We start from the raw sequence: 230,686 nt of genomic DNA, 5'->3' as shown, positions 1-230,686 counted from the left end.
CGATATCAGTACCTGCTGTGAACAACGTACCGTTATATGTGATTGCTGTACCAACTTTAACAAGTAATGATTCTTCTAGAACTTGTTCATAACCATCTTTTTGGATAGTCATCGTGTACTCACCAACAGGCAATTTACGCAGTGAATAGCTACCGTCTGCACCTGTTGTAATGGTACGTGTAATACCTTTTGTCTTATGCTTCAACGTGATCGTAGCACCAGATAAAAGTTGTTGATCTTGTGTTTCTACCACCCCTTTTACTGAACCATTAAATGAATCACTTGCAAACGCAGGAGCTGTTAGCGTCATTGCTGAAGCAACAGCAAGCGCACATGCAGAGCGTTTGATTATATTTTTCTTGTTAATCATTTTGTGTTTCCTTTTTATTATTTTACATAATGTATACAATATGTACATTACGGTTACACATGGTACAGAGCATTTTTTGGACTGTAAAGATTGCATACAATATGTATTATAATATTTGTATTACATTTTATTATTTGATGTAGCCAAATCTTATAAAAAACAACACAATCGATTGAAAAAGAGTTAACAATATGTTAACTAAGTGTAAACATGCATTCTAAATGATACTAGTAAAACAGAAAGAGAGAAGCGTGAAGGAAGCTAAGTACAAAAGATTTAAGAGAATTTTATTTGCAATAGTGAATGCATCGATTAAAAAAAAACATGCATCAATAAAAATTCTATTTTTAAGGTGAGGTTAAATTTGTAACATTTTTTGTATATTACAAATTTAACCTGTTACTTATGAAAAAGTGTAATCACTCATAATAAACCTCGTTAATGTTAATAAGGTTCCTGATAAATTTTCGTCGTTTTTAACTAGACAAAGGTTAGCGAGGAGTAACTTGGTTAAAAGCCCACTTTAAACACTAATTGATAGTTTCTACCGATTTCTCCATAGCCATTTAACAGGCTATTTTGTGCAGTGTTGTTTGGGGTTATTATTTCATCATCAAAAATATTACGAGCAACTATAGAAAAAGCGTAATTATCGATTTCTAGGGTATAATTTAGGTTAACTACGGTGTAACTGTCGAGATCTCTTCTTGCACCGATATAGGACAAGTTACCCCCTATCAACTGCTTATCACTTATATTTATACTGGCCCCCACTGCCATAGTAAGTTTAGGAACACGAAAGGCGTCAGCATCGTCAAAATCTTCTTCGTGCCCCTCCCTTAGATAAGACAAATTAGCAAATAAAGTTTTATCGCCAGTCTTATGTTGCAAGTCAAATTCTGCACCGCTTCTAATAAAGTTACCTTCGTTAAAAAATGACACCGCATTATCGGGCTCACTATACCTTCTCACAATAAAACCATCGGCTTCCAAGTAATAAAGATTTGCGACAAAAAGCAGATTCTCTTTTGAGTATGAATAAGCAATATCCGATGCTTTAACAACTTCAGCAGATAAATCGCTATTTCCCATGACGTCACCGGGTAAAACAATACTTGTTTGCGTTGGGTTTGGTGAGTTAAAGCCAGTTGAGTAAAGAGCTTTAATAGATTGTCTCTCGTCTATTTTGTACACAAGACCTACTCTTGGCGTTACCTTTTGCCCATTGAGTTCATTGTCGGTAAGCCTAGCCCCTAAAACAAAACTCCAGTCTGATGCTGTATATTCAAACTGACCGTATGCAGACATTTCTCGAACAATACTTCTGTCGAACAAAGTAACAAGCGGGTTTTCTGGCGATTCTTCAGGAGCTAAACTATATGCTCCTACAGAGCGAGACTCTAGTTCTAAACCACCAACTAGGTCGAGTTGTTTGGTCATTTCTTTCGCGAAACTAGCACCAAGACGATAGCGGTAGTCTTTATCATCTTGCTTTCCTTTAGATGCCAAAGCCCCTACTTCAGGGCCAAGTGCATTGTTAATATACAGATCGAATGTATAGTGGTTATAATCCGCAAAACTGGTAACTTTCAAGTCGTCTAAAGACCAGGTATTCGCTACATGAATGAGATATCCATTACTTTCAACAATAAACGGCTGAAGTGTTTTTAAATTAGTGTAGACATCATTAACACCCACAGTATGATCAGAAAAAGTTTGAAACATTGCTGAAAAATCTTGATTTGAATATTTTGCCAGCAAGGACTTTTTCTCTAACTTACGATTAACCTCATCTTCAATAAAGATACCTTCACCAAAGTTTTGTTGATAGTTAACTACGTGACCATCCTCCTTTCGATATTCTGCAGCTAAATAAATAGAAGATTCATCAGATAAACTTTTACTCAAAAAAGTATGCCCTTCTACCAGCTGATGACTACCTAGCTTCAACGCTATCGAGTCATTATTAGTATCTTTTCTCGTGATAACATTTATTACCCCGCTCGACGCTTGTGATCCATGAAATACAGCACCCGGTCCTCGAATCACCTCTATATGAGAGATTGATTCCCAAGGTACGCCTTCCATCGGGATTAGAGAGTGAGATGGCTGGTGGTAAGGAACCCCGTCTAATAAGAACAAGACCTTTTGATTAAAAACTTCGTCAATTCCTCGAATTTGAACCGACGCCCATCCTGGCATGCTGTCTTGAACGTTAACACCAGGAACAAAGTTAAACATCTCTCTTAAGTTGGATACCCCCATGGACTCAAGATCGCTTCGAGAATATCGAGAGACAATTGCAGGAGTTTCCATCACAGACTCAGACTCTACCGAAGCGATGCTCACTTCAATATTAAGTAAATCCTTTAAAGGCAATTCAAATAAAGAATCACTAATGCTAGTTTCGTTGGCAATCGAACCAAAGCTTAGACAAGTTAAAGTCGACACCAATAATTTGCGAACCATTCAACTACCTTTTGTAACCCTAAAGCTATTAGCTCAACACCTAAACAAGGGTTACTTTTCTGATTATCCTATAAGTTTTATCGCACATTATTGTTGATAAAGCCAACAAGCTGTTGAAAATTCGCCATCACTGTTCGCTTTTTCAATAACCTAATCGCCAACCTACTACCTAATTAGTTTTCTAGAAAAATTCTACCTAAGAGTAGCTAGACAGGTATGCCACTATGGAACTTGAAATCAGGATCCGGCGTTGAAATTAATTCTGCCTCAAGTTCACCAAAAAACTCGATGCGATCACTAATATCTTTTCCCGCAATGTCTTCAGCTAATGTTAAATAATCTTGGTAATGACGAGCTTCAGAGCGAAGCAACGAAATGTAAAAGTCACCTAATCGTTTATCGACATGAGGGGCTAGCTTGGCAAATCGTTCACACGACCTTGCTTCAATATAGGCACCAATAATTAGTTTATCAATCAATGTATTAGGCTCATAAGTCGTTACATTACTTATCATACCTTTGGCGTATCGAGCAGGCGTAATACTTCGATACTCAATACCGTATTCATCCATAATTTGCAGCACTTGATAAAAGTGGTGTAACTCTTCTTTGATCAATAACACCATTTTGTCGATCAAATCTTGCCCGTAAGGAGAGTTAGATTTAGGCACTACAGACTTTGACAACTTATTCTTGTCAGCTAACTCTCGCCAGTCACCTTCTTTTTTATAAACTAGCTGCTCAAAAGGCGCCAACCAAGCTAGTAAAGCGTCGCCGCTTTCCTTATCAACAGCATATTTGCGAATTAGGTACATGGCCGATTGAGCAGCTTTGAGTTCACAAATGAGGTGATCAATTAACACCATGTCCAAGTTTTCAGGCTTTTTCGCCTCTTCAACCCACTCATCAGGTGTTTCACAACGAAGAAAAGATTTAATAGGAGATAACAATTGAGAATGCGACATTAAGTTTTTAGTTTATTGCTCAAATTAGCACACACTCTACCATAATTGAGAGCTTTACGCCTTCATTTGATAGCTAAACTGCATGATTCAAATCAAACAAAATGCCACTTCACATGTCAAAGAATCGCTATTTTATCGAGCTATGGTGTTATAAAAAAAGCCTATAATCAACAAAGGTATGAGCTTTTCTGCAGCGGTCAATTTAAGTTAGATGAAGGCTCAACATGTAAATCAAAAATTATATCTCTGACAATAACTCTTTTTTTACGAAAAGAAGTTCAGTCTCATAAGAGAGCTTTAATACGGGCATTGGCGTAATACTTCGAGTTGGGCCACAATGATCAGCTTTACACACCTGATCAATTGAAGCCTGAATGACGTCTTCATAGTTAAAGCCAGGAGATATTGAGATAATTTCAATTCCAGCATTTTCTCTATTTGAACTTTCTTTCGTCTTGCTTCTCTTTCCTGTGTATTCAAAATTTTTCAGGTGAGTGCTATATACTTCTTGAGTAGCTCTAATTGCGCCTTTTTCTACCAATTTGTAATATTGTTTGGCCTTTTTCACTCCCTTTTTCGATGCTCGCTCTAAAAGCAGTTTCGCTTTTTCTAGGTCTTGCTCTACATGTAATCCGAAAGCGTACATATATCCTAGTTGATATTGCGCAGCGATCCCTCCATTACTAGATGCCTTCTTGATCAATCTAACACCTTTTTCTACTTCTTTGTTTCCACCTTTCGCAGTGACAAGCATCAATCCATAATTTAGCATCGCTAAATTAGAACCTCTTTTGGCATACTTTTTAAACTGCTTTCTTTCATAACTGCAGTCGTTATTACAAAAATAACTGAGGTCATACTCATTGGCATTAATGCTAGAGAAAGGGACGAAAGACATTAAAATCAGAAGTTTAATTATTTTTTGCAAGGTCATATTGTATTAAATCCTTTTTGAGAAGTAGATTTAACTTTTACTACTAAACCTTTCGTAAGTAAAGTTATTTTGTATACAATACTTAGTCACCCATTTGGTTTATAATGCATGACCTCATCTCATCAATAATACTCTCTGCAGAAATGAGCCTGTCTGAACGGTACCTTGAAAGAAGATCTGTTCATCGAGAACTCTAAGAACAAATAAATACAAACTATGTGAAATAGCTCCCTTGGCATAGTTTTAATAAACTTATAGTCGCAAACATTTATCTTAATTTATTGCTAACTAACACCAATAAATATCTTTATTATGCCTTTTAGCGGTAGTAACGAGTTGCAGCAGGTTGTTTAGCTCTGGAAAGCTGTGACCGTGAAGGTTTATCATTTTAATAATAGTACGAATAAGCAATGGAAGTTGTTCAGGCTTCATCACACACTGCCTATCAAAAGATTGGTTTAACGCACTGTTAGGCCCATTTTCATTGACTATTTGGCTACTAACGAGCAATTGAACATATTCTTTGAATACTGAATTTAAAATGGCATCATCAATTGCTAACTCGATAACGTCATTTTCAGCGATAGTTTCAATGGCTTCTTTGCCAAAAAAACCATGAACAAACACATGCATGAATAAATCCTTTTGTACTACATAAAAATAGAATATCAGCAATATGAATTTGCACAATAGTTAAATCTTATAACTTTTCAGCCTTACTCCTTAGAATAACGCATTAGCGACTTTGGCTAGTATTGATAAGCCATATACTCTATAGTCATCCCACTCCAACTCACTTAACCAGCCCCTTTTATTAATGAAAAAAGTAAACAAATTACTCGAACAACATCGCCAATTAGTTCACAGTGAAAATCAAAAGGTGTTATCTCACGTGCAACGTGAGCAAGATGATTGGTTTGTTAATACGCTAATGATTGAGGGATGCGATGTTCCCTTTAAGTACAAAAGGAAAAAACTTTATAAAAACTTAAAAGGGCAAAAGGTGAATCTAACTTATTACCCTGAGTCTGAGACCGTTGCAGGCTTTGATATTGAAATTATGAAAGTAGTTAGAATCAAAGTAAGCTAGTTATGCCTCTTTACCCTCTCTTTTATAACTAAAAGCAATAAAAAATCCACCGCCTCTATTTTATTCGTCTATTTTTCAATCAACTCTTGACGAATGCTTATACATCTTTCATAAATACTATATCGACAATAAAAAAAATAAAGTTGATGTACACGCGAACAGACAACAAAAACTCATACTGATATCGCGATTAATTTGGGGAAAGAGCAAGAGGGTATAATTATGATCTTAAATCATATATGGGGGCTTTACGCTCATCCAAAAGAAGAGTGGCAAACAATTGAAAAACGCCACGAAAGCCTAATGTACAGCTTAGTACACATCCTAACGGTCGCCTTAATACCTGCCATTTGTAGCTACTTTGCTACCGCACATATAGGCTGGTCTATCGGTACAGGTAGTACTATAAAAATAGCAGAATCTAGCGCTGTGCTTATGTCTATAGCCATGTATGGCGGATTGGTAGTTGGCGTATTTGCCTTAGCTTACTTAATACAGTGGATGGCTGTAACCTTTGATTCGAAGCCAGATTTCACACAATCTTTAGAGCTAGCAGCATATACTGCTACACCTATTTTAATGGCAGGTGTCAGTGCTTTATACCCTGAACTTTGGTTTGTTACAGTGTGTGGACTTGCAGGTTTAACATATTCTGTTTACCTACTTTACTCTGGCATTCCAATTATGATGAATATTCCAGAAGAGAAAGGCTTTATTTACGCAAGCTCTGTGGTAACTTGCGGCTTAGTATTACTGGTAACTCTAATGGCAGCAAGTGCAATATTATTTGGCATGGGCTTTAGCGCAGAATATATTTCTTAAGTCATTATCTTTACTTCATTGTATATAACAAGAGGCACTTTTAAAGTGCCTCTTTCAGTTTTACACCAATATAATTTCTACACTGAACGAGATTATACCGATTATATTGAATTGGTTTTAATTACACGCCCCTCGATTTGACCAAACATTGCTAAACACATCTGGTTGAGCGCCAGTTGACCACCAAATAGCTTCATACAAACGGCCATTGAAAGATACGGTATCACCAACCGAATAAGATGTGTTTGCATTCCAAGCCGCTACTCCATTACAACCAGTCGACTGAGAAACAGAAACCGTTTTAGAAATAGTGCTTGATAACCCCTCAGCGTCGGTAACGGTTAAGCTAACGCTGTAGCTTCCTGCACTCGAATAAGTGTGTGATGGGTTCGCCGATGCAGAGCTTGCACCATCACCAAAGCTCCATGAATGACTTACCACGCCTTTATCATCTGTAGACTGATTCGAAAATGTCACAGATAAGTCAGCGCTGTTGAATGTAAAACCTGCTACAGGTGCTTCGTTTTCGTCAGGGCAGTTGTTGTTTCCACCATCAACCTCTTTCCACACATTTGTATATAGCGAAGGCGTCGCACCAACTGACCACCAAGTTGCTTCATAGCTTTTACCTTGATAACTAACTCTATCACCTATTTGATAAACTGTGCTTGAGTTCCACGCACTATAGCTATAGCCAACACTAGGACAAACGTCACCGGAGACAGTCACGCTTTGCGCAGTAGAATCTTGTTGCCCTGCCGTATCTGTTACCGTTAGCGTTACTGTATAGCTTCCAGGTTGTGCATATTGATGACTTGGAGATACAGCAGTGCTTTGATTTCCGTCACCAAAATTCCATGCATAAGATGCAATGCCGTTATCATCGGTCGAACTGTTAGTAAACGATACCGAAAGTTCGTTAACACTAGCAGTAAATCTAGCCGTTGGCTTATTATCAGTGTTTGAGTCGTCTGGCTTAACGCCCGTTTTCTGCTCAATCCAATCTAAGTAAGCAGTGGTGCGTGTAAATGCAGTTGCCCCTCGACACCCCCTTCCCCAACTTACTGTACCAATGCTATAAAATTTACCATTGTGACTTGCCGCATATGGGCCACCACTGTCACCGTTACAAGCCGAACGATTGCTTGGACCATCCCCACAAATTACGCCATTGCCAACGTTGGATCCAAGTTGACTCGAGCAACTGGAATTAGTCATCACGGGTAATCCAACCTCTCGAAGTACGTCACTACCGGAACTGCCACCTGGTACTGTTAGACCCCATCCTGATACTGTTAAATATTGCCCTACAGCAGCAATTTGGCCAGCCAAACTAGTAGACGGTAAAGAAGCCGGTTGTATAGAGCTACTTGCAGGAGAAGCTAAGCGAAGCACAGCAATATCATAGCCAGAAGTAATACTCTGAGCACCACGCCAAAATTCATGACGAATAATTTGGCTTACTGCATGTGTGGTACCATCGTTACGACTCATGCTATGCGCTCCTACTTTCACCGTTAAGTTACTTGTAGATGCGCTATCTAAACAGTGAGCCGCAGTAAGCACCCATTGTGGACTAATTAATGTTCCACCACACCCCTGCCTACCGTTCATCAATAAGGCTACCTGGTATGGGCGAGAATATGGTGTAGTTTCTGTTCCACCGACAATTTGAATACTATCTTCGGCGCCTTGTTGACCTAATGCCACCGCTGGTGACGCCATAGAAAAACTTGTCAATGCAGCTAGAGCAGACAAGCCAATGCTCTTGGGTAAAAATCTTTTGTTTGTAATCATTTTTCTCTCATTATATTTGTTATTAAATGCTTTCCGTTTTTACCGCAACGGAGTCTGATATATATCTCAGATATACAAAAACACAAAAACATTGCTCAATATTCCATCTGGTTATACCAGACGTAAAACTAATAACTAATAATGAAAAATCTAACTAAGCCAATGAAATAAAAACAAAATAAATGTAACAAAATATTTACACTAATTTAACTTTCTATTTGAATAAAAGAGCAGGCTTTCATTAATTGGTAATAAATAATTAGTAGGGAAACAGAAATCAAAAAAGCCTCTAAAGTGTTTCTTTAGAGGCTTTTTCATTTTAATTAGAATCGTTTACTGATTCAGACTAGCACGAGTAATTTTTCGATTATTCGCCGCCTTCATTGTGCATGTCAATGATTGACTCTGCGTTTTTGTCTGACTTTTCTTTTACTTCATTATTGCGAAGTGCATCTAGTTTTTCTAAATAACCTTGGTCAATATCGTTAGTTACATACTGGCCATTAAACACTGATGTTTCAAATTGCTTAATTTCAGGGTTACCTAGGCGAACCGCATCTTCTAAATCTTCAATAGACTGGAAGATTAGTTTGTCTGCACCGATAAGCTGTGCAATGTCTTCAAGCTCTCTACCGTGAGCGATCAACTCATTTGCACTAGGCATGTCGATACCATAAACGTTCGGGAATCGAATTTCTGGAGCTGCAGAAGCAAAGTATACTTTCTTAGCACCTGCTGCTCTAGCCATCTGGATAATTTGCTCTGACGTAGTACCACGAACAATAGAATCATCGACGAGTAATACATTCTTGCCTGCAAATTCTGCAGAAATAGCATTTAACTTACGACGAACTGATTTTTTACGTTGTTCTTGGCCAGGCATAATAAACGTACGGCCAATGTAACGGTTCTTAACAAACCCTTGGCGGTAAGGAATATCAAGTGTTTGTGCGATTTGCAGAGCACTGTCACACGAAGTTTCAGGAATAGGAATAACGACATCAATATCCTCGTCCGCCCATTCTTTAGCAACTTTTTCACCTAGCTTGCGGCCCATTTCAACGCGAGAGCCATACACTGAGATTTTATCTATCGTTGAATCTGGACGAGCAAAATAAACATACTCGAAGATACAAGGACAGAACGTAGGATCATCAGCACACTGCTTACTGTATAGTTGACCATCTTCGGTAAAGTAAATTGCTTCACCAGGAGCAACATCACGAACAAATTCAAACTCATTTGCATCTAATGCAACTGACTCAGAAGCTACCATGTACTCAACGCCAGCTTCAGTTTCACGCTTACCAAAAACTAAAGGACGAATACCTTGAGGATCACGGAATGCAACCATACCATGGCCAATAATCAGAGAAGTAGCTGCGTAAGCACCACGAACTCGACGATGAACATTAGCTACTGCTGTAAAAATATCATCAGTTGTAAGCTTTAAGTCACCTGACTTTTGTAACTCGTGCGCAAAAATATTTAATAGCAACTCAGAATCAGAGGTTGTATTAACATGACGACGAGCTTCTTCAAATAACCATTTTTTCAACTCGTCAGCATTAGTTAAGTTACCGTTATGAGCTAACGAAATACCGAAAGGTGAATTTGCGTAAAAAGGCTGTGCTTCTGACGAACTTGACGTACCCGCGGTAGGGTAACGAATATGCCCAATACCGATGTTACCTTGTAAACGCAACATATGACGAGTGTGAAAAACGTCTTTAACCAATCCATTCGCTTTTCTTAAACGAAAGGTATTGTCGTTAATGGTTACAATACCTGCTGCATCTTGACCACGATGCTGAAGAACCGTTAAACCATCATACAATGATTGTCCAACAGGCGTGTTACCCACTATACCAACTATGCCACACATATAGTTTTCCCCAACTAGTTAAGCTTGGTTTAAAAAACTGGATGATTGTTTGAGGTATTCAAAAAACCATTCAATTATCAATGTAAATTCTGGGATCAGTAGAGAACCTTGCCACCAATTAGCAGAAGAAGCCGGTGTAAATGCATCCATAAAGAATAATGAAGCACTAACGATTAATACACCTCGCAATGCGCCGAAAACTAAGCCAAGCGCCCTGTCAGTGCCTGACAAGCCTGTTTTATCGACTAGCTGACTAACAATATAGTTAACCATAGCACCTAGAATTAAAGTACTAATAAACAGAATGGCGATAGCTGCGCCGTTACGCAACATAGGGTCGGAGATATTGGTGAGTAAAGTAGCAAGTTTGGCATAAAAAGAGCTGGCAATAAAAAACGCACTAATCCATACAAGGAGGGAGATCGCCTCTTTGGCAAAGCCTCGTACAAGACTAATTAACGTTGATATACCAATGACAGCCACAATGGCATAGTCTATCCAAACCATAAAAAAGAGTTCTCATTGATTAGAGGCGCGCATTCTAACAGAAGCGCGGTACTTTTAGCTAATTTTTTTATTACTTTGTTGGCTGATAACGAGCAACTTTACCTTGGACCTTAGTTAACTCTTTTAAGGCTGGTATTTTTTTCTCTAAACTGGATTTATTTAATTCTGGGCCAACAAAAACTTTCGTTAGCGTACCGCTTTTCGTTTTGATTGGGTGCGTAAAAACCGTATACCCAGCTTTTCGCAATTTTTCAACGAGTTGAGCGACATTGTTTTTGTGTCTGAAACTACCTAACTGAATGACCCATGCTGTATCGGCTTTTGCTTTAGGTGGTGTAACAGGATTCACCTTAACCACTTTATCTTCTTTTATCTCTGCCGATTTATCGTCTTTAGTGGTTTTAGCCTTAGGCGGAGTTTGATTTACACCCTCTCCATTTTCGGTACTATTGGCATTGGAAACACCACCCTGTTCATCATCTAACGCAACTTCATCCACAATGCTGTCTTGTTTAAGTTCAACAAACTCTTGAGAATCGAGTTTGTTTTTATTTGCGGTAAAGTTTGTTTCAGGAGCAACAGGAATTTCTTCAAAAACTTCTTGATATCGTTCTTTTTCACCATCAAAAATATCAGGTAAAAAGATAATCGCGACTGCTGCGACAATAATGGTTCCGACTATTCGATTTTGAAACGGCGTTGACAATCTTCTTCCTACCCTAGCAATTGCTTTACTTCAGCCACTGTAAAAAATGACCCGAACACAAGAATTGTATCTTGCTGACGACTTTGAGTTGTTGCCATTTTATAAGCATCTTCGACGTTGTCAAAACAATAAATCGTGTCTTGCTCTGCGAGATATCCTGCCAAGGTTTCTGCTGTTGCCCCTCTCGGCACATTTAAATCAGCTAAATACCAGGTATCTACTACCGTCTTTAGAGGCTTTAAGGTATTTTCAATATCTTTATCTGCCAACATTCCAACGACAGCTTTAATTTTACCTTGTTGATGTTCACTAAGAATAGATGCTAAGTACCTGGCAGCTAAGGGGTTATGACCAACATCCATTAAAGTAGCAGGAACAGTATCAAGCCATTCTGTTCTACCTGGTACTTTTGTTTCTTTGATTAAAGAAATAACATCTTCTTGAGTCAAAGAAATCGATAATAAAGACAGAGCCTGTAATGCCGTTGCGATGTTGTCTTTTGGAATACTTGGCTTAGGTAGTCCATCCCACTGCTTGTTACCTGAGGTAACTGCCCAATCATTAACTGAACTCTGTATTGAAAAATCTGTATTTCGATAAACAGTATTCGCACCGATTTCATTCGCATATTCAATAACTGTAGCTGGCGGGTTAGCATCGCCAATTACCGCTATCTTGTCCTTGCGAAATATCCCTGCCTTTTCTCGACCAATAGCTTCCCGAGTGTTGCCTAAAAAGGCTTGATGATCTAAATCAACGGTAGTCAACACTGCTAAGTCAGCGTCGATAATATTGGTAGCATCAAGGCGACCGCCTAGCCCTACCTCTAAAATGATGTACTCTGGTAAGTTCGACATTAGCACGACAAACGCCGCTAACGTGGTGAACTCGTAATACGTTAAGCTGATTTCAGCTCTTGCCTTTTCTACTTGCTCAAAAGCATCGACAAAAGCTTGATCTTCAACATCACACTTATTCACTCTTAAACGCTCGTTAAAGCTGTTAATATGTGGCGAAGAATAAACAGCTACAGAATGTTTTGTTTTAAGCAAAGCATTTTCGATAAAAGCACAAGTAGTTCCTTTACCGTTGGTCCCTGCAACTGTTATTACCTGTGTATTTTTAAAATTGATATTAAGTCGAGCCGCAACTTCGCTAATACGAGCAAGGCCCATATCAATTTCGACACTATGAATAGATTCAATATAAGAAAGCCACTCTTGCATATTTCGGCGAGAGTGGCTTTGAATGTTTTCTGACATAAAAACTTAACTGGCTTTTAAATCTTGATTAGTAAACTTAGCGATAACACGCGCTAGTGTATCTTTCATTTCACGGCGATTCACAATCATGTCAATCGCACCTTTTTCTAATAAGAATTCACTGCGTTGGAAGCCTTCAGGTAATTTCTCACGTACCGTTTGCTCAATAACTCGCGGACCAGCAAAACCGATAAGTGCTTTAGGTTCAGCAACATTGATATCACCAAGCATCGCTAAACTTGCCGATACACCACCCATAGTAGGATCGGTTAATACAGAAATATAAGGTAAGCCTTTTTCACGCATTTTCGCTAAAGCAGCACTTGTTTTCGCCATTTGCATTAATGACAATAATGCTTCTTGCATGCGAGCACCACCACTTGCAGAAAAGCAAATGAAAGGTAAATCATTTTCTAAACAGTATTCAACACCTTTAACAAAGCGCGCACCAACAACTGATGCCATTGAACCACCTAAAAATGAGAATTCGAAGGCAGCTGCAACAACAGGCATGCCATGTAATTCACCTTTCATTACAACAAGCGCATCTTTCTCACCTGTTGCTTTCTGCGCTGCAGCGATACGATCTTTATATCGTTTAGAATCTTTAAACTTAAGGATATCTTGAGCTTCAAATTCTTCACCTAGCTCGACACGTTCACCTGCATCAAGGAAGTTTTCAATACGGCTGCGCGCGCTAATACGCATATGATGATCACATTTAGGACATACAGATAACAAGCGCTCGAGTTCAGCTTTATAAAGTACCGCATTACAAGATGTACATTTACTCCATACACCTTCAGGAATATTGCGTTTCTGCGAGGTTTTCGCTTTTGGGAGAATTTTTTCAATCCAGCTCATAATTTCACTTAAAAATAATTTCTCGAAATTTGTTTATTTAATATCACCTTGTTTACTTTCAGTAAAAAAGGTATTTAACCTGTAATTAGACCACAATTTACGGCCCATAGAATATAAAAAACTGGTCTGCCCTGTCTAGTTGGCGCTTTCTTTACGACCAATCTTATTTCAAATTAGTTCAATCAGTGTTCAACTAATCATTAATTATATGCTTTTAATAGCTGTCAATCTTGCCAAAACAAAGGCCCTAAAGGGCTTTGAGGCAATTGATACTGGTCAGCATATTTTACGTCAACAAAGTATAAACCATTTGCCGGTGCAGTCATGCCGGCTACGCACCTGTTTTTAGCGGCAAGCACCTCTGCTATCCACTCTACAGATTCAAGCTCTCTGCCAACTCGCATCAGACTGCCTGTAATATTGCGAATCATGTGATGTAAAAACGCATTGCCTTTTACATCAATCATAATGTAATCGCCTTGTCGGGACACATTACAGTGTTCTATTGTTCTTATCGCTGTTGGTGCCTGACAATGTACCGTTCTAAATGAGGTAAAATCATGCTCACCGACTAAACTTTGCGCCGCCTCATGCATAAGCTTTTCATCTAGAGGGTGGTGGCAAAATGTCATACCATGGCGAAAAATAGCCGGTCTAAACAAACGATTATTTATAATGTAACGATAGCGTCTTGACGTTGCGCTAAAGCGCGCATGGAAACTATCGTCAACTTCTTTTACCCAAGTAACAGCTATGTCATCAGGTAAGTTAGTATTTACACCTAAAGTCCAAGCGACATCCTTACGTGTTTTAGTAGTATCGAAATGAACAACCTGGTTAGTAGCATTTACCCCTGTGTCGGTACGCCCTGCACAAACGACTTCAATAGGCTCGTCTGCAATCTTAGTTAAGGCTTTTTCCAGTGTTTCTTGAACACTCATCACATCATTTTGACGTTGCCAGCCACAATAGCGACTACCGTCATATTCAATGCCTAACGCATACCGTTTCATTTACTCATTTACTTGCTTGGTTAAATCGCTGCGCATTATCCACTATTTCATGGATATTGGCTAATAAAAAAGCCGCTAATAGCGGCTTTCTTGATAAATAAGATAACTGAGTGTTTAACTTAATTTTTCGAGTAATTGCTGAGCTTCAAACTGTTGATCTGCATCACCAAGTTTTACAACATCTTGCAAAATAACTTCCGCATTCTCGTTATCGCCAATCTCAATATAGACCTTCGCCAAATCTAGCTTAGCAGCGACGCCATTATCGTCATCTTCATCAACGTCAACGTCGGCAAGTCCCGTGGTAAACTCAGGGAATTCGCCTAGGCCAACATCAATGTTTGTTTTTTCATAAGGCTCTTCATCGTCGTCATCAGCTAACGTTTCAGAAATCAATGAGTCAACAGAAATAAAGTCTTCTTCTTTATTTGATGTATTATCAGCCATTGAGTTTGGTGAAATAATATCATCATCTAATCCAAACAACGATGTTTCTTCGGCATCATGAGCATCGTCAACGGCTGTTGTAGATGGCTCTGAACTCGCAGACTCTTCTTCAATATTTGCTAATAATTCGTCAAAATCTAAGCTATCTAACTCTTGAATATCCTCTAGCTCTGTTGCTTCTGATTTATCTTCTTCGGACGTGTCACTGGTTGACGTTTCTCCTTCTGCTAACAAATCAGCTAGAACATTACTGTCAGTGAAGTCTGGTGAAAGCTCTACATGTTCTTCAGCTTGCTGTTCTTCATTTAACAAATCGGACAAGGTGGATTCATCAAAATCAGACTCAACAGCCGCAAGAATATTTTCATCTATGTCATCTTCAGCAACTTCAGGACTATTTTCATCGATTAAACTATCACCAATGTCAAAATCTTCTTCCGGCGCTTCTTCAACAGGGTTTTCATCTTGGTCACTAGCGCTATCTACTTCTGCGATTAATGCATCAATATCTAAATCACTAATATCATCTATTTCTTCGACAGGCGCAGATGATTCTTCTTCATCAGAAACTTCTGGTTCAGCTTGTTCACCAATACCATCAAGTAAAGCATCGATATCGTCTGGGTCAGTAAGCTCACCTGATTCGCTCGTTTGAGTATCTTCATCAAATTGAGTTTCTTGTACTTCATTCACTTGCGGCTCAGGAGATTCAGCCTCATCGTCACCGGAAACATCACTTAGATCAACAGACAAAAATGAAGACACATACTCATCGGTAAAAGAATCAATAGCTTGCGCATGCTCACTTTCATCTTCAGTTGTAGAACTGTTTTCATTTAGTTCTTGAGAGGCTTCTTGCACTTCAGCAACTTGTTCTTGTTTAGGTGTTGGCGCAGGCGCACCTGGTTTATCGCCCATACTCGCAAGCAATGCATCAATATCATCAGGATCACTAATTTCTTCTTGGCTGTTTAGCAAATCAGCTGCTGGAGTTTCTTGAGGTGTATCATCATTCATTGACGCTAATAAAGCATCAATATCGTCTGGATCAGTTAATTCAGCTTGATCATCAATATCACTCGCTATTGACTCTGACGAAGATGTTGCGTCTGAACCGATACCATCTAGCAACGCATCAATGTCATCGGGATCTGTCAGCTCTGCTTGGTCGTCGATTTCATCCGCAGCACTTTCCATAGGTGCCGATGATTCAGTTTCAATGCCATCTAACAAGGCATCAATATCATCAGGATCGGTAAGTTCCGTTTGCGCATCACTATCTGATTCTGCACCAGGAGCCGCTGGCTCAGTTTCAATGCCATCTAACAAGGCATCAATATCGTCTGGGTCTGTAAGTTCCGTTTGCGCATCACTATCTGATTCTGCAGCAGGAGCCGCTGACTCAGCGTCAATACCATCTAACAAGGCATCAATATCGTCTGGATCGGTAAGTTCCGTTTGCGCATCACTATCTGATTCTGCAGCAGGAGCCGCTGACTCAGCGTCAATACCGTCTAACAGCGCATCAATATCGTCTGGATCGGTAAGTTCCGTTTGCGCATCATTATCTGCTTCTGCAGCAGAAGCTGCAGGTTCAGCGTCAATGCCATCTAACAAGGCATCAATATCGTCTGGGTCTGTAAGTTCCGTTTGCGCATCACTATCTGCTTCTGCAGCAGGAGCCGCTGACTCAGCGTCAATGCCATCTAACAAGGCATCGATATCGTCTGGGTCTGTAAGTTCCGCTTGCGCATCACTATCTGCTTCTGCAGCAGGGGCCGCTGGTTCAGCATCAATGCCATCTAACAAAGCATCGATATCGTCTGGATCTGTTAATTCTTCTTGTGGCGTTTCTTGGCCAGATTCAGCGGCCAAACCATCCATTAACGCATCAATGTCTTCTGGATCCGTTAATTCTTCCTCAATCTCAACCAGTTCTTCTGGTTCTTCATCGTTGCTCGTTGCGTCGAGTTGAATGTCACCATCGTCAGCATCGAGTAATAAATCATCTAGTGCGCCTTGATCTAAAACACCACCTTCTAACGCTTCACCTTCGCTAAGGTCATCTTCTTCATCTAAATTTGACAATAACGAGTCTAAATCGTCTTGATCAAGTTCTCCGCCTTCTAACGCTTCTGACGTCTCTTCTTCGAGTGAGGTAACATCTTCTAATGATATTTCTTCAAGATCGTCTAAATCGTCAAGATCATCAAGATCGTTAAGCTCGTCATCTAAATCACTAATATCATCATCAAGTAAATCATTAGTTAAAGATTCTAAATCATCGCTGAACAATTCATCATCTTTACTGCCATCGCCTTCCGCTAAATCAATCGACAGTTCATCATCAAGCGATAGCTCGTCATCAAGTGATAATTCGTCATCAAGGGTAAGTTCATCATCTAACGATAATTCTTGTTTGTCTTCAGCGACTGGCGCTTGTGCTTTTTCTGCAATTGGTTCGGCTACAGCTTCTGTTGCCGCAGGCTGTGATTGATTACTCTGGTTGCGTCTTAAAAACAGTACTAAAAAGGTAATAACTAGAATCGCAGTAATCGAAGTTAACCCAGATAGAAACCAAGGATTTGACAAAATGCTTCCTTGCTCTAGCTCTCGCTGTTGCTTCTGCAGCATCAACTCCTGTTGAAAGGCATTAGAGTTTTCCAATAGCGACTGCAGCATTGCATTTGTGGTCGAGTCGTTTTCGGCTTCAGTTTCTTTTACCTGTGTCACTTCTTGGCGAATTGAATCAATTCGGTCATTAAAAGCGTCTAATCGCTCTTGTGTCGACTCGTATTGAGTTAACAGTGCTTGCAATCCTTGAATGGAGTCCGAAACATCCTGCTGTAGAGACTTCAAGCGCTCAGTTTGCGAGGCCTCATAAGTTTGCAGTTGTTCATTAATTTCCGTTTTAGCTTGCTCAAGATCTGTTTTTTTAACAACTTCAACCTTAGTTGGCGTAGCTTTTGGTGAACTAGTAACACTGGCAGCCCAAGTTGAATCATCTTGTTCTGACTTGGCTTTTGCTTGTTGAGGGTTAATTCGCGCGATTTCTTCAGGGCTGGGAATTTTTAGAAAACGCCCGTCAATCATATGGTTTAAGTTATTGTCTTTAAACGCTTGCGGATTCTTATCAAATAGCGCCTGCATCACCTGATATACAGAATATGAGGTATCAGGTCTTACTTGAAGGGCAATATTCCATAGGGTGTCTTTTGATGTAATAGGGCCATAGCGATCATAAGGAAAGGCATCAGTGCTTTTAGGGCCACGGATACGAATACCGCTTTCTTCTGCGGCAAATGAAGACACGCTGACAGTACTAACACTAATGAACACAATCTGCCAAAGGCACAAGCGTAACAATCGTTGCATTAAGATTTCCTAGCTTTTGTTATTCTCTGCCAAACATTTGGCACTTACAACTATTGAGAATTCAAAGCAAAAATTATTCCAACAATCTTATATTAGCCCTAGTTCTTTTATTTGAAAACGTTTGAATCGAAATAAAAAGTTGCCTAATTGGCGTCAAATTATCTCGCTCAACTAGGACATTAATAGCCAATATCAATTTTATTATTCTGGCTAATGGGCATTAAATAAAGATTAAATTTCTTATGTATTTATAACAAAAAAACTCGTCGTTAACTATAACGACGAGTTTTTATTTTTCTTTAGGGCGTGTTGATCTTTCAAGGCTATTTTTGCAGCAATTTATCATGTTTTTATACAAGACATGATAAATGCTGTCCTTTGGATTCGTTTAAATGCATTTTTCTCATTGTTACTTGCTCTGTGCGTAGAATAACTATGCGTATCACAAGTGCCGCGATAAAAACGCATTTAATCCGAACAAAATTTAACCCTGAAAGATCAACACGCCCTGGTAAAACAGTATTTAAGTTATTAACTTAAGTGCTCTTTAATCAATAATTCAGCAATTTGTACACTATTTGTTGCCGCGCCTTTACGAACATTATCCGCAACTACCCATAAGTTGATGCCGTTCGGATGGCTGATGTCTTCGCGAACACGACCAACGAATGTTGCGTCTACGCCACTGGCTTCGCCAATTTGTGTTGGGAAGTCTTCGTCTTTTTCGCAAAGTTCTACACCTTCAGCTGTTTTTAATAATTCTTTAACCTGCTCGGCAGATGTCTGTTCACGAGTTTCAATGTGAATAGCTTCTGCGTGACCGAAAAATACTGGTACGCGAACAGCTGTTGGGTTAACACGAATCGTGTCATCACCTAAAATTTTATTTGTTTCCCACACCATTTTCATTTCTTCTTTGGTGTAGCCGTTATCCTGAAATACATCTATTTGTGGGATCACGTTAAAGGCGATTTGACGAGAGAAATTCTTAGGCTCAATTGGCTTACCGCTAAGTAAATCAGCACATTGCTTAGCTAATTCGTCCATCGCTTCCTTACCAGCACCAGAAACTGATTGATAAGTACAGACGTTAATACGGTCAATACCTACAGCATCGTGAATAGGCTTTAACGCCACCATCATTTGAATAGTAGAACAGTTTGGGTTAGCGATAATGTTGCGGTTGCGGTAATCCGCTAATGCATCAGGATTAACTTCTGGCACAACTAGTGGAATATCTGGTTCATAGCGAAACTCAGAGGTGTTGTCGATTACGATACAGCCAGCATCACCTGCTTTAGGCGCAAATTTTGCCGATGTTGCGCCGCCAGCCGAGAAAAATCCAATTTGTGCCAAGCTAAAGTCAAAGGTATCTGCATCGATAACTTCAATACTTTCGCCGTTAAATTCAATTACTTCACCTGCTGAACGTGCACTTGCCAACGGGTAGAGTTTGTTTACAGGAAAATCTCTTTGCTCAAGAATTTCCATAATGGTTTTACCCACTAGCCCTGTTGCACCTAACACGCAAACATCATATTTCTGTGCCATTTTCTTTTTGTTCCTAAACTAGACAGTTCTTAATTAATAAATCCCAACCGATAAATCGGCGAATCAGTTGAGTCCTTATTTGTTTGTACCGATAAAGAAGAAAACTCCCTGCGAGCGGGGTAAGTTTTTCTAATATGGTCAAATCCAAATTCTTTTATTTGCTGACGAAAAATGTCATCGTCACGACGCACATCGTATACCATTTTCACCAGCTGTTTTAGTAGTTTTTCATCATACTTTCGTTGAATAACTACTTGGCTTAAATCAGCTTCAGGAAGAAAGTCGATTAACGACTTACTCGGCGTTTTCCCTAGATGATGACATAGTGCCTGATAAAGCATTTCTGTGCCACGAGCTTTTCCTTCTAAGCTATAACCAGCTATGTGTGCTGAGGCCAGATCACAATAAGGTAGCAGTGGCATCAAAATATTAGGCTCTCCCTCCCATACATCCAGCACTAGAGTTAACCCGTGGCCTGCTTTTTTCAATTCGAGCAATGCTTGGTTATCTATCACCTCACCGCGACACGCATTAATTAAAATTTGTTTTTCAGTTAATTTCGCCAATCGTTCTTGGTCGAGCAAATGGTAGGTCGCATGTTCGCCTTCCATTGTTTTTGGCACGTGTAAAGAAATGACATCACACGCGAGCACCTCTTCTAAAGAAGAGAACTCTCTAGTGTCGCCTTGCTCCGCTAGAATCGGATCACAAATTTTATACTTGATCCCACAAGCATCTAGCTTTTCACTTAATCGAGTACCAGTATTACCAGCACCAACAATGCCCACCGTTTTATCTAATAAAGAAAACTGGTATCTGTCAGATAAAACCGATAAAGCAGACATCACATACTCAGCTACAGAAACGGCATTACAACCGGGAGCAGAAGAAAAACCAATAGACTTACTTGCTAACAAAGGTTGGTCGATATGATCAACACCGATAGTGGCTGTGCCAACGAACGTTAATTTTTCAGCCTTACTGATTAAGGCGTCATTTACCTGAGTAATTGAACGCACTAATAAGACATCAGCCTCAGCTACCTGCTCTGCGGTAATTTCCCTTCCAGCAAAAGGCACAAGCTCACCGAACTCACTAAAAAATGAATCGGCATATGGCATATTTTCATCGTAAAAAATTTTCATTGGCTTCTGTATTTATTAATTTTCAACCGCTTTCTTTTATCGCCTAAATGGTACTTAATCAAGGCGTGGTTTGTTAAAGGTAGTTCGTCTACCTGTACAAACCAGCGTCAATACAATCCTCTATCAACGCTTACACAATTTTTTATCGCCTAAATGGGATTTAGTCGAGGCGTAGCTCGCGAAGTATAGTTCGCCTATACGAGCGAGTTACAACAAAGAATAAATTCCATTTAGGCATAAAAAAAGCCGTTAACTTGCGTTAACGGCTTTATACGAACCGCTAACGGATCTATTTGTATTTCTTCATCACTAAGGTCGCATTCGTGCCACCGAAACCAAAGCTGTTAGACATAGCTAAGTCTACGTTTGCTTCACGAGTTTCAGTGACGATATCTAAACCTTCAGCTTGCTCATCTTTTGTTTCAACGTTAATTGAAGGTGCAATAAAGTTATGCTCCATCATTAATAACGTATAGATAGCTTCGTGAACACCAGCAGCACCTAAAGCGTGACCTGTCATCGCCTTTGTTGCGCTGATTGCCGGAGATTCATTACCGAATAGTTCTTGAATCGCGCCTAGTTCTTTAACATCACCCACAGGAGTAGACGTACCGTGCGTGTTTAAGTAATCAACTTTACCTTCAACGCCTTGCATTGCTTGTTGCATACAACGAACAGCGCCTTCACCACTTGGAGCAACCATGTCGTAACCGTCAGAAGTCGCACCGTAACCAACGATTTCAGCGTAAATATGTGCGCCACGAGCTAAAGCGTGCTCTAACTCTTCAACAACAACCATTCCGCCGCCGCCAGAGATTACAAAACCATCACGGTCAGCATCATAAGTACGAGAAGCGCGATCTGGTGTGTCATTATACTTAGTTGATAATGCGCCCATTGCGTCAAACATCATGGCTAATGACCAATCTAATTCTTCACCACCACCAGCAAATACGATGTCTTGCTTACCTAATTGGATAAGCTCAGCTGCATTGCCGATACAATGTGCACTTGTTGCACAAGCAGAGCTAATTGAATAGTTAACACCTTTAATTTTATAAGGAGTCGCTAAACACGCTGATACTGTGCTCGACATTGTTTTAGGCACAGCGTAAGGGCCAACGCGTTTAACACCACGGCTACGAAGTGTGTCAACTGAACTGACGATATTATAAGAAGATGCACCACCAGAGCCCGCAACAATACCCGTTCTTACGTTAGATACTTGCTCTTCTGTTAATTTCGCATCTTTAATTGCTTCGTCCATGGCAACATATGCATAACCTGCAGCATCACCCATAAAGCGAAATGCTTTACGATCGATATGGTCTTTACACTCTAGGGTTGGATTACCCCAAACTTGGCTACGAAGGCCTTGCTCTTCGAAGCTATCAGATTTGGTAATACCCGAACGTCCTGCTTTTAATGACGCAAGTACTTCTTCTGCGTTATTACCAATACTTGATACAATACCTAAACCGGTGATTACAACACGTTTCATTTAATCAACTCATCGCTATTTTTTTAAAAATCGGGCGTATGATACAGACTTTTGCCCGCCTAACTGGTCTGTCCAGCGTACACTTGTACACTGATTTTTGCAAACCATGACAATGGGCACCAAGTATAGGTAAAATAAACGTCTTGTATAGCAGTATTTTAGTGATTGCACATAACGTGAGCAAAAATAGCGATATTATTTTTCAACCAGACGGTTCTCCTTACTCAAATCAGTTCGACGATATCTATTTTGATACCGAATCTGGCTGCTTGCAGAGCGAACGCGTATTTATTCAAGGTAACAAGATTGCAGAAAAACTTCTGCACTTCACAAACACTTTAGTGATTGGTGAAACAGGCTTTGGTACCGGATTAAACTTTTTACTTACCTTATCGCTATACCGTGCACTTGAAGTACAAGGTCAATCGCCTGCGCCGATTCATTTTATTAGTACCGAAAAATATCCGTTAACGAAAAAGCAGTTGCAACAATCGCTTGATTGTTTACCTCATCTCACTGAATTTTCCAATTTACTTATTAACGCTTATCCAGAAATCCTTGAGCAAACTAGTGATTTCACTTTCTTTGATAATAAAATCAAACTCACGATTCTAGTTGGCGATTCCACAGAAAGTTTTAGTCAGCTTAAGGTACCTTCAAAAGGCCCTAAACAAGGAATAGTAGACGCATGGTATTTAGATGGCTTTTCGCCTAGTAAAAATCCGGCCATGTGGCAACCAGAACTATTCGAACAACTTGGGCGATTATCAAAAGCTGAAGCGAGTGTTGCTACCTTTACAGTGGCGGGCATTGTTCGCCGAGGCCTGACTAACAATGGCTTTCGCGTACAAAGGCAAAGTTACGGCGGTAAGAAAAAAGAAATTTTAACCGGGATTTTTCAGCAAAGTGTCAAATTTGGTAAAAGCTATCAGTTACGACCTGTTGCCACTAAACCTCAACACGTCACAATAATTGGTGGTGGCATTGCCAGTGCTTGTGCTGCGTGGTCATTAGTACAAAAAGACATAAAAGTGACCTTATTGTGTAAAGATGAGGAACTTGCTCAAGGTGCTTCAAGCAATCACATTGGTGCTTTGTACCCGTTAATTCATCAAACACAAGATGATATTAGTTTGTTTTATCAACAAGCCCTTGAGCATGCCCGTAGCTTTTATCAATCATTGTTAGATACCGATCATCAATTTGCGCACCAGTGGTGCGGACTATTGGAGCTATCTTTCAACGAAAAGCTTAAAAAACGTGAACAAGGGTTAGCCGATAAAAATTTGTGGCCTGAGTCCCTAATTCGATCCGTAACAGCAGAGCAAGCCTCTCAACTGTCGGGAATTACACTGAATCACTCTGGACTATATATCGAAAAAGCTGGTTGGATAGCACCTGCCGAACTAGTAAACGCTATTTTTAACGCCGCGAAAGCTACGGGGTTATTAAAAGTAAAAACGCGCGTCTCTGTTAATACGTTGCTCCAGCTAGATGACGGTAAGTGGCAGCTTGACACTAACAAAGGGAAATTAAAAGCCAGTAATCTTGTTATTGCTTCTGGTGCAGACAAAATAGAACACAGCGAACTTAATAATCTACCAACTTACCCTGTTCGTGGACAGTTATCAGTCATGAATACCAATAAAGCAGTGTCATCATTATCGACGGTAATTTGCCACAAAGGCTATCTAACACCATCTTATCAAGACAAGCACTGTATCGGAGCAACTTTTGATAAATTAAGTACTGATACCCAAGCTAACGAACAAAGTGATCAATACAATTTAGCCATGTTAACCGAGTCAATGAACACTAATTTTGGCTGGAACAAGCTGGACATAGCAGAAAGTAAAGCAAGAGTCCGCTGCATGACACCAGATCATCTGCCTATCGTTGGACCTATGGCAAAAACAGAAGAATACCCTAAACTGTATCCACATTTAGCCAAAGATAAAAATTGGCGATATGAGCAGCAAGCTCCTTACCTAGATAACTTATACGTGTTAACAGGATTAGGCGCTAGAGGGTTGTGCTCTGCGCCACTATTGGCAGATATTCTCGTTGCTGATCTTTGCGGTACGCCTTATCCAGTGGGTAATGATATGCTCTTTAATTTATCGACAAATCGATTTGTTATCAGAGATATTATTAAGCGTAAAACCTAGCAAGAATAAACCTAACCTGACTACGTTAACTGGCGCAATGCTTTATAACGCCAGAAACTGTTTTAACTAAAGTTTGCACTCAGACCAGCCCAGTAGTTTTGTACTAAGGTTTGGTCTGCTGGGGTTAGTTCACTTTTTGACGCTAGTAGCTTCTCGGTTACTTTACCCGCCAAGGCACTTGAAAGAGGCTGGCTTTCATCACCAAATTCTGCTGCAACTAAGGCAATAAATCCCCTAATATAACTTGAGGCAAACAAATCATCAGCCGAAGCGTCTTGCTCAGCCAGTTGATCAAAATAAAGATAAAGTTCAGTCAAATTAGTAAAGTTCAAAGTCAAATTCCTACGTTGAGTATTCGTTATTCAGGGCTAGCAACAGGGTAAAGTACTTGATCGTTGTAACCGGTAATAATAGGCATATAACCTGATAGCTCTTGATCAAGCTCTGCGTCACCAGTATCGGCAATCAAAGGTCTTGCATTAAGCGCATTTAATTTGGTTTTGGTGGCAATAATATAAATATTATCTCGACCGATTTTGCGTATAACACGTGGGCTAAGTTGCTGATTGCCACGGCCAAAAATATGACCTTGCCCACCAATTAAAGTGATCACTAATTTAGTATCAGGAAATTGTTCGAGGTGCTGCCATAATTCTGGCTCAGTAACGTCGCTTGCCACTAAGTCTTGCTCATGTACTAAATCAACTCCAAGCAAGGTGTTATCTAAGCCTAACTCTTCCATCAAAAAGGCGGTAGTTGAACCTGAACCAATAACAAACAGCTCATCATCCATTTTACTAATTACGTCGGCAGCAATATCTTGCAACACCAACTCATCAGACTCTTTACCGCCTGATTTCACCGCCTGAACATACCTGAGTTCTGCAGGTACTTGCATCTCACCGTAGCGTTTTGCTTTAACAACACCTTCTCTGAATAATGACTCATCAATATCCATGACATCCGCTTCAGTTAACGTAACTAATTGGTTGGTCACCATCAGCTCAACAATACGACCAGCCGCTTTAGGTGTTATTGCATATACACCTGAATGAATTTTACAACCTGCTGGAATCCCTAATACAGGGAAGGTATCCCCTACTTTATGGCAAACATTTCTCGCCGTACCATCACCACCAGCAAATAGCAGTAGATCAACACCTTGCTCTAACAAAGCATCAACAGCACTTTCAGTGTCTTCTGGCGTGGTATTTTCACTCGTGGTTTGATAAATCTCTTCAACTTTAAAGCCTAACTCTATGGCAGCCTTTGCCCCCATATCACCACTAACGGTAAAAATGGTAATTTGTTCTTGGTATGGCAATAAAATCTCCAACGCCATTTTAGCTCTATCGTTAGACTTTGCTACAGCGCCTAATACTTTTGCTTTTTCAGCAATACCTTCACCATCGCTGCCTTTTAAAGCTACGCTGCCGCCGATACCGGCGATGGGGTTAATTATAAATCCTAACTTAAACATGGGCATACAACTCTTTGTCTAACTCAAATAACGATGCAGTCTGTGGCAATGGGCTTTGATAAAATTCAGCTAATGCTTGAATAAATTGTTGCGCTCTAACTGGAAAACCATTAGCTAAATATTCTAGTACTTGTTGGTGGACCTTCCCTCTAAAAGCAACGGTGTCTGAGCCTGCTCCATTTAGGTTATCGGCAGAGACATTAAACTTTAATCGAGCGGCAACACTAAACGCCCACTCAATAGCTTGTGGTTTAATTTCCACTTGTTCAAAATTCATTTGTTGCTCTTCGCTTCTGCCGTCAGGCAAATACCAATAACCAAAATCTTCTAGTTTTCTGCGCTCTTCACCAGCAATACACCAGTGAGCAATTTCGTGTAGAGCACTTGAAAAATAACCATGCGCAAACACTACTTGGTTAAAATCACATGCTTTACTCGCAGGAAGGTAGATAGGTTCATCATCCCCTTTTATCAACTTTGTATTAAAGTCTTTGAAAAAAGTTTGTTCGAACAAAGCAATGAGATCTTGATATTTATGCTGCATAAAGAAATAACAAGCGAAATAATGTCGGTATTTTAACGAAAAATGGCGATAGTTACATCGCCATTTTGTTAGATTTAGAAAAGTTATTGTTTGAAAAGGTGCTAATCCTTCTGCTCTGGCAGTTTTTGTACTTGATGACGAATTAATAAATACCCCATCAGACCAGAGATAATTGAACCGACAACAATGCCTAAACGATCTTGGAATATTAAGTTTTCGCCCGTCTGTTCAAACGCTAGCGAGCCAATAAATAAACTCATGGTAAAACCAACACCACAAAGCATAGCCACACCATACAACAATGGCCAATTCACGTTTTCAGGTAACTTAGCAATACCGAGTTTTATGGCTACAAAACAGAAGCCAAACACACCTAACTGTTTACCTAACAGTAAGCCGACAATAATCCCCAACGGTACTGGTGAGGTAATTTGTTCTATTCCAACACCGGCAAAGCTGATACCCGCATTGGCAAAGGCAAATATAGGCAAAATAATAAAGGCCACCATTGAGTGCAGGTTGTGCTCTAAACTTTTCAGGGGCGACGGCTCGCCCTCTTTGCCTTTCATCGGAATAAATAAGGCTAAGATAACGCCTGCTAGCGTTGCATGAACACCAGACTTTAACACCGCAACCCACAGAATAATGCCGAAGAATATATAAGGCGCTGTATCGGTAACACCTCGTCTATTAATGGTAAATACAATTGCTAGAATGACGGCGCTGACAATTAATGATGTCATTGAAAGTTGCTCTGTGTAGAACAAGGCAATAACAATTATCGCTCCTAAGTCGTCAAAAATAGCCAATGAGGTTAAAAAGACTTTAAGTTGTAATGGGACACGAGAGCCGATAATAGCCAAAATACCCAAAGCGAAAGCAATGTCAGTTGCCGTTGGTATCGCCCAGCCATTTAGCGCTTGAGGGTTATCCCAGTTAAAATAGGCGTAACAGGCGGCAGGCACTAACATACCGCCAACAGCACCAATTGCAGGTAAGGTTATTTGCCCCGGCTGAGATAAATCGCCATCTAAAAACTCTCGCTTTAGCTCAAGGCCAACTAAGAAAAAGAACAGCGCCATCAAACCGTCATTGATCCACAGTAATAAAGGCTTTGCAATTTCAAAGGTACCGACAGCGACAACTACAGGAACATCGAGAAGTAAGTCGTAATACGGAGAAAGTGGCGAGTTAGCTATTATCATGGCGAGCACAGCGGCTCCCATCAGAATTAAACCACTCGCGGCTTCTAACTTAAGGAAATCTTGAATTGATTTTATTGGCATAAATTACCTAGTCGTTGTTTTTAAATACAATGAAAAAAATAAACGTGAGACATATTATGTCAAATTATTCACTTACTCAATCTAAATCGGTCAAGCTTTACAATCATTAACACAAATCGTATGCAAAAAATTCGGAAAAAAGCCCAATTCTCGACATTAATTTCTTTGTAACTAAGAAAGTACTAGTTTTACTGACAAAAATAAGTGTAGTATGAATCTCAACAAGGGAGAAATTTTGCCAGTATGAAAAAATTAGATGATATTGATTTACGCATTCTTACTATGCTCTACAAAGATGCGGATATCACCAATAAAGAATTAGCCGGACAAATAGGTATTGCGCCTTCAACCTGTTTAGAGCGGGTAAAAAGAATGAAGAGCCACGGCATAATCAAAGGCGCATTTGTTGATATTAATTTTAAAAACATCGGCGGTAATATCGAAGCAATAGCGGCGATTCGCCTTCAACCGTATTCAGAAGAGATTGTTAATAAACTAAGGGATGATCTACTGCAACTACCTGAAATTGTCAGCCTATACCATATGGGTGGCAATTATGATTACTTTATTCACATGGCAGTAAAGGATAGTGAACATTTACGACAGTTCGTCTTTAACGCTATTACCTCACGAGACGAAGTACAAACAGTTGAAACTTCACTTATCTTCGAACATAGCAGAAGTGGCGTGCTGCCTAACTTTGTCGAAGATTAGATTATAACGAAATGAATATGATTTTAATGAAAAAGCACGGTTAATAACCGTGCTTTTCTTTATGTTCGAAATCTTGTGTTTCGTAATAGAGTGGTTTCATCGTGCCGCAATTAATAAACTTATATTGCAGCTCTTTTTCAGATGGTACAACTTTAGACGTTTTAAACTTTTGTAAACAAGCTCCTTCCAAATCAACATGCATGATGTGGTCGAAGCTTGGTGTTTCTGTGATTTTGTGAATATATAGGCGTTGCGTTCTTCCTACTTCAATCATGTCGTACTCCTGCCACTTGGAAGCCTTAGATAAATCTTTTAATTCGCGAACATAGAGTTGTTTATCAAAAACAATTTCCTTGTCTTTATAAACTAATTCACCATCTCGCTCAAAGTGACCACGGTACACATCGGCCTTAATCGTCATTTTCTCACCACGCATTAAACGTTGTAAATTAAACTCCTGAGGCTTGATAGTGACAAAGCCACCGTCTCTGATCATATTTAAGAAGTGTACTTCTTTACTTTCAATTTTATAGACAAGCTGCACATTATGAGGCTTTCTATACAATGGCAAATGAGACGCGTAAATACGCGATCCCTGTGTCATCAATACCATCCCATGAATACCAACGTACTCAGGATCTAAAGGCGGGAGCTCTTTTTTATCTTCAGCAACAGCGGTGAATGAAAGTGCGAAAATAAGGAAGGTGAATAATTTACTACGCATGATTGAAATCTATAAAGGACGGAAATGAAATTATAGTCGCCAACCGCCAAACTTGAAACATTGACGTTACAAATTTTCTACCTAAAAAAGCTTAAAACTAAAAAGGCCTGCATATGCAGGCCTAATATAAATAAAAAATGTAAGAGATATATTTTTCTAACTATTTTTACCTTTTTTCAAGGCTGAAATACGCAGCGTACAAGTGATACGTGAGTATTTCAAACGCAGAAAAAAGTGATAAATAGGACGATAAATTAGCTCTTAAGGTCGTCGAAGAACTTCTTGACACTATCAAAGAACCCTGTCTCTTTCGGGCTATGGCTCTTCGAACTATTACTCATTTTCGATTCTAACGATCGAAGCAATTCAACTTGGTCACCTGTTAAATTAACTGGCGTTTCCACTACAACTTTACACATTAAGTCACCTGTTGAGTGGCTGCGAACCGACTTAACGCCTTTGCCACGTAATCGGAACATTTTGCCCGTTTGCGTTTCTTTAGGCACTTTAAGCTTCACTTTACCTTCTAGCGTAGGTACTTCAATTTCACCACCTAAAGCCGCTGTTGCGAAGCTAATCGGCATTTCGCAGTAAAGGTTGTTTTCGTCACGGACGAAAATAGGATGATCTTTTACATGTACTTGTACATATAAGTCACCCGCTGGTGCGCCTTGTTCACCTGCTTCACCTTCGCCTGATAAGCGAATACGATCGCCAGTATCAACACCCGCTGGGATCTTAGCGTTAAGTGTCTTAGTTTTCTGAACGCGGCCTTGACCATGACATGAGTTACAAGGGTCAGAAATAACCTTACCTTTACCATTACAAGTTGGACAGGTCTGCTGTACAGCAAACATACCTTGACGCATCTGCACCTGGCCGTGACCGTGACACGTGCCACACGTTTTCGGTTGCGTACCTTTTTTCGCGCCAGAGCCATCACAAGAGTCACAGTGAACATAAGTAGGTACTTTAATTTCTACCGACTTACCTTTAACGGCTTCTTCTAATGTCATTTCTAAGTTGTAGCGTAAATCGCTACCACGGCGTGCGCGTTGACCGCCACCACCGCCACGACGACCGCCACCGAAGATATCGCCGAATACGTCACCGAAAATATCACCAAAGTCAGCGCCGCCACCGAAGCCGCCACCGCCGCCCATGCCACCTTGTTCAAAGGCTGCATGACCGTATTGGTCGTAAGCTGCACGTTTTTGATCGTCGTTAAGCACCTCATAAGCTTCTTTAATCTGCTTAAAGGTCTCTTCTTTATCTTTATCACCTTGCGTACGGTCTGGATGATACTTCATCGCAAGGCGTTTATATGCCTTCTTAATGTCACGCTCAGACGCATCTTTGGCAACGCCTAGCGTTTCATAATAATCTTTCTTTGACATAATATAATCTTTCTATTTACCGCTAATTTTCGAAAATTAATTTGTTTATCGGCTTTCAAAACCAGTAAAGAAATTACTTCTAAATCTATATCTTCTTAAAATCATAAAGCGTCGAATGACGACGCTTTATCTCATTAAACAACGATTTTTTGTTTTGATTGTTTGTTGTGATTTCGCTCTAGGTCTAGGCGAAAGCGCGCAGCATACAAATGTATGTGAGCACTTTCAACACCGACATCGAGTGAAAGCACTCAAACAATCGAACAAAATTACTTATCGTCTTTAACTTCCTCGAACTCTGCGTCAACTACGTCGTCCGCTGGTTGCGCGCCAGCATCTTGAGCTTGACCAGCATCAGCACCTGGTTGTGCACCTGCACCGCCTTGCGCTTGAGCTTTCGCTTGAGCAATTTCCATTAACTTAGCAGATGCTTCAATTAATGCTTGTTGCTTAGCATCGATAGCTTCTTTGTCGTCGCCTTTAATTGCTTCTTCTAGTTCAGCAATTGCCGCTTCGATTTTCTCTTTGTCTTCAGCTGGTAAGTCGTCACCTGCTTCAGTAATTTGAGTCTTAGTTGCGTGAATCATGCCATCAGCTTGGTTACGCGCAGTCACTAACTCTTCGAACTTAGCATCAGCATCAGCATTCGCTTCCGCGTCGCGTACCATTTGTTCTACTTCGTCATCCGATAAACCAGAAGATGCTTTGATCGTGATCTTTTGCTCTTTACCTGTGTTCTTGTCTTTAGCAGACACATGTAAGATACCGTCAGCATCAATATCGAAAGTTACTTCGATTTGAGGCATACCACGAGGAGCAGCATCAATACCTTCTAGGTTAAACTGACCAAGAGATTTGTTAGCACTTGCTTGCTTACGCTCACCTTGTAATACGTGAACAGTTACCGCAGCTTGGTTATCTTCAGCTGTTGAGAACGTTTGCGATTGCTTTGTAGGAATCGTAGTGTTCTTGTCGATAACTTTAGTCATCACACCACCCATTGTCTCAATACCTAGAGATAATGGAGTAACGTCTAGTAAAAGAACGTCTGTTACGTCACCTGCTAATACACCTGCTTGTACAGCTGCACCAGAAGCTACTGCTTCATCAGGGTTAACGTCTTTACGAGGCTCTTTGCCGAAGAAGTCAGTTACTACTTGTTGTACAAGTGGCATACGTGTTTGACCACCAACTAAAATAACGTCAGAAACGTCTGAAGTTGAAAGGTCTGCATCAGCTAGTGCAGTTTTTAACGGCTCAAGCGTCGCTTTAACCATGTCTTCAACTAATGACTCTAACTTAGCGCGAGTCACTTTGATGTTCATGTGCTTAGGACCAGTCGCGTCAGCAGTAACGTAAGGAAGGTTTACGTCAGTTTGTTGTGCTGAAGAAAGCTCACATTTTGCTTTTTCAGCAGCTTCTTTAACACGTTGCATCGCTAATGGGTCAGTTTTAAGGTCAAGACCTTGGTCTTTCTTAAACTCGTCTACTAAGTAGTTAATTAAACGGTTATCGAAATCTTCACCACCTAAGTGCGTGTCACCGTTAGTCGCAAGTACTTCAAACGTGTGCTCGCCTTCAACTTCATCAATCTCGATAATTGAGATATCGAATGTACCACCACCTAAGTCATATACAGCAACTACTTTATCGCCTTGTTGCTTGTCCATGCCGTAAGCAAGAGCAGCAGCAGTTGGCTCGTTGATAATACGCTTAACTTCTAAACCAGCGATACGACCCGCATCTTTAGTTGCTTGACGTTGTGAATCGTTAAAGTAAGCAGGAACAGTAATTACTGCTTCAGAAACTGTTTCACCTAAGAAGTCTTCTGCTGTTTTCTTCATTTTCTTCAGAACTTCAGCTGAAACTTGTGGTGGCGCCATTTTTTCGCCTTTCGCTTCAACCCATGCATCACCATTGTCTGCTTTAGCAATACCGAATGGCATGATGTCGATGTCACGCTGAACTTCTTTGTCTTCAAAGCGACGACCAATTAAACGCTTGATTGCGAATAATGTGTTTTTAGGGTTTGTTACCGCTTGACGTTTTGCAGGTTGACCAACAAGTGTCTCACCTTCGTCTGTATAAGCGATAATTGAAGGAGTAGTACGATCGCCTTCCGCGTTTTCAATAACACGTACACTTTCACCGTCTAGAACAGCTACACATGAGTTAGTTGTCCCTAGGTCAATACCGATAATTTTGCCCATCTTAAGGATCTCCGAATTCTATCAATACAATTAATTTCTTTGTTGAACCAATTAGTGGGGGCTGAAAAAACGTTTTCAACCACAAAATGTGAAAAAAACTGATTTTTGTGACAATTTTTTTGCATTTTTCCGGTCGAGACCAGAAAAGTTGCGTGCCAGAAACAAAAAAGCCAGGCATTTGCCTGACTTTTCAGATTGTTTTAAAGCGGATTAAGCTGTTAAAGCTTATGCTTGTGTATCAACACTGCTCGCTTTTGACACCATCACCATTGCAGGGCGAATTAAACGTCCATTTAACTCGTAACCTTTTTGCATCACTGCAATAACAGTATTAGGTGCTACACCTTCAACTTCTTGCATTGACATGGCTTGATGTAATTCAGGGTTGAACGGTTGGTCTTGCGGGTCTACCGCAGTAACGCCAGACTTTTCTAAAGAAGAAAGTAAGCCTTGGTACGTTAACTCAATGCCTTCAAGCATAGCTTTTTGCGCTTCATCTTCTTTATCGATGCTTTGTAAAGCACGCTCAAGGTTGTCAACGGTAGTTAGCATTTCGCCAGCGAACTTTTCTAAAGCAAACTTACGTGCTTTTTCAACATCTTGCGCACTGCGGCGACGAATGTTGTCAACTTCAGCTTTTGCGCGAATAACTGAATCTTTTTGGTCAGCAACGGTTGCTTGCGCCGCAGCTAACGCTAATTCTAATTCGTTAATTTTTTCTTGTTCTTCAGAGATAACTTCATGAGCATGGTCGTGCTGCTCTTCAACTTGCTCTTCAGCTTCTTTTATAATTTCTTCTGCTGCGATTTCTTCAGCAGTTTTATTTTCGTGTGATTCGTTAGACATGAAACAGCTCCAAAATAACTCTTTCTAACTGGATACTATAGACAATGATGCTAATTATGGGGCTAGAATTTGTCGAATCAAGCACAATTGTTCATAATTATGAAAAAGTATGCTTTACAAGCAATAAAAATGACGCGAAACTTGCGACATTCTGAACACCGAAAATAATGAAATGACTAAGCTATACAACACCATAGGCCTAATTGGTAAGCCAAAGCATGAAGGCGCCAAGGCAACTATTGAAACCCTTTATCAGTTTTTAATTGAGCAAGGCTATCGCGTATTGGTTGAAAGCTCAGTGGCATCTTCTTTATCTATAGAGCTAGAACAGTGCCACAACCTAGTAGAAATTGGTGAACTTGCTGATCTCGCCATCGTGGTTGGTGGCGACGGCTATATGCTTGGCGCAGCCCGTGTACTTTCCTGTTATAACATAGGCGTTATTGGTGTTAACCGAGGTAATTTAGGATTTCTTACTGATTTATCGCCTAACGAGTTAATAGAACCATTAGAAAAGATACTTGCTGGTGAATCTCGCTCTGAACAACGCTTTATAATCGAAGCGGAAGTATATCGTCATGGCAAATTAAAAAGCTCTAATAGTGCGGTAAACGAAGCAGTACTTCATGCCGGTAAAGTCGCGAGCATGATTGAATTTGAAGTATACATAGACGGTAGCTTCATGTTTAGCCAGCGTTCAGACGGTTTAATTGTTTCGACTCCTACAGGCTCAACCGCTTATTCTATGTCGGCAGGCGGCCCTATTTTAACGCCAAATTTGAACGCACTATCATTGGTACCAATGTTCCCTCATACACTGACTAGTCGCCCAATCGTGGTAGACGGTAACAGTGAAATTAAACTTATTCTGGCCAACGAAAACTATGAAAACCTACAAGTAAGCTGCGATGGCCATGTTATTCTCGCCGTTATGCCAGGTGATGAAGTTATCATTCGCAAAAGCGATTGCTCAATCCGACTTATTCATCCATTGGATCACGACTACTTTAATGTACTTCGTCAAAAATTAAGTTGGGGTAATAAGCTTTATTAATCAGGCATTTTCACCGTAATAAGCTTTCAATAAATTAAATTCGTTTAACTTTTCATCAAAAAAAAGTTGCACCTCTAAAAAATACTGTATAAATTATCACTATATCTTTATACAGTATTTTGAACATTATGTTAACGCAACTGACTATTCAAAACTTCGCTATTGTTAAATCGCTAGAAATTGACTGGAAAACCGGCATGACCACCATCACAGGTGAAACCGGTGCTGGTAAATCTATTGCTATAGATGCTCTTGGTTTATGTTTAGGTGACAGAGCTGGTACAAACGTAGTAAGGCCAAACTGCAATAAAGCTGAGTTAGTTGCCACCTTTGAGCTTAAAAACAACTTATCCGCCATGGCATGGTTGAATAACCAAGACTTAGAAGATGCTGACAGCTGTATTTTACGTCGGGTGATTTCAGCAGAAGGCCGTTCAAAATCTTATATAAATGGTACACCTGTTCCGTTAGCGCAACTGAAAGAACTTGGTCAATTACTGATAAATATTCATGGACAACACGATCATCAACTAATCACCAAAGCCAGCCGTCAACGTGAGATGCTCGATGAATTTGGTCGCCATGAAGACTTATTAGCTGCTGTTCGCTTTCATTTTAGCCAATGGAAAAGTTTGAAAAAGGAACGTGATCAATTGTTTGAGCAACAACAACAGCGTGAAGCTCAACAACAATTGCTCGCTTATCAGGTGAATGAACTGGATGAGTTTGCTCTCGCTGAAGGTGAATTCGAACAGCTTGAAAACGACTATAAAAAATTTAGTAATAGTCAGTTTTTACTCGATGCTGCGTTGCAAAGCACTCATCTTTTAACTGAAAACGAGCAATTTAATATTGCCGACTCATTGCGTAAAGCGCTTGAGCAAGTGGCTAGTTTAGCAGAGCTCGACCAACAATTATCGCCTCTTAACGATCAGTTAAATGAAGCTCTAGTGCATATAGAAGATGCGAGCGATGAACTAAGACTATACCAAGAGCGCTTAGAATTAGACCCGCAAAGTTTTCAATTAATAGACGATAGATACTCTAACGCTATTCAACTTGCTAAAAAGCACCAAGTAGCACCAGAAGAATTAGCGAGCTTTCATGGGAAACTGGCTCAAGAACTTAGCTTGCTAAAAACAGATGAAGACAGACTAAGTCATATAGACAGTGAAATAGATAAAACCTTTGAGCAGTATAAACTGGCTGCACATGATCTAACAAAAGCGCGCGAAACATCAGCAACAAAATTATCCAAGGAAATTACTAAAAGTCTTAAAGCCCTGAATATGGAGCATGGTCAATTTTCAATAGACGTCATTACTGACGTAGCAAAGAACGCTACAAGTGCAGGTGCTGACGACGTTCAATTTTTAGTAAGTTTAAATCCAGGACAAGTGCCAGGTCCATTAAACAAAATAGCCTCTGGCGGTGAGTTATCTCGTATAAGTTTAGCAATGCAAGTAATCCTTTCTGCAAAAGTAACTACGCCTAGTTTGATTTTCGATGAAGTCGATGTTGGTATAAGTGGCCCTACCGCAGCTATGGTAGGCACTAAACTTCAACAACTTGCCGGTAATACACAAGTTATTTGTGTGACCCACTTACCGCAAGTCGCTAGTAAAGGACATCAGCAATTATTTGTCGCCAAACTTACCGATGGCGAACATACAGAAACCACAGTAACTGAACTTAGTCAGCCAGCACGTGTCAAAGAGATCGCTAGACTGCTTGCAGGAGACACAATTACTGACTCAAGCCTAGCAAATGCCGAGGAATTACTGGCAAGCTAATTAGTTTAAAGTAGTTTGAAAGACGTGCCGAATAGTTAAACAAAAAGTTTTTTAACAAAATTTGTTTAAGATTGGACATGTTTTCAACAAACGACAAAGAAATCCTTTGTAACTGTTAGCTTGCTTAGTTATTATCCCCACTCACTTTATTTTAAGGATGACTGCTAGGTTATGTTGTTAAGAGTTTTATCGCTGGTCTTTGTATTATCGCTTACCGCTTGTTCAAGCTGGGTTTACCGTATGGATATCCCGCAAGGAAACTTTCTGGAACAAAGAGATATCGATAAGTTACAAATAGGTATGACTAAAGATCAGGTTAAATTTATTCTTGGTAACCCTGTAGTAGTAGATGCTTTTAATGATGATATCTGGCATTACCTATATAGCTTTAAATCAGGTAGAGATTCATCATTCGATAGAAATAAGAAGTTCATCATTACCTTTGAGAACGACAAGGTTGTAAAAGCTGAAGGAGACTTTGAATTGAAAGACTCTTTTTACGTACCTATGGTTAACGACTAAATTTCGTTTAGTAAATTCACGAAAAAAGCAGCTAAAGGCTGCTTTTTTTACGTCAAATTTTAGCTTCGCTATATCGAATTAAACCACCTCTGTGAAATATCTATGCTTTAGCACAAATGAGGCATTTACGAGCTTACCTAAATAGCAACAACTGTGTATGCAGTTATAAGCTAATACCTACCTTTAGCCTTGCATTACTTATTCGCACCTTGCGCTATTAGGTATTCTCTTATTTCTCTTGTTTTAGCGCTACGTAATGGACTTCGTAGCTCAGTGCCTCTTAGCGTGTTAGCTTCAACGGCGAGGTTTACATCAGCTCCCTTCTCTACCAGATATCTAACAACCTTAAAATGGCCAGAATGAGATGCGCTAATTAACGCTGTTTCGTCATGCTCGGTAATCGCATCTATGTCAGCTCCTCGTTCATAAAAGTACTCAACAAGTGCCAAATTATTAGTTAAAGCAGCAGCAATCAATGGGCTTCCATCGGTTTCGCTTTTTAGGTTTACATCGGCCCCCACGCTGATCAAATATTCTATCGCTTGCTTATTGCCATTTTGCGCAGCAATAATTAGCGGCGTACCATCGTTATTCAAATCTTGATTTACATCTAAACCTTCAGCAATGAGTTGCTTCACTTGTATCAAACTACCGTGAGCAATGATATCGACAATCTGCTCGTTTACATCTAAATCATCATAACTATTATGAGCAAGAGTTGGCTGTGATGCGATTACAAGAACGCTTGTAAATACAGCTTTAACAATTGAATTTGGTTTATGTAGTTTGACTTTTGTTAAATTAGAAAACAAAGAAAACACCATAATATTGTCCTTTTAATTTTATCAGTATTGATTCACTACTATTAATGTCGATGGAACAAGAGAAAAAGTTGTAAACTAGACTAAATAAATAACGAAACTTAGATTTTAATGAAGCACAATATTGAACAGGCACGCCTATGCACATAGAGAAAATTGATCAATACATTGCCGAAAAGCCAGCCTTTGCCCAAGACATTCTCAATAAATTGAGAAAACTTATTCATCGAGCCGATCCCAGCATTGAAGAAGCGATAAAATGGAACCAACCTTGTTTCTCCAAGCACGGTTTAGTCTGTGCAATGGCTGCTTTTAAAGCCCATGTAAACTTTTCTTTTTTTGAAGGTAAGCATATCGAAGATCTTGAAAACCTTTTTGACAAAAGCGATGGTCAAAACTTAGCTTCATTAAAACTAAAATCGGTTGACGAGTTACCGAGTGATGAAGCAGTCATATCCTTTATTCAAAGAGCAATTGCTTATAATAGCTCCACAGAAAAGCCTAAAAAGAAAGTAACCCGTAAAGATAAGTCCACGCTAGTTGTTCCCGATGACTTGGCCAAGGCGCTAGCCAAAAACCCACTGGCAAAACAGCATTTTGAAAGTTTTAGTTATACCAAACAAAAGGATTATATCGAATGGATTACATCAGCTAAACGAGAAGCGACCAGAGAAAAGCGTCTAGCGACCACGATTGAATGGGTAAGTGAAGGAAAAGGTCGAAACTGGAAATATGAAAACTGCTAAATGGTAAAAAGTAATAAAGCCCCAATAATTTGGGGCTTTATTACTTTTGGTAAACTTTAAAGCAAAACGTTTTATTGATTTTCTCTATGCGTTTTCCATATTGTTACGTGTGCAGCTTGCCAATACAAAATGGTAAAGCGCATGATAAGCGCAATTGTAAATGCGCCTATTACACCAAAGGTGAAACTTGTATCAGGGCTAATATTTGCGCTAAACATTTGCACATTTAAAAACTCGACCGCAGCAATTAACAGAGCAAATACAACGAGAGTAACGGCTACTTTACCCACATTTTTATATAGCACAACCGCACCATTTTTAAGCGACCAACGCTCTTTTTGAGTAATACCATTTAGTGATAAAAACAGCCATGAAAGCGCTACAAACCACGTAAATGCTAAAACGCTTAACTTAATTTTAGTTGACTCAACCGAGAAAACCTTCATTAAGAGTACCGCTATACCACATAAAATAAGCGGTACCACTAACCAACGAAGTAATAAACCAAGAGACCTTAAAAAATGCTCGCCCGCAAGGCTAAGCCATGAAGATATTGACCACTTATTTTCGTGCATGCTAGCCATTGTTCCTGCTGCTAGCGCCAGCTTAAATAGGAATAAGGTCGGAATTGTGACGATAAACGCTGCCATAGCATAAACAAACCCTGGGCTGGTTCTTATTGCGTCAAAAAACACCCCCATAAAGTTTGCTGAGCCAATGGGCGTAATCAATAAATTGGCCGTCACTTCCTTGTTGCCAAATCGAGACATCAAAATTAGAGCCGGTGTAAAAATAATTAACTCGATAAAGAGTGTAATAACGGCAATCCATTTGTATCGCCATAGCAGTTGTAATGTATTCATTTATATTCTCCTACAATGGCAATAAAGCGTTAACAGAACTATGCATAGTTTGCATAAGAGAAATTACCCAACGCCATGCCTGGCCTGGTTCTTCACTTTCTCGTTTGATATTGTTTGACAAATCTTTGTCTAACAACACTTTAAACTCTGGATCTATCATGACTTCAGATAATTTAGTGTCAGATTCAAAATTCCATGTTATCCAAGGCTTTCCTTGGTTTAACGACCAGGTTCTTGTTTCTTTGCTACCATCTTTATAAGTGAGTAGTACATCAACACTAGGTGGGGTTAATTGACCATGATGAGCTAAAGTTACTGTATTTTGAAATTTCTCTGATTCAGTAGGCTCTGTAAACTCCAAATCAGCAGAAGCTGATAGTGCGTAACCGCCTCCGACATCCATTTTCTCACTACGTACTCTAGAGACAGTAAAATCTACCGTTTTAGTGGTATTAATTGCCGCGTCTAAATACGCCGCCATCTCAACATCAATCGCTTGAGCTACCGCTAAGAAGTCTTCTGTTTTTGGGTGCTTAAACGCCCACTCTTTGTAATAGGCTTTAAGTAGACGGTCGACTTTATCGACACCCCAAACACGCTCAACCGTGTTTAAAATGGTTGCTGGCTTTGAATATGAATTGGTGCCGTATGCACCACTATTTATGTAACTCCAAGAATTAGTGTTGACCGGATCTAATGTTGGCTGAGATGCTGTTCTCATATGATGAGTAATCGACAAATTAACCGCAATATTGCCAAGCTGAGCAACATTTTTACGCCCTAGAGTTTCCTCCATTATGCGCCCTTCGGTATAGCTGTTAATACCTTCGTCCATCCAAGATTCTTCAAATTCGTTCGAAGCAAAAATGCCCTGCCAATAGTTATGACCAATTTCGTGGATAGTAACCAGCGCTGCGGCTTGTTGCATATCGGTATAGTCAAGATCGGTAATTGTCGTTACTAGGGTAGGATACTCCATACCGCCAGCTCCCCCAGCGTCTTCCGGAGGCTGAACTAATGTCATAGTAGAATACGGGTACATGCCCACGTGTTCTTCAAACCACTTGAAAGAAGCAACAGCTGCGTCAAATTGATTTTGAATTGATTTTTCGTCTAACGGCTCTTGATAAAGTAGACGAATATTGATGCCTTCCCAATTGTGATTTGCTTCCGCAAATTGGCTATCTGCAGTCCAAACAAAGTCGTGAACATCTTCTGCAATGTACTGATGAGATGTAAGCTCGCCATTTTCAGTTTTATTGGCTAAGTAGCCTGTCGCACCTACAACGTAATCGTTTGGTACAGTTAAGGTAACGTCATAAGTACCAAAATCAGCAAAAAACTCACTATGAGCATGATACCTGTGATTTACCCAACGGCCATCAATATATACGCCAGGCTTAGGAAACCACTGAGCAACAAAGTTGAAGGTATCGCCATTATGTCCGCTACGTGCAAAAACTTTTGGTAGCTGACTGGTAAATGACATATTGATAACCAGTTCTTCGCCCGGTGCAAGCGGCTCAGATAAGGTTAACATAGCGATACTGTTATCCATCTGCCAGTTAGACAAGATATCTTCGCCCTGAGCATTTGATAATGCAGTGACAACAACATAACCAAAGTTTTCTTTACTGCCACCTTCTCGTTCATCACTGCGTAGCTTGCCACCTTCACTTTCTACCATAAATACAGTGTCTGGCGATGAGAATGCATTGAGATATAAATGAAATGGAATTTCGGTAAGGGTTACATCTGTTGTATTTTTCCATGTGAGTTGCATGTCTGCTGTCACACGGTGAGTCTCAACATCTAGACTCGCTTTGATTTGCGTTTGATGTACACGGTCACTATGAGGCCCCTTTACCCGAAGTGCTTGTGCAGAAGCTCCAGCCATGCAAAACAGGCTAAGACAGAGCATAACGTTCTGAAATATTCTCACGATTTTTCCTTATCAATGTTATTGATTTTATTATTTCGGCTAACTCCGAACCTAACGCCAATAGAGTAAACCTATGTGTTTACTTTTTTCAACATATATAACGTATTGATATAAAAAGAATATAAATTATTAAAAGTAATAGTGATTACATGGACATCACAAGCATAGCCTGGTTACAGGTGAATTTATTTATTCTATCGATTGAAAATTTCTCGTTTGCCGATTAACAGCTAAAAACCTACTATAAATCCGTACTTGGATCTCCCCAGATTCATACTTAAGACATTGTTGATATGTTTTTCAAGGACACCTAATTGGTGTCCTTTTTTTTACCATGAACATAACGCACTTTGTAGCGTAATTAATACGGTGCATATGAACCAAAACGGTGCAGAGATATTTTTCTATAAAAACTAAACAGTTGTTTTATAAATAAAAATAAAAATCCAAACATTGGTTTAACTATTGCAACAGCTTTTGTGTCTATCGTTATTTTCTATTCATTATGTCAGTACAAACACCAATTAGAGGGCTACGCTCATTTTGTGTCGCAGCCAAATGTTTAAGTTTCAAACATGCCGCTGAACAACTTTTTCTAACCCCTTCGGCAGTCAGTCATCAAATAAAGCAATTAGAAGAACAGTTAAATATCACCCTTTTTCAACGCAGTGTCCGTTCGATAGAGTTAACCAGTGAAGGTAAGCTCTTCTTCCAATCAATTCAGCCAATTATCGAACAATTAGAATCAACCATTGATGAGTTTACCCATAGGCCGTCCAATAGCGTTATCACCATCAATTTACCGGAATTTTTTGCCAGCGAGTTATTTGTGCCTAGGTTACAAGAGTGGTCTCAGCAACATCCGACAATCAATTTGCAATTGGAAACCACAAAGCCTCCTGTCAACTTGTTATCTCAATCAAGTGACTTATCGATAGTCTTAGCCAGTACAGAACCCAAAGGAGGCTTTGTGCAAGAGCTTTTTCCAATACAGTACGTACCGGCATGTAATAAAGAGTTATTTGCTAGGCTCAAAAACCAAGGCAAACAAGCACTGCTAAAAACGCCGCTAATTTTGCATAGTTCGCGTCCTTGGTCGTGGCATCAATGGGCAGACGAACATGATGTGCAAGGCTTTGATCCTGCACAAATTATCCAATTCGATAGTATGTTCGGTGTAGCTAGAGCAGCCCAGCAAGGCATGGGCATCGCACTCGTTCCTTTGCCACTGAGTAAAGCTTGGTTTAACGACCAGCATCTAGTGAAACTGTTTGACGAAAATCTTGTAACTAAAGACAAATATTACTTAGTGCACCATGAAAATCTGACATCTCGTCCTGAGTTGTCGTTATTTACCACTTGGATTAAAGAAACCTTTACCGCTTACGCCCTTTGTTAACTCGATAGGAGAGCCAAATCTATGAATTATATAAGTGTAATAGAGCGCTATCACGAATATGAAACCGCTATCCACGAATTAATGGCTTCTATCGTGGCAGGAGTGTTTGACGCTAAGATGTTTGAAGATGAATCTAGACTCGAAAACTCAATGCGCTGGCTAAATAAGCATTACCCTTTTGTCGAGCTCGTTTTTACGTTAGATAATCAAGGCATACAATCAAGTATGGACTATGGTAGAAAAGCAGGTAAGTGTTGTATTTCTAGCACAGGTAAGGGCATAGATCGCGCTTATCGCCCTTATTTCGCCTTAGCAAAGCAAAGTAATGACATCGTTGTTACCAAGCCTTACCTTTCAAGCTCTAGTCATAACTTGTGTTTGTCATCGGCTTTACGCTATACCAACACTGACGGGCAAGAACTTGGCATATTGGTCATTGATATCAACCTTGCCCACGCAATTGAGTTTTTAATGGGCGATATTAAACGTAAAAAATTTCACCCTTTTTTTCTTGGTGTATATTCAGCCATTGTACTAGGACTATTCATTATTGTCGGCATTTTGCTGTATTCAGCTGGCAGCGAAATTGTCGATTTATTTACACTAAAAAATGCCAATGATATTCAAGTAAAACCCTTTAGCATCATCATATTTTTAACCTTAGCGCTTGCAGTATTTGATTTAGGAAAAACCACTATCGAAGAAGAAGTACTAATGCAAAAGGATATATTGCGACATAGCTCTACCCGTCGAACCATCACCCGTTTCATTGCGACAATATTAATCGCAGTATCTATCGAAGCTTTGTTGCTCATGTTTAAATCTGTTCTGGGTTCAGCTGAACACTTAGCCAGCGCCGTCGCTATGATGGCAACGTCTATCGGCTTGCTCATTGGCCTAGGCATTTATGTTTATTTAGGCGCAAAAGCAGAAAACCTATTAAAAGCACAACTTCAGCGTCAAGCTAATACCGCTCAAGCAACGATCAACACACTATAAAAACACAGCTTATATTTTGACGTTTTTTGAAACACTTTTGTTTTTAGTGAAGTTAAAGCATTGTGCTAACTTCACTAATGCTCCCCGTTCCAATAACATTTTAAAAGGAATAGAAAGTGATTCGCTTAATTTTAACTGTGGCACTGCTTTGCAGCGTACTATTTGTGCCACCAACACTCCACGCAAATGAAACCAAAAATAAACCGCTCAGCTACGGTCATGAGTATCAACTAGACTCGAAATTACTAGAACATACAATGACATTACAGGTATATCTCCCTGAAAGTTACGACACGTCAGAGAAATCGTACCCCGTTGTTTACGTATTAGATGGCCAGTGGCATTTTATTAACGCAGTTGCCTTACAAAAGTCATTAAGAGTACCTGACGCGTTACCTGAAATGATTGTCGTTGGTATTGTTTCACCAGAGCCTATTAGGCGTGAATGGTTTGGTAACAAAAGAGCCGTTTTTCAGCAATCTCTTAACGAAGAGATCTTGCCATTTATTCAGTCCAATGTCAGAGCATCGAACGACACTGTTTTATTTGGCTGGGAAATGGGCGCTTTCTTTGCCACTTATTCCCTTTTTGAGCCACAAGACTTATTTTCTGGCTTTATCGCCACCAATGGCGGTAACGCATCAAAAGAAAGTATCAGCGCTTTTAATAAACGAGAAAATCAGTCAGAAAAATACTTGTATCTGGTTAACTCTACCCGAGACATTTTTACTATTTCATACAGTGAACAGCTTAATGAAAACTTAACTGAAATCTCTTCAAAAAATTTGAATTGGCGTTATCAAACCTTTAACGAGGAAACCCATGAATCCTTGCCTTATGTTGCCATGTATGAGGGGCTCAAGTTCTATTTTCATAACTACAAAGACTTAGCATTTGCAACTATCAAGGAATACCAAGATCTTGGCGGCTTAGATTACTTAACCTCCTACTTTGCGAAGAGAGGCAAACGCTTTGGTTTTCCATTAAAAATCTCTAATTCCACTAAAAATCACTTAATTTGGCTAGCGTGGAATCGAGATGATTATAAGCACTTTCAACTATTTATGGAGGAATTTAAAGATGTTCTCGCCACAAAACGATACGACTCTGCCTATTGGCAAAACCGCTTTGGACGATTCTATTTAAAACATGGTAATACAGAGACCGCTAAGTCTTACTTTGAAAAGGCAATTGTTAAATACCCTGAGTCAGCCAAATTATATGAAGGACTAAGCCAAGTTAACCTTGCGCTTAATAGAAAAACGGAAGCTAAGAAAAACTTAGAACAAGCAATAGATATCGCTACGTCAAATTCCGCATCAGATCTTGAACAATATAAACAAAAACTAAAAGCGCTTGCTGATAACTAGCAATCATCTCTAGATAAAGTAATTCCAGATGTAACAATTAGCTGCTTTCGCAATTAATTGTTACATAAGGAAATGCAATTGTTTTCGTTTTTTTGCTTTCCTATAAGGCGAGATAATCACATTAGACGAAATGAATGAGTTACTGTAACAGCAAGTCTTTTTTAAATGAGTCGGCAGGCAAATTATTGTGGCGAAATAGCTTCCCTATGGTTGGCGCTATCCTAGCGCTGCTTGCTTATGAATTACTAGAGTCTTCTTTACTCGCCATGCAGTCAGAAAGAATACTCACTGGTTTTGGTTTTACCTTGCCCATTACCGTGGCTATGTCAGCTCTGGCCATTGCTTTTAGTGTTCAAGCCAATAACACCGTTATTAAAACCAATAGTAAAAACCAAAGCGCGTTACCTGATAAAGTGAGCTTTTTACTTTTAAGGAATAGTTTGGTGGTGCTATTCACTTCACTGGTATTTTTTACCTGCTCCAATCAACTACTTGAACTTATGGGAAATAATGCTTGGCTTTCGGGCGGTGCTACTAATCGAGAAATTCAAGACCAAAACAGTTATGTTGAATTCCGAGCCTTAGGCTGGTTATTTTTAGCACTTATTTGGCAAGCAAATGGCATGTTGCGAGCCTTGGGTTGGATGAATTTAGCCAGTGGGCTTATCCTTGCGTGGGCAAGTATCAAAGCGATATTGGCTTTATTATTGTTATTACCTGAAAGTCCTTTATATCAAGGAAATATTGCCAGTTTAGGCTTAGTACACATTACCGTTGACTTTCTAATCGCAGCTTTTTCATTACTCATTCTTTTTCTCAAAGTTCCGTACCAAACACCAAATCAGCAAAACATCGGAAAACTGTTTACAGTTCCTTCATATAAAACCTTATTACTTGTTACTCAACAGTTTATTACCCCGTTAAGCATGGCCGTGCTTACCGCTATTGCAGCCAATATAGACACCAGTTTCGTTGCCGCACTCGCCTTATTGTTTAGGCTAGAGGTGCTGTTTTTACTTTTACCTATGGTGCTAACTACATCGATGCCAGCCCTTATTGGCGTAAACCATTGGTCGGACAAAAAACAGCGTGTAAAACAGCTTTATGCTGTCGGCTTTAGTGCCATCTTGATATTTCAGGTAATAATCGCTTTATTAGCTTATACACAAGGCCATTTAATTTCAGATTTTGTCTGTCCACACGAAACGATCGCTAAACACCTAGAGTATTACTTAGCTTGGGTTCCTTGGGGTTACGCCTCTGCTGGCATGGCCATCGTATTGCAGTCTTGCTTAAACGCTAAAGATAAAACAGTAACTGCGACACTGCTTGGTTTAACCCACCGTATAGTATTGTTGCTTCCGTTAACTTTTATTGGCGCAAATTATTTCGGCGCCTACGGCTTTTACCAAGGATTGATGCTGGGTCATTTAGCAATTGGTGGCATCGTAATATTAATGCTATTAAAAATGGGTTATATCAGCGAGCCATTATACTTACGTAAAAAGATTCCTAGCTAGTCACTGCCTTAATTATCTTCGAGGGAAAGTATTGCAAACCTACATGAACACACTAGAATGTTGCTCTTCTAAAGGATAAGTAAAAAGTTAAGGCAAAGGGGCACCCTTGTTTTTCGAAGGCTCAGAGAAAAAAGCAGAAATTATCATTGATTCAAATCAGTTTTCTTTATTTGAACAATTTGACGATACTTTTTGGCAAGTATTAGTTGCCCAGTGTAATGCCCAAATATTGTCATCTATCGAAAATGAACACATTAAGGCCTATATACTCTCAGAATCGAGCTTATTTGTCTGGCGTGATAAAGTGGTTATCCTAACGTGTGGCATAACCGCGTTAGTTCACTCTGTTAAATTTTTACTAAACAACCTACCTAAAGACATTATTCAACGCGTTATATATCAAAGGAAAAATGAATATTTTGCTCATGCACAGCTAACGAGCTTTGATGAAGATTGCAAAACTCTTGCCCAAAAAATTAATGGGACGGCCTACCGCTTTGGTGAAATGGATAGCCATCACAATTATATTTTCCATTATCAAAACAATGAAATAAGCACGCCAGCGAAAGTAGAGAATAGCACTTACGAATTATTAGCATATCAAATTTCTAACGCCGCAAGTTTGGCGTTGACAGCACATAAGCTAAATAAACAAGATGTCCGTGATTTTTTCCACTTAGAGACTTTACTGCCAGGCTTTACCCTAGATGATTTTGTATTTACGCCGTACGGCTACTCTCTAAATGCGCTTAAAAATGAACAATATTTTACGATTCACGTAACTCCACAGGTCACTAGCAGTTACGTGAGTTTTCAATCGAATATTAACTTAATTGAAATGGCGCCCAAAATACTGCAAATCTTACAGCCTACATCTTTTGATCTACTCAGCTTTAATGACGAAGAATTTGATAATCAGATCAGCACACATATTTCGCAAGATTACATTCGAAAATCTTTGGTTGAAGGTAATTTACCGCCAGAAAATCCGGTATATTTCGCCACATTTATAGCGCCGCAATCACAATACTCCAGCCCAGAAAAGTTAAATATCTTTGATAATTTGCATGGTTTGTAAATATTAAAGAGAAGGTGCTGTCCGATAAGGTGTCGCATCTAAGATGCTATATTTAGACTTTAGCGCGTTAACAAACCTAGGATTGTTTTTAAGGTATTCATTCAACTCCTCTATAACGTGCTTGTGTTTTAATGTAGACAAATGGAAGCTATATGTTTCAAAAGGGATATTTTCATTAATCACCACGGCACCAGGCTTTCCTAATACTTTCAATGCATGATTAACAACATTGGGTTCTAAATTAGTTGCATCAACCGCCCCTACCAACACCTGTTTAACAATATCAACGACTGTACTAACTTCAACAACCTGGGTTTGTTTGTTTTCAAGACGATCTAACCACATTGTTGCATGAAACCCTAACAATGTACCTAATCGTTTAACTTGCTCCCTGTCCATTCCTGCATTTTTTTGAGTCGTCATTGCGCACGCGGTAAGCTCGACAACTGATTGACTATAAAAAACTCTATGCTTGATTTTTTCGCCTTTTAACCAACGGCGATTATCCGGAAATTTAAAGTCGATATCATTCTCCTGATACCAATGATTGATGCGTTTTACTGGTAGCGGCAAGTATTCAAACTGGTAGCCTTTACTTTGTGCAAATGCATCAAGTAGCTCTTTGGCAAAGCTTGGATTAGGAAAATCATATAAAGGATAATAAGAGATATCTTGAACGCCAATAACATACGTTTTTGCATGGCTAGATACAAAAACACAAAAATACAAACATAAAGCTAATGTGTACTTCATTGGCGCAACGAATCTTGTCAAATTGTTGTTATAATTATAATCCACTATTAAAAGGTATTAATCCAGATCAATTTTTTTTCTGAGAGCACAACTTTTGTGTCGATCCTATCGTGTGAACCCTTTACATTTTGTTAAAAATGAGTAAAAGTTAATTTGTTACATTAGGGTAACACTAGCTTTAATACTCTATGATAGATAAAGCTGAAAATGACAAAAAGGACCAGCCAAATAACTGTAGTTATATTTGGCCGTTGAAAGTGAGTTTAGTCTTGAAATTTCTACTTGTAGTACAGAATGAACAATATAGATTAAAAGTGTCTCGGCTATTAGCTAGAGAAAGCAATGAAATTGTTGCCGTTTCCAATAGCCAAGAAGCTATAGCACACTTAAAAAAGCACCAATTTAATTTGATCATTACTGAAGTTAATGTGGGTCAAATAGACGGCTGGCGCTTGTCTAGACTAGTTCGCACGGGCATATTAGCCTCTTCTGCTTCTCTTCCGATTATATTAATTACTGAAAATTACTGCGAGCGCATTGCCGAAAGCACTGCACGAATGTTCGACATCAACAGAGTAGTCTCTTATCAAGAAACTGACTTACTACACAACATCGCAATAGACGTGATTTCAGGACAAGATCAATTAAACGTCACGCCAAATGTCTTAGTCATTGAAGATACCGAAGATACTGCAGCATTAGTTCATCGAATGCTCAAAAATAAATATACCGTAGATCTCGCAAGTAACGGCAAAAAAGGTCTGCAGCTTTTCAGACAAAATACATACGATTTAATTCTTCTCGATATAATGATGCCGGGCATGTCTGGTGACCAAGTTTTAGAAGAGATAATTGCAATTAACCCTAATCAGGTTGTTATCGCAATGACAGCCCACGGCACCATTGATTTAGCGCAGCTAATGTTGGTGAAAGGGGCAACAGATTACATTCAAAAACCTTTTAAAGCAGATCAGCTTCGTAAAGTCTGCGATATTGCCATCAAGCGTGAAGACTTTTTAGTCGCGAATGAACAATTTAACGAGAAAGCAATTGCCTTAGCTTCAGAACAATCCAAGTATGACTCTATGTCCCGCAAGCACTATCGTGTTCTAGATAGCCTCAATAGTATTGTTATCGAATTATCTGCTTCGGGACGAATTACTTTTTTAAATAATGCCTGGTTTCAAACCACCAAGTTTACTGTTTCAGAAAGTATAGGTGTAAATTTTACTGATTATATCTACAACTCTGCCCCGCAAACGAAGCAATACATTATTGAAGCTTTTAACAATTTGCTATCAGGAAAAAGAGCCAAAGAGACGATAGAATTAAAGATAAAAACAAAACGTCATGAATTTGTTTGGTGTGAATTCAATATATCCCCTCATATTGACGAAAATAACGAGATAATCGGTTTATCAGGTACAATTGAAGACATAAATTTACGCAAAAAATCAGAACAACAGCTCAAACATATTGCGCTGCACGACAACTTAACTGGCATAAACAATCGATACTTTTTTGATTTAGAATTAAACAAACTCGCCAATGAATCTGCGCGACTAAAACATCAACACTCGCTTATTTACATAGATCTCGATCATTTTAAAATTATCAACGACTCACAAGGCCATCACCAAGGTGATTTAGTGCTAAAAGAAGTTGCTAGACTATTATCTGAGCGAACCCGCAGTAGCGACGTACTATGCCGTATAGGTGGTGATGAATTTGCCATGCTGCTGACGAATACAAAAGTAGAAGAAGCAAAGCTAGCGGCAAAAGAGTTATGCGAAGTAATCGCTGGTACCAGCTTTAGATTTGACGAACAAGTGTACAAAATTAGTTGTAGTATCGGAATTTCAGCCATAAACGGTTTAGCGACATCAAGTGAAACCTATTTACAACAAGCCGATATAGCCATGTTTGCTGCAAAAGAAAAAGGTAGAAACAGAGCACATATCTTTGAGGTTGGCGACCGAGTTACCGAAGAGCTGCAACAAAGCTTTGAATGGGTCACTAAGCTACAAAAAGCCTTAGTCGATGACGATATACTTTTAGAATTTCAACCCATTATCGATACTAAGTCTCGAGAAATTCTCTGTTACGAAGCGCTAGTAAGATTAGTTGTCGATAACAAAGTCGTTTACCCTAACGAGTTTATTCCTTCTTTAGAGAAAGCGGGAGATATGGCGCTGTTAGATAGGCACGTTATAGGCAAGGCACTAAAAACCTTAAGTGAAAGCCCTGAGCTACCTAAACTTGCGATTAACTTATCAGCCCAAGCTTTTGCCGATAGTAGCTTATATGGTTTTATTGCCAGTAAGGTTGAAAAATATCAAGTTGAGCCATCTAACGTGGTTTTCGAACTAACTGAAAGTGCAAGTTTATCCAATATTACGGGCACCCAGCGATTAGTAAACAAGCTCTCTGAACTTGGTTGTCACTTTGCTATTGACGATTTCGGTACCGGATTTAGTACATTCGCCTATTTAAAACAAATCCCCGCAGATAGCGTTAAAATCGACGGCTCTTTTGTGAAGGATATGCTGACTAATAGTATTGATGCAGCGCTAGTGAAGGCGATTAATGAAACAGCTCATGCGCTAGGTAAAACGACAGTGGCAGAATTTGTCGAAGATGAAGAAACCTTAGATAAATTAGCAGAACTTGGCGTTAACTATGCCCAGGGTTATTACATAGGTAAACCCATGAGTTTAAAAGAGATTCGACAGTGTTTAAAGGATTCTAATTCTGCGGCTTAACAACAGTCAATCGTCGAAAGGCGATTGTAGAGTCTATTTTTATTAACGAGCTTATATATAACAAATAAAACAGTGGTGGCAGTAAGAGTGCTACATATTAACAGGCTAGATTATGCAAACTGAGGTTTCAACGAATAACGAATACCAAGCTGAGATAAGCGATTATGCCGATCTTATACTAGAATACCTCCACCAACTCGGTGTTGAATATGTGTTTGGTGTACCAGGAGGAGCAATAGAGCCCCTATACAACGCGCTTGCTCGTTCAGAGAGGCGTGGTGGCATCAAAGCGGTTGTGGCTCGACATGAATGCGCAGCGGCATTCATGGCTGACGGTTATTATCGAGAAACAGGTAAGCTTGGTGTCGTCTGTTCTACTACAGGTCCAGGTGCCACTAATTTAATCACTGGAGTTGCCTCAGCGTCAGTTGACCATAGCGCAATGCTAGTCATTACCGCACAAACTGCACTACCTAAGTTTGGTAAAAGGCCCTTACAAGATTCAAGTGAAACGGCAATAGACACAGTCAGTATTTTTAGGAGCTGTACTAAGTTTAATGCCTTTGTTTCTCATCCTGAGCAGCTAGAAGGAAAATTGATCTCTGCTTTAATGGCATCATTTCAATCACCACGAGGGCCTGTGCACTTGAGTATTCCTTCTGATGTTCTCAGAGCACCTTATGGACACCCTGACCCTAATGTTCATGTTAATTATCTAATGAACACAACGACGCTAGAGGACCAACCAGCAATAGAAAAATTGCTCGAAGAGATTGTTAGCGTCGATAAAATTGTTTTCTTTTTAGGCCATGGTTGTGAACGAGCATACTCACAAATAGAAAAACTAGCTGAAGCTCTCAATGCACCTTTTGTATCAGGCCCTATGGGTAAGGCTTGGGTAAATGAACAGCATCCACTATACCGTGGTGTTTTCGGTTATGCAGGCCATGAGTCTGCATACAACCTATTTAATAACAATGATATAGAGCTCATTATAGCCATTGGCACTTCAATCACTGAAATGGGCATTGGTAGTCTCGTCGCGGAAATAAAAAATAAAAAACTGATTCATATCGACTCGTCTGTAGAGAATTTTAGTCGTTCGCCATTAGCAAAACTACACGTTTGTGGTCACCTTGACGCCATCTTAAATCGCATGATAAACCAAGTGAATTCTCATAGTTGGCGTAGAACTTGGACAGGCTTAGAATTTGAGTGTAATAAAAATGCACTTGGTGGTTTTATCGACCTCATCGATGAAGAAAAGTGCAATAGTAACGATACTCCAATTAAGCCACAGCGATTAATGTCATATTTTTCAAAAAAGCTGCCGAAAGGCAGTAGAATTTTTATTGATACGGGCAATATTTGGGCATGGGCGACCCATTATCTAACACGAGCAGAAAACCATGGTCTATATCGTGTTTCCATGGGTTTTGGTAGCATGGCATGGGCGATAGGTGCGGCAATTGGTTCAGCATTTGCTAACAAAAAAGCGCCACATATTTGTTTTGCTGGTGACGGGGCTTGGTTAATGAGCTCTCATGAGATTGGCGTTGCTGTGCAGCATCAATTACCTGTTGTATTCGTGGTTTTAAATGATTCCGCATTTGGCATGATAAAATACGGACAACAACTGAGCCAAGCGGAATCTATCGGTTGGCAACTGAATGAAGTTAATTTCGCCATGCTAGCGGAAGCGCAAGGTGCACGAGGAATTATTATTGAAAGTCCTGCACAGTTGTTAGATCTAGATTTAGCGACAATATTTAATGACAAAGTACCGACATTACTCGATGTTAGGATTGACAAAGATGAAATTCCGCCCATGATGGCTAGAGTAAAAAGTTTGAATGATGGCAAAGTTGAAGCGAAAGGCTACACTTAGACTTTACACAAAGAATAAGGATGTTTATTGCGCAAGATATAGCGCGTAGAGAAGTAAGAACAATAATAAATAAACAGGTTTAATAATGAAATTAAGAGCACTTACGCTTGCAATGCTATCCTTTGGCTTTTGTGGAACGAGTATCGCACATTCTGAATTTACTTCGCTAGAAGACGATTTTTTTGACGACTTCTATGGCAGTGAAGAAATGGTTGAAATTGCCACCGGCATTAAGACACAAATATTTAAAGCACCGGCAATAGCGACAGTAATTACCTCAGAGCAAATTCATCAAATGGGCGCTACTGATATTGATGATATTCTAGAAACAGTACCTGGCTTACATGTTTCTAGAAGTGCTAACAGCTACTTACCTTTGTATACCTTTAGAGGTGTACACAGTACTTACAATCCTCAAGTCCTAATGCTGATCAACGGAATTCCTATTACCAATAATTTTTTAGGTAACCGAAATCAAAACTGGTTAGGCATGCCTGTAGAGGCAATAGCCCGTGTTGAAGTTATTCGTGGCCCTGGCTCGGCCATTTTTGGCTCAGATGCTTTTGCTGGAGTCATTAATATTATTTCAAAATCAGCTGACGATATTAATGACAATCAATTTGCGATTCGAGCAGGCACTAATAACACGCAAGATGCTTGGGTGAACATTGCTTCAGTCACAGACTCATACAAATTTGCTTTAAATCTTGAGTATCACAAAACAGATGGTGATGACAGCATCATAGAAGCCGATGCACAAACACGTTTAGATGGAATTTTTGGTACTGACGTTTCTCATGCACCTGGTTCGGTTAGTTTAGGCGTAGAAAGTTACGACATGAGAGCGGAGCTTGAATTTGATCAATTTGTAATTCGAGCGGGTATGCAAAAGCGTACAAATGGAGGCTTAGGTGCGGGATTAGGTGAAGCATTAGATCCAAAAGCTAATAAAGCCAGTGATAGATATAATTTAGATATTAACTATCATCAACAAGTTAATCCCAACCTAAACATCGATTATCAATTGTCTTATTTTGAGACTTCTCAAGAAATTAAAAACAATTACTGGATTTACCCCGAAGGTGCTGAATTAGGTGGCACTGCTTACCCAGATGGCTTTATTGGTAATCCAGAAGTATGGGAACGACATTATCGTGCCAATGCAACCGCACAATACGACGGGTTGGAAAACCACATAGTTCGAGTTGGTGTTGGGTTTCATCGTGGTGATATGTATCAAACCAAAGAAAGTAAAAACTTTGGTTTAGGCCCTGACGGACAACCTCTACCTGAAGGTAGCCCTGTTGTCGATGTATCCGATACTCCTTATATGTTCCTCCGCGAAAATGACCGAGATAATGTCTACGCCTTTATCCAAGACGTTTGGAAAGTCGCTAACGATTGGGAAGTTACTGCTGGCGTAAGAATCGATGATTATTCTGATTTTGGCTCTACAGTAAACCCGAGACTTGCACTCGTTTGGTCTACGTCATTAAATTTATCGACAAAAATATTGTACGGTAAAGCCTTTAGAGCTCCTTCGTTTGCTGAATTAGGTAACATTAACAACCCTGTATCATTAGGAAACCCTGACCTACAACCTGAAGAAATGGAAACCGTAGAGTTAGCCTTTGACTACCACCCTAGAGATGATTTTGGCGCCATCATCAGCTTCTACCGTTACCAGTGGAGCGACATCATCCAATTCATACCTGATACAGGCAAAAGTACGAACACTGCTCAAAACTTTGGTGAACAAGTCGGGTATGGCGCAGAATTCGAGTTACAATGGCAGCTTAGCGAGAAGCTGAGACTCGCTGGTAACTACGCATACGTTTCTGCAGAAAATGAGCAAACGAAAAAAGACGTTGCTTATGTACCTAGTAATCAACTGTACTTGCAGCTCGACTGGAAAATAAATGAAGATCTTCGCTTTCATTTAAGAAACAATTGGGTCATGGGTAGAGAACGTGCCATGCTCGATTTACGAGAGAATATTGATGATTACTCAATGGCCGATGCCACGTTACGCTGGCAACCAAAAGGCTCGGATTGGCAACTATCTTTAATCGCTAAAAACTTATTCGATGTTGATGCAAGAGAGCCGTCAGCGAGCAGTGGAGAGCGAGTCAATATTCCTAACGACTTACCTTTAGCAGGCTTTTCAGCGTTAGTAGAATTTAGGTATCAATTTTAATGACCAAAGAAAAAAGAGATTTCGTCTACCAAGATAAGGCTCAAACTAGCATTGTTTTGGAAGTACCCAGTGAAGAAAACCCTTACGTGTGTGAAAAGCGCTTTCTACACGGCTATGATATCGACGCATTAGCTAACAAGCGTAGTTTCGCCGATACACTATTGTTATTGTTTACTGGTGAACTACCACAGGCAAGTCAATCGACTATTCTAAATTTTTTACAAGTTAGTCTGATCACATTAGGGCCTCGCCATCCTGCGGTAAAAGCGGCAATGGTGGCAGGTGTGAGTAAAACAAATGCTGAACACTTGCTCCCAATTGGTCTATCAGCGGGCAGCGGCGATGAAAATGGCGCTAGAGAAGTTCAAGCCAGTTATACGTTTATAATGGAAAACATTCATCAGCCCCCCAAAGAAGTCGCTGAGCAGTTATTAGCATCAAATGACTGTAATCTTGCAGGTGAGGTCCATATTGCACCCGGGTTTGGAAATCATTATGGCTCGTTAGATTTAACTAGTCAGGCGATCGCCAATAACGTAGAAAAGCTAATTGACGATGCTGACAACTATCAAGCGTTTACTTGGGCAAATCACTTAACTCAGTATTTACAAGGCAACAATTACTCTTGGTTGGTTACTGGGCTGGTTGCTGCATTAGCGATTGATTTAGGCATCAGCGCTCGTCAATCGGTAGGCCTATATCAACTGCTAATTAGTCCTGGAATTTACGCACATGGTGTAGAGCAAACTCATAAACCAATCACGGCAATTCCAATGCCAAGTGACGAGCAACACGTATACTTGGGCGAACCACTCAATCCAAACGCTAAAGAGCAATAAATCATGGTTTCAACTAAATATTGGGATGAGCGCAACAAAACTATCTATAGTAACGTTGGACACTGGCAAGCAGGTGTAGATGTTAATATCCATGGTCATTCTCTTATGAATGAACTGATGGGCAATACTTCATACATTCAGCTTTGTATTCTCAATGCCACAGGAAAACTTGTTGAACGCAAAGTGGCAGATTGGCTCGAAATCTGTTTGATGGGGCTGAGCTATCCTGACAGTAGGATCTGGTGTAACCAAATTGCAGCTTATGCCGGTGACACGAGATCGACGGTCGTTGCCGCTGCCAGTACAGCGATACTTTCTGCAGACTCAAGAGCTTATGGCGGCAGTCAAGCCCGATTTTTAAGCATGGACTTTCAGCAAAAAGCGTTTGAACGTTATCAAGCTGGCAGCTCAATGGAAGAAGTACTCTCCTTTGCACGTCAGATAAAAGGAAAGCCCATTATTACGGGTTTTGCACGACCTATTGATAAAGAAGATGAACGCTTAAAGCCTTTTGCAGAGATTCAACAGAATTTAGGAATTGAAGTAGGTCCTTACCTGCAGTTTGCAAAAACACTGAGCGACCACTTAGATACCCATTATAATTTATCTATGAACTGTGGCGGCTATGCATCTGCTTTTCTTTTAGATCAAGGGTTCACCCCAGATGAAGGATATAAAATCAATGCTTTCGCGGTTATTAGCGGCGCAATCGCTTGTTTTCGTAACCAAGAACCACAAGCACCTAATTCATTTCTACCGCTCAAATGCTCTGATATAGAGTACACAGGAAAAGCTCCTCGTTCTCTCGATTAGATATTGATTTAGACATCTTTTCTATACCGATATAGGAAGTTTGAAAGTAAAAGTAGCTCCTTCGCCTAATTTACTTTCAACTTCTATAGTTCCCGACATTAAATCAATAAAGCGCTTAGATATAGACAAACCAAGACCAGTACCACTGAATCTTCGAGCTTGTCCTGTATCTACTTGTCTAAACTCGTCAAAAATATACTCTTGTTGAGCGTCCGATAACCCAATACCTGAATCTGTTACCGTAAATACCGCGTGTTTATCGGTCGAGGTCACTGATAAATTAACGGTGCCGTTTTCAGTGAATTTACATGCGTTACTTAGCAAGTTTAGTAAGATATGTTCTAACTTTTCTTGATCTACCACTAGGGCTTGAATATTGGCATTATTTTCAAATGACCATTGATTATTATTCTTTTGTGCTAACGGTAAAATGGTATCTGAAAGCTCAGAGAGAACACTGCTTAAATTAACTTCTGCAGGGTTCAATTCCATTTTCCCTGACTCTATTTTCGCTAAATCGAGTAAATTATTGATCATTTGTAATAGTCGTTGTGAGTTACGATCTATTTTTTCCATATCACTCAATAAGTCAAAGTTACCTTCAACTTCTAACTCTTCAACCACGAGCTCTCCATAACCAATAATGGACTGAATTGGCGTTCTTAGCTCATGGCTCATGTTCGCAATAAATTCAGATTTGTGCTTACTCGCTGAGATCGCTTCATCGCGGGCTTTTATCAATTCTTGTGTTCTAACAGCAACCTCTTGCTCTAGCTTATCTCTATGTTGTTTTAGCGCAAGATCTTGCTCATCAAGTACAACCATCATGCTATTGTATGCTGTTGCCATGTACTGAATTTCCTTTGCCCCTTCGACTGATGCAAATATATGCTCACCAGTATCTTTCGATGCCTGCATAGTTTTAGCTAGCCTGTTTAACGGCTTAAATAAATAAGACAGACCAAAGTACAAAAATACACTGAGTAGTATGATCGAAATAAAGCCCACAGCTAATACTGTTTTAATGACACGTTCTTGTATTTGCTTATAATTTTGTTTGCTATACAGCAACTGAACGTGACCAATAGCTGTCGCTTCAACCTCTTCTTCAATCATTTCGAATTGCTGTTCATCAGAGTTTTCCTGTTGAGCATCTAGAATGACCGGAGCCATAAACAACCAAAAATCACTAGACTCTGAAACAAGTAAGCCTTCGTTAGGATTCGCATTTGAAATCGGTTGCTTTAAGGTTTCACGAGGAAATTCCCCTTTACTTAAAAAAACAGAATTGTCTTCAAGCAATATCCTTGCTGCCACTACAGACTGAAAACCGCTAACTTGTTTCATTGATTCTGAAGCATTTTGATCTGAGCCAGAGAGAATGGGGAATATTGACTGCTCAGATAAGCCTTGGGTGATTTGAGAAGCGTTGTTAATCATTACACTTCTCGCTTGTTGGCTAATACCTTTAATCGTCATTAAACCAAGTAGAACCACCATTAGGGTGACGCCCATCACAAGGAAAATAATGACCTGACTTTTAATACTACGTTGCTGAATGTCGTTATTATTATTTTTAAGCATTTAATTATTAATTGGGGAAAGTTAAATCAAATTCAGATTTTTTTTCCGCATCATAGGAATATCCTAAGTGAGCCGCAGTTCGTAGGTTAACCGCCAATTTTATTTTATCAAGAGGTAACACAGTAGATGGGCGTTTAGTATGATCTACCGTATTTACAAATTTACCTAACTGCTTCCCCAACATTTCGTTATCAGGTATTGCAGAAAACAACGCACCTCGTTTAGCGTGAGTTGGTTTACTCGAAAATACCACCATCTTATTCTCCCACGCCTTTTTAAGCACTTCAGGAACAATGACTTTATCATTTGCAGTCACAGGATCTAGTGGTAACCAAATAGCAGTATCACCATTGCTCTCTTCAAAAATACTGTTATATGTTTCTGCTGCACCTTTAATATCGGCAACTGAAATGCTATTTAGCGCAAGCTGATGATTTTTAGCTATTTTGCTCGCATATTCGATGATCCACTTAGATTGTTCAGTATGAACAACTAGCACTTTTTTCACCTGAGGAGCCAGTGTCTTAAGTTTAGAAAACAAGGTTTCAGGAGAAGCCATCAAACTAATACCTGAAATACCGTTTGGAGCAATTGGCAGAGCACCAACAACGACAGGTTTTTCCTGATAAAGAAGCTTAGCGACCGCTAGCCCTCTCTTACCAAGCGCAATAACTTTGTCGGTATCGATTTGCTCGGAAAATTCCTTAGGCTTGAATTTAGCGGGAAGTTTTACATGGGTTATCTTACCATCATATTCACTTGCAATGCCCTGATTGATTTTATCAAAAATAACATCATAAGGCGCTTTAACATCAGGATAAACAACCGTGAGTGAACGCGCTGAAGCGAACGAACTTAGAGCAAAGCATAAACAAATATTTACTAAGAAAATTCGAATCCAATTCACTTTTTATTCTAATCCTCAGAATACAGATAACTAACTTTTATTTTTCAGTTGAGGGGTTGCTGAGTTAGGATGAGTTCCTATAGGGGATAAATTCATCAAGCAACTTGTGCCTATTAGAACACAAATCACTTTGTTAGAACATACTTTATTCATAATTAATTCCACAAACAAATCAGGGGTATTTACTTAAAATGCCACTCTCAGCTCGCGGCGTAAGAAATAAATTATAAAATCGATATAAATTATACGATTAGCAGAAAAATCTCAGATAATCATCATGGTTTCATCAGCTAAATTTCCCGCATTTGAGGCACACTGCTGCTTAAAAATAAGGAGCATTAACCATGAAATCTTCCATTTTAATCATTTCTTTGATCTGCTTGCTACTAACACCAACAGCAAATTCAGAAGAAGCTAAAACTATTACTTTAAACTCTCACTTAACCAAGCAAAGCTATACCATAGATATAACTTTGCCGAATAGTTATGACCAAGACCCAAAAAAGCGCTACCCGGTATTCTATACCACTTCGGGAGGCAGTCGCCTAAAAGTACTAAAAGAACAAGTAAAATGGTTAAGTCATGTTGGGTTTGCCCCTATTCCTGAAGTCATTATTGTCAATTTACCTTTGATTAGTACAGATAAATATTCACAAGCATCTGGCAGCGTAGATCAGCTAACCAGCCAAGTTTACGCTCAAGAGGTTATCCCAGCTATTGATAAAAAACTAAGAACTCAGCCTTATAGAATAATTGAAGGCTTTTCCAGTAACGCCAATTTAATTTTATCGCTATTTGTAGATAAGCCATCACTGTTCAACGCCTATTTTGTTTTTAGCCCTGCGCTTGAACTTGATCAATCCAACTTAGTAAACAATTTAGCGCGATTAAAGATCAACAATAAGTATGCCCATAAAACCTTGTATTTGAGTTTAGGAAGCTTCAAGGAAAACAAGCCTCTTTATGAAAAGATTGAGAAAGGCATTAATCAGCAACGTGCTAGTTTCCCTAAAGGCTTTTCAGTTACTTTCGAAGATTTAAGTCAGCACAATTTTCTGTCAGCACCTGTAATAGGTTTGGTTCATGCAGCACAAAGTAATTTTACTGATTTACAACCGTCACCTCATCAATTCGATGAAAGTGGTATAGTTGGTGTAAAAGCCTATTATCAAACACTTAAAGAGAAATATGGCTTTAAAATGGATTATGACAACGCCATTGTAGATCTGGCATTCCACTACGGTAAAAAAGCTCAATTAGATAAAGCTGAAGAAGCCATGAATTTCGTCATTAACGGATCGCCAGACAACATCATATTACCTTTAAGATTAAGTGAGATTCAGCAAGGTGCTGGGCAAAATAACAAAGCGATTCAATCTTTAGACGTAGCATTGAAACTAGCAAAACAACAACAAAATGAGGAAGCGATTAGCTTTATTGAAAATAGGCTCACACAGTTGAAACAATAGCCAATGAGTAAAGTATTGTTAATTGTACGTGAGCTCAACTAGCTCACGTGACTGCTTATCTAACAGCTCACTCAACATTTCTACTCTCTCACCGTTAAAGTCAGTCATAAATAAAGACTTTTCATCATAATGACCTATGTACTGAACAGTATTATCATTGAATAAGTATTTTAATAGTCGTCGCTGCTTATCTTGTAAGTAAATAACATTTGTTTTTGCTATAAATCGATACTGCAATATCATTGCTTTTAGCTCTTGTGGTAGAGCATTATCGATGATGATATCGTCAGGAAGTGAATATAAACTCAATTTTCCTTTAGTGTCCGCCATTAACATACGATTACTGTCTAGATATTGTGCCCAAGAAGGCGATTTGTCGGAAAGCACTTCAACTTCGTCACTATCTAATAAATACTTAACCAACTTGTGATTATTATCGTGTTTAACTGACAGTAAAAGTTCGTTACCGAAACTTTGCATTAGAGTGTTAGGCTCGTACTGAAAGTCTAACCGTTTAGCGAAAGTTGTTTGCAAATTCGCATCGGAAGATACTTGCTGTAGCCACAACTGCTGGTTGGCAATAAAAATTAATTGGTTGCGGTTAACCCAGATATAATCTTCTATTGAGTGATCCGCTATCGTAATTTGTCGGCCATTTTCATCGGTGTCTAACCAAACTTGCATTTTTCCAGAGCGATTTGATAACACGGAAACTTGTTGTGTTTGAGGACGAAACTTAGCTAATCGCTCATGAAACTTACTCGCAAGAATCATGTCATCTTCAGTCTTATTGCCATTAATAAATCGGCGTTTAGACACTTGTTTATCCGTTTGGCTTAAAATAGCGATATATTTATTTTCATTAGGCAACACGCTAACACGAGCTAATTGATTTCGCATTGGCACGCTGAAACTTTTCATTAGTTCGTTGCCTTGATAGAAATAAATATTATTGTTTAGCACTAGCGCCAGCGTTGACGGGTTGTGCCAAAATAAGTCAGCGCTTTGAATCGATTGCAGCCCTGCACTTGTTTCGTTTAATGGTAATATCCCTATTTTCGTTAAACGACTTTGTGTTAAGTCCAAGTAACCATAGTGCACCTTACCCTCAGTCCCTAGCCAGTATAAGTGACCTGTTTTTGAAGAGAACTCAAGCGCAACAACAGTATCAGATGGTTCAAATAATATGGTCTCAGTGTCGCTTTCAAACGAATATAAAATGATTAATTGCTTGCCTTGGCTATTTTCTCCCAAGTAAATAAGTTGCTGTTCACTTGCCTTTAGCGGTTGGTAACGAAACCCTTGAACACAAGGTGTCACGTTAGTAAGTAACTTAGTTGATAACGAATATCGAGCAATTTGAATACACTTTTGGGAGTCTCCACTGGTTAATTTAGCGAAATAGATGTCGCTGTTATTGTCGGCAATCATTAACGTTGAATAAGAGCGAAAGTGGTCAAGCAATACTTGCTCGCTGGTGCTATTAGTTTCTTGATAAACTAATTGGTGATGATCATCAACTTCTCGAATAAACACGATAAACTTTCCGCTTGGAGCAGCCGCTGCCTCCAAAACATTTTGATGATCTAAAGTAATAGGCTTGATTCGATCGATAAAACTCTGTTGCTGCAGCTTTGACTGTTGCACTTCTAATGTTGATTGTAGCGTTGAATTTGACTCAGGTATTTTCATCAATATTACAACCGCAATACCGATCACTATAATTAGCAGAATACCTAGAGCTTTAAGGGGCAGATTTGTCTCAAAAGCATTACTTTGCTCACGAGGCGGAGAAAAGCTATCGTCTTGAGTAATAGCCCCCCAAGCAATGCTGTAACCTCTTTTAGGATGTGTTTTGATAGCTCGCTGCGATTTAGCGTCGTCACCAAGGAGCTTTCTTAATTGTGCAATGCATCGCTGAATAGTATTTGGAGAAACAATAACGTCTTGCCAAACAGTATCCAGTAACTGTTGTTGGCTAACTATTTCACCTTGCGCCTCATACAAGGTCGCCAACACATGAGCCACTTTAGGCTCCATCGACTGTACACTTCCTTTAAAGGTTATCTCTGCACGCGTTAGATCAACAAGATATTGATTAATAGTAAACTTTTGTGTGTCCAATAGCCGTTCCGATAAAAATATCTTGTTAACAAGAAGTGACGCTTTTTTATTATCATGCTTGCTGAAAGTTGGGGCAAGCCATTTCCCAGAAAAGTTTCGAGCGAGGCATTCACAGTTATACAATATACTCGGCTTTGTCTTGGAAAATCTCTGCTAGACTTATTATTAGCGTGGCGAAATTCAAAAGAGGTAACAGGTATTTTAGTCGTAAAAACGTCACTAGCTTTATTAGTTTTGCTACTTTCGGTTGCGTACTCTCAGGAGAATTCAACCATAGATAAACCTGTCTTTCATATTCACATGGAAAACTCGGACGATAAAAAGCGATTAGAAAACCTTTTACTTCCTGCTAATGGCATTACCGTTGCGTCAAACCGCATGTTATTTGAGAACTTGCCGTTTAAATTGCAGTTTCATTACACTACGTTTAATCGTTCAACACTGTATATGGATAAAGGTAATGATCTTTGCGTTATTGATCGTATAAAAACGAAAGAGCGCACCGCAAAATATATTTTTAGTCAACCTGTAAACCTATTTCTAAGTCGACGTTTATATCAAAACGAACAACTAGCACCGCTTAAACCAAAAGAGAATCAAGCTGTTGATTTGGTCGATTTTTTTAATAATAACCCTGAGCAATCACTGATTTTATCTAGACAAATCACCTATGGTGCAAAGTTAGACGAAATCATTAGCAAAATTCCAAATAACAACAAAATCTATAGAGATGGTGCCGCATACGACACTGGCGTTATTCATATGTTCGATCGCGGTAGAGCAAACTATGCGCTTTTTTACCCACAAATTCTCTTTGAATACGACTTAAAAATCGCAGCAAGATCTTATGAAATTGAAGGTATAGCCCCTTATGTTGTCGGCCATTTAATGTGTACTAACTCGGAAAAAATGCGAACATTTTTAAGTGAAGTAGACAAAGTATTGAATCAACTGTATTTATCAGACGAGTTAATGAACCTGCATTTACAATATTTGCAACCTGGTAGTTCGGAAATATTTAAGCCGTACTTTCGTGAAGTCACTCAACAGTCTCTCGCTCAATCTCCGTTTAGCCATAGCAAGCAAGCCATCAATTGAGTTAAATACTGTTAGTTATTCAATTTGTCACATTCAAATCACTTTAATTATTACCGACCTGTGTTTTAATGTTGCTATTAACAAACGTTAATCAATTGACACTATGGAATTTTCTGCTCGACAAACCGTTATTGTCGCGATAATCGTTTTATTTATCGGTCGCTACCTAAACAAACGATTCGCTTTTCTTCAACACTTTAATATTCCCGAACCCGTAAGCGGCGCTTTGCCTATTTCGTTAATCTTTAGCTTGATTTACGCGTTATGGGGATTTGAAGTCACTTTTTCTCTAGAACAAAGAGATGCTTTGCTCGTCGTCTTTTTTACATGCGTTGGCTTATCTTCAAAGCTATCAACACTAAAACAAGGAGGAACCGCCTTAATCACTTTATTGGTTTTAGCGGTACTTTATCTATTTCTTCAGAATCTAACCGGTGTGTTTGTCTCTTCTGCTTCAGGGCTAGAGCCATCGCTTGGTGTACTGGCAGGCTCTGTTTCACTTAGTGGGGGGCACGGAACAGCGATTGCTTGGGCGCCCATTTTTGCTCAGAATTACAATATCCCTAACGCAATGGAAATCGGCGTTGCTTGTGCCACTTTTGGATTAGTATTAGGTGGCATTATAGGTGGTCCTATCGCAAACTATTTAATTAAAAAGCACAATCTTTCTAATAACCACGACCAATCGATTAGCGTCGGTGTTCGACATGAAAACCATACCAAAATTACAGTGAACGATGTTTACAGCTTTCTGTTAGTGCTAACGGTGGCTATCGGAATCGGGCTTAATATACATGCAGTACTTATAGAGTTAGGTATTCAATTGCCTCTGTTTGTACCCTGTATTTTTGGTGGAATATTGTTAACTAATACCATTCCTCTCATCTGGAAAAACGTCGATTGGCCAACAGGTAAGCCAACGATAGCCTTAGCCTCTGATGTTAGCTTAGGACTATTTTTATCTATGTCGTTAATGAGCTTACAACTCTATACGCTAGTTGATCTTGCCCTGCCAATGCTGCTGTTATTAGTTGCACAAGTTGTTGTAGTCACTTTATTTGTCATTTTGCTTATTTTTCCTATGATGGGAAAAAACTACGACGCTGCAGTAATGTCTTCAGGGTATGCCGGCTTAGCACTTGGAGCAACACCAACGGCTATCGCTAACATGACAGCGGTAACTAAAAAATACGGTGCTTCTCCGATGGCCTTTCTAATAATCCCGTTAATTGGCGCTTTCTTTATCGATATTTCCAATGCGGTTATCATTCAACTCATGCTTGGTTGGGTAAGTTAATTACCCTTTATATTCACCTAGCTGTCATTAGCAAGTCACAATTGCATGATGAAATGAGCAGCGAAATCTCCCCAGATTTCTAACATTCTTACTTTTGTTTGAAGTATGGGCATTGGCAACAATGCCCTTTTTTAATCAATATCAAAGAGTTGCTAAGTAGGTTTTGCACCCTCTTGGCACAATGCCTGTTGTATTTTAGTGCGAACTTTCAAACTACCACTAACTTTTTAGATAGTTTTCAATCAATTAACTTATGGCTTTATCTTTGCAGTTTTATCTATGTTTTAGTGATATACAGCACGTCACTTATCTAACCAGCAAAGATAACACTCAAGGAGAGCAAGATGAAACACATACTAATTGAAAACATCAAGAACTGGCTGTTGTTTTATTATTTAGTTGGCCATTTATCTAAGAACCAATGGGATATTGAATCTTAGTCAACTCCTTATTGGTAACCGCATATAATTTAATCGTTATTCACAATCTAGCTCTAGAAAGCTCGCGTGTAGCTTGTTAGAATCAAGCCATTAATTTTTGAGACTAGATAAGAGAATGATTAATTATGGGTAGAGCGTTCCAAAACCGTAAAGAATCAATGGCTAAAACAGCCGGCCAAAAAACTAAAGTTTATTCAAAATACGGTAAAGCGATTTATGCAATCGCGAAAAGCGGTGGTGTAGATCCAGACGGTAACCTTGCTCTTCGCAGTCTAATAGATAAAGCCAAGAAAGATCAGGTCCCTACTCACGTTATCGAAAAAGCAATCGATAAAGCAAAAGGTACTGGTGGTGAAGATTATTCTGAAGCACGTTACGAAGGGTTTGGACCAGGTAACTGTATGGTGATTATCGACTGTTTGACTGATAATGGTAACCGTACAATTAAAGACGTTCGCCAATGTTTTACTAAAACTAACTCCAAGATTGGTTCAACAGGCACAGTTTCGCATATGTTTAATCATCAAGCAGTTTTTGCCTTCAAAGGCGAAGATGACGAAACAGTGTTAGAAAACTTAATGATGGAAGATATTGACGTTACCGATGTTGAGCTTGAAGATGGCATCATTACCGTTTTCGCACCTCATACGGAATTCTTCAAAATCAAAACTGCTTTTGCCGATACTATGCCTGAGTACAACTTAGAAGTAGAAGAAATTTCGTGGGTACCACAAACTTATACTGAAATTACTGCTGAAGAAGACATTGCTAACTTTGAAAAATTCTTAGCGATGCTAGAAGATTGTGAAGACGTGCAGCACGTTTACCACAACGCAGAGCTTCCAGCGAGCTAACGAGCTAACCATAGCGATAAAACAAAAGAATAAAAAAACCTCGCAGAGCGAGGTTTTTTATTTTGAGCAAATGATTAATGCTAAGTGAACTACGCGCTCATTACATTCGTTTCATTAGAGAGTTATCTATGCACTCGTATCCGGTCGAGTTAGCATATTTAACGTTAGATTTTCCACCACACTTTTCTTCGGCAACCATACTATGGTGTGCCTCGTTGTACCCTTGGGCTACTCCACCTATAAACACTAACGCGATAAGTCCAGCAATCGTACCTTGAACTTTATTCACCAATGCCTCCTTGTCTACTTCATATTTAACGTCATGTTATCGAAACGTTAATCGTTTAAACAGCTTTATTTTTCCATGACGCCGCCTCTTTTATCGCGCTTTGCAATAACGACCATTCTAATAAGCTTTGTTGGTAATCTCCTGCTTTGTCGGTAAGCGTGATGCCATATGCATTAAGCCTAAAAGCTAAAATGGCATAAAACGCATCTACCGCACCGGCAGAGCCAAACATATATGGGCACTTCGCTTGAGAGAAAATGTCTTCGACTCGTTTAATTTCTCGCTTACTTTGTTCACTTAGAACAACAGGCTGGTTAGCAGGCATTAATTGAAAAGGACATTGCGAGCGCAGGCCGATAAAGCCCGCATGCAACTCTGCGATTAAGCTTCTAGCAAGAGCGCGTTCAACGACATCTTCTGGAAATAGATTACCTTCATGCATATCGTTAAAAAACTCACTAATAGCGACCGAATCATGGATAACGTAATTACCCGCCAATAACACTGGCACTTGACCTGCAGATGAAAAAGTTAACACTTCTTCTTTGTAATGAGCTTTAGCAAGATCGATAACCTTTACATCAAATACGCTTTGACTTAATTTTGCACACATCCAGGCCCGTAACGACCAAGTTGAATCAGTACCGACTACTAAGGTGAAAGTTTTGCCAAGTGAACTGTTACTCACGATTTACGTCCTATTTAGTAAAGCTTTTTGTTGAATACTTTGCCAAGTGCCGATGGCATATAAAACACCTATTACAAAACAAATAGATGAGCTAACAATCCAAAATGTTAAGCTGTTTTCAGGGATCATCGCCATTAACCAATAAAAAGACAGTGCTCTAACAATAAAAATAGCGCTGATGATAGCTAAGGCGAGATGGAGAAGCGGCAATCGCTTAATAATATTAGCACCTGACAGACCGTACAAAGACCAAATCGTTAACACAATGGCAATCACCGAGGTTACCATTGCAGGATAACTACTACCTTGTTCAGATAACCTAGCAAGTTCTTCACCTGCGCCAAAAAAGCGATACCAATCACCACCAAAAATAATACAGCCAATATGAGCAAGGGCTGCACACGCAGTAAATATCGCCGCAAGTAATAGAGGAAAAATAGTTTTATTCATAACATCCTGTTTATCTTTACGTAATGACAATTTAGCTAGTCAATTCTAACTCGATATTATTACATTAAATACAGTAAAGAATTCGCCTGCGTAGCAGATGTATTCGACACGGCTCCCTAGAAGAAAGCTACTTTCTTTCGAGCATTGATTCATCTCAAAGTAAAATTCTTTCAAGTTTCTTTTTAACATCACACTATATTGTCGGTGTGCCGACAACACGTTAGAGGGAAAAATCGATTGTTTCCCTCTAACAACTCCCTCATCGCCCGACTCAGCGAAATCAAACAGCAAATATTTTAAACGCCATGCCTACCTGACGAATGCTCATCCAACCGCGCGTCAGTGTCAGCCATCCGTGGCTGACAGGCATGGCGTCTTAAAAAATATTTGCTGTTATCGCTTCAACGGGAACGGGTATTCATCATACCAATTGAGAAGAAAAAACTGGCTATTCCCAGAACTTTAAGGATTACTTTTGGAGTGAAGCTCTTTACGGGCATAGCCCCGACTGAACGATCACCACCTCCATAGGAGGTGGCTTAAAGCTGACAACAAAAAAGGTTTTCTTTAACGCTTATTGCTATTGATGCGCTAAGTTATCACGAACATTTTTTTGCACAGTAATAGCGCCAAATCCAGCTAATAAATAAGCCATGGCATAAAAGCCTTTTTCACTTAGTAATAACTCTGCGTTGACTAAGCCGATAGCCAACAAAGCTACTGCTGCACCTGACGCTACCCAGCACATGATGCTATAAGGTTTAGATATTTCCTGACCTTCTAATTTGTCTCTCACCGTTTTTTGTAATGAAACAAAAGAAAACAAACCAAAAATAAGAATAGCGAAATAATACCCTTTTTCGTTCAGTGCCATTTCCGCATTCAAAAGCCCGATAGAAAATGCTGTTATACCAGCAATTAGCATAGCAATAGACATCAAAGTAAAAGCTTTAGTTGGTTTCGTGTTCATGTTCATTTCTCCGTATAAATTAACTACAACCGTGTAGCGTCAACGAGAAGCAGTATTTACTCAAAGACAGAATATGTAAACATTCTCTATCGAAGACCAACTTTACTAGACCAAAAGTCTACTATTTATATACTATCATCCGTATTTTCAATAAATTTAGAAAGATGTTTAAGCATTTGTTGGTAAGCTGGATTAAAGGTTAAACGCTGTAAACTAGCATACTGAGTTAAGTTTTCTTTTGTCGTTTCGCCTAGTTTTACCTCTTTGGTGGTTTTACACGTGGCATAGTCACTTTCAGAGGAAACTGCTTCACAATTTCGGTAACTGCCATTCCAGCCATAATGAGGGTTTGTTGGCGCGTTAGTCACAGATGTATGAGCAACATTGACAATGCTTTTACAGTAGCTAGCCTCTGAACAATTTGGGTATACACGGGCAATAGCAGCAGGCAATGCTGTTAATGACTGTTCGCTGCCAAAATAAAACAAAGTGTCATGTTGTTTATCACTTTTCTTATTATGCCACTGACTTAGCAAGTCAACGGTTGCAGCGGTATCAATAGTCGAATCAAATTCCGAGGTCGCCGTAAACAAAGGAATAGTCGGCGTATTAGCTGCCTTGTCTAATCGTTTATTTAATCTTTTCATCAAGCTATGCACTTGTGCGCCAGCATTAAGCGGGAAAGATTCATATTTGGCAAAATCGATATCTGCTGCTTTACTGGCATAATCTAAAAATGGGATCCAATCAACTACTTGCGCTAGCCCAGCAGCGCTCGACTTAGCTTTACTGGCTGGTGCCCAAAGCATCACCCCCTTAATTTTATCTGTGCTTTCCTGCTGGCTAAGTAAATTATCTAAAATTAGTGCGCCACCAGTAGAGAAGCCTCCTAAATAAACTTGGTCAAAATCCTGCGTTGCTTTGTCTATGGCAAATTGAGTTGCCTGCTGCCATTCTCTATAACTAACATCGATTAACGCCTCTGCAGCTGTACCATGTCCAGGTAAAAGTAAAGTTCTAACGTTAAAACCACTCTGATGAAAAAATTCAGCTAGATCATGAAACAGATAAGGCGAATCCGTTAAACCGTGGATAAGTAAAATACCTTTTTTATTATTACCAGCGCTTAGCTCAAACGGAGCAACCACATCGGCAACAATTAAAGACTCAACAGGTTTATTCATTGCTTGTGTAACATAGTTGTCTATTGGACAGGGTAAGTTCGCTTTTGGGTTTAGCGTTTGGATGTGGCTTTTTGCAAAAGTTAAGTAATCGGCAAATGTTCGCTGATTATCGTAATCAAAGGAGGGCGCTGTCTTTGTATCTATTAATTGACGATACTCACCACTATTTTTTAACTCAGAAATTTTATCTAAATCTTGATTAATTGACTGACAATCAATACGTTGGGCAACACTGACAGTACTCATTAGGGTAAATGCTGTCGCTGCAATTACAGGTAAATAACGCATATTAATCCTTATTTTGGCGTCTAAATTGTTCAAAAAGGGATGGTTCCCACGGCCGCATCGCAAATAATACACCGATATGTTTACGTTTAGATAACGGTAAACTACTATCTTCAATATTTAACTCGGCGGCTTCCTTAGTCAGCTGATTTAGCTTTCGTTGAATTAACTCTATCGATTGCTGAGAGTAACGTCCCCTTAAATAAAATCGAAAGCTATCTTCACTATCAAACTTGCTTGCCATAAAGCGATTAAGGACCTCTTTTTCCATGAACTTTTCCAACGGACCATTTTTTATCCATCGGAAATCTTGGGCAATTAGCAGTTTATAGTTGTTATTCGGTAAAAGCTGGATCAGTTTAATCTTATCCAATTTAGCAAACAAACGAATACACTCGTGAACGTCGATTTCATAATGTTCAATAATTTCTTCGAAGCGCCAGGAGTCGCGTACACAAACTGCAGCTAACAATAGCTTGGGGTTATCAATTAACTCCTGCTCTTGCTCTAGCGTTAATTCAGTCAATTGTTGCAGTTGTTTCTCCGCCAAAACGAATAAGTCAGATAGCGTTATATTGATCAGATGACAGATCTGCTCTAATCGTTCGAGAGAAAAGCTAGATGTTGCAAAAACTCGTTTTACATTCGCCTCGCTCATATCAAGCCTTGTGGCTATATCTCGATAGGTCATTTTTTGCTGTTTTAATAACTGCTTTAAAACAGTGGTAACTTGTTTTATTTGGCTCATCCAACACTCAAAAGTATTATTTTTTTATACTTTAAGTCCTTTTATTTGCTACATCAAGCAACTTAGTTTACATGGTAAATACAAAAACCTAAGGTAATGACCGAATTAGCTGTTTAGGCACTAAGCAAATACAGCAACCAGTAAACGTTAGAATATATTAAGGAAGAACAATGAAAACATTATCATACTTAGCTTGTTTAACTCTTATCACGGCACCTTTTTTTACTTATGCAGAGCCAGCAAGCCAAGAGTTTAGTCATGCGAGTAAACATTCAGCGTTAGCAGCGTCTCATGGTGCAAATGGCAGTGCTCAAGTAGCAAGTGGTGTTATCGCTGTACCTATTGTTTTATCTGCAGGTGTTGCGATAGGAACAAGCGTAGCAAGCGCAGCAATTGAAGGAAGCGTTTCTGAGCTTGCTGATGCCAGCGTCCGCAAAGTGGTTCATTCTCATGATGTTGAGTTGGAAATCACCGAAATTACTATCACTGTAGACCAAGCGCCAAAAGACGCCATGAAGTCACAGTAGGTAAAGCATCCTCCTTTCATACTGAACTTAAGCATTTAACTAACGGATTTATCATTAAAGGAAAAGTATTATGAAAAATGTATTACTGCTTATTTGTATTTTTTTACTTTCAGCTCACGCCTTCGCGGGTAGTAACCAGACTCAGGAAATAAAGTTCACGCCAGAGGAAGTCGCCGCGTTTGCTAAAAATGTCGAAAAATATGCGGCAAAGAAAGGAGCAAGAGCCTTTATCATTGCACGAGTGGGTCAACCTAAAGATAAATTACCTAAAGGCATAGAGTTTACCCACACTGCAATTGCTGTTTATTCTGAAATTACGTTAGACAATGGCGAAAAGGCCAAAGGTTATGCAATCCATAACTTATATCAAAACGCTGATAATGCTAATCGAAGTTCTTTGGTAGTCGACTACCCTGTTGATTTCTTCTGGGGGGCTTATGAGCTAAAAGCAGGAATTATCATCCCTACGCCTGAGCTACAAAGTAAAATAATTGAAGTTATTGCCAGTGGCAAAAACAAAAAACTACATAACCCTAAATACTCGTTGATAGCTAATCCGTTTAATAATCGCTATCAAAACTGCACTGAACACACGTTAAATATTATTAATGCTGCCATTTATCAAACCACGAATTTGGCACAACTAAAAGCGAATACCAAAGCATACTTTTCGCCACAACGCGTCCATGTAAGCAAGTTTAAATTAGCTTTAGGCAACTGGTTTGCTGATGGTGTAACCACCAAAGATCATCAAGGAAAAATTTACACCACTTCTTTCAATTCGATTGGTAAGTATCTAGAGAACAATCAGTTAACAGCAGCATTTGATATTTATGGGGGCTAATAAGCCCTCTTCTTCTAACCCCTTAGCGAAGTTAAAATCTGCTCACATTCTTGTTGACCCATGTATTTTGGAACTGGGTAGTCAAAACGAGCTTCTGACACGGCTCTATTAGCAACCATCTCAATATCCTGTTTTGGAAGCGCTTCAAAGTGCTTTTCAATCGCAATGTCCGAAAGTAACTGTTTTACTTTATCGACAAACACCTGCGCGGCTTTATGTTGTTCAGTGTCACTGCTAACAAAACCTAAATGCCGAGCAATTTCAGCATATTTTACTTTTGCTTGGTCAAAAGAAAAATCAAGAATAAAAGGCAAAAGCATTGCATTAGCTTTGCCATGTGGAACGCCATATAAAGCGCCTAACTGATGTGCAATTGCATGAACATAGCCAATTGATGTACGAGTAAACGCTATACCAGCGTTAAAGCTCGCTAGTGCCATTTGCTCTCTCGCTTCAAGGTTTTTGCCGTCTTGATATGCTTTCGGTAGGTACTCAAAAATTGCTTTCATTGCGCTTAATGCGTAACCCTTAGTTTCTTCTGTACTGTGTTTTCCAATATATGACTCTAATGCATGTGTTAACGCATCTGCTCCGGTTTCTGCAGTAATATGCGGCGGTAATCCGGTCATTATCACAGGATCAAGCACGGCGATTTTAGGCACTAAGCAAGTATCAATAACAGTAAACTTCTTCTTCGCCTTTTTGTCACTAACAACAGCAACAACTGTGGTTTCTGAGCCTGTTCCTGCTGTCGTTGGTATTGCAATAAAAAAAGGTAGGCGTTTAAGCACTCTAAAAAGCCCGGAGAGTTTAGCAATTGGCTTATTCTTAACATGAGCTGCACCAATACCTTTGGCGCAATCAATCACTGAACCACCACCAAAAGCAACAATAGCATCACATTCCGTTTCTCTATATTGCTCAACACCTTCCATCACTAATGTTGAACTTGGATCAGGTGTTACCTCAGCAAAAACACTATATTGAACTTTTGCACCTGTTAATGCTTGTTTTAAAGGCTCAAGTAAACCTAAGTCCTGTAATCCTTTATCCGTTACGACAAATACTTTGTGCTTACCTTCACTTTTTAACTTGTTAGCAATAGTTAAGTGACTATTGTGACCTTGAATAACCTCTGGAATTGGAATAGGGATAAGGCGATTAACATACCCCCTGATAAAAATAACGATGTGATGTAATAATGCTAACACCCTAATCTCCCTACTGACTGTTCTCTTTGTTTTTTATGAGTGCTTTGAAAGCACTATTTTTATTGTTTTTATTTTTATAACTTTTTAAAGCTTTGTTTTAGTCGCTTTTTTAGCTTGTTGCCAAAAAGATTCTAATTCATCAATGTCGAATGCACTAAAGTCCTTCCCTGAGTCTGCTACTTGTTGCTCAACGTGATGAAATCGCTTAGTAAACTTTCTATTTGCCTCGCGTAATAGATGCTCAGGATCTTGCTTAGCATGGCGGCATAAGTTAACCACGGCAAAAAGTAAATCCCCTAATTCTTCATTTAATGCTTCTGGCGAATCATAAAGTTCAGCTTTAACTTCTTGCACCTCTTCTTCGATCTTTTCCATAACTTGTGCTTTGTTTTGCCAATCAAAACCGACATGCGCACAGCGCTTTTGAATTTTGGCGGCCTGAGAAAGTGCCGGCAAGGCATTGGGGATATCGGCAAGTATACTAATACTATCTTGCTGATTTTTTGCTTCACGCTCTTTCGCTTTTTCGTTTTCCCAATTACGTTTTATCTCTTCATCTGTCGATAAATCGGTATTGCCAAAAACATGAGGGTGACGGCGAACAAGCTTTTCACAGATTTGCGCGATCACAGAATCAAAATCAAAGCGATCTTGTTCTTTCCCCAATTGAGCATAAAAAATAACTTGAAACAACAAATCGCCAAGTTCTTTTTCCAACTCGTCAAAATCTTGTTCGGCAATAGCTTCAGCAACTTCATAAGCTTCTTCAATGGTATGTGGGACAATCGTCGAAAAATCTTGCTTAATATCCCATGGGCAACCCGTTTCAGGATCTCTAAGCTGCGCCATTATCCACTGTAACTTTTCTATCGACGCCGGAGATTCTTTATTCATTACTTTCTTTTTGCCTCAATAACATCTTCAATTTGAGAAAACTTATTCAATAAGCGCTGCAATTGTTCCTGACAGGTCAACTCTAGTTCTAACTGCACCGTTGTCGTGTGATCTTTGCGATCCGATTTACTTTCAATGCCTACAATAAGCAGTCGTTCATTTGCAACAATCGTCGTTAAGTCTCGTAATAACCCTTGTCTATCCCACGCAGAAATAGCAATTGAAACTAAGAAGTGATTATCTTGTTGTTCACCCCACTGAACTTCAACCAATCGTTCCGGCTGGGTCGACAATAAATGTTGTAGCTGCTCACAGTCTTGACGATGAATAGAAATCCCTCGACCTTGGGTAATAAAGCCCGCTATAACATCACCATGCACTGGCTGACAACATTTGGCCATATGCGTTAACAAGTTACCCACCCCAGACACTGTGATGCCGTTTTTATCAACCTGTTGCTTACCTGAGCCTTGCGGTCGAACAATAGCGTCTAAATCAACTTCATCGCTTTGCTCACGTTGTTTCACTTGCGATTGAATAGAGTTTACTACTTGCTGTAAACGCGCATTCCCAGAGCCTACTGCTGCAAACAAGTCATCTTCTGTTTGTACATTAAACCTTTTGCATACCGACGCTAAATCAATTTTACTCAGCGGCATTGGCTGGACAGCATCTTCAATCTGCTCCTTACCTAAGGCAATATGTTTATCCCTGTCTTGCAGTTTAAAGAAGTGCTGTACTTTTGCCCTAGCTCTTGGCGAATGAATATAATTAAGTGAAGGATTTAGCCAATCTCGACTCGGATTAGGGGTTTTACTGGTTAGAATTTCAACCTGATCACCAGTACTTAATTTATGAGTAAACGGTACTATACGACCAAACACTTTAGCGCCAATACAACAATGGCCTACGTTTGAATGAATATAGTAAGCAAAATCGAGCGGCGTAGACCCCATTGGTAAATCAATAACATCACCATTTGGAGTAAACACATAAATGCGATCTTCAAATACCTGACTTCTTAACTCGTCGATTAATTCACCACTTTCGCTAACGTCTTCTTGCCATTGTAATATTTTTCTTAGCCAGCTAACTTTCTCATCAAAACCAGAGGTTTTGCCTGACGCCGAGCCTTCTTTATAACGCCAGTGAGCAGCGACACCTAACTCAGCATCCTCATGCATTTGCTGCGTTCTTATTTGTACTTCTACAGATTTACCCGCAGGACCTAATACGACGGTGTGAATAGACTGATAACCATTAGGCTTTGGCGTGGCAACATAATCGTCAAACTCATTAGGTAAATGTTTCCAGTTAGTATGAACGACACCTAATGCTGTATAACAATCTTGCAGCTTCTCAGCAACGACTCTAACTGCTCGAACATCGAACAACTGTTCAAAATCGAGTGACTTTTGCTTCATTTTCTTCCAAATGCTGTAAATGTGCTTAGGCCTGCCATAAACTTCGGCATTCACACCTTGTTGATGAATCTTATTGTTGAGGTCATCAACAAAGTCCACCATATACTGTTCGCGATCTAAGCGCTTCTCATCAAGAAGTTTGGCAATTTTTTTGTAAGTTTCAGGGTGTAAATAGCGAAATGAAATATCTTCCAGTTCCCATTTAAGCTGACCTATTCCCAACCGGTTAGCTAAAGGCGCGTAAATGTTAGCGGTTTCTTTTGCGGCCAGAACACGAGTTTCTTCATCATCATTCTTTACAATTCGCAAATGAACGACACGTTCAGCGAGTTTAATCACTACCGCACGCACGTCTTCTACCATGGCTAACAACATACGGCGAATATTATCTACTTGGTTGGTAGAAACTTTATTAGTGGATTTTTGCGCTAAGGTTCGAATCGCGTCCATTTGCCCTACGCCTTTACATAGCAAATAGATAGCTTTGTTATAACTTTCTTCAACCTGTGGTAACGCCAGAAGCTCGCCTTCAACAAGGGGTATAAGGAAGGCGGCAGTTAGAGAATCTTTATCCAAATTCAATGACGCGAGGATTTCTACCATTTCAAGAGATTTGGTTAAACAAGTTTCGTCTTGTTGAGCCAGCTCTCCTTGCTGTTGCCATACTTCTACAAGTGCTTGTTTTTTATCTGCTGAAACGTCAATACTGCTTAACCAGTTATCGAAATTTGTTTGACTCATTTGATGAGATTTTCGCACCGATACCATCGAACTTCCTAATTTGTGAACCTATTTCACTCACGGCATTAAACCTATTCAACATGACATTAACAAGAATAATCATTTAGCTAATGAAATTGTTGAGTGAGTGTGCCATGATACAAAAGATTATTATCAAATTAATAGTCCTTCAGGCACTATTTTTCTTTTGCCTTTGAAGGAGAAACTTTGTAAGAGAGTATGCATAAGTTAAGCCTCAAAGATTGGGTTATTTTACTCACCATAGTACCGACAACAATTATCGGTTTTTCCATTGCTGGCTATTTTTCTTACAACCGCTACGTTGAATTAAATCAATACCTCGAAAGCAGAGCAAGAAGCATCATTGAGCCAATTGCGATTTCCAGCACAGCCAACCTAAAATCCAAAGAACGAAGTAAATTGCGAAACTTAATTGGCTTTGCTCACCGAAGCCAATCCGACATTATTAAAAGCATTACCGTTTTTACCAAAGACAACCAAGTGTTTAGCACCAGCGCTTATCATGGTGACACGGAATTGATGCGTAACGCCCAAGGTGAGCCAATCCCGGATACCACACAATTTATTCACCACGATGATTACTTAATTCTGCGAACGCCGATTATTGATGAAGCGAGCGACACGCAAGTTATTGCTAACTATAACTCTCAGCAAGTGACCTTAGGTTACGTGGCAATGCAGGTTGACAAACATAAGATAAAGCTTGAGCAGCAAAGCCAGCTGCTTATTTCCCTCGCTATAGCCTTTATTGGTTCTCTTATCAGCTGTGTGTTTTCATTACGTTTGATTAAAAACGTCACTAGGCCGGTAACCTCTATGGTTCAGGCGGTTGATAGAATTCGTGAAGGTAAATTAGATAGTCGTATTACCGGTCAACTTATCGGCGAACTCAACTTTCTTAAAAATGGTGTGAACGCCATGGCGCAATCGTTGGGCGACTACCATGACGAAATGCAGCGTAGTATTGATCAAGCGACGTTAGACCTGAGAGAAAGTCTAGAGCAATTTGAAATACAAAACGTTGAGTTAGATATAGCCAAGCGGAAAGCACAAGAAGCCAATAAGGTTAAATCTGAATTCTTGGCAAACATGAGTCACGAGCTTAGAACACCGTTAAATGGTGTAATCGGCTTTACTCGTCAGGTATTAAAAACACCACTAACAGAGACTCAGCGAGATCACTTACAAACAATTGAGCGCTCTGCTGCTAACTTATTAGCCATTATCAACGATATTTTGGACTTTTCTAAGCTCGATGCCGGTAAAATGGTTATCGAAAAAATACCGTTTTCAATGCGCGAAACCGTGGAAGAGTCTATCGTTTTGTTAGCACCAAGCGCTCACAAGAAAAATATAGAACTGTCTTTGCGCGTGTCACCTGAGCTGCCAGACTCACTGATTGGTGACGCGATGCGCGTTAAGCAAGTATTAATTAACCTAGCTAACAACGCGATTAAGTTTACCGACAAAGGTTCCGTAAATGTTGATATAGATTGTGAGCATAAAGACGAAACCCGTGCTGTGCTTAAAATTACCGTGCACGACACAGGTATTGGCATGAGTAATGAACAACAAACGTCTATATTCGAAGCCTTTGGACAAGCCGATAAAAGTATTACCCGATTGTACGGTGGTACTGGTTTGGGTCTGGTAATTTCTCAACGGCTAGTTCATGAAATGAAGGGGGAGATTGGCTTTACCAGTAATGAATCTAGTGGCTCGACTTTCTGGTTTACTTTCCAGTGTGAAGTCAACCCAATACCTGACGATGCACTACTTAATCCGCCAGCATTGAAACAAAAACGCATCTTGTATTATGAGCCACACGATCACAGTCGCGCTGCAACAACAGAGATATTAGAAAGTTGGCATATGCGGGTAACACCTGCTCACAACTTAGAAGCGTTAACCACAATTTTAGCGAAGAAAGAAAAATTTGATTTTGCGTTAGTTGGCCATGAGGTAACACCAACGGCGCTAAATGATTTAAAACAACTCGTTTCTTCACTTAAAAGTAATGTGCCTGTTATTCATTTAGCGGTAAACAGTAACTCGCCAAGCTTACAAGAAGCCTTAGTGAGTGTCGGTGCGAAAAGCTGCATGAGCAAGCCGCTAACGCCAGAAAAACTGTGTAAATCACTCATCCCTCAACACTTTGATTTTGCTAACTCGCTTACCGAAGTTTTAGAGCACAAAATCCCAATCAAGGTGTTAGCTGTTGACGACAATGACGCTAACTTAAAACTGATTACCGCTCTATTAATGGAACAGGTCAGTGAAGTACTGACCGCCACTGACGGCCAAGAAGCTTTAGATTTATGTGAGCAAGAAAAGTTTGCCTTAATCTTTATGGATATTCAAATGCCAGTTATGGATGGTATTACTGCGCTACAACATATAAAACGTCAAACGTTTAACGATGCCACGCCTATTATTGCAGTGACAGCTCACGTGCTAAGTGGTGAGAAAGATCGCTTGTTGAAAGAAGGGTTTGACTCGTACATGACCAAGCCTATAGACGAAACTATGCTCAGGCACACCATTTACGAGTACTGCGATATTGATTTGCTTGGGGCACAAGCATCAAGAGCAAAATTACTCAATGCCGATTTACCCGTAAGCACAGATCAAAGTTTAGTATTTAAACCTGAGCCTAACGAACAAGTTGAGCCTGAACCTGCAGCAGCCAAGAAGACTGACATTGAGCACTCAACTGTCATAAATTGGCCACTAGCGCTGCAAAGAGCAGGTAGAAAGCCAAGGTTAGCCAAAGATATGCTAGTGGGATTGGTAGAGAGCCTACCTGAGGTCAAGACAAGCATAAGCGAAGCGTTAACATCACAAGATGTCGAAACATTAAAAACTGTTATCCATAAGCTTAATGGCGCTTGCTGTTATTCAGGGCTGCCAGATCTTGGTAACTTGGTCCATCAAATAGAAACAGAGTTAAAGAAAGGTGCGTCCATCGACGACCTGGAGCCTGAATTTTTTGAGTTCTTTGAGCATTTGGAAAGAGTTATAGATTTCGCACCAAGTGCCATAGAAGAGATAAACGAAAAAATAGCCTCAGCCTAATGCCGCGCTAGCAAATAGCGATGTTTTAAAGATTAACGTAGCAACTACTTTATTTAATCCTCATTCTCTCAGTGTAATATTGGGAGAGGTATTAATATCGCCTTCTTCGGTCACTACCGCCAATCCACCATTACACTGCATAACCGCTAAACTATGGCCATTTTCATTGCGCACAAAAGCGAGTTCATAGCCAAATTTACCTAGACTACTTGCTGAAAATTTTTGGGCCAGTGACAGTTTATTCCACCAAACCGACTGCTCTGGAGGCTCTCGCCTTCTCTCCATGATAGGCTTTTTTACAGACTGCATTTTAGTGCTCACTTTTTAACCATACTTATAAGTATAGTTAAAAATGCAAGACATGCTGGTTAACCAGTAAATAAATTTTATTTACTGGATTATTTCTAAAAAGACAGGACTACAAAGGCCGTTGCATATTTGGCTTCATCTGACAGTGAGATATGCCAACTTTTAGCGCCTAACGCCCGAGCTTTTTCTAATGCAACACCAGATAACTGCAACTCTGGTGCACCGTGCTCTGAAGAGTGAATATACATGTGCTGAAAAGAAACACCTTGCGCAATACCTGTTGTCAACGCCTTCGCGGCCGCTTCTTTTCCGGCCCATCGTTTGGCAAGGAATGATTCTCTAAAATTATGCGCTTCGAAGCGCTCTAGCTCAGAAGGTACGAGTACCCGCTGAGCTAATTTGAATAAAGCTTTTTCTGACATGCCACGTAAACGGTCTATATCGACAATATCAGTACCTATTCCTACCACTGACATGACTAGCCTCTTCGCGCTTCTAACATCAGCTGTTTCATATCTCTTACCGCTTTGTCTAAGCCATCAATTGCAGCTCTTGCGATAATTGCATGGCCAATATTAAGCTCAATAACCTCTGGAATTGCAGCAATTGGCTTAACGTTGAAATAAGTTAAGCCGTGGCCAGCATTAACTTTTAAGCCAATATCATGTGCATACTTAATTTGTTCTTGCAGCTTTTTAAGTTCTTGCTCTTGATCAGCTTCTGTAGTCGCTTCAGCGTAATGCCCAGTGTGAATTTCTATAAATGGTGCTTTAGATGCTAATGCAGCGTCAATTTGTGCTTTATCAGCATCAATAAATAAACTTGTTTGAATACCTTCAGCAGAAAGTCGAGCGACAGCTTCTGTGATTTTATCTAACTGGCCAGCAACATCTAAACCGCCTTCAGTGGTTAACTCTTCGCGTTTCTCAGGAACTAGGCACACAAAAGCAGGCTTTACTTCACAAGCAATAGCCAACATTTCTTCAGTTACTGCCATCTCAAGATTCATTCGTGTTTGAATCGTTTGATTCATCAAATAAACGTCGCGATCAATGATGTGACGGCGGTCTTCACGCAAATGAATAGTAATCCCGTCTGCTCCAGCATGCTCAGCAACAGCAGCTGCATGAGCAGGGTCTGGGTACGTTGTCCCACGTGCCTGACGCAACGTGGCAATATGATCTACATTTACACCTAAAAATATTTCGTTCATTGTTGTTCTCTACTTGGCGAAAAACTGCCGACTGTTAAGTGGTTTTCCTGCTAACAAATGTTGAATAATTTGCCGCATCAATAATTTATAATGATAAAGCACTTCTGTGTTATCAATATGACCGTGCCAAATAGATAACAAATGCGCTACGTTAAGCACAGGTGCTTTGCTTTTAATGTTTACAGGTACAAAGCCTTGTTCAGGTATATATTGACAAATTCCTTCTTCAAAGGAAGTTAATACGGAATAGTCTATACCAAAGCCCAACTCTTCTAACAGACTATTTTCAAACCGCCTCAGAATCGGCTCAATTGTTTGCTGCTGCTCTAGTCCTTCTATCGCTTGCTTATACTGCTCAAACAAATCAGGAACAGGAATATATTCCCCTAACAGCTTTACTTGTAGCTCGTTTAAGTACATACCGCTGTATAGGTAATTGCCTGTTAATAGCCAAGACTTGCCTGCAGATTCTATTCTTGAAGCGCTCTTAAGCTGGCTCCTGCCTTTAATTGTCACCGTTATTGGTGTAAATGGCTGCAGTAAAGCGCGTTTATTTGATTTGGCAGACTTTCCCTGATAAGCAACAACAGCAACCTTACCATAGTCTTGCGTAAGCAACTCACAAATTACTTTGTCATCTTGAAATGGTCGAGAGTGAAGTAAATAAGCGAGTTGCGGAGTATCTTGCATGATTGGATCATTTAGGAAGAGTAATCGTCACCGTAGCCTAGACTTCGCAGTGCCCGCTCATCATCAGCCCAACCCGATTTAACTTTTACCCAGGTTTCAAGAAACACTTGGCGTTCAAACATTTCTTGCATATCACGGCGAGCTTCTTGACCGATGGTTTTAAGGCGCTCTCCCTTATTACCTATTACCATACGTTTTTGACTGTTTCGTTCAACTAATATCAAGGCATTAATATGTAATATACCTTTGTCATCCATTTTAAACTGTTCGATTTCTACTGTTGTCGAATAAGGTAATTCGTCACCAGTAAAGCGCATAAGCTTTTCACGGATGATTTCTGAAGCCATAAACCGACTAGAGCGATCGGTAATATAGTCTTCTGGAAACCAAAAGTCGCCTTCAGGCAACGCTTGTAAACAAAGCTCTTTGACTTTATCGACATTGTCACCTTTTGCAGCAGACACAGGAATAACTTCTTTGAAGTCGTAATCTGCCGTTATTTTTTGTAAGTGAGGTAGTAATGCTTCTTTGTCTTGGACATTATCGATTTTATTGACGACTAAAATACAAGGCGCACCGCTGTTTTTCACCTTATTAAGCACCAACTCGTCATCCGAAGTCCAATTAGTACCTTCAACCAAAAATAGAATTAACTCAACTTCCGCGATTGAACTACTAGCAGCTCGGTTCATTAAACGGTTGATAGCACGTTTTTCTTCAGCATGAAGTCCTGGGGTGTCAACTAAAACCGCTTGATGGTTATCTTCTGTCAAGATACCTAATATTCTGTGTCTTGTCGTTTGTGGCTTGCGAGACGTAATACTCACTTTTTGGCCAAGCATGGCATTTAGCAAGGTTGATTTTCCAACATTCGGGCGACCAACAATCGCTACTAAACCACAATGGTTATTATCACTCATGTTTATCCCTACTTATTTGCTAGTTTTGCTACTGATTATAGCTAACACTTTTTCAGCTGCTGCTTGCTCAGCTTTGCGACGACTGGTACCTGTTGTGATCACTTCTTGATCTATTTCGGTAGTCGTACAGCGAACAGTGAATTCTTGATTGTGAGACTGACCAGTTGTTTTGATTACTTCATACACTGGCAATGGGATTCTTCGCCCTTGCAAATACTCTTGTAAACGCGTTTTAGGGTCTTTCTGAGCAGCTCCTGGCTTAATGTCAGCAAGGCGCTTTTCAAACCAAGATAAGACAAGCGCTTTACAATTTTCCATAGAAGAATCTAAATAAACGGCACCAATAATAGCCTCTACAGCATCTTCTAAAATTGACTCTCGTCGATGGCCGCCACTTTTTAACTCGCCAGGACCTAAAATTAAATGCTCGCCTAAAGAAAAACCGCGACCAATATCAGCCAAGGTAACGCCTTTAACTAAACTTGATCGCATACGTGTTAAGTCACCCTCATTCTCTTTTGGAAAACGAGTATACAAGGATTCAGCGATTATATATCCAAGGATAGAGTCGCCAAGAAACTCTAATCGCTCATTATGAGCGCCCTTTGCACTGCGGTGCGTTAGCGCCTGTAAAAGTAACTTTTGATCGTTAAACTGGTAGCCAATCCTTTTTGCTAATCTAGCTAAATCCTGTGGAGTATTCTTTACCATTAATTAATGCTACCAAGGCGAGAGAATCGAACACCTGTAGGGATCCACGTTGGTAAAATATCTTCTGATGTTCTTTCAAAATCAAAACTCATCCAGATGAATACGGCTTTACCGACTAAGTTTTCTTCTGGCACAAAGCCCCAGAATCGACCATCTAAGCTATTATCACGATTATCACCCATAACAAAGTATTGCCCTTCTGGTACAACAAATTCATCTCTTTGGGTGCCCGACTGTTTAAAGTAATGTGCAGTACGAGGAGCAATATTATTGTTAATAAGAATATCGTGTGTCTGACCAGGAAGCTCAATGGTGAAACGACTTAACTCCATTGGCCCATCTTTGTAGTCAGTTTTATTAACAAAGTTTTGCACTACTTGCTTAAATTCTTTGCAATTTTGCGCATCATTTTCACAAGCAGGCTTAATATATAAGCTCTTATTGCGATAAATAATTCTGTCGCCTGGCAATCCAATAACACGTTTGATGTAATCGATACGCTTATCTTCAGGGTATTTAAATACTATCGCATCACCGCGCTCAGGTGCGCCTACTTCTAAAAACTTATTTCGAGCAACAGGATCTCTAAGTCCATAAGTGTATTTATTGACCAGAATAAAATCGCCATCTAACAAGGTTGGCATCATAGAGCCTGACGGGATTTGGAATGGCTCATATAAAAATGACCTAAGAATTAAAACAAACGCAATAACAGGAAAAATCTGAACCGCAGTATCTACCATATAAGACGGTTCAACGATCTTTTTCTGTGCGTCTTCACTCAATTCTTCTTTACACTGTGCTTGAGCATCTGCCAATCGAACACGGCGTTGTGGCGCTAAGTAAAATTTATCTGCTAACCAAACGACTCCAGTGACTAAAGTCAAAATCACTAAAAGTATTGAAAAATAAACTGCCATATTAGTCCTTTAGTTATCTAATTTAAGTACAGCTAAGAAGGCTTCTTGAGGTACTTCCACATTCCCCAATTGTTTCATCCTTTTCTTACCTTCTTTTTGCTTCTGAAGAAGCTTCTTCTTACGACTTACGTCACCACCGTAACATTTAGCTGTTACGTTCTTACGCAGTTGTTTAACAGTAGTACGTGCAATAATGTTATTACCTATCGCCGCTTGAATCGCAATATCAAACATTTGACGATGAATTAATTCACGCAGCTTTTCAACTAACATTCTACCGCGAGCAACAGAGTTACTGCGGTGAGTGATCATGGCAAGTGCATCAACACGATCACCATTGATCATAACATCAGCGCGTACCATGTCAGACGCTTCGAAGCGGACAAAATGATAATCTAGAGAAGCATAACCACGACTAGTAGATTTTAACTTATCAAAAAAGTCCATTACTACTTCAGCCATAGGTAATTCGTATTTCACCGCAACTTGATTACCATGGTAAACCAAGTCTTTCTGAACACCACGCTTCTCGATACATAGGGTAATAACATTACCTAAGTGCTCCTGTGGCACTAAAATATCCGCTTCAACAATCGGCTCGCGAATTTCATCAATATCATTAATTGGTGGCAGATCCGTCGGATTATCTATATGAAGAATTTCACCTTTTGTAGTAACAACTTCATAGTTTACCGTCGGTGCTGTAGTTATAAGATCTAGGTCATATTCGCGGGCTAAACGCTCTTGAATAATTTCCATGTGAAGCATGCCTAAGAAACCTACACGGAAGCCAAAACCAAGTGCTGATGAATTTTCAGGTTCGAAGAATAGTGAAGCATCATTCAAGCTTAATTTGTTTAACGCGTCTCTAAAGTTTTCATAATCATCAGAGCTAATCGGGAAGATACCTGCGTAAACCTGAGGTTGTACTTGCTTAAAGCCAGGTAGTGGCTCGGACGCTTCTTTTTTCGAAATAGTAATGGTATCGCCGACAGGCGCACCATGAATTTCTTTTATACCAGCGATAATAAAACCTACTTCACCAGTTTTTAAAATACCTGTTTCCGTTTGTTTAGGAGTGAAAATACCGACTTTATCGATAATGTGAGTTTGCCCTGTCGACATAACTACCATTTTATCGCCAGCTTTTACTTCACCATTCATCACTCGCACAAGAGAAACAACGCCCTGATAGTTATCAAACCAAGAATCGATAATTAGCGCTTGTAAATTATCATCTGGATTACCTTCAGGAGGTGGAATATTCTCCACAATCGTTTCTAACACGTCTTCGATGCCGATACCGGTTTTCGCAGAACAAGTCACCGCGCCAGTCGCATCAATTCCGATAATATCTTCAATTTCTTCACAAACACGATCAGGATCTGCTTGAGGTAAATCAATTTTGTTCAAAATTGGAATGACTTCTAGATCCATTTCGATTGCCGTATAACAGTTAGCTACCGTTTGCGCTTCTACACCTTGTCCAGCATCAACAACGAGTAATGCACCTTCACACGACGCTAACGAGCGAGAAACTTCATAAGAAAAGTCAACGTGACCTGGCGTGTCGATAAAGTTTAGCTGGTATGTTTCACCGTCTTTTGCTTTGTAGTCTAAAGTTACACTTTGCGCTTTAATGGTAATACCGCGCTCACGCTCTAAATCCATAGAGTCCAAGACTTGTGCTTCCATTTCGCGGTCAGATAAGCCACCACAATGCTGAATAAGTCGATCTGATAACGTCGACTTACCGTGGTCGATATGGGCGATAATAGAAAAATTTCGGATATGTTTCATAGAAGAATTGGTCTATACAGCAGTTTAATAATCAATAATGGCGAGATTTTATCTAATTTAGCGCGCTGGGGCTATCTTTTGTTAGCGATTAACTATCGATTTGTTGTACAGAAATGTTTCTTGGCAGCAATTTTAATAGCTGAGGACGCCAGTTTTGCTCATTGCCTTGCTGACACTGCATACGTTTAGCCAGCTTAAAACCTAGAAAACCACCGATAATACTTAAAGTTAAACCAATAAGTTCATGAAAGCCTAGTTGTTCGATAAGGACGAGCTGACCTAGTGCTCCACCTAGTATCAAGCCAAACAAAGGCAGAAGATAAACCTGCCATGCCGCAGAAAGGACGACGGACTCAGACAACCCAATTACAACCCGATCACCAAGGGTCAATGCTTTATCGGAAGCGATATGATATTGAACCTTTTTACTAGGAAAAGCCTTTGCAACCTGGCCACTGCCACAACTGGAAACTTGCTGACAACTAGAACAGGCTGATTTAATTTCAGACTCTACCGTCACTAAGTCGCCGTTTATCGCAACGACGACCGCAGTTTCTTCTATCATGGATTTGCTCTGGTGTTTGCGCCAACAGATTCAGCAATACGCTTAGCGGTTTGTACCGGAATTTTACCGACAACACTTACTTCAAAGCCTTTTGCCACTTGATTAAATGCAACGGTGGCACCGTCCATTACAAAATCTTGTGGCCTTTGCTTTTCCGCACTTTGACCAACATAAACAGAAAACTCTACTAAGCCATCACTGAATAGTTGAAATTCAACAGGTTGTTTCGTGGCAACAATACGATGACGATTAGCATTGATTTTACTAAAACCATCAGGCACCCAGTTTACTTGCCAAGAAAGTTCTTGTTGTTGATAATTTTCTGGAATGTCTAGCACTTCGGGAAGTTCGGTACTTGCCAGCTGCATGACACTATCAGACGGATTCGGTGTGATATCCAAATGAGTAAACTGCACTTGCTCTAACTGCTGCCCTTGCTTTGTAACAATAGCTAGTTTTAATAGTAAACCGCTTTGTTGATCTATCCAAAGCCAAAAAGCATATTTATCAGGCTTTTGCGGCTCGATACGTATTATTTGAGCGCCTCGTCCTAACACCCTTCCCTTACCAACCGGAACAAAGTCATAGTGTTCAGCTAAAGAAGAAATATCCCCAGCAAAAATACTTGGGATTGGGCCACGTAGAGTCGATGATGAAACCGAGTAAGGTGGTAGCTCTGGCTCAATATAAGCAACAGTAGAATCGCGACGCAAAATATCGCGCCTTGGACCATTTAACAAAGAGACAATTTCTAACTCTACGCCATCATCGTTTACGCCATGAAACCAGTGATATGGCTCAGCATGATTGTTTTTAACGACAACAAAGGAAGTACTAAAGTTGGAGGTACGAATAGAGTCGGAAAGTTGATTAAGCCAAGTGATTGCAGATTTTGCTGGCGTTGCGTGTGAAATTGACGTTGGCAACACTAAAGTCGCCAACGTTAACATTAATACGGAAAACTTCATTTAACTGGTTTTTCTACCTCAGTACGTGTCTTCGACGGGTCAACATTGCCTGTTGCAGGTGTTAAAGCCGTAAACTTCATTTGCTGTCTGTGGTCTTGAAGTAGCGCTCTAAAACGACGCTGTTGATCTTGAATAGCTTGCTGTTTGTTTTGTGAAGACTGTTGAAAATTATAACTTACAGGTTGTGCGATCCCACCAGCTGAACCACCTGTTTGAACAACTTGATAAGGGGTTGTAGACTCTGTTTCAGCAACGTTTTGTTGCACACCCAACACCATGACACCCGCTGCAGATGCGGCGATAGCCACTTGTCCAAACGGTTTCGCGAATTGCACTACTTTCGCCTTAACTTGCGAAACAACAGAAGCTTTCTTCGCCGGCGCTAATACAGTGGGTTCTTGTTCAATGGCTTCAGCGACTGCTGCAGAAATATCGAAATCACTCATCCCCTCGGGTACTTCGTCACGTATAACATCACCAATAAATTGATACTGTTGCCATGCATCCTGCATTTCTTGATCTTTGAGCATTTCATCAAAAGCAGCATCACTAGCCTTATAGTCATCAACTAAAGAGGATACTGTTTCAAATTTGTTTTCACTCATAATACACCTTAAAACCTGTAATTTAGCGCTGAAGTAGCGGACGAATCTTTTTATCAACCGCTTCGCGGGCTCTAAAAATCCTGGATCGCACAGTGCCTACTGGGCAGTCCATTATTGTCGCTATTTCTTCATAACTTAACCCTTCTAATTCACGCAAGTTAATTGCTGTGCGCAAATCGTCAGGCAGTTGTTCGATGGTATTAAATACCACCTGTTTAATTTCTTTTGTTAACAGTAATTTTTCAGGCGAAGCGTTTTCTCGTAACGCATCTCCTGAATCATAAATCTCTGCGTCTTCAATTTCAACATCGGAGCCAGGAGGTTTTCTGCCACTGGCTACCATGTGATTTTTTGCACAATTTACCGCTATACGATATAGCCAAGTGTAAAAAGCACTATCACCTCTAAAGTTAGGTAGCGCGCGATATGCTTTGATAAAGGCTTCTTGAGCAATATCTGGCACATCACTATGATTTTTCACATAACGCGAAATCAAATTAGCCACTTTACTTTGATACTTCTTTACTAGCAGGTTATAAGCACTTTTATCGCCGCGCTGCACCCGCTCAACCAAAACTTGGTCGACGTTCTGTTCGCTCATTCGAGCCAATACTCCTTCCAACGTTAATTGTTTATATACATCTGGCTCATAGCAAACGCATTCTTTAGGACTAGCGTCTGAGTAAAAAGTTCTAAAAAAATTAAAAAAAATTTAAATTTTCTCGAACTTAGTATGTTTGATGCTGTTTTTGCAGCCCAGAACACGCTAAAATTCTTGCGTTATAGAATAGCGCATTTCAAAGAATATATGAATCAACAACATAATTGTGATGTCCTAATTGTTGGCAGTGGTGCTGCAGGATTGACCTTAGCTTTACATTTAGCGAAACAGGCTGACGTTGTAATTTTAAGTAAAAGCCGCGTTAATGAAGGCTCAACTTATTATGCACAAGGTGGAATTGCCGCTGTATTCGATGAAAATGACAGTGTCGAAGCACATGTTAGCGATACCTTAGTTGCCGGCGCTGGTTTATGCGACGAGAAAGCAGTTAAATATACTGCAGAAAACGCCCGCCATTGCTTAGAGTGGCTCATTGAGCAAGGTGTTGATTTTGACCAAGAGTCAAATGAAGAAGGTGACATAAAGTACCATCTCACTCGCGAGGGTGGTCATAGCCACAGACGCATTCTGCATGCAGCAGATGCTACCGGTCAGGCAGTCCAAACCACCTTAGTTGACCGAGTATTGCAACATAACCGTATTCGTATTTTCGAACGTTATAACGCTATTGATTTAGTTAGAGACAGAAATAAAAAAGGTAAACCATGTATTGGTGCCTATGTTTGGAACCGAAATACCGAAAAAGTAGAGCGCATTTTTGCCAAAAAGACCATTCTGGCAACTGGTGGCGCATCTAAAGTTTATCAATATACCTCTAACCCTGATATCGCCAGTGGCGACGGTGTTGCTATGGCTTGGCGTGCCGGTTGCAGAGTCGCGAATATGGAATTTAATCAGTTTCATCCTACCTGTTTATTTCACCCTGACGCTAAAAACTTTCTTCTTACAGAAGCTTTAAGAGGCGAAGGCGCCATTTTAAGACGCCCTGATGGCAGCCGCTTTATGCCTAGTTTTGATAAACGGGCAGAATTGGCACCTCGTGATATCGTGGCGCGTGCTATCGATTATGAAATGAAACGACTGGGTGCAGATTGCATGTACTTAGATATTAGTCATAAATCACCAGAATTTATTAAGCAGCACTTCCCTACTATATATGAAAAAACCATGTCTTTAGGTATCGACATGACTAAACAACCTATGCCAGTAGTACCTGCAGCCCATTACACCTGTGGAGGTGTGATGATCAATGAACAGGGGCAAACCGATGTGGCTAATCTATATGCGATTGGTGAAGTCGCTTATACGGGTCTGCACGGCGCCAACCGCATGGCAAGCAACTCGCTGTTAGAATGTTTAGTGTATGCTCGTGCTGCCGCATTGGACATAGAAGCGAATTTAGACCAAAGCCAAAGTTTCCAAACTTTGCCGCCTTGGGATGAAAGTCGTGTTATCGACTCAGATGAGGAAGTTGTTATTCAGCACAACTGGCACGAGCTTCGGCTATTTATGTGGGACTATGTAGGCATTGTTAGAACGACAAAACGTCTTGAACGAGCATTACACAGAGTTGAGTTACTGCAAAAAGAGATTAACGAATATTACTCACACTTTAGAGTAAGTAATAACTTGTTAGAACTGAGAAACCTCGTGCAAGTTGCCGAGCTAATTATCCGCTGTGCGATGAAAAGAAAAGAAAGTAGGGGTCTTCATTATACCCTTGATTACCCTGACACTTTACCTGAAGCAACTGCGACTATTTTACAGCCTCAATCAAAGTACACTAGGTCCAATTAATTAAAGTGGATAAAGCTATCGACGTCGAATAATCCGAGATAGTCTAGAACAGTTTTGCGCAGATAGACTATCTCTAAAAAGAAAGAACCTTTGTAGCTGTGTTTTTTCGCCTTGCTCCATGGCAATAACCAGCCAAAAGCCAAACAAATTATCCAAGCTTCTTTCCGAAATTTTTCCTTCAATACGCTCGGAACCACTTTCACTTTCTACAATACCAACAAAGTGCCCTTCTTGGCTCAATAAAAAGCTCGAAAGATAAGGTGTTCGATAGCGAATCAGCCAATAAGTACTTCCGATACCTATTAACACCGCCACCAAAGACAGCGCGCTGTTAAGCCAAACAGCCGCAAAACAGTACATAACGGCATTAGTTAAGATGCTTGCGATTTTTACTTGTAGTGCCTGTTTCGAAGACGATACTTCTATATCAAACTTTGTTGCATTTAAGAATAAATTGCACCATGTCTCTAAGTTCGGAATCTTCACATTCCTCGTGCCCCATAAACCAAGCGAATAACTCAGGATCCTGACAAGTTAGTAATCGCTCAAAAGTCCGTTTTTTCTCTTCAGGTAAATTATCGTAAGTTTTTTCCACGAACGGCATAAAAATAACATCTAACTCTAACATGCCGCGACGACAAGCCCATTTCAATCGAGCTTTATTTACTGGTACAGACATACATTCATCTATAAAAAACTATTTGGCTTATTGTAGCAAATTCAGGTAATTGATCACTACGTATGTCAAAAATAACTCGATAACTTCCTTGTATTTTGTCTTTTCGCCCATATCTCAACACTACCTTAAACGCTAGGTTCATCGCAAAATAACCATGAATTTACTTAACGACAAGCCAACGCTCAACTCTTTACCCGAAAACTACTTAATAAACTTAGAGAACTTCTCGGCTATTAGCTTAGTTGGCGAAGAACAATCCTCTTATTTAAACGGTCAAGTAACCTGTGACGTAACCACTCTTGCACAAAATCAAATGCAATTTGGCGGTCATTGTAATGCGAAAGGCAAAGTTCATTCGATTTTTCGTTTGTTTAACCACTTAGGAAAACATCTGCTCTTTCAACCTACATCAACGCTTGCTGCCTCCTTAGCTGAATTAAGTAAATTCGGTGTTTTCGCTAAGGTAGATATTGAGCAAACTTCTGAGTTAAAGTTTACTGCAGTCGTTGGTAACCAGTGTGAGCAAGTACTTACCAATCACTTTGGGTCATTAGTATCTCACGATTCAGCCGTTATCGAAAAAGAAGGTATTTCACTGGTGTTTATCGGCGGCAGAGTAAAACGTTACTTGCTCGTAGGAAACGGTGAACGATACCAAGGTTTGTTAAATGAAATGAATGCGCCTATTTATGGTGATAGCATTTGGACCTTATTGGAAATGCACGATGGTTTTCCAATAATGCATAACACTGAGCAAGAATTTGTGCCTCAGATGCTGAACCTACAAGCCATTGATGGTATTAGCTTTACTAAAGGTTGTTACTTAGGGCAGGAAACTGTTGCTCGCATGAAGTACTTAGGTAGAAATAAAAAAGCGCTATATATTTTAACCGGTACAAGTGACAGTATTAGTTCGCTGACAGGCGTTGAAAAACAGCTCGGTGAAAACTGGCGCTCGGCAGGCGATATTATCGCCTATTACCAAGCAGATGATGGTACAATCACGATTCAAGCGGTACTTGGTAAAGACATTGGCGCAGACACGCATTTACGAGTTAAATCTCAGCCAGAAATCTCGCTGAGCATTTTACCGCTCCCCTATTCACTCGAAGAAGAGTAATTATTTACAGGATCCTTTATGAAAATCGCCCCTAACAAAGTTGTTGTATTACATTACGCAGTATCAGATACAGAAGACACTCTCATTGATAGCTCTTACGACCATCAACCACTAGCAATTATTCAAGGCACGGGTTATTTAATTCCCGGTTTAGAAGATGCGTTACTTGAAAGAGAAGCAGGAGATTCATTCTCAGTTACCGTTGAAGCAGAGCAAGCTTATGGTGAGCGCTTTGATGGCTACGTGCAAACTGTACCTAAATCTTTGTTCGAAGGTATTGATGACATCAATATCGGCACTCAACTTAGAGCAACAACAGAAGAAGGCGAACAAACCGTTATAGTTATCGACGTGCAAGAAGATGAAATTACGGTTGATGGTAATCACCCGCTAGCCGGTATCGACTTAAAGTTTGATGTTGAAATTCTAGAAGTACGTGACGCGACAGAAGAAGAACTAGCACATGGTCATGTGCACCAAGAAGCGAAATCTTGCTGTGATTCAGAACAAGACACTAATTGTTGTGACACTGAACAATCTGATGACAATGGTTGCGACACTAAGCATTAATACCAAAACAAACATTTATCGATCAAAGGCAGGTAAAATAATACCTGCCTTTTTTATTTAAGTTTGTCAGCTAAAAAAGACAAATACACCTTCAGTTTCGGTAACGCACCTTTGCGACTAGGGTAAATGGCATATATGTCTACCGACCGACCACACCACTCTGGTAATACATTAATTAACTCTCCAGTCGCTACCTCTTTGTCACACAAATAACTTGGCATAAGAGCAATGCCTTGATCAGCAACGAGCATTGACTTGATCATGTGAAAATCGTCTGCCGCGAAAACGGTTTTAATATCAATGTGTGCTTGTTCATTTTGCTTAAACAAATGCCACATCGACTTACTGTCTACTACCGACATTTGCAGGCAATCGTGCTCAGGCAGTTCAGATACTGTAGCTGGCATGCCATTAGCTTTTATATATTGCTTACTCGCAAACAGCGCAAAGTGTACCGTCATTAAACGCTTGGAAATTAAATTAGAATCTGGCGACTGTCCAACTCTAATCGCTAAATCAAAACTTTCCTCCACCATATCAACTCTTCTATTGGTTAGCGTAAAATCTAGTGTTATCTCGGGAAACCTAGCGCGAAATTCAGGTATGAGATCGCTAAGCAGTCCTTGACCTACACCGACAGAAGTACATATTTTCAAGGTGCCTTTTGCACTTTCTGATAACGACTCTATCGATGATAGCGCTGCCTGAAGCTCTTCATCAATACGCTGACAATGGGTTAGTAGTAAGACACCTATTTCAGTTAAATGCATTGACCTCGTTGAACGTTCTATCAGTCGTGTTTGCAACTGTTCTTCTAGACGCGTTAATTTGCGGCTAACATTAGATTTTGGCAAACCCAGTATATCCGCAGCTTTAGTAAAACTTTGTTGCTCTGCTATCACTTTAAAAACCAGTAAATCATTAGTATCAACACTAAACATTGCGTCCTCTTACCATTTAGTTGCTACCAGTAAAACCCACTGTTCATTAATTATGTTTAAGTGAACGATTGTTACCAAATATAGAACAGTAATTTACCAAAACGCATATTTTTCTCAATAGCAACAACAAATATACTTATCACCAAGTTAAGAAAAATTTATTTAAGGACACAAGTATGCAAGTAATCAACTATCAAGAATTACCACATGGTGGCTTCGCAGGATTAGAAGAGCGTCGCTTTGTTATGGATGAGCGTGTGTTTGGTGCGCGTAAACAACCAAGTACAGCGAATGGATTAGGTAACTTCGTTTATTTAGCAGATGCGAACTTTTTACCTCATGGTGAAACCCATATGCACCCTCACAAAGAAATTGACGTTATTTCGGTGATGGCTGACGGAAACATTCACCATCAAGGCTCTCTAGAGCATGGTGGCAATCTATCCAAAGGCGAAGCTCAAGTGCAACGTGCAGGTGGTGAGGGATTTTCTCACAATGAAATAAACCCAGATGGTTCACCAAATCAGTTAATTCAAATATGGGTGTTACCCGATGAAGCAGGTGAGCCAGCAGGTTATAAAGCCTATGCACCAAAAACTGGAGAGCTTACACATATTTACGGCGGCAACAAACAGCAAGATAAAACCATGTACAGTAAGACAAATATCTCTGTATTAAACGGTAAACCCGATCAACAAGTATCGTTTAGTGGAGAAGTAATGGCTTACATCAGCAAAGGTTCAGTTATTGCTAACGGCGTTAATATTGCACCAAGAAGTTTGGTCAGGGTAGAACAAGGGCTCGATCTTGTCGTGACTGAAGCTGACACACAAGTCATCTTTATTTACTTGTAATCGCGCTGTTAGTTGAACTATGAGTAAATTTACGAGCGTAGTGGTCACCATTCTATGGTTATACCCTTTGGTGACCTACATCCCACCTTTTATTGGTCAATACACTCAGTATGAATGGCTGGCAACCTTATTGTCACTGATGCTGATTGTGCCATTACTTTCCTATTTGTTAATGCCTTATTCAATAAAGGTTTTACGACATTTAACTTATGAAAATAAAACGGCCACTAAACCTTAAACTTTCCGAGGTTTTCGGCAAGGTCATGAGCACTTTGGTTCATGCTACTAAAGCTTTCCTCTAAGTCATTACCGCGGTTAACCGCGCTATCAGAAAGCTCATTAACTCGGTTAACAGTCTGCGCAATGTTATCTGCGACTTCTGCCTGCTGATTTACAGACGAGCTGATCTCAAATACTTGCTGTTGGATGCTTTCAACAGCTTCGCTAGCCTCACCTAACATGCCAAAGAGCTGTTCGCTGGCACTTGCATTAACTTCTACTTGTTTACAACTTGCCGTCATTGCACTTTCAGCAGCTTCCGACGAGTGTTGTAACTTTTGAATAATGTTGCTGATATTTTCAGTGGAGTCTTTAGTCTTAGACGCTAAAGTTCTTACTTCATCGGCAACTACGGCAAAGCCTCGCCCTTGTTCACCAGCTCTAGCCGCTTCAATTGCCGCATTTAATGCCAATAAATTTGTTTGATCGGCAACGGCTTGTATCACCTCTAAGACACCACTAATATCGGTAGCATTAGTTCGCAATTCTTCAACTACGTGTGTTGCGTCATTAATTTTGGCCCCTAAAGCGCCCATCGCAAGTTTGGCTTCCGATACAGCAGATTTCGCGTCATTCATCTTATCATTGGCATGTTCAGCGTCTTTAGCGACATTTTCCGCTGTACTGGCCATTTCTGCTGACGTTTGAGCCATCTCTTGTGTCGCTGTCGATGATAGCTCTACTTCAGCTTTTTGCTGATGCATAAATTCTCGTGTCGAATGCCAAGTATCAAATGCGGCATCACTCTTGTCATTTACTGAAATGGTAATATTTTTGCTCATTTTTACCAATTGATGCACTTGATCGGCAAATCGATTGAACGCATTGCCTAGCTGACCTAGCTCATCAATACGCTTAGTGTTTATTCGACGATTTAAATCACCATCTCCTGAGGCAATTTCTTCCATAGCCGACACTAATTCATTAATTTGTGTTTTCACTCGTAAGGCAAGAAATGCCACCACTAAACACACTGAAGAAATCATGATAATTGCCGCAATAACTTCACTTAATACCGCTTCGTTTACAATGTCTTGTGCCATACTGGTAGGGATCATAAATGCTAGGTACCACTGCATAGCTGGCTTATCGCTAGATATCGCCATCCATTCTACTCGGTAACTTTCACCTTTCCACTCAACTAGCTTACCGCTCTTGTTTCTTGAAGTAATGTCTCCCATTAATTCACTAAAACCATCTGCTCCAGCGATTGTTTCATCAACCTTAGTTAATTTGTCTCCAGCAGGGTTATTTGCTTTAAACTGTGGAAAGTAAACAATATTGCCATCTCCCGTAATTAAGAAAGCCTCGCCTTGCTTGCGAAACTTCACTTGAGACAGTAACTCTCGACCAATCTTATCTATGCCAATATCAACACCTGATGCACCAAGTAGCAGTCCGCCTTGGTAAATAGGCTGCATTATGGTCGCCACCATAGATTGATTTTCCATAGACAGCATAGTCGGATTGTTAACCATCAATCTATTTTCTTCACGGATCTTCTTCCACCATAAAGACTTCTCAATGGTATAACCCGTAGTATCCATACCTGTTTGATCGAAATACTCGTAAGTGGCACTTAATCCAGTAAACACACTTAAAATAGTATCGTCTGTATTTTTAATTCGTTGGTAGTATTCAATAAGAGGTTGGTAACTAGAAATAGTGGTGAAATCAGTCGCCAGATCATTACGCTCTTGCATAAACTCTTTAAAGATTGGCGCATCGACATAAGTAGTGAGAATTTTAGCTTTTGCTTCAAAAAAACTCTTAACATTGGCACTGTTTTCTACAAGAATTTGTGAAATTTCGTTGGAAACTTGTTCGGTCGCATCCTTAGTTGTGTCAACAACCCTAAAGCCAGAGACAACCAACAGCACCAAACTCAATGCACCACCAATAGACAAAATTAACTGTTTGGTAAAAGACGACTTAACCCAAGAAATTACACGACTCATAGATTGTATATATTCAAAATGTTACAACTGTTACCTTTGAATATATCGACTTTTACTGAAACAAATCAATAACAACATAGGACTATAATTGTTATTGATTTGTTTCAGTAGAAAAGTCAGGTCAATCTACTGAGTATTTTCAGCAGCAAACTTAACACGACTTTCTATTGTCGGATGAGAGCTAAAGTACTGCTCAAACACCTTGTATTCTTCACTACTAGGCGCTATTACTGTTAGCGCATCACCGAGTGCTGTTGGCGATATCCCTAACGTTTTGAGCTGTGCAACAGAGTATGCGTCCGCTTCTTGTTCAAGCGATTGAGAAAACTTATTTTGAATAATCGTTAAGAAGCTTCCTGAAAACAATTCGGCAACCCCTTCCATGTCTCCCATAACATATGTCATCAATAAACTAATCGCGATACTTTCAGCCACCATTTGTAAACCATGCTGATGTTCTATATGGCCAATCTCATGAAGAAGAACCGCTTTTATGGCATCAGGCTTTGAAGAGAGTTTTTCTATAAGGGTGTCAGTGACAACGACAGTTCCACCGGGTAGTGCGAACGCGTTAGCAACCCCCATTTTCCTATAGAATAACTGATATTTTTCTTGGTCTAACGATAAATCAGCCAGTAACTTTTGCCATTCTTGTTGCCAAAACTGTGCGGTATTTTCTTCCAGTTCAGATTCATCGACAAAGGTTTTGTCTAAATAAAGCAACACTTGCTCATCGATAGATTGCCTAACCACTTGTGGAATTAAAGGCGTAACTTGTTTAGCTCCTGCTGGTATAACACGATCGACAAGTAAATAAAGGGACAAAGGAACAAGAAATAAAGCAACTAAACATGCCAGTTTATTTCTTTCTAGCCAATCGACCAATTGATTACCATCACTAACCAATTCTTTAATTTGGTTATTTTCGGCAAGCACTATAAGACTGCCACAAGGAAGCTTCAACTCTTGTGGCAGTCCGGCCAATGGCGGCGAACTTTCTACATCATGGAGTACGATGGTTTTATCAACATTAACGCCGACTACATGTATACCATTGGACTCAACGGTGATGACCACATCCGTTGAATCACTGCTGTTAGCCTCAAAATATGTTCCTTGATACGACATTTAAGTTAACGCTACATCTACATCAAAGACATTGGCAATTTCGTCACCAATGGCACTTTGTTGCTCACCAAGGTGATCAATAACAGACTCTTTCTCTGACGAAAGCGATACTTGTGTTTTATCAACCACATAACGAGCACGTCTAATTTTCGCTAAAGGGTAAGCAAGACCAAAGGTAACGATTATTAGCAAGTAGTTACTTACCTGTACCCATGCCAAAGACATTGCAGAAAAGCTTGATTCAAAAATGGCGACGTCTTCAAGCTCGGTATTAGCAAAAATATGATTACGGATCATGGATGTATAAAAAGCAGAAACAAACACTAGTAAAAATACATAAATAAATGTCACCGCTGCGACAAAAACAAATAATGCTCCGCTATCATTTTTCAATGCTTCTCCATCAGGTAACGCTATGCCTAAAACAGCGATAACCATGCCTGCAGCAACCATAAACAAAATAGATACGCCTAGGGTTAATAAGACAGCTAAATAGTATGTACCGGTTTCTAACTCCGGCTTAAACTGTTTGTCACCATAATAGGTATTTGAAACAAGAAAGTTATCGATACGTTTAAACACCCAAGGTAAGGCTAAGTACAAAGTAAAGACACTTAAAATAGGCAACAATAAGAAATTAACAAAGGCGTCCCAATACTGTCCTTTGAAATCAAACCTTACATTGCGATAGCTTGATACACGCATGTTAAAGCGCAAGCTTGCACAAATTAAAAATGGAAACAAAATCGCCAAAGCAAGTGCCATTAATGCTCCAACCAAAGGATAAAACGATGACAACAAATAGTAGCTCCCAAACAGAAATACGGCGATAACGCGTCCTTTCAGAATTTGAAGAGGTGTAGCTAAATAGCGAAACCTGTGGCCATCTAGCTCTGTGTTGCCATAAAAATAACGCTCTGTTCTCACTTTCGCCCAGGCTGAATAAATGCCTAGTGTAATGATGGTCAAAAAGACATTTACGATCCAAATTTGCCAAAATTCGCCAGCTTTGCCATAAAAATTAAATGACGCAGGATGATATTTTTCCGCCGACTGAGGTTGCGAATTAGAGGTGCCCTGTTCCGGGACTAATTGATTACTATTCTCTTCCATTTGGGGTTCTCCTTGTTGTTCTTCCGTAAACTCTATGAGAAATAGTTAGTTAACTCAAATGTTAAAAAGGTATTTCTTATGCAATTATTACAAATTTTTAACAAGCAACTCAATACATAATGCTGAAATATTGCCGAAAGAGCCAAAGTGCTAAAAAGTAATAGTCGTCTTTAGCACTTCGTATAAAAATGACGTAAACAGAATTAAATCTCTGCGGCAATGACAGATATTTCCACCAATAACGCTTCTCGAGCCATTGCCGCTTCAACGCATGCTCTTGCCGGAGCATGGCCGTCAGGAACCCAAGCGTCCCACACAGCGTTCATTTCAGCAAAGTCTTGCATGGTCTTTAAATATATAGTTGCCGAAAGCATGTGTTCTCTAGAGCTGCCAGCTTGTGATAGTAAAGCGTCAACTTTGTCTAACATAGTTTGCGTTTGTTCTGTGATCCCTTTAGTCGCATCCGCACAGACCTGACCACATAAGTATATAGTGCCGTTATGCTTAACAATGCGGCTCATTCGTTGTTTTGTCTCTAAGCGTTCAATCATTTTTTAACCCTACTTGGTATAAATTTAGTGGCGTAATACTATTAAAAAGAACAAAGTTAAACAAACAACAAAAAACAACTACATATATAAAGATAAACTAACCAAACTAATGAGCTGCAATACTCAAAGCATCCAAAATTTACTTTAATCTACCAGTTAAGCACTTGGCGTTTATCTCGAAACGCAACTATGATTAAAAACATCAGTAACCCAATAGGCCCCAGCAGAAAAGTAAAAACAAGGCACGGACAAAGTAATTTATGACTGATTGAAAGCTCTCGTGCTTTATGTACAAGCCAAACACCAACGAAAAGATCAAACGCTAAATAGTGAATCCACCCCGTCAATAAGTGACCAAGATGACTAAATCCCGAAGCGACACCCGCCAATGAAGAAAAGTCTACGCTGGGTTCACTCCCTAAAAACGTTATAAACAGTAAGGAATAGGTAAATAACAAAGCGACGCAAATCAATTGAGTTAATCGCAATGCTTTATGGGGGAAAAATGGAAATAACAATAACGCACTCCACCCGAAAAACGCTAGTATACCCGCAACCGAGAACACAAACTCTAGATCAAACATAAGCGTCTTTTCCTATTAGCTTAAAAACCTCTAATGTGGAAGATAACTTACCTTGCGCTACTCCATCTAATAACCTTTCACTGCTTTCCCTCAAACTAATAGTCGCATCTGTTAAGATCCTTTCTCCAGCCGAGGTTAACTTAACTAAACTAATCCGCGCATCGCGTTCAGTAGCTTCTTTTGACACCAAGCCCTGTTTTTCCATCGGTATCAAGACTCTTGTAACACCCGACGCGGTTAGACTCATTGCGTTAGCTAAATCTATGCGTTTCATTTTTTTATCAAAACCCATATTTAAATGAAACAAAACTAGATACTCGGTAAAACCAATGCCGTGAACTGCTCCCAAATAGCCGTCAACTCGCTTATGCACAAGAGAGCTTACTGTCATCAGATTCAAGACAAAAGATACTTCTTTATTTATTTCACTCATTTACACCCCTATAAAAACATTCACAAATACTTGAGCTGTCAAGTATTGATCAAGCATAAACGGAAAGCAATATAGTTTAATAGAAATGTTAATTGATTTAGAAATTAAAAAGCCAAGACAGTCGCCTTGGCTTGAAAAAATGGGTTTTACAATAACTAGCTGGTACAACGATCTGCCGAAGCTGCGTAAAGAGTTGTATTTGCAGATACCCTAACCTTTACACACGTAACCGCTTGTCCGATTTCTTCTTTTTGGATCACTGTGACATCTCCGCGTTCTGGAGAATAAAGCTGATATTCGAATGCTTGGTCACTTCCCTCTGCAAGTCCAGTAAACAAGCCACCAAATAAAGCCCCAACTAATGCACCAGCAAACATATCTTCAGAATCACCATCAAGGTTATCTAAAACACCAACTCCAGCGCCGACAAGTACACCAGTGCCCACTTCAGATGAAAATTCTACAGGCGTAACTTGTTTTACTTCCGCATAAAACTCTTGAATCATTTGATTTTCGTCAGCTCTATCAACACCTGGAGTTGCACAACCAACTAACAATAAGGCAAAGCCAACTAATATAAATCTAAACATAACTATATTCCCTACGAGCAATCTTCTTTCTTGATGTAAAGAGTGTAGAAAAGTTAACGATATATTGATGTTTAAACAGTGTTTAACGTCTGTTAGATAATGTAAGAAGCGCTAAAAGTAAAAAGCCAAAGCGAATGCTTTGGCCTTTATCACAATGATTTATTTAGCGGACTCTATTCCCACTCAATTGTCGCAGGTGGCTTACCACTAATATCGTAAACAACACGCGAAATACCATCAATTTCATTAATGATACGGTTCGACACTAAACCTAAGAAGTCATATGGTAAATGTGCCCAATGAGCCGTCATAAAGTCAATCGTTTCCACAGCACGTAAGCTAACAACCCAGTCGTACTTGCGACCGTCACCCATTACGCCAACGGAACGCACAGGTAAAAACACAGTAAATGCCTGGCTAACTTTGTTGTATAAATCGTGGTTGTGAAGCTCTTCAATGAAAATAGCATCAGCACGACGTAGTAAGTCAGCATATTCTTTTTTCACTTCACCAAGAATACGAACACCTAACCCTGGACCTGGGAATGGGTGACGGTAAAGCATGTCGTATGGTAAACCTAGCTCTAAACCAATTTTGCGTACTTCATCTTTAAATAATTCACGCAGCGGCTCAACAAGGCCTAGCTCCATATCTTCAGGTAAACCACCCACATTGTGGTGTGATTTAATTACGTGTGCTTTACCCGTTTTAGACGCAGCTGATTCAATAACATCTGGGTAAATAGTCCCTTGTGCCAACCATTTAGCGTTTTGGCGCTTACCCGCTTCTTCATCAAATACTTCAACGAATACGTTGCCAATGATCTTACGCTTAGCTTCAGGATCGTTCTCACCTTCCAAGCGATCTAAGAAACGTTGCTCAGCATTAACGTGAACGATATTCAAACCAAAATGGTCGCCAAACATATCCATTACTTGCTGACCTTCGTTTAAACGTAGAAGGCCGTTGTCAACAAATACACATGTTAATTTATCACCAATAGCACGGTGTAAAAGCATAGCTACAACAGAAGAATCCACGCCACCAGAAAGACCTAAGATAACTTCATCGTCACCCACTTGTTCTTTCATTTTTGCAACAGCGTCGTCAATAATTGAACTTGGTGTCCAAAGCTTCTCACATTGACAAATGTCAACAACAAAGTGCTCAAGCATACGCATACCTTGTTTAGTATGCGTTACTTCTGGGTGGAATTGAACACCGTAGAATTTTTTCTCTTCATTTGCCATTGCAGCGTGAGCACAGCTTGGTGTTTGCGCAATCGTTGTGAAACCTTCAGGGATAGTCGCAACTTTGTCACCATGACTCATCCATACATCTAATACAGCGTTGCCATTGGCACCTACTGAATCTTCAATATTTTTAAATAGCTCTGAAGTTGCAATAACTTCAACACCAGCATAACCAAACTCTTTGTGTTCGGAACTTTCAACGCTACCACCAAGTTGTTCAGACATAGTTTGCATGCCGTAACAAACACCTAAAACTGGAACGCCAGCATTAAATACATATTCAGGTGCACGTGGCGAATCTGCTTCAGTGACTGATTCAGGGCCACCAGCCAAAATAATACCGGTTGGGTTAAACTCTTTAATTTGCTCTTCGGTTACATCCCAAGCCCAAAGCTCACAGTAAACACCAATTTCACGTACACGACGTGCAATTAATTGCGTGTATTGCGAACCGAAGTCTAGGATTAGTATACGTGAATCATGGATATCTTTACTCATTAGATATATCTCATTAGTCTGGCTCGTCATAAACAAACTTTATACGGCGTTGCTTTGGAATTCGTCGAATTCATTTACTTGAGTAAACTCATTCGCCAAATTAAAAAGCGCCTTGCCTAAAGCTCGTTTACTTAGAGCATTTCAATTCTTGTAAATAAGGCTGACGGAGACATTAGTTTCACTCAGCCCGTAAATAATCATTTAATTACAATGTAAGAATAGATAAATTCTAAACTTATCGGCATTAGAGCTAAGAAGAAGCGCGCAGCCTAGTAACCTAGGTGAGCACTTCTGATGCCGCTATCATGTCGATAAGTGACGAAGTTACTATTCGAAGTTAGCCCATTCTATAGTTAGGCGCTTCCTTGGTGATGGTTACGTCATGAACATGTGACTCACCCATTCCAGCTGCAGTAATCTTCATAAACTGTGGCTTAGTGCGCATTTCATCAATCGTTGCTGAGCCAGTTAGGCCCATAGAAGAGCGTAAACCGCCCATTTGCTGATGAATAATAGCTGCCACAGGGCCTTTATAGGCTACACGTCCTTCGATACCTTCTGGTACTAGCTTATCTGCTTCACCGTCAGTTTTCTGGAAGTAACGGTCACTTGAACCTTCTTTTTGCGCCATTGCACCTAATGAGCCCATACCACGGTAAGATTTGTAGTAACGACCTTGGTAAAGCTCAACTTCACCCGGTGATTCCTCAGTACCAGCGAACATGCTACCAACCATTACACAGTGTGCACCTGCAACTAATGCTTTAGCGATATCACCTGAAAAACGAATACCACCATCGGCAATGACAGGAATACCAGTGCCTTTTAACGCATCTACCGCATCAGAAATTGCAGTAAGTTGAGGAACACCAACACCAGTAACAATACGGGTTGTACAAATTGAACCAGGACCAATGCCCACTTTAACAGCATCAACACCTGCGTCCGCTAACGCTTTCGCCCCTGCGCCTGTTGCAACGTTACCAGCAACAATTTGTAAATCAGGGTATTTATCGCGCGTTTCTTTCACACGATCTAAAACGCCTTGAGAATGACCATGAGATGTATCGATAAGTAACACATCAACACCAGCTTCCACAAGTGCATCAATACGCTCGTCAGTACCAGCGCCAACGCCTACTGCTGCACCAACGCGTAAACGGCCTAACTCATCTTTACACGCGTTCGGCTTGCTTTCAGCTTTCTGATAATCTTTTACCGTGATAAGGCCAGTTAGTTTAAAGGCATCGTCAACCATCAAGATTTTTTCAATGCGATGCTCATGCATTAAACTTAAAATATCTTCGCGTTGTGCCCCTTCCTTAACAGTCACTAAGCGATCTTTTTCAGTCATTAATGCTGAAACAGGTTTAGTTAGCTCAGTTTCAAAGCGAAGATCACGACCAGTGACAATACCAACTAGGTTGTTTTGCGCATCAACTACAGGGAAACCAGAAAAGCCTAGTTCATCAGCTAATGCCATAACAGATTCAATTGAGGCTTCAGGGCTAACTGTTACAGGATCAGTAACAATACCACTTTCGTATTTTTTAACTTTAGACACTTCTTTTGCTTGTTCAGCAATCGTCATGTTCTTATGAATGAAACCAATGCCACCTTCTTTTGCAAGGGTAATTGCTAAACGCGCTTCAGTTACTGTGTCCATAGACGCAGAAACCATTGGCACATTCATGTCAATCTTGCGGGTTAATTTAGTTTTAAGGTCGGCAGTATGAGGCAGTACCGTAGAATGGGCAGGTACTAGTAAAACATCGTCAAAAGTTAACGCTTCTTGAGCAATTCGTAGCATCGCAACATCTCTCTAAAAAGTGTGGTTAGGGAGGAAATATTGCGGCAGCATTTTAACCGCTTTCATGATCTAGGTAAACTTAATTTTTACTATTTTGCAGAAAAATTTATAATGGTTGGCATGAAATTTTCTTAAAGCGCTCTTTCATATAAAAAATGCCTGAAAAATACATCTTAAAAGTTAGTGAACTTACTCGTAAAGTTAAGTTTATATTAGAGTCAGAATTAAACACTGTTTGGTTAACGGGTGAAATATCTAACTTTGTCGCAGCTGGTTCTGGTCACTGGTACTTAACCTTAAAAGACGATAAAGCACAAGTTAAGTGTGCGATGTTTAAAGGCAATAATGCCAGAGTAAGAATTCGCCCACAAAACGGCGCACAGGTATTAGTGCGAGCCAGAGTGTCTTTGTATGAACCACGTGGCGACTTCCAGCTTATTCTTGAGCAAATGGAAGACGCTGGCGAAGGCTTACTTCGCCAGGCATATGAGCAATTAAAAAATAAACTCTATCAACAAGGGTATTTCGAGCAACAACATAAAAAAGTCATTCCAGAGAATATTCAATCCATAGGTGTCATCACTTCCCCTACGGGCGCAGCGATAAAAGATATTTTGGCAGTTTTAAAACGACGAAGCCCAAATAGTAGAGTGATCCTATACCCCGCCTTAGTTCAAGGAGATGATGCTAAACATGACATTGCACAGGCTATTGAAGTCGCTAACCTTAGACAAGAATGTGATGTATTACTCGTTGGTCGTGGTGGTGGCTCACTAGAAGATTTATGGGCGTTCAATGAAGAAATTGTAGTGAATGCGATTTTCAATAGTCATATACCTGTCATCAGCGCTGTTGGCCACGAAATCGATACGACCTTAGCGGACTATGTGGCTGATCTACGTGCTCCTACGCCATCTGCTGCCGCAGAGCTTGTTTCTCGCGATGAACAAGAGATTAGTCAAAAGATTACTCATCTTGAACAACAGTTAGTTAGACTGTGGCGCCAAAAACAAACAACGGTAAATAAAGAGCTATCAGTTCTTCAGCATAGGCTATCACGAGTACACCCACAAGCGAACATCGAAACACAATTGCAAAAGGCAGATGATCTGCAGCTACGCCTGCAAAATGTCATGCTGCGCACTCTTAAAAACCTAAATACGAAACCACAGCAATTGTCACAACGATTATCAGCTTTTCCTTTGCTAGAAAAAGTACAGTCTTACAACAAGCAAAGACAAGATCTAACAAGCCGCTTAGTTCATCAGAACAAAATTGCACTTGAACAAAAAGGCCTAGCCTTTGGATCGTTAGTGGAGCAGCTTCATCTAGTTAGCCCTCTTGCAACAATTGCCCGAGGCTATTCTGTTATAAGAGCCGAGGACAGCATCGTAAAAAGTGTGCAGCAATTAAAACAAGGAAGCAGTATTGATATTCAGTTTAAAGACGGTTCGGCGAGTGCCACAGTGAACTCAATAACGAATACAGACTAATGAACTAGTGATACCAATTACATTAAACTGGAAGTAGATAAAGCTAACGCTTAATCTACTTCAATCGTGATAACATGATGAAGTAGTTTAACCACGCTATTTTTGCTCTCTGCATTAAATTTCACACCGATAGAGACTCCATTTAGCACGCTTTTAATGCTACAGATTTCTCCACTGACTTTTAGATTGCTGAGCTCTTGAAAATCTTCGATGGTGACTTCTATAAACTTATCGTTGTTCATATTAATAGCTTCGCCATTTTCTACAAACAACTGACACCCTGACATTGAAAGATCGGTAATATAAGTTTGCCAATATTTATTGTCGACTCGAGATTTCGCGACAATATGAGTATCTACGCGAACCGACTTACGTAGGCTTTGTATGCTAAGGGATCGAGGAAACTCTAAGACCATTATCTTAGACGGAATTTGCAAGGTTTGCTTTATGGTACTAACAAACGCAGCCACTGAGCCTTCATGCCCCTCTATTAAGCCTCTTACTGTAACACCTGAGCCTTGGGTTATAAATTGACCAAAATTGCCCAGTTTATTCGAATCTGGAAACTGAATAAGCACATAATGTTTAGGTAAATAGCCGATAAACGTTGTTCTAAACTTTCCTTTTTGGCCGGCAGGTGTAGAAATATCTATAGTAACAATAGATCCTGCTTGCATTAGACCTAAATTTCGACTCAATCGAGAAGAAGTTTCAACTTTTACGGGACCTGATGGCATGAGATTATACAGATAAAAAAATAGCTAACTTATGGAATATAAGTTAGCTAACTAATTAAGATTATGCAATCTGTTCAGTGTTTTAACGCACAATTATTGATGTGGTTAGTCTTTTTTATAACCTTGGGTCTTGCGCGCTAATTTTTTCTGCTCAGTGTAAGAAAGCTTTTTCTTACCGGCAAACGGGTTGCTGGTTTCTCTAAACTCAATTTTAATTGGCGTACCCATGATTTTTAACGACTTACGATAGTAGTTCATTAAATATCGTTTATATGAAGGCGGTAAGTGTTTCGCCTGATTGCCATGAATAACAATAATAGGCGGGTTATAGCCACCTGCATGGGCATATTTTAACTTGATGCGGCGACCGTTATGCATTGGCGGCTGATGATCAAATATCGCCATATCCAAAATTTTAGTCACCATAGAAGTAGAAATACGCTTGGTGGCAGAGTCAAACGCTTCTTCAACAGACTCGTACAAATGACCAACACCTGTGCCATGCAAAGCAGAAATAAAATGAATACGAGCAAAATCGATAAAGCCTAGTCGTCTATCTAACTCAGACTTAATACGATCTTTTACTTCTTCATCGATACCATCCCATTTATTAACGGCTAACACGAGTGAACGACCGGCTTCCAAAATAAAGCCTAATAAACTTAAGTCTTGGTCTGTGATGCCTTCTCTAGCATCAATAATTAATAGACAAACATTAGCATCTTCAATCGCTCTCAGCGTTTTAATAACTGAATATTTTTCTACAACGTCAGTGACATTTTTACGACGCCTAATACCCGCGGTATCGATAAGTACGTATTCTCGGTCATTACGTTCCATCGGTATGTAAACACTGTCACGTGTTGTACCTGGCATATCGTAAACAACAACACGTTCCTCACCTAAAATTCGATTGGTTAGGGTTGATTTTCCTACGTTCGGTTTACCAATTATCGCGAGTTTTATTTTATCATCATAAGCAGGCGAGCTGATATCAGCCTGCTCTTCTTCAGTTAATTCTTCAAACTCGTCGCTCTCACCCTTATCATCTTCAGAGCCTAAAGATTCAATATGTGGAGCAAGTGCAAGCATAAGCAATTGAGTAACGCCACGGCCATGTGCAGCTGCTATTTGGTGTACATCGCCTAATGCCAGTTGATAAAATTCACTCACCGCTGAATCAGCGTCAATACCATCTATTTTGTTAGCAACAAGAAATACTTTTTTGTTTTGCTTACGCAGGTAGCTAGCAATACCTTCATCTGCCGAAGTTAGCCCTGCTCTGGCATCAACTAGGAATAATACGGCATCCGCTTCATCAATTGCCATTAACGACTGCTCAGCCATTAACGCATCAATACCTTCTTCATCACCGTGAATACCACCAGTATCAATAACAATAAAAGGATTCTCTTCTAACTGAGCTTGGCCGTACTGTCTGTCACGAGTTAAGCCAGGGTAATCAGCAACTAGCGCATCTCGACTGCGAGTAAGTCGATTAAATAGCGTAGATTTTCCAACATTAGGGCGCCCAACGAGCGCAACGACTGGCAACATGATCACCTCAACAATTCTTCTTTTTAAAAAACAACAGCGGCTCTACCAAAAAAGTAGAGCCGCTTTAATTTTAGCAGTTTAGCAATTAACTATGGGGTTTTAATTGCTTGCAATTCGCCATCGCGAGCTTGCACATAAATAATATCGTTTAAAACAAATGGTGTTGTATAAATACCACTACTGTCTACTTCGTAACGAGCAACGAAGTTACCGTTAGATGCGTCTAACCAGTGTAAATATCCTTCGAAATCACCAACAACGATATAGTCACCTACCACAACAGGGCCTGTTACCCTTCGATTGGTTAGCGATAATTGACTCCACTGTTCAACACCATTAACACGATCGATTGCATAAACATGGCCCTTGTTATCTGTTAGATAAATGACGTTACCTTGAATAGAAATCTGGCGATATGAAGAGTACTGACGTTCCCATAAAATACGACCTGTACGCAAATCAATTGCTACAAGGTTGCCACGAGATGAAATACTATACACTTTGTCACCGTAAACGACTGGGCGAGAATCAACATCGACAACACGTTCTAATTCCGTTGAGCCAGACGTTTCACCAACATCCGCTACCCAGCCTTGGCGGCCATTTTCTAATAGATATACCGTTAGCGTCCCATCAGGAGAACCAACGAGAGCACCACCTGCGGCTATTGTAGGAGCACTTATACCACGTAAGGTTAGCGCTGGTACTTCTTGCTCTACTTTCCATATTTCGCTGCCATCAGTTAAATTAAACGCTTTGACAACACCCGAAGCAGTATTAACAACAACGGCACCGGAATCTACTGCTGGTGCAGCAATCACTTCACCCTTTACCTTACTTTGCCAAGAAAGTTGACCCGTTTCGGCGTCAAGAGCAAACACATCACCGTCTTCACTACCAATTACAACCTTATTTAAGCCAATGCTCGGACCGCCGTTCAAATTAGCGGATGGTTTACTTTCAAAAAAGCCCGTAGAGTTATCTAAGTCGCTTAAGTCGGTACTCCAGATCTCTTTACCAGTACTAGGGTCTAACGCACGAACTTCTCCATCTCGACTCGCCGTATAAAGCTTGCCATAACCGGCAATAGGCTTTAACCGAGAGAAATAACGATCTGCGCCATCGCCTATAGAAGCATCCCACAGAACTTCAGGCTCAAATTTTTCAGTAATTTCTGTTAGTTCTACAGGTTCATTAGGGTCTATTTCGTCGTCTGTTGAGCTACAGGCAGCAATACCGCTAGCGAGTACTGCGATAACTGTCGCTTTATACAATTTATTATGAATTTTCTTTAGCACCATCGACTCCTACACTGATTTCTCTGCTATAAACAACAGATTATTTACTTAATACGATGTTTTCTGCTAAATCATCTAATTTCATTTGCAGCGCCGGATTACGGCTTTCACCTAGTGAGTCAACAGCTACTTGATAAGCTGCACGAGCTTTAGCTGTCTCGCCTTGCTTCAAATAAGCATCACCTTTAGCTTCTTCGACGGCTGACTTATATGCTTCAGGCAGAGGCTTAGACAAAGTTGCAAGCGCCTTGTCCACCTGTTCAGTTTCAATTTGCACACGTGCCAAACGCAAACTTGCAATTGCACTGATACCTTTGTCTTGACTATTATCAATTGCCGCTTGAAGATATTTCTCCACTTGTGGCCAATCTTTGTGCTCTGCTGAGTCTTTAGCTAATGCTAATGCGGTTAAAGCAGCATAGCCTGCATTCTGATTATTTTTAAGGTATTCACCACCTTGAGCTTGAAATGCTTCATTATCATTTGCCGCTAGCTCAATAACAGACTGATACTCATCAGAAGCAGCAAACTCTTCCGCTGCTTTATTTTCGTTGTAATAGCCATAGCCAATAAAACCACCAAAACCTAGCACTAAACCGGTAATAATGGCATTACCATACTCTTGCCATAAGCTTTTTAACTGTTCTACTTGTTGTTCTTCTGTTTGATGAATATCCACAAACTTATCCTTTAATTAAACTTGCTAGCAACTCTGGAACTTTGTCAAAAGCTAGCGTTTGTTGATCTTGTTTATCGCGCAAGAATTTCACTGTAACCTCTTGGTTAGCCAGTTCATCTTCTCCTAAAATCAGTGCCACTTGCGCACCAGATTTATCTGCACGTTTTATCTGTTTCTTCATGTTACCACCGCCACAGTGGTTTTGAATTCTTGTGTTAGGTACCTGATCTCGCCATTGCTCTGCTAAGCCTGCAGCTTTAATGTCGATACCTTCACCTAAGCTAATTAAGTACGCATCTACTTGACCACGAATGTCATTAGCTTTTTCCAGTGAGGTTAGCATTAATACTAATCGCTCTAAACCTAATGCAAAGCCAACCGCTGGAGAACCTTTGCCACCTAACTGCTCTACTAAGCCATCGTAACGACCACCGGCACAAACAGTACCTTGTGCACCTAAGCTATCCGTTACCCATTCAAATACTGTACGATTGTAGTAATCTAAGCCACGAACTAGCTTTTCATTAATTACATACTTAATACCAGCAGCATCTAAACGCGCTTGTACTTGTGCAAAATGTTCTTTCGATTCATCTCCAAAGTATTCGCTTAATTTAGGCGCTCCTTCCAAGGCTTTTTGCACATCTGGATTTTTGCTATCTAACACACGTAAAGGGTTAGTATGCATACGGCGCTTAGAATCTTCGTCTAGTAAATCTTCCTTACTAGAAAGAAATTCTACCAATGCATCACGATAAGCAGCGCGTTCTTCAGACGAACCTAACGAATTCAACTCTAGTGTGACAAAATCTTTGATGCCAAGTTCCGTCCAAAGTCGAGCACTTAGGCTAATAATTTCAGCGTCCATATCTGGCGTAGCAATACCAAAGGCTTCTATACCAAATTGATGGAACTGGCGATAACGCCCTTTTTGCGGTCTTTCATGGCGAAACATCGGGCCCATGTACCACAACCTTTGTTCCTGATTGTAAAGTAAACCATGTTGGTTTCCAGCGCGAACACAGCTAGCAGTTCCTTCAGGACGAAGCGTTAAACTGTCGCCGTTACGATCGTCGAACGTGTACATTTCTTTTTCAACGATATCGGTTACTTCACCTATAGAGCGTTTAAAAAGCGCTGTTGACTCCACAACTGGCATACGAATTTCGGAGAAGCCATAGTTGCCAGCAACTCTACGTAGTACTGATTCAACCATTTGCCAAATATGTGTTTCAGAAGGCAAGCAATCGTTCATACCACGAATTGCTTGAATAGTTTTACTCACCGAGTGATTCTCTCTATTGCTGGAAGTTTAAAAATTGCGAGGCCGCATTATAGGCAGTTTAACTAAAAACGTAAACTAGCTCTTTGTTATTGCTTACTCTGCGTCTATTTCTTTAACGTCTATTTTATTAGCCTGATCCATAATGGCGGCTTTAGCTCGAATTCGCTGCTCTAGCTGGTTAACCAAATCAGTATTATCAAAACGCTCTTTTTGTCTTTTTCCATCAAGGTAAAAGCCACTCTTTTTGCTACTACCCGTTAAACCAAGGTCTGATACCTCTGCCTCGCCTGGCCCATTAACAATACAGCCTATGATAGAAACGTCCATCGGCGTGATAATATCTTCTACACGCTGCTCAAGTTCGTTGACTGTACCAATAACATCAAATTCTTGGCGAGAACAGCTAGGACAAGCGATAAAGTTAATGCCACGACTACGCAGTTTTAAAGATTTTAATATATCAAAGCCTACTTTAACTTCTTCTACCGGATCTGCTGCAAGAGATACGCGTAAAGTGTCACCTATACCTTCAGATAACAATAACCCTAAGCCAACTGAAGATTTAACCGAGCCAGAGCGCAACCCGCCCGCTTCGGTAATACCTAAATGAAGAGGGTTATCAATTTGTTTTGCTAACAACCGGTATGAACCTACGGCAAGAAAAACGTCAGATGCTTTAACGCTAACCTTAAAGTCGTGGAAATTTAATCTATCTAAGATATCAACATGACGCATCGCTGACTCTAACAAGGCTTCAGGTGTAGGCTCAGTATATTTTTCTTGAATATCTTTTTCTAACGAACCGCCATTAACGCCAATGCGAATCGGAATACCTTTGTCTCGTGCTGACTCTACGACGGCTCTTACTCTCTCTTCCTTGCCAATATTGCCAGGATTAATACGCAAACAATCTGCGCCATATTCAGCAACCTTTAAGGCGATGCGATAATCAAAGTGGATATCAGTCACAAGAGGTACGTTAACTTGTTTCTTAATTTCTCTAAATGCTTCAGCGGCATCCATGGTAGGAACACTTACACGCACAATATCAGCACCAACAGCTTCTAAAGACTTTATTTGTGCAACAGTTGCAGCAACATCAGTGGTTAGTGTATTTGTCATAGATTGCACCGCAATTGGTGCATCGCCACCTACTGGTACATTGCCAACCATAATTTGACGCGATTTTCGGCGAATAATTGGAGATTCTTTAAACATGATAATAGTTATTTAACTGTTGTCTTTGATTGGTAGAGTAAATTTTGCAATATTTCCGCGATTGAAACTCGACATATCAACGGCTTGTTGCTCAAATTCTATGGAAACTAATTCTGGCTTTCCTAGCGTAACAGAAAACGGGGCAACACCTTTAATGTTCATCACGTAGCCAGCTTTCTTAATCCCCCAAGCAACGCGTTCACCAGTTGCATCGTATATATTGACCCAGCAATCTCCAGAAAAGGTAAAGACTGCGGCAGAAACAACCTGAGGTACAGTTTCTTGTGCTTGCGCGGCATTTTCACTCGTAGCGATGGCTCCGTCAGCATCCGATGCTAGTTCTTGGTTACTAAGAGCATTCTCTGCTGCAGCATCTTGTTCATTGCCGCTAGCATCTGAATCTCGACGAGCAAATGTTTCGTTGTCGGTTTTGGCTTGAGTAATCAAGTTAGCCTGATTAGTAATTTCTTCAGGTGTCGCTTCTATATCTAAATCTTCACCATCGACAGGGTTAGCAAGTAATGATTCAGATAAGCTCACGGTATTGGCGTTTGCTATCGCTTCGTCACTAGCGACTTTATCCAATGGTAAACTGGTTGAAGATAATCTGTCTACAGGCTGTGCTGAGTCGGATTTACCGCCGACTCGCATTTGCGCTTGTTGGTCGTCACTACTTGATGTGGACTCCACTGGGGCTTCAGGCTCTCCTAACAAAGGAGCACTAGATTGTGTTAAACGTGCATCTTGCACCCACCAAATAACTGTAGAGCCTATAAGCACTGCTAGAATTAAATAACTAATCCACATCAAGCGATTTGTTTCAGCTTGCTTTTCGGTTTGTTTAGAAAAACTTTGTAACTCAGCACCTTGCTTTTGAGCAATATTAAGCGTTTCGTAACTGGTTAAAACATCTTCAATGGAAATGTTAACTAACTTAGCGTAATTACGAAGATATCCACGGTTAAACGTTGAAGGTAAGCTATGATCAAAATTGTCTTGCTCGATATCATCGACTAAGGTTTTTCTGAAATTAAGTTTGTCGGCTACATCTTCCGCCGACAATCCTAAGTTTTTTCGGGCTTCGGCAAGCATTTGACCTGGACCAACAACTTCCATATCTTCTGTAAGTTCTGCTACCGCTTTTTCTTCACTCATTCAATTCTACTCAGGACTTAGTTAATTTTTTTTGGGTTGGCCAAATAAATGACATCATCAATTTTTATGACGCTATTTCTCGTCAAATTGTTCCATTTTTCAATAGCACGCATTTGAATATTGTATTTTTTTGAAATAGAAAACAAGCTATCGCCTTTTTTTACGACGTGTACAGGTAAGTTCACCGTAGAGGCCTGCGTTGAATTTACTTTAGGTAACTCTACTCTTTTAGTGTCATCAGACTTATTAACTAAAGTTGTTTGCGCTACTTCAACTTTATCTTTGTTCTGTGCCGATTGTGTTTTTTTTGGCGACAATTTTACAATGCGCTTTTTCTTATTACTCTCGGGTTTAGGTTTCGTTGCTTGATAACGCTTCGCCAATTGATCAACTTCTATTTCTGCCAAGCCATTTAGTAAATATTGTTTGCCCTCATATGATGCAGGAAACATTTTAACTAACATCGCACCATAGTTACGGGCGACACTATGATTATTTTGTTGTTGATATATCTTAGTGGCTATTGCTAACGCTTCAGGCGTGAATCGACGCGTCGCTTTTTCATAACGCTTTAGGTTGAATTCTGCTTCTTTATAGTCTGCTTTTGCGTATTTAACTCTCATCATATTCATCAAAGAGCTCGCGCGAGTCGGACTGTGTTGAATTGCTTTTTCGAGATAGCGCTCGGCTTTCTCGAAATTGTCAGCTTTTAACTGGCAAAGGGCTAAATTTTCATAGCTCTGAGCAACTAATAAATAACTAGGAACGGCAATCGCTTTTAAAAACTGTTGTTCAGCTTTATCAATCTGATCATTCTTACACAAGAACACACCATAATTATTTAACGCGTCGGCATCATCAGATTTTATCGATAAGGCTTTTTCAAATGATTGCGTTGCAAGCTGCGGTTCACCAACAGTATCGTAATAATGTGCAAATGCAGTGTGGACCTGGACAAGGTTTGGAGAAAAGCGTTTAGCCTTCTCTAAATTAAGCTTAGCTTGCGTTGTATTCCCCATTTTTAAATAGCCAAGCCCTAGAGATATTCGTGTCATGGCTATTTCATTTGAGGATGACTCATTTTGCACTACTGGCGTAGAATTATCATTCTCGTAAGTTTGCGTAACACACCCAGTTAAAGAAACAAGGACAAGCAATGGAAGTGCAAAGCTTTTTTTATAAGTCATTGGTAACAAACGCACCTAGTTTTTATCGTTAGACTATTTTTACCGAAATTTGCTCAGCTTTCATCTGTTTTTTTTCTGCAATGCCTGCGGTACGTTTTGTTCTGTCTAAAACATCGCCAGCTAACTGCCCGCATGCAGCGTCTATATCATCGCCTCGCGTTCTACGAGTAATAACGGTAAAGCCATAACTTTGTAACACTTTATCAAAGCGGTCGATACGAGAATTACTTGAACGCTTATACGGAGAACCAGGATAAGGATTAAATGGAATAAGGTTTATCTTACTCGGCGTATCTTTTAACGCATGCGCTAATTCATGTGCATGATCCATAGAGTCATTGACTTCTTGAATCATTACGTACTCAACAGTCACCGCCTTTTGCGCTTTAGAGCCGTCGATATAGCGGCGAGAAGCGGCTAAGAAATCTTTTAATGGGTACTTTTTGTTAATCGGCACAAGCTCATTTCGTAACTCGTCATTTGGCGCGTGAACCGAGATTGCCAGGGCACAGTCAATTTTCTCTTTTAGCATATCTAAGGCAGGCACAACACCAGATGTACTGACCGTTACGCGTCGTTTAGATAAGCCATAACCTAGGTCATTTAGCATATTATCCAATGCAGGAATAAGGTTTTTCATATTAAGCAAAGGTTCGCCCATGCCCATCATAACGATGTTAGTAATTGGTCGCTTACCGGCAATGCGAGTAGCACCAATGTCATTAGCGACTCGCCATACCTGACCTATAATTTCTGCAACAGATAGGTTTCGGTTAAAGCCCTGTTGCGCAGTAGAACAAAAACTACACTCCAATGCACAACCAACTTGCGAAGAAACACACAGAGTGGCGCGATTATTTTCAGGGATCCAAACAGTTTCAACTTCTTGGCCACCTTCAAGTTTTAACGCGTACTTGATTGTACCGTCATTAGACACTTGCTTTTGAGAAATTTCTGGTGCCTTGATTTCACAGTTACGTGCTAGCTTTTCACGTAGCTTTTTATTCAAGTTCGTCATTTGTTCAAAATCGCTGTAGCCGAAATGATACATCCATTTCATTAATTGATCGGCGCGAAAAGGCTTCTCGCCCAACGAGGCGAAATATTCGCGTAATCCTTGATGATCAAAATTTAATAGATTTATTTTTGCTGGCGATTGTTCCGCCTGCTGTACCACTTCAGTCATAAATCAGCTTCTCTAAACAACAAAATTTCAGGGCGCAAGATTGTACACTTTTTAAGCAAAAGAGACAATTTTAATAGCAGATAATGAAAAATACTTTAACAGTAAAGTCCTTTTCATTAGCAGCTAGGAAAGCGAAAATTCACCCAACTATAATTAAAGTAAAAGGATTTTACCGAAGACGGTAAAACCCTTTTAAGATTCGTTTCTGTTTAATTTAGTTTTTAATCGAAACTATATTTGATAGTTCAAGAAGGAAGCGCGGAGCGTAGTAACCTACGTGAGCACTTCCGACAAAGAAGTATCAGATAGAGTAAAGATTAAAACGAAATTAACGAGTGCGAGGGCAAATTTCTTCGTCTGAGAAGAAGTAAGCAATTTCACGAGCTGCTGATTCTAAAGCGTCAGAACCGTGAACAGCGTTCTCATCGATAGAGTTCGCGTAGTCTGCACGTAATGTACCAGCTAATGCTTCAGCTGGGTTAGTTGCACCCATGATTTCACGGTTTTTAAGAACAGCACCTTCGCCTTCTAAAACTTGAACCATTACAGGACCAGAAGTCATGAACTCAACTAAAGCACCGAAGAAAGGACGCTCTTTGTGCTCTGCGTAGAAACCTTCAGCTTGTTCTTGTGAAAGGTGAACCATTTTTGACGCAATGATCTTAAGACCAGCAGTTTCAAAACGGTTGTAGATTTGACCAATTACGTTTTTAGCAACTGCGTCTGGTTTTACGATTGAAAAAGTACGTTCGATAGCCATCGATTAAGCCTCTTAAATTTTTATTAAATAAATTGGGTATAAATTTTGGGCGCGATTATAGACTAAAAGTAGCGAAAAGCCTACTTGTTATTAAACTCTACATGGAAACTTTATTTTACTGTCATAAAAAAGCCCTTAAAACGAAGTGAGTACGTTTAAAGGGCTTGTTATTACTTAGCTAGTCAGTTGCAAGCTAGATACTTACTCTACGATACTGACGATATTCAGGTTGCCAGAAGTTTCGTTCAATTTTAGCTTCAAGCGCGTCATCATCAATGCGCAATGCTAGCCCTTGGTCAAACGCAATTTTTGCCACGGCAAATGCAATCTTTTTACTTAAATTAGCAATTTCAGTTAATGGCGGTAATAGCTCCCCTTCACCGCTATTAGCAAGTGGCGAGGCTTGTGCTAACGTTTCGCTAGCAACCATCAACATCTCATCAGTAATTCGGTTGATATTAGCGGCAACAACGCCCAACCCTAAACCAGGGAAAATATAACTGTTGTTACATTGCGCCACAGGGAAAAGCTCACCTTTAAACTCAACAGGATCAAACGGTGACCCTGTTGCAACAATGGCATTACCTTCTGTCCAACGAATCACCTGCTCTGGTGTTGCTTCTACTTGACGAACAGGGTTGCTTAATGGAAACACAATAGGTTTGGCACAATGTGAATGCATAGCTCTTATCGCTTCTTCAGTAAACAATCCTGCGACACCAGATACACCGATGAGAATATCAGGTTGAGCATTGTTAATCACTTCAAGTAAGTTGGCGTAATCACCTGAAATTTCCCAGCTTGATAAGCTTTCAGCAGAGTGCGCAAGTTTCGCTTGGAAGTCGCGTAAATCTTGTTGTCCTTGAGTCACCAACCCTAGACGGTCGACCATGAACACTTGGCTTCTTGCTGTTGATTCTTCCGCGCCTTCGCTCACCATTTGAGAGATAATTTGTTCAGCAATACCACAACCTGCTGAGCCGGCACCAACAAAAACAACCTTTTGATCCTTCAGTTGTGCACCTTTCGTGCGACACGCCGCAAGTAGCGTTCCAACAGTGACAGACGCAGTGCCTTGAATGTCATCATTAAAGCAACAAATTTCATCTTTATAGCGATGAAGTAAAGGCATAGCATTAGGCTGAGCAAAGTCTTCAAATTGCAACATGACATGAGGCCAACGGCGCTTAACAGCCTGAATAAACATGTCGAGAAACTCATCGTACTCAGCTTGACCAATACGCTCGTGTCGACTGCCCATGTACATAGGATCGTCTAATAGTTTTTGATTATTCGTTCCCACATCCAGCATAACAGGCAAACAATACGCTGGGCTTATACCGCCACATGCGGTGTAAAGCGATAACTTACCGATGGGAATCCCCATACCACCAATACCTTGATCGCCTAAACCTAAAATGCGCTCACCATCGGTTACAACAATCACTTTCACTTTGTTTTTCGTGGCATTTCTCAAAATATCATCAAGATTGAACCTGTCTTGATAAGAAACAAACAGACCGCGATTACTGCGATAAATATCAGAAAATTGCTCACATGCGTCACCAACGGTAGGCGTATATATAATTGGCATCATTTCCGTTAAATGCTCTTGAACAAGCTTGAAAAACAAGGTCTCATTTTTATCGTGAATAGCACGTAAATATATGTGTTTGTTTAAGTTAGTTCGAAAGCTACTATATTGCATATAACAGCGCTCTACCTGCTCTTCAATCGTTTCGTAAGCAGGAGGCAATAACCCAGTTAAGTTAAACTGAAGTCTTTCTTCAGCACTAAATGCACTGCCCTTGTTTAATAAAGGTGTTTCTAATAAATTTGGACCAGCGTATGGAATATATAATGGACGTTGATTTTTTGTTGGCATAATGAGGATTTTAGTTGTTGATGAGCTGTCTTTTTGACAAGCGGTTTACCGCGTTAGTTAACGACATAGTATAAACTATCTCTGCGAAGGAGCAAAAGGCGAAATGCTTGGAATATTTGAACATTTTACCAAACGATAACAATTAGGCACTAATCAGCCTCTGCCATCCAAGCAAGTTGAATCGCTTCTAAAACTCTTTCACCGCAATGCTTGGGATCGTCATCGAAGTTTTCCAACGACAACACCCATTCTCTAAGTTCTGTAAAATGCAATTTATAGGGATCAACATCAGGGTGTCTTTCCATCAAATCTAATGCAATTTCTTGTGAGTCGATCCAACGGTATCCCATAACAATTACCTACCTAAAAATTAAATGAAACCATAATGCATCAGCGAGTAACATTAACAAAAACCAAATGACCAACAATCGAGTTTTTCGACACGTTGGGCAATCAGTTTGCCACCATTTTAGGATTTGCTTTTTCACAACAGTAATACTCACTTAGCGCTTCATTTCAGTATAGAATACTATCATGACATTTTTTGAAAACTATAAATGATATGGCTAACGTCAAATTTTCTGCCGGAGAAAAACAAGAAATCCTCGATAAATTACAAAAATACATGCTCGATGAGCTCGACGTAGAATTAGGGCAATTTGATGCAGAGTTTTTGCTTGATTTTTTTACCGATAAAGTAGGCAACTATTTTTATAATCAAGGCGTATATGACGCACAAAAGCTATTAACAGAAAAATTAGAATTAATTTCTGACGCTTTTTATGATCTAGAACAACCGGTAAATAACTAAGCCTGATACTGTCCAACTATTAAAATCGAAGGACAAAAACACATGCAAATAACTGACTTAGAGAAAGAATCTAAAATCCCTGCTATCTTACGTTTGGGTTTTCGACCATTTTTTCTATTCGGAAGCGCATTTGCCTTATTGTCAATCGCACTTTGGTTAGCTGTGCTTAGTGGTACTTTCAATTTTAGTCCTTATGGTGGAGGGTACTGGTGGCACGTACACGAAATGATTTTTGGTTTCGTGGCAGCAATTATCGTCGGCTTTTTACTCACGGCAGTACAAAACTGGACCGGACAACGAGGTTTAAGTGGTCTACCTTTGGCCATTCTAGTTTGCATATGGCTAGCAGGCCGACTGACCTTAGCACTATCACCCAACCTAGCCTCTTGGCTGTTTTTGCTCATAGATTGTAGCTTTATGTTAGTGTCAGCACTCTTTTTGGCAATCCCTATTATTAAAATAAAGCAATATCGAAACTTATTTTTTGTCCCTATGCTTTGTCTTTTTTCGCTGTTAAATGGTCAAATGCATTTTGCCTTAAACCCAGAGTATAGCTTTGATATTAAGAGCATTTTTTATGCTGCCACTACCTTGATACTGGTACTCATGTCAGTGATGATAGGCAGAGTTACCCCCATGTTTACCGCTAATGGCACCAAAACACCAAAAGTGGCCTCCATTTGGTGGTTAGAAAGAATCGCAATTGGCTCACTGTTACTGCTTTTCATCTTTTTCTTTATTGCGCCTGTCGTCACGGTTAGTCACCAAGTTATTGGGGGTATGATGGTGCTATCGGGCATTGCTCATGCTTATAGAAGCTTACGTTGGCAACCTTGGATCACGTTAAAGGTACCGCTGTTATGGTCTTTGCATGGTGCGATAACCCTGATGTGGGTTGGATTACTCTATTTAGGCTTTCACATTTATAGCCAAACCTCTTCCATTAGCCACGCTTGGCATCTAGTGACGGTAGGCGGGATTGCCGGATTGATTCTCGCCATGATAGCGCGAGTGTCATTGGGACATACTGGCAGAACACTGCAAGTGGGGATTCTAATGAAAATCGCCTTTGTCTCGATTTTCCTGTCTGCTGTGATCAGAAGTATATTGCCTTGGTATTTTCCACAGCACACTTTATTAATTTATCAATTAAGTAGCTATTTTTGGTATGCTGCTTTCATTTTATTCCTTATAGATTATACGCCTAAACTTATTTCTCCACGTATAGACGGGCGACCTGGATAACAATAATTTTATGAATACTGTATTTTTAGACTTTCAAACCTTTAGTGAACAAACCAATCTAGACGCAATTGCGCAAGAATCCAATAACTTAACGGTACATCCTTTAACGCAGCCTTCAGAAATCATTGGGCGCTGCAAAGAAGCAGATGTTATTGTCACCAACAAAGTGCAGCTGACAAAACAAGTATTAGCAGAATTACCAAAATTAAAGCTCATTTGTGTCGCTGCTACGGGCACTAATAACGTAGATATCAACGCGGCAAAAGAGCACGGCATTGCGGTAACCAATGTTAGTGGGTATTCAACACCATCGGTATCACAATATGTGTTTGCTCAATTACTGCGATTGTTTTCAAGGCCGGAGCACCATGCTACAAACGTAGAAACAGGTTTATGGCAACAAAGTCCAAGCTTTGTTTATCACGGGCAAGGAATGGAAGAATTATCAGGTAAAACCCTGACTATCGTTGGTTACGGCAACTTAGGGCAATCAGTAGCAACCATAGCACAAGCATTTGGTATGAAGGTGTTAATTGCTGAACGTCGCGATAGCCCCCAAGTAAGAGACAAACGAACGGAGTTTAAAAGTGCCCTTGCTCAAGCTGATATTGTTAGCTTTCATTGCCCATTAACGCCTGAAACTGAAGGCCTAGTAAATAAAGACACGATAGCGTTGATGAAAAATAATGCAGTACTGGTTAACACCTCTCGAGGCCCCGTAGTAAACGAAGCGGATTTAAAAGAGGCGTTAGAAAACAAGCAGCTAGGGCATGCAATTTTGGACGTGTTGGTACAAGAGCCTCCAGCACCTGACTACCCGCTACTACAAAACCCTCCTCAAAACCTTACAGTTACTGCACATATTGCTTGGGCCAGTTTCGAAGCGCAGCAACGATTAGTTAACTTGATAGGAAAAAACATTCAAGACTTTAAAGCGGACTTAACAACCAACAGAGTTGATATTTAATTCATTAAATTAGCCACTGTTTTACATGGACTTTTAGCCAATCCACTTTTATGATGAGTAACAGGATTGATAACAACAATATGCTTTTGGAAAAATCTGTTATGCGCAAGCTCTATATCGCGTTCACTTACGCCTTTCTTTTTTTGTTAGCTGCCTGTAATGGTAGTTCTGATTCAACTTCTCCAGATACAGATCCACCTGTACAAACAACTTTGTCTGTTGTTTTAACTGATCAAGAAGACAACTCAAAAACAAGCTTTACTAAGAACGAATCTATCGTAGTTTCAGCAACAGTTAGAGACCAATACGGTAAAGGCATGGCCAAAGTTAGAGTTGATTTTTCCTCTGATTTGGGCGAGTTAACACCTGACTCAAAATTAACAGACGCGAACGGTGTTGCCCTTATCGCCATTAACAACGCGGCATTAGCGATTGGCGCAGGTACATTAACCTCAACCACGTCGAGTCTTTCAGCGACAAATGACTTTGAGTATACAGAACCAGCGTTAGTTGAAACATCGCTTACCGTAGCATTTTTAGATGCAGAGAATAACGCCAAAAACTCATTCGGAAAAAATGAAGTTATCACCGTGAATGCGACACTGCATGACCAGTTTGGCGAAGGCATTGCAAACACCTCTGTTAATTTTTCTGCAGATTTAGGAACGATTTCAGCAGACTCAGTAACTACGAATGCCAACGGTGTTGCTTCAATCACTATTTCCAACGCGCAGCTGGAAACAGGTGCAGGCACACTTGCCGCATCAACCACGATGCTAAATACTTCAGGCGACTATGAATACCTTGAGATTGCGTCAGTGCAAACAACGCTTGATGTAGAGCTATTTGATGCCACTCAAGTAGAAAAAAATAGTTTCGCTAGAGATGAAGTTGTTACCGTTAAAGCAACAATTAAAGATCAATTCAATCAGGTTATGCCAAATATTCGCGTTAATTTTTCGACAGACTTAGGCCAGCTATCCCCTGATTCTAAGCTGACGGACGAAAATGGCGTAGCTGAAACAACCATTGCTAACGCTAACTTTACGATAGGCGCAGGCACGCTTGATGTCACCACTGAACAGCTTACTTCAGCTAAAGATTACGAATACACTAGCTCAGATATTGTCGAGCCGTCACCTTCATTGACTGTAGCGATGGAAGTTAACGGACAGCTAGGCAATCAATTTACCACAGCTGAAGTGGCCCTTGTTAAAGCGACATTTGTTGACGATGCTGGAGAGCCAATTAACGATGCCATTGTTCGCTTTACTGCCGACGTAGGTGAATTAAGTACGAGTTCAGCCCTCACTAAAAACGGAATTGCTAGTGTCAATATAACTAGCGACCCAGAACTAAACATAGGCGCTGGTGTTTTAATTGCGACGATAGATGGTAATAGTGAGATTTCGACACGTACCAATTACCAAATAGTTGCTGATGATAGTACGGTTTTAGACGATGTGCGTATCGGTTATATAGATGACAACGGCGAGTTTATCGAGGGTCAAATTAAGTTAACAGGTAACTCAGAACTTGTTAGCGCCGGCGGTACTTTAGGTTTACAAGTTGATTTAGTTGATCCACAAAACCAACGTATTAGCACACCGACAACAGTCTCTTTTACCTCAAACTGTGTACAAAATGAAAAAGCGACTATCGACACATCTGTTTTGAGCATTCGTGGTACAGCTACCGCTACTTTTGAAGATACGGATTGTTCCGGTGTATCAGGTACAGAAGATGTTATTTTAGCGTCTATTACCAACAATAGCGTAACCAGCAGTGCGACAGCTGAAATTGAAATTGCACCAGACACTATTGGTTCAATTGAATTTGTTTCTTCTAACCCGACATCAATCGTTATTGCTGGTACTGGTGGTACTGAAACCGCAACAGTAACCTTTTTAGTTAAAACAGCACTCGGTAATGTAGTTCCACAACAACAAGTTAACTTTTCTTTAGACACTAGTATCGGTGGTGTCAGTTTAAGTAGAGCAGAAGGGATCACCAATAGCCAAGGCTTAGTATCAACTCAAGTTATTGCAGGTACAGTTCCAACGGTTATTCGTGTTACTGCAAACGCAGAAATGGCGTCAGGTGGTGAGACCATTTCAGTGCAAACGCAATCAAGTGAATTGTCTATTAACACGGGTTTACCTGATCAAACATCGATGACTATAGCAGCTAGCGTTTTAAACCCTGAAGCCAGTACGTTAGGTAAAGAATCGACGATTACCGTATGGTTAGCCGACTACTTTAACAACCCTGTTCTTGACGGTACAGCCGTTAACTTTAGCACTGAAGGCGGCAGAATAGAGTCTAAGTGTTTTACTGAAAACGGAACATGTTCAGTGCAATGGCAAGCAACCGAACCTTTCTTGGAAGATCACAGATCAACCATTATTGCGACTACCGCAGGCCATGAGACCTTTTTTGACACCAACGGTAACTATGTATTTGAAGATGTTGATGGCGATGCTATATCTGGAACCCTAGAAGTACGTGAAGTGGAAGCGGGTTGGACAAGACACTCACCTCAAGCCTCTGGCTTTGTAGATATGGCGGAAGCCTGGCGTGATGATAACGCCGATGGCTTAAAAGATGCGAATGAAACCGTCTTTTTCGACGATAACCAAAATGGTGTACACGACAGTGGCGATGGCTTTTTCAATGGCCCACAATGTCAAGGTAGTAAGTGTGACGAAAACGCTAAAAAAATCACTATTCGTCGTTCACTTGAACTTGTTATGGCAAGTGCCGACAATCCGAAGTTTAAACTAACCAATGAAGATGGTTCAGTAACTTATATTGATAGTGAAAGTGAAGACGTTGTCGCTATTCCCGCCTTAGATGACGGCGAGATAAGAAATTTAGTGTTTATGTTAGCGGACAGCGCCGAGCAAACTATGCCTATTGGCACAACGATTTCAGTCGTATTTAATGAAGGTGAAATCGAGACCCGTGAAATAGACGACAACAATAATCGTGGATATCACGAATTACCGTTTAATATAGAAAACGAAAGTGGTGATGCGTCTGAACAAGTAGAGTTGGCTATTACTGTTGATACGCCAGATACCTTACCCGTAACCTATATAACAACGGTCGTGATACTTAATTAATGAGTTATAAACCATTTTAATCATTAATAAAAAAGGCAATGTATAAGTACATTGCCTTTTACTTTTCAATATACTGACACAGTGTTTATAAGTATTTATCCTTAAACCTTCCATATTGAAAATAGCCCCACTGCCCTACTCGCCTAAGCGGTGCTAAAGGAAACGTTTTTAATGGTGTTTGATACAATGGAATATTCGGCACACTCACGCCAGCTACTTTATCTGCCAGCCGTTTTCCTGCTTGAACAGAAAAAGAAACACCAGCGCCACAATAGCCCATACCATAAAACACTTGATTATCTTCTGACTGATATAAGTGAGGGATATCGTCTAGCGACATACATATCCATCCTGACCATGCATAAGCGATTTCTAAATTACCTAATGCAGGAAAGCTTTGCTTCAATACGGTTAGCAAACGATTAGCGTAATACGGGTCATCAGCACTTTTACCCGTTATAGCTCCTCTGCCACCAAACAAGATACGATTGTCGGGTAACTTTCTGTAGTAATATTTTAAAGCCCTTGTATCCATCACCACGTGATTACTGTGAAAATTACAGGCAGCAATTTGCTCGGCTGACATAGGCTCAGTAACAATAATTTGGGACAAAACAGGCAGTGTTTTCTTATCAACAATATCGCAAAAGTTTTTTGGTGTGTAACCGTTGGTGGCTATAACGACCTTTTCCGTTGTTACCACGCCTTTAGGGGTATTTACTTGGTAGCTACCATCTTTTTCTTTAACCACATTTTGCACAGGAGAGCCGTTGTAAATTGTGACTCCCGCTTGCAAAGCCAGTTGTTGATACCCCATGGCTAGCTTTAATGGATTAACACCAAAGCCTTGGTGATAAAGGATACCGCCATGCGCCTGCTGATCATCCATAAAGTCAGATCTGATTTGTTCTTTTGATAAGACGTCAATATCAGAGCCAAAGCGTTGTTGCTGAAGTTTAGCAAGTGATACCAATTCCTGAAGTTTACTTGGCTTGTGAGCGACTTTAAGGTAACCGCCAGCTTGAATATCACAGTCAATACCTTCTGCAATCAATCCTTTTACCCGCTCTAAGCCTTCATTCATTTCGCCATAAATTGCACGCATTGTCTCTTCACCCCAACGCTTTTGCATAGCACTAAATGACAAGCGACCAGAGCTAGGTAAGACAAAGCCTGCATTTCTACCACTGCATCCCCAAGCAGTTTGGTTAGCTTCGAGAACAACAGCTGAAATATTATGTTCTCGCGCTAAATGTAAGGCGCATGATAACCCTGTGTAACCTGCACCGATAACAACAACATCTGCTTGAATATTATCAGTTAACGCGCCAGAATTAGTGCTTGGAATATCCGTAACACTCGCCCAGTAACTATCTGGGTAGGCTTGGTCACACCCAGGTGAAGTATGGTGCAAAGGATCGTACATAATTAACTCTTTCGTTTTATTTCTTAAGTGAGCATCAATGACAGATTCATCAATTAACTTCCGTGAAATGACAGAAGAAGACTTTGACAACGTCATCTCCTTAGGAACTGAAGTCCATGGCGAAGGCTATATCGACCCTGAAAAAGCGGCCAAATGGTTTCAGTTAGGCTTAAAAGATGGCACTAATGCAAATTTTGTTGCCTATGATAACAATAAACTCGTTGGTTTTAGGCTAACTTTTGCCGCAAATAATTGGCAAACTGACGAATGGTGCTCTGTTGATATGTGGCCTTTTCTGCCAGAACATGTCTGTTATTTTAAATGTAATACGGTAGATGCAAGCTATCGTGGCTTTGGCATAGGCAGCAAACTACTAAAACTCTCTGTGGCAGCAGCCGTTAAGCAAGGGGCAAAAGCGGGCGTTTCTCATTTATGGATGCAAAGCCCCGGAAACAGTGCAGTAAAATACTTTACTAAATGCGGTGGCACATTAATAAAAGAGCACCCAGACCGCTGGAACGAACTGAGTGCATTGGGATATTTATGCCCGATATGTCATGACGATTGTCATTGTTCTGCTGCTGAAATGATGATTACGTTTTAAGCTTGAATCATCATGCCAGTGCGATGCGATTAATCCTTTAACCAAATAAACGCTGAATAATCGATGGCGATTGCCCAGCTTTAGCTTTATTGCTTAAAGTTTCTAGCGCATTAAAGTTCGCTAACGCAGGAAATTCAACCCCTTGACCTTGAAATTCAAAGTCGCCTGACGCAGGGTTAAAGCGATATTCTTTTGACCATTCTGCGATATTAGCTGTTACTTGGTTAATGGCTTCTACCACTTTAGCCACTTCTTTATTGGTCATGGTTGGGTGAAATGACGCTCTTATCCAGCCTGGCTTTTCTGCTAAATCACCTGAATTAATTTTCTCAGTGATCTTGTTAGATGTGTCGTGATCTACGTTTAGCAAGATGTGGCCGTAAGTACCTGCACATGAACAACCACCACGCGTTTGTACACCAAACTTATCGTTAAGCAAGCGAACAACCAAATTATGGTGTGCACCTTTCACGTAAAAAGAAACAATCGCTAAACGATTTCTTATGTGCTGCTCAAGCATAACAACATCATCATTCTTTTCTAACGATGACATGACAAAATCAGTGATTTCCTGCTCACGCTTTTCAATATTAGCAACCCCCATTTCATCTTTTACTTTAATCGCTAACGCAGTGCGAATACATTGTAAAAAGCCTGGCGTACCGCCATCTTCACGAAGCTCAATATCATCAAAGAAACTGTGTTCACCCCAAGGGTTAGTCCAAGTTACTGTACCGCCACCTGGATGATCTGGCACTTTGTTCTTGTATAAAGCTTTATTAAAAATAAGTACGCCTGAGCTACCTGGGCCTCCCAAAAACTTGTGAGGAGAGAAGAAAATTGCATCTAGAGCCTGCTTTGGATTCGCAGGGTGCATATCAATATCTACATAAGGAGCTGAACAGGCAAAATCGACAAAGCAAAGTCCACCATGTTCATGCATCAATTCCGCCATCTGGTAATAAGGCGTTTTAATTCCGGTAACATTTGAACAGGCAGAAAAAGATCCGATTTTAACTTTTCGGTCTTTATACTCTTCAAGAAGTTGTGATAAATGCGCTAAACACGGCAAGCCATTTTCGTCAGGATTTACTATTTCAAGCGAAACTTCACACTCATACCAAGAAGTCTGATTCGAGTGGTGCTCCATATGAGTGATGAATACCACTGGTTTATCTTCTTCTTTAATGGTTACTTGGTCTTGTACTTTTTCAGGAATACGTAAGCCTAAAATACGTTGAAACTTATTAATTACCCCTGTCATACCAGCGTCTGCCGTAATAAGAATGTCGTTGTTACAGGCATTAACGTGCTTTTTAATGACATGCTGTGCTTCGTGATAAGCATTTGTCATTGCACTGCCGGTTAGGTTTGTCTCGGTATGAGTGTTGGCGACATATGGACCAAGCGTATGGCTGATAAAGTCTTCAATTGGCTGATATAAGCGGCCACTAGCTGTCCAGTCCGCATAAATAATGTCTTTCTTTTCCCCATTAATTACATGGCTAAGATCTTGACCAATAACGTGGCGTCTAAAAGGTAAAAAGTAATTTTCTAAAGACATAATTTATAACTCTGCTTATCTAAACTCTCTTTTCATTTTAATAAACAGGCAAATTAGCGCAACTTTAAACTAATATAAATCAATATTAAGCAATAAATTTCCAACCAAGGACAGATTTAAAATATTTATAACTAACACATACTAAATTTGTCAGAAAATTGAGAAATTTATTTTATCTAGGTCGCCTGATAGAAATATTTTTCCTTTTACCATAAAAAAAGCCGATGTTTTTAATAATAAAAACATCGGCTTTTCCATTTGAAATTAATGAGCTATTTCATTAAATAGGTACGTAATTGGCTAAAGTCTGCCGCTAACTCAGATGAAAGAATAGTTTCTGTAGCACAATCCGCTAACTCTTTAGGCATACCTATTGGCTGACCTAGTGTACTTTCAACCACTTCTTTAAATTTAGCTGGATGAGCTGTACCTAAAAAGACACCAAATTCGTCATCTTGTGCATTGTATTGCAACGCTTTATATGCCACAGCAGCATGTGGCTCAGTGATATAACCTAGTTTTGATAAGGCAATCACGGTCATTTGCGTTTGCTCTTCGTCAACGCTAAACGACGACACACAATCTTTAGGAACAATACCTGAACGCAACATATGCTCTACACGTGGCCAGTTATTTGGATTACTAACATCCATCGCATTAGACATAGTGGCAACAGTGTCATTGGGGCTCCATTCACCCGTTTCTAAGTAACGAGGAACAGTGTCATTTGCATTAGTGGCGGCAATAAAGCGCTTAATAGGTAAGCCTAACGCTTTAGCAAACAAGCCAGCCGTCAAGTTACCGAAGTTACCACTAGGAACTGAAACAACTAAATTGTCTAACGCCGCCTTGCCTTTTTGACGATACAACTGAGCAGCAGCTTCAAAGTAGTAGCATATTTGCGCAAGCAAACGGCTAATATTAATAGAGTTAGCAGAGTTAAGGCCAATCGTTGTTTTCAATTCATTGTCATCAAAAGATTGCTTTACTAACGCTTGGCAATCGTCAAAGTCACCTTCAACAGCAATTGTTTCTATATTGCCGCCTAACGTAGTAAACATTTTTTCCTGCAACAAGCTAATCTTGCCTTTTGGATACAAGATAACAACACGGATATTATCAATGCCATGGAACGCATGTGCCACAGCCGCCCCCGTGTCACCTGAAGTTGCTGTTAAGATAGTTAACGGCTTATTTTTATCGCTAAAGGCTTGTAAGCAGCGAGCCATAAAGCGCGCTCCAAAATCTTTAAACGCTAACGTTGGCCCGTGAAATAATTCCAAAATAGCGCGATTCTCACTGATCGGGTGAACTTGTGCAGGGAAATTAAACGCATCTGTCACTATTTCAGACAACTGCTCTTTCGTTAAATCTTCTTGAACAAATGGGTGCAATACGCGAACGCTGCGCTCAACCATAGGTAAGGCAAGTAGCTCTTCGATATTCGATAGTTGAGGAATACTTTCAGGAAAAAATAACCCTTGTCCACGTCCAAGACCTTGTTTAACCGCACCAGAAAAACTCACTTGCTCGCTGGCGTCTTTTAAATTATAAAATTTCACAATAAATCCTATTTAACTTCTCTGTAGCTCTATGTGCTATAACGCACGAGCACCTTGTTCATCTGCGCGGCACACGTGAACAAAGCCTAAGCTTTCACCCTGTGCATCGTATTTTAAATATTCTTTTTTTAGCCAATCGGCAAATTGTTGCGCTTTTTCTGCGTCATCTGTGGCACAAAATAACGTAGGGCCAGAGCCAGAAATTCCAACCGCTAGCGCGCCTTGCTCTTGTAAATACTGCTTCGCCGCAGAAAAGCCTGGTAATAGCTGCTGACGGTATGGCTCAGCCACAAGATCTTGGACAACAGAAAATGCCGCAAGTTTTTCTTGCCTATGACAGGCATCAACAAAAGTCGCTAAGCTTTGAGATTGCTGTATTAAGTCACTACGCGAGTACTCTGTAGGTAATACTTCTCGAGCCGCTTTGGTAGACACTTCAATACCAGGGTATGCCATGACGTAATAACAGTCATCAAATGTCGGCAATGCTCGGGTGATGATCGCGTCATCTGCAACCATTAACTGCAGTCCGCCATAATAGCAAGGTGCTACGTTGTCATAGTGCAATGAACCACTGATTTGAGCTTCCATTTGCCCCATTAGCCTGAGCATTTCTTCCTTGCTAAACAGTTTCTTACCACGTGATTGATAAAAACAGTTTAGTGCTTCCAAAGCAGCTACCACAGAACAAGCACTCGAGCCTAAACCTGAACCCACAGGCATTTTCTTATCAAGCGTTAACTTAACCGGTACTGGTGACACCTGGCGCTTATCTAATTCACTATTAAATAACTCTAAGCAGTGCCAAACAATATTACTTTTAACATCTGATGGTAGCTTATTGGCAAATACACCTATCACGTGTAATTCATTTTGCTCTGCCTCTTCCACCGAAATAACGTCGCCAAGCAAGGTACCATCAACGGGAGACACGGCAAGACCAAGTACGTCAAAACCGACACTAAGGTTACCGATCGACGCCGGCGCGAATACTGAAACAGCCATTAATGTTGTTGCTCCCAAGCTAAAGTACGTAATAAATCACCAAATACACCTGCTGCGGTTACAGCAGCGCCTGCACCGTACCCTCTTAGTACAAATGGCAGCGGTTGATAATAGCGACTGTGAATAGCTAGCGCATTCTCACCGTCTTTAATTGCATATAAAGGATGGTCAGTGCCGACAGCTTCAATCGATACTTGGCATTTACCATCAATGATATTACCGATATAACGTAAAACTTTACCTGACTGTTTAGCGGAATCAATTCTATCTGCAAATACCTTATCTAAATTCGGTAAATTCGCCATAAAAGTATCAACATCACCGCTTGCGTCAAAGTCATCACCTAATACTGAATCTACTTTGATATCACTTAGCTCCAGTTGCATGCCTGCTTCACGCGCCATAATCAACAGTTTACGTGCCACATCCATACCGCTAAGGTCATCTCTAGGATCCGGCTCAGTAAAACCATTTTCTTTGGCAATCGCCGTTGCCTCAGAAAGTGTCATTCCTTCCTCTAGCTTACCGAAGATATAAGATAACGAACCAGACAATATACCTTCGAATTGTAACAATTCATCTCCCGCTTTAATTAAGCTTTGCAAGGTATCAATAACAGGTAAACCCGCTCCTACCGTTGTTTCATATAAAAAGCGACGATTTGTTTTTTGTGCCGTACTTCTTAGTGCTTGGTAGTATTCCCAACTGTCCGTATTGGCTTTTTTGTTAGGTGTTACCACATGGAAGCCTTCTGCTAAATAGTCGACATAGCTCATTGCCAGCTCTTCATTTGACGTAGAGTCAACTAGCACTGGATTAATCAAATGATTTTCTCGAACAAACGCTTTAATGTTTTCAACCGTTAGTTCAACAGTATTTTTACCTAAAAGCGCTTGCCAATTATTTAAATCAATACCGTCTTTGTTTAACACCATGCCTTTACTATTAGCAACACCATAAACTTTCAGCGCGATATTCTGCTCTTTTAATTTTGGCTGTTGGCGTGCGATTTGATCGATTAATTCGCTACCTACAACACCGCAACCAACAAGGAATACGTCAATAGTTGGTTTATGAGAGAAAAAGTTTTGATGACTCACTTTTAACGCATCTGTACATTTTCTGCTTTCAATAACAACCGAAATACTGCGCTCTGACGAGTCTTGTGCTATGGCGACAACATTGACTCGAGCCTGTGCCAAAGATGAAAAGAATTTAGCCGCAACACCTTGTTGATGGTGCATACCATCGCCTACAAGTGACACGATAGATAATTCATCTTCTAGTGCAATTGGCTCAAGTAGACTGTTCAGTAATTCCAACTCAAACTCTTGTTGCAAGCTTTCTTTAGCAAGCTCTGCATCGGCGGAGTGAATACAAAAGCTTATGCAGTACTCGCTAGAAGACTGACTGATTAATACTATGGAAATGTTTTCTCGGCTCATTGCGGCAAACACTCGGCTTGCCATTCCAACCATGCCTTTCATGCCTGGGCCCGAAACATTTACCATAGTCAAATTATCTAAATTTGAAATCGCTTTAACTTGTTTTTTCTGATCGTTTTCGTTGGCAATTAATGTGCCTGGTGCCGATGGGTTTTGCGTATTCTTAATTAAACAAGGAATATGATACTGGGCAATAGGGCCTATTGTTTTCGGGTGTAATACACTCGCACCGAAATAGGATAGCTCCATCGCCTCTTGATAAGAGAGATACTCAAGTAAACGAGCGTCTTTAATTAAGCGCGGATCGGCATTATATACACCGTCAACATCTGTCCAAATTTCACAACACTCTGCTTGCGCACATACCGCTAGCACCGCTGCAGAATAGTCAGAGCCATTGCGACCAAGCGTTGTTACCTGCCCTTTGCTATCAACACCGATAAAGCCAGGCATGATAGAGATATTAGCTAAATTGTCATATTCGTGAGAGAACTTTTCTTTACACAAAACTAAATCAGCTAAAGCATTCAAAGATACGTCATTGGTTCGTAAAAACTTTTCAGGTTCAATAACATCGGCTTGGTTACTATGTGCTGATAGAACCGACTCCAATATCGCAACACTTAATCGCTCACCGATACTGATAATTACCGCTCTAACGTGTTCAGGACAATACGTTAAGAGGTTTGCGCCCTTTAAGAAGCGATGTAACTGTTGTTCCCAGTTAGCTAGAGCTTGTTCTGCATGGTTCACTTCAAAGCCTGCAACACTTGCTTTTAAGTCATTAATAATGGTTTCAATAGCTTGGTGAAAGTGTGCTAAATCTGACTCTAGTCGCTGTTCGTCATTAATATTTTCTGCCATCGCTACTAAGTGATTGGTTACACCTTGTGGCGCTGAGACAACAATAGCAACCGGAGATGCTACTGCCTTTTCCATGATGATGTTCGCTACTTGAACAAACCTTTCGGCAGAAGCTAGTGAAGAGCCTCCAAATTTTAACACTCGCATTTTTACACCCTCTAAAAACGAAAAAAGCCCGTTACCTTTATGGTCACGGGCTTTGATAAAATACTTTCTTTTACGCGTCAGCCAATGACCACCATCCCTGTAAGGGTGGTAGTGGTAATAATGGTAATTAGGCGCGTATTCAATTTCATAGCGAGTAAAATGCCTGATTTAAATTAGAGTGTCAACACTAATTTCTGAATAAAGTAGATAAAAAGCGAATATAACTAGATGATTTGTGAATAGGTATTACGTTAACGTAAACTTTAACCAACTTGGCATGCGGCCGAAATTGCGTCGCAAACGTTGTTTCGTCCTTTTTCTTTAGCGCTATATAAAGCACAATCAGCTAAAGAGATTAAATCTTCATAGCGTTTGTTATGTTGACCAATAGTTGCGACACCGACACTCGCAGAAACCTTAATACTTTGGCCTTGATAGTCGATAACGGTTTGCTCAATTGCACTACGGATTCGTTCTGCAACATCCAAAGCACCGGTTAACTCTGTTTCTGGCAAAATAATGGCAAACTCTTCACCGCCATAACGACCAAATTGATCACACAAACGCAATAAATTTTGAATATTTTGCGCAGTTTCCATTAAAACTTTGTCGCCTGCTTGGTGCCCATATGTATCATTCAGCTGTTTAAAGTTATCTAAATCAAACATAATTAACGCTAGATCATGGCCATATCTGCGCGCACGAGAAAACTCTTTATCTAAGCACTCTTCCCAGTGCTTGCGGTTAAATACCTTAGTTAAGCCATCAATGCGATTTGCTTTCGCTAATTCTTCCAAGGCTCTATTTAACTTAGATTGAAAGTGAGCAACGTCAGTTGCATCTTCTACCAGTATGCTAACGTGGGTTACTTGTCCATCGTTTTCAATAGGTAAAAACGTGCAGTTTTGAGCCATTACAGGGCTATCAGTAGTAATTGGTCTGGTATGAGGTAATTCAAACAAGTGATGTCTTTGTTCCCAAGAACAGAAACTTGGGGATCGCAATTGCACGACGCTTGATAATTTTCTTTCGAACCACTTTTTCGGTAATTCAGGGAATACTTCGAAAATACACTGTTCAATAACGTCGCTGTGCTCTCTGTGAGAATGCACTTGCATAAACCGATTGAATTCGACAATTTTTAAATCAAGATCAACGACAACGACACCGGTGTTAAGTCGCTCAAAAATTGTTGTACAAACACTACCGTTCTGCATTAGAAAGATTCCAGAATACGATCTAATACCTGAGTAATGTCGACAAATGCCGATTCAGGAATCAAAAGTACCATATCGCAATTAAAGGAATAGTCCGTTACCTGATAAGTAATTTTAACTTTAAGCGCTAGATCCCAATTAAATGCTTGCTGCTCGATATGCTCTGACAGCGTTGACTTATTATTTGACAATAACCTAGGCGCACTATACGACATTTGATTGTCGATTTGACTTGCAAATACATTGAGAAACGTCGTGGTTAATATTGAACTTAAATCTATGATTTGTTCTTCCACCGAAAGTTCGTCAGGCTCATAACCGAGTAGGTCAGCTAACCTATCAGAATCTTGCGGTTGATAAATTAACAACGCTTCACCACGGATCCCTTCGTAACCAAAGAATCCTTGGCTTACAACTGCGGCGTTATTGTCTTCAGTGTGAAACTCTGCTGAAATCTCTTGAGAACTTACTTGTTCGATCTTAGGTACTTTAAGATAAACAAAGGTGTCTAAATAACGTGCTAACTGATCACTTGCCTGTCCCATAGCGACATTGATAAGCTCTTGTAAGCAGTCTTGTTGATCAGCGTTTAAATTTATCACAGTCATACCAAACCATATTGAGTTAAATGTTGATTCAATACTTCTTGTTGAACAGGTTTACGTAAAAATGCAGATGCGCCGAGGTCAAGTACTTTACTTTGCATTTCTGGTTGAACGTCGGCAGATATCACGAATACCATGACTTCTATACCGCGGTTTTTAATTTCGGTTAATACACCAACACCATCTAACACGGGCATGGTTAAATCTAGGAAAAGAACGTCAATTTTTTGACTAGACAATATACCAATTGCTTCTTCGCCGTTTGTCGCTAATTGAACATTGTCAGAAAGCGAAGCTGGTAGGCTTCTTAATACTTGTTTTCTAGCTAAATTTGAGTCATCGCAGATAAGGACGGAAAAACTCATTTCTGAATATTCCTTTATTGTTTTTATTTTATTGGCGTTAATTTACCCTAAAATTGACGTTCTGTTAACGTATTTAGGCAGGAAAATAAGAATTTTTTGTTTATTTATAAGCTTTTTTTGCTCAAATAAGAATCTAAATTGTATACAACCAACCACATGTTAAAATGTTGTTAACAATTTTTTAAGAAATAAGAAGGCGTAACACTCTACATACTAAGGCAGAGTGTTACTTTATTCGAAGCGGGATCTTCAAATAATTTATAAACTTATAAGGAGGTTCAAAAATACCAAAGACAGCACTGCAGAAGCACTGTATATAAAAGTCATTTTAAAACTATAACTATTAAATTTCATTCTCGACTCCATATTCCAACTTTCATCCAATTTGCCGAATGTCAGCAATTCATGCTGAAATATTAAACAAAATCTATGCCAAGCTGTTGAAAGTATTAAATTCAACGTTGAACTGTGACCATGCTATTAGAAAAGTAAAGTGAAGTCTGAAAGGGATAGTTACTGAGCTGTTTAAAAATGTAACCAAGCTATAAACCGAGATACCGGTTTATAAGAAAATTACGTTTCCGGCCATATTAGATATCGTTGGTGTTCTTTAAGCCAGTTTTTCGCATCGCGAAAGTTTGGATAATGATCGGCAACTAATTGCCAGAAATCTTGGCTATGATTTAGGTGTCGTAAATGGCACAACTCATGGACTAAGACATAGTCAATTACGTGCTTTGGTAACATCATAAGAAAATAGTTAAGCTTGATGTGAGCTTTATTATCACAACTGCCCCATCTAGCCTTGTATTTTCTGATGCTAATATTTTCAGGCATGAGCCCGATACTCTCAGCTATTTGCATAAGCCTGGAGGGCAGGATGTTTTTCGCGGTTAACGCATACCAAGCTTCAAGTTGTTTCTTCAGGTGCTTTAGTTGTTTCTCAGTAGTTTGACCGCTGTATCGTTTTGCTAAACCACAGTAGATATGATCGTTTTGAAAAGAAGTGCCAGTGCCGTCATAACCAACAACTAACGGGACACAATGACCATCAAACCAAAGTTGACCGTTTAATGATAAATCGTTTGCGAACGTCTTACTTATTTCTTGTTGATTAATTTTACTTTTTAACCAAGATTCTTTTTCAGCGATTAGGTGTGAAATATAAGATTCGGAAACATGGTTAGGCGCAGTAACAATCACCTGAGCATTTTGTACCTTAACGGCAATGTTTTTACGCCGGCTACAGCGGCGCAATTGATAATCAACCATCGCAATCCGCTACTTATGCAGCGTCATCTTCCGCTTGCTCTTCCTTGCTAGCTTTTGCTTTTGTGGTTTTGGCTGTTCTAGTTGCCTTTTTGGCCGCGGGTTTGGCTTCTTTAGCAACAGGCTTTACTTCTGCTACAGGGGCTTCTTCGACAACGGCTTCTTCTGCATGAGCAGGTTTTTTAACCACCTTAGGTTTTTTCGCTTGTAGCGCGATTAAAACATCTTCACGGTGTTTAGCTAAGAATATGCTCAGTTCTTCTTTCATTTCATCATTTAGTTCGATCGGCGCTTGCTCAAACATTTCAGTAAGATTGTCTGCCATATCCAACATTTTGTCATATTCGTCAGCGGCTTTCTTATCCATAAACGTTTCAACCTCCACACCTTGTCTAATGACAACAAATCTACTCTCAACAGCCATCAGTTTCCCTTAACTCTTAGTAATATGAAGCAGAGGCGTTTACTTCGCCACCACAAGCCTGTATATAAAAACAGTAAGATACGCCTTTTACAAAAAATTGCAACGAAAAAATATAAAAACCACGATCCGGATCAAACCAGATCGTGGTGACATTTTAATGAAATCTTAAACGTTTTTAGCGTTAAGCGATATTAGCAAACTGGTTCATAGTATTATCTTTACCAGCGGCTTTTAGTGCTGCCTCGCCAGCAAAGTATTCTTTATGATCATCGCCCATATCTGAACCAGCCATGTGCTGATGCTTAACACAGGCAATGCTTTGGCGAATTTCTTTACGTTGAACACCTAGTACATAACCAAGCATGCCTTGTTCACCGAAGTACTCTTTTGCAAGGTTATCCGTCGATAATGCAGCCGTATGGTAAGTCGGTAAAGTAATTAAATGGTGGAAAATACCTGCTTCTTTTGCAGCATCGCGTTGGAAAGTACGGATTTTTTCATCAGCAACTAATGCTAATTCACTATTGTCGTACTCTTCACTCATTAAACGCGTTCTGTCATAAGCGCTAACATCTTTTCCTTCTTCTTGCATAGCATCAAATACTTGCTGTCTAAAGTTTAGCGTCCAGTTAAATGATGGCGAATTGTTATAAACCAATTTAGCATTTGGAATAGTCTTTCTAATTTCATTTACCATGCCGCCAATTTGACCTATGTGTGGTTTTTCCGTTTCAATCCAAATCAAATCCGCACCATTTTGCAATGAAGTAATGCAGTCAAGAATACAACGTGCTTCACCTGTACCCTGCTTAAATTGGAAAAGGTTACTTGCTAAACGCTTAGGACGAACTAATTTACCGTTCTGTTTGAGTACTACATCGCCTTGCGCCAAATCTTCAGCGTTAATTTCTTCACAATCTAAGAAACTATTGTATTGGTCGCCTAAATCACCTGGCTCATTTGACACAGCGATTTGTTTAGTTAAACCAGCGCCCAATGAATCAGTACGTGCAACGATAACACCGTCATCTACACCTAACTCCATAAAGGCATAACGTACAGCGTTAATTTTTGCTAAGAAGTCAGCATGAGGCACGGTAACTTTACCATCTTGATGACCACATTGTTTTTCATCAGATACCTGGTTTTCAATTTGGATACAACAAGCGCCCGCTTCAATCATTTGTTTTGCCAATAAATACGTTGCTTCCGCATTACCAAAACCAGCATCGATATCTGCAATAATTGGCACAATATGCGTTTGATAGTTATCAATACTCGATTGAACCTCTTTCGCTTTTACTTCATCACTTTCCTCTTTAGCAGCATCTAACTCTCTAAACAACGCGCCAAGTTCACGTGCATCTGCTTGGCGCAAAAAAGTATAAAGCTCTTCAATTAAGCTAGGTACCGATGTTTTCTCGTGCATTGATTGGTCTGGTAGCGGGCCAAATTCAGAACGTAGCGCAGCGATCATCCAGCCGGAAAGATAAAGATAACGACGATCAGTACTTTGAAAATGCTTTTTAATGGCAATTAATTTTTGTTGACCAATAAAGCCATGCCAACAGCCAAGAGACTGGGTATATAAGCTAGGATCTTTATCATAAGCTTCCATGTCTTTACGCATAATGCCTGCGGTATATTTCGCTATTTCAATACCTGTTTTGAAGCGATTTTGCATACGCATTCTCGCGACAGATTCTGCATTAATAGATGCCCAATTATTTTGTTTATCAATAGTTTGTTGAGCTGAGTTAATTTCTGAATTGTAACCTGTCATCTTGTTCTCTCCCGTGGCGAAACTCATGTCATTTACTTGGATGTAACTTTGGTTGGAAGTTGTCATATCCATGTACAAAAAGGTAATCGACCTCAGAGACATTTATGAAATATATTATTGTTATCACCACCATTCACAAAAATTATAAAGGTAAATAGAAAAGCACATTTTCTAACAAAATCAGAAAATTAAGCTTTATAACACTGAAGTTAACTTACTGATTTCATCAATTATCGACCAAAGTAGCCTTGCACTTTATCGCCAACAGTGTCATATACTGCATTTATGAAAGTTATGTAGGCCATCAATACAATGAATATTTCAAAGATAGATTTAAACCTGTTGATTTACCTAGACGTCTTGCTTAGAGAAAAAAATGTTACCCGAGCTGCAAATAAGTTAAACATTACTCAACCTGCTATGAGTAATGGCCTTAAGCGACTAAGAACACTATTTAATGACCCTATACTAGTGAGAACTTCTGACGGTATGGTACCAACAGAAAGAGCGAGAGCTTTATCACCAGTACTAAGGAAGATATTGCTTGATCTAGAAGAAGCATTACAAGGTGAAGAAGAGTTTAATGAGCTTAACAGCCAACGTGTGTTTCGTTTGATGGCCAGTGATTATGCGGCGTCTACTTTACTGCCGGTACTGCTTAGAAAAGTAAACCAGATTGCACCGAATGTGACGATAGACATAATGACGCCTAGTGATGTGACCTTCCACGACGTCGAAGCGGGTAAAATTGATATGGCGATAAACCGATTTGATGAACTTCAGCAATCTTTCCATCAAAAGACAATTTGGCGAGACGGCTTTTCCTGTTTACTGAGTGCCGATAATGAAGTGGTCTCAAAATTTAACTTGAACTCTTATTTAGCTTCTAAACACGTATGGGTATCAAAAACTGGCTTTGGTGTTGGTGTTGGCATGGACCCGAAAGACGTGCAAAAGCTAGGCTGGGTTGACGAAGCACTCGCTAAACTAGGCAAGAAACGTGACATTAAGGTATTCACACGAAGTTATCATGTGGCTATGCAGCTAGCTTATGAAGACGGCCTGGTCGCAACACTGCCGACAAAAGCAGCGATGCTTCATAAAGACGATAACAACTACACCATTTTGAAGCCACCGTTTGAAATTCCTGATATTGAATTGAAAATGATCTGGAGTCCACTGCTACATCACGATGCTAGCCATGTTTGGTTTCGACAATTAGTGATAGAGGCGGCGAATGAGCACCAAGCAAAAACGCGTTAATCATTTTGTCGACCTTGTTTACAGTATCTTCGCCATCACCATTTGTTTACTAGGCGGTTACGGTATCTATCACCTAGTTGGCGGACTACCTGCGAGTCTTTACGGGATGTTGATTTTTACAACCTTACTTCAGGTTCGCCTAATCTCAGCAGAGCGTGTGACCAATAGTATTCATTGGTTTTTAAAAAACATGGCGGTATTTTTTATTCCAGCAGGGGTTGGCTTGGTACAACATCTTGCATTGATGAAGGAATTTGGACTCGAACTTATCATTTTAACTTGCGTAACAACGGCAGGTCTATTGGTATTTGTCGGCAAGCTTATGCAGCACAGAATTAATGCTAAAACAAAAGCGGAAGCGGCTGAAAGCTATGAATGATTACCTCACGTTTTTGCCGTCGCAGGCTAGCTTATTGCTTTATAGTGTACTGACTATTACTTGCTTTTATGGTTATGTAAAAGTGCAAGCTAAAACGAATTGGATATGGCTAAACCCCATGTTGTTCGCTGTATTATCATTGATGACAATACTTTATTGCTTTGACGTTGATTATCAAGACTATCAAATGGGAACAACCTGGCTAAGTAAACTATTAGAGCCTGCCGTTGTCGCACTTGGTTACCCTCTTTATCAACAGCTACCAACAATTAAGCGCCATTGGAAATCTATCGCTTTAATTCTAACCTTTGGTGCAGGCTTTGTTATTAGCCTTAGCTACTTGCTAACTTGGTTTGCGACAAACAACCACGCACTGGCTACCTCTATCGCCTTAAAGTCGGTGACAACACCTATAGGATTGGCACTTACTCACGAACTCGATGGCAACCAGGCTGTTACCGCTTTTGCCATTATCATTGCCGGCTTAGTCGGTGCGGTTAAAGGAATTGACTTACTCGAAAAAGTAGGCTGTAAAGACGCCAAAGCTCAAGGACTAGCCGTTGGTGCCGCTAGTCACGCTTTGGGCACAAGTGCAATGAGCCAACTAAGTTACGTACATACTGCATATAGTTCTTTAGCGTTAATTTTCTCTGCGACCGTTACGGCGGTTATCGCACCAATCATAGTACCAATAGTGAACACCTTAGTTAGGTAACAGCTTTCTCGGTTTGTTACCTAGTTTGCTCAAATAGATCGCCACCAGCAATATTCACAAAATTTCTATAAAACCATCTTACATTCACATTGAAAATAGTGGTTATTCAAAAAGACAATATGGGTAAAAAACCAGCCAAAAAGACAAGCCTTATCCTTATTTTTCATAAACTTAACGAGTTATACTCTCGCCATAAGTAAGTTTATTTGGACGAATACTCTTTGACACCACTTGCTCAAACCTAGGTTAATTTTTACATTGTGACTAAGTCTTAACTGAAAGTCTTATTGAAACTTTTCATTTTCCATTAGAGGTCAGCATGTCTACTTATATTTCGCAAGCCAATTTACACATAGACCAAGCATTTTATCATTTTATCGAAAAAGACGTGTTATCTCCGCTGGCGATGAATAGCGAAAATTTCTGGCATGGCGTTTCAGATCTGGTTGCAGAATTAACCCCTCGTAATTTAGCTCTGTTAGAGAAGCGAGAGCAACTCCAGCAAAAAATAGATGAATACCATCAAAATAATGGCAATTTAGACCCAGCCGACTATAAATCCTTTCTCACCAATATTGGCTACTTGGAGCCAGAAGTTAGCGACTTTTTGATTGAAACAGCAAAGGTAGACGATGAGTTAGCAACTATCGCAGCACCCCAACTTGTTGTACCAATCATGAATGCAAGGTTTGCACTCAATGCGGTGAATGCTCGCTGGGGAAGTTTATACGATGCGCTATATGGGACAGATGTTATTTCTGCTGAAAAAGGTGCTGAGAAAACGGCTGCATACAACCCTGTAAGAGGACAAAAAGTTATTGAGTACGCAAAGAGCTTTCTCGATGAAGCTTTGCCCTTAACAATAGGCTCTCACAACCAAGCTATTGATTACCAAATTGTTGAAGACGAATTAATTATTAGCTTAGCGGACGGTCAGCAAACATCGTTAAAAAGTCAAGATGTATGGCAAGGTTTTACAGGCAATAAAACAGCTCCCAATTCTTTAATGTTCAAGCATAACAACTTACACATCGAAGTTATTTTTGATAAGAGCCATCAAATCGGGCAGCGGGATTTAGCAGGTATTTGCGATATCAATATTGAATCTGCATTAACGACTATCATGGACTGCGAAGATTCTGTTGCTGCGGTTGATGCTGAAGACAAAATAACGAGTTATCAGAATTGGCTAGGCTTGATGCAAGGTACGCTACAATCCAGTTTTGTTAAAAACGGGAACACGCAAACACGCAACATGTCGTCGGATAAGCATTATACCTCCATACAAGGTGAAGAAAAAACACTGTCAGGTCGAAGTGTCATGTTTATTCGTAACGTTGGTCACTTAATGCGAAACGACGCGATTTTAGATCAGCATAAAGCTCCCATTTTCGAGGGGATTTTGGATGCCATATTTACCTCTTTAATTGCACTGTTTGATCTACGCCGTCAAAGCGCTTGTATCAATAGTTCTAAAGGATCCATCTATATTGTTAAACCTAAGATGCATGGTGCTGAAGAAGTCGCTTTTGCTAATACGCTGTTTAATCGTGTAGAAGACTTACTAGGGATAAATCGACATACAATCAAGATGGGAATAATGGATGAAGAGCGTCGCACCAGCCTTAATTTGAAAAACTGTATATATGCTGCCAAAGATCGTGTTGTCTTTATTAATACTGGTTTCTTAGATAGAACTGGAGATGAAATTCATACCTCAATGCACGCAGGAACTATGACGAGCAAGCTATTGATGAAACAAACATCATGGTTAACTAACTACGAACAAAATAACGTTGCCGTTGGTTTAAAGTGCGGTCTATCAGGAAAAGCACAAATAGGTAAAGGCATGTGGGCAGTGCCCGACAATATGGCCGACATGATGGCCCAGAAAAAGGCGCAATTATCCGCAGGAGCAACAACCGCTTGGGTTCCTTCACCTACAGCTGCGACCTTACATGCTCTGCATTATCATCAAGTAAGTCCGTTCAAGGTGCACAAGCAAACAGATACTTGCGCGAGTTACATTGACGAGATTTTAGAAATCCCGTTGCTAACAACGGAGAAACCAAGTGAAGAGCAAGTTACCCAAGAGCTAGAAAACAATATTCAAGGCATACTTGGATATGTGGTGCGCTGGATAGATCAGGGTATTGGTTGTTCCAAAGTACCGGATATTTTCAATGTAGGATTGATGGAAGATCGAGCGACATTGCGTATTTCAAGCCAACATCTAACCAATTGGCTACTAAATGGTATTTGCAGTAAAGAGCAAATTGAGGCTGGCTTTACAAAAATGGCTAAAGTAGTTGACCAACAAAACGCTCATGACCCGCTCTATCGTTCTCTATTTGTTGGCGCAGAAAACAATCTAGCGATGAAAGCAGCAAAGTCACTTGTTTTTCAAGGTTTAACACAGCCTAGTGGTTATACGGAGCCTTTACTACATGCCTACCGTTTACAAGCAAAACAACAAGTTAAGGAACAACTCAAAAGCGCTTAAATGCTTAATTGACAACTTAACAGCAAACATGGTTATACTACGAAGCTTTTATTACAATTGTAATTAGTCTCGAAAAAATGTCAGTTTATCTGATAAAACTGGCATTACATTTCAGTTACAATTAGAGTAAAATATAACCAATCATGGAAGTTTGTTAATATTTAGATGTCATTAGCGAACCAGTATCTTGGCATGGGGATAGTGAAATGAAATCATTAGCTAAGCGTTTGACAGTACTTTGCGGTACATCGCTTTTAATTGCAGCCACTTCGGTAGCGGCCGATCTCGAGCCGACTCTAGAAGAGCTTGAAGAGTTTGACCAGCAAGAGGCACAGTATGCATTTTTCCTCCCTGAATTACCTAGTGAAGGTACTGCCATTAAGTTAAATCGAGTTGAAAAAAAGCCGGTTACTTCCAACGCTTATTACAGTACGTGTAAAGCTAAAAAGCGCAATGAACTATATGAATTAACCGCTATTTTCAACGATAAGCTACAGATGTTTTTATCTTCTTTTGATGATAAGCCTCATTACCAAATGGTAGAGAAAAAAGAAGACAAAGAAGCAGTGCCGCTAGATAAAGAAGTTACTTTATAGCACTATTTCTAGTGTCAGTATTGAAAACAAAAGAGCCACTATAAAGTGGCTCTTTTGTTTTAGGCGTTTACCAGTTTTAGAACTGGTAGCCTTTACCCTTTTCCAGAAGTTTAGCGACAGAAATTTTATCTACTGCACAATCACTTATGTCTTTTTTACTGAACACATAAATTTTGTCCATATAGCGGTTTCCCTTTTTCTCTCCGCCAGACTTGATAATCAAGCTTACATTCTCGGTTCTAGGAACAGCCTTTAAACCATTACCATATAAACAAAAGGTTTCAGCCAAAGCATTTGATAGTTTCCCGTAATACTCTTTGCGCTCTTTTTCTTGATTTTGACGCTTCGCTTTTTGTTTCTTTGCGACAACTTCTGCTTTTTTCTTCAGCTCAATTTGCGCCTGCTCAATTTTTTTGCGCTCCTGAGCCAATTCTTTTTGTTTTTGAGCGATTTCAGCTTTTGCTTCTTTATCGCCTCGACGAATTCTATACTCAAGATCTTTAAGCTCACGCTCAATTTCTCGCATTTCATAGGCTAGATCACGCTGAGTATTTCTAATATCTCGATACTCTTCTCGCTCTTCATAAAGCGAATCTACTGCGCGCTCATAACTCTCTGCCGCTTTTTCCATCGATTCTGCCATACTGCGAGTAATTTCTTCTTCCATATCATCATCATCAATATCAATATGAATGTCGGCCATTGGTGCTACAGGTGGTACTGGTACATCAGGCATGACGAAATTGAAGTTGTAATTTCCCCAGTTACTATGATGCGCATTTGAGCTAATAGTAAATACGACCCCTTGGCCCTTTAAATAAACGCTATCAACGCCGTTAATTCGAGACGAGCGTCGTGACTGGCTTTCATTCATCGACGACTTAATAATTTTACTCATAATGTTAAGTTGTTTATGCATGGAAGCATATTCATCAGCTACTGCTGTGGTGCCAACAGCAGAAGCAGCAAGCGCTCCAGTAATCATAGCTTTTGCGATTAAGTTGCGAGTCTTTTTCATGGCATTATTCCTCTGTTGACCACTCTGCTGGCTGAGCCTGCAGACCTAAATTTTTAATGTTGCTATTTTGCATTCGTAATGTTTGTTGAATCTGTTTCATCTGCATATTTTGATCAAACTTATCTTCTGCGCGTTGATCATTGATGTAGTTAATAAAGTCAGTAAAATCTTCTTTCCTTTCCTGCCTAGAAGCCCCCATTATGTAGCTAGCTAGCTGCAAGTTACTGTCTTGTTGTTTTTCTCTTAAATCAGCCGTCATATTAGCTAAAATAACTTGCTGCTCATTGGCAAACTGTTGTAATCGGCTATCAATCATTTGCTCGATATCTTGCGTTTGAGCTTGTTGATGGCTGCCAGCAAAGCTAAGTAATACGCCACTATCTTGCACCACCAATTCAACTTTAAAGATAACCAAGCCAATGGCGAACAAAGAGAAAGCAAAAGACATAGCAGGTAAACCACTCCATTGCCACCATGGCTTTTTGTCCGATTCAAACGTTGCCTCTCTGTCCCAGTTAGGCACTTTTTCGTCAGGCGATACCTCTACATGATGCATTAAATGTTGGGCCATTTCTCTACGCCAGTGCCAATCACTTTCGCGCTCAGTATCTGGTGGTGTTTGTAAATCAGGCTCAGAAAGCCAGGCTTCAAATGCTTTTTCTGTGTCGGTATTATTTTTATGCGACATAATCCAACTCCAAATGATCTTTTAATTTGTCTAACGCGCTGTATAGTCTCGACTTAACTGTATTTGTCGAAATGCCCAACTGGCGCGCAATCTCTTCAAAAGTCGCATGTTGAAAAAACTTCATTTCAACCACCAACTTTTGGTTTACCGGCAATATAGCTAATGCCGCTTGTATCTCTTGTGCCCTTTGGCCTGATGTAGCGGAAAACTCAGGGCAACTTGCCTCATCTTCTTGGTCAAACTCAGGGCTATCGTCTAATGACTGCATCGGCCTTTTACGTCGATAGAATTCAATACAACGATAGTGAGCAATTTTGAACATCCAGCCTTTAAAAGGGCTTTCTCCACGAAACGAAGCTAGGTTCCTAAAGACAGATATAAAAACATCCTGCATTAGGTCTAAAGCATCCTCGCGATTACTCACCATGCGCAAGGCATAGTTATAGAGCGCCTTTTCATGGCGTTTTACTAATGTTAACCAAGCCGACTTCTTTCCTTTTAAGGCCTGTTTTACTAGTGTTTCATCGCTGCGTTCAAACACGCTTATTCCTATGTTTATTTGTTGATATTCTATGTTTAACTATTAAGTCGAGACGGCATCGAAAAAAGTTTGGAAAAAATAAAAAAAACTTTATTTTTTATTATTTTCGATTATCACTAAGAGCTACTTTATATAATTTTTGCCTTAGTTTTCATTAAAATAACCCTTACGTAAACTTTTATCACAATTTAAAAGAAAAAGTTATTTGCACGACAGGAAAATTCAAGTTAGCTTTAATATTACGGTTTTTATAAGCAATTATTCATTATGATCACAGCTTCTGCTCGACATATATTAGTAGACAGCGAAGAACAGTGCTTGATGTTAAAAGCTAAACTTAACTCCGGTGCTAAATTCGAAACAGTCGCGAAAGAGTTTTCAACCTGCCCTTCTAAAATGCAAGGAGGCGCACTAGGTTCATTTGGTAAAGGTCAAATGGTAAAAGAGTTTGATGATATCGTTTTTACCGGTGAAATAAACAAGATACTTGGGCCAGTGAAAACCCAGTTTGGTTATCACTTAGTTGAAGTTACTCGACGTACAGACAAGTAGTACTTTCCACTGTCACCTTTAGGGTTAAGTTCCCTCCCAAAAAAAAGACATAAAAAAAGCCATCGTTAACTGATGGCTTTTTTACAGGTATTAAGTGGACTTAATTCGATTAACCGAAGAATCCATTTAACATCCAGAAAATCAAGATTGATAAACCTGCACCAACGGGTAGTGTAATCACCCAAGAAACAACAATGTTTCTTACAACACTCAGGTTGATTGCTGCAATACCGCGAGCCATACCAACACCTAAAACAGCACCAACAAGTGTTTGTGTTGTTGAAATAGGTAGGCCAGCACCAGAAGCGATTACAACGGTACAAGCAGCTGCTAATTCAGCCGCAAAACCACGGCTAGGTGTTAAGTGAGTAATACCTTTACCGATAGTGGCAATTACTCGGTGACCAAATATAGCCAAACCAGCAACAATACCTAAACCACCTAGAGGTAGAATCCACCATACTAATGGAGACTTCTTAACAATTTCACCACCATTATCAACAATACTTACTACCGCAGCTAATGGACCAATTGCGTTAGCAACATCGTTTGAACCGTGGGCAAACGCCATACAACATGCTGTTACTACCATTAAAATAGCGAAAACTTTTTCAACGTTAGTAAATTGAGTTGATTTGTCAGCTGCATCGTCAAACTTCAGCTTAGCGATAAATGCTTTACCGACAAGCGCCACTATCGCAGCAACAATAATCGCTAAGTAATAACCGCCAGCACCTTTAAGATCGAATGCAACAACGCCTAAATCTACTGAGTCTAAGCCAATGTGCTTAAGACCTTTCTTGATGGTTACTAGTGATAAAACAAAGCCCGCTAAGAACATGTAAATAGGGACATAACGACGTGCATTATTTAAAGGATTATCGGTATCGAAAATCAACTTCTGTGCGCTGTTAAATATGATAAAGGCAATAACACCAGAAATAAGCGGCGTTATAATCCAGCTACCAACAATGCCAAGAACTTTACCCCATGCGACTGTGTCAGGGCTTACACCGATTGCCGCGAAACCAATAATCGCACCAACAATAGAATGTGTCGTTGAAACAGGCCAGCCTAGGATAGAAGCAATCAATAACCATGTTGCCGCAGCCAATAGCGCAGCAATCATACCGAATACTAACTGTTCTGGAATATCGACAAAGAAACTAGGGTCAATAATACCTTTACGAATTGTGGACGTTACCTCACCACCTGCTAGGTAAGCACCTGCGAATTCAAAGATCATCGCAATAATAATTGCTTGTTTTATTGTTAGCGCTTTTGAGCCAACAGAGGTACCCATTGCATTTGCAACGTCATTTGCACCAATACCCCACGCCATAAAAAAGCCAACAATGGCTGCGATCATGACAAGAGTAGCGCCATGTGTAACTAAAATATCCATGACTTTTCCTTACTTTCTTGCCAATAGAATTTCTAAACGTGCACCAACACGCTCAGCTAAGTCAGCTAAATCGCCAACCCATTCAATAATTTGATATAAGAACATTACGTCAACAGGCTTTAAGCTGTCTTCGATGTTTAATAAGTTCTTACGAATAGAAATTTGCAGTGAATCTGTATCGTCTTCAATCGCAGCCAATTGGTGGATCATTTTCTCAACGATGTTAATTTCACGACCACCAAAGCCAGTTTCTAACAAGTCATCTAACTCGTTAATCGCTTCAGCAGCTTTCTCGATTGCGTCAATGCAACGTTGAACGTAAAGGGTGAATTCTGAATGAAGTTGTTCTGGAATTTCCATCTCACGACCGATGATACGGCCAGCAATATCCTTTGCTTTATTTGCAATTTTATCTTGCTGCGTTAATAGCTCGAGTAAATCAGCACGATCTACTGGCATAAACAAGCCACCAGGAAGTTCTAAACGCAATTTACGTTTTAACGCATCAGCTTCTTTTTCCAACGTTGAAATATCATCACGAATTTTATTCGCTGTTTTCCAGTCGTTGTCGTTAACGGCAACGAAAAATGGAACAAGAAGGTTAGAACACTTAGAAACCATACGAATGTGTTTTTCTAATGGTTTCAATGGTGATTTTGCAAATACACCTAGTATTGAATTATTTGCCATAATGTTATCCAGGAGCACAATTGCTCTTTGTTGTTTTTCGGCGCGGATATTAACCTATTCGTGGCTATTTACAAGCATAAATCGCCAAGAATTTGATTTTAATACCCTCATATAAAAAACGACTATGTTAAACAATTATTTAACATAGTCGAATATTTAAAAGCTTGCGTATATCAACACAAATTTGGTTAATAAACAATCGTTTTACACGATTATCAAATTTTCTTAATATCTTCAGCAGTAGTGTGACGGACAACCTTACCTTTAACGAAATAGATAATGTACTCACAAATATTTTGACAACGATCACCAATGCGTTCTAAAGCACGAGCTGACCAAATAACCGTCATAATTTGTGGAATAGAGCGAGGCTCTTCCATCATGTACGTCATTAATTGGCGCATCAAGGCTTCGTATTCACGGTCAATTTTTGCATCACTCGCATGAGTTTTGATTGCCGTTTCAACATCCATTCGCGTGAAAGCATCAAGGGTAATTTGAAGAATTTCTAATACTTTACGACCTAGATTATCTAGGTTCATCAGCATATCTTTATGCTCGCTGCTAAGGCCTTGCAAACCTACTTCAGCAATCTTTTGTGCTTCGTCACCGATACGTTCCAAATCCGCAATCGTTTTTACAATTGCCATAATCAAGCGCAAGTCACCCGCTGCTGGTTGGCGCTTGGCTATGATACGCGTACACTCATCATCAATACTCACTTCTAAGTCATTGATCATATAGTCGCTGTTATGAACACGTTGCGCTAGCTCTTCATCGGCTTCATAAACAGATGTTAAAGCATCGCTTAGTTGTTTCTCAACTAAGCCACCCATTTGCATTACGTGATTAATTACACGCTCTAAATCTTCGTTGAACTGGCCCGAGATATGACGGCCGATATTTAAATTATCCACAGAATTCTCCTATTAGTCCCTAAATTAACCGTAACGTCCAGTAATGTAATCTTCCGTCTTTTTCTTAGCCGGAGTCGTAAACAAGGTGTTAGTATCGGTATATTCGATAAGATCACCCATGTACATAAATGCTGTTTGGTCCGATACACGTGCAGCTTGCTGCATGTTATGCGTTACGATGACAACCGTGAACTGTTTCTTAAGGTCATTGATCAGTTCTTCAATGGTTAGCGTTGAAATCGGATCAAGTGCAGACGTTGGTTCATCTAATAATAGCACTTCTGGTTCAATTGCGATGGCTCTGGCAATAACTAGACGTTGTTGCTGACCACCTGAAAGACCTAGCGCACTGTCGTGTAGGCGATCTTTCACTTCGTCCCACAATGCTGCAGAACGTAAAGATTTTTCTACTGCTTCGTCTAACACGCGGCGGTTGTTTTCGCCCGTAATACGCAAACCGTAAACAACATTTTCATAAATGCTTTTCGGGAATGGGTTTGGACGTTGGAATACCATACCAACTTTACGGCGAAGCGCGGCAACATCTACATGCTTATCGTAAATATTTTGGCCGTGAAGGTTAATTTCACCTTCGATACGACAAGAATCAACTAAGTCATTCATGCGGTTGATACAACGAAGTAATGTTGATTTACCACAACCACTTGGACCGATAAAAGCCGTCACTTGCCCCTTAGGAATTGCCATGGAGATATTTTGCAGCGCCTGCTTCTCACCATAGAACAAGTTAAGATTATTTATATCAAGCGCCTTTTGCTCTGGCGCTAAATTAGCCAAGTCGACTTTTTGCTGACTTTCTAAAACACTTTTTGGGCTAACGTTAATCATAATATTCTCTTTACTCAATAAATCTGTTGTATATGGGGGAGTATTCTCCCCCTCGTTAAAGCTGACTAAATTAGTGCTCTAACATACGGTATTTTTCACGAAGTCGATTTCGAATCGACACTGCTGTCATATTTAGGGCAATGATGATAGTCACAAGTAATAGTGCCGTTGCATATACTAATGGTCTCGCCGCTTCAACGTTCGGGCTTTGGAAGCCAACATCATAAATATGGAAGCCAAGGTGCATGAACTTACGATCTAAATGTAAGAACGGGAAGTTTCCATCTAATGGTAAGTTCGGTGCCATCTTAACAACACCAACTAGCATTAATGGAGCTACCTCACCCGCTGCACGAGCAATCGCTAGAATAATACCTGTCATAATAGCAGGGCTAGCGATTGGTAAAATAATTCGCCATAAGGTTTCAGCTTTCGTTGCACCTAGCGCTAAGCTACCGTGGCGCATTGCTGATGGGATACGCGCTAATCCTTCTTCTGTTGATACAATAACAACAGGAAGCGTTAGAATCGCTAAGGTAATCGCTGACCACATCACGCCTGGCGTACCAAATGTAGGGCTAGGTAGGGTTTCAGGGTAGAAAATTTGGTCTAACGTACCACCAACCATGTAGACAAAGAAACCTAAGCCAAATACACCATAAACGATTGAAGGAACACCTGCTAAGTTAATAACCGCAATACGAAGTAACTTAGTAAAAGCGTTCTTACCCGCATATTCATGTAAGTAAATCGCGGCAACAACACCTAATGGTGAAACGATAACTGTCATCAACAATACCATTAATACAGTACCGAAAATCGCAGGAAATACGCCACCCTCTGTATTTGCTTCACGTGGATCATCAGCAATAAACGAACCGATTTGTGAAAAGAAGGTACCTACTTTTTCAATAAAGCTTAATTGGTTGTTTGACTCAATCTTTAAGATGTACTCAAAATTAATGGTAACAACTTGGCCATCCATTGCGCGAACTTTTAAGTAATCGCGCGAGATGTTGTTACGTAATACACCTAGCTTCTGCTCAAGCACCAAATATTCATCTTTAAGGGCTTTTACTTCGTCAGCGATTTCTTTAGCACGCTCATCCGTTAACTTATCTTGTAGGCGGTACTTGCGCTCTTGCAAACGCAGGCGCTCGATTTGATAGTTAATCGCACCGATATCAACCTTTTGAAGTTCCTCAATCTCTTCTTGAAATTGCGTAACACGCTCTAAAAGCTCAGGCATTTTATCTAGTGATACTTCTTTACCGTCTAAGTGCAAGCTTTCGATAAAACCATAAAAGTTACCGTTTTTACGACGCTCAATAACCACTAAGTCTTCTGGTTGCGACTGCTTAACAACTTCTGGCATTAAGATCCAACGGAAGTCTAAGCTGACTAATTCACGGTTACCCGTTTTAATCAGTAAACGTTCAAGTTCATCTTCGCCTTTAAGATCTAAGTCTAAGTGCGCTAGCTGTGAAGCTGGGATCCACTCTCTGTCATAGATTTCACCAATAACCGTTGTTTGCTTGCCGTTTTTGTCCACCATATCAAACTGGTGCAACGTTGATGGCCAAAAATATGACAGACCATGACTCGCAATCAAATACAATAAGCCTAATACAGAAATTAAACTTAAACTTACGCCACCTGCTGATAACCAGATCCAAGGTGAGCCAGATTTAAACCATTTATTCATCTTTTTATCCTCACCTTATAACGAACTATACTTTTCACGCAGACGCTGACGTACAAACTCAGCAAGCGTGTTAAAGACGAAAGTAAAGACAAAGAGTACAAATGCCGCTAAGAATAAGATGCGGTAATGAGAACTACCGACTTCAGATTCTGGCATTTCAACGGCAATGTTTGCCGATAATGTACGCATCCCTTGGAAAATACTCCAATCAACAATAGGTGTATTACCAGTTGCCATTAATACGATCATAGTTTCACCTACTGCGCGGCCTAAGCCCATCATTACCGCAGAGAAAATACCTGGGCTAGCTGTCAATAGCACAACTTTAGTTAAAGTTTGCCATTGCGTAGCACCTAGCGCTAAAGAGCCGCTAGTTAAGTGCTTAGGTACACTGAAAATCGCATCTTCTGCCATTGAGAAAATAGTAGGAATAACCGCAAAGCCCATCGCGATGCCTACAACTAAAGCGTTACGTTGGTCGAAATCAATGCCCAAATCGTTAGTAATAAACTGACGAACGTCACCACCGAAGAAAGTTACTTCCATCCAAGGAGATAATGAGAATGACAACAAAGATGCACCGATTAACATAGGTACTAATAACAATGGTGCTAACGTTTCAGGTAAACGACCTTTAATTTGTTTAGGTAATTTGTACCAACCATATGCGGTAATAAATACGGTAATAGGTAAGAGTACAAGCAACAGTGCTATCGCAGGTAAGTTCTCTTCAATAATTGGTGCTAACCAAAGACCAGCTAAGAAGCCTAGAATTACCGTAGGTAATGCTTCCATAATTTCAATGGTTGGCTTAACTTTCTTACGAAGCGCAGGCGTCATAAAATATGCTGTATAAATCGCTGCAGCTAATGCAATTGGCACAGCAAATAACATAGCGTAAAGCGCCGCTTTCATCGTACCGAAAGAAATAGGTACTAATGAGAACTTAGCTTCAAAGTCATCAGAACCAGACGTTGATTGCCAAATATAATCTGGCTCAGGGTAACCTTCGTACCAAACTTCTTGCCATAGAGCAGACCAAGTCACTTCTGGGTGCTCGTTTTCAACAGAAAACAAAGAAAGCTTGCTGTTTTCTAAAATGAGTAAGCCATCAGCACGTGGAGAGATAACAAAAGATTCCGGCACCTTATTTACCAACTGACCACGCCATAAATCGTTGTCACTTGTTGTGTAAAAAGAGCCCATTTCACCAGATTTAGTAACCGTGTAGAAATTCTTACGGAACTGCTCAGTGTATATTTTTGCGACCGCTTCGGTATCACTCACTTTAAACGAGCGAATTTGTTTAAATTCACGACCGTTTTCTGTCGCTACTTCAAACCACTGGCTAACAACACCGTTACTGTCACCTAATAGCACTGAGCTACCACCTGACAACAGTGCCATGCTAGTAATGTGACTTGGTGTGCTTCTGTTTTGACCTAACTGAGGAATAATTGTCGCTTTTAATTCAACGCTATATTCATCCGTTAAATCAAATACAAATACTTGATCTTGGCTACGAACAAATGCCATTGCCAAATCAGGCGTCACTAATACATTATCGACACGATTAGTTGGCAATTCGATATCTTGATATTCAATTTCAAATTCAGGGTCGTAAGAAAAATCATCTTCGGCAATTAAGTTGGTTTTGATTAGACGACCGTCAGCGGTATATGCTACAAAAACGGCGCGCTCATCATTCATTGCAAAACTAATATGCTCAAATGACTCACCTTGCTCATCAACAGCAATAAACTCTTCACCTAACGGGTAAGTAATATTAGGTACAATTTGACGAGAGCCTGTTTCGTATAGCGCCTGAAACTTAGGTGCAACTAATTTCACATCACCTGAATCTGTGATCAATAATTTCTGATCACCGTCTAGATTTACAACTTTGTCTAAATTGTTATCTTGTAAGTTAAGTGAAAATACTTGTTCGCCTATCTTGCCATCTTGACTGTTTTTCAGCGCGAAATAATTAATGCTGCTGTCGTTATTAATAACGTAGGCAAGTTCTTGTAACTCATCTACGCCGGACGCAAGCACGTTTTCAGCGTTACTGATTTCAAAAGATTGAGCTTCTTCAATATGTGCCGATTCAAATACCGGCTTAATCACATAAAGAAGATATAGAAAAATAAGCACTAGGGTAAATAGAACACTGACGCCACCCAGTGTTATTAACCAGCGCGCTAACGAGTTTTTCAGGTGGCGAGTACCAGCTGATTTCAACGCAATCGTCACTAAAAATACCTTTAAATATAGTGGTGGAATTTTAACTGCGGCGATTATAAGACAGTTTTGTGACACTTTTGTGACAGACTGTCATCATTCGGAAGATAAACTAATAAACACATAAATATCACTGCGTTACGTTGTACATTTCTTTTTAAGCTATTATGGTATTACAGTAAGGAATCAACAGAATAAGAGGAAGCGCGTATGAGTATTGAGAAAATAATGTCTAAAAATATTATCACACTCAATATTGACGATAATTTAGGCGATGCTAAGCGCGCCTTTGATAAGTACCCTATTCACCACTTACTCATATTAAATAACAAAGAGCTCACTGGAGTTTTCACCGACCGTGACCTTTATAAACAGTTGAGTCCCACCATAGACACCCGTAATGAAACGCCGCGTGACGCCACGTTACTTAGAAAAAAAGTAAACATTTACATGAGTCGAGAGTTAATTACTGCAACACTGAACACCAGTTTAAACGAGGCAGTATTACTATTTTATGACAACAGGATATCGTGTTTACCTATAGTGAATGATAACTTCGAGCCCATTGGCATAATTACTTGGCGAGATATTATTCGCATCATCGCTCTCCAATACCGGCAGAAATTAAGACAAGCTTTAGATAAAGATTAAGCCAAAGTAACTGCTGAGTTATTTTGGCTATTCTGGTTTAAGAGCTACAGGACAACATCGAACAACCTGCTTTGTTTTTTGCCCAATCTGGTCGCTTTTGGTAAAGGTGTTTGTAAGTGTCTTTATATTCATAAGGAGATTTTAACGCCTCCGCTAACTCTTGAAGTAATTGATAATCACCTTGATGAGCTGCATCATTTGCTTGTTGTGTTAAGTAATTTCTCAACACGAAACAAGGGTTAACCTTGTTCATCGCCTCTTTTCTCAATTGAATATCGCTTTCTTGCCACGATACTTGTGCTGAATAATCTTTTAACCAGTCTTGCCAATGACCCCAGCTATCATCACTTACTTCTTGATAAAAACAAGAAGCAAAGTGTTCACGCCAGACATAATCCTGTTTAGGCATATCAGCCAGCAATCGATAGAAAATGGTCATATCAGCTTGGTCCACCGTCATGAGGCGCTCAAGCTGCAAAAACAATTCATGTTGCTTTTTACCGTTACCTACTATGCCACATTTGCTCGCCATCATTTGCTGCCACTTAGCTTCATACTGCACCGCAAAATCCGACAAAACCTGATTAAGTGGCTCTGCTTCTTCAATTAACGGGTAAATAGCATTCGCTAATTGAAATAAGTTCCACTGGAAAATCTCAGGTTGAGCACCAAATGCATAACGCTTTCCTTGGGCATCGGTAGTATTGGGCGTCCAGCCTAAATCAAAATTATCTATCCAACCATAAGGGCCATAATCTATGGTTTCACTTAGCATCGACATGTTGTCGGTATTTAATACACCATGAACAAAGCCAACACGCATCCAATCAATCACTAAATCGCAACTTTGATCAGCTACTTCTTTAAACCATGCTAGATAAGTATCTTTGTTTGGCTCGCCAAGATGTGAAAAGTAATTGTTAATGGCAAAGTCTAGCAATTGCTTCAACAATTCCTTATCACCTCTAGATGCAGGTAATTGAAAAGACCCAAAGCGCAAGAAAGAACGTGACGTTCTACACACAATCGCACCTGGCTCTAGCTCAGGGTTGCCATCATAAAACATATCTCGCATCACTTGATCGCCACTTAGCGATAAACTTAATGCTCGTGTGGTTTTTATACCTAAGTGATACATAGCTTCTGAACACAAATACTCTCGAACAGAGGAACGCAGCACTGCTAACCCGTCACCTTGTCGTGAATAAGGGGTTTTTCCCGCGCCTTTTAACTGCAAGGTTATCGCTGTGCCATCTTTTGCAGCTAACTCACCTAAGTTGATTGCTCTACCATCCCCCAACTGTCCAGCCCAGTTGCCAAATTGATGTCCACCATATGCCAAAGCATACGGTTTACTACCTTCAAATAACAATTGGCCAGTTAATAATTGTGTTTTTTCATGTAGGTCAAAATCCTGAATGGATAATTCTTTTGCTAAGGCTTCATTTAAAAGTAAAAGTTCAGGTGAGGAAAATGATTGTGGCTCAACAAAAGAATAACTCTGTTGAACTTGGCGACAATAGTTCTCATCAACTGGATCAGATTCAAAGTGTTCGGAAAAATTAGCAAACATCATGGTGTGGATAAAACGCACTTTTCATAAAAGGTTGAAAACATTATATCGAGTGTTACGCGGAAATACTGCTAGAAAGATCACTCTGCTTAGCGGCGATAACGTTAAAAAGAATAGGTCGATACCACCTCCTATATTGATATTTCTATAAAGATTGTCGGTTCAAACAAGAATATTGTCGATTCATCCACTTTCAACCGACAAAGGATAAATGCGCCCTTACACTCCCCTTAACATTTTGATGGACTAAAACCGAGGGCAAAACATGAAACCTTTAATTAAACTTTTAATTGCCGGTGTTGCATTTAGCGCTTTCCACAGTGACGCTACCGATCTTCGCATAGACAATATAAAGCTTTATCAAGCGGATAAGGGCAGCTTTACTGATACGCGTAGTATTTATATTGATAATGGCAAAATCGTTGCTATTACTAGCGAAAAAGATCGTAAAAAACACGCAGATAATGTTCTCAATGCACAAGGAAAGTATGCAATTTCAGGGTTGACTGACTTACATGTACATTTAGGATCTTCCGGCAGTAATTTTACTGAATTCCAATACCTGCCAGTGGAGTCACACTTCAATGCTAATTTATATTTAGGGGTAACAGGTGTAGTCGACTTGTTTTCATTCAAACAAACAATTGATGAAGCCGATGCACTAAAAAAGCAAAAGGTAACGCCAAATCTTTTTTATGCAGGCACCTTATTCACCAACCCTGGTGGTCATGGCACACAGTACGGCGGTAAAGCTTATGTCATTAATAAAGATGAAGATATTCCTACTTTATGGCAAGAGCATTTGGCAACGAAGCCCCATGTAACAAAAGCGGTAATAGAGTCTTTTGGAGGTTACAGCAATACCTTAACCGACAGCCAACTTGCAAAATTAGGCGCCCTATCGAAACAAGCTGGTTTGCCTTTTTTCGTACATGTTTCAACGCTAGATGACGGAAAACGCGCAGTAAAAGCGGGGGCAACCGCGCTAGCCCATGGCATTAACAGTGAAGCGATAGATAAAGAATTTGTCGAGTTAATGGTAAAGCATAACGTGACCTATATCCCCACTTTAGCCGTTTATCACAATCATGCATCAGAAAAAGAACATCAAACATTAAGCCAACAACAAACTCTGTTGCCTGCTTATCATGAGAAGCTTACAGGCTGTTTATTTGATAAAGTTCCCGCACCTAGTCGATGGATGCAAACAGCTTGGGACAATAGAAACCATGCCTATCAAAACTTAAGAAAACTGCACAAAGCTGGCGTTGCTATTGGCACAGGTTCGGATGCAGGTAACCCTTATACATTGCACGGCTTTGGTTTACATAACGAGATTGATGCCCTCGCCCAAGCCGGCTTGAGCAACACCACTATTATTAATGCCTCAACAATTAATGCGGCAAAATTACTTGGCATTGAGCAAAATCAGGGGCAATTAAAAGAAGGTTATATTGCTAACATTGTCATTGTTAACAATAACCCAGTTGATGATATTTCAGCGCTACACCAAGTTAGCCATGTCATTAAAGATGGAGCCTTAATAAACCGCGACGCTTTGGTAACAGCGAATCAGAACATTACGCCACAAGGACAGGCTTGTAACCAAGTTATTGTCGCTCAACACACTGAAAAGCAAATTGATGATTTTACCCATCAAGATAAATGGTCAGCTTTGTCGGATAGCATTATGGGCGGACAATCTTCTGCGCAGGTATCGTTAGAAAACAAAGCACTAATCGTAAACACTCGCTTAGGTAAACCAACAAACTTTGGCGCTTGGGCTGGCACTGAACTTAAATTTGCACAAGCGCATGATGCCTCAAAGTACCAAGGTATTGAAATTACCTACAAAGGCTCAACAGTACCGTTTAGTTTGTCGGTATATCACAGTGACGTTAAAGACTGGGACCATTTTTCGAAGGCACTACCTGCCAGTGAGCAATGGCAAACAGTAAAAATAAGCTTCAATGAGTTAAAACAGTTTGGCTTTGGTACACCCGTTACATGGTCAGCTAAGAATATTACAGGCCTTAATTTTATGTGGCGTAAAATGCCAGGCATACCAAGCGGCAATAGCGACAACCAGTTTTCCCTTAAATCTATCGCTTATTTTTAGCTTCTCATAAAGCGAAGCAAGGTGTAAGTTATTACCTTGCTTTGTTTTTATCTTTTGTTTTACCTGCATAAAAGGACTCACCTAACAAGATGTTAACCAGAAAATTTTTAGTCCAAAGCTTTCTAATCCTGTTAACCATTAACTGTAGTTACATGCTTATTTTGGTACTTGCTGGAGCGGCTAAATTTAACGTTGATAACTGGATTGCCTCCAGCTTTTGGTTTGTCACTTTCTTCTGGTTACCCGTTTGGGGAGCAGCATATTTGATTGCTCGATTAAGAAAATCAGGAATAGAAATAACCATGTTAGAGTGGTTTATTCTTGTAACTTGCATGGCGTTGGGAAATAGCATTACTGACTTGCTAAACCACCACGTTTATCAAATTCCAAGAATGGGCTTATTTGTTATCGCTAATGGTATTTGGTGGGGCTCTATTCTCTATTTTGCTACCCGCTTTTTTGAAAGCAGAAAAAAAATTGCTAAAGAGAAAGCGCATCGAAAACAAGCTCAGTTAGAATCTCTTCGATACCAATTAAACCCTCACTTTATGTTTAACAGCTTAAATACTATTTCTGCCTACATTCACACAAATCCAAACTTGGCAGATGAAGTATTACACGAGCTAGCAGACATTTTAAGGTACTCATTAGATACCGCAGCCAAACAAAGAGTTCCTCTCGAACAAGAGCTCGACATTATTAATAAATACTTAAATATCGAAAAGGCACGATTTGGTGACAACTTAACCATTAATATAGAGATTGATGAGATACTTAAAAATATTTCTGTCCCCCCACTGCTCATTCAACCAGTGATAGAAAATGCTATAAAGCACAATCAATCTCATCAACAATTAACTATTAATCTATCGATAACGTCTGATAATAACAAAATGTATATCGAGATTAGTGATAATGGCGAAGGGTTTCCCGAAGATGTTATCAAGAGAGGGTTTGGTCAAGGCATAGGGATGAAAAATTTGAAAGAACGTGTCGAACAACTCAAACAGGGAAAGATTACTTTGACTAACAAACAAGGCGCAAACGTTACTTTGGAGATGGCGCTGTGAGTCAATCAAACACTAATCAAGCCATTACGCTTTTTTACGCGGAAGATGAAAAGCCTGCGCGAGATAAATTATCACACCAATTAAGTTTACTCGACAATATAGACGTTATCGGCTTTGCCACAACAGGTAAAGAAGCCGTTTGCAGTATCAATGAATTACGCCCAGACATTATTCTGCTTGATATTCAAATGCCAGAACTAGACGGCTTAGATGTAGTTGATTTGTTGGATTACCAGCCAGTTATCATTTATACGACTGCCTACGATCAATATGCAGTATCAGCTTTTGAAAAGTCTTCACTAGACTACCTTTTAAAGCCTTACCCGTTATCTCGCTTAAAAGCCGCAATAGAAAAAGCAGTAGCTGTTGTAAAAAACCAAAGAAAACTAAACGAGCAAGGCACTACACTAGCCCCCGTGTTCACTTCTTCAACGCCAGAATTGAAAAAATTAGTGAGCAAGCAAGGCGATAGAATTTTCTTGCTGTCCCCTTCTGAAATAAAATTCATCAAATCAGAGCAGCGAAGTACACTCGCTTGGCATGAGGGAAAGTTTCTTCATTTAGGAGATACCTTAGATCAACTCGAAGTTCAGCTAGAACAGCAAAACTTTGTTCGAATACACCGCAGTTATATGATTAATTTAGATCATGTAAAAGAGATCCAACGCTACTTCAATGGCAAGCTCATGGTTATTATTAATGACGAAAATAACACTGAATTAAGTACTAGCCGAGCGGGAGCAGATAAATTAAAAGCCCTGTTAAATATTTAATTGTATTTTTTGTGCGGCAATACGTTGCCTAGCGAAGGAACAATAACCTAAAATAGAGAAAAATTTTTCCAATTAAAAGGCATTATTAATGGCTCAACCATTACCTGATAAATTTATCATGTCGATGCACCGCGTTTCTAAAGTGGTGCCACCAAAAAGAACTATCTTAAAAGACATCTCGTTATCATTTTTCCCTGGCGCAAAAATCGGTGTTTTAGGTTTAAATGGCGCGGGTAAATCTACCTTGCTTCGCATTATGGCGGGCGTTGATACTGAATTTGAAGGTGAAGCGAAAGCGTTAGCTGGCACAAACATCGGTTATTTGCCGCAAGAGCCAGAGCTTGATGAAAGCAAAACAGTACGTGAAATTGTTGAAGAAGCGGTTTCTGAAGTTAAAAATGCCATAAAACGTTTAGATGAAGTTTATGCCGCATACGCCGAGCCAGACGCTGATTTTGACGCCCTTGCTAAAGAGCAAGGCGAACTAGAAAACATCATCAATGCGCAAGACGGACACAACATAGATAACGTTTTAGAGCGCGCCGCTGATGCATTACGTCTACCAGATTGGGAACAAAGTATTTCAGTTCTTTCCGGTGGTGAGCGTCGTCGTGTCGCATTATGTCGTTTATTACTTTCTAAACCAGACATGTTGTTACTTGACGAACCAACTAACCATTTAGATGCTGAATCTGTTGCTTGGTTAGAGCGTTTCCTACACGACTACACAGGAACTGTTGTGGCAATTACTCATGACCGTTACTTCTTAGATAATGTAGCTGGCTGGATATTAGAGCTAGACCGCGGCCATGGTATCCCTTGGGAAGGAAACTACTCTTCATGGCTTGAGCAAAAAGATGCGCGTTTGGAGCAAGAAAAACGCTCTGAAAATGCACTTCAAAAAACCATTAAGCAAGAGCTTGAATGGGTTCGTTCAAACCCTAAAGGTCGCCGGGCAAAAAGCAAAGCGCGTATGGCACGTTTTGAAGAGCTTAACAATCAAGAACACCAAAAACGTAACGAAACCAATGAATTATATATTCCACCTGGTCCACGTTTAGGTGACAAAGTACTAGAAGTGAATAACTTAACCAAGAGCTTTGGCGAACGAGTACTTATCGACGATTTGAGCTTCAGTATTCCTAAAGGTGCTATCGTCGGTATTATCGGCGCAAACGGCGCAGGTAAATCAACACTATTTAAAATGTTATCCGGTGCAGAACAGCCAGACTCTGGCTCAGTTGAGCTAGGTGAAACAGTTCAGTTAGCAAGTGTTGATCAGTTCCGTGATGACATGAATGACTCAAATACTGTTTACGAAGAAATTTCTGAAGGCCATGACATTTTAACCATTGGTAACTATGAAACGCCTAGCCGCGCATATTGTAGCCGTTTCAACTTTAAAGGTAATGATCAACAAAAGCGTGTAGGTGAATTGTCTGGTGGTGAGCGCAACCGTGTTCATTTAGCTAAGCTTGTAAAAACGGGTGGTAACTTATTACTTCTGGATGAGCCAACCAATGACCTTGATGTTGAAACTTTACGTGCTTTAGAAGAAGCCTTATTAGAGTTCCCTGGTTGTGCCATGGTAATTTCCCATGACCGCTGGTTCCTAGATAGAATCGCTACTCACATTATCGATTACCGTGACGAAGGCCAAGTAAACTTTTACGAAGGTAACTACAGCGATTATGAAGAATGGCTCAAGAAAACTTATGGCAAAGAAGCCGCAGAACCACACCGCATTAAATACAAACGAATTACCAAGTAACTGGATTTGATTTAAGCTTAATTGTTATAAATTAAAGAAAAAGCACCTTATGGGGTGCTTTTTTTATATTTCACGCTATGCTAAAGGTATAGTTAGTAGCAATTTACGCATTCAATGGAAAACAGACGCCAATTTACTCGTATTCTATTTAAAATAGACGCAAATTTAGTAATAGAAAACGATACTTATCACGTGAATATTCTCGATATATCGTTAAATGGCGCGCTTGTTACTATTCCGTCATGCGGTACTAATTTAAAGAGTAAACTCGGCACCTTGGAGTTTTCTTTGGACGGCGAAGAACAACAAGTGTGTATGCACATAGCCGTTGTCCATCAAGCTGCTAGCGAAATGGGTTTACAATGTAACGCGATAGATATAGACAGCGTTACCCATTTAAGACGCTTAGTAGAATTAAATTTAGGCGACGATAGCCAATTACATAAAGAACTTTCACAACTTACCCACTCTTCTTAATACCTATTATCTCGATAAAACTAAGGAAGTCGTATGAATCATTTAGTACTAACATTTATTGGACCCGATCGCCCAGGCTTAGTCGATACCCTTTCAGATATTGTTTCTCAAGAAAAAGGCAATTGGCAAACCAGTAGCCTGCACCATCTATCAGGCTTTTTTGCTGGCGTTGTTGAAATTGCTGTCGACGATGCTCACACGAATACGTTAAAAGACAAGCTACTAAGTATCCCTGATTTAAATTGCCAACTTGAAGTAGCGACGAATCGCACGGCATCAAATGACGCCAGTTTAGTTTTGGAGCTAACGGCAAACGACAGAGCGGGCATTGTTCAAGAGATATCTTCAGTGATTCACAAACAAGGCGGTAACTTGGTCAAACTCGTGAGTGCCCATGAAGCTGCACCTCATACGGGCCAAGAAGTATTCAAAGCGAAAGCTAGCATTGAAGTTTCAGCATCCAGTGTTGACGACTTAATCACAGCATTAGAAGCCACTGCTGACGACTTAATGGTCGATATTTCAAACGATTAATCATTTATTACATCTTTTATGACAGAAATATGTCAGTTTTCTTATTTCTGTCATAAATCCCTTCTATACTTTTTATTATCTCGTCTAAAAATAAAAACTTATTAAGTAAATGACTGATAAAAAGTTACTTTTCAACAAGGAACTTAGCTGGCTTTCTTTTAACGAACGCGTTTTACAAGAAGCTGGCGACGCAAACGTTCCTCTTATTGAACGAATTCACTTTCTGGGAATTTACTCTGCGAATTTGGATGAATTTTTTCGGGTTCGAGTGGCTAATATTCGCCGTAAGTTGCTTGTTGAAAATGTAACTTCTGATGTAGAAACTGAACAGCAGCAATACTTAGAGCATGTTCTTGAACAAATAACGTTAAAAGTTAATCATTTAACGGATACTTTCAGAAGTTATGCACAAATCGCTTTTTCTGAACTTCGCGAACAAAACATTGACCTATTATTTAACGACGAAAAATCTAAGATATTTAATCGGGTATTAGGCAACGAAGAAAAAACCTTTTTGCAGCTATTTTTCGAAAATCGCGTCATTCGACACATAACACCTATCCTAATTTCGTCAAATACGCAGCTTGTTAACTGCCTTGACGATGATGGCATTTACTTTCTGGTTGCCTTAAAAAAAGCAGACTCAACGCAGTTTGCCTTGATGGAAATTCCTCGAGAAGAAGTTAATCGTTTTATTATATTTCCAAAAGAGAAAGGAAATAGTGTTCAACGCGTAGTGTTGCTCGATGACGTTGTACACTACTTTCTGCCTGAAATATTTAGAGACATCATTGAGTTTGATGAACTAGACGCATATTCCATCAAGCTAACTCGCGATGCAGACTATGACTTAAACGATGAGCTTGATCAGAGTTTATTAGACAAAATGTCTAAGGGCCTAAAGCAGCGCTTAACTGCTGAGCCTGTGCGTTTAGGTTATGACAAACGCATGCCTGATTACATGGTAAAGTACTTGAGAAAAGCGCTTAAAATCAAAGATAAAAACAACTTAGTTCCTGGCGTTAGGTATCGACATTTTAAAGACTTTATCAGCTTCCCTAATCTAGGTAGTAGCGAGTTAGAAAAAGAAGAGCTGCCAGCATTAGATTCTGCGCGTTTTACTCAGAAAAACCTTTCATTTGATGCCATCAGCGAAGGTGATGTGCTTGTTTATTACCCATATCACAAATTTAGACACTTTACTGAATTTGTCAGACAAGCATCTTACGACCCTTTAGTGACCACGATTAAAATCAATATTTATCGCGTGGCAAAAAAATCAGAGATTATTCACTCATTAATCGAAGCGGTTAAAAATGGTAAGCAAGTCACTGTAGTGGTTGAATTAAGAGCGCGCTTTGATGAAGAAGCTAATATCGAGTGGGCTCGCCGAATGAAAGATGCTGGCGTTCGCGTTGAATTTGGTATTGATACATTAAAAATTCACTCCAAGTTATGTTTGGTAACACGCTTAGAAAATGAGAAGCTTGTTCGTTATGCACACATTGGAACCGGTAACTTTCACGAGAAAAATGCTCGTATCTATACCGATTTTTCTTTGTTCACTAAACACAAAGAGATTGCCCAAGAAGTAGATAACGTATTTTCATTTATTTCTCATAGTTATAAACGCTTTAGGTTTAACCATTTAATTGTTTCACCGCTCACTTCAAGACGAAGACTGTATCAGCTAATTGATAATGAAATAGCCCATGCCGAACAAGGAAATAAAGGCAAAATAACACTTAAAGTAAACAACTTAGTAGATGTTGGCTTAATCAATAGGCTCTATGGCGCTAGCCAAGCTGGTGTTGAAATTAAACTGATTATCAGAGGCATGTGTGCACTCATTCCTGGTCAACCAGATATTAGCGAAAACATTACAGCCATTTCGATTGTCGACCAATTTTTAGAGCACCCTAGGGTGATGATATTCCACAATAATGGCGAAGATAATGTCTATATTAGTTCAGCCGATTGGATGGAAAGAAATATAGACCAGCGCGTTGAAGTGACTTGCCCTATTTATGATCCTACCCTCAAAAAACGCATCATTGATATTATCGATATTCAATTGAAAGATAATCAAAAAGCACGCGTTATTGATAGTGAACAAGTAAATGAATATGTAAAAGTTGGACGCAAAAAACCTGTACGTTCGCAAATTGCCATTTATAATTATTTGGAAGAACAGGAAAAAAATGACAAACTGCTTCTATCCAAGGAGCACTAATTTGCCGTATGACAGCACAAAATATAGATAGCCATGAACAACCCGAGTATTTAGCCGCACTTGACCTTGGTTCAAACAGCTTTCATTTTGTGCTTGCTCGTATGATTGATGATCAACTGCAAGTACTGCATTCAGAAAAGTATCGTGTTCGCTTGGCAGATGGCTTAGACGAAAACAATATGCTGTCTGATGAAGCTATTGAGCGTGGTATACACGTGCTCGATAAGCTTACAACCAGTACGCAGCACTTAGACAAAGCTTACCTGCGCGCGGTAGCAACCTTTACCCTTAGGCAGGCAAAGAATGCCTCTGCCTTTTTGAACGCTGCGGCCAAAGTATGCCCTTTTAATATCGAAATTATTTCGGGTCATGAAGAAGCACGGTTGATCTACCAAGGCGTTGCCCATAACAGACAATACAATGAACAACAGCTTATTATCGATATTGGTGGTGGTAGTACTGAGTGTATTATCGGCCAACAATACAACATTAAACGATTAGACAGTTTAAACATTGGCTGTGTGAGTTATCAAAAACGATATTTCCCTAATGGAAATATTTCTAAAGAAGCATTCGACGACGCAATTTTAAATGCCCAGCATCAGGTCGACGCTATCGCTAAACGTTTTAAGAAAACTGGCTGGAAGCAAGCTATAGGTACGTCAGGTACGATAAAAGCAATTGCTCATATCATCAACGCAGATAGCGATATTATTCATCCTGTCACCTTAAAAGACGTAAAAAATTTAAAGAAAAGATTACTACAATTTACCCACTGCAGTGATATTAGCCTACCAGGATTAAAAGAAAATCGACGCGCTGTCATATGCTCAGGTGTTTCAGTACTCATTGCTGTAATGAAATGCTTAGATATCGATACCATTGAATACTGCCAATACGCACTCAGAGAGGGTGTGCTGTTTGAGCAACTCGAAGATAGAGAACATAAAAATATTCGACAACGCACTATTGAAAGCCTGCAAACGCGTTTCAATATCGATGAACAACAAATGGACCTAGTGCAAAACCTCGCTCTTGATATTTTTAAGCAGGTGCAAGAAGAATGGAAACTTAATAACCCCATTTATCAAGAGATGTTGCTATTTGCCGTTCAATTACATGAACTTGGCGTAGACATTAATCCCTCTGGTTACCAAAAGCATGGGCAGTACATTATCGAACAGGCCGATATGGCAGGCTTTAACCAAGAACAACAGTTTGCATTAGCATGGTTAGTTGGTAATCAGCGAAAAAAAATAACACCGCTCGTAAAAGATAATTGCTACATGTTAAACGCCACAAAACTTGAACGATTGTGTGCGATATTAAGGTTGAGTGTGCTATTGAGTCAGCAAAGATATCAAATGGATGACTTTTTGAATAACGTAAAAGCTAATGGGTCGCAATTAACGCTTACTTTAGAGCCTCAGTGGCTTGAAGAAAGACCGATTATCGATACTGAGCTGTTTTATGAGAAAGAGCAACTACCTAAAGTAAACACGGCACTTAAGCTCGTATTGGCTTCCTAACACGGCTCTTTTTCTTCATTTCTTCATACAGTTAAAGATTAACTGCACAATCAGCATGGCCTTTATAGGTTAAGGTCTACCACAAATCGCCATCCATTCTGCTAACGCTCGCAGATAAGCTTGCAACTCTTCTTGATTTCGAAATTGCTGTGGCCTTTCTGGTGGTGAAGAGCAAGGATTATTTTGAATGGCACTTAGCGCATAATCGCCATTAATTAACACACTTGGCTCCATTGTTTTATTCAACACTTTGCGCACTCACAAATGCTGGAGATAAAAATGATAATAACCCAATTGTAAATTTAACTTTCATACTGGTCTCATTTTAATAAAGTTTTCAGTATAGAAGTTAGCCAATATTTTGCTCAAAAAAGACATTCCAGTTAATTTTATTCAAGCCAAAAAAAAAGCCTGCTAATCGCAGGCTTTTTCGAATTAGGTTTAGTTATATTATAGTAAACCTAACTTTTTAAATTCTTTTTGAACAACTGAAGCAGGAAGTGGAATATAGCCGTCTTTTTCAACAATCTTTTGGCCAGACTTAGACATTACCATTTTCAAGAACTCAGCTTCCATTGGTGAAAGAGGCTTGTTCGGGTGCTTGTTAACGTAAACATATAGGAAGCGAGAAAGTGGGTATTTTTTGTTTACCGCATTTTCCATTGTCGCTTCAACAAAGTTGTCGCCTTTCTTCGCTAAAGGAAGAGCACGAACACCTGATGTTTTGTAACCAATACCTGAGTAACCGATACCGTTTAATGAAGCTGATACTGACTGTACTACAGATGCAGAACCTGGTTGCTCATTTACGCTGTTTTTGAAGTCACCTTTACAAAGTGCTTTCTTTTTGAAGTAACCGTATGTACCAGATACAGAGTTACGACCGTATAGCTGAATGTCTTTACCTTGCCACTCACCATTTAGACCTAAATCACCCCAACGATCTACGTCATCGTTAGCGCCACACTTACGGTTGCTAGAGAAAATAGCGTCTACTTGGTCAATGCGTAAACCTTTGATTGGGTTATCTTTGTGAACAAATACCGCTAAAGCATCGATTGCAACACGAACTGCTGTTGGCTTGTAACCGTAACGCTTTTCAAACGCTTCAATTTCACGAGACTTCATTTTACGGCTCATTGGGCCTAAGTTTGAAGTTGCTTCTGTTAACGCCGGAGGAGCAGTAGAAGAACCAGCAGCTTGAATCTGTACATTTACATTAGGGTATGTACGCTTAAATTCTTCTGCCCAGAATGTCATCATGTTAGCTAACGTATCAGAGCCAACAGAAGAAAGGTTACCTGAAATACCGCTTACTTTTTTGTATTCTGGTAAATCTTTGTCTACAGCTAACGCTGAAAAGCTAACTAAGCTTGCTAAACCTACAACGCCTAAAGCACGTTTGAAACTCATAATAATCTCCAAATGAGTTGTTTTAATAATAAATTTGTGAACACTATATAAAGCTAATATGACAATTATATTTAAGGTATATGACACTTATATGACAACAGTAAAAAAACTGTTATTTTTTATTCATATAAGTGTCATTTATAAAACAAAGAAAAAAGAACTTTATTTTCAAGGGGTTACAAGTTTACATCAGTTAAACACTAAGCAGCATTTAACTGGCGTAGGCTATTAGGTTCGAAATAAATGATAAATTCGCTTCCTTTGCCCCATTGGCTTTCAATGGACAATTCAGCTTGATGATGATTTAGCACATGCTTGACGATCGCCAAACCTAGCCCCGAACCACCGGTATTTCTTGAACGAGATTTGTCGACTCGAAAAAAGCGCTCTGTAATACGATTAACGTGTTCTGGACGAATACCTGGCCCATCATCCTTAACAGAGAACTTTGCTTTGTTACCTTCTTTTTTCCACGCGACGTGAATGTTGCCTCCCTCTGGTGTATAGGCAATCGCATTGGAAATAAGGTTAGAACAGGCACTTTTTAATTCATTATCAACGCCTTCAATTGCCAATTCAGGGTCGATATCGTAGGTAATTGTATGTCCCTTATCTTGGTTCAGCCAATTTGCATCATCCACTAACGCTTGTATAAGCTTTGGCATGTTCACCAGTTGCTTATCTTCTTCATCAATGTTTATTTCAACGCGAGACAAAATGAGCAACTGTTCAACTAAGCGATCCATTCTAGATACTTGTGTTTCCATGGTATCAAACACTTTTAGCCAATAAGGATCAAGCGCATGCTCTGTTCCCTGAACCATTTCAACATAACCACGTACCACGGTTAATGGTGTTTTTAATTCATGTGAAACGTTCGCCACAAAATCACGACGCATTTCTTCAAGGCGATGAATCTTACTTATGTCTCGAGCTAGAAAGAGAACTTGATCGACGCCATAAGACATAAACCTCAGCTCTAGCATCATTTCGCCGTTAATAGGTGAAGGAATATGACAAGGCTGCTCAAAGTTTGCTTCGTCGATATACTTAGCAAATTCAGGAAATCGAATTAGATTATCAATTCGCTGTCCAACATCTCCCGGCCAGCGAATACCTAATATTCGTTGTGCCTTTTTATTTCCCCAAAGAATGGTTAAATCGTCAGACAGTACTAGTGCTGCGTCAGGTAAAGCTTCTGCACCATCACGAAATTGACGAATTTTGTCATTTAGCGCTTTTTGTTTGTTACGATATTGCTTCGTTTGGCGATACAAACCATCATAAATTCTACCCCAAGTTCCAGAGCCCGTTGGAGGAGAAATAGTTTTACTTCGCCAAAGCCACCTCATTAGCTTTATCAAATGATGATAATGCCACGCAATGATGACCAACGAAGAAATAGAAATAAATAGAAATGGCTGGCCAAAAATAGCTCCGGCGACACCACTTACAACTAAAACACTGATCAAGCGAACGATCAGTGCTTTGGCAGACAATCTAAAGTACATAAAACTTAATTATACGCTCACTTTTACTTTGCCAGAAAAGCGATAACCAGAGCCACGAACCGTTTGAATAAAATCTTCATGTCCATCGCCAGCAATTGCTTTACGCAATCGACGAATGTGCACATCGACTGTTCTGTCTTCAACGTAGACGTTAGTACCCCATACGTTGTCCAGCAGCTGCTCACGGCTATACACTCGCTCGGTGTGTGTCATAAAGAAGTGTAACAAGCGAAACTCTGTAGGCCCTAAATCAACATTACGATCATTAATTGATACGCGATGTGCAACAGGATCTAATTTCATTCCATGAAACTCAATTGCTTCTTCTAAGGCAGTCGGAGAAACGCGACGAATTACCGCTTTAATACGAGCGATTAGCTCTTTTGGAGAAAACGGCTTAGTTACGTAATCATCAACGCCAACGTCAAACCCTTTCACTTTGTCATCTTCATCAGCTCTTGCTGTTAACATAATGATAGGAATTGAGCGAGTATACTCATTTTGCTTTAACGACTTTGCTAGCTTAACGCCTGTGCCACCCGGTAACATCCAATCCAAAAGAATAAGATCTGGGTAAGGTTCAACAATCTTTGCTTTTGCCTGATCAAAGTCCTCGGCTTCAATAGTATTGAAACCGTTTTGTTCTAAAACGAAGGATATCATTTCCCTGATTGGCGCTTCATCTTCCACGACCAAAATTTGTCTGTTCATGTAAAAAACTTCCCAATAGTCATTCGACAATTTCTAATGAACATTGTGATAAATTTTTGTGACATTTATATGACACACAGATATATTTTAGCTTAAATTTATCTAGGGTAAATCAAAAGATAGAAAAAAAGCGGCCTTTGGCCGCTTTTTAAATAAAATTTTGCAGATTATAGCTTAGAATTTATATTCTAAGCCAACCGCTAAGTAGTCTTCATCTGCGTCAGTATCCATATCGTAAGTTGAGTAGAAACCAACAAACTTCAAGTTTTTCGCGTACTTGTAATCAGCACCAACTGATAAGCCTGATTTATCATCACCACCGTCGTGATTAGCTACTTGATATTGCGCTTTTAGGTCCCACTTCTCTAGGCCATATTTAACAGACGCTAAATAACCGTCCATTTCTGCGCCAGATGATAGCTCTTCTTGGTGGTGATAAATTGCACCTAAAGTAAACTGTCCTACTTTACCTGCGATAGACGCACGCTCAACGTCATAACCTTTTACTTCACTGTCGATTGCAATAGAAGCAAAAATCTTTGACTTTTTAAGGCCTTTATCACCGTAGCTTAAGCTAACTGACGTACCAGCTTCTGAATCAACGTCATCTTCTGCAAGGTATTCTACCGCAAGCTGAAAGCCGTTAAACTTCTTAGTGCGGTAAGTAATTGAATCGCCTAAACGATTTTCGCCAGCCCAAAGCTTTTTAATATCGGCATTGTAGTCATTGAATAAATCAATCTTACCTTGAGACAGTTTTAATGCAGTATCAATTTTACCTAAGATGATCTCACCGAAATTACCCTTAACACCAACGTATTGGTTACGTTGTTTTAGGTTATCATCAGATTTGTCACCATCGATGTCTAGTTGAAATTCAACTTTAACAAATGCTTCTAAACCTGTATCAAATTTGTGGTTAGCTTTAAATCCTAAGCGAGATGCATTTGAGCGTACTTCCGTGAAACTCCCTTCGCCTTCATCGCTAGATTGTACTGTTACATTTGCCTTACCGTAGATATCAACATCCGTAGCTAATGCTGGTGCTGAAGACGCTGCTAATAATGGCAATAATAGTGTGCGTTTGGAAACTTTCATGTGTGAACCCTTTACGTGTGTGTTCTTAAAAATCAGACTTAAATTATTTGCCGCACATTCTGCACCTGAAAGATGACAGTTTTGTGACAATATGTACTTTTTTTGACAATAAAGTGACATTTACAAGTCTTTTATATGTAGATTTTACGACATTTTTGTTACATTTAACTTCCGGTAATCATTGATAACTATAGTCTATCCCACGGAAATATAAGAATTTTCTTTGTATTTTTTCAGAGTAAAATAAGAAAATACTTTAAACGAACGAGAAAATGACTAAAATCAACTAGAGTGATGTATACGTAAGAAGCTACTTTATGAAAGTCGACAGTATTTCGAGAAAACTATTAACAAGGGTATTGTCTTTTTACTTTGTCCTTACCTTTCTTGTTACCTGCGTACAAATTGCTGCCGAATACGTTAATACTAAACAACACATCAACGACGAGCTACAAACCTTAGAAAAAACCTTTTCCAGCAGCTTAACTCGCGCCGTTTGGGAGTTAAATACCCAACAAGCAATAGATATTGCAGAAGGTCTTGTTGCCATTCCTATGATAAAAGGAATCAAAGTCAGCGATGAAAATGGTCATGTCTTAACGCAATTGGGTGCTGAAGCTAGCCTAACCAAAGCCCAACAAGCACAAGAATCTTATTTTAATATTAATACGCTTTCAGATGGCCTCTTTGGCCATAGCTTTCCGTTGATATTTGAGTTTTCAGGAAGAACGACAAAAGTAGGCTCTGTTACTCTGCTTTCAAGTAACCAGGTAATATTCGACCGAATAGAGGTGGGCCTATACTTTCTAATCGGTAATGCTATGGTGAAAACCGCAGCGCTGGTTTTACTGTTTTCTTTTGCTTTCTCCAAACTACTCACCAATCCGCTCAATTACCTTACTGAACAAATAAAACAATTTGATATGGATGACCCTGAAGCGTCTAAGATTCAGCTGGAAAACTACGATGAGAATGAATTAAGTATTCTGCAAAACTCCTATAACGACTTGTTAACTGAGCTTACGCGTTATAAAGATGAACTTGCGCAAGCACAAAGTGAAATCATTGCCTCTAACAGAAAACTTGACGAGCAGAATTTGATGTTAGAACAGGAAGTGGCTAAGAAAACATCTTCGTTAAGCAGCACCATGTTAAAAATGGAGCGACAGCAACGCGAAATGCTCACTCAACAAGAGCAATTAAAAGCAGAGAATCACCGCCGAAGTATTACGGAAAAAACACTAATAGATACCAACAAAGAGCTAAAAAACTCGATAGAAGAACTTAATAGGGCGCAAGAACGACTGCTTGAAGCTGAGAAAATGGCAGTTCTTGGTGAGCTCTCTGCCGAAGTTACTCATGAAATTAATACCCCGATCGGAGTAAGTATTACCTCTACAAGTTATTTAGCAGACTTATTAAGTCAGCTAAATAATGATATAGAAGAGCAAAAGCTAACTAAACGAGGCATGGAAGACTTTACCAATAATGCAGGACAAAGTGTCGCCTTGTTAATCAATAACCTTAATCGCGCATCTGAAATCGTTGCGAGCTATAAGCAGGTAGCTGTTGACCAAACCAGCGACAAAATTCGTCAAATTAACTTGGCGAAATATATAGACGAAATTATTCATTCTTTGCACCCAAAACTAAAGAAAACCAATCACTCTATTCACGTGGATTGCCCAGACAATTTGGAAGTTTATTGTCATGCAGGAGCTATCTCGCAAATATTTACCAACCTCATTATTAATTCTATTGTGCATGGGTTTGAAGGTATTCATCGTGGTAAAATTTCGATAACTACGCGTGTTGTGAACAATGAAATTGAAATCGTTTATCAAGATAATGGCGTTGGCGTTCCAAAAGAAAAGCTACCACAGCTATTTGACCCTTTCTATACCACTAAAGCAGGTAAAGGAGGAACAGGGTTGGGCACGCACATTATTCACAACTTGGTAACCGACACCTTAGGTGGAACCGTGACGGCTGACTCGCCAGAAGGCCAAGGACTTACCTTTACTATAACTTTTTCAGACATGAACAGCTAAATAATTCTGATAGGGCAACCTTATTCGTCAGTTATTTAGTTCTGAGAAATCTGTAACGGATAATTACCATGACTAAAGGTCGTTATTAAGCTAATATAGCCGCTTTCCTTTTCACCATCATAACAGTAACAGGTTAATTCAATGTGGTTTAAAAATCTTTACTTTTTTGCCTTCACAAAGCCTTTCAAATGGACAGAACAAGAACTAGAAGAACAACTTAAAGAGCATTTGTTTACTCCTTGTGCATCTACTGAAATGTCGCATTTTGGTTTTGTCGATGCGCTAGGTAAGCACGGAAATTCTATCGTTCACACAGTCGGTGGTAACCATCTTTTTTGTGCCAAGAAGGAAGAAAAAATTCTACCTGCGCCTGTTATCAAAGAAATGTTAGATGAAAAGTGCGCGGCATTAGAAAATGAACATGGCCGTAAAGCGACCAAAAAAGAGAAAGAGCAGTTTAAAGAGGACATCACTTTTGAGTTATTGCCTCGTGCATTTTCTCGCTATAGTGACACCCACGGGTACATTAGTGCTGAACATAACATTATCGTTATCAATACTAGTAGCCGCAGCAAAGCTGAAGACTTCCTTGCGTTGTTACGAAAAGCATTAGGTACATTGCCTGTCACCAGTATCTCACCTCATAAAGCGCCTGATGAGTTAATGACAGATTGGCTGACAGATACGGAAATGGGTGAAAACTTTCAACTTGGTACTGAAGCTGAACTGCATGCGTTAGGCGATGACGGCGCTGTTATTCGTGTTAAAAACCAAGACCTTCAAAGTGATGAGATTAAAGTACATTTAGACGCAGAGAAGTTTGTTGTTAAACTAGCCCTAGAATGGGATGACGCCCTTTCCTGCATTCTTTGTGATGATATGGCAATTAAGCGCGTTAAGTTCTTTGATGTACTGCATGAGCAAAATGACGATATTGATAAAGATGACGTACTCGCTAGATTAGATGCCGACTTTGCGCTTATGGCGGGCGAGTTAAACCGTTTTATCAACGACTTGTTATCTGAGTTCGATCTAAAAGCGAGCGATTACCTGGATAAAGAAGATTAATCTTTCTTAAATCTTTTATCTAAATATAAAAAAGGCAGCACTAAATAGCGCTGCCTTTTTTATTTTAGAAGTATAACTAACTTCCGTTAGATATTAAGAAAACATCGTTTTAACGTCTGAAGCCAACTCAACAAACTCTTCACTCTGCATAAAGTCTTGTTCAGGTAAAATCCCCTTTCCTACATAGCTTTTTAATAGCACTTCCTGAGTAGATTCATTTTTAAAGATACCGTGATAAATAGCACCTGCTCTAATAAAATCTAGATAATGAACATCTGCTGGTAGCACAGTTAAATCGCTCCAAGCTCGCACGATTTCAGTAAATTCTTCAGATAGTCCCCACGCCTTGGATATTTCAGCGCCGATTTTACTCGAAAGCTTGATTATTGCTTGCTGTAAAAACGTTGGGTTGGCAAACACATCAGGATGATTCTCAGCTTCCGTTAAAATAGGCAGCACACCGATATTGTGGATAAGAGACGCTAACGTTAAGGTGTCTAAAGTTAGGGACGTATGTTTGTTTTCTTGTAAATAGAACGTCATTAAAGCGATGGCAACTGACGCAATATCGACAGTTTTAGCCCATGACTTCTTCAAATACATTGAGACGATTTCATTTTCAGACACAAACACTTGCTCTAAAGCCATGGCTGTCGCAATACTCTTGATTTGTCTTAAACCAATGCGAGTAACGGCTTGGTTAACCGTCTCCACTTTTACACCACGTCCTAATATTGCACTGTTCGCAACTTTTAACATCCCCATAGACAGCGCTGGATCATGAGCAATAATTTCGCTCATTTGCCCTAAATTAATCTCAGGGTCGTCGGCTGCCTCTCGAACTTTTAACGCGATTTCAGGTAAAGTAGGTAAAACAAGTGATTCTTGCTTAATCTTTTCAACAAGAATGGTATATAGCGCGTTTTCAGTTCCCATAAATAAGAATCCTTAAATAATTGTTTCTTCTTTTAAAAGTAGCACAATATTTACCAAACCTAGTAAATATTGCGTTATTTTTTTCGGCCAAAAAAAATAAAATTCTTTAATTTTCAAGCCTATTGTCCCTACTATTGCACAGAACCAATAAAAATCCACAATTTATTCATGGTTTTTTGCTCTAGTTGATTGAAAAAGAAACAACTGCTCATTATAATGCACGCCGTTTTTTCACTGGATGTTGTGTAGTACCATGTTTAAGCCTGAATTACTCTCCCCTGCTGGCAGTCTAAAAAATATGCGTTATGCGTTCGCATATGGCGCAGACGCTGTCTATGCAGGTCAACCTCGATATTCTCTGCGTGTAAGAAATAATGAGTTTAATCTGCAAACGATTAAACAAGGCATTGATGAAGCTCACGAACTAGGTAAAAAATTCTATTTGGTTAACAACATTGCTCCTCACAACAGCAAGCTTGGCACCTTCTTAAAAGATATTACGCCTGTTATAGAGATGAACCCTGACGCGCTGATCATGTCAGATCCAGGCCTTATCATGATGGTAAGAGAACACTTTCCTCATATGCCAATACACTTATCTGTACAAGCAAATGCTGTAAACTGGGCAACAGTAAAGTTCTGGCATCAGCAAGGCGTTGAACGCGTTATTTTATCTCGAGAATTATCTTTAGATGAAATTGAAGAGATTCGAATGCGCGTTCCAGAAATGGAGATAGAAGTTTTTGTCCATGGCGCTCTATGTATGGCTTACTCGGGCCGTTGCTTACTGTCTGGTTATATCAATAAACGAGATCCTAACCAAGGCACATGTACTAACGCGTGTCGTTGGAAATATGATGTTCATCCAGCACAAGAGAACGAAACAGGTGACGTTATCGCAGAGCCTGTAAAAATCATCGATCCTAGCGAAAAGCCAAGCGACGACATAGTACTACTTCAAGAGCAAGGTCGCCCTGGCGAATACATGCCGGCCTTCGAGGATGAGCATGGTACTTACATTATGAACTCTAAAGATCTTCGTGCAGTCGAGCACGTCGAACGACTGGTAAAAATGGGCGTACATTCTTTAAAAATTGAAGGACGCACTAAATCTTTCTATTACTGTGCACGAACGGCGCAAATCTATAATCAAGCGATTATGGATGCGATGCAAAGCAAACCATTTAACCAATCATTAAATAAAGAACTAGAACACCTAGCTCATCGTGGTTACACGGCAGGCTTCTTACAAAGGCACCGCCACGGAGACACGCAAAACTACGATTATGGCTACTCAAAAAGTGACACTCAGCAGTTTGTAGGCGAAGTCATAGGAAGAAACCCTTTTACCAATCTGGTGGAAATAGAAGTTAAAAACAAATTCTTGGTCGGTGATCAGCTTGAATTAATGACCCCTAAAGGCAACGTCAGTTTCACATTAACTAAAATGGAAAACACCAAAGGTGAGACCATTATTGATGCCAAAGGCTCAGGCCATAAAGTTGCGATAGAACTTGAAAGCGATTTGGATCTATCTTTTGGTATTATCATGCGTTATTTAGATGAAGACGGCACTACACGCCAGCCTTTTAACCAAACGTCTACTAAAGCTCAGGCAGTGTAATGGCTTTAATTATCGAAGCGTCTTGCATCAACTGCGATATGTGTGATCCTGAATGTCCAAATCAGGCCATCACTTTAGGCGAAGAGATTTACGAAATTGACCCGAAAAAATGCACCGAATGTATTGGCCATTACGACAAGCCAACATGCATATCGGTGTGCCCTATCGATTGCATTAAAAAAGATCCAAGCAACGTAGAAACTGAAGAACAACTCTACGATAAGTTTCTACAAATGCATGGGTAATAAACCACGTTCAACAAAAAAAGGGGCCAAGGCCCCTTTTTTAATAACTTTTATACCAACCTAATGGAATCGGTATTAAATTCGTTTACACCGAAAACGGGTACGCTATCGCTTCATGGCTTTGGTAACCAGACACGGTAAAATCATCAGTTGTCACCCAAGTCTCAATATCTTCAAGCGACTTAATATCTGGATTAATTTCAAGTGTAGGCGATGGAAACGGCTCTCGCTTAAGCTGCACGTTTTGCAATAAGTCCAACTGATCTTCGTAAATATGCGCATTCACGATTTTATGGTACGCCTTACCCGCTTTATGCCCGGTTATTTGGGCGACTAACGCCAATAATGTAAATACCTGTACTTGGTTAAAGTTTAATCCTAGAGGCACATCGCAAGAGCGTTGGTAAGAGGTTAAATATAGGGTATCGCCTAGTAATGAGAAGGTATGCGTGTGCATACAAGGTCTTAAACAGCCCAACTCAAATTCACCTGGATTATAAAAAGTAAGGATCTCACCACGATCATCGATGCCCTCAGATAAGTTTTTGATTATTTTGGCAAGTTGATCTAATGGCGTACCATCTGGCTTTTGCCAGCGTCTACCCTGTACGCCATAGACGCGCCCCATGTCGTCTTCGCCTTTACGGGCAGGGTTATCTAGCCAAGCTTGATTGTCATTAGCGTTAGCATTCCACGTATTACAACCAATAGCTCTAAACTGAGCTGCGTTGTCATATCCTCGTAAATAGCCAATTAACTCAGCAATAGCCGCCTTATAGTAACTTTTACGAGTCGTAATTAAAGGAAACGCGTTATTAGCAACATCATATTCTAAGTCTGCGTTGATTAAGGTTAAACAACGCTTTTGAGTACGTTTATTCTCTACCCAATGGCCTTGGTCGATTATGCGCTGGCACAAATCTAAATACTGCTTCATGACGATCTCGTTAGTTAATTAATTAGCGATGATTGTACGCGATTGTGGCTTATTGAAACAAGATTTTAACGGCGATCATCATTAAAAAACCAGCGAACATTCTTTGCAGATATCTAACAGGTAAACGCTGTGCGATTTTAATACCAAAACGAGCAAAAAGTGACGATGTAAGCACTAAACCTAAAAGTGCAGGTAAATGAACAAACCCTAAACTCCAACTAGGCAAGTTACCTTGCTCTAATCCAGTAATAATAAAACTCACTGAGCCAAAACTCGCGACAACCAAACCACATATTGTCGCGGTGCCTATAGCGAGCCGAATCGACATTGAATAGTAGGTCAACACTGGGATCAATATAGCGCCGCCAGAAATTCCCATCAAACTTGAAATACAGCCACTAACAAAACCTATAACACAGATAGTTTTCTTTTCAGGCAAAGGTCTGGTTTTTTGTACCTTAATGGAGAACAGCATATAGGCAGCTAATAAACTAATCGCGACAACAAATATAAACTTCATCACTTCTTGTGGTAAATAACTCGCAAGAAAAGCACCTAATACGGCGCCTGGTGCAATAGTAATGACAAGAGGTTTCGCTATTTTCCATGGAATATTATGGTTCCCATGATGTGACATAGCGGCAGAAGCAGAAGTAAAAACAATGGAGGCAAGTGAAGTAGCTACTGCCATAGGCAGCACTTGGTCAGGAGGAAATCCAAACAGAGGAAATAAGTAAACAAGTGCGGGTACAATAACTAAACCACCGCCTATGCCTAATAAGCCGGCGAGAAAGCCCGTTAAACAGCCAACGAGAGCGCATGTTAAAAATACCGTTAATACCATGAATTAATAGACATCTCCCAAATGTAATGTCTAGAAAATAGAGCAATTACATACCAGCGCGTATAAATCCGCCTAAATCAAGTTTTTCTAATTGTTCGTTGAGATAATCGAGTACTTGTCTCGAATGCGAGAAAGTCAGCACTTTACTCAGTATCGCCCTCGACTGTTTATAATCTATGTGTCTGATCACCCATTTAATTCGAGCGACATTGTGAGGGTTCATACTTATTTTATCATAGCCCATTGCGAGCAATAATAAAGCGCCAGCAGGCTCACTCGCCAATTCACCACATAAACTCAATGGCATATTAAAGCGCTGCGACTCCTGAGCAATCATGTTTAACGCTTTTAAAACTGATGGATGAAAAGCACTGTAAATAGAGGCAACACGCGCATTATTTCGATCCACAGCCAGCAAATATTGGGTTAAATCATTACTACCAACAGAGAAAAAATCGACTTTATTAGCCAACTCACCTAACTGAAAAATGACACTTGGAACCTCAATCATAATACCCACTTTAGGCTTTCTGATTGCTTGATTGTCACGAGTGGTTATTTCAGATGATAATTCATAATAAGCTTGATTAATTAGGCGCTGTGCTTCGTCAACTTCGGCGACACTCGACACCATAGGAAGCATAATGGCCAAATTTTCGTAGTCAGCATTAGCACGAATCATCGCCCTGACTTGTAAGAGGAATATCTCTGGATGATCTAAGGTGATACGAATTCCGCGCCAGCCGAGAAAAGGGTTATCTTCAACAATGGGAAAATAAGGTAATGCTTTATCGCCCCCCACGTCTAAAGTACGCATGGTGACGCTTTTTCCGTCGAATGCTGACAAAACTTCTTGATAAAGTAGGGTTTGCTCTTGCTCAGAAGGGAAATAGCTTTTATTCATAAAAGGAATTTCTGTGCGATACAAACCAATACCATCGGCACCAGATTGCCTTGAATACTCAAAACCAGATGATAAACCGGCGTTTAGCTGAATTTCTATTGAACGGCCATCCAGTGTTTCTGCTGGTAGATGCTCAACTTGTTTTACCCTTGCCGTTAACTGTGTCTCTTCTGCAATTAAGTGCTCATATTCACGGGTTAGCGTTTCATTAGGATTAATAAAAATTTCACCGCTATAGCCATCAATAATGCACATTTTTTCATTTAATTTACCTAACGGTAATTGTGTAACCCCCATCACAGCAGGTACAGCCAATGCACGCGCTAAAATTGCCGCATGAGAGTTATGAGAGCCTTGTAAAGAAATTATGCCCAACATTCCGCGGTGCTGATATTCTGCCACCATAGATGCTGTTACATCATCAGCAACTAAAATAAAAGCATCTGGGCATTGAGTTTGGTGAGACGGTAACTTACTAAAATTCATTAATAAGCGGTTGCCCAAATCTTTAATATCTGTTGCTCTCTCCCTAAAATAGGCATCTTCTAGGCGTTCAAACTGCAAGACATAACTTTCAATCACTAGCTTCAAGGCACTTTCGGCCGTCCAACCCTCGTCGATTTTTGCAAAAATTTCTTTTGCTAGTCCACTATCGTCAAGCAGCTGTTTATATACTTCAAAAATATCAACACTGGCATCAGAAACACTCAGCGAAATTTGATTAGCAAGTTGTTCAAAGTCATCCCTTGTTGCGATCAAGGTTTGCTCAAAACGTGTATTTTCGTCCGCGATATTTCGTGACTTCTCTATCGCAACACCTGAAATTTGCGCAGTTGGTTGCACCACAAAGGTTGGTGCGAGGGCTACGCCAGAAGAGCCAGCAACACCTTGAATGCCATTAGTTAGTTGTTGGCTTGACTGTTGTTTAGCCAATATCCTGCTCGCTTCGGCGCTGGCTAACGCAGTAGCAATTTGTGCAGCTAGTGTCACTAAAAAGGCTTCTTCGTTTTCATCAAAAAATCGATCTTGCTGCTGCTGAATTGAAATAACACCCAAGACCTTTCGTTGATGAATGATGGGTGTGCCCAAAAAGGCATTCAAGTCTTCTTCTTGAACTTCTGGTGCGTGTACAAAATGCGGATGTCGTTTAGCGTTGGCAATATTAAGCGGCTCTTCACGCTGGCCAACTAAACCGATAAGCCCTTCGCTAAAGCCAATTGTTGTGTGACCAAGGGATTCTTTGGCTAAACCATCAGATGCAACAAGCAGAAAGTGTTGTTTATGATGATCAGCAAGATAGATAGAACAACAGTCAGTATTCATGACTGACTTTACTCGAGAAACAATGCGAGTTAAGGCTTGATCAAGCTCACTGTCTTGACAAAATTCTAAAACAATCTGCCTTAAACTCGTTAACATGCGTCTCCCTTAATTAATATTTTGTAGATCTAGTTGATATCGACTTTTGAAAATTTTTCCATCTTGTCTAAAGAAAAATAGCTCACTAATGGCTAGTGAGCTATTTTAGAACGAACATAGCTATAATCAATTTCGTCTTCTGCGACGATTGCTGGACATAGTAGGGCTTGCAAACTCTTTCATTACCTTACGATAAACCTCGCGTTTAAAAGACACTACTTGCCTAACAGGATACCAATAACTTACCCAGCGCCAATCATCAAATTCAGGATGCTTAGTATGTGCTAAATCAACCGCAGACTCTTTTGCCGTAAGTTTAAGCAAAAACCATTTCTGTTTTTGCCCTATACACACGGGTTTACTGTCATGACGAATAAGTCGCTTGGGTAATTTGTATCTTAACCAATGTTTTGAGGTAGCAATTATTTTTACATGTTCAGGCTTTAACCCGACCTCCTCGCGTAATTCGCGATACATGGTTTGTTCAGGCGACTCCCCTTCGTCAACACCTCCTTGCGGAAACTGCCACGAATGTTGGCCTTGTCGGCGCGCCCAAAACACTTGTCCCCTGTCGTTAATTATAACTATGCCGACGTTGGCTCGATAGCCTTCGGCATCAATCACAGGACTTCCCGTAAAATTAGTTATGGAACTGATTCTTCCACAATATCTTAAGATGAGCAAATAAAAGTTTTTCATCGCTAGAGTGTGTGATTTTTCTGATTTTCCTTGCGACAGATCTCTCCCTTTAAGATAATAGCCACTTTGAATTTAAAAGAATTTCCCTAGTGACTATCGACAGCCCACAAAGTGAAGAAGTATTACTATCGAGAGCAAACGAACTCGCCGGATTAACACTGGGTGAAATCGCCAGCAAACTAAAAGTCGCTGTGCCTAAAAATTTACAAAGAGAAAAAGGCTGGCCAGGTTTGTTGCTTGAACAAGCATTAGGTGCCACCGCGGGCTCCAGACCCGAGCCAGACTTTCCCCACTTAGGAATTGAATTAAAAACCATTCCAATCGACCGGCATGCAAAACCCTTAGAAACAACGTTTGTTTGCGTAGCACCACTGACAGGTTTAGTTGGCGTTAATTGGCATAACTGCCACTTAAGGCACAAATTATCGCGAGTATTATGGGTTCCCATTATTGCAGAGCGCGATATTCCTGTGGCCGAACGAATGGTATGCACGCCTTTTTTATGGACTCCTACCGCTGAAGAAGAAAACATGCTGGCATTAGACTGGCAAGAGCTTACTGATATGATAGTTTTAGGTCGTGTGGAAGAAATTCATGGTAAACACGGTCAATATTTACAACTAAGACCTAAAGCTGCTAATAGTAAAGCGAAAACAAAAGCTTATGATAGAGACGGTAGACCGTTTATGACGCTTCCTCGGGGGTTTTACTTAAAGACAGCTTTCACCCGCTATCTTATACACCACCACCTTAGAACTTCATAAAAACTTCATAAACTATTCGCGTTCTTACTGTTATACAACTATATATTAACCTATGGTTCGTTGTTTTTTAGCAAAGGAGCTGCTGGCTGAATTTAAGTATTATATGAGTTTTATTTCCTTTCATGAAGTTAATTAGTAAATTTGATCGTTATATTACTGCTCTCTATATCTTTACGATAATTGCTGTTGTCTTTACTGCGTATTTTACCTTTAAAGAAGTCATCAATCGCTACAATCAAAATCAACATAAATCGATAATCCCGCTGTTTTCAATTATTAACTCGGAAATAGTTCGTCCTTTGAATGTTGCCTACTTCCTAGCAAATGACCCATTACTTATCGACTATGTCGAACAAGAAAAGGTAGATAAAACGGAATTGCTGAGGTTTTTAACCCGATTGGCCAATCGCTATGAATTGACCACCTTCATTGCCTTAGAAAAACACGCCTTTATGCTAGATTCAAAAGGAAAGGAACTCTCTTTAGTACATGAAAAAGCCGAATGGTATCACCGCCTTAAAAAGCTCAACAAGGAGCAGTTTGCCGATATTGGCAATGCCGACGATCCTCACCTGTATTTCGATATGATGTTAAAAAACAAACAACGAGAGTTTCTAGGCTTTGTCGGGGTCGCAATCGATTTAAATCATTTTGCTGATAAGTTCGCCGAATACCAAGAGCGATTCGGTTTTGAGTTAGTATTCGTTGATGAAAACAACCACATCACTTTATCATCAAATCATTTAATGAAGACTGACAGCCACCATAGAAGTCAAGAGTTGACTAATATTAGTGAAATAGACTGGTATCAACAATTACTCAAGAAAGGAGAAAATTATCACCTATCAAACACCGTAGTTGTTGTCGATGACGGTGAGCGAGTCATTTCGCAAATGCCTATTCAGTCTCTAAACTGGCGTATGTTTATCATTTCACCGCCAGCGGCAAGTACCGGTGAATACTGGCAGTTATTTTTAACACGCATAGGTTTGTTTTTCCTGGTTATTTTGGTTTTATTTTTCTTTTTCATTTCATTAGTCGACTATTTTAAACATCGACTCGTTGAAGATTCAGAAACTGACTTTCTCACAAGATTACCTAATCGCAGTTTTCTTAATTGGAAATACGAAGAGCTGTCTTGTAATCACTTATCCATATGTGCAGTAATCGCCGATATAGATAAGTTTAAACAGATTAACGACAAATATGGTCATATCGTCGGCGACGAAGTATTAAAAGATATTGCCGCGCAAATTAACCAAAATTTGCGCAGAGATGATGTTAGTGGTCGCTGGGGCGGAGAAGAGTTTGTCCTGTTTTTACCAGATACTTCGGAGTTGCAAGCAAAAGAAATCATCGAGCGTTTGCGAAAAAACATTGCGGAATTGGAATTTGTTGTCAGTAGTACCAATGAAACATTTCACATTACTATTAGTTTTGGAATTGCAGCTAGCTCAACAAATAGCTTAAGTATAGGTGAACACATTGATAAAGCGGATAAAGCCCTGTATCGCGCTAAATCATTAGGACGCAACCGTACTGAGATATTCCAAGATACCGAATAAATGACTCTTTATAGCGTATTAACCGTAATTTTTTGACTAAAGGTTAACTGCTGGTCAGGCAGAAGCATGCATGTTTGCGTGTTGGCGGCTTCTAAGCATACATATTCATTCTCACCACCAACATGAACATCCGCCATCTTTTCAGCGGTTTCTTTACCGGGATTCCATAGCACCCATTGCGCTGAGTGACTGCTGGTAACCTGAATTTGTCGTTGCCAGCCCGTATCATCGATAACTTGTGGTTCATTAGTATAGTAAATACGGTCAATAGGACCGACGCAATTTGGTAAGCTATCTTGCTGCTTTTGCAGGCCTGTTATTTTATCGTCAAATGTCTTGTGGTTTAGCGCTTTAATTAGAGTATTTTCTGGGTGGCTCACTGCAAAATAGCTGTGTAGCGCATGACCACACTCAAAACCTTGTTCCCCAGTATTTTTTACCTGCAAAGATTGTTCAAAGTGTTCCGAGAAAATTAATGTTTGCCTGACTTCAAAAGCATTCGACCAATTATCAAGAAAATGACTCCCTTGTAACAATAACTCTAACCGTACTTCCTTTTCAGTAATTAACGCATCAATAAGCTGCCAATGACGATTTCGCGCAAACCCGTGATTAGGTAAGCTTTCACAATTGGGTAGTTGATGAGGACCAAACCAAGGCCAGCAAATAGGAATTCCGCCACGTATCGCTTTTCCTTCACAAAAGCTTGCTGTTTCACTCAACCAAAAAACAGGTTGTTGACCTGCGGGCTGCCAAGTCAAAACATGGCCACCATACAAGCTAACACTTGCTTCGAACAATCGGTGTGAAATATCTAATACCGTTGCGTCTTCACTGACTCGTTCTGTTATTTTTCCATGTGATGATGTTTGCTTGAGTATCGACATAATAGTTCGCTTATATTTAAAGATTAGGCGTCTGGTAATGATAGAAGTAGTTAATGTTAAGCAAGAAAGTCTTTGAAGGAAAGACTAAAAGTATTCATTGATGAACACAAAATTTGCCCATAAAAAAACAGCGCATAACGCGCTGTTTTTTTAATCGAGCTAACAAACCTATTTAGTATAAGCTCTTGGCATATCGCTATCAGTAGTGTAACGATCGCGCAATGCGTCTTGACGGCTCTTAGTCGAGGTGTCTAAGCCATTGATCCACATCTGATCAACCTTTGTGCTTAATTCAAATGGGTCGCCACTCCATAACACCATATCAGCACGCTTGCCAACAGCAATTCTGCCAGCGTTTAAGTTGAATAGATCTGCAACATTTGCAGTAATTGCAGCTAAAGCATCTTGTTTGCTAACACCGTTGGCTACAGAAATACCAGCGTCATAACGCAACATATACAAGTTATGAGTATCACCATTTTCTTTGTAAGCGACCTTTACGCCCGCTTCGAACAATTTAGCTGGGTTAGTTAAATCTGCGTGCATCGCATCAAAACTAGGTAAGTTTTTAATCGCACTAATCACAACTGGAACTTTAGCTTCAGCAAGCTTATCAGCGATTAAAATAGCGTCTCCAGCACCAACGATAACTAAATTCAAGCCAAAGGCTTTCTTTAAATCAATAAGTGCAAGTAAATCTGTTGCGCGATCAGCATAGGCAATAAGTGGCTTTTCACCTGACAAAATATCATTGATAATTTTCTCACTTCGCTTAGGCTTTTTGTCAGACTTTTTCTTGTCCTTATCGTCCTTAGCGGCTTTCTTTGCTTTTGCTAACGCTTCTTGTGCATCTTCAAGCTTGTTTTTTAACTTTTGGATCTCTGCAGCGCGCGAACCTTTACTTTTCGAGCCCAAGTCAACAATAGCTGCCACACCATTGTCGATAATACTTTCATAAGAACCTGACAGGTCTACTGCAAATGCTTGGCCTTTGAACATATCGCTGCCACCATAAGGTACAACGATATTTGAGGTAATACCGCCTTTACGAGAATAAGGGATCACAGATGAATTTGGATTAAACGCCGTACTTGCATCAAAGGTAATATCAGCTTTCTTTTCACTCATATCTCGCGTACGAGAAACAGCACCTACTTCAACTAAACCTAGTTGATTCATAGAACCAATAAGCCCCGGCGTTAAGATACGCCCTTTAGCATCAACAATGCTATCAGCCTCTACAGAGTTAGGGTTAATCGCGGTAATCACACCATCATCGAAAACAACGGTAGCATTAGTCAGCGTACCTTGCTCTGTCATGGTATGAATTGTTGCGTTGGTGATTGCTACGCTATCTGCATATACCTGTGTTGCTGCAGTAAGAGCTAAAGCAACCAAAGATGATTTAAATACTTTCATGATTTACCCCTTACTGTTGGCCTAACAAAAAGTCGCTTTTCGCTTGATATTTTTCATCAAAACGATCGTAAACTTTAGCACCGTCCAAGAACACTTGTTCGGCTTGTGCGTAAATACTAAATGGACTGGTATTCCAAATAACCACATCTGCACGCTTACCAGATTCTAAAGAGCCCGTTTTGTCAGCAATACCAAGAGATTTCGCAGCGTTTGAAGTAATCCATGTAATTGCATGCTCAGGCTTAATATTGAAGCCATTATCATTTGCAGTGTACATAACTTTACCCGCTTCATGATTCAGACGTTGAATCGTTGTACCGGAATCCGAATGTACCACAGCACAAGAGTTTGGCTTACTATCGACAATGGCGACATTTTCCTGAACCATGTCATAGGCTTCCATTTTAAAGCCCCACCAATCTGGCCACATCGCTGCACAGTTGCCATTTTCCGCCAACTTATCAGCGATTTTGTATGCTTCAATACCATGATGGAAGGTACCAGCGTGGTAACCAAATTCTTTGGATAAATCGATCATCATCGCCATTTCTTCAGCTTTGTAGCAATGATTGTGAATAAGAATTTCACCCTCTAATACCCCTTTCAAGGTATCTAATTCAATATCACGAACAGGTGCTTCAGGGTTCTTACCTGCGGCGTAGTCCGCTTCATATTTGTCCCAAGCACGCTTATATTCGGTTGCTTCAGACCAAGCCATTCTATAACCTGCCATATTACCCATTCGAGTAGATGGTGAAACCTTCTTACCACCGTATACGCGTTTAGGGTTTTCACCACAGGCCATTTTTAAGCCATAAGGAGCTTCAGGAAACTTCATTCCTTGCATTGTGTGACTAGGGATATTACGTAAAGTTACGCCACGCCCACCGAATAAATTTGCTGAGCCTGGGAGAATTTGTAATGTGGTAATACCACCTTCACGAGCACGGTTAAAACCAGGGTCTTGTGGCCAAATACTATGCTCAGCCCAAACTTCAGAAGTATTTGGTTGCGTTGCTTCATTACCGTCAGAATGTGATTCAGCAGATGGACTTGGATAAACCCCAAGATGAGAATGAACATCAATAATACCAGGTGTCACCCATTTTCCAGCAGCATCTACTTCTACCGCGCCCTGTACAGATAAGCCCTGCCCAACCTGTGTGATCTTGCCATTTTCCATGACAACATCAGCTTTTTCAATGCGCTCACCAGTTCCGGTTAATACAGTTGCGTTGCGAATAATCGTGGTTTGACTTGGAAGTTCTTGATATGTGCTTGGATACGGGTTTTTATTAATAACAACTTTCGCATCTTGTTTTTCTGACTGCATGCAAGCAGTTAGAGACAGCGAAATAGCAGCCATTAATACCGACGGTATAAACTTTTGCATAAAACATGTCCTGACTTGGGGTTAGTTATTTTTAAGTTTGCTTTTTTATTATAGACCTAAGGATAAACACCTAGGCGATTTCACCACCCTATTACGATTAGCGCCATTCGACAAGTGTTATTGCCAACAGGTAAACTAGCTTGCGACAAAATGTCAAAATTAAGCGACAAACGACGTAAGCTAAATTTTTTGTCTATTAATAGATGGGCATATATGCCTTCACAAAGTTAAATAACTATAATAAATGCAGTAGTTGCTAAAATTGAGTTTTACCTTGCCTATATCTTTTTTCAAAGCAGTTAGATATACCCTATACCCTCTTGTGTTAAGCACGAGTGCAAGTACTACCGCGCAACAACCAAATACCAGCAGCTTAAACAACACGAATACAGAGCTTCACATTCGATTAGCAACAACCGAATGGTGCCCTTATGTTTGTCGAGAAAACAACCATGGCAAAGGGTTCACACTCGAATATTTAGATTACATTGCCAAAGCTAACAACTTGAAGTTTAGCTACGAATTTTATCCATGGTCTAGAGCTATACAGTCTGTCTCTAACGGTGCTGTTCATGGTTTAGCCACAGCGGTTCCTGCCGAAGCGCCAAATTTACGCTTTACCACATCGCCAACGATGAATTATAAAAGTTGCTTTTTTACTTTATCGGAAAACAAGTGGCGCTATCACTCATTTTCTTCGCTAAACAAGGTAACTATTGGCGTTATCAATGATTATAGTTATGGTGAACCTATAGACAGCTATTTACCTGAGCTACGTAAACAAGGACGTGTTATCAGCATATCTGGTGACAACGGACTTGAACGCTTATATAAAATGCTAGAAGCAAAGCGCATCGATACCTTGCTATCTGATGAAAATGTTGCGTATTGGCACATGGGACGTAAAGATATTTTTAAGCAGCCACTGATAGAAAAAGGCTGTTTATCACCTCAACCGTTTTTCATGGCATTTTCACCGCAGTTTGAGCATACAAATAAGCTTGTAGATATAATGAATGCCGCTTTTGCTGACAAAGACAACCAAGCGCACTTTTATAACAAGATATTAGTGAAATACCGCCATAAATAGTCGGTACTTCACAGAGCAGAATAGCCAAATAATAATAATTAAATAAATTGCCGCTAACCAAATGGTGCTTTTACCCAGCGAACAACTCTTTGTTTACGTAAGCTCAGTAAAATAACAATCGCTAACACGTAAATAACAGGCTCTACCCCTATAGTTTTAACTGACCAAATAAAGTGTACGCCACCTAAAGCTAAAGCCAGATAAACCCAGTTATGAATGGTCTGCCAACGAGACGCAAGGCGCCTTTTTAAGGCACTTATTGAGGTAATAGCTAGCACCATTAAGATCAAGACACTAACAAGCCCTACCGTGATAAATGGCCTTTCAACTAGCTCTGATAGAAAAAGAGTAACATCGAATTGAATTTCAAATGCCCAAAAACTCATGACGTGTAGAAAAGCATAGAAAAAGCTATAAAGGCCGATTAATCGACGAACTTGCATTAACCAGCTTACTCGCAATTTCTTTGCCACAGGAGAAACGGCACAGCTCAATATCAATAAATTCAAAGCGCCAATTCCGGTAAAATGCAGTACTTCTTCAACAGGATCAGCACCTAGTTGATCGACAATGGCCAAATAAAAAACATTAGCCACGAGGCCGAGTGATAAAGTGTGAATGAGCACTTTTAACAGCAGCGTTCGTTGCTTGATTGTCATCACTAATAATACCTAGTTAAATCCATTCCACGATATAAATCGCTTACCTGTTCTGCGTAGCCGTTAAAAGGTAAGGTCTTAATACGATTTCGCGCAAACAAGCCTCCCCCCGTTAATCGACGTTCACTTGCCTGACTCCACCTAGGATGGTCAACATCAGGATTAACGTTAGCATAAAAACCATACTCATTAGGCGCCAGAATATTCCACGTGGTCGGTGGCATTTTTTCTACTAAACGAATACTAACGATCGATTTAATACTTTTAAAGCCATACTTCCAAGGAACCACTAAACGAATTGGCGCGCCATTTTGTGGCGGTAACGTTTTTCCGTATAGACCAACCGAGAGCATAGTAAGCGGGTGCATAGCTTCGTCGATTCTTAAGCCTTCAACATATGGGTAGCTTATTCCTCCCCCAACTCTTCTACTTTTCTGCCCAGGCATTTGTTCGGGGTCAAACAAAGTTTCAAACGCCACATACTTAGCTTTTGAGGTAGGTTTAGCTTGCTTGATCAAAGAGGCAAGAGGAAAACCTAACCATGGAATTACCATAGACCAGGCTTCAACGCAGCGAAACCGATAAATGCGCTCTTCAAGGGGGTACTGAGTAAACAAAGCGTCATAGTCTAGAGTTATTGGCTTTTCACACTCTCCTGAAACCGTTAACTTCCATGGATCTACTTTAAAGCCCTGCGCATTTTCTACAGGGTCACTTTTACTTGTTCCAAATTCATAAAAATTATTATGAGAAGTAACTTTCGCTTCTGGTGTTAACGTTTCTTCAATGGCCATTGTTTGTTTGGCATCGAGCTTACGCAACGCAAAATTGTTTTTCGGCTCCCCTTTGGAAAACCAATCTACCGCATTAGCATTATGAGAAGACGCAAGCAAAGTACCTGCGCCTAAGTACCCCATCTGTTTGAGCAAGCGTCGTCTTTGATTATAAAAACTTTCTGGTGTTACATCGTTACCGGTGAGATGATGTTTTTCAGGGATTTTAATTAACACAAGCACAACCTTCTAAATATCTTGTATACGATAATAGATAGGAAAAAGTGCAATTAACTTTCGAGATTATTAATTAAGTTGAGCTAGAAGTATCAAACATTGTTACTAATGTTTAATTTTAATACAAAAAAGCCAGAATAAATTCTGGCTCTCGGATTTGTTGGCTTTAATGTAACCTAGAAGCTAACACTACCACATAAGATCATCAGGTATTTGAAACTCTGCGTATGGATCATCTTCGTCAACGTCTTGCTCAACTTTGTCATTTTGCACCAAAATAACGGTATCATTTAACGTAGCAACTTTTTCAGCTGTTTCTGCCGTCACAATATACGTTTGCGCCATCCAGCCACATAAGGCTAGGCGTCCATTAACTAACGCATTGTAGGTTTGTTCATCAAGGTATGCCGTTTTGATTTTATTCTCAAAACTATATTTATACTCTTTTTCACCTTGGCACTCTGTTAACTGGTGATGCTCCAAAATCTGCTTAATACGCAGCCCTGCTTCTTTGTCAGCGAGTGCTTGTTGGCGCTCTGCATTAAGCGCTGCATCTTTATTTAATTTTTCTTCTTGTGCCTTTTTGAGTTCCTGTTGCACTTGTTCTTGCAGGCTCTCTTCTACTTTTCGCCCACTGCGCTTTTGTTTATTCTTCTTGCGTTTATCGCTATTGGCTTGACGTGCTTTTTGTTTAGTAGTTAAGCCTGCCTTTAGTAGTTGGTCTTGTAACGACGACATTCTGAATTCCTGTATCGATATTTGGCGGTATTTTAACAAGGGATTTTGGAAAAAACACTAGGCAGAATATAACTGACGAAGTTGCGCCAGATCTTGTGGCGTATCTAGATCGATAAAGGCATTTTCCATGGCTACCGTGACAACCTGTTCTTGATGAGCATCAATAACTTTTTTAGCGCCAAATTGATCAGGAATTTGCAAAATTTTGGCGAAAAGTTCCCGAGGAAAAATAACTGGTGGTCCCTTAACTAAATTATCAGCTTGCTGAGCACAAACGATCTGTTTCGGCTCTTGCTGCCAACGCATGATCAACGTTTTTACATCAGCTTCTGACAATAGGTATTGATCAACTAATATAACAAGCACACCTTCAATCTCGGTATCCTTATAAGCCCTAGGTGTCAAAGCTATCAGAAATTCAAGGCCAGCCTTGATAGAGCTGCCCATACCTAATTGCCAACGTTGATTCACCGTAACTTTAGCTGAATAATTTGCAATCAGTTTTTCCATAGACTTTGCTTGGTAACCGAGGACACAGCAAACTTCTTGAACAAAACCTTGGCTTTGAAGGCTACTTGCAATTGCATTGATACGCTCAATAAGTGAAGTCCCCTTCATACAAACCAGCTGTTTAGGCTGTCCAAGTCGTGATGAATTACCCGCTGCGAGAATGATACAAGAAAGGGGGTTGTTCATGAGTATTAACTGTGTTTCAAACTGCCGTATCGCCACGGCTTAGTTTGACTGTTAGTGTTAGTAGTAATTTCTTGTTGTATTTGCGCACATATCGACAAAGCAATCGCTTGAGGACTTCTACCGCCTAGGTCTAAGCCAATAGGGCCAAACACTCTGCCTTTCACTTGCTCGTAATCTACGCCAATACTTTTTAATAGTTTGTCTCGTCGACCTGCTGGCCCCAAAATACCGATATAAGGCGCCGATGCTGCCAAAGCATTCGCTAGTATCTGCTCATCGAAAGCTAAATTATGGGTCATTACCACGATGGCATTAAAGCCATTGAAATCTTGCTCAGTGCAATGCTCAGGTCGTTGCTTTCTTTTGGCAAAACAATCTTGAAATACATCCGCTGACAAGTGACTTTCTCGGTGGTCTTGTATGGTAACTCGCCAACCTAATTGATGACAAAAAGCGACAACAGGTGCAACATCTGGCCCTGCTCCACACACTAAAACATGGACAATAGGGGCAACCGGGATGATGAGTTGTTCGCCGTCAATGTATGAATGAGCAATCGTCTCTACATCTTTTTCAGTGTAGATTTCAGGTAAACCTCGGGAGTCAAAAAATGCACTAAGTTGGCTGCTACCAGGTGTTGTTGGTAAACAGTAAAATCCTGACTGACCGCTAGACACGCTACCAAGCAGCAGATCAAAAGGCTGTTTTTGTTCTTTAGTCAGTAATGGATAGAGCTGAATATCAATAGCACCATCACACCCTAAACCAAGCCCCCAAAGTAAATCTGCGTCAACAGATAAGTCATACTTAATTAATTCAGATTTGCCCGAACTAAATACAGACTCAGCGTGCAGTGCAATATCCGCTTCTAAGCAACCACCACTTAACAAACCAGTACAATGCCCTTGTGCTGAAATCAACATCATAGTGCCGGCTTTCCGATAAGTAGACCCTTTTGTCGCGACAATAACCGCTAATACGAAAGGCTTTTCCTGTTCATAGCTATTCGCTATTTCAACCCAATTTTCTTGCATAGTAAGATGTTTAACTATTGATTAAAGATGCCAAGCTTTTTACTTAACGCTTTTCCTGTTGTAACGCTTGGGCTAATGTATTCCATGGGAGAACAGCGCACTGCTGTCTTACTGGAAATTGTTTAACTGCGATTAATGGCGAAAGTTTTTCCGCCATGTCTCCGACAAAACTCACTTCCTGTGAAAACATTGAGTTAACACTATGAATCAATTGAAAGCAACTATCTAAAGACTGACCAACAAGGTTAAGGTTCATTAATGAAGCAGATGCGCGGCAAATTGCACAACTGTCACCTTCAAAGCCAATATCAACGATATGCTCTCCTTGAACTTCACAATTTACCGTAATTTCATCGCCGCAAGCTGGATTTACCCCTTGCTGAGAATGCGTCGTCGCCACAGCTTTATCGAAGCCTATTGGATTTTTATGATGTTCAAGCAAAGCTTGTTGATATAACGCCTGCTTATTTTTATCGACAGGGACTGTAGACTTGTTATTTTCTGTCGGTTTTTTGAGCTGAGTCATATTAAAACGCCATTAATTGATGTGCACTTTCTAAGGCACTCACCAACCGTTCTATATCATTGTAATCATTATAAAGGCCTAAGCTTACTCTAACACTAGCTTTAACGCCTAGTTCTCTGTGTAGAGGCTGTGCACAATGATGCCCAGCCCTAACAGCGATAGATTCACCGTCTAAGATACTGGCGACATCGTGGCAATGTACTCTATCAATCTGAAAACTATTTAATGTTGGCAACTTGAACTCTTTAGGATTAGAAGTCTCACTGCTTTTAATCAAAGGTTTATAGTAATTCAACTCGCTTAAACTGGCATGTAAATATTGAGACAGGCTATCTAGGTACTTGGTAATGTCTTGCCAAGAAATATCTTCAAGATAATCAATTGCTTCAACAAGCCCAACAATAGCAGCAACATTATGTGAGCCTGGCTCTAATTTTAAAGGGCTATTGAGAAACTCACTTTGATGAAAATTAACCGTGGTGATAATACCACCACCCAATTGATACGGCCTTAATGACTCATAATTATCATGTTTAATATACAATACGCCGCAGCCAGTAGGGCCATAAAGCTTATGTCCAGAAAAAGCGTAAAAATCGCAATCCAGATCCGAAACGTCGACATCACCTTTAGTGATTGCTTGCGCGCCATCGACAATGCTGATAACGCCCTTTTTCTTCGCCAGCTGACAAATCGTTTTAACGGGGTTTACTCGTCCAATGACATTGGAACTTTGGCAAATGGCGACAGCTACAGTATTACTATCTATCAATTCATCAAGGGCAACTACGTCAATTATCCCTTCATTATTTAGGGGTGCAATACGCAACTTCGCTTGATACTTATCAATCAAGTTCTGCCAAGGCAGCAAATTAGCATGATGTTCAGCGGCGCTCACAATAATGTTAGCTTCTATACCGTCATTAGCAGCTTGCGCTAATAATAACTCAATTTTACTGTGAGCAACCATGTTGAGTGATTCAGTAGTGCCGGTTGTAAAAACGATTTGATTCGCTCGTTGCGCTCCAATAAATTGCGCCACTTTTTCTCGTGCACCTTCAACCTTATTCGTTACTTCTGCACTTAACTGGTACATTCCTTTATGGCTATTAGCGTGTGAATAGCATTGATAGTGGTACATAGCATCAGCTACGTGACGAGGTGTCAAACAAGTTGCAGCTGAATCTAAATAGACCAAATTCGGCTGTGCATTCGGTTGAAACACAGGAAAGTCATTTTTCCATGGACTCATAATTGATTTAAGCAACGCTAAGTTAGAATAGAAAAGTATCGTTCAACCTATCAATACTTATAGTCTATCGCAACTATCAAATTGTAAGATTTATTATCCAATATATTGTCTTATTTATTTACAATTTTTCCCAATTAACGTTAATGGAAAAAGACAGACTATTTTTTATTTTATAAGTAATTCATTACCTTACCAATATTTAAATTGTGAACTTTTCACTTAACGAGTTTGTGTAAAAAGTGAAGATACGTTACTCTAAAACAAAGACTCTATTCACGATCGCCTGTCATGGGTAACATAAAAAAAATATTACTACCGCTTGGCTTAACTCTGCTTTTAGTGACAGCCATGTTTATCACTTGGGTGTATAGTCGCATCGACGCATCATTACCCAAGCTTGACGGCAAACAAACTATCTATGGCTTAGAATATTCAGCAACGATTAACCGGGATATAAATGGTGTTCCTACCATTATCGCTAAAAATCGCCATGACTTAGCAGTTGCCACTGGATTTGTTCACGCACAAGAGCGCTTTTTTCAGATGGATTTATTGCGCAGGAATTCAGCGGGCGAGTTATCCAGCTTATTTGGCTCTCTAGCGATTGATTATGATAAACGTATTCGACTTCACCGATTTAGGCAACGTGCTAAAGAAATCGTTAATACTTTAGCCCCTCAAGAGTTAAAAATTCTTAGAGCCTATACACAAGGTGTTAACCAAGGTTTAAGGCGCTTGAACGCCAAACCATTCGAATACTTATTACTGCAGACACAACCAGCAGAATGGTTACCAGAAGATACTATTTTAACGGTATTTTCTATGTATTTAGATCTGCAATATGAAGATGGCGCTAGAGAAAGAACCTTAGGTTTGATGGCGAATGTTTTTAGCAAAGAAGTATTTCAGTTTTTAAATCCTAAAGGGAGCAACTGGGACGCTGCTATCGATGAAACAAGCTTTCCATCTTCGCCATTACCAACATCAGCCTGGCCTGCGGCAAGTGGCATGAGTGCAACGAATCATGTCGATAATAAGAAACAAACACCTACTCTAGCTCAGCAATCATTTAGTGGTGATCACTTACCAGGTTCAAATAACTGGGCTGTCAGTGGTAACATTTCCTCCACAGGAAGTGCTATCGTCGCCAACGATATGCATTTAGGTATTCGAGTACCCAACACCTGGTTTAGAGCCTCTCTTGTTTATAAAGAAGATAACAAAGACATTACAATTACAGGTGTCACCTTACCGGGTACTCCTTTAATCGTAGCTGGCAGTAATGGCCATATCGCCTGGGGCTTTACCAATAGTTATGGCGATTACAGCGATGTTATTGAGCTAGAGACCAATGATGATAACAGCCAATATCTAACACCCAATGGCTTTAAGCCTTTTACTCACATAAAACAAATGATTGCGGTAAATGGTGAAAGTGCTCACGAGTTAACTATTCGCGAGACTATTTGGGGGCCAGTCATAGGTAAAAACCCACAGGGTAAGTTGCAGGTTTATCGCTGGGTAGCACATGATAAAAACGCTGTTAACTTAACCGCATTAGAGCTGGAGCAAGCACAGTCAGTAAAACAGGCATTTAATATCGCCGCCCGTTCTGGAATCCCATCGCAAAATATGATGGTAGGCGATACCAAAGGAAATATTGGCTGGACCATTATGGGACCAATTCCAAAACGAACAGCTACTTTCGGTGATATACCAACAGATTGGTCTACGGGCGAACTTGCTTGGTCTGGGTACTTAGCACCACAAGATTACCCTAAAGTATATAACCCAAAAAACAATAGACTGTGGACAGGGAATTCTCGCGTTGTCGGCGGCGATATGTACGAAAAACTAGGGAACGGCGGGTATGCACTTGGCGCTCGTTCCAAGCAAATTAAACAAGGATTATTTGCTAAAGAGCAGTTTGATGAAGCGTCATTATTGGCCATTGCCCTAGATGATAAAGCGACATTTTTGTCCCCTTGGCAAACATTTTTATTAGACAACGTGTTAACCGATGAGAACATTACGGCAAATCCGTCGTGGCAGGAAGCTAAAGAGATCTTATCGCAAGAAAAAGCCTTAGCAGCTACGATAGATTCAGTGGCGTACCGCTTAGTCAGAAACTTTCGCTATCAACTTAGAGACGATGTCTTTAGTTTATTCCAAGAAAACTTAGAAAAACTTGACGATGACTTTTCTCTACACCATATCCGTCATCAACTGGAAACGCCGTTATGGCAGATGGTCAATCAACAACCAGATAACTTTCAGTGGTTACCTGAGCAGAGCTGGTCCTTAGTTTTCAAAAACGCTTTTAGTAAGACTTTGGCAGAGATGACGAAAAATCAACCGCTTTCAGAAGCGACGTGGGGTCAGCAAAACACTGCTGATATCAAGCACCCGCTAGCGAGCAGTATCCCGATTTTTGGCGACTCATTAATCATGCCTAAAGTACCTCTAGCAGGTGATAGCTATATGCCGAGGGTCCAAGGTCAGGCATTTGGCGCCTCAGAACGCATGGTTGTCTCTCCTGGTCATGAACAACAAGGATTATTTCACATGCCAACGAGTCAATCGGGACACCCGTGGAGCCCATACTTTGGTAAAGGGCATCAAGATTGGGTAGAAGGAAAAGCCTCACCGTTTTTGCCACAAGAAACGGTTTATAGTTTAACGTTATTAGGCTATTAACGACTAAAAAATAACACCATATTTAATAAACAAAAATTAAAAACAATAAGAGACAAAATACATGACCATTCTAATTTACTGCCTTCTGGTAAGCCTATTACTGCCCTTTTTATCGAAAATTCCCGTGGCCATAGCGATGAATAAACTCGGCGGCTACGACAACCAAACGCCGAGAGAACAACAAGCACAACTTCAAGGGTTAGGTGCAAGGGCACTTGCAGGTCATAAAAACGCTTTTGAAGCACTTACTATGTTCGCTCCAGCGGTGTTATTAGCGATTGCCACAAACAATATCGGTGACACAATTCAATATCTCGCCATCACCCATGTTGTCGCGCGCATAGCCTATCATGCCTGTTACTTAGCAGATTTAAGTACGCTACGCAGTATCGTCTGGGTGGTTGGTTTAGTCGCTTCGATAACCATGGTCGTCATGTGCTTACCTTAGCTGTTTTTCGTTTGAGTAAAGAGTAAAATCGCAATACCGCGCTTTTTATACCTAACTCTACCGAGTTTAAATAAAACGGCATAAATAAAGGCTTGAAAAGAACGCTTTTGCTAGATACAGTAGCTTTATGAACAAGACATCAATTAACTTTATCTTTTTTTTCTTTACGATACCCCTTTGGGAGTGTTGATGTCGTCACGTATTCGATAAAAACCTCCCTCGCGGAGGTTTTTTTGTTTTAGGGAAGCTTGATTTCTCTTATCAATTTGAAAAATAAAAGAAGGAAAAACAGTGAGCGAATCTTTAGATTTAAATGTTATTAGAGAACAAATTACCGATTTAGACTCTCAATTACTGTCTTTGTTTGCTAAGCGTCGTTCATTGACTCTTAATGTTGCAAAAAGCAAAGCACAACAAGTGAGGCCAGTTCGAGATCAGCAACGAGAGCAAGAACTGCTTATACGCTTGATCAAACAAGGCAAAGAAGTAGGCTTAGATGCTCATTATGTCACTAGCGTATTTCAAACTATCATCGAAGATTCTGTTTTAAATCAGCAAGCTTACCTGCAAACTCTTACCAACCCAGATATCGAAATGCCAACAGTAAGTGTTGCTTTCTTAGGTAACAAAGGGTCGTATAGCTATTTAGCCAGCCACCGTTATTTCTCACGCCGCGCAGAGAAAATTGTTGAATACGGATGTCCTACTTTCGCTGATATTTTACAGCAAGTTGAATCAGGCCATGTCGACTACGGTATGTTACCGATAGAAAATACCAGCTCTGGTAGTATTAACGAGGTATACGACCTACTGCAACACACTAACTTGTCTATTGTTGGTGAGATTACTCAACCAATCGAGCATTGTTTATTGACCGCAGTCAATACGACGCTTGATCAAATCACGACTATCTATGCACATGGTCAACCTTTTACGCAATGTAGTAACTTCCTTGATAAGCAAGATAAAATGCGCATCGAATACTGTGAGAGCACCGCTGATGCGATGGCAAAAGTATTTGAGCTACAAGCCCCGAATGTCGCGGTAATCGGTAGCGAAGAAGGTGGCAAACTCTATAACTTGATGGCCTTAGAAAAATCAATTGCCAACCAAGATGAAAACCACAGCCGTTTTATTTTAGTTGCCCGTAAGCCAATTGAAGTCGCCGAACAGATTCCAGCAAAAACCACCATAATTTTAGCAACAGGCCAAAACCCAGGTGCGCTTGTTGATTGCTTATTGGTATTAAAAACAAAAGGCATCAACATGTGTAAGTTGGAGTCTCGCCCTATCCAAGGAAGACCGTGGGAAGAAATGTTTTATTTAGATGTTGAAGCCAATACTAGACAGCTAAATATGCAAGAAGCCCTGCGAGAACTAACGGAGATGACTAACTTTATCAAAGTGCTTGGATGCTACCCCGTTGAACATATCAGCCCGACAAGCGTACCTAGTAGCGAACTTTAAAGTGAGATAATACCAAGTTAGCTATTTAAAAAGCGCCTTATCTAGATAAGGCGCTTTTTTAGTTTTAAACCGATACTTGAACAAGCGCCCTTTTTCTTCGACACCTCGCTACTTTTGCTACCGTTAAAAACATTGCGGGAACAACGGCAAAGGCCACAGTCGTTAACATATCTGTAGCAACTACCATAGCTAAAGCAAAAAACGTTGCGCTAGGCAATATTAACCAAAAAGGATGTTCACTCAATGCAATACCTAATCCTTTTTTCATCATCACCAACAAAACAAATGTCGTCAGCAAAGTGACTAACGCGGTAACACTTTCAATATAGTAATACTCTACGAACCAGGGATATGGATGGAAAACTTCCAAAATAGGCGCTTGCTTACTGATGTTCATCACCCATACATAGCTAGCCGTGATAATGCAGCCAAACATAAAGGACCACAATTTTTTATTTAAATTTTGATTAAAGCTTTGCATTAGATGCCTCTTTATTGTTTTTATTTTGAGCAATTTTTTAATTAGCTTAACGTTTATAACGCATGTTTATTTTTCGTTCAACCTGTATATTTAGCAACCAGAAGTAGTACAGATTGCTCTTAAATCGCGTATTTTTAGATTTAATTCGAAAAATGTCATTAATTGCCGATATACTTAAGAAATTAATAATCAACTAAAAAAAGGATTACCCAGTGAAATTCATTGCAACAGTCATAGTGATCATCTTATTAATTTGTGGTGGCGCGTTATGGTTTTTGGCAGGTGGCTCTCTAAACGAATTTGTGAAAGCCCAAATAGAGCAACAAGGAAAAACAGTCACTGAGCAGACAGTTACCGTCGCCAATGTTGACTTAAAACTCACACAAGGCGCAGGAACAATATCTGGCTTCATCTTACCTAACCCTCCAGGTTATAAAGCTGCAAACATATTTTCACTTGGCGAAATTACTTTAGATATCAATGTCGAAAGTTTAGTGTCTGAGCCAATTATTATTGACGCGATTGTTATTAAAAACCCTGAAGCTTTTGTTGAAGTGACAGAGACAGGCCAGGCAAACGTAAAAGAATTACTCGATATTATTAATAAAAATATTCCCGCTTCGACAAGCGAAGCTTCAGAGCCAGCAGAGCAGTCAACTCGCCCAGAGCCTAAAATTGCTGTTAAGAAATTAGTACTGGCAGGCACTGCTTTAACCGTTGATTTAACTGGCTTAGGTAACAAAGCACATCAAGTTACTTTACCTGACATTACTGTCGCTAACATTGGTGGAGAGCAAGGGTTACCAGCTAGCCAGCTTGGCCAAGTTATCATGAAAGAAATGTTATCAAACCTTTGGCAACATACTAAAAAAGTGCAGACAGAAAAACTAAAAGATAAAGCGAAAGACAAGCTCAAAAAAGAAGCAGAGAAGCAGTTATTAAAACTATTTAACTAAATAGCCGCATTAATAAGTTGCCGGATTAATTGGGTGAACCTGTAAATATTGGGGTTACAGATGAAATTACTAAAACAATTATTATTACCATTGCTAGTGTTGCTATCGACTAGCGTAAACGCGCAAGACAAAAACTGGGAGTTTGGTCTGTTATTTGGTCAATCTTGGTCACCAGACATTGACTCTAGTATCAACGAACAGTCGATAGAATTAGATTCTGGCACCAATATTGGTTTTTCATTTTCTTGGCAGGACTCACCCAATGGCCAAGGACAAATTCTGGTTAATACCGTTAGCTACGATTTTGCTAGTGACATTGATCAAACACAACAAAGTCTAGATGTTACTTATGCACACTTTAACGGCGTTGCTTTATTTAAACAGGAAAGCTACATAACGACTGTTTCAATAGGCATTGGTGGTGCTAATTTCGACAGTGGCTTTAATAGCGAACTATACGCTTCAGCAACGGTTTCGGTCGGCACCAAATATCAAATATCAGATAATTTATCAGTATTTACCGAGATCAGAGGTTACGCTACCTTGGTCGATGAAGAAGACAATTTATTTTGCCAAGAGGAAATCTGCCACGGACAATTTGAAGATAGTTTATGGATGGATGCGAATATTTCTATTGGTTTATCTTTTAAATTTTAACTTTTAGAAAAGGCCCTTATCGAGGTTCAATAAAGACCATCGTTCGATATTAGGCCGACTCAACAAAATTTATGTCTCATAAAAAAGGAAAAGAAATGAAGAAATTATTAACTGCCATCACCTGCTGTTTGTTGGTGTCGGCTTGTGCTCCAGAAGTAGGCTCAAAGGCTTGGTGCGAAGATATGGATGAAAAGCCAAAAGGCGACTGGACATCGAATGAAGCTGCAGATTACGCTAAGCACTGTATTTTTAGAGATGAAGAAGAGAAGTAATCAGCTCTAACTACAATTCAATACCTAAAACACCTCATTAACTGAGGTGTTTTTTTATCATTAAATCAATAGCGCCAATCATGTTAGATGCAGGCCTTTCAATAATTCGACCTACCTCAACGCCCTCAAGTTTAATAATGATAGTGGGCGTAAAACGCACTCCATTTTGTTTAGCTAAGCCTTTCGGGTCTTGTTTTTGATAATCTAACGCTACCATAGTTAACTTTTCGCTCGGGTAATAGTCCAGCAGCTTAAGTAACCTAGGTACTTCACGTTCGCTGTCATGGCACCAAGTACCAAAGTATACATCTATAGTTAGGTTTTCAGGCCAAGTATCAATAGTACGCTTTTCCTGCTCTGACAAAGAAAAGGCGTCATATGCTTGGTTAAAAATAGGAAAGGTAGTCAGCAATTCTTGCTCAGAAATATCACCAACCTTTGGTTGTTCATCACTAACCGATTTACAGCCAGCGACAGCAACACCACTTAACATCAGTAATGTTGCTAGGATACGAGATTTTCTCATGTGCCACGTTATTTTTTAAGTTCGTTAGCCTTTAATAACATGCCTTTACTTTCTTGTAAAAAGATTTCAGCATAATCACCAAACCAATCAGAGACTTGATTAAACATAGTAACAAACGCATCTTTATCTGCCAGCTCAACATCTTCAAGCAATTCTAAGAAGCGATAAGCGAAACGTTTCATCATGGCAACATTATCTCGGTTGGCAAATATGATATCGCTATAAAGCACAGGATCTTGCGCAAATAAACGACCAACCATCACGAGTTCTAGTCGATATATTGGCGAACTCATTTCCACGAGTTGTGATATATCTGAACCTTCAGTCATCAGGTGATAACCGTAAGCGATAGTAGAGAAGTGACGCATCACCTGCACCATAGACATGGCTTTATCGTGAGCATGAGCAGACACTGGGTAAATTTTTGCTCCCCATACGCCAAATTGCTCAAGTAACCATTGATATTTCTCTTGTTCTCGACCATCACAAACAATAATAGTCTGCTTGATTAAACCTGTAACATCAGGACCAAACATTGGATGTAAGCCAACAACAGGACCTTTATGTACCTTCATCATTTCAAACAAAGGCGACTCTTTTATACTGGTTATATCGGCAAGGATACAGTCTTGTGGCAAGTGTTTTAACTGCTGAATAATATTTGCTGTTAGGCGAATAGGAACGGCTACAATAACCAAACCAGCACCAGCAAGAATTTCTTCACTTCGTGGCCAATCGCTATGCTCAAGTATTTCGACTTGATAATCAGAGCGGCTAAACAAGTCTACAAATACTTGACCTAACTGCCCACCACCACCAACAATGACCACTTTTTTACACGCAGGATTAACACATCGATAGCCACTAGCGTCTTGGCTATTGTAGGAATCGCGCATTAAACGACGCAATATGTCTTCGATTAAATCACCTGATAAACCATTATCTTCTGCTTGCTGTCGACGTGCTTTAAAAAGCTGTTGCTCGCGATCGGGTGCATAAATTGGCATACCGACTTGGCTTTTAAGTTCACCAACTTTGGTGGTAATCTCGCGACGTTTAGCCAGCAAAGCAACTAGCTGGCTATCTACGTCGTCTATTTCATCTCGTAGCACCTTTAATTGTGGTTCTATGCTTTTTTTATCCATAAATAAATCTATTTCCCGACACGCTTTTCAAGCGCTTTAGCAATTTGCTGAACACCATCGTCAATAAGTGCTTCTGTCGTTAAAAAGTCGATACAGGCGTCAGTCACCGATACACCATATTTTAACTGCTCTTTGTCTAAATTAGCACTTTGATTTCCAGCGTTTAGGTGACTTTCTAACATAATACCGATAATTGACTTGTTGCCATCAATAATTTGATTAAACACATCTTGTGCAACAATCGGTTGACGGCGGTAATCTTTGTTCGAGTTCCCATGTGAACAATCAACAACAATACCTGGCTCTAGATTACTTTTTGCTAACTCTTGTTCACACTCAGCGATGCTTTGCGCATCAAAGTTAGGCTTTTTACCGCCACGTAAAATGACATGACCATCTGGGTTACCAGAGGTTTTAATTAACGATACTTGGCCTTGGCGATTAATCCCCATAAAGCGATGTGAAGACGCCGCCGATTGCATTGCATTAATTGCCACATCTAAACTGCCATTTGTACCATTTTTAAAACCAATTGGCATTGAGAGTCCACTTGCCATTTCACGATGAGTTTGCGATTCGGTAGTTCTTGCACCAATCGCCGACCAGCTAAATAGCTCTGCTAAGTATTGCGGGCTGATAGGATCTAACGCTTCAGTAGCCAATGGTAACTCTAATTCAGTTAAGTGTAATAACAACTCTCTTGCTTTACGAAGACCTTGTTCAACTTCGAAAGAACCATTCATGTGCGGGTCGTTAATTAATCCTTTCCAACCAACAGTTGTGCGTGGTTTTTCAAAGTAAACACGCATGACAATGTACATAGTGTCTTTATATTTTTCATGTAATGCTTTTAGCTGTGTCGCGTATTCTTTTGCTGCTTCAACGTCATGAATAGAGCATGGGCCACTGATCACTAACAGGCGGTGATCTTTCTTATGAATAATATTAGCGATTTCTTTGCGGGCATTAATAACAAACTCACGACCAGCTTGTGAAAGCGGCAATTCTTCACGTAATTCAGTTGGTGTAATTAATACTTCTTCAGAATTTACATGAATATCATTTAATGAGCTTTTTGGCTTACTAATAGCAGTAACATTGGCAGACATAATTTTCCCTTAAATTTTTTCCAGCGAGTATAGATTAAGAATAATACAAAGTAGCTAAGCGGTCGGCTTAGTAAAAGAATGAGGTGTAATAATAAAAGTGTGCTTTATGTGTTTTCATCATCAATCATATTAAAAATTCAAACTGTAAACTTTTGTTTACTCAATTTGTAATGAATATCTTACACTCTATACAAGACACGTCAATGACTTTTTTATGATCAATTTCATTAAATTGGTTATAAGCCTGTTCTTTAGAATTTCAGAAACAAAAAAAGCGCCCTGAGGCGCTTCTTAAATACTTTGTTTTTAGCTACTAGCCGCCGTGAATAATGCGGTTATCAATAAGGTTATCAACTACTGCTGGATCTGCGAGTGTCGAGGTGTCACCTAATGTTCCTAAATCATTCTCAGCAATCTTACGTAAGATACGACGCATAATTTTACCTGAACGTGTTTTAGGAAGGCCAGGAGCCCACTGAATGTAATCTGGTTTAGCAAAACGGCCTAACTCCTTCGCGACAAATTCTATCAACTCTTTGTTGAGTTCATCCGACTCACTAGCATTAGCCATCAAGGTAACATAGGCATATACGCCTTGCCCTTTAACTTCGTGTGGATAACCAACAACGGCAGCTTCAGCTACTGCTGGGTGTAATACCAAAGCACTTTCAATTTCAGCTGTACCTAATCGGTGACCAGATACATTTAACACGTCGTCAACACGACCGGTGATCCAATAAAAACCATCTTCGTCACGTTTAGCGCCGTCACCAGTAAAGTAATTACCAGGGTACTGGCTTAAATATGTGTCAATAAAACGTTCGTGATTACCATAAACACTGCGAAGTTGACCCGGCCAGCTACCAGTCATCACTAACAAGCCTTGGTTTTCACCTTCTAGGGTATTGCCATCTTTATCAAATAAAGCAGGTTTGACACCAAAGAAAGGCTTACCGGCTGCACCAGGTTTCATATCAACAGCACCTGGCAGAGAAGTAATTAAAATACCGCCCGTTTCTGTTTGCCACCAAGTATCTACTATCGGGCAATTTGAGCCACCGACAACTTCGTAATACCAGTGCCATGCTTCCGGATTGATTGGCTCACCTACAGTACCTAAGATACGCAAATCAGATAAGTCGTACTTAGTTACATAGTCATCGCCAACACTCATTAACGCTCTAATCGCCGTTGGCGCGGTATAAAAGACGTTAACTTTGTGCTTTTCACAAACCTGCCAAAAGCGGCCTGCGTCAGGGTAAGTAGGCACACCTTCGAATACTAAGGTAGTTGCACCGTTTGCAAGTGGTCCGTAGAAAATATAAGAATGACCAGTGATCCAACCCGCATCGGCAGTACACCAGTATATTTCTCCATCGCGGTAATCAAACACATACTTATGTGTCATGGCTGCGTAAAGCGAATAGCCACCACAGGTATGAAGTACGCCTTTTGGCGTGCCTGTTGAGCCTGACGTATAAAGAATAAATAATGGGTCTTCTGCGTCCATTACCTCTGGTTCGCAAACTGCAGGTAATTTAGCCACCGCTTCCTGGTATTTCACGTCAAGCTTGTCATTCCAATTAACGTCACCGCCAGTTCTCTCAACAACGATAACTGAATGTACATTTGGACAATCAGCAATTGCCGCATCAACATTTGCTTTAAGCGGGATCACTCTGCCGCCACGTAAACTTTCATCAGCAGTTATCACTACTTGGCAATCTGCATCATCAATACGTGCACGTATAGACTCAGTAGAAAAGCCACCGAAGACCACAGAATGAATTGCACCAATTCGAGCACACGCCAGCATTGCATAACCCACTTCAGGGATCATTGGCATATAAATACAAACGCGATCGCCCTTTTTAACACCGCGCTCTTTTAGCAAATTAGCGAAACGACAAACGTGATCATGCAGTTCTTGATACGTAACCTTTAAATCTTCTTCAGGGTTGTCGCCTTCCCAGATAATCGCAACGTCATTTGCTTTCGCAGGTAAATGACGATCAATACAGTTATAGCTTACATTGAGCTGACCGCCTTCAAACCACTTAATATGGCCCGAGGCTAAATCAACATCTGTTACCTTTTCAAACGGTTTATACCAATCTAAAAAATTATTAGCTTGCTCTGCCCAAAATACCTCTGGCTGTTCAATAGACTGCTTATACATCGCATCGTATGTTGCAGCATCGATATGTGTATGCGCCTTTGCACGCTCTAACACAGGATAACGACTTTTCAATTCTTGCATGATCTGTCCTTCAAACTTTAAACACTTGAGATTTTTATTGTGGTTGACCACTATTGTGAACTGCCACAGCTTATTGTTCTAATATTATATTGCAACATCTTATAGCAAGACTTTGCTTTCGCCTACTCAACTAAAGTCGTATAGCACGCCCTTTTTTGCCTTAATCGATTAAGCACTTAGTTGCTTTATCTTTACATTATCACTCTACACTCAAAATGACAACGCTGTCATACACTACTAAAAACCAAGGCGATAAAAATACATGTAGAAGAGGAAAGAAAAAGAAAAAGGCTTCAAGCACTGGCAACAAAGTTAACCCTGAGATCAGCCTTTTCGATGACGGTAAACTATTGAGAGATTTGCAAAGCGCATTGCATTTCGCTTTGCAAAATGCAAATTATTGCTTTCTGCCTTTTAACCCTAACAACGCAAGAATAGATAACGAGAAAAGTAACAACGCATGTGGCTCACTAACAGTAATATTTGCAGGAGGAGTTACTAACCCAGGTAATCCAGGATTTAAAAACGAGTATGTTTTTATACCAGCTAAGCCTTTGTATTTATCGCTTGAAAACGACAGTAGATAATCGTCTTGCTCAAAGCCAGTCAGTATAAAACCATCCGAATAGTTTTTTGCCCACTTCCACTCAATGTCCCAAGCGTTATCACTTGCGTCCAAATCAGTATTTTTACGTTTGATATCACCAGAATCATCTATTAATAGAAAACTTAACTTGCTGGCATCTCCCTGATTCACATGAATATTCAGCAATAAATTACCTGAAGATTTATCGTTAGCTTTGTCAATAAGGCCAAATAGAGCAACTTCTTTATTTAAGTTTTCTACAAAGAAGAGTGTCAAATAGTCGCTTACCTCAAAGCCGGTATTACTAGAGTACTTATCTGCGCCTGACTTGTCATACTTACCGCCATAATTGTAGAACTCTTCAAAGCTCTGATTAATCTGATGAGTATATTGAGCGCTTTCATCCATCACGGCGATTAATGACGCTGACACACTGGTTGAAGATATTAACAAAATCGCAACTGATATTACTTTTACTAAATGGTTCATTACTGCCTCCAAGTACTACTTATTCTTAGAAAGATAGCTAACTTCTGACGAAACCTTCGTTTAACTAGCCCTTGGCTATCAATAATGCATAGCCCGTGCCACTATTTAAAAATGCTCAACATCGCAACTAAAGATGATTAGGGAAAAGAGTCAATATTGGACAGATGTAAAAAAGGCTGCACTTACAATAAGTAGCAGCCTAATTAAACATTAAGACCCAATTCGGAGAATTGATTGAACCTTTTCCTACTAAGGGCAAGTAACAGTCAAATGTTTGTCGCTAATTTGGGTAATTCGTATGTCGCTTACTTCAATAGCATTCGACTTAACTGAAGAAAGCTTAAAAGGTGTGACAATTTTATCAAACTCTACGCCTTGCTCGACAAAACAACTTAGTGGAATAGCAATATCTTGCCAAACACCTTGCTGCAAATTGTTGAGGGTTTTATCCAAAGATATAGAGCCAGAACATGAACCTGGTGCATCTCCTATGCTTTCACAACTTATACCGACATTTAATAAATCTATATGAGCAGAGCTTTTTTTGACTGCAAAAACTAACCCTGCGCCTTGTTCTACAAATTGAGATAAATCTTCTCTAAAGCCATTAGCACTGGTGAGTGCAACACCTGCTTCAATACCTTCACTCATGGTAATTTTAAACGCATCTTCCTGTACGTTACGGTCTACAGTACGGTAAAACAAATTGTCGCTTTGCAGGGTACTTGCCATCACTGGTTGCATACCCGTTTTCGTTAAAGCCACTAATTGCCAAGGAGATAGCGCCTGCCCGTTAAACAACTGCGCCTGCTGCTGCTCTTTACCAGTATTATCAATTGTTTCTGTCAATTCATCAGATAACACGTTTTCATCTTGGTAGGACAAGCCAAAACCATATGGCAGCAATGGATCATAGTTGTCATCAAAACGGTTTACGATTTGATCAGGGTGGTTCGGCCAAGAAAAAGACAGCTTACCAGTAAAGTCATACTGAATTTCCCCTTTAGTGTCTGTAAACAGCACATCGGCAATAGCACTGCCTTCTGAGCCAGGAAGCCACGCAGCAACAAACGCATCACTGGCATTAAGCTCAGCATTGACCCACATAGGGCGGCCACTAATGAAAATAGACACAGTCGGAATACCCTGACTCTTTAGCTTTTTAAGCAAGGCAAGATCTTTCTGAGCCCCTCTTTGGTAAGCTAAATTTGCGCGATCACCATGCCCTTCAGCATAAGGCTCTTCACCAAAAACGATTATCGCTACATCAGGTTTCTTAGAGAAGTCGCCTATTTCGTTTAACTCTACGTTACCACCAGCCAGCTCTACTTGGCTTTTAATGCCATCATAGATTGAACTACCACCTGGGAAGTCAGCATTAGTATTATTTGTGCCTTGCCATGTTATTGTCCATCCGCCCGACTGTTTTCCAATGTTATTGGCGCCATCACCAGCGACCAATACTTTTTGGTTTGGTGATAACGGTAAAATGCTTGCTTTGTTTTTTAAGAGAACCAAAGACTCTCTAACCGCTTTTTTCGCCAGTGCTCTATGTGATTGAGCACCGATTAATTCAGTCTTACCCGATAGCTTACGGTTTGCAGGGCTAGCCTTATCAAATAGCCCTGCTCTGAATTTAACACGTAAAATTCGCTTAACCGCATCGTCAATTCTCGATTGAGCAATAATGCCAGATTTCACTTGCGCAATGGTGTTTTCCATTAAAGGTTTCCAAGCATCAGTGGGTACCATATACATATCTAAACCAGCATTAATTGCCTGTGGACAATCATGGTTTTCGCAGCCTTGAATTTGTCCATGGCCATTCCAATCTCCAACAACAAAGCCGTCAAACCCCATGCGTTCTTTGAGTACATCGGTAAGCAAATACTTACTTCCATGAATTTTTTTACCATGCCAACTGTTAAAGGAAGCCATCACAGATTGCGCACCAGCCGTAAGACCTCCGACATAACCTTGAGCGTGAATATCAAACAGCTCTTGTTCCGTGGCGCGGTTATCCCCTTGATCATCACCATCAACAGTACCACCATCACCAATGAAGTGCTTAACCGTACTGATAACTCTACGATCACCAAGGAAATCTTTGTCAGCATGTCCTTGCAACCCTTTTACGATTGCGTTGGCATAGGCTTTTACGATTTCAGGATCTTCTGAATAACCTTCATATGTTCTTCCCCATCTATCGTCGCGTACAGTAGCAACTGTTGGAGCAAAAACCCAATCAATCCCTGTAACCATAACTTCAGTGGCAGTAACTTGCGCTATTTGCTCGATCAATTCAGGATTGTTTGCCGCGCCCAAACCAATGTTATGTGGAAACAAAGTCGCACCAATCACATTGTTGTGCCCATGCACTGCATCAGTTCCCCACATTGTAGGAATAGCTATACCATCTAGACTAGTATCCATCGACGCTTGATACATTTTTTCCGCGAGTTCTATCCAATCCGCAGGCGTAGAGTGCTTATTATTATTTGGAAAAGCACCACCACCATTAAGATAAGAACCAAATCCATACTTCCTCATATCTTCAACGGTAATGTCGCGAATTTCTGGTTGGATCATTTGTGCAACTTTTTGTTGCAGCGTCATTTTCGATAGCAAAGCGTCAACTTTCGCTTCGATTGCGGGATCAGCTTTAACTTCAGATTTTATCTGTGGCCAGATATTTATATTATTTTCAGTCATAGTTGCCACGCTATTAGTGTTTTCTTCACTGGTTTGGCAGGCAGTTACACTCAGTAAAATGCACACGCCAATGGCAGAATTTTTTATAGGCTTCATTAAAGTAGTTTTCATTAGTCTAGTTTTCCTTTGGCGTTGCGTAAACCTTGCTATCAACTCTTGAGCCTTTTGCGCCGTAATAAGCGATAAAGACATAACAAAGAGCAGGCAAAATAAACGATATTTGTAAGCCAAAACCATCGGCTAAAAGACCTTGAATCAATGGCACTACAGCACCACCAACAATAGCTAGACAGAGGACACCCGAGCCTCTACTTGCATGTTCACCTAAGCCATTAATTGCCAAGCTGAAAATTGTAGGAAACATGATTGAATTGAATAATCCAACACCTAGAATTGACCACATTGCCAGACTACCTTGCGTGTTAATAGCAACAATAACTAACATCATGGCGACAACAGCATTAAATGCTAACACCTTGCCAGCCGAAATGTGCTGCATCACAATCGCGCCGACAAATCGACCTAACATGGCTCCGCCCCAGTAATAAGCGATATACTGAGAAGCTTCTGCTTCTTCCATGCCTGCAATAGCAGGGTCATTTAAAAAGTTTACCAAAAAGCTACCAATGGCAACTTCAGCACCTACGTATAAAAAGATTGCTACTGCACCAAGCTTTAAATGCCTGAATGCTAGAGCTGACGCATAACTAGAATCACTGTGTTCTACTTGTCCCAACTGCGGCAATTTCAATTTAGCAAACACAAGAGCTAGCACCGCTAAAGCGCCTGCTAGAATCAAATATGGGAGTTGCACAGCGCTGGCATCCCCTGCTTGACCATGCTGTCCGCCTGATGAAAAAATCAAATAAGCGCCAAAAAAAGGAGCCACGGTTGTTCCAAGCGAGTTAAATGCTTGGGTCATAGTTAACCGAGATGAAGCCGTTCTTTCTGGGCCCAGTACACTAACATAAGGATTTGCCGACACCTGCAAAATGGTTATGCCCGCAGCTAAAATAAAAAGAGCCACTAAAAATACGGCATAAATTTCTAGTATCGCAGCAGGAAAGAACATTAAACAACCAAGTGCTGCAATAGATAGCCCTGTCACTATGCCTTTTTGAAAACCGATGCGCGCAACCAAGTCGCCAGCAGGAATGGAAACAATAAAGTAGGCACCGAAAAAGCAAAATTGAATCATCATAGCTTGCGCATAACTTAATTCAAACGCAGCTTTTAGATAAGGAATAAGAATATCGTTGAGGCAAGTTATAAAGCCCCACATGAAAAATAAGGTGGTGAGCGCCCCTAAAGCAAAAGTATAACTGACATTTGCAGTGTTCACCGTAGCTTTAACGTTTGGAGTTTCACCAGAAGATACGCTAGCCATAAGACAAGCTCCTAAATTCTATCGAGATAATCAAGAAACGTATTGAATCAACTAGGTGGCAGGGAAAACTAATCTTCCCTGCCTATACGATTTACTGAAAGCTATATCGCACGCCTAGCACATACCTTGGTCCATACTGACGAGCGTATAAGAACTGCTCTTCATAACGGCCAAAGCCTTGCTCCGTTTCATCATTGATATTGATGCCTTCAAAAAATACCGTAGTATTTTCGTCGATATCATAGTTGATACTCAGATCCCACTGACCAAAGGCTTTAGCAAATTGCGGTGGATTATCAGACGAACCTTGAGATTGACCAACGCCAATGAGATATTCGTCACGCCACGCGTATGTCACCTTGATAGATAAACCATCTTTTTCATAGAAAGCTTGGAAGTTAGCTGAATCACTCAAGCCAGTTAGCGGCGTTTGTTGCTCTAAGCTATCTATGTCGAATTCAACATCGCCATCAACAAAGGTTGCATTTGCACCTAAGCCAAATCCACTTTCACCAAAAAGGTGTTGAGCAGCAATCTCAAATCCATCAACCGTTTTAGTATCAGGCGCATTAAATGGGCGTCTAATATCCCACACAATTAATGGGTCGTTCGAGGTAGGAGTTAAATAACCTTGATCATTTAAACTTGAGCCATTGGCCTGAATTTCAGCAAAAATAGCATCGTTAGTTGCTTGTTCGCCACGCGCTTCGATACTTGCAACGGCAGCATCCCAGCGAGGTCCTTGATAGATGTCATGAAACCCTTCGATGGTAGTAGAGACTATTTGACTACCGATGAAATTCTCTACATCTTTTCTAAAGTAGCCAATTGCAGCGTAGCTACCTTCTTCGTAGTAATACTCAAGGCTTAAATCAAAGTTAGTCGACTCAAATGGCTTTAAGCTAGTGTTACCTTCGCTACCATTTCTCGAACCAATTTTAGGGCTGCCTGATAAACTGCGAACACCCGCTAAGTCACCTAAAGGCGCTCGGGTAATGGTTTTACCCCAAGAAACACGCCCGACTAGATCATCAGTAATGTCTACTTTTAAATCCATCATAGGTAGGAATACGTCATAACTTCCTGTTTGGGTAAGGAAGTTAGTATCACCATCAAGGTATTGGGTATGCCACTCACTACCACCTTTCCACCAAACTGCGTATGGCACATCTTGCAGTACTTTACTGGTAACATCGGTTTCTTCATAACGAACACCAATATTTAATTCAACTGGATAGTCACCAATATCAAACTCAAAATCAGCTTGAACGTATAAGCTTAACGTTTCTTCTTGTACAGAGCCTTCAGCATATGTCCCCATATCGTGATAGGCTGTTGTTGCAAAGTAATCGTTACCACCTAAGACTTCATTGGTTAAAAACGCTTCAGAGCGCGCCACCACTTCATCAAAGTCAAAAGTGTAATAATAGTTAGGATTTAAACCACTACCACCACCTGCAAATGCATCAAGAAACCCTGAAGTATCATGGCGAATAAACATGCCGTCAGGAAAAATTTCTGGCCAAGATGGATTAAACAGGAAGCCACCAATTAAACCACTCCAGGCATTTGAACCACTCATGGTTTGATCTGTATAAGCTGCACCAAATTTTACTTGAGTCAACGGAATATCAAATACCGTGTTGTCCCAAGCAACATCTAGCTGCGCCTGATCAATTTCAGACTTCCCTGGTGAATGAATAAATTGGCTAAAGTGCGAATCCATCTCACTGGCTTGTAATTCAGTGGTACCGTTATTCCAATAAATAAGAGCATGTGGAATTTCACCGGTTCGGTAATCATAGGTTTTGGTGGTTAGTTGATCTGAACCTAGAACTAATGACCCATGAGAACCCATACCACGGTCTTTACCGTTATCTATTTCACTCGATGAACTATGAAAATCAAAACTTGCATACCAAGTATCAGATATCTGCCAGTCAGCATTAAAACCTATCGACTCTTCTTTTACTTCAGTAGTGCCTCGAGAAGCGGTAAACGAACCATCATTACCGCTGATATCGGCAAAAATCACAGTACCATTTTCATCTAATTCATAAGCATTGATGTTGCCACCGTAATCATTCCACATACCCCAACCGATCGAATTAGAACCAGTAACAGCCTCAGTTCTTACATAATCGAGGGTTAAAATAAGGTCGTCTATTGGTGCATATTGAACAACGGCGTGACCATTGGTACGTTCGCGCTCAACATTCTCGATTCCATAATTCATATCACGTGGAAAAAAGTGATTGCCGATGCGGTTGCCTTCGTCATCTATTGCTCTAGGATCAATCACTTTGTCATCATCTAAGTTGCTCGGTAGCGCGACATTGGCTTGCCAACCTTGTATATTAGCTGATTGCTTTTGAAAGTCGCGTTGATGATGCGTAAACGAAAAAGCAAAACCAAAACTATCATCCAAATATGTATTTGAATAAAGAGCAGAAAACTCAGGTGTTACATCTGATCCTTCAACATTTGACGTGTCATGAATGGCTTTACCCGAAATACTATATTTCTCACCAGGGCTCGCTAACGGCTTACGTGTAACGATGTTGACGGTAGCACCTAACCCACCACTTGGGTTTTCAGCGCGAGCGGTTTTATAAACTTCTAGTGCAGAAACACCATCTGAGGCGAGGTTTTCCAAGCTATAAGAGCGCGTGTTACCTGTACCAGGCATTTGTCTGCCATTCAACGTAATTAGGTTAAAATCAGGCCCGAAACCACGAACAGTGATTTGACTACCTTCACCATTACTACGGCTTACCGATACACCAGTAATGCGCTGCAACGATTCAGCTAAGTTGGTATCGGGGAACTTACCCATTTCTTCTGCAGAAATGGCATCAACAACACCAGACATATCTCGCTTGAGATTCATTGAACGTATCAAGCTTCCTTTAATACCTGTTACTTCAATAATTTCTGTTTCACTTTCTTTTGGTGTTAAATCGTTTGATTCTTGTGCCAACACTTGGCTTGAACTCGCAATGGCAGCCGTTAAGGCTAAAGCAACGCGCGTTTTTGAAAATTGATTATTCATCTTGTTATACCCTACTTGTTTTAATACTTGTTAAGGAGCAGCGATTTACCACCCCAGACTTTTTGGCAATCTAAGGCGTTGTTATCATTGCATTATCAATGCGATACACAGCACCATTGCCGGTTCCCCAAGCAGGGAAAACCATGACGACATCGATAGCACTTACGTCTAAGCCAGCGTCAAATAGATCAAGTAGTGAAAAAGTATAGGTTTGCCACACACCTGTTGTTGGTGCGGCCCCCTCATTGCTAGCGGTTAAGTCAAGCTCTACCGCGGAAGTTGCATCTCCGGCTTCAATTTTAAATTTCCAAACTGAGCCAGAGTCATTCGGTGGTGTTACCACTTTCATATCAAAGCGAACAACACCCTCTTGCAACATATTAGTTGCGTCAAAATAAACGCCTTCATTAGCTAAAAAGCCCATTACCGTTGGCGATTCGCCAATAACAAACTCAGCTACTGAACCATGTTCTGCGTCATCAGTTTCTTCTGTAGGCGTTGAACCAGCACAGCAATCCCAAATAGGCCACTCTGCATTTTGGCTATCTTTATAAAGTGTTAAGCCTTGAGCTTGTGGTACGCTACTAGGGTCGTAAATCATGACATTGTCTAGACGATAAACAGCACCTTCGCCGGTTCCCCAAGCAGGAAACACCATAACAACATCGATTTGGCTAATATCTAAACCCGCGTCAAAAAGGTCTTGAAGTGAATAAGTGTAGGTTTGCCATTGACCAACAACAGGCGCCATGCCTTCTTTACTTGCGGTTAAATCTAGTTCTACCGCTGATGTTGCGTCACCACCTTCAATTTTAAATTTCCATACAGCGCTTGAATCATTAGGGGCAGTAACTACTTTCATTTCAAACTGTACAACACCTGTTGTTAGTAAACTTGAAGCATCAAGGTAAACATTATCGTCAGCTAATAAGCCCATTACCGTTGGCGTTGCGCCAATAACAAATTCAGCCGTTAGACCATGGTCTGCATCGTCGTTTTCAACCGTTGGCGTTGAACCACCACAACAATCCCAAATAGTCCATTGCTCAAGTGCTTGGTCGGCAAATAAGACATGACCATTAAATCCTGAAGATGCATTTGGATCGTAGATTTTTACGTTATCAACACGATAAATCGCACCCTCTCCAGAGCCCCAGGCAGGAAAAATCATCAGTACATCAATCGCACTAACATCAAGTCCTGCATCGGCTAAATCAGATAGGTTAAAAGTATAAGTTTGCCATTGGTCTAATGTTGGTGAGATACCTTCAACGCTAGTATTTAAATCTACTTCAACAGCACTTGTGGCATTATCACTTTCAACTTTAAACTTCCAAGCAGCATCGGCGGTATTCGGTGCTGACGTCATTTTCATTTCAAATTGGATAACACCGTTGGCTAAAATTGAGGTTGCATCGAACGGTGCAGGACTAGCACCTTCGGCGGTAATAAATTCTTCACGAGAAATAAAGCCCATCACTGTAGGTGAAGCACCGATAGCAAACTCTGCTACCGCGCCATGAGCATCATCATCAGTTTCAACTGTCGGTGTAGTGCCACCACAACAATCCCACATAGGCCAACTTGGGTTTTCACCATCAGTAAAAACAGTTAACTGAGGAGATACTGAATCTGAAGATGCAATAGTAAACTCATCGATACGATATACTGCACCTTCACCTGCACCCCAAGCTGGAAATACCATAACTACATCGATGGCACTTAAATCGAGTCCAGCATCAGCCAGCATTTTTAAAGGAAAAGTATACGTTTGCCATTCACCTGCACTTGGCGCTACGCCTTCAGAACTAGCCGTTAATTCAAGCTCAACAGCAGTTGAGGCACCCTGACTTTCAATTTTAAACAACCAAGCAGCATCAGCATTATTTGGTAACGACTCAACTTTCATCATAAAGCTAACACTTCCTGAATCAACCATAGGGCTGGCATCAAAAGGTGTCGCTTTGCCTTCTGGGTCGGTAATAAACTCGTCTCGAGATATAAAACCGTTTACTGTTGGCTCTGCGCCTACCAAAAATTCATATACAGAACCTTGAGCGCTGTCTTCTACAATACTTGGCGTAGAGCCACCACAGCAATCCCACGCAGGCCAATTTGGATTTGGTGTACCATCAAAAATGGTTAAATTAGTTGGAACACCAGACGATGGTGGGCTTGGGATTGGCGCTTTGCCTTCTACCAATGCATCGTCAGTACTGTCGTAACCGCCTCTAACGGTTTCACAACCTTTACCCGTTTCTGGATTTTGTGCACATTGATAAACACGAACGTAATCAATTTCGTAATGCTGGCCATTGGCAAATGCCGCTTCATCAATGCCACCGTTGTTAACGTTTTCAGGCCAGTTACCACCTACCGCTAAGTTAAGCAATAAATGAAACTCTTGATCATATGGCGCATTATCCCAATGGGTAACTAACTCACCAGAAGCTTGATCAAAGTACTCAGCAAACCAGCCTCGATGAGAAAGGCCAACCGCTTCATCTTTGCTGTTATATCTAACTTCTGAGCGTCGCTGGGTTTGATACAAGTAACCATCGACGTACCAGCGAATTTCACCTTCTTGCCATTCAATAGCGTAAACATGGAAATCATCGGCAGGGTTTTGTCCTTCAGGTAAGGTATAATCTAATCCACTAGACTCATTGTCTGGCCAGTCACGACCGTAGTGAAGGGTGCCGTATACTTTGCTTTCACTATTACCTTCGGCATCTTGTGTTTTTAAGTTTACTGCTTCGACTATGTCGATTTCACCAGATTTCGGCCAACCACCGTAAACTTCATCTGTAGGTAACATCCAAAATGCCGGCCAGCTTCCTTGGCCACTCGGCAATTTGGCGCGCATTTCAAAACGGCCATATTTAAAGTCGCCCTTGTAACGACTGTTTAACCTTGCAGATGTATATGGTTTCTCAGCACCTTCTGCTGCGGGTAAAGCAACGATATGTAAGATACCGTCTTCAATATAAGAATTTTCACTGCTGTCGGTATAACATTGCTTTTCATTGTTACCTCCGCCTGCACAGTTAACTTCATGGGTCCATTTTGAGGAATCAACTTCGGTACCATCGAATTCATCAGCCCATACCATTTGCCAATCTTCAACAGGTACCGTTGGATCAACTTTAGTTGGGTTAGTTTTGGTTTCGGCTCCCCCTCCGCAACCGACAAGTGTGGCCGCAATAGAGAGTGCGAACACCTTAGACATAGACTTTGCTGCTTTATTCATAATTATATTCCACTTTAGTCAAAGCAGGTTCTATCAATACAGCTAGGCAACAGACTAAATCGTTGCCCTTTTGACAGAAATCTCCCCCTACCTATGCATGTTCTTTGTTTTATATTGGTGAACATGTGACTTTGCTAATGTTAGGTTTGTGATTACAAATTGAATCAGCTTAATGGTGGTATAGGTGATAAAATTCGACAACGCAAATGCGCCATCACGAATTTAAATTGCGGTATTACATGAATTTTTTGAAAAACTGCGATGAAAAGAAACAAAACTGCGGTAAAGCGATTTTCGGTTATAAGGTGCGTGAATCAATGATTGCCCTTACTGAATCTGCGTAATTTCGACTCACTTTTAGCTTGACCCCTTCACCTAAGTCTAACAGGCTTTCATTGTTCTTAAGGGCTTGGATACTTTGAACGCAATTGATGTTGACCAAAGTCGACTTGTGAATTCGCTGAAACATAGATTGATCTAATTCACTTTCTAGCTTCTTCATGGTGATTCTGACAATGAAGTTCTCTTCTTGCGTGTGAATACACATGTAATCGCCAGCTGCGTCAATCCAGCGAATACTTTTTACCGGTACAAACACTTTTTCATTGTCGCTATTTTTTATGATAAGTTCCTGCCTAAAATTAGCAGGAAGTGGTTCTTGGCTATTCTCAAGCCACTCTTCTAATTCCGAAATGGCAATACCAGAGGTTTCACCTAACGCTTTCAACAAACGAAACTTTTCCACATCTCGCTGTAGAGGAACTAATTTTTCGCGTACCCGCTCCATGGTTTTTTGTAAGCGCCCGACATTGGCAGGCTTTAAAATATAATCAATGGCATTAAGTTCAAAAGCATCTAGCGCATACTCACTGTAAGCACTAACAAAAACCACTAAGGGCATTACATCTGACTGTAATAGTTGAACAACTTCTAAGCCATTAATGCCCGGCAAGCGCAAATCTATAAATAGCACGTCTGGCTGTAACTCATGACACAAGGCAATCGCTTGCTCGCCATCAGTTGCTTCGCCAATAACGTTAATATCTTTTATTGTTTCAAGCCTTAACTTTAAGCCTTCAATAGCTAACGGCTCATCGTCAACAATAATCGCGGTAAAAGATTGGTTTGGCATAAATTTACTCTTGAATATAGGGCACTGAAATCGTTACGGTGGAGCCCGTATCTTTTTGCTCGAAGTTTAACTCAGCCTGTTCATTAAACAAGGTATTTAAACGTTCACGGGTATTATTAAGGCCAATACCAAAGCCGTGCTCGCTCTGAGAAAGGGAGCCAACGCCATTGTCTTTCACTGATACAATTAACTTAGTTTCTTGTACCAAACAATTGACATAAATTTCTGCTCGCCCTTTTTTCGACTCAACACTGTATTTGATAGCGTTCTCGATAATAGGCTGAATAAAAAGCGCAGGAACTTTGGCATCATTTGCTCGCTCATCTACGTCAACCGTCACTAGTAAGCGTTCACCAAAACGCACTTTTTCGATAGAAAGGTAAAGCGTTAAAAGTTCCATTTCCTTAGCTATCGTACTTTCCACTTCAGTGTTTTGTTCTAAAGAATAGCGAAAGAAAGCACAAAGTTTATCTAGCATCTCCCCAGCCTTTTCGTTGTCTTGCTTGTAAATCAAGGTTGAAATGGCGTTCATGGTATTAAACATAAAATGAGGGTTGAGCTGATAGCGCAGCATTTGTAGCTGTGACTCTTTCGCTGACGTTTGCGCCCTTAAAAGCATCTCATGCTCTTTTTGTAACTTGGTGTTATAGAGCATGATGAAAAATATAGCTGTCCATATAAACATGGTCGATACAGAAAAGAGAAACCAGCCACCAAACTCCAACATGTTCCATTCTTCGTACCACACTTGGTGGTAGACAACGGTTTTATAAGAGGCTAATTTTACGATATTGAAGATAAGCCCCATCAAGGCGGCATTGGCAAAGCTGATAAGTAGAGTTTTTTTAAGTGGCAAGTGTACTGTTTGCCTGATCACCCACCAGCAAACATATGAAAGAGTAAAGCCGCTTAAGACTTCTACACCTAAATTTATAATCTGACCAGATAAATTAAAGTTTTCATCGTTAAATTGCGGGCGAATAATCGCAATAAAAACAACGACAGCGTAACCAAACCAGCCACTTAACTGTAACGTCCAAAATTGGTGGCTTTGTTTAGAAAATGCGCTAGGTTCAATTTGCAGATTAGCGTCTTGAGAAACAACAACCATAACTTCACTCTTCTTGTATAACTTTTATTAGTGTGAAGTAAAAAGAGAAAAATTTGCAAGTTCTTTATTCATTTACCCCTTTTCTAGAGATATTACGGCATTAAAAAACCCGCTTGTTTTACCAAGCGGGTTTCTTTGAGCAGTTATACTGCGTAATTTTCTTGAGCAAAGAAAATTACTTTTTAGCCAACTTCTCTTTAATACGTGCTGAACGACCAGAGCGCTCACGCAAGTAGTAAAGTTTAGATTGACGAACGTCACCGCGACGCTTAACTTCGATAGAGTCGATTAACGGGCTGTGTGTCTGGAATACACGTTCAACACCTACACCGCTAGAAATTTTACGTACGGTGAAAGCTGAGTGTAAGCCGCGGTTTTTAACAGCAATAACAACACCTTCAAATGCTTGAAGACGTTCTTTATTACCTTCTTTAACTCTTACTTGAACTACTACTGTGTCTGATGGTGCAAACGCAGGTAGGTCTTTTTTCATTTGCTCTTGTTCGAGCTCTTTAAGAATATTGCTCATAATATTACCTTTTTCCTAGGATTCACGGTCTGTTGCATTTTGCTTGATTTGTTCAAGCATCTTTTGCTGTTCAGCCGTCAGAGCTAGGTCAGTTAAAAGTTCTGGTCTTCTGGTCCATGTTCTTTCTAAAGACTGATATTCTCGCCATTGTCTTATATGCTCATGATTTCCACTCAGTAACACTTTAGGAACCGACTTACCGTCTAATACCTCAGGCCTAGTGTAATGAGGGCAATCTAGCAATCCATCTGAAAAAGAATCTTGTTCAGCAGATTGATTATGTCCTAACACACCCGGCACTAACCGTGCTACGGCATCGATTACATTCATCGCGGCTAATTCGCCACCACTTAATATGTAATCACCGACAGACCATTCTTCATCGATATGCGATTCGATCAGTCTCTCGTCTATGCCTTCATATCGACCTGCTATAAATATCAGGCGATCTTGTTGTGAAAGCTCATGGGCACCACTTTGGTCGAGTTTACGTCCTTGAGGTGACAAATAAATGACCTTAGCTTTTTTACCGTCTACTTCAGCGGCTTTTTTAGCAGCTTCAATAGCGTCACGTAACGGTTGTACCATCATCAACATGCCTGGACCACCGCCGTAAGGGCGATCATCGACAGTGCGATGTTTATCATGGGTAAAATCTCTTGGGTTCCACTTATGAAACTCAATTAACCCGTTGCGTATAGCTCGGCCAGTCACCCCATACTCAGTTATTGCATCAAACATTTCGGGAAAAAGGCTAATCACCCCAATCCACAATTTGTTGTCACTCACGAGTTAAAAACCTGGGTCCCAGTCAACACAAATTTGTTTATCTTCAACGCTTACCGAATGAATCACTTGGTCTTCAATATAAGGAATTAACCTTTCTTTCTTACCAAAGCCATCATTACGATTAGCTTTAACAACAAGTACATCGTTTGAACCCGTTTCTAATAAATCAGAAACCAATCCAAAATCATAACCGGAAGTGTTGACTACTTTCATGCCGATTAAATCGCGCCAGTAGAACTCACCTTCTGGAAGCTCAGGCAATGATGCCTGATCAACAACAATTTCAGAATTCACAAATGTTTGTGCAGCATCGCGATCATCAATGTTGTTTATTTTTACCACAAGCCCTTTGTTGTGCTTGCGCCAGTCAGTTACTTCAACAGTCTGTACTTTGTTTCCTAATTTTAACGACCAAGGAAAATAGTCGAGAATTGCTTCTTGGTCTTCGGTAAAAGAGTGAATTTTCAACCAGCCTTTGACACCGTAAACTGCGCCTACTTTGCCAACAACTACTTCATTCTGCTCTTGTGCCATAACCTACAATCCGATCAATAATTAAGCTGCAGCTTGAGCGTCTTTAACAAGCTTTGCCACACGATCAGATACACCAGCACCTTGACCAACCCAGTGGTTGATGCGGTCTAGGTCTAAACGTAATTTTTCCGCTTGACCTTGTGCTGAAGGGTTGAAGAAACCTACTTTCTCGATGAAACGACCATCGCGAGAGTTACGGCTGTCTGCAACAACTACCTGATAGAATGGACGCTTCTTTGCGCCGCCACGAGCTAAACGAATGGTAACCATATCGTCCTCTATATAAATTAAATGTTAAAACGAATTTCCAGACACTTCCTGACACCGAGGTGACAGAAAAGCTCGCGTATTCTACGCTTTTTTAGCCAAAAAGCAAGCAGTATTATTGATGGTAGATAAAGATGAAAGCCCCTTTAATACGGGGCTTATCTATGAAGCTTAGTATAAATAAAGAACTTACTTAATGTAGTAAGGAATTCTTTTATTGAGATTTCGCTTTGTTAGGGATTTTGGTTGCCTGCCACGCAACCGCTTGCCAGCGCCCGTCACGCAGGGTTAATGTCCCGGTATTAAAGTAACGTTGAACTAATTCACCTTGAGCATTGTGGTTAAAAAGCTTAAAGGCAACAATCGCGATTTCACCATACAAACGTATATCCACTTCTTTTGCCGTCCACTTAGAGACATCGTCATTTTTTGCTTCAGGCTTTTCGCTGAATCCAGACATAATATTGTCTTTTCCAAAACGTGTGCCATTTGAACTAGTATAAATAAGCTCTTCGGCCCAAAAGTCATCGTGAGTTTTGCGTAATGTGTTAGTCGCTAAGAAAGTATGAAGCGTATTTTCAATCGCTTGCTTTTTGTCTTGAGCTTGAGCTTGTTGTGAAAAAGACGCAAAGCTTAGTAGCAAAATAACGGCAAAAATAAGGTTGTGCATGGTATTTCCTTGTTCTTTTTTATCATCAGATTAATCGAACTTAACTGTCGAAGTAAACGTAAATATGGAGACAACATTCGCTTTTTTGACTTCGATTCAAAGATCTTTGTTCAACGCTTCATTTCGACGTTAAATAGTAAAAAGCCGCGATAAATCGCGGCTCTTTTATAACTGTGGTGGTGAGGTTATCGACCAAAGCCGCCGAAGCCGCCTCCGCCCATGCCACCCATTCCACCTGGTGGCATCATGCCTTTCATTGAGCGCATCATTTTCTGTAATCCGCCTTTGCCAGACATTTTCTTCATCATCTTCTGCATTTGCGTAAATTGCTTAAGCAGTTTGTTTACGTCTTGAATTTGCGTACCAGAGCCGGCAGCAATACGGCGCTTACGCGAACCTTTGATAATTTCAGGACGTGCGCGTTCAGCTGGCGTCATCGAGTTAATAATGGCTTCCATACGTACCGTCATTTTGTCATCCACCTGACCTTTCATTTGGTCAGAGATATTGCCCATGCCCGGTAACTTATCCATTAAGCCCATCATGCCACCCATGCTTTTCATTTGCACAAGCTGCTCACGGAAATCCTCTAAATCAAAGCCTTTACCCGCTTTTACTTTCTTAGCAAGTTTCTCTGCTTTCTTGCGATCAACTTTTTGTTCTACTTCTTCAATTAAAGATAGAACATCACCCATGCCTAAAATGCGCGAGGCTATTCGGTCTGGATGGAAGGGCTCTAGCGCTTCAATCTTTTCACCAACACCCATAAATTTAATTGGTTTGCCAGTGATATGTCTAATTGATAACGCAGCACCACCTCGGGCGTCACCGTCGGTTTTAGTTAAAACGACACCTGTAAGTGGTAACGCATCGTTAAAGGCTTTAGCTGTATTTGCAGCATCTTGACCTGTCATAGCATCAACAGTGAATAATGTTTCCACTGGAGTAATTGCAGCATGTAAGTCTTTAATCTCGCCCATCATGTCTTCGTCAACATGCAAACGACCCGCGGTATCAACAATAAGCACGTCGAAGAAGTTTTTCTTGGCGTGATCAATCGCACTGTTGGCTATATCAATAGGCTTTTGTTTGATATCACTTGGAAAGAAATCAACACCAACGTCAGCAGCTAGCGTTTCCAACTGTTTGATAGCGGCAGGACGATAAACGTCAGCACTTACCACCAACACTTTCTTCTTTTCACGTTCTTTTAAAAACTTAGATAGTTTAGCAACAGAGGTGGTTTTACCCGCACCTTGAAGACCAGCCATTAATATAACTGCTGGTGGTGCAGTTTTTAGGTTAAGTGATTCGTTCACTTCACCCATTGCTGTTTCAAGTTCTTTTTGAACAATCTTTACGAAGACCTGACCAGGCGTTAGGCTCTTGGAAACGTCTTGCCCAACCGCACTTTCCTTAACTTTCGCAATAAATTCACGAACTACCGGTAAAGCAACGTCAGCTTCTAATAACGCCATACGCACTTCGCGCAAGGTATCTTTAATATTGTCTTCGGTTAGACGACCACGACCACTGATATTTTTCAGGGTTTTGGTTAAGCGATCAGAAAGATTCTCAAACATGTCACTCTCAAATTACAGACATAAATGGGGAAAAATAACGCTTCATTATACGCGTGCGAAAAAGAAGCGAAAGCTTTACTCTTCAAATAATAACAAAATTGCCACTTTTCAAGAAAAAACCACGAATTAAAAGTGGTTAAAATTTGTTACTTAGTCATTGGTTAAAGAGTACGCGTAGTAAAATTCATGGTAAGCTAGCTTTGATAAAAAGTTTTTGAGTACCGAGCGAATGGACATACTTTCACAACTGGCTATTAATTTTCTCGATCTAAGTATAGAAGCAGGTCCATGGCTGCTGCTAGGTTTAATCATTGCCGGTTTAATGAAAGCGTTAGTGCCAACCAAAATTCTTAGTCACCATTTAGGTAAAGGTAAGATGGCTATTGTCAAAGCGGCATTTATTGGTGCGCCTCTGCCACTGTGTTCTTGTGGAGTGATCCCTGTTGCAACTGAATTAAGGAGGAGTGGAGCTTCTGCGCCAGCAACCTCTTCATTTTTAGTCGCTACCCCTGAAACGGGTGTTGACTCTGTCTCTGTTTCTTATGCGATGTTAGGGCCAATCATGGCAATCTATCGCCCCATTACTGCCATCTTATCAGCGATAGCGACAGGTTTATTAGTGGCAACCACTAATCCTGACGCAACCAATACAAGTGAAAACTCGGTAAACTGCTGCGCTTCAAAAACAAAAGTTGAAGAAACCAAGAAAACGACTTCTTGCTGTTCCTCTAAAGTCCCCGAAAAACCAAGTATATGGAGTAACACCAAAGAAGGGTTGATGTATGCTGGTACTCGATTAATTGACGACTTAGCTGTTTGGCTATTAGTAGGTTTAATATTTGCCACTTTAATCCGCACTTTTGTCCCTGAGAGCTTTTTGTTAAGTTACGGTAGCGGCTTACCTGCCATGTTACTTATGATCGCTATTTCAATTCCTATGTATATTTGCGCGACAGCGTCTACGCCTATTGCTGCTGGCTTTATCATGGCGGGTATTTCTCCGGGAACAGCGCTAGTATTTATGATGGCAGGGCCAGCAACAAATATTTCAACCTTAGGTGTCATTAAAAAAGAAATGGGTACTAATGTGCTTATTCGTTACCTAGCAGGTATTTCAATTTGTGCAATTGGCTTCGGCTTATTACTCGATTTTGGCCTTAGCTTTTACCAAATTGATTTAGGTCATCAAATGGCCCATAGCCATGAAATTCTGCCCTATAGCATTGGCCTATCATCAGTAGTATTGTTAGCATTTTTAGCAATAAAGCCGATTAGAAAACTTATTATAGGTCGTTAGAATTGTAAAAAGGTGATTTACATCAAGCGACAAGCATAGATAATAGTAGCCTTGATGAATCATTTTGATAATATGCAGCCCTAAGTAGGTTGCTTAAAAAGGAATTAGTTCTTTGGAATTAGCCAATGTCGGCAGTATTGCTGCCAGTATATGTTTCGCTTTAGCCACTTTTGCTGTTGTTGTGCGTTTTTTTCATCCTGATGGCCCACACCTTAAAACAGTCCTTTTGTTAGGCTGTTCTGGGATCGTTTTACAAACATTAGCTACAGCGCAACTCATCTTAGCTAACTCGGGCGTTAACTTTGCTTTGCCTAATGTCATTTCTTTAGTAAGTTTAGTTATTACCTTATCGATAACAGCACTTGCATTGAAATATCGCGTCAACCTATTACTCCCAGTTACTTATGGCTTTGCCGCCATTTGGCAACTTGTTTATACCTTTATTCCTCATGACGCGCAATTACCTGTGATGGCGGAAAAACTAGCAGTTGTTAGTCACATTACCATCGCCTTAGTCGCTTACTGCATTTTAATTATTGCTACCCTTTATTGCTTCCAAGTTGCCTATATCAACATGAAGTTGAAAGATAAAAACCTAATGGCCGTGAGTCAATTACCTCCACTTATGCAAGTCGAAGGGCAATTATTTACTATCTTAGGTGTGGGCACCTTGTGCTTATTCTTAAGCCAAGTCGTGGGCTTAGCGTTTTTAGATAGCTTTATTGATAAGTCTAATGCGCATAAAACCATATTATCGTTAATCGCATTAGCAATTTATAGTGTTACTTTGTGGGGCCACTACAGACAAGGTTGGCGAGGTAAAAGAGTGCTAATATTAACGCTAATCGCGTCTAGTTTATTAACATTGGCCTATTTTGGCAGCAAATTCGTGAAAGAAGTTCTCTTATCATAAAATATGCGGTATAAATAACCTCTTGCTTTAATAAGCAATTGTGTTTGGCAATATAGGACCCCCTTTTTGGACAGCATAGCTACAAGTACCCTTTTTATAATATTGGGTGTACTTATCTTTCTATCAGCCTACTTTTCTAGTTCTGAAACGGGCTTGATGTCAATTAACCGATATAGGT

General features: G+C 40.1%; 201 protein-coding genes and 1 pseudogene (2 of these 202 cut by a window edge). 67 read left to right on the top strand and 135 right to left on the bottom strand.

The annotated features are described in order from the left end of the window. From ACOB80_RS12785 to ACOB80_RS12765, 5 genes are all read right to left on the bottom strand, one after another. Positions 1-370, bottom strand: partial view of a TonB-dependent receptor gene (locus ACOB80_RS12785; RefSeq protein WP_473166228.1) — the start only. Its footprint begins 2,606 nt before the window's first position; 370 of the gene's 2,976 nt are visible here — the first part of the coding sequence; the start codon lies at positions 368-370; its stop codon lies off the left edge, out of view. 510 nt (positions 371-880) lie between these two features. Then, positions 881-2,839 (bottom strand): TonB-dependent receptor, encoded by a 1,959-nt coding sequence (locus ACOB80_RS12780; RefSeq protein ID WP_473166227.1) that lies wholly within the window; start codon positions 2,837-2,839, stop codon positions 881-883. A 206-nt stretch (positions 2,840-3,045) separates the two neighbouring features. Further along, on the bottom strand, positions 3,046-3,804 hold the full coding sequence (gene miaE / locus ACOB80_RS12775; protein ID WP_473166226.1) for a tRNA isopentenyl-2-thiomethyl-A-37 hydroxylase MiaE: 759 nt from the start codon (positions 3,802-3,804) through the stop codon (positions 3,046-3,048). Between the two features lie 238 nt (positions 3,805-4,042). Beyond that, the gene (locus ACOB80_RS12770) at positions 4,043-4,738 is read right to left on the bottom strand and encodes a tetratricopeptide repeat protein (RefSeq protein WP_473166225.1); all 696 of its coding nucleotides are present in this window, start codon (positions 4,736-4,738) and stop codon (positions 4,043-4,045) included. Positions 4,739-5,026: 288 nt separating this feature from the next. Next, entirely contained in the window at positions 5,027-5,371 is a 345-nt protein-coding gene (locus ACOB80_RS12765; protein WP_473166224.1) for a hypothetical protein, read from the bottom strand. Between the two features lie 184 nt (positions 5,372-5,555). Here ACOB80_RS12765 and ACOB80_RS12760 point away from each other — a divergent pair, with 184 nt between their 5' ends. Then, positions 5,556-5,828, top strand: a complete 273-nt coding sequence (locus ACOB80_RS12760; protein WP_473166223.1) for a hypothetical protein — start codon at positions 5,556-5,558, stop codon at positions 5,826-5,828. A gap of 222 nt (positions 5,829-6,050) precedes the next feature. Beyond that, a complete protein-coding gene (locus ACOB80_RS12755; protein ID WP_473166222.1) occupies positions 6,051-6,650 on the top strand; it encodes a Yip1 family protein in 600 nt (199 codons plus the stop codon). 117 nt (positions 6,651-6,767) lie between these two features. On the opposite strand, the gene ACOB80_RS12750 is transcribed toward ACOB80_RS12755, so the two are convergent. From ACOB80_RS12750 to fabB, 11 genes are all read right to left on the bottom strand, one after another. Further along, entirely contained in the window at positions 6,768-8,447 is a 1,680-nt protein-coding gene (locus tag ACOB80_RS12750) for a trypsin-like serine protease (RefSeq protein ID WP_473166221.1), read from the bottom strand. 367 nt (positions 8,448-8,814) lie between these two features. Then, positions 8,815-10,332 carry an amidophosphoribosyltransferase gene (gene purF / locus ACOB80_RS12745; protein ID WP_473166220.1) on the bottom strand — a complete coding sequence of 506 codons (1,518 nt, stop codon included), beginning with the start codon at positions 10,330-10,332 and terminating at the stop codon, positions 8,815-8,817. Between the two features lie 18 nt (positions 10,333-10,350). After that, positions 10,351-10,839 carry a CvpA family protein gene (locus ACOB80_RS12740; protein ID WP_473166219.1) on the bottom strand — a complete coding sequence of 163 codons (489 nt, stop codon included), beginning with the start codon at positions 10,837-10,839 and terminating at the stop codon, positions 10,351-10,353. A 70-nt stretch (positions 10,840-10,909) separates the two neighbouring features. After that, a complete protein-coding gene (locus ACOB80_RS12735; protein ID WP_473166218.1) occupies positions 10,910-11,545 on the bottom strand; it encodes an SPOR domain-containing protein in 636 nt (211 codons plus the stop codon). An 8-nt stretch (positions 11,546-11,553) separates the two neighbouring features. Beyond that, complete coding sequence (folC, locus tag ACOB80_RS12730; protein WP_473166217.1) at positions 11,554-12,807, bottom strand: bifunctional tetrahydrofolate synthase/dihydrofolate synthase; 1,254 nt, start codon at positions 12,805-12,807, stop codon at positions 11,554-11,556. Positions 12,808-12,813: 6 nt separating this feature from the next. Then, entirely contained in the window at positions 12,814-13,671 is an 858-nt protein-coding gene (gene accD, locus ACOB80_RS12725) for an acetyl-CoA carboxylase, carboxyltransferase subunit beta (RefSeq protein WP_473166216.1), read from the bottom strand. Positions 13,672-13,895: 224 nt separating this feature from the next. Continuing rightward, complete coding sequence (gene truA, locus ACOB80_RS12720) at positions 13,896-14,684, bottom strand: tRNA pseudouridine(38-40) synthase TruA (RefSeq protein WP_473166215.1); 789 nt, start codon at positions 14,682-14,684, stop codon at positions 13,896-13,898. A 114-nt stretch (positions 14,685-14,798) separates the two neighbouring features. After that, positions 14,799-18,506, bottom strand: coding sequence for a FimV/HubP family polar landmark protein (locus ACOB80_RS12715; protein ID WP_473166214.1), 3,708 nt, complete (start codon positions 18,504-18,506; stop codon positions 14,799-14,801). Positions 18,507-19,037: 531 nt separating this feature from the next. Further along, positions 19,038-20,057 carry an aspartate-semialdehyde dehydrogenase gene (locus tag ACOB80_RS12710; protein WP_473166213.1) on the bottom strand — a complete coding sequence of 340 codons (1,020 nt, stop codon included), beginning with the start codon at positions 20,055-20,057 and terminating at the stop codon, positions 19,038-19,040. Between the two features lie 29 nt (positions 20,058-20,086). Continuing rightward, entirely contained in the window at positions 20,087-21,202 is a 1,116-nt protein-coding gene (locus ACOB80_RS12705) for a 4-phosphoerythronate dehydrogenase (protein WP_473166212.1), read from the bottom strand. 289 nt (positions 21,203-21,491) lie between these two features. Next, complete coding sequence (gene fabB / locus ACOB80_RS12700) at positions 21,492-22,703, bottom strand: beta-ketoacyl-ACP synthase I (RefSeq protein WP_473166211.1); 1,212 nt, start codon at positions 22,701-22,703, stop codon at positions 21,492-21,494. A gap of 143 nt (positions 22,704-22,846) precedes the next feature. Here fabB and mnmC point away from each other — a divergent pair, with 143 nt between their 5' ends. Beyond that, positions 22,847-24,871: a bifunctional tRNA (5-methylaminomethyl-2-thiouridine)(34)-methyltransferase MnmC2/FAD-dependent 5-carboxymethylaminomethyl-2-thiouridine(34) oxidoreductase MnmC1 gene (gene mnmC / locus ACOB80_RS12695; protein ID WP_473166210.1), complete on the top strand. Its 2,025-nt coding sequence runs from the start codon at positions 22,847-22,849 to the stop codon at positions 24,869-24,871. 62 nt (positions 24,872-24,933) lie between these two features. Here mnmC and ACOB80_RS12690 read toward each other — a convergent pair whose 3' ends face one another. The 4 genes from ACOB80_RS12690 to nhaA form a co-directional block, all read right to left on the bottom strand. Next, a complete protein-coding gene (locus ACOB80_RS12690) occupies positions 24,934-25,203 on the bottom strand; it encodes a YfcL family protein (RefSeq protein ID WP_473166209.1) in 270 nt (89 codons plus the stop codon). 26 nt (positions 25,204-25,229) lie between these two features. Next, positions 25,230-26,357: an ATP-NAD kinase family protein gene (locus tag ACOB80_RS12685; RefSeq protein WP_473166208.1), complete on the bottom strand. Its 1,128-nt coding sequence runs from the start codon at positions 26,355-26,357 to the stop codon at positions 25,230-25,232. Continuing rightward, positions 26,344-26,895: an elongation factor P hydroxylase gene (locus ACOB80_RS12680; protein ID WP_473166207.1), complete on the bottom strand. Its 552-nt coding sequence runs from the start codon at positions 26,893-26,895 to the stop codon at positions 26,344-26,346. The genes ACOB80_RS12685 and ACOB80_RS12680 overlap by 14 nt, the downstream gene beginning before the upstream one ends. Positions 26,896-26,996: 101 nt before the next feature. Further along, positions 26,997-28,181 (bottom strand): Na+/H+ antiporter NhaA, encoded by a 1,185-nt coding sequence (gene nhaA / locus ACOB80_RS12675; RefSeq protein ID WP_473166206.1) that lies wholly within the window; start codon positions 28,179-28,181, stop codon positions 26,997-26,999. Positions 28,182-28,424: 243 nt separating this feature from the next. On the opposite strand from nhaA, the gene ACOB80_RS12670 reads away from it, so the two are divergent. Beyond that, positions 28,425-28,895, top strand: coding sequence for an Lrp/AsnC family transcriptional regulator (locus ACOB80_RS12670; protein WP_473166205.1), 471 nt, complete (start codon positions 28,425-28,427; stop codon positions 28,893-28,895). Positions 28,896-28,935: 40 nt separating this feature from the next. On the opposite strand, the gene ACOB80_RS12665 is transcribed toward ACOB80_RS12670, so the two are convergent. The 4 genes from ACOB80_RS12665 to grpE form a co-directional block, all read right to left on the bottom strand. Continuing rightward, positions 28,936-29,619 (bottom strand): hypothetical protein, encoded by a 684-nt coding sequence (locus tag ACOB80_RS12665; protein WP_473166204.1) that lies wholly within the window; start codon positions 29,617-29,619, stop codon positions 28,936-28,938. Positions 29,620-29,873: 254 nt separating this feature from the next. Then, a complete protein-coding gene (gene dnaJ / locus ACOB80_RS12660) occupies positions 29,874-31,016 on the bottom strand; it encodes a molecular chaperone DnaJ (RefSeq protein WP_473166203.1) in 1,143 nt (380 codons plus the stop codon). Between the two features lie 269 nt (positions 31,017-31,285). Further along, positions 31,286-33,226, bottom strand: coding sequence for a molecular chaperone DnaK (gene dnaK / locus ACOB80_RS12655; RefSeq protein WP_473166202.1), 1,941 nt, complete (start codon positions 33,224-33,226; stop codon positions 31,286-31,288). 225 nt (positions 33,227-33,451) lie between these two features. Further along, entirely contained in the window at positions 33,452-34,072 is a 621-nt protein-coding gene (gene grpE, locus ACOB80_RS12650; protein ID WP_473166201.1) for a nucleotide exchange factor GrpE, read from the bottom strand. Between the two features lie 172 nt (positions 34,073-34,244). On the opposite strand from grpE, the gene nadK reads away from it, so the two are divergent. The 3 genes from nadK to ACOB80_RS12635 all read left to right on the top strand — a co-directional run bounded on the left by nadK (position 34,245) and on the right by ACOB80_RS12635 (position 37,441). Continuing rightward, a complete protein-coding gene (gene nadK, locus ACOB80_RS12645; protein ID WP_473166200.1) occupies positions 34,245-35,126 on the top strand; it encodes an NAD(+) kinase in 882 nt (293 codons plus the stop codon). Positions 35,127-35,254: 128 nt separating this feature from the next. After that, positions 35,255-36,919 (top strand): DNA repair protein RecN, encoded by a 1,665-nt coding sequence (gene recN, locus ACOB80_RS12640; RefSeq protein ID WP_473166199.1) that lies wholly within the window; start codon positions 35,255-35,257, stop codon positions 36,917-36,919. Positions 36,920-37,090: 171 nt separating this feature from the next. Next, a complete protein-coding gene (locus ACOB80_RS12635) occupies positions 37,091-37,441 on the top strand; it encodes an outer membrane protein assembly factor BamE (RefSeq protein ID WP_473166198.1) in 351 nt (116 codons plus the stop codon). Between the two features lie 194 nt (positions 37,442-37,635). Here ACOB80_RS12635 and ACOB80_RS12630 read toward each other — a convergent pair whose 3' ends face one another. Continuing rightward, positions 37,636-38,265, bottom strand: a complete 630-nt coding sequence (locus ACOB80_RS12630) for an ankyrin repeat domain-containing protein (protein ID WP_473166197.1) — start codon at positions 38,263-38,265, stop codon at positions 37,636-37,638. A 137-nt stretch (positions 38,266-38,402) separates the two neighbouring features. Between ACOB80_RS12630 and ACOB80_RS12625 the strand changes: the two genes are divergently transcribed. Continuing rightward, positions 38,403-39,008, top strand: coding sequence for a YdeI/OmpD-associated family protein (locus ACOB80_RS12625; protein WP_473166196.1), 606 nt, complete (start codon positions 38,403-38,405; stop codon positions 39,006-39,008). A gap of 71 nt (positions 39,009-39,079) precedes the next feature. On the opposite strand, the gene ACOB80_RS12620 is transcribed toward ACOB80_RS12625, so the two are convergent. Beyond that, entirely contained in the window at positions 39,080-39,871 is a 792-nt protein-coding gene (locus tag ACOB80_RS12620; RefSeq protein ID WP_473166195.1) for a hypothetical protein, read from the bottom strand. Between the two features lie 10 nt (positions 39,872-39,881). Next, positions 39,882-41,813, bottom strand: coding sequence for a M1 family metallopeptidase (locus tag ACOB80_RS12615; RefSeq protein WP_473166194.1), 1,932 nt, complete (start codon positions 41,811-41,813; stop codon positions 39,882-39,884). 505 nt (positions 41,814-42,318) lie between these two features. Between ACOB80_RS12615 and ACOB80_RS12610 the strand changes: the two genes are divergently transcribed. From ACOB80_RS12610 to ACOB80_RS12590, 5 genes are all read left to right on the top strand, one after another. Next, the gene (locus ACOB80_RS12610) at positions 42,319-43,212 is read left to right on the top strand and encodes a LysR substrate-binding domain-containing protein (protein WP_473166193.1); all 894 of its coding nucleotides are present in this window, start codon (positions 42,319-42,321) and stop codon (positions 43,210-43,212) included. A gap of 21 nt (positions 43,213-43,233) precedes the next feature. Continuing rightward, entirely contained in the window at positions 43,234-44,211 is a 978-nt protein-coding gene (locus tag ACOB80_RS12605) for a PDC sensor domain-containing protein (RefSeq protein WP_473166192.1), read from the top strand. Between the two features lie 116 nt (positions 44,212-44,327). After that, positions 44,328-45,581: an alpha/beta hydrolase-fold protein gene (locus ACOB80_RS12600; RefSeq protein ID WP_473166191.1), complete on the top strand. Its 1,254-nt coding sequence runs from the start codon at positions 44,328-44,330 to the stop codon at positions 45,579-45,581. A gap of 134 nt (positions 45,582-45,715) precedes the next feature. After that, the gene (locus ACOB80_RS12595; RefSeq protein ID WP_473166190.1) at positions 45,716-47,101 is read left to right on the top strand and encodes an MATE family efflux transporter; all 1,386 of its coding nucleotides are present in this window, start codon (positions 45,716-45,718) and stop codon (positions 47,099-47,101) included. Positions 47,102-47,207: 106 nt separating this feature from the next. Further along, positions 47,208-48,179 (top strand): adenosylmethionine decarboxylase, encoded by a 972-nt coding sequence (locus tag ACOB80_RS12590; protein ID WP_473166189.1) that lies wholly within the window; start codon positions 47,208-47,210, stop codon positions 48,177-48,179. A gap of 3 nt (positions 48,180-48,182) precedes the next feature. Here the strand turns inward: ACOB80_RS12590 and ACOB80_RS12585 are convergent, their stop codons facing one another. Then, positions 48,183-48,932, bottom strand: a complete 750-nt coding sequence (locus ACOB80_RS12585) for a transporter substrate-binding domain-containing protein (protein WP_473166188.1) — start codon at positions 48,930-48,932, stop codon at positions 48,183-48,185. Positions 48,933-49,201: 269 nt separating this feature from the next. On the opposite strand from ACOB80_RS12585, the gene ACOB80_RS12580 reads away from it, so the two are divergent. The 5 genes from ACOB80_RS12580 to ACOB80_RS12560 all read left to right on the top strand — a co-directional run bounded on the left by ACOB80_RS12580 (position 49,202) and on the right by ACOB80_RS12560 (position 57,431). Next, the gene (locus ACOB80_RS12580) at positions 49,202-51,694 is read left to right on the top strand and encodes an EAL domain-containing protein (protein ID WP_473166187.1); all 2,493 of its coding nucleotides are present in this window, start codon (positions 49,202-49,204) and stop codon (positions 51,692-51,694) included. Positions 51,695-51,806: 112 nt separating this feature from the next. Continuing rightward, positions 51,807-53,582, top strand: coding sequence for a thiamine pyrophosphate-binding protein (locus ACOB80_RS12575; protein WP_473166186.1), 1,776 nt, complete (start codon positions 51,807-51,809; stop codon positions 53,580-53,582). A gap of 85 nt (positions 53,583-53,667) precedes the next feature. After that, positions 53,668-55,779 carry a TonB-dependent receptor plug domain-containing protein gene (locus ACOB80_RS12570; protein ID WP_473166185.1) on the top strand — a complete coding sequence of 704 codons (2,112 nt, stop codon included), beginning with the start codon at positions 53,668-53,670 and terminating at the stop codon, positions 55,777-55,779. Next, positions 55,779-56,618 (top strand): citrate synthase family protein, encoded by an 840-nt coding sequence (locus ACOB80_RS12565; RefSeq protein ID WP_473166184.1) that lies wholly within the window; start codon positions 55,779-55,781, stop codon positions 56,616-56,618. Before ACOB80_RS12570 ends, ACOB80_RS12565 begins: the two co-directional genes overlap by 1 nt. Before the next feature lie 3 nt (positions 56,619-56,621). Beyond that, positions 56,622-57,431, top strand: coding sequence for a hypothetical protein (locus ACOB80_RS12560; RefSeq protein WP_473166183.1), 810 nt, complete (start codon positions 56,622-56,624; stop codon positions 57,429-57,431). A gap of 21 nt (positions 57,432-57,452) precedes the next feature. On the opposite strand, the gene ACOB80_RS12555 is transcribed toward ACOB80_RS12560, so the two are convergent. Together ACOB80_RS12555 and ACOB80_RS12550 are read right to left on the bottom strand one after the other, a co-directional pair. After that, on the bottom strand, positions 57,453-59,015 hold the full coding sequence (locus ACOB80_RS12555) for a sensor histidine kinase (RefSeq protein ID WP_473166182.1): 1,563 nt from the start codon (positions 59,013-59,015) through the stop codon (positions 57,453-57,455). Between the two features lie 7 nt (positions 59,016-59,022). Then, a complete protein-coding gene (locus tag ACOB80_RS12550; RefSeq protein ID WP_473166181.1) occupies positions 59,023-59,922 on the bottom strand; it encodes an ABC transporter substrate binding protein in 900 nt (299 codons plus the stop codon). 344 nt (positions 59,923-60,266) lie between these two features. Here ACOB80_RS12550 and ACOB80_RS12545 point away from each other — a divergent pair, with 344 nt between their 5' ends. Then, positions 60,267-61,391, top strand: coding sequence for an alpha/beta hydrolase-fold protein (locus tag ACOB80_RS12545; RefSeq protein ID WP_473166180.1), 1,125 nt, complete (start codon positions 60,267-60,269; stop codon positions 61,389-61,391). An 18-nt stretch (positions 61,392-61,409) separates the two neighbouring features. On the opposite strand, the gene ACOB80_RS12540 is transcribed toward ACOB80_RS12545, so the two are convergent. Next, positions 61,410-63,515, bottom strand: a complete 2,106-nt coding sequence (locus ACOB80_RS12540) for a winged helix-turn-helix domain-containing protein (RefSeq protein WP_473166179.1) — start codon at positions 63,513-63,515, stop codon at positions 61,410-61,412. A gap of 54 nt (positions 63,516-63,569) precedes the next feature. Here ACOB80_RS12540 and ACOB80_RS12535 point away from each other — a divergent pair, with 54 nt between their 5' ends. From ACOB80_RS12535 to ACOB80_RS12525, 3 genes are all read left to right on the top strand, one after another. Further along, entirely contained in the window at positions 63,570-64,613 is a 1,044-nt protein-coding gene (locus ACOB80_RS12535; RefSeq protein WP_473166178.1) for a hypothetical protein, read from the top strand. A 103-nt stretch (positions 64,614-64,716) separates the two neighbouring features. Next, on the top strand, positions 64,717-65,910 hold the full coding sequence (gene gltS, locus ACOB80_RS12530) for a sodium/glutamate symporter (protein WP_473166177.1): 1,194 nt from the start codon (positions 64,717-64,719) through the stop codon (positions 65,908-65,910). 565 nt (positions 65,911-66,475) lie between these two features. After that, a complete protein-coding gene (locus tag ACOB80_RS12525) occupies positions 66,476-67,204 on the top strand; it encodes a YebC/PmpR family DNA-binding transcriptional regulator (protein WP_473166176.1) in 729 nt (242 codons plus the stop codon). A 100-nt stretch (positions 67,205-67,304) separates the two neighbouring features. On the opposite strand, the gene ACOB80_RS12520 is transcribed toward ACOB80_RS12525, so the two are convergent. The 6 genes from ACOB80_RS12520 to ACOB80_RS12495 form a co-directional block, all read right to left on the bottom strand. Further along, positions 67,305-67,493: a hypothetical protein gene (locus tag ACOB80_RS12520; RefSeq protein ID WP_473166175.1), complete on the bottom strand. Its 189-nt coding sequence runs from the start codon at positions 67,491-67,493 to the stop codon at positions 67,305-67,307. Positions 67,494-67,548: 55 nt separating this feature from the next. Further along, a complete protein-coding gene (locus ACOB80_RS12515; RefSeq protein ID WP_473166174.1) occupies positions 67,549-68,181 on the bottom strand; it encodes a glutathione S-transferase N-terminal domain-containing protein in 633 nt (210 codons plus the stop codon). A 3-nt stretch (positions 68,182-68,184) separates the two neighbouring features. Then, complete coding sequence (locus tag ACOB80_RS12510) at positions 68,185-68,631, bottom strand: hypothetical protein (protein ID WP_473166173.1); 447 nt, start codon at positions 68,629-68,631, stop codon at positions 68,185-68,187. Between the two features lie 580 nt (positions 68,632-69,211). After that, a complete protein-coding gene (gene yiaA / locus ACOB80_RS12505) occupies positions 69,212-69,607 on the bottom strand; it encodes an inner membrane protein YiaA (protein ID WP_473166172.1) in 396 nt (131 codons plus the stop codon). 119 nt (positions 69,608-69,726) lie between these two features. After that, positions 69,727-71,073 (bottom strand): alpha/beta hydrolase, encoded by a 1,347-nt coding sequence (locus ACOB80_RS12500; protein ID WP_473166171.1) that lies wholly within the window; start codon positions 71,071-71,073, stop codon positions 69,727-69,729. A 1-nt stretch (position 71,074) separates the two neighbouring features. Then, positions 71,075-71,818: a helix-turn-helix domain-containing protein gene (locus ACOB80_RS12495; RefSeq protein WP_473166170.1), complete on the bottom strand. Its 744-nt coding sequence runs from the start codon at positions 71,816-71,818 to the stop codon at positions 71,075-71,077. A gap of 170 nt (positions 71,819-71,988) precedes the next feature. Between ACOB80_RS12495 and ACOB80_RS12490 the strand changes: the two genes are divergently transcribed. Both ACOB80_RS12490 and ACOB80_RS12485 read left to right on the top strand, forming a co-directional pair. Then, positions 71,989-72,345 (top strand): hypothetical protein, encoded by a 357-nt coding sequence (locus ACOB80_RS12490; RefSeq protein ID WP_473166169.1) that lies wholly within the window; start codon positions 71,989-71,991, stop codon positions 72,343-72,345. Between the two features lie 70 nt (positions 72,346-72,415). After that, complete coding sequence (locus tag ACOB80_RS12485) at positions 72,416-73,189, top strand: DUF2145 domain-containing protein (protein WP_473166168.1); 774 nt, start codon at positions 72,416-72,418, stop codon at positions 73,187-73,189. A gap of 14 nt (positions 73,190-73,203) precedes the next feature. Here ACOB80_RS12485 and ACOB80_RS12480 read toward each other — a convergent pair whose 3' ends face one another. The 3 genes from ACOB80_RS12480 to relA form a co-directional block, all read right to left on the bottom strand. Continuing rightward, on the bottom strand, positions 73,204-74,400 hold the full coding sequence (locus ACOB80_RS12480; protein ID WP_473166167.1) for an iron-containing alcohol dehydrogenase: 1,197 nt from the start codon (positions 74,398-74,400) through the stop codon (positions 73,204-73,206). A gap of 84 nt (positions 74,401-74,484) precedes the next feature. After that, positions 74,485-75,294, bottom strand: a complete 810-nt coding sequence (gene mazG, locus ACOB80_RS12475; RefSeq protein WP_473166166.1) for a nucleoside triphosphate pyrophosphohydrolase — start codon at positions 75,292-75,294, stop codon at positions 74,485-74,487. Next, a complete protein-coding gene (gene relA / locus ACOB80_RS12470; protein ID WP_473166165.1) occupies positions 75,294-77,486 on the bottom strand; it encodes a GTP diphosphokinase in 2,193 nt (730 codons plus the stop codon). Before relA ends, mazG begins: the two co-directional genes overlap by 1 nt. 192 nt (positions 77,487-77,678) lie before the next feature. On the opposite strand from relA, the gene barA reads away from it, so the two are divergent. Beyond that, on the top strand, positions 77,679-80,555 hold the full coding sequence (gene barA, locus ACOB80_RS12465; RefSeq protein ID WP_473166164.1) for a two-component sensor histidine kinase BarA: 2,877 nt from the start codon (positions 77,679-77,681) through the stop codon (positions 80,553-80,555). Between the two features lie 60 nt (positions 80,556-80,615). On the opposite strand, the gene ACOB80_RS12460 is transcribed toward barA, so the two are convergent. From ACOB80_RS12460 to rpoE, 12 genes are all read right to left on the bottom strand, one after another. Then, entirely contained in the window at positions 80,616-80,864 is a 249-nt protein-coding gene (locus ACOB80_RS12460) for a hypothetical protein (RefSeq protein WP_473166163.1), read from the bottom strand. A 95-nt stretch (positions 80,865-80,959) separates the two neighbouring features. After that, positions 80,960-81,340: a holo-ACP synthase gene (gene acpS, locus ACOB80_RS12455; RefSeq protein WP_473166162.1), complete on the bottom strand. Its 381-nt coding sequence runs from the start codon at positions 81,338-81,340 to the stop codon at positions 80,960-80,962. A 2-nt stretch (positions 81,341-81,342) separates the two neighbouring features. Beyond that, positions 81,343-82,077, bottom strand: a complete 735-nt coding sequence (gene pdxJ, locus ACOB80_RS12450; RefSeq protein WP_473166161.1) for a pyridoxine 5'-phosphate synthase — start codon at positions 82,075-82,077, stop codon at positions 81,343-81,345. Between the two features lie 9 nt (positions 82,078-82,086). After that, positions 82,087-82,767 (bottom strand): DNA repair protein RecO, encoded by a 681-nt coding sequence (gene recO / locus ACOB80_RS12445; protein ID WP_473166160.1) that lies wholly within the window; start codon positions 82,765-82,767, stop codon positions 82,087-82,089. 11 nt (positions 82,768-82,778) lie between these two features. Beyond that, a complete protein-coding gene (era, locus tag ACOB80_RS12440; protein WP_473166159.1) occupies positions 82,779-83,687 on the bottom strand; it encodes a GTPase Era in 909 nt (302 codons plus the stop codon). A gap of 12 nt (positions 83,688-83,699) precedes the next feature. Beyond that, positions 83,700-84,398, bottom strand: a complete 699-nt coding sequence (gene rnc, locus ACOB80_RS12435) for a ribonuclease III (protein ID WP_473166158.1) — start codon at positions 84,396-84,398, stop codon at positions 83,700-83,702. Then, entirely contained in the window at positions 84,398-85,318 is a 921-nt protein-coding gene (gene lepB / locus ACOB80_RS12430) for a signal peptidase I (protein ID WP_473166157.1), read from the bottom strand. Before lepB ends, rnc begins: the two co-directional genes overlap by 1 nt. A gap of 9 nt (positions 85,319-85,327) precedes the next feature. After that, complete coding sequence (lepA, locus tag ACOB80_RS12425; RefSeq protein ID WP_473166156.1) at positions 85,328-87,118, bottom strand: translation elongation factor 4; 1,791 nt, start codon at positions 87,116-87,118, stop codon at positions 85,328-85,330. Positions 87,119-87,206: 88 nt separating this feature from the next. Further along, positions 87,207-87,683, bottom strand: coding sequence for a SoxR reducing system RseC family protein (locus tag ACOB80_RS12420; protein WP_473166155.1), 477 nt, complete (start codon positions 87,681-87,683; stop codon positions 87,207-87,209). Next, positions 87,680-88,651 carry a MucB/RseB C-terminal domain-containing protein gene (locus ACOB80_RS12415; RefSeq protein WP_473166154.1) on the bottom strand — a complete coding sequence of 324 codons (972 nt, stop codon included), beginning with the start codon at positions 88,649-88,651 and terminating at the stop codon, positions 87,680-87,682. Before ACOB80_RS12415 ends, ACOB80_RS12420 begins: the two co-directional genes overlap by 4 nt. After that, complete coding sequence (locus ACOB80_RS12410; RefSeq protein WP_473166153.1) at positions 88,648-89,256, bottom strand: sigma-E factor negative regulatory protein; 609 nt, start codon at positions 89,254-89,256, stop codon at positions 88,648-88,650. Before ACOB80_RS12410 ends, ACOB80_RS12415 begins: the two co-directional genes overlap by 4 nt. Positions 89,257-89,278: 22 nt before the next feature. Then, positions 89,279-89,857, bottom strand: coding sequence for an RNA polymerase sigma factor RpoE (gene rpoE, locus ACOB80_RS12405; protein WP_473166152.1), 579 nt, complete (start codon positions 89,855-89,857; stop codon positions 89,279-89,281). A gap of 207 nt (positions 89,858-90,064) precedes the next feature. Here rpoE and nadB point away from each other — a divergent pair, with 207 nt between their 5' ends. Beyond that, complete coding sequence (nadB, locus tag ACOB80_RS12400) at positions 90,065-91,675, top strand: L-aspartate oxidase (protein ID WP_473166151.1); 1,611 nt, start codon at positions 90,065-90,067, stop codon at positions 91,673-91,675. Between the two features lie 15 nt (positions 91,676-91,690). Here nadB and ACOB80_RS12395 read toward each other — a convergent pair whose 3' ends face one another. Both ACOB80_RS12395 and ACOB80_RS12390 read right to left on the bottom strand, forming a co-directional pair. Continuing rightward, the gene (locus tag ACOB80_RS12395) at positions 91,691-92,161 is read right to left on the bottom strand and encodes a hypothetical protein (RefSeq protein ID WP_473166150.1); all 471 of its coding nucleotides are present in this window, start codon (positions 92,159-92,161) and stop codon (positions 91,691-91,693) included. Continuing rightward, positions 92,103-92,354, bottom strand: a complete 252-nt coding sequence (locus ACOB80_RS12390) for an FAD assembly factor SdhE (RefSeq protein ID WP_473166149.1) — start codon at positions 92,352-92,354, stop codon at positions 92,103-92,105. The genes ACOB80_RS12395 and ACOB80_RS12390 overlap by 59 nt, the downstream gene beginning before the upstream one ends. A gap of 154 nt (positions 92,355-92,508) precedes the next feature. Here ACOB80_RS12390 and ygfZ point away from each other — a divergent pair, with 154 nt between their 5' ends. After that, positions 92,509-93,474 (top strand): tRNA-modifying protein YgfZ, encoded by a 966-nt coding sequence (ygfZ, locus tag ACOB80_RS12385; RefSeq protein ID WP_473166148.1) that lies wholly within the window; start codon positions 92,509-92,511, stop codon positions 93,472-93,474. A gap of 18 nt (positions 93,475-93,492) precedes the next feature. Beyond that, positions 93,493-94,044, top strand: a complete 552-nt coding sequence (locus ACOB80_RS12380) for an FKBP-type peptidyl-prolyl cis-trans isomerase (protein WP_473166147.1) — start codon at positions 93,493-93,495, stop codon at positions 94,042-94,044. A gap of 53 nt (positions 94,045-94,097) precedes the next feature. On the opposite strand, the gene ACOB80_RS12375 is transcribed toward ACOB80_RS12380, so the two are convergent. Then, positions 94,098-94,985: a LysR family transcriptional regulator gene (locus ACOB80_RS12375; protein WP_473166146.1), complete on the bottom strand. Its 888-nt coding sequence runs from the start codon at positions 94,983-94,985 to the stop codon at positions 94,098-94,100. A gap of 176 nt (positions 94,986-95,161) precedes the next feature. On the opposite strand from ACOB80_RS12375, the gene ACOB80_RS12370 reads away from it, so the two are divergent. Both ACOB80_RS12370 and ACOB80_RS12365 read left to right on the top strand, forming a co-directional pair. Beyond that, positions 95,162-95,839, top strand: coding sequence for a pirin family protein (locus tag ACOB80_RS12370; RefSeq protein ID WP_473166145.1), 678 nt, complete (start codon positions 95,162-95,164; stop codon positions 95,837-95,839). Positions 95,840-95,858: 19 nt separating this feature from the next. Further along, positions 95,859-96,077 carry a putative antibiotic biosynthesis monooxygenase gene (locus ACOB80_RS12365; RefSeq protein ID WP_473166144.1) on the top strand — a complete coding sequence of 73 codons (219 nt, stop codon included), beginning with the start codon at positions 95,859-95,861 and terminating at the stop codon, positions 96,075-96,077. Here the strand turns inward: ACOB80_RS12365 and ACOB80_RS12360 are convergent. The 9 genes from ACOB80_RS12360 to guaB all read right to left on the bottom strand — a co-directional run bounded on the left by ACOB80_RS12360 (position 96,067) and on the right by guaB (position 106,036). Next, positions 96,067-98,076, bottom strand: a complete 2,010-nt coding sequence (locus ACOB80_RS12360; RefSeq protein ID WP_473166143.1) for a methyl-accepting chemotaxis protein — start codon at positions 98,074-98,076, stop codon at positions 96,067-96,069. The genes ACOB80_RS12365 and ACOB80_RS12360 overlap by 11 nt on opposite strands. A gap of 126 nt (positions 98,077-98,202) precedes the next feature. Then, entirely contained in the window at positions 98,203-99,204 is a 1,002-nt protein-coding gene (locus tag ACOB80_RS12355; RefSeq protein ID WP_473166142.1) for a M48 family metallopeptidase, read from the bottom strand. After that, positions 99,205-100,317, bottom strand: a complete 1,113-nt coding sequence (locus ACOB80_RS12350) for a YjgN family protein (RefSeq protein ID WP_473166141.1) — start codon at positions 100,315-100,317, stop codon at positions 99,205-99,207. Between the two features lie 203 nt (positions 100,318-100,520). Beyond that, the gene (locus ACOB80_RS12345) at positions 100,521-100,868 is read right to left on the bottom strand and encodes a RidA family protein (protein ID WP_473166140.1); all 348 of its coding nucleotides are present in this window, start codon (positions 100,866-100,868) and stop codon (positions 100,521-100,523) included. A gap of 149 nt (positions 100,869-101,017) precedes the next feature. Beyond that, complete coding sequence (locus ACOB80_RS12340) at positions 101,018-101,452, bottom strand: ABA4-like family protein (RefSeq protein WP_473166139.1); 435 nt, start codon at positions 101,450-101,452, stop codon at positions 101,018-101,020. Then, on the bottom strand, positions 101,445-101,885 hold the full coding sequence (locus ACOB80_RS12335) for a MarR family winged helix-turn-helix transcriptional regulator (protein WP_473166138.1): 441 nt from the start codon (positions 101,883-101,885) through the stop codon (positions 101,445-101,447). Before ACOB80_RS12335 ends, ACOB80_RS12340 begins: the two co-directional genes overlap by 8 nt. Before the next feature lie 155 nt (positions 101,886-102,040). Further along, positions 102,041-102,475 carry a hypothetical protein gene (locus tag ACOB80_RS12330; RefSeq protein ID WP_473166137.1) on the bottom strand — a complete coding sequence of 145 codons (435 nt, stop codon included), beginning with the start codon at positions 102,473-102,475 and terminating at the stop codon, positions 102,041-102,043. Positions 102,476-102,648: 173 nt separating this feature from the next. After that, complete coding sequence (gene guaA, locus ACOB80_RS12325; protein ID WP_473166136.1) at positions 102,649-104,226, bottom strand: glutamine-hydrolyzing GMP synthase; 1,578 nt, start codon at positions 104,224-104,226, stop codon at positions 102,649-102,651. A gap of 337 nt (positions 104,227-104,563) precedes the next feature. Then, positions 104,564-106,036, bottom strand: a complete 1,473-nt coding sequence (gene guaB / locus ACOB80_RS12320; RefSeq protein ID WP_473166135.1) for an IMP dehydrogenase — start codon at positions 106,034-106,036, stop codon at positions 104,564-104,566. A gap of 155 nt (positions 106,037-106,191) precedes the next feature. On the opposite strand from guaB, the gene xseA reads away from it, so the two are divergent. Next, positions 106,192-107,529: an exodeoxyribonuclease VII large subunit gene (gene xseA / locus ACOB80_RS12315; RefSeq protein WP_473166134.1), complete on the top strand. Its 1,338-nt coding sequence runs from the start codon at positions 106,192-106,194 to the stop codon at positions 107,527-107,529. 50 nt (positions 107,530-107,579) lie between these two features. Here the strand turns inward: xseA and ACOB80_RS12310 are convergent, their stop codons facing one another. From ACOB80_RS12310 to iscX, 12 genes are all read right to left on the bottom strand, one after another. Further along, entirely contained in the window at positions 107,580-108,266 is a 687-nt protein-coding gene (locus ACOB80_RS12310) for a PilZ domain-containing protein (protein ID WP_473166133.1), read from the bottom strand. Positions 108,267-108,371: 105 nt separating this feature from the next. After that, positions 108,372-109,823: a ribosome biogenesis GTPase Der gene (gene der, locus ACOB80_RS12305; protein ID WP_473166132.1), complete on the bottom strand. Its 1,452-nt coding sequence runs from the start codon at positions 109,821-109,823 to the stop codon at positions 108,372-108,374. Positions 109,824-109,912: 89 nt separating this feature from the next. Then, on the bottom strand, positions 109,913-111,121 hold the full coding sequence (bamB, locus tag ACOB80_RS12300) for an outer membrane protein assembly factor BamB (RefSeq protein WP_473166131.1): 1,209 nt from the start codon (positions 111,119-111,121) through the stop codon (positions 109,913-109,915). 40 nt (positions 111,122-111,161) lie between these two features. Continuing rightward, positions 111,162-111,800 carry a YfgM family protein gene (locus tag ACOB80_RS12295; RefSeq protein WP_473166130.1) on the bottom strand — a complete coding sequence of 213 codons (639 nt, stop codon included), beginning with the start codon at positions 111,798-111,800 and terminating at the stop codon, positions 111,162-111,164. A 4-nt stretch (positions 111,801-111,804) separates the two neighbouring features. After that, positions 111,805-113,085, bottom strand: coding sequence for a histidine--tRNA ligase (gene hisS, locus ACOB80_RS12290; protein WP_473166129.1), 1,281 nt, complete (start codon positions 113,083-113,085; stop codon positions 111,805-111,807). Positions 113,086-113,178: 93 nt separating this feature from the next. Next, entirely contained in the window at positions 113,179-114,303 is a 1,125-nt protein-coding gene (gene ispG, locus ACOB80_RS12285; protein WP_473166128.1) for a flavodoxin-dependent (E)-4-hydroxy-3-methylbut-2-enyl-diphosphate synthase, read from the bottom strand. Positions 114,304-114,315: 12 nt separating this feature from the next. Next, positions 114,316-115,458 (bottom strand): RodZ domain-containing protein, encoded by a 1,143-nt coding sequence (locus tag ACOB80_RS12280; RefSeq protein ID WP_473166127.1) that lies wholly within the window; start codon positions 115,456-115,458, stop codon positions 114,316-114,318. Between the two features lie 17 nt (positions 115,459-115,475). Further along, positions 115,476-116,645 carry a type IV pilus biogenesis/stability protein PilW gene (gene pilW / locus ACOB80_RS12275; protein WP_473166126.1) on the bottom strand — a complete coding sequence of 390 codons (1,170 nt, stop codon included), beginning with the start codon at positions 116,643-116,645 and terminating at the stop codon, positions 115,476-115,478. A gap of 28 nt (positions 116,646-116,673) precedes the next feature. Then, positions 116,674-117,831 (bottom strand): dual-specificity RNA methyltransferase RlmN, encoded by a 1,158-nt coding sequence (gene rlmN, locus ACOB80_RS12270; RefSeq protein ID WP_473166125.1) that lies wholly within the window; start codon positions 117,829-117,831, stop codon positions 116,674-116,676. 328 nt (positions 117,832-118,159) lie between these two features. Next, a complete protein-coding gene (gene ndk, locus ACOB80_RS12265; RefSeq protein ID WP_386030297.1) occupies positions 118,160-118,591 on the bottom strand; it encodes a nucleoside-diphosphate kinase in 432 nt (143 codons plus the stop codon). A 193-nt stretch (positions 118,592-118,784) separates the two neighbouring features. After that, complete coding sequence (locus tag ACOB80_RS12260; protein WP_473166124.1) at positions 118,785-120,476, bottom strand: NAD-dependent malic enzyme; 1,692 nt, start codon at positions 120,474-120,476, stop codon at positions 118,785-118,787. 149 nt (positions 120,477-120,625) lie between these two features. Beyond that, positions 120,626-120,826, bottom strand: a complete 201-nt coding sequence (iscX, locus tag ACOB80_RS12255; protein ID WP_473166123.1) for a Fe-S cluster assembly protein IscX — start codon at positions 120,824-120,826, stop codon at positions 120,626-120,628. A 212-nt stretch (positions 120,827-121,038) separates the two neighbouring features. Here iscX and ACOB80_RS12250 point away from each other — a divergent pair, with 212 nt between their 5' ends. From ACOB80_RS12250 to ACOB80_RS12235, 4 genes are all read left to right on the top strand, one after another. After that, positions 121,039-121,287 (top strand): DUF2164 domain-containing protein, encoded by a 249-nt coding sequence (locus ACOB80_RS12250; protein WP_473166122.1) that lies wholly within the window; start codon positions 121,039-121,041, stop codon positions 121,285-121,287. Positions 121,288-121,329: 42 nt separating this feature from the next. Then, positions 121,330-122,532, top strand: coding sequence for an NnrS family protein (locus ACOB80_RS12245; protein ID WP_473166121.1), 1,203 nt, complete (start codon positions 121,330-121,332; stop codon positions 122,530-122,532). A gap of 10 nt (positions 122,533-122,542) precedes the next feature. Further along, positions 122,543-123,499, top strand: a complete 957-nt coding sequence (locus ACOB80_RS12240) for a D-2-hydroxyacid dehydrogenase (protein WP_473166120.1) — start codon at positions 122,543-122,545, stop codon at positions 123,497-123,499. Between the two features lie 101 nt (positions 123,500-123,600). Further along, a complete protein-coding gene (locus tag ACOB80_RS12235; protein WP_473166119.1) occupies positions 123,601-126,624 on the top strand; it encodes an Ig-like domain-containing protein in 3,024 nt (1,007 codons plus the stop codon). 85 nt (positions 126,625-126,709) lie between these two features. On the opposite strand, the gene ACOB80_RS12230 is transcribed toward ACOB80_RS12235, so the two are convergent. Then, the gene (locus ACOB80_RS12230; protein WP_473166118.1) at positions 126,710-128,050 is read right to left on the bottom strand and encodes an NAD(P)/FAD-dependent oxidoreductase; all 1,341 of its coding nucleotides are present in this window, start codon (positions 128,048-128,050) and stop codon (positions 126,710-126,712) included. Positions 128,051-128,087: 37 nt separating this feature from the next. On the opposite strand from ACOB80_RS12230, the gene ACOB80_RS12225 reads away from it, so the two are divergent. Beyond that, entirely contained in the window at positions 128,088-128,654 is a 567-nt protein-coding gene (locus ACOB80_RS12225; protein ID WP_473166117.1) for a GNAT family N-acetyltransferase, read from the top strand. A 37-nt stretch (positions 128,655-128,691) separates the two neighbouring features. Here the strand turns inward: ACOB80_RS12225 and ACOB80_RS12220 are convergent, their stop codons facing one another. From ACOB80_RS12220 to ACOB80_RS12175, 10 genes are all read right to left on the bottom strand, one after another. Further along, positions 128,692-130,218, bottom strand: coding sequence for an aminotransferase class V-fold PLP-dependent enzyme (locus ACOB80_RS12220; protein WP_473166116.1), 1,527 nt, complete (start codon positions 130,216-130,218; stop codon positions 128,692-128,694). Between the two features lie 272 nt (positions 130,219-130,490). Next, a complete protein-coding gene (gene thrC / locus ACOB80_RS12215; protein WP_473166115.1) occupies positions 130,491-131,780 on the bottom strand; it encodes a threonine synthase in 1,290 nt (429 codons plus the stop codon). Positions 131,781-131,816: 36 nt separating this feature from the next. Further along, positions 131,817-132,785, bottom strand: a complete 969-nt coding sequence (thrB, locus tag ACOB80_RS12210) for a homoserine kinase (protein ID WP_473166114.1) — start codon at positions 132,783-132,785, stop codon at positions 131,817-131,819. Beyond that, positions 132,785-135,241 carry a bifunctional aspartate kinase/homoserine dehydrogenase I gene (gene thrA, locus ACOB80_RS12205; RefSeq protein WP_473166113.1) on the bottom strand — a complete coding sequence of 819 codons (2,457 nt, stop codon included), beginning with the start codon at positions 135,239-135,241 and terminating at the stop codon, positions 132,785-132,787. The genes thrB and thrA overlap by 1 nt, the downstream gene beginning before the upstream one ends. Positions 135,242-135,504: 263 nt before the next feature. Continuing rightward, complete coding sequence (locus ACOB80_RS12200; protein ID WP_473166112.1) at positions 135,505-136,458, bottom strand: GGDEF domain-containing protein; 954 nt, start codon at positions 136,456-136,458, stop codon at positions 135,505-135,507. Continuing rightward, positions 136,458-137,066, bottom strand: coding sequence for a chemotaxis protein (locus ACOB80_RS12195; protein WP_473166111.1), 609 nt, complete (start codon positions 137,064-137,066; stop codon positions 136,458-136,460). Before ACOB80_RS12195 ends, ACOB80_RS12200 begins: the two co-directional genes overlap by 1 nt. Next, positions 137,063-137,428, bottom strand: a complete 366-nt coding sequence (locus ACOB80_RS12190) for a response regulator (RefSeq protein WP_473166110.1) — start codon at positions 137,426-137,428, stop codon at positions 137,063-137,065. Before ACOB80_RS12190 ends, ACOB80_RS12195 begins: the two co-directional genes overlap by 4 nt. 573 nt (positions 137,429-138,001) lie before the next feature. After that, complete coding sequence (locus ACOB80_RS12185; RefSeq protein WP_473166109.1) at positions 138,002-138,700, bottom strand: M48 family metallopeptidase; 699 nt, start codon at positions 138,698-138,700, stop codon at positions 138,002-138,004. Positions 138,701-138,713: 13 nt separating this feature from the next. Further along, entirely contained in the window at positions 138,714-139,121 is a 408-nt protein-coding gene (locus tag ACOB80_RS12180; RefSeq protein WP_473166108.1) for a YebG family protein, read from the bottom strand. 181 nt (positions 139,122-139,302) lie between these two features. Then, entirely contained in the window at positions 139,303-140,904 is a 1,602-nt protein-coding gene (locus ACOB80_RS12175; RefSeq protein WP_473166292.1) for an isocitrate lyase, read from the bottom strand. A 312-nt stretch (positions 140,905-141,216) separates the two neighbouring features. On the opposite strand from ACOB80_RS12175, the gene ACOB80_RS12170 reads away from it, so the two are divergent. From ACOB80_RS12170 to ACOB80_RS12150, 5 genes are all read left to right on the top strand, one after another. After that, entirely contained in the window at positions 141,217-142,167 is a 951-nt protein-coding gene (locus tag ACOB80_RS12170; RefSeq protein WP_473166107.1) for a LysR family transcriptional regulator, read from the top strand. Further along, a complete protein-coding gene (locus ACOB80_RS12165; protein ID WP_473166106.1) occupies positions 142,142-142,546 on the top strand; it encodes a CidA/LrgA family protein in 405 nt (134 codons plus the stop codon). The genes ACOB80_RS12170 and ACOB80_RS12165 overlap by 26 nt, the downstream gene beginning before the upstream one ends. Beyond that, the gene (locus tag ACOB80_RS12160) at positions 142,539-143,261 is read left to right on the top strand and encodes an LrgB family protein (RefSeq protein ID WP_473166105.1); all 723 of its coding nucleotides are present in this window, start codon (positions 142,539-142,541) and stop codon (positions 143,259-143,261) included. The genes ACOB80_RS12165 and ACOB80_RS12160 overlap by 8 nt, the downstream gene beginning before the upstream one ends. A gap of 319 nt (positions 143,262-143,580) precedes the next feature. Continuing rightward, a complete protein-coding gene (locus tag ACOB80_RS12155) occupies positions 143,581-145,764 on the top strand; it encodes a malate synthase G (RefSeq protein WP_473166104.1) in 2,184 nt (727 codons plus the stop codon). 206 nt (positions 145,765-145,970) lie between these two features. Beyond that, positions 145,971-146,360: a hypothetical protein gene (locus tag ACOB80_RS12150; RefSeq protein WP_473166103.1), complete on the top strand. Its 390-nt coding sequence runs from the start codon at positions 145,971-145,973 to the stop codon at positions 146,358-146,360. Between the two features lie 76 nt (positions 146,361-146,436). Here ACOB80_RS12150 and ACOB80_RS12145 read toward each other — a convergent pair whose 3' ends face one another. Genes ACOB80_RS12145 through ACOB80_RS12135 form a run of 3 tightly spaced genes read right to left on the bottom strand, consistent with a single transcriptional unit; the run spans position 146,437 to position 148,607 of the window. Further along, on the bottom strand, positions 146,437-147,378 hold the full coding sequence (locus ACOB80_RS12145; RefSeq protein WP_473166102.1) for an AAA family ATPase: 942 nt from the start codon (positions 147,376-147,378) through the stop codon (positions 146,437-146,439). Between the two features lie 4 nt (positions 147,379-147,382). Then, positions 147,383-148,066, bottom strand: a complete 684-nt coding sequence (locus ACOB80_RS12140) for a hypothetical protein (protein ID WP_473166101.1) — start codon at positions 148,064-148,066, stop codon at positions 147,383-147,385. Beyond that, positions 148,056-148,607, bottom strand: a complete 552-nt coding sequence (locus ACOB80_RS12135) for an RNA polymerase sigma factor (RefSeq protein ID WP_473166100.1) — start codon at positions 148,605-148,607, stop codon at positions 148,056-148,058. Before ACOB80_RS12135 ends, ACOB80_RS12140 begins: the two co-directional genes overlap by 11 nt. Before the next feature lie 267 nt (positions 148,608-148,874). Here ACOB80_RS12135 and ACOB80_RS12130 point away from each other — a divergent pair, with 267 nt between their 5' ends. Next, complete coding sequence (locus tag ACOB80_RS12130; protein ID WP_473166099.1) at positions 148,875-149,159, top strand: peptidylprolyl isomerase; 285 nt, start codon at positions 148,875-148,877, stop codon at positions 149,157-149,159. A 109-nt stretch (positions 149,160-149,268) separates the two neighbouring features. Here ACOB80_RS12130 and ACOB80_RS12125 read toward each other — a convergent pair whose 3' ends face one another. The 6 genes from ACOB80_RS12125 to ACOB80_RS12100 form a co-directional block, all read right to left on the bottom strand. Further along, a complete protein-coding gene (locus ACOB80_RS12125; RefSeq protein WP_473166098.1) occupies positions 149,269-150,564 on the bottom strand; it encodes an inorganic phosphate transporter in 1,296 nt (431 codons plus the stop codon). A gap of 9 nt (positions 150,565-150,573) precedes the next feature. After that, complete coding sequence (locus ACOB80_RS12120; RefSeq protein WP_473166097.1) at positions 150,574-151,254, bottom strand: TIGR00153 family protein; 681 nt, start codon at positions 151,252-151,254, stop codon at positions 150,574-150,576. 215 nt (positions 151,255-151,469) lie between these two features. Continuing rightward, entirely contained in the window at positions 151,470-152,171 is a 702-nt protein-coding gene (gene phoU / locus ACOB80_RS12115; RefSeq protein WP_473166096.1) for a phosphate signaling complex protein PhoU, read from the bottom strand. 24 nt (positions 152,172-152,195) lie between these two features. Continuing rightward, positions 152,196-153,020 carry a phosphate ABC transporter ATP-binding protein PstB gene (gene pstB, locus ACOB80_RS12110; protein WP_473166095.1) on the bottom strand — a complete coding sequence of 275 codons (825 nt, stop codon included), beginning with the start codon at positions 153,018-153,020 and terminating at the stop codon, positions 152,196-152,198. Positions 153,021-153,090: 70 nt separating this feature from the next. After that, positions 153,091-154,725, bottom strand: a complete 1,635-nt coding sequence (pstA, locus tag ACOB80_RS12105) for a phosphate ABC transporter permease PstA (protein ID WP_473166094.1) — start codon at positions 154,723-154,725, stop codon at positions 153,091-153,093. Positions 154,726-154,740: 15 nt separating this feature from the next. Then, positions 154,741-156,978, bottom strand: a complete 2,238-nt coding sequence (locus ACOB80_RS12100; protein WP_473166093.1) for an ABC transporter permease subunit — start codon at positions 156,976-156,978, stop codon at positions 154,741-154,743. A gap of 198 nt (positions 156,979-157,176) precedes the next feature. Here ACOB80_RS12100 and ACOB80_RS12095 point away from each other — a divergent pair, with 198 nt between their 5' ends. Further along, positions 157,177-157,617 carry a CBS domain-containing protein gene (locus ACOB80_RS12095; protein WP_473166092.1) on the top strand — a complete coding sequence of 147 codons (441 nt, stop codon included), beginning with the start codon at positions 157,177-157,179 and terminating at the stop codon, positions 157,615-157,617. A 37-nt stretch (positions 157,618-157,654) separates the two neighbouring features. On the opposite strand, the gene ACOB80_RS12090 is transcribed toward ACOB80_RS12095, so the two are convergent. Next, positions 157,655-159,193, bottom strand: coding sequence for a protein adenylyltransferase SelO (locus tag ACOB80_RS12090; protein ID WP_473166091.1), 1,539 nt, complete (start codon positions 159,191-159,193; stop codon positions 157,655-157,657). A gap of 262 nt (positions 159,194-159,455) precedes the next feature. Between ACOB80_RS12090 and ACOB80_RS12085 the strand changes: the two genes are divergently transcribed. The 8 genes from ACOB80_RS12085 (at position 159,456) to ACOB80_RS12050 (ending at position 169,696) form a co-directional block, all read left to right on the top strand. Beyond that, on the top strand, positions 159,456-161,309 hold the full coding sequence (locus ACOB80_RS12085; protein ID WP_473166090.1) for a CIA30 family protein: 1,854 nt from the start codon (positions 159,456-159,458) through the stop codon (positions 161,307-161,309). A gap of 152 nt (positions 161,310-161,461) precedes the next feature. Next, entirely contained in the window at positions 161,462-162,379 is a 918-nt protein-coding gene (locus tag ACOB80_RS12080; RefSeq protein WP_473166089.1) for a sensor histidine kinase, read from the top strand. Then, positions 162,376-163,152 (top strand): LytR/AlgR family response regulator transcription factor, encoded by a 777-nt coding sequence (locus ACOB80_RS12075; protein ID WP_473166088.1) that lies wholly within the window; start codon positions 162,376-162,378, stop codon positions 163,150-163,152. The genes ACOB80_RS12080 and ACOB80_RS12075 overlap by 4 nt, the downstream gene beginning before the upstream one ends. 88 nt (positions 163,153-163,240) lie before the next feature. Next, the gene (gene ettA / locus ACOB80_RS12070) at positions 163,241-164,923 is read left to right on the top strand and encodes an energy-dependent translational throttle protein EttA (protein WP_473166087.1); all 1,683 of its coding nucleotides are present in this window, start codon (positions 163,241-163,243) and stop codon (positions 164,921-164,923) included. A 114-nt stretch (positions 164,924-165,037) separates the two neighbouring features. Next, positions 165,038-165,400: a PilZ domain-containing protein gene (locus ACOB80_RS12065; RefSeq protein ID WP_473166086.1), complete on the top strand. Its 363-nt coding sequence runs from the start codon at positions 165,038-165,040 to the stop codon at positions 165,398-165,400. A gap of 33 nt (positions 165,401-165,433) precedes the next feature. Then, positions 165,434-165,934, top strand: a complete 501-nt coding sequence (locus tag ACOB80_RS12060) for a glycine cleavage system transcriptional repressor (RefSeq protein ID WP_473166085.1) — start codon at positions 165,434-165,436, stop codon at positions 165,932-165,934. Between the two features lie 109 nt (positions 165,935-166,043). Then, positions 166,044-168,167 carry a polyphosphate kinase 1 gene (gene ppk1, locus ACOB80_RS12055; RefSeq protein WP_473166084.1) on the top strand — a complete coding sequence of 708 codons (2,124 nt, stop codon included), beginning with the start codon at positions 166,044-166,046 and terminating at the stop codon, positions 168,165-168,167. Between the two features lie 8 nt (positions 168,168-168,175). Then, positions 168,176-169,696 carry a Ppx/GppA phosphatase family protein gene (locus ACOB80_RS12050; protein ID WP_473166083.1) on the top strand — a complete coding sequence of 507 codons (1,521 nt, stop codon included), beginning with the start codon at positions 168,176-168,178 and terminating at the stop codon, positions 169,694-169,696. 69 nt (positions 169,697-169,765) lie between these two features. Here ACOB80_RS12050 and ACOB80_RS12045 read toward each other — a convergent pair whose 3' ends face one another. The 5 genes from ACOB80_RS12045 to ACOB80_RS12025 all read right to left on the bottom strand — a co-directional run bounded on the left by ACOB80_RS12045 (position 169,766) and on the right by ACOB80_RS12025 (position 174,429). Further along, positions 169,766-169,945, bottom strand: coding sequence for a hypothetical protein (locus tag ACOB80_RS12045; RefSeq protein ID WP_473166082.1), 180 nt, complete (start codon positions 169,943-169,945; stop codon positions 169,766-169,768). Positions 169,946-170,146: 201 nt separating this feature from the next. Next, the gene (locus ACOB80_RS12040; protein ID WP_473166081.1) at positions 170,147-171,109 is read right to left on the bottom strand and encodes a PstS family phosphate ABC transporter substrate-binding protein; all 963 of its coding nucleotides are present in this window, start codon (positions 171,107-171,109) and stop codon (positions 170,147-170,149) included. A gap of 200 nt (positions 171,110-171,309) precedes the next feature. Then, complete coding sequence (gene phoR / locus ACOB80_RS12035) at positions 171,310-172,620, bottom strand: phosphate regulon sensor histidine kinase PhoR (RefSeq protein ID WP_473166080.1); 1,311 nt, start codon at positions 172,618-172,620, stop codon at positions 171,310-171,312. 9 nt (positions 172,621-172,629) lie between these two features. After that, positions 172,630-173,331 (bottom strand): phosphate regulon transcriptional regulator PhoB, encoded by a 702-nt coding sequence (gene phoB, locus ACOB80_RS12030; RefSeq protein WP_473166079.1) that lies wholly within the window; start codon positions 173,329-173,331, stop codon positions 172,630-172,632. A 174-nt stretch (positions 173,332-173,505) separates the two neighbouring features. After that, positions 173,506-174,429 carry a porin gene (locus tag ACOB80_RS12025; protein ID WP_473166078.1) on the bottom strand — a complete coding sequence of 308 codons (924 nt, stop codon included), beginning with the start codon at positions 174,427-174,429 and terminating at the stop codon, positions 173,506-173,508. Between the two features lie 317 nt (positions 174,430-174,746). Between ACOB80_RS12025 and ACOB80_RS12020 the strand changes: the two genes are divergently transcribed. Together ACOB80_RS12020 and rdgC are read left to right on the top strand one after the other, a co-directional pair. Next, a complete protein-coding gene (locus ACOB80_RS12020) occupies positions 174,747-176,480 on the top strand; it encodes an ATP-binding protein (protein ID WP_473166077.1) in 1,734 nt (577 codons plus the stop codon). A gap of 141 nt (positions 176,481-176,621) precedes the next feature. Beyond that, complete coding sequence (gene rdgC / locus ACOB80_RS12015) at positions 176,622-177,548, top strand: recombination-associated protein RdgC (RefSeq protein ID WP_473166076.1); 927 nt, start codon at positions 176,622-176,624, stop codon at positions 177,546-177,548. A 93-nt stretch (positions 177,549-177,641) separates the two neighbouring features. On the opposite strand, the gene ACOB80_RS12010 is transcribed toward rdgC, so the two are convergent. Then, positions 177,642-178,484, bottom strand: coding sequence for an HDOD domain-containing protein (locus ACOB80_RS12010; RefSeq protein WP_473166075.1), 843 nt, complete (start codon positions 178,482-178,484; stop codon positions 177,642-177,644). 253 nt (positions 178,485-178,737) lie between these two features. Here ACOB80_RS12010 and trhP point away from each other — a divergent pair, with 253 nt between their 5' ends. Both trhP and ACOB80_RS12000 read left to right on the top strand, forming a co-directional pair. Continuing rightward, positions 178,738-180,108 carry a prephenate-dependent tRNA uridine(34) hydroxylase TrhP gene (gene trhP, locus ACOB80_RS12005; RefSeq protein WP_473166074.1) on the top strand — a complete coding sequence of 457 codons (1,371 nt, stop codon included), beginning with the start codon at positions 178,738-178,740 and terminating at the stop codon, positions 180,106-180,108. After that, entirely contained in the window at positions 180,108-180,353 is a 246-nt protein-coding gene (locus tag ACOB80_RS12000; RefSeq protein WP_473166073.1) for a YfhL family 4Fe-4S dicluster ferredoxin, read from the top strand. The genes trhP and ACOB80_RS12000 overlap by 1 nt, the downstream gene beginning before the upstream one ends. A gap of 85 nt (positions 180,354-180,438) precedes the next feature. Here ACOB80_RS12000 and ACOB80_RS11995 read toward each other — a convergent pair whose 3' ends face one another. The 4 genes from ACOB80_RS11995 to rppH all read right to left on the bottom strand — a co-directional run bounded on the left by ACOB80_RS11995 (position 180,439) and on the right by rppH (position 185,081). Then, positions 180,439-181,290, bottom strand: a complete 852-nt coding sequence (locus ACOB80_RS11995) for a thymidylate synthase (RefSeq protein WP_473166072.1) — start codon at positions 181,288-181,290, stop codon at positions 180,439-180,441. A 49-nt stretch (positions 181,291-181,339) separates the two neighbouring features. Beyond that, a complete protein-coding gene (locus ACOB80_RS11990; protein WP_473166071.1) occupies positions 181,340-182,134 on the bottom strand; it encodes a sulfite exporter TauE/SafE family protein in 795 nt (264 codons plus the stop codon). Positions 182,135-182,180: 46 nt separating this feature from the next. Beyond that, complete coding sequence (ptsP, locus tag ACOB80_RS11985; protein WP_473166070.1) at positions 182,181-184,457, bottom strand: phosphoenolpyruvate--protein phosphotransferase; 2,277 nt, start codon at positions 184,455-184,457, stop codon at positions 182,181-182,183. Positions 184,458-184,583: 126 nt separating this feature from the next. Continuing rightward, positions 184,584-185,081 carry an RNA pyrophosphohydrolase gene (gene rppH, locus ACOB80_RS11980; protein ID WP_473166069.1) on the bottom strand — a complete coding sequence of 166 codons (498 nt, stop codon included), beginning with the start codon at positions 185,079-185,081 and terminating at the stop codon, positions 184,584-184,586. 170 nt (positions 185,082-185,251) lie between these two features. Between rppH and mutH the strand changes: the two genes are divergently transcribed. Together mutH and ACOB80_RS11970 are read left to right on the top strand one after the other, a co-directional pair. Continuing rightward, positions 185,252-185,920 carry a DNA mismatch repair endonuclease MutH gene (gene mutH, locus ACOB80_RS11975; protein WP_473166291.1) on the top strand — a complete coding sequence of 223 codons (669 nt, stop codon included), beginning with the start codon at positions 185,252-185,254 and terminating at the stop codon, positions 185,918-185,920. A gap of 122 nt (positions 185,921-186,042) precedes the next feature. Continuing rightward, on the top strand, positions 186,043-187,485 hold the full coding sequence (locus ACOB80_RS11970) for a sensor domain-containing diguanylate cyclase (protein ID WP_473166068.1): 1,443 nt from the start codon (positions 186,043-186,045) through the stop codon (positions 187,483-187,485). An 8-nt stretch (positions 187,486-187,493) separates the two neighbouring features. Here the strand turns inward: ACOB80_RS11970 and ACOB80_RS11965 are convergent, their stop codons facing one another. The 3 genes from ACOB80_RS11965 to ACOB80_RS11955 all read right to left on the bottom strand — a co-directional run bounded on the left by ACOB80_RS11965 (position 187,494) and on the right by ACOB80_RS11955 (position 191,184). Further along, positions 187,494-188,372 (bottom strand): D-hexose-6-phosphate mutarotase, encoded by an 879-nt coding sequence (locus ACOB80_RS11965; RefSeq protein WP_473166067.1) that lies wholly within the window; start codon positions 188,370-188,372, stop codon positions 187,494-187,496. A gap of 168 nt (positions 188,373-188,540) precedes the next feature. Next, positions 188,541-189,791: an amidohydrolase family protein gene (locus tag ACOB80_RS11960; RefSeq protein WP_473166066.1), complete on the bottom strand. Its 1,251-nt coding sequence runs from the start codon at positions 189,789-189,791 to the stop codon at positions 188,541-188,543. Between the two features lie 10 nt (positions 189,792-189,801). Further along, on the bottom strand, positions 189,802-191,184 hold the full coding sequence (locus ACOB80_RS11955) for an amidohydrolase (RefSeq protein ID WP_473166065.1): 1,383 nt from the start codon (positions 191,182-191,184) through the stop codon (positions 189,802-189,804). Positions 191,185-191,458: 274 nt separating this feature from the next. On the opposite strand from ACOB80_RS11955, the gene ACOB80_RS11950 reads away from it, so the two are divergent. After that, positions 191,459-192,274 (top strand): substrate-binding periplasmic protein, encoded by an 816-nt coding sequence (locus tag ACOB80_RS11950; protein WP_473166064.1) that lies wholly within the window; start codon positions 191,459-191,461, stop codon positions 192,272-192,274. A gap of 53 nt (positions 192,275-192,327) precedes the next feature. Here the strand turns inward: ACOB80_RS11950 and msrQ are convergent, their stop codons facing one another. From msrQ to ACOB80_RS11915, 7 genes are all read right to left on the bottom strand, one after another. Further along, on the bottom strand, positions 192,328-192,933 hold the full coding sequence (msrQ, locus tag ACOB80_RS11945) for a protein-methionine-sulfoxide reductase heme-binding subunit MsrQ (protein ID WP_473166290.1): 606 nt from the start codon (positions 192,931-192,933) through the stop codon (positions 192,328-192,330). 2 nt (positions 192,934-192,935) lie between these two features. Continuing rightward, the gene (gene msrP / locus ACOB80_RS11940) at positions 192,936-193,943 is read right to left on the bottom strand and encodes a protein-methionine-sulfoxide reductase catalytic subunit MsrP (RefSeq protein ID WP_473166063.1); all 1,008 of its coding nucleotides are present in this window, start codon (positions 193,941-193,943) and stop codon (positions 192,936-192,938) included. A gap of 189 nt (positions 193,944-194,132) precedes the next feature. Then, on the bottom strand, positions 194,133-194,681 hold the full coding sequence (locus ACOB80_RS11935; RefSeq protein ID WP_473166062.1) for a DUF2058 domain-containing protein: 549 nt from the start codon (positions 194,679-194,681) through the stop codon (positions 194,133-194,135). A gap of 57 nt (positions 194,682-194,738) precedes the next feature. Beyond that, entirely contained in the window at positions 194,739-195,377 is a 639-nt protein-coding gene (locus tag ACOB80_RS11930; protein ID WP_473166061.1) for a nucleotidyltransferase family protein, read from the bottom strand. A 5-nt stretch (positions 195,378-195,382) separates the two neighbouring features. Then, on the bottom strand, positions 195,383-196,411 hold the full coding sequence (locus ACOB80_RS11925; protein ID WP_473166060.1) for an XdhC family protein: 1,029 nt from the start codon (positions 196,409-196,411) through the stop codon (positions 195,383-195,385). A gap of 43 nt (positions 196,412-196,454) precedes the next feature. Then, entirely contained in the window at positions 196,455-196,937 is a 483-nt protein-coding gene (gene sufU, locus ACOB80_RS11920) for a Fe-S cluster assembly sulfur transfer protein SufU (protein ID WP_473166059.1), read from the bottom strand. Between the two features lies 1 nt (position 196,938). After that, a complete protein-coding gene (locus ACOB80_RS11915; protein ID WP_473166058.1) occupies positions 196,939-198,189 on the bottom strand; it encodes an aminotransferase class V-fold PLP-dependent enzyme in 1,251 nt (416 codons plus the stop codon). A 288-nt stretch (positions 198,190-198,477) separates the two neighbouring features. Between ACOB80_RS11915 and ACOB80_RS11910 the strand changes: the two genes are divergently transcribed. The 3 genes from ACOB80_RS11910 to pheA all read left to right on the top strand — a co-directional run bounded on the left by ACOB80_RS11910 (position 198,478) and on the right by pheA (position 202,801). Next, complete coding sequence (locus ACOB80_RS11910) at positions 198,478-200,886, top strand: penicillin acylase family protein (protein WP_473166057.1); 2,409 nt, start codon at positions 198,478-198,480, stop codon at positions 200,884-200,886. Between the two features lie 61 nt (positions 200,887-200,947). Then, positions 200,948-201,334, top strand: a complete 387-nt coding sequence (locus ACOB80_RS11905; protein ID WP_473166056.1) for an MAPEG family protein — start codon at positions 200,948-200,950, stop codon at positions 201,332-201,334. A 291-nt stretch (positions 201,335-201,625) separates the two neighbouring features. Then, a complete protein-coding gene (gene pheA / locus ACOB80_RS11900) occupies positions 201,626-202,801 on the top strand; it encodes a prephenate dehydratase (RefSeq protein WP_473166055.1) in 1,176 nt (391 codons plus the stop codon). Positions 202,802-202,865: 64 nt separating this feature from the next. On the opposite strand, the gene ACOB80_RS11895 is transcribed toward pheA, so the two are convergent. Beyond that, entirely contained in the window at positions 202,866-203,282 is a 417-nt protein-coding gene (locus ACOB80_RS11895; protein ID WP_473166054.1) for a hypothetical protein, read from the bottom strand. A gap of 212 nt (positions 203,283-203,494) precedes the next feature. Between ACOB80_RS11895 and ACOB80_RS11890 the strand changes: the two genes are divergently transcribed. From ACOB80_RS11890 to ACOB80_RS11880, 3 genes are all read left to right on the top strand, one after another. Beyond that, on the top strand, positions 203,495-204,238 hold the full coding sequence (locus ACOB80_RS11890) for an AsmA family protein (RefSeq protein WP_473166053.1): 744 nt from the start codon (positions 203,495-203,497) through the stop codon (positions 204,236-204,238). Between the two features lie 60 nt (positions 204,239-204,298). Next, complete coding sequence (locus ACOB80_RS11885; RefSeq protein WP_473166052.1) at positions 204,299-204,895, top strand: hypothetical protein; 597 nt, start codon at positions 204,299-204,301, stop codon at positions 204,893-204,895. A gap of 95 nt (positions 204,896-204,990) precedes the next feature. Further along, positions 204,991-205,167 (top strand): DUF3012 domain-containing protein, encoded by a 177-nt coding sequence (locus ACOB80_RS11880; protein ID WP_473166051.1) that lies wholly within the window; start codon positions 204,991-204,993, stop codon positions 205,165-205,167. Between the two features lie 37 nt (positions 205,168-205,204). Here the strand turns inward: ACOB80_RS11880 and ACOB80_RS11875 are convergent, their stop codons facing one another. From ACOB80_RS11875 to ffh, 17 genes and pseudogenes are all read right to left on the bottom strand, one after another. Then, positions 205,205-205,693 (bottom strand): thioredoxin family protein, encoded by a 489-nt coding sequence (locus tag ACOB80_RS11875; RefSeq protein WP_473166050.1) that lies wholly within the window; start codon positions 205,691-205,693, stop codon positions 205,205-205,207. An 8-nt stretch (positions 205,694-205,701) separates the two neighbouring features. Then, positions 205,702-206,838, bottom strand: a complete 1,137-nt coding sequence (gene tyrA / locus ACOB80_RS11870; protein WP_473166049.1) for a bifunctional chorismate mutase/prephenate dehydrogenase — start codon at positions 206,836-206,838, stop codon at positions 205,702-205,704. 8 nt (positions 206,839-206,846) lie between these two features. Continuing rightward, complete coding sequence (locus ACOB80_RS11865; protein ID WP_473166048.1) at positions 206,847-207,947, bottom strand: 3-deoxy-7-phosphoheptulonate synthase; 1,101 nt, start codon at positions 207,945-207,947, stop codon at positions 206,847-206,849. A gap of 313 nt (positions 207,948-208,260) precedes the next feature. After that, the gene (acs, locus tag ACOB80_RS11860) at positions 208,261-210,207 is read right to left on the bottom strand and encodes an acetate--CoA ligase (protein ID WP_473166047.1); all 1,947 of its coding nucleotides are present in this window, start codon (positions 210,205-210,207) and stop codon (positions 208,261-208,263) included. Between the two features lie 397 nt (positions 210,208-210,604). Next, positions 210,605-211,282, bottom strand: coding sequence for a hypothetical protein (locus ACOB80_RS11855; RefSeq protein WP_473166046.1), 678 nt, complete (start codon positions 211,280-211,282; stop codon positions 210,605-210,607). Between the two features lie 249 nt (positions 211,283-211,531). Continuing rightward, positions 211,532-214,105, bottom strand: a complete 2,574-nt coding sequence (locus ACOB80_RS11850; RefSeq protein WP_473166045.1) for a glycoside hydrolase family 3 protein — start codon at positions 214,103-214,105, stop codon at positions 211,532-211,534. Between the two features lie 4 nt (positions 214,106-214,109). Then, complete coding sequence (locus ACOB80_RS11845) at positions 214,110-215,381, bottom strand: sugar MFS transporter (protein ID WP_473166044.1); 1,272 nt, start codon at positions 215,379-215,381, stop codon at positions 214,110-214,112. A gap of 91 nt (positions 215,382-215,472) precedes the next feature. Then, positions 215,473-218,433, bottom strand: a complete 2,961-nt coding sequence (locus tag ACOB80_RS11840) for a TonB-dependent receptor (protein ID WP_473166043.1) — start codon at positions 218,431-218,433, stop codon at positions 215,473-215,475. 595 nt (positions 218,434-219,028) lie between these two features. Then, positions 219,029-221,683 (bottom strand): annotated as a pseudogene (locus ACOB80_RS11835) (family 16 glycosylhydrolase); the annotation flags it as partial. A 298-nt stretch (positions 221,684-221,981) separates the two neighbouring features. Beyond that, the gene (locus ACOB80_RS11830) at positions 221,982-222,815 is read right to left on the bottom strand and encodes a LytR/AlgR family response regulator transcription factor (RefSeq protein WP_473166042.1); all 834 of its coding nucleotides are present in this window, start codon (positions 222,813-222,815) and stop codon (positions 221,982-221,984) included. Positions 222,816-222,819: 4 nt separating this feature from the next. Next, on the bottom strand, positions 222,820-223,926 hold the full coding sequence (locus ACOB80_RS11825; RefSeq protein WP_473166041.1) for a sensor histidine kinase: 1,107 nt from the start codon (positions 223,924-223,926) through the stop codon (positions 222,820-222,822). Between the two features lie 175 nt (positions 223,927-224,101). Continuing rightward, the gene (gene rplS, locus ACOB80_RS11820) at positions 224,102-224,455 is read right to left on the bottom strand and encodes a 50S ribosomal protein L19 (protein ID WP_473166040.1); all 354 of its coding nucleotides are present in this window, start codon (positions 224,453-224,455) and stop codon (positions 224,102-224,104) included. 15 nt (positions 224,456-224,470) lie between these two features. Continuing rightward, entirely contained in the window at positions 224,471-225,229 is a 759-nt protein-coding gene (trmD, locus tag ACOB80_RS11815) for a tRNA (guanosine(37)-N1)-methyltransferase TrmD (protein WP_473166289.1), read from the bottom strand. Positions 225,230-225,247: 18 nt separating this feature from the next. After that, entirely contained in the window at positions 225,248-225,778 is a 531-nt protein-coding gene (rimM, locus tag ACOB80_RS11810; protein WP_473166039.1) for a ribosome maturation factor RimM, read from the bottom strand. Positions 225,779-225,799: 21 nt separating this feature from the next. Continuing rightward, positions 225,800-226,048, bottom strand: a complete 249-nt coding sequence (rpsP, locus tag ACOB80_RS11805; RefSeq protein ID WP_473166038.1) for a 30S ribosomal protein S16 — start codon at positions 226,046-226,048, stop codon at positions 225,800-225,802. Positions 226,049-226,259: 211 nt separating this feature from the next. Next, positions 226,260-226,715, bottom strand: a complete 456-nt coding sequence (locus ACOB80_RS11800) for a nuclear transport factor 2 family protein (RefSeq protein ID WP_473166037.1) — start codon at positions 226,713-226,715, stop codon at positions 226,260-226,262. 185 nt (positions 226,716-226,900) lie between these two features. Then, complete coding sequence (gene ffh / locus ACOB80_RS11795) at positions 226,901-228,298, bottom strand: signal recognition particle protein (protein ID WP_473166036.1); 1,398 nt, start codon at positions 228,296-228,298, stop codon at positions 226,901-226,903. A gap of 229 nt (positions 228,299-228,527) precedes the next feature. Here ffh and ACOB80_RS11790 point away from each other — a divergent pair, with 229 nt between their 5' ends. From ACOB80_RS11790 to ACOB80_RS11780, 3 genes are all read left to right on the top strand, one after another. Next, on the top strand, positions 228,528-229,595 hold the full coding sequence (locus ACOB80_RS11790; protein WP_473166035.1) for an SO_0444 family Cu/Zn efflux transporter: 1,068 nt from the start codon (positions 228,528-228,530) through the stop codon (positions 229,593-229,595). Positions 229,596-229,707: 112 nt separating this feature from the next. Then, positions 229,708-230,508 (top strand): cytochrome C assembly family protein, encoded by an 801-nt coding sequence (locus tag ACOB80_RS11785; RefSeq protein ID WP_473166034.1) that lies wholly within the window; start codon positions 229,708-229,710, stop codon positions 230,506-230,508. Positions 230,509-230,574: 66 nt separating this feature from the next. Next, positions 230,575-230,686, top strand: the 5' end (the start) of a protein-coding gene (locus ACOB80_RS11780; RefSeq protein ID WP_473166033.1) for an HlyC/CorC family transporter. The gene runs 1,187 nt beyond the window's last position; only the first 112 of its 1,299 coding nucleotides appear in the window; it begins with the start codon at positions 230,575-230,577; its stop codon lies off the right edge, out of view.

The organism is Thalassotalea coralli (assembly GCF_055786205.1).
Note: the sequence above shows the minus strand (reverse complement) of the source record. Positions and strands in the feature narration are given on the sequence as shown.

What these genes read in the sequence shown, in the direction of transcription:
- ACOB80_RS12780 (WP_473166227.1), bottom strand. Translation starts at nt 2,839, where the DNA reads ATGGTTCGCAAATTATTGGTGTCGACTTTAACTTGTCTAAGCTTTGGT.
- miaE (WP_473166226.1), bottom strand. Translation starts at nt 3,804, where the DNA reads ATGTCGCATTCTCAATTGTTATCTCCTATTAAATCTTTTCTTCGTTGT.
- ACOB80_RS12770 (WP_473166225.1), bottom strand. Translation starts at nt 4,738, where the DNA reads ATGACCTTGCAAAAAATAATTAAACTTCTGATTTTAATGTCTTTCGTC.
- ACOB80_RS12765 (WP_473166224.1), bottom strand. Translation starts at nt 5,371, where the DNA reads ATGCATGTGTTTGTTCATGGTTTTTTTGGCAAAGAAGCCATTGAAACT.
- ACOB80_RS12760 (WP_473166223.1), top strand. Translation starts at nt 5,556, where the DNA reads ATGAAAAAAGTAAACAAATTACTCGAACAACATCGCCAATTAGTTCAC.
- ACOB80_RS12755 (WP_473166222.1), top strand. Translation starts at nt 6,051, where the DNA reads ATGATCTTAAATCATATATGGGGGCTTTACGCTCATCCAAAAGAAGAG.
- ACOB80_RS12750 (WP_473166221.1), bottom strand. Translation starts at nt 8,447, where the DNA reads ATGATTACAAACAAAAGATTTTTACCCAAGAGCATTGGCTTGTCTGCT.
- purF (WP_473166220.1), bottom strand. Translation starts at nt 10,332, where the DNA reads ATGTGTGGCATAGTTGGTATAGTGGGTAACACGCCTGTTGGACAATCA.
- ACOB80_RS12740 (WP_473166219.1), bottom strand. Translation starts at nt 10,839, where the DNA reads ATGGTTTGGATAGACTATGCCATTGTGGCTGTCATTGGTATATCAACG.
- folC (WP_473166217.1), bottom strand. Translation starts at nt 12,807, where the DNA reads ATGTCAGAAAACATTCAAAGCCACTCTCGCCGAAATATGCAAGAGTGG.
- accD (WP_473166216.1), bottom strand. Translation starts at nt 13,671, where the DNA reads ATGAGCTGGATTGAAAAAATTCTCCCAAAAGCGAAAACCTCGCAGAAA.
- truA (WP_473166215.1), bottom strand. Translation starts at nt 14,684, where the DNA reads ATGAAACGGTATGCGTTAGGCATTGAATATGACGGTAGTCGCTATTGT.
- ACOB80_RS12715 (WP_473166214.1), bottom strand. Translation starts at nt 18,506, where the DNA reads ATGCAACGATTGTTACGCTTGTGCCTTTGGCAGATTGTGTTCATTAGT.
- ACOB80_RS12710 (WP_473166213.1), bottom strand. Translation starts at nt 20,057, where the DNA reads ATGGCACAGAAATATGATGTTTGCGTGTTAGGTGCAACAGGGCTAGTG.
- ACOB80_RS12705 (WP_473166212.1), bottom strand. Translation starts at nt 21,202, where the DNA reads ATGAAAATTTTTTACGATGAAAATATGCCATATGCCGATTCATTTTTT.
- fabB (WP_473166211.1), bottom strand. Translation starts at nt 22,703, where the DNA reads ATGAAACGTGTTGTAATCACCGGTTTAGGTATTGTATCAAGTATTGGT.
- ACOB80_RS12685 (WP_473166208.1), bottom strand. Translation starts at nt 26,357, where the DNA reads ATGCCCATGTTTAAGTTAGGATTTATAATTAACCCCATCGCCGGTATC.
- ACOB80_RS12680 (WP_473166207.1), bottom strand. Translation starts at nt 26,895, where the DNA reads ATGCAGCATAAATATCAAGATCTCATTGCTTTGTTCGAACAAACTTTT.
- nhaA (WP_473166206.1), bottom strand. Translation starts at nt 28,181, where the DNA reads ATGCCAATAAAATCAATTCAAGATTTCCTTAAGTTAGAAGCCGCGAGT.
- ACOB80_RS12670 (WP_473166205.1), top strand. Translation starts at nt 28,425, where the DNA reads ATGAAAAAATTAGATGATATTGATTTACGCATTCTTACTATGCTCTAC.
- ACOB80_RS12665 (WP_473166204.1), bottom strand. Translation starts at nt 29,619, where the DNA reads ATGCGTAGTAAATTATTCACCTTCCTTATTTTCGCACTTTCATTCACC.
- dnaJ (WP_473166203.1), bottom strand. Translation starts at nt 31,016, where the DNA reads ATGTCAAAGAAAGATTATTATGAAACGCTAGGCGTTGCCAAAGATGCG.
- dnaK (WP_473166202.1), bottom strand. Translation starts at nt 33,226, where the DNA reads ATGGGCAAAATTATCGGTATTGACCTAGGGACAACTAACTCATGTGTA.
- grpE (WP_473166201.1), bottom strand. Translation starts at nt 34,072, where the DNA reads ATGTCTAACGAATCACACGAAAATAAAACTGCTGAAGAAATCGCAGCA.
- nadK (WP_473166200.1), top strand. Translation starts at nt 34,245, where the DNA reads ATGACTAAGCTATACAACACCATAGGCCTAATTGGTAAGCCAAAGCAT.
- recN (WP_473166199.1), top strand. Translation starts at nt 35,255, where the DNA reads ATGTTAACGCAACTGACTATTCAAAACTTCGCTATTGTTAAATCGCTA.
- ACOB80_RS12635 (WP_473166198.1), top strand. Translation starts at nt 37,091, where the DNA reads ATGTTGTTAAGAGTTTTATCGCTGGTCTTTGTATTATCGCTTACCGCT.
- ACOB80_RS12630 (WP_473166197.1), bottom strand. Translation starts at nt 38,265, where the DNA reads ATGGTGTTTTCTTTGTTTTCTAATTTAACAAAAGTCAAACTACATAAA.
- ACOB80_RS12625 (WP_473166196.1), top strand. Translation starts at nt 38,403, where the DNA reads ATGCACATAGAGAAAATTGATCAATACATTGCCGAAAAGCCAGCCTTT.
- ACOB80_RS12620 (WP_473166195.1), bottom strand. Translation starts at nt 39,871, where the DNA reads ATGAATACATTACAACTGCTATGGCGATACAAATGGATTGCCGTTATT.
- ACOB80_RS12610 (WP_473166193.1), top strand. Translation starts at nt 42,319, where the DNA reads ATGTCAGTACAAACACCAATTAGAGGGCTACGCTCATTTTGTGTCGCA.
- ACOB80_RS12605 (WP_473166192.1), top strand. Translation starts at nt 43,234, where the DNA reads ATGAATTATATAAGTGTAATAGAGCGCTATCACGAATATGAAACCGCT.
- ACOB80_RS12595 (WP_473166190.1), top strand. Translation starts at nt 45,716, where the DNA reads ATGAGTTACTGTAACAGCAAGTCTTTTTTAAATGAGTCGGCAGGCAAA.
- ACOB80_RS12585 (WP_473166188.1), bottom strand. Translation starts at nt 48,932, where the DNA reads ATGAAGTACACATTAGCTTTATGTTTGTATTTTTGTGTTTTTGTATCT.
- ACOB80_RS12575 (WP_473166186.1), top strand. Translation starts at nt 51,807, where the DNA reads ATGCAAACTGAGGTTTCAACGAATAACGAATACCAAGCTGAGATAAGC.
- ACOB80_RS12570 (WP_473166185.1), top strand. Translation starts at nt 53,668, where the DNA reads ATGAAATTAAGAGCACTTACGCTTGCAATGCTATCCTTTGGCTTTTGT.
- ACOB80_RS12565 (WP_473166184.1), top strand. Translation starts at nt 55,779, where the DNA reads ATGACCAAAGAAAAAAGAGATTTCGTCTACCAAGATAAGGCTCAAACT.
- ACOB80_RS12560 (WP_473166183.1), top strand. Translation starts at nt 56,622, where the DNA reads ATGGTTTCAACTAAATATTGGGATGAGCGCAACAAAACTATCTATAGT.
- ACOB80_RS12555 (WP_473166182.1), bottom strand. Translation starts at nt 59,015, where the DNA reads ATGCTTAAAAATAATAATAACGACATTCAGCAACGTAGTATTAAAAGT.
- ACOB80_RS12545 (WP_473166180.1), top strand. Translation starts at nt 60,267, where the DNA reads ATGAAATCTTCCATTTTAATCATTTCTTTGATCTGCTTGCTACTAACA.
- ACOB80_RS12535 (WP_473166178.1), top strand. Translation starts at nt 63,570, where the DNA reads ATGCTTGCTGAAAGTTGGGGCAAGCCATTTCCCAGAAAAGTTTCGAGC.
- gltS (WP_473166177.1), top strand. Translation starts at nt 64,717, where the DNA reads ATGGAATTTTCTGCTCGACAAACCGTTATTGTCGCGATAATCGTTTTA.
- ACOB80_RS12525 (WP_473166176.1), top strand. Translation starts at nt 66,476, where the DNA reads ATGGGTAGAGCGTTCCAAAACCGTAAAGAATCAATGGCTAAAACAGCC.
- ACOB80_RS12510 (WP_473166173.1), bottom strand. Translation starts at nt 68,631, where the DNA reads ATGAATAAAACTATTTTTCCTCTATTACTTGCGGCGATATTTACTGCG.
- yiaA (WP_473166172.1), bottom strand. Translation starts at nt 69,607, where the DNA reads ATGAACATGAACACGAAACCAACTAAAGCTTTTACTTTGATGTCTATT.
- ACOB80_RS12500 (WP_473166171.1), bottom strand. Translation starts at nt 71,073, where the DNA reads ATGCGTTATTTACCTGTAATTGCAGCGACAGCATTTACCCTAATGAGT.
- ACOB80_RS12495 (WP_473166170.1), bottom strand. Translation starts at nt 71,818, where the DNA reads ATGAGCCAAATAAAACAAGTTACCACTGTTTTAAAGCAGTTATTAAAA.
- ACOB80_RS12490 (WP_473166169.1), top strand. Translation starts at nt 71,989, where the DNA reads ATGAAAACATTATCATACTTAGCTTGTTTAACTCTTATCACGGCACCT.
- ACOB80_RS12485 (WP_473166168.1), top strand. Translation starts at nt 72,416, where the DNA reads ATGAAAAATGTATTACTGCTTATTTGTATTTTTTTACTTTCAGCTCAC.
- mazG (WP_473166166.1), bottom strand. Translation starts at nt 75,294, where the DNA reads ATGAATAAAGAATCTCCGGCGTCGATAGAAAAGTTACAGTGGATAATG.
- relA (WP_473166165.1), bottom strand. Translation starts at nt 77,486, where the DNA reads ATGGTATCGGTGCGAAAATCTCATCAAATGAGTCAAACAAATTTCGAT.
- barA (WP_473166164.1), top strand. Translation starts at nt 77,679, where the DNA reads ATGCATAAGTTAAGCCTCAAAGATTGGGTTATTTTACTCACCATAGTA.
- ACOB80_RS12460 (WP_473166163.1), bottom strand. Translation starts at nt 80,864, where the DNA reads ATGCAGTCTGTAAAAAAGCCTATCATGGAGAGAAGGCGAGAGCCTCCA.
- acpS (WP_473166162.1), bottom strand. Translation starts at nt 81,340, where the DNA reads ATGTCAGTGGTAGGAATAGGTACTGATATTGTCGATATAGACCGTTTA.
- pdxJ (WP_473166161.1), bottom strand. Translation starts at nt 82,077, where the DNA reads ATGAACGAAATATTTTTAGGTGTAAATGTAGATCATATTGCCACGTTG.
- recO (WP_473166160.1), bottom strand. Translation starts at nt 82,767, where the DNA reads ATGCAAGATACTCCGCAACTCGCTTATTTACTTCACTCTCGACCATTT.
- era (WP_473166159.1), bottom strand. Translation starts at nt 83,687, where the DNA reads ATGAGTGATAATAACCATTGTGGTTTAGTAGCGATTGTTGGTCGCCCG.
- rnc (WP_473166158.1), bottom strand. Translation starts at nt 84,398, where the DNA reads ATGGTAAAGAATACTCCACAGGATTTAGCTAGATTAGCAAAAAGGATT.
- lepB (WP_473166157.1), bottom strand. Translation starts at nt 85,318, where the DNA reads ATGGCAGTTTATTTTTCAATACTTTTAGTGATTTTGACTTTAGTCACT.
- lepA (WP_473166156.1), bottom strand. Translation starts at nt 87,118, where the DNA reads ATGAAACATATCCGAAATTTTTCTATTATCGCCCATATCGACCACGGT.
- ACOB80_RS12420 (WP_473166155.1), bottom strand. Translation starts at nt 87,683, where the DNA reads ATGATAGAAGAAACTGCGGTCGTCGTTGCGATAAACGGCGACTTAGTG.
- ACOB80_RS12415 (WP_473166154.1), bottom strand. Translation starts at nt 88,651, where the DNA reads ATGAAGTTTTCCGTATTAATGTTAACGTTGGCGACTTTAGTGTTGCCA.
- ACOB80_RS12410 (WP_473166153.1), bottom strand. Translation starts at nt 89,256, where the DNA reads ATGAGTGAAAACAAATTTGAAACAGTATCCTCTTTAGTTGATGACTAT.
- rpoE (WP_473166152.1), bottom strand. Translation starts at nt 89,857, where the DNA reads ATGAGCGAACAGAACGTCGACCAAGTTTTGGTTGAGCGGGTGCAGCGC.
- nadB (WP_473166151.1), top strand. Translation starts at nt 90,065, where the DNA reads ATGAATCAACAACATAATTGTGATGTCCTAATTGTTGGCAGTGGTGCT.
- ACOB80_RS12390 (WP_473166149.1), bottom strand. Translation starts at nt 92,354, where the DNA reads ATGTCTGTACCAGTAAATAAAGCTCGATTGAAATGGGCTTGTCGTCGC.
- ygfZ (WP_473166148.1), top strand. Translation starts at nt 92,509, where the DNA reads ATGAATTTACTTAACGACAAGCCAACGCTCAACTCTTTACCCGAAAAC.
- ACOB80_RS12380 (WP_473166147.1), top strand. Translation starts at nt 93,493, where the DNA reads ATGAAAATCGCCCCTAACAAAGTTGTTGTATTACATTACGCAGTATCA.
- ACOB80_RS12375 (WP_473166146.1), bottom strand. Translation starts at nt 94,985, where the DNA reads ATGTTTAGTGTTGATACTAATGATTTACTGGTTTTTAAAGTGATAGCA.
- ACOB80_RS12370 (WP_473166145.1), top strand. Translation starts at nt 95,162, where the DNA reads ATGCAAGTAATCAACTATCAAGAATTACCACATGGTGGCTTCGCAGGA.
- ACOB80_RS12365 (WP_473166144.1), top strand. Translation starts at nt 95,859, where the DNA reads ATGAGTAAATTTACGAGCGTAGTGGTCACCATTCTATGGTTATACCCT.
- ACOB80_RS12360 (WP_473166143.1), bottom strand. Translation starts at nt 98,076, where the DNA reads ATGAGTCGTGTAATTTCTTGGGTTAAGTCGTCTTTTACCAAACAGTTA.
- ACOB80_RS12355 (WP_473166142.1), bottom strand. Translation starts at nt 99,204, where the DNA reads ATGTCGTATCAAGGAACATATTTTGAGGCTAACAGCAGTGATTCAACG.
- ACOB80_RS12350 (WP_473166141.1), bottom strand. Translation starts at nt 100,317, where the DNA reads ATGGAAGAGAATAGTAATCAATTAGTCCCGGAACAGGGCACCTCTAAT.
- ACOB80_RS12345 (WP_473166140.1), bottom strand. Translation starts at nt 100,868, where the DNA reads ATGATTGAACGCTTAGAGACAAAACAACGAATGAGCCGCATTGTTAAG.
- ACOB80_RS12340 (WP_473166139.1), bottom strand. Translation starts at nt 101,452, where the DNA reads ATGTTTGATCTAGAGTTTGTGTTCTCGGTTGCGGGTATACTAGCGTTT.
- ACOB80_RS12335 (WP_473166138.1), bottom strand. Translation starts at nt 101,885, where the DNA reads ATGAGTGAAATAAATAAAGAAGTATCTTTTGTCTTGAATCTGATGACA.
- ACOB80_RS12330 (WP_473166137.1), bottom strand. Translation starts at nt 102,475, where the DNA reads ATGTTTAGATTTATATTAGTTGGCTTTGCCTTATTGTTAGTTGGTTGT.
- guaA (WP_473166136.1), bottom strand. Translation starts at nt 104,226, where the DNA reads ATGAGTAAAGATATCCATGATTCACGTATACTAATCCTAGACTTCGGT.
- guaB (WP_473166135.1), bottom strand. Translation starts at nt 106,036, where the DNA reads ATGCTACGAATTGCTCAAGAAGCGTTAACTTTTGACGATGTTTTACTA.
- xseA (WP_473166134.1), top strand. Translation starts at nt 106,192, where the DNA reads ATGCCTGAAAAATACATCTTAAAAGTTAGTGAACTTACTCGTAAAGTT.
- ACOB80_RS12310 (WP_473166133.1), bottom strand. Translation starts at nt 108,266, where the DNA reads ATGCCATCAGGTCCCGTAAAAGTTGAAACTTCTTCTCGATTGAGTCGA.
- der (WP_473166132.1), bottom strand. Translation starts at nt 109,823, where the DNA reads ATGTTGCCAGTCGTTGCGCTCGTTGGGCGCCCTAATGTTGGAAAATCT.
- ispG (WP_473166128.1), bottom strand. Translation starts at nt 114,303, where the DNA reads ATGTTTAAAGAATCTCCAATTATTCGCCGAAAATCGCGTCAAATTATG.
- ACOB80_RS12280 (WP_473166127.1), bottom strand. Translation starts at nt 115,458, where the DNA reads ATGAGTGAAGAAAAAGCGGTAGCAGAACTTACAGAAGATATGGAAGTT.
- pilW (WP_473166126.1), bottom strand. Translation starts at nt 116,645, where the DNA reads ATGACTTATAAAAAAAGCTTTGCACTTCCATTGCTTGTCCTTGTTTCT.
- rlmN (WP_473166125.1), bottom strand. Translation starts at nt 117,831, where the DNA reads ATGACTGAAGTGGTACAGCAGGCGGAACAATCGCCAGCAAAAATAAAT.
- ndk (WP_386030297.1), bottom strand. Translation starts at nt 118,591, where the DNA reads ATGGCTATCGAACGTACTTTTTCAATCGTAAAACCAGACGCAGTTGCT.
- ACOB80_RS12260 (WP_473166124.1), bottom strand. Translation starts at nt 120,476, where the DNA reads ATGCCAACAAAAAATCAACGTCCATTATATATTCCATACGCTGGTCCA.
- iscX (WP_473166123.1), bottom strand. Translation starts at nt 120,826, where the DNA reads ATGGGATACCGTTGGATCGACTCACAAGAAATTGCATTAGATTTGATG.
- ACOB80_RS12250 (WP_473166122.1), top strand. Translation starts at nt 121,039, where the DNA reads ATGGCTAACGTCAAATTTTCTGCCGGAGAAAAACAAGAAATCCTCGAT.
- ACOB80_RS12245 (WP_473166121.1), top strand. Translation starts at nt 121,330, where the DNA reads ATGCAAATAACTGACTTAGAGAAAGAATCTAAAATCCCTGCTATCTTA.
- ACOB80_RS12240 (WP_473166120.1), top strand. Translation starts at nt 122,543, where the DNA reads ATGAATACTGTATTTTTAGACTTTCAAACCTTTAGTGAACAAACCAAT.
- ACOB80_RS12235 (WP_473166119.1), top strand. Translation starts at nt 123,601, where the DNA reads ATGCGCAAGCTCTATATCGCGTTCACTTACGCCTTTCTTTTTTTGTTA.
- ACOB80_RS12230 (WP_473166118.1), bottom strand. Translation starts at nt 128,050, where the DNA reads ATGTACGATCCTTTGCACCATACTTCACCTGGGTGTGACCAAGCCTAC.
- ACOB80_RS12225 (WP_473166117.1), top strand. Translation starts at nt 128,088, where the DNA reads ATGACAGATTCATCAATTAACTTCCGTGAAATGACAGAAGAAGACTTT.
- ACOB80_RS12220 (WP_473166116.1), bottom strand. Translation starts at nt 130,218, where the DNA reads ATGTCTTTAGAAAATTACTTTTTACCTTTTAGACGCCACGTTATTGGT.
- thrB (WP_473166114.1), bottom strand. Translation starts at nt 132,785, where the DNA reads ATGGCTGTTTCAGTATTCGCGCCGGCGTCGATCGGTAACCTTAGTGTC.
- thrA (WP_473166113.1), bottom strand. Translation starts at nt 135,241, where the DNA reads ATGCGAGTGTTAAAATTTGGAGGCTCTTCACTAGCTTCTGCCGAAAGG.
- ACOB80_RS12200 (WP_473166112.1), bottom strand. Translation starts at nt 136,458, where the DNA reads ATGCAGAACGGTAGTGTTTGTACAACAATTTTTGAGCGACTTAACACC.
- ACOB80_RS12195 (WP_473166111.1), bottom strand. Translation starts at nt 137,066, where the DNA reads ATGACTGTGATAAATTTAAACGCTGATCAACAAGACTGCTTACAAGAG.
- ACOB80_RS12190 (WP_473166110.1), bottom strand. Translation starts at nt 137,428, where the DNA reads ATGAGTTTTTCCGTCCTTATCTGCGATGACTCAAATTTAGCTAGAAAA.
- ACOB80_RS12185 (WP_473166109.1), bottom strand. Translation starts at nt 138,700, where the DNA reads ATGGTTGATTATCAATTGCGCCGCTGTAGCCGGCGTAAAAACATTGCC.
- ACOB80_RS12180 (WP_473166108.1), bottom strand. Translation starts at nt 139,121, where the DNA reads ATGGCTGTTGAGAGTAGATTTGTTGTCATTAGACAAGGTGTGGAGGTT.
- ACOB80_RS12175 (WP_473166292.1), bottom strand. Translation starts at nt 140,904, where the DNA reads ATGACAGGTTACAATTCAGAAATTAACTCAGCTCAACAAACTATTGAT.
- ACOB80_RS12170 (WP_473166107.1), top strand. Translation starts at nt 141,217, where the DNA reads ATGAATATTTCAAAGATAGATTTAAACCTGTTGATTTACCTAGACGTC.
- ACOB80_RS12165 (WP_473166106.1), top strand. Translation starts at nt 142,142, where the DNA reads ATGAGCACCAAGCAAAAACGCGTTAATCATTTTGTCGACCTTGTTTAC.
- ACOB80_RS12160 (WP_473166105.1), top strand. Translation starts at nt 142,539, where the DNA reads ATGAATGATTACCTCACGTTTTTGCCGTCGCAGGCTAGCTTATTGCTT.
- ACOB80_RS12155 (WP_473166104.1), top strand. Translation starts at nt 143,581, where the DNA reads ATGTCTACTTATATTTCGCAAGCCAATTTACACATAGACCAAGCATTT.
- ACOB80_RS12150 (WP_473166103.1), top strand. Translation starts at nt 145,971, where the DNA reads ATGAAATCATTAGCTAAGCGTTTGACAGTACTTTGCGGTACATCGCTT.
- ACOB80_RS12145 (WP_473166102.1), bottom strand. Translation starts at nt 147,378, where the DNA reads ATGAAAAAGACTCGCAACTTAATCGCAAAAGCTATGATTACTGGAGCG.
- ACOB80_RS12140 (WP_473166101.1), bottom strand. Translation starts at nt 148,066, where the DNA reads ATGTCGCATAAAAATAATACCGACACAGAAAAAGCATTTGAAGCCTGG.
- ACOB80_RS12130 (WP_473166099.1), top strand. Translation starts at nt 148,875, where the DNA reads ATGATCACAGCTTCTGCTCGACATATATTAGTAGACAGCGAAGAACAG.
- ACOB80_RS12125 (WP_473166098.1), bottom strand. Translation starts at nt 150,564, where the DNA reads ATGGATATTTTAGTTACACATGGCGCTACTCTTGTCATGATCGCAGCC.
- ACOB80_RS12120 (WP_473166097.1), bottom strand. Translation starts at nt 151,254, where the DNA reads ATGGCAAATAATTCAATACTAGGTGTATTTGCAAAATCACCATTGAAA.
- pstB (WP_473166095.1), bottom strand. Translation starts at nt 153,020, where the DNA reads ATGATTAACGTTAGCCCAAAAAGTGTTTTAGAAAGTCAGCAAAAAGTC.
- pstA (WP_473166094.1), bottom strand. Translation starts at nt 154,725, where the DNA reads ATGAATAAATGGTTTAAATCTGGCTCACCTTGGATCTGGTTATCAGCA.
- ACOB80_RS12095 (WP_473166092.1), top strand. Translation starts at nt 157,177, where the DNA reads ATGAGTATTGAGAAAATAATGTCTAAAAATATTATCACACTCAATATT.
- ACOB80_RS12090 (WP_473166091.1), bottom strand. Translation starts at nt 159,193, where the DNA reads ATGATGTTTGCTAATTTTTCCGAACACTTTGAATCTGATCCAGTTGAT.
- ACOB80_RS12085 (WP_473166090.1), top strand. Translation starts at nt 159,456, where the DNA reads ATGAAACCTTTAATTAAACTTTTAATTGCCGGTGTTGCATTTAGCGCT.
- ACOB80_RS12080 (WP_473166089.1), top strand. Translation starts at nt 161,462, where the DNA reads ATGCTTATTTTGGTACTTGCTGGAGCGGCTAAATTTAACGTTGATAAC.
- ettA (WP_473166087.1), top strand. Translation starts at nt 163,241, where the DNA reads ATGGCTCAACCATTACCTGATAAATTTATCATGTCGATGCACCGCGTT.
- ACOB80_RS12065 (WP_473166086.1), top strand. Translation starts at nt 165,038, where the DNA reads ATGGAAAACAGACGCCAATTTACTCGTATTCTATTTAAAATAGACGCA.
- ACOB80_RS12060 (WP_473166085.1), top strand. Translation starts at nt 165,434, where the DNA reads ATGAATCATTTAGTACTAACATTTATTGGACCCGATCGCCCAGGCTTA.
- ppk1 (WP_473166084.1), top strand. Translation starts at nt 166,044, where the DNA reads ATGACTGATAAAAAGTTACTTTTCAACAAGGAACTTAGCTGGCTTTCT.
- ACOB80_RS12050 (WP_473166083.1), top strand. Translation starts at nt 168,176, where the DNA reads ATGACAGCACAAAATATAGATAGCCATGAACAACCCGAGTATTTAGCC.
- ACOB80_RS12040 (WP_473166081.1), bottom strand. Translation starts at nt 171,109, where the DNA reads ATGAGTTTCAAACGTGCTTTAGGCGTTGTAGGTTTAGCAAGCTTAGTT.
- phoR (WP_473166080.1), bottom strand. Translation starts at nt 172,620, where the DNA reads ATGTACTTTAGATTGTCTGCCAAAGCACTGATCGTTCGCTTGATCAGT.
- phoB (WP_473166079.1), bottom strand. Translation starts at nt 173,331, where the DNA reads ATGAACAGACAAATTTTGGTCGTGGAAGATGAAGCGCCAATCAGGGAA.
- ACOB80_RS12025 (WP_473166078.1), bottom strand. Translation starts at nt 174,429, where the DNA reads ATGAAAGTTTCCAAACGCACACTATTATTGCCATTATTAGCAGCGTCT.
- ACOB80_RS12020 (WP_473166077.1), top strand. Translation starts at nt 174,747, where the DNA reads ATGAAAGTCGACAGTATTTCGAGAAAACTATTAACAAGGGTATTGTCT.
- rdgC (WP_473166076.1), top strand. Translation starts at nt 176,622, where the DNA reads ATGTGGTTTAAAAATCTTTACTTTTTTGCCTTCACAAAGCCTTTCAAA.
- ACOB80_RS12010 (WP_473166075.1), bottom strand. Translation starts at nt 178,484, where the DNA reads ATGGGAACTGAAAACGCGCTATATACCATTCTTGTTGAAAAGATTAAG.
- trhP (WP_473166074.1), top strand. Translation starts at nt 178,738, where the DNA reads ATGTTTAAGCCTGAATTACTCTCCCCTGCTGGCAGTCTAAAAAATATG.
- ACOB80_RS12000 (WP_473166073.1), top strand. Translation starts at nt 180,108, where the DNA reads ATGGCTTTAATTATCGAAGCGTCTTGCATCAACTGCGATATGTGTGAT.
- ACOB80_RS11995 (WP_473166072.1), bottom strand. Translation starts at nt 181,290, where the DNA reads ATGAAGCAGTATTTAGATTTGTGCCAGCGCATAATCGACCAAGGCCAT.
- ACOB80_RS11990 (WP_473166071.1), bottom strand. Translation starts at nt 182,134, where the DNA reads ATGGTATTAACGGTATTTTTAACATGCGCTCTCGTTGGCTGTTTAACG.
- ptsP (WP_473166070.1), bottom strand. Translation starts at nt 184,457, where the DNA reads ATGTTAACGAGTTTAAGGCAGATTGTTTTAGAATTTTGTCAAGACAGT.
- ACOB80_RS11970 (WP_473166068.1), top strand. Translation starts at nt 186,043, where the DNA reads ATGAAGTTAATTAGTAAATTTGATCGTTATATTACTGCTCTCTATATC.
- ACOB80_RS11965 (WP_473166067.1), bottom strand. Translation starts at nt 188,372, where the DNA reads ATGTCGATACTCAAGCAAACATCATCACATGGAAAAATAACAGAACGA.
- ACOB80_RS11960 (WP_473166066.1), bottom strand. Translation starts at nt 189,791, where the DNA reads ATGAAAGTATTTAAATCATCTTTGGTTGCTTTAGCTCTTACTGCAGCA.
- ACOB80_RS11955 (WP_473166065.1), bottom strand. Translation starts at nt 191,184, where the DNA reads ATGCAAAAGTTTATACCGTCGGTATTAATGGCTGCTATTTCGCTGTCT.
- msrQ (WP_473166290.1), bottom strand. Translation starts at nt 192,933, where the DNA reads ATGACAATCAAGCAACGAACGCTGCTGTTAAAAGTGCTCATTCACACT.
- ACOB80_RS11935 (WP_473166062.1), bottom strand. Translation starts at nt 194,681, where the DNA reads ATGTCGTCGTTACAAGACCAACTACTAAAGGCAGGCTTAACTACTAAA.
- ACOB80_RS11930 (WP_473166061.1), bottom strand. Translation starts at nt 195,377, where the DNA reads ATGAACAACCCCCTTTCTTGTATCATTCTCGCAGCGGGTAATTCATCA.
- ACOB80_RS11925 (WP_473166060.1), bottom strand. Translation starts at nt 196,411, where the DNA reads ATGCAAGAAAATTGGGTTGAAATAGCGAATAGCTATGAACAGGAAAAG.
- sufU (WP_473166059.1), bottom strand. Translation starts at nt 196,937, where the DNA reads ATGACTCAGCTCAAAAAACCGACAGAAAATAACAAGTCTACAGTCCCT.
- ACOB80_RS11915 (WP_473166058.1), bottom strand. Translation starts at nt 198,189, where the DNA reads ATGAGTCCATGGAAAAATGACTTTCCTGTGTTTCAACCGAATGCACAG.
- ACOB80_RS11910 (WP_473166057.1), top strand. Translation starts at nt 198,478, where the DNA reads ATGGGTAACATAAAAAAAATATTACTACCGCTTGGCTTAACTCTGCTT.
- ACOB80_RS11905 (WP_473166056.1), top strand. Translation starts at nt 200,948, where the DNA reads ATGACCATTCTAATTTACTGCCTTCTGGTAAGCCTATTACTGCCCTTT.
- ACOB80_RS11895 (WP_473166054.1), bottom strand. Translation starts at nt 203,282, where the DNA reads ATGCAAAGCTTTAATCAAAATTTAAATAAAAAATTGTGGTCCTTTATG.
- ACOB80_RS11885 (WP_473166052.1), top strand. Translation starts at nt 204,299, where the DNA reads ATGAAATTACTAAAACAATTATTATTACCATTGCTAGTGTTGCTATCG.
- ACOB80_RS11880 (WP_473166051.1), top strand. Translation starts at nt 204,991, where the DNA reads ATGAAGAAATTATTAACTGCCATCACCTGCTGTTTGTTGGTGTCGGCT.
- ACOB80_RS11875 (WP_473166050.1), bottom strand. Translation starts at nt 205,693, where the DNA reads ATGAGAAAATCTCGTATCCTAGCAACATTACTGATGTTAAGTGGTGTT.
- tyrA (WP_473166049.1), bottom strand. Translation starts at nt 206,838, where the DNA reads ATGGATAAAAAAAGCATAGAACCACAATTAAAGGTGCTACGAGATGAA.
- ACOB80_RS11865 (WP_473166048.1), bottom strand. Translation starts at nt 207,947, where the DNA reads ATGTCTGCCAATGTTACTGCTATTAGTAAGCCAAAAAGCTCATTAAAT.
- acs (WP_473166047.1), bottom strand. Translation starts at nt 210,207, where the DNA reads ATGCAAGAATTGAAAAGTCGTTATCCTGTGTTAGAGCGTGCAAAGGCG.
- ACOB80_RS11855 (WP_473166046.1), bottom strand. Translation starts at nt 211,282, where the DNA reads ATGAACCATTTAGTAAAAGTAATATCAGTTGCGATTTTGTTAATATCT.
- ACOB80_RS11850 (WP_473166045.1), bottom strand. Translation starts at nt 214,105, where the DNA reads ATGAAAACTACTTTAATGAAGCCTATAAAAAATTCTGCCATTGGCGTG.
- ACOB80_RS11845 (WP_473166044.1), bottom strand. Translation starts at nt 215,381, where the DNA reads ATGGCTAGCGTATCTTCTGGTGAAACTCCAAACGTTAAAGCTACGGTG.
- ACOB80_RS11840 (WP_473166043.1), bottom strand. Translation starts at nt 218,433, where the DNA reads ATGAATAATCAATTTTCAAAAACGCGCGTTGCTTTAGCCTTAACGGCT.
- ACOB80_RS11830 (WP_473166042.1), bottom strand. Translation starts at nt 222,815, where the DNA reads ATGCCAAACCAATCTTTTACCGCGATTATTGTTGACGATGAGCCGTTA.
- ACOB80_RS11825 (WP_473166041.1), bottom strand. Translation starts at nt 223,926, where the DNA reads ATGGTTGTTGTTTCTCAAGACGCTAATCTGCAAATTGAACCTAGCGCA.
- rplS (WP_473166040.1), bottom strand. Translation starts at nt 224,455, where the DNA reads ATGAGCAATATTCTTAAAGAGCTCGAACAAGAGCAAATGAAAAAAGAC.
- rimM (WP_473166039.1), bottom strand. Translation starts at nt 225,778, where the DNA reads ATGGCACAAGAGCAGAATGAAGTAGTTGTTGGCAAAGTAGGCGCAGTT.
- rpsP (WP_473166038.1), bottom strand. Translation starts at nt 226,048, where the DNA reads ATGGTTACCATTCGTTTAGCTCGTGGCGGCGCAAAGAAGCGTCCATTC.
- ACOB80_RS11800 (WP_473166037.1), bottom strand. Translation starts at nt 226,715, where the DNA reads ATGCACAACCTTATTTTTGCCGTTATTTTGCTACTAAGCTTTGCGTCT.
- ffh (WP_473166036.1), bottom strand. Translation starts at nt 228,298, where the DNA reads ATGTTTGAGAATCTTTCTGATCGCTTAACCAAAACCCTGAAAAATATC.
- ACOB80_RS11790 (WP_473166035.1), top strand. Translation starts at nt 228,528, where the DNA reads ATGGACATACTTTCACAACTGGCTATTAATTTTCTCGATCTAAGTATA.